178 protein-coding genes, 1 other RNA gene and 1 pseudogene (1 of these 180 running past the window's edge) are annotated in these 196,492 nt (G+C 42.1%); 72 read left to right on the forward strand and 108 right to left on the reverse strand.

The window, feature by feature from the left end; translation table 11 throughout:
* A protein-coding gene (argB, locus tag HUS61_RS10910; protein WP_175082434.1) for an acetylglutamate kinase crosses the window boundary here: on the reverse strand, positions 1-178 show its start. It extends 584 nt beyond the left edge of the window; only the first 178 of its 762 coding nucleotides appear in the window; its start codon is at positions 176-178; its stop codon lies beyond the left edge, outside the window.
* The gene (gene argC / locus HUS61_RS10915; protein ID WP_175082435.1) at positions 178-1,188 is read right to left on the reverse strand and encodes an N-acetyl-gamma-glutamyl-phosphate reductase; all 1,011 of its coding nucleotides are present in this window, start codon (positions 1,186-1,188) and stop codon (positions 178-180) included. The genes argB and argC overlap by 1 nt, the downstream gene beginning before the upstream one ends.
* Positions 1,189-1,409: 221 nt before the next feature.
* Between argC and argE the strand changes: the two genes are divergently transcribed.
* Positions 1,410-2,576 carry an acetylornithine deacetylase gene (gene argE, locus HUS61_RS10920; RefSeq protein WP_175082436.1) on the forward strand — a complete coding sequence of 389 codons (1,167 nt, stop codon included), beginning with the start codon at positions 1,410-1,412 and terminating at the stop codon, positions 2,574-2,576.
* A gap of 128 nt (positions 2,577-2,704) precedes the next feature.
* On the opposite strand, the gene panP is transcribed toward argE, so the two are convergent.
* Positions 2,705-4,333 carry a pyridoxal-dependent aspartate 1-decarboxylase PanP gene (gene panP / locus HUS61_RS10925; protein ID WP_175082437.1) on the reverse strand — a complete coding sequence of 543 codons (1,629 nt, stop codon included), beginning with the start codon at positions 4,331-4,333 and terminating at the stop codon, positions 2,705-2,707.
* Between the two features lie 248 nt (positions 4,334-4,581).
* Here panP and HUS61_RS10930 point away from each other — a divergent pair, with 248 nt between their 5' ends.
* On the forward strand, positions 4,582-6,432 hold the full coding sequence (locus tag HUS61_RS10930) for a GGDEF domain-containing protein (protein WP_175082438.1): 1,851 nt from the start codon (positions 4,582-4,584) through the stop codon (positions 6,430-6,432).
* On the opposite strand, the gene HUS61_RS10935 is transcribed toward HUS61_RS10930, so the two are convergent.
* The 8 genes from HUS61_RS10935 to folB all read right to left on the reverse strand — a co-directional run bounded on the left by HUS61_RS10935 (position 6,429) and on the right by folB (position 12,583).
* Positions 6,429-7,094 carry a tRNA (guanosine(46)-N(7))-methyltransferase TrmB gene (locus HUS61_RS10935; RefSeq protein ID WP_175082439.1) on the reverse strand — a complete coding sequence of 222 codons (666 nt, stop codon included), beginning with the start codon at positions 7,092-7,094 and terminating at the stop codon, positions 6,429-6,431. The two genes, HUS61_RS10930 and HUS61_RS10935, sit on opposite strands and share 4 nt — an antisense overlap.
* A complete protein-coding gene (locus tag HUS61_RS10940; RefSeq protein ID WP_036970898.1) occupies positions 7,094-7,861 on the reverse strand; it encodes an ABC transporter permease in 768 nt (255 codons plus the stop codon). Before HUS61_RS10940 ends, HUS61_RS10935 begins: the two co-directional genes overlap by 1 nt.
* Positions 7,861-8,790, reverse strand: coding sequence for an ABC transporter ATP-binding protein (locus HUS61_RS10945; RefSeq protein WP_054551082.1), 930 nt, complete (start codon positions 8,788-8,790; stop codon positions 7,861-7,863). Before HUS61_RS10945 ends, HUS61_RS10940 begins: the two co-directional genes overlap by 1 nt.
* Positions 8,787-9,410, reverse strand: a complete 624-nt coding sequence (locus HUS61_RS10950; RefSeq protein WP_054551081.1) for a flavin prenyltransferase UbiX — start codon at positions 9,408-9,410, stop codon at positions 8,787-8,789. Before HUS61_RS10950 ends, HUS61_RS10945 begins: the two co-directional genes overlap by 4 nt.
* Before the next feature lie 22 nt (positions 9,411-9,432).
* Positions 9,433-10,776 carry a UDP-N-acetylmuramate:L-alanyl-gamma-D-glutamyl-meso-diaminopimelate ligase gene (gene mpl, locus HUS61_RS10955; protein WP_175082440.1) on the reverse strand — a complete coding sequence of 448 codons (1,344 nt, stop codon included), beginning with the start codon at positions 10,774-10,776 and terminating at the stop codon, positions 9,433-9,435.
* A 160-nt stretch (positions 10,777-10,936) separates the two neighbouring features.
* Entirely contained in the window at positions 10,937-11,740 is an 804-nt protein-coding gene (locus tag HUS61_RS10960) for an undecaprenyl-diphosphate phosphatase (protein ID WP_175082441.1), read from the reverse strand.
* Complete coding sequence (gene folK / locus HUS61_RS10965; RefSeq protein ID WP_054560952.1) at positions 11,737-12,225, reverse strand: 2-amino-4-hydroxy-6-hydroxymethyldihydropteridine diphosphokinase; 489 nt, start codon at positions 12,223-12,225, stop codon at positions 11,737-11,739. The genes HUS61_RS10960 and folK overlap by 4 nt, the downstream gene beginning before the upstream one ends.
* A 1-nt stretch (position 12,226) precedes the next feature.
* Complete coding sequence (gene folB, locus HUS61_RS10970; protein WP_055021570.1) at positions 12,227-12,583, reverse strand: dihydroneopterin aldolase; 357 nt, start codon at positions 12,581-12,583, stop codon at positions 12,227-12,229.
* Between the two features lie 228 nt (positions 12,584-12,811).
* Here folB and plsY point away from each other — a divergent pair, with 228 nt between their 5' ends.
* The gene (gene plsY, locus HUS61_RS10975; RefSeq protein WP_063527714.1) at positions 12,812-13,414 is read left to right on the forward strand and encodes a glycerol-3-phosphate 1-O-acyltransferase PlsY; all 603 of its coding nucleotides are present in this window, start codon (positions 12,812-12,814) and stop codon (positions 13,412-13,414) included.
* A gap of 9 nt (positions 13,415-13,423) precedes the next feature.
* Here plsY and tsaD read toward each other — a convergent pair whose 3' ends face one another.
* The 3 genes from tsaD to HUS61_RS10990 form a co-directional block, all read right to left on the reverse strand.
* Positions 13,424-14,437, reverse strand: coding sequence for a tRNA (adenosine(37)-N6)-threonylcarbamoyltransferase complex transferase subunit TsaD (gene tsaD / locus HUS61_RS10980; RefSeq protein ID WP_175078453.1), 1,014 nt, complete (start codon positions 14,435-14,437; stop codon positions 13,424-13,426).
* A 62-nt stretch (positions 14,438-14,499) separates the two neighbouring features.
* Positions 14,500-15,090 carry a YjaG family protein gene (locus HUS61_RS10985; RefSeq protein ID WP_058585822.1) on the reverse strand — a complete coding sequence of 197 codons (591 nt, stop codon included), beginning with the start codon at positions 15,088-15,090 and terminating at the stop codon, positions 14,500-14,502.
* Positions 15,074-15,439, reverse strand: coding sequence for a DUF2007 domain-containing protein (locus tag HUS61_RS10990; RefSeq protein WP_055198283.1), 366 nt, complete (start codon positions 15,437-15,439; stop codon positions 15,074-15,076). The genes HUS61_RS10985 and HUS61_RS10990 overlap by 17 nt, the downstream gene beginning before the upstream one ends.
* Positions 15,440-15,525: 86 nt before the next feature.
* On the opposite strand from HUS61_RS10990, the gene HUS61_RS10995 reads away from it, so the two are divergent.
* From HUS61_RS10995 to HUS61_RS11010, 4 genes are all read left to right on the forward strand, one after another.
* On the forward strand, positions 15,526-15,933 hold the full coding sequence (locus tag HUS61_RS10995) for a DUF2721 domain-containing protein (protein WP_054560956.1): 408 nt from the start codon (positions 15,526-15,528) through the stop codon (positions 15,931-15,933).
* 51 nt (positions 15,934-15,984) lie between these two features.
* The gene (locus tag HUS61_RS11000; protein ID WP_175082442.1) at positions 15,985-17,511 is read left to right on the forward strand and encodes a response regulator; all 1,527 of its coding nucleotides are present in this window, start codon (positions 15,985-15,987) and stop codon (positions 17,509-17,511) included.
* Positions 17,512-17,626: 115 nt separating this feature from the next.
* On the forward strand, positions 17,627-18,514 hold the full coding sequence (locus HUS61_RS11005; protein WP_054560958.1) for a LysR family transcriptional regulator: 888 nt from the start codon (positions 17,627-17,629) through the stop codon (positions 18,512-18,514).
* Between the two features lie 140 nt (positions 18,515-18,654).
* A complete protein-coding gene (locus HUS61_RS11010; protein WP_175082443.1) occupies positions 18,655-19,275 on the forward strand; it encodes a 2OG-Fe(II) oxygenase in 621 nt (206 codons plus the stop codon).
* On the opposite strand, the gene ubiA is transcribed toward HUS61_RS11010, so the two are convergent.
* Together ubiA and HUS61_RS11020 are read right to left on the reverse strand one after the other, a co-directional pair.
* Positions 19,276-20,154, reverse strand: coding sequence for a 4-hydroxybenzoate octaprenyltransferase (gene ubiA / locus HUS61_RS11015; RefSeq protein WP_058585825.1), 879 nt, complete (start codon positions 20,152-20,154; stop codon positions 19,276-19,278).
* A complete protein-coding gene (locus HUS61_RS11020) occupies positions 20,151-20,696 on the reverse strand; it encodes a chorismate lyase (protein ID WP_175082444.1) in 546 nt (181 codons plus the stop codon). The genes ubiA and HUS61_RS11020 overlap by 4 nt, the downstream gene beginning before the upstream one ends.
* A gap of 201 nt (positions 20,697-20,897) precedes the next feature.
* Here HUS61_RS11020 and HUS61_RS11025 point away from each other — a divergent pair, with 201 nt between their 5' ends.
* Positions 20,898-21,269, forward strand: a complete 372-nt coding sequence (locus HUS61_RS11025) for a flagellar basal body-associated protein FliL (RefSeq protein WP_370316945.1) — start codon at positions 20,898-20,900, stop codon at positions 21,267-21,269.
* Between the two features lie 41 nt (positions 21,270-21,310).
* On the opposite strand, the gene glpG is transcribed toward HUS61_RS11025, so the two are convergent.
* The 6 genes from glpG to HUS61_RS11055 form a co-directional block, all read right to left on the reverse strand.
* The gene (glpG, locus tag HUS61_RS11030) at positions 21,311-22,126 is read right to left on the reverse strand and encodes a rhomboid family intramembrane serine protease GlpG (RefSeq protein WP_175082446.1); all 816 of its coding nucleotides are present in this window, start codon (positions 22,124-22,126) and stop codon (positions 21,311-21,313) included.
* The gene (glpE, locus tag HUS61_RS11035; RefSeq protein ID WP_054560963.1) at positions 22,123-22,440 is read right to left on the reverse strand and encodes a thiosulfate sulfurtransferase GlpE; all 318 of its coding nucleotides are present in this window, start codon (positions 22,438-22,440) and stop codon (positions 22,123-22,125) included. The genes glpG and glpE overlap by 4 nt, the downstream gene beginning before the upstream one ends.
* A gap of 54 nt (positions 22,441-22,494) precedes the next feature.
* Positions 22,495-23,520: an L-threonine 3-dehydrogenase gene (gene tdh, locus HUS61_RS11040; RefSeq protein WP_054551064.1), complete on the reverse strand. Its 1,026-nt coding sequence runs from the start codon at positions 23,518-23,520 to the stop codon at positions 22,495-22,497.
* Between the two features lie 55 nt (positions 23,521-23,575).
* Entirely contained in the window at positions 23,576-24,772 is a 1,197-nt protein-coding gene (locus HUS61_RS11045; RefSeq protein ID WP_119852429.1) for a glycine C-acetyltransferase, read from the reverse strand.
* 149 nt (positions 24,773-24,921) lie between these two features.
* Positions 24,922-25,473 carry a D-glycero-beta-D-manno-heptose 1,7-bisphosphate 7-phosphatase gene (gmhB, locus tag HUS61_RS11050; RefSeq protein WP_175082447.1) on the reverse strand — a complete coding sequence of 184 codons (552 nt, stop codon included), beginning with the start codon at positions 25,471-25,473 and terminating at the stop codon, positions 24,922-24,924.
* Entirely contained in the window at positions 25,473-26,531 is a 1,059-nt protein-coding gene (locus HUS61_RS11055) for a glycosyltransferase family 9 protein (RefSeq protein ID WP_175082448.1), read from the reverse strand. Before HUS61_RS11055 ends, gmhB begins: the two co-directional genes overlap by 1 nt.
* A gap of 124 nt (positions 26,532-26,655) precedes the next feature.
* Here HUS61_RS11055 and HUS61_RS11060 point away from each other — a divergent pair, with 124 nt between their 5' ends.
* Positions 26,656-27,378, forward strand: coding sequence for a 3-deoxy-D-manno-octulosonic acid kinase (locus HUS61_RS11060; protein WP_175082449.1), 723 nt, complete (start codon positions 26,656-26,658; stop codon positions 27,376-27,378).
* Here the strand turns inward: HUS61_RS11060 and hldE are convergent.
* Genes hldE through HUS61_RS11075 form a run of 3 tightly spaced genes read right to left on the reverse strand, consistent with a single transcriptional unit; the run spans position 27,368 to position 30,917 of the window.
* Complete coding sequence (hldE, locus tag HUS61_RS11065; protein WP_175082450.1) at positions 27,368-28,807, reverse strand: bifunctional D-glycero-beta-D-manno-heptose-7-phosphate kinase/D-glycero-beta-D-manno-heptose 1-phosphate adenylyltransferase HldE; 1,440 nt, start codon at positions 28,805-28,807, stop codon at positions 27,368-27,370. The genes HUS61_RS11060 and hldE overlap by 11 nt on opposite strands.
* Positions 28,807-29,397: an SIS domain-containing protein gene (locus HUS61_RS11070; RefSeq protein ID WP_054560969.1), complete on the reverse strand. Its 591-nt coding sequence runs from the start codon at positions 29,395-29,397 to the stop codon at positions 28,807-28,809. Before HUS61_RS11070 ends, hldE begins: the two co-directional genes overlap by 1 nt.
* A gap of 32 nt (positions 29,398-29,429) precedes the next feature.
* On the reverse strand, positions 29,430-30,917 hold the full coding sequence (locus tag HUS61_RS11075; protein WP_175082451.1) for a capsule assembly Wzi family protein: 1,488 nt from the start codon (positions 30,915-30,917) through the stop codon (positions 29,430-29,432).
* A gap of 153 nt (positions 30,918-31,070) precedes the next feature.
* Here HUS61_RS11075 and waaA point away from each other — a divergent pair, with 153 nt between their 5' ends.
* Complete coding sequence (gene waaA / locus HUS61_RS11080; RefSeq protein WP_175082452.1) at positions 31,071-32,330, forward strand: lipid IV(A) 3-deoxy-D-manno-octulosonic acid transferase; 1,260 nt, start codon at positions 31,071-31,073, stop codon at positions 32,328-32,330.
* Between the two features lie 50 nt (positions 32,331-32,380).
* Positions 32,381-32,923 (forward strand): DUF1415 domain-containing protein, encoded by a 543-nt coding sequence (locus tag HUS61_RS11085; protein ID WP_175082524.1) that lies wholly within the window; start codon positions 32,381-32,383, stop codon positions 32,921-32,923.
* Between the two features lie 75 nt (positions 32,924-32,998).
* Here HUS61_RS11085 and HUS61_RS11090 read toward each other — a convergent pair whose 3' ends face one another.
* The 4 genes from HUS61_RS11090 to purL all read right to left on the reverse strand — a co-directional run bounded on the left by HUS61_RS11090 (position 32,999) and on the right by purL (position 40,006).
* Positions 32,999-33,334, reverse strand: coding sequence for a YdbL family protein (locus HUS61_RS11090; protein WP_054551056.1), 336 nt, complete (start codon positions 33,332-33,334; stop codon positions 32,999-33,001).
* A gap of 9 nt (positions 33,335-33,343) precedes the next feature.
* Positions 33,344-33,526, reverse strand: a complete 183-nt coding sequence (locus HUS61_RS11095; protein ID WP_054551055.1) for a YnbE family lipoprotein — start codon at positions 33,524-33,526, stop codon at positions 33,344-33,346.
* Positions 33,519-35,987 (reverse strand): YdbH domain-containing protein, encoded by a 2,469-nt coding sequence (locus HUS61_RS11100; RefSeq protein ID WP_175082453.1) that lies wholly within the window; start codon positions 35,985-35,987, stop codon positions 33,519-33,521. The genes HUS61_RS11095 and HUS61_RS11100 overlap by 8 nt, the downstream gene beginning before the upstream one ends.
* Before the next feature lie 134 nt (positions 35,988-36,121).
* Entirely contained in the window at positions 36,122-40,006 is a 3,885-nt protein-coding gene (purL, locus tag HUS61_RS11105; RefSeq protein WP_175082454.1) for a phosphoribosylformylglycinamidine synthase, read from the reverse strand.
* 311 nt (positions 40,007-40,317) lie between these two features.
* On the opposite strand from purL, the gene mltF reads away from it, so the two are divergent.
* Together mltF and HUS61_RS11115 are read left to right on the forward strand one after the other, a co-directional pair.
* Entirely contained in the window at positions 40,318-41,781 is a 1,464-nt protein-coding gene (gene mltF / locus HUS61_RS11110; protein WP_175082455.1) for a membrane-bound lytic murein transglycosylase MltF, read from the forward strand.
* A gap of 94 nt (positions 41,782-41,875) precedes the next feature.
* On the forward strand, positions 41,876-42,046 hold the full coding sequence (locus HUS61_RS11115) for a hypothetical protein (protein WP_175082456.1): 171 nt from the start codon (positions 41,876-41,878) through the stop codon (positions 42,044-42,046).
* Here HUS61_RS11115 and tadA read toward each other — a convergent pair whose 3' ends face one another.
* Entirely contained in the window at positions 42,047-42,544 is a 498-nt protein-coding gene (gene tadA, locus HUS61_RS11120; RefSeq protein WP_175082457.1) for a tRNA adenosine(34) deaminase TadA, read from the reverse strand.
* Between the two features lie 180 nt (positions 42,545-42,724).
* Between tadA and HUS61_RS11125 the strand changes: the two genes are divergently transcribed.
* A complete protein-coding gene (locus tag HUS61_RS11125; protein ID WP_054560976.1) occupies positions 42,725-44,029 on the forward strand; it encodes an inosine/guanosine kinase in 1,305 nt (434 codons plus the stop codon).
* Between the two features lie 6 nt (positions 44,030-44,035).
* Here HUS61_RS11125 and glsB read toward each other — a convergent pair whose 3' ends face one another.
* From glsB to ftsY, 5 genes are all read right to left on the reverse strand, one after another.
* Positions 44,036-44,956 carry a glutaminase B gene (glsB, locus tag HUS61_RS11130; RefSeq protein WP_175082458.1) on the reverse strand — a complete coding sequence of 307 codons (921 nt, stop codon included), beginning with the start codon at positions 44,954-44,956 and terminating at the stop codon, positions 44,036-44,038.
* An 80-nt stretch (positions 44,957-45,036) separates the two neighbouring features.
* Positions 45,037-45,900 (reverse strand): RNA polymerase sigma factor RpoH, encoded by an 864-nt coding sequence (gene rpoH, locus HUS61_RS11135; protein WP_054551048.1) that lies wholly within the window; start codon positions 45,898-45,900, stop codon positions 45,037-45,039.
* A gap of 225 nt (positions 45,901-46,125) precedes the next feature.
* On the reverse strand, positions 46,126-47,112 hold the full coding sequence (ftsX, locus tag HUS61_RS11140) for a permease-like cell division protein FtsX (protein WP_054551047.1): 987 nt from the start codon (positions 47,110-47,112) through the stop codon (positions 46,126-46,128).
* Complete coding sequence (gene ftsE, locus HUS61_RS11145) at positions 47,109-47,786, reverse strand: cell division ATP-binding protein FtsE (protein ID WP_054560978.1); 678 nt, start codon at positions 47,784-47,786, stop codon at positions 47,109-47,111. The genes ftsX and ftsE overlap by 4 nt, the downstream gene beginning before the upstream one ends.
* 53 nt (positions 47,787-47,839) lie before the next feature.
* A complete protein-coding gene (gene ftsY, locus HUS61_RS11150; RefSeq protein WP_175082525.1) occupies positions 47,840-49,891 on the reverse strand; it encodes a signal recognition particle-docking protein FtsY in 2,052 nt (683 codons plus the stop codon).
* Positions 49,892-50,100: 209 nt separating this feature from the next.
* Between ftsY and rsmD the strand changes: the two genes are divergently transcribed.
* The 13 genes from rsmD to HUS61_RS11215 all read left to right on the forward strand — a co-directional run bounded on the left by rsmD (position 50,101) and on the right by HUS61_RS11215 (position 65,668).
* Complete coding sequence (rsmD, locus tag HUS61_RS11155) at positions 50,101-50,718, forward strand: 16S rRNA (guanine(966)-N(2))-methyltransferase RsmD (RefSeq protein ID WP_175082459.1); 618 nt, start codon at positions 50,101-50,103, stop codon at positions 50,716-50,718.
* A gap of 145 nt (positions 50,719-50,863) precedes the next feature.
* Complete coding sequence (rpsU, locus tag HUS61_RS11160) at positions 50,864-51,079, forward strand: 30S ribosomal protein S21 (protein WP_002957797.1); 216 nt, start codon at positions 50,864-50,866, stop codon at positions 51,077-51,079.
* 21 nt (positions 51,080-51,100) lie between these two features.
* On the forward strand, positions 51,101-51,547 hold the full coding sequence (locus HUS61_RS11165) for a GatB/YqeY domain-containing protein (protein WP_054551044.1): 447 nt from the start codon (positions 51,101-51,103) through the stop codon (positions 51,545-51,547).
* A 136-nt stretch (positions 51,548-51,683) separates the two neighbouring features.
* Entirely contained in the window at positions 51,684-53,435 is a 1,752-nt protein-coding gene (gene dnaG / locus HUS61_RS11170; RefSeq protein WP_175082460.1) for a DNA primase, read from the forward strand.
* Positions 53,436-53,558: 123 nt separating this feature from the next.
* Positions 53,559-55,418 carry an RNA polymerase sigma factor RpoD gene (gene rpoD / locus HUS61_RS11175; protein ID WP_175078471.1) on the forward strand — a complete coding sequence of 620 codons (1,860 nt, stop codon included), beginning with the start codon at positions 53,559-53,561 and terminating at the stop codon, positions 55,416-55,418.
* Between the two features lie 64 nt (positions 55,419-55,482).
* Entirely contained in the window at positions 55,483-56,364 is an 882-nt protein-coding gene (gene prmA / locus HUS61_RS11180) for a 50S ribosomal protein L11 methyltransferase (RefSeq protein WP_055020740.1), read from the forward strand.
* 270 nt (positions 56,365-56,634) lie between these two features.
* A complete protein-coding gene (dusB, locus tag HUS61_RS11185) occupies positions 56,635-57,606 on the forward strand; it encodes a tRNA dihydrouridine synthase DusB (RefSeq protein WP_054551040.1) in 972 nt (323 codons plus the stop codon).
* 21 nt (positions 57,607-57,627) lie between these two features.
* Positions 57,628-57,918 (forward strand): DNA-binding transcriptional regulator Fis, encoded by a 291-nt coding sequence (gene fis / locus HUS61_RS11190; protein WP_002957804.1) that lies wholly within the window; start codon positions 57,628-57,630, stop codon positions 57,916-57,918.
* Positions 57,919-58,409: 491 nt separating this feature from the next.
* Positions 58,410-59,996: a bifunctional phosphoribosylaminoimidazolecarboxamide formyltransferase/IMP cyclohydrolase gene (purH, locus tag HUS61_RS11195; RefSeq protein ID WP_138619132.1), complete on the forward strand. Its 1,587-nt coding sequence runs from the start codon at positions 58,410-58,412 to the stop codon at positions 59,994-59,996.
* Positions 59,997-60,095: 99 nt separating this feature from the next.
* Positions 60,096-60,917: a class I SAM-dependent methyltransferase gene (locus HUS61_RS11200; RefSeq protein ID WP_058585847.1), complete on the forward strand. Its 822-nt coding sequence runs from the start codon at positions 60,096-60,098 to the stop codon at positions 60,915-60,917.
* Between the two features lie 15 nt (positions 60,918-60,932).
* Positions 60,933-62,219 carry a phosphoribosylamine--glycine ligase gene (gene purD / locus HUS61_RS11205; RefSeq protein WP_175078475.1) on the forward strand — a complete coding sequence of 429 codons (1,287 nt, stop codon included), beginning with the start codon at positions 60,933-60,935 and terminating at the stop codon, positions 62,217-62,219.
* A 94-nt stretch (positions 62,220-62,313) separates the two neighbouring features.
* Positions 62,314-64,812, forward strand: coding sequence for an EAL domain-containing protein (locus HUS61_RS11210; protein WP_175082461.1), 2,499 nt, complete (start codon positions 62,314-62,316; stop codon positions 64,810-64,812).
* Positions 64,813-64,858: 46 nt separating this feature from the next.
* A complete protein-coding gene (locus HUS61_RS11215; protein WP_175082462.1) occupies positions 64,859-65,668 on the forward strand; it encodes a DUF2797 domain-containing protein in 810 nt (269 codons plus the stop codon).
* On the opposite strand, the gene HUS61_RS11220 is transcribed toward HUS61_RS11215, so the two are convergent.
* Positions 65,665-68,169, reverse strand: a complete 2,505-nt coding sequence (locus HUS61_RS11220; RefSeq protein WP_175078477.1) for an EAL domain-containing protein — start codon at positions 68,167-68,169, stop codon at positions 65,665-65,667. The genes HUS61_RS11215 and HUS61_RS11220 overlap by 4 nt on opposite strands.
* 78 nt (positions 68,170-68,247) lie before the next feature.
* Here HUS61_RS11220 and HUS61_RS11225 point away from each other — a divergent pair, with 78 nt between their 5' ends.
* Entirely contained in the window at positions 68,248-68,541 is a 294-nt protein-coding gene (locus HUS61_RS11225) for a hypothetical protein (protein WP_175082463.1), read from the forward strand.
* Here HUS61_RS11225 and HUS61_RS11230 read toward each other — a convergent pair.
* From HUS61_RS11230 to HUS61_RS11255, 6 genes are all read right to left on the reverse strand, one after another.
* Positions 68,538-69,458 (reverse strand): histone deacetylase family protein, encoded by a 921-nt coding sequence (locus tag HUS61_RS11230; RefSeq protein WP_130166215.1) that lies wholly within the window; start codon positions 69,456-69,458, stop codon positions 68,538-68,540. The two genes, HUS61_RS11225 and HUS61_RS11230, sit on opposite strands and share 4 nt — an antisense overlap.
* 68 nt (positions 69,459-69,526) lie before the next feature.
* The gene (locus HUS61_RS11235) at positions 69,527-71,074 is read right to left on the reverse strand and encodes a serine hydrolase (RefSeq protein ID WP_054560992.1); all 1,548 of its coding nucleotides are present in this window, start codon (positions 71,072-71,074) and stop codon (positions 69,527-69,529) included.
* The gene (locus HUS61_RS11240; RefSeq protein ID WP_175082464.1) at positions 71,071-71,586 is read right to left on the reverse strand and encodes a gamma-glutamylcyclotransferase family protein; all 516 of its coding nucleotides are present in this window, start codon (positions 71,584-71,586) and stop codon (positions 71,071-71,073) included. The genes HUS61_RS11235 and HUS61_RS11240 overlap by 4 nt, the downstream gene beginning before the upstream one ends.
* A gap of 7 nt (positions 71,587-71,593) precedes the next feature.
* Positions 71,594-72,214, reverse strand: a complete 621-nt coding sequence (locus HUS61_RS11245; RefSeq protein ID WP_054560994.1) for a LysE family translocator — start codon at positions 72,212-72,214, stop codon at positions 71,594-71,596.
* A gap of 6 nt (positions 72,215-72,220) precedes the next feature.
* Positions 72,221-73,003 carry a hypothetical protein gene (locus tag HUS61_RS11250; protein ID WP_175082465.1) on the reverse strand — a complete coding sequence of 261 codons (783 nt, stop codon included), beginning with the start codon at positions 73,001-73,003 and terminating at the stop codon, positions 72,221-72,223.
* 3 nt (positions 73,004-73,006) lie between these two features.
* Positions 73,007-73,477 (reverse strand): CreA family protein, encoded by a 471-nt coding sequence (locus HUS61_RS11255; RefSeq protein WP_055196731.1) that lies wholly within the window; start codon positions 73,475-73,477, stop codon positions 73,007-73,009.
* 103 nt (positions 73,478-73,580) lie between these two features.
* Here HUS61_RS11255 and HUS61_RS11260 point away from each other — a divergent pair, with 103 nt between their 5' ends.
* Both HUS61_RS11260 and HUS61_RS11265 read left to right on the forward strand, forming a co-directional pair.
* Positions 73,581-74,168, forward strand: coding sequence for an outer membrane beta-barrel protein (locus HUS61_RS11260; RefSeq protein ID WP_175078480.1), 588 nt, complete (start codon positions 73,581-73,583; stop codon positions 74,166-74,168).
* A 10-nt stretch (positions 74,169-74,178) separates the two neighbouring features.
* Complete coding sequence (locus tag HUS61_RS11265) at positions 74,179-74,508, forward strand: 5-carboxymethyl-2-hydroxymuconate Delta-isomerase (protein WP_054560998.1); 330 nt, start codon at positions 74,179-74,181, stop codon at positions 74,506-74,508.
* Here HUS61_RS11265 and HUS61_RS11270 read toward each other — a convergent pair whose 3' ends face one another.
* Positions 74,509-76,638, reverse strand: coding sequence for a winged helix-turn-helix domain-containing protein (locus tag HUS61_RS11270; RefSeq protein WP_175082466.1), 2,130 nt, complete (start codon positions 76,636-76,638; stop codon positions 74,509-74,511). It abuts the gene before it with no gap.
* A gap of 330 nt (positions 76,639-76,968) precedes the next feature.
* On the opposite strand from HUS61_RS11270, the gene HUS61_RS11275 reads away from it, so the two are divergent.
* Positions 76,969-79,989, forward strand: a complete 3,021-nt coding sequence (locus HUS61_RS11275) for a TonB-dependent receptor domain-containing protein (protein ID WP_175082467.1) — start codon at positions 76,969-76,971, stop codon at positions 79,987-79,989.
* A gap of 60 nt (positions 79,990-80,049) precedes the next feature.
* Here the strand turns inward: HUS61_RS11275 and zapE are convergent, their stop codons facing one another.
* Positions 80,050-81,162 (reverse strand): cell division protein ZapE, encoded by a 1,113-nt coding sequence (gene zapE, locus HUS61_RS11280; RefSeq protein WP_175082468.1) that lies wholly within the window; start codon positions 81,160-81,162, stop codon positions 80,050-80,052.
* A gap of 58 nt (positions 81,163-81,220) precedes the next feature.
* Here zapE and rsuA point away from each other — a divergent pair, with 58 nt between their 5' ends.
* Positions 81,221-81,919, forward strand: coding sequence for a 16S rRNA pseudouridine(516) synthase RsuA (gene rsuA / locus HUS61_RS11285; RefSeq protein WP_175082469.1), 699 nt, complete (start codon positions 81,221-81,223; stop codon positions 81,917-81,919).
* 154 nt (positions 81,920-82,073) lie between these two features.
* Positions 82,074-83,648 (forward strand): methyl-accepting chemotaxis protein, encoded by a 1,575-nt coding sequence (locus tag HUS61_RS11290; protein WP_175078512.1) that lies wholly within the window; start codon positions 82,074-82,076, stop codon positions 83,646-83,648.
* Between the two features lie 62 nt (positions 83,649-83,710).
* On the opposite strand, the gene HUS61_RS11295 is transcribed toward HUS61_RS11290, so the two are convergent.
* Both HUS61_RS11295 and HUS61_RS11300 read right to left on the reverse strand, forming a co-directional pair.
* Positions 83,711-84,493 (reverse strand): YggN family protein, encoded by a 783-nt coding sequence (locus HUS61_RS11295; protein WP_175082470.1) that lies wholly within the window; start codon positions 84,491-84,493, stop codon positions 83,711-83,713.
* A 104-nt stretch (positions 84,494-84,597) separates the two neighbouring features.
* A complete protein-coding gene (locus HUS61_RS11300; protein ID WP_175082471.1) occupies positions 84,598-87,027 on the reverse strand; it encodes a zinc-dependent metalloprotease in 2,430 nt (809 codons plus the stop codon).
* Positions 87,028-87,187: 160 nt separating this feature from the next.
* Here HUS61_RS11300 and HUS61_RS11305 point away from each other — a divergent pair, with 160 nt between their 5' ends.
* On the forward strand, positions 87,188-88,156 hold the full coding sequence (locus HUS61_RS11305; protein ID WP_054561004.1) for a class 1 fructose-bisphosphatase: 969 nt from the start codon (positions 87,188-87,190) through the stop codon (positions 88,154-88,156).
* A gap of 40 nt (positions 88,157-88,196) precedes the next feature.
* Here the strand turns inward: HUS61_RS11305 and HUS61_RS11310 are convergent, their stop codons facing one another.
* The gene (locus HUS61_RS11310; RefSeq protein WP_175082472.1) at positions 88,197-88,520 is read right to left on the reverse strand and encodes a hypothetical protein; all 324 of its coding nucleotides are present in this window, start codon (positions 88,518-88,520) and stop codon (positions 88,197-88,199) included.
* A gap of 43 nt (positions 88,521-88,563) precedes the next feature.
* Between HUS61_RS11310 and HUS61_RS11315 the strand changes: the two genes are divergently transcribed.
* From HUS61_RS11315 to HUS61_RS11325, 3 genes are all read left to right on the forward strand, one after another.
* On the forward strand, positions 88,564-88,920 hold the full coding sequence (locus HUS61_RS11315) for a DUF5522 domain-containing protein (RefSeq protein ID WP_175082473.1): 357 nt from the start codon (positions 88,564-88,566) through the stop codon (positions 88,918-88,920).
* Between the two features lie 181 nt (positions 88,921-89,101).
* Positions 89,102-91,534 carry a TonB-dependent receptor gene (locus tag HUS61_RS11320; RefSeq protein WP_175082474.1) on the forward strand — a complete coding sequence of 811 codons (2,433 nt, stop codon included), beginning with the start codon at positions 89,102-89,104 and terminating at the stop codon, positions 91,532-91,534.
* Between the two features lie 248 nt (positions 91,535-91,782).
* Positions 91,783-93,321 carry a sulfotransferase gene (locus HUS61_RS11325; protein ID WP_175082475.1) on the forward strand — a complete coding sequence of 513 codons (1,539 nt, stop codon included), beginning with the start codon at positions 91,783-91,785 and terminating at the stop codon, positions 93,319-93,321.
* Here HUS61_RS11325 and HUS61_RS11330 read toward each other — a convergent pair.
* The 9 genes from HUS61_RS11330 to HUS61_RS11370 form a co-directional block, all read right to left on the reverse strand.
* Positions 93,296-94,135: a sulfurtransferase gene (locus HUS61_RS11330; RefSeq protein ID WP_175082476.1), complete on the reverse strand. Its 840-nt coding sequence runs from the start codon at positions 94,133-94,135 to the stop codon at positions 93,296-93,298. The two genes, HUS61_RS11325 and HUS61_RS11330, sit on opposite strands and share 26 nt — an antisense overlap.
* Positions 94,135-95,205 (reverse strand): capsular biosynthesis protein, encoded by a 1,071-nt coding sequence (locus tag HUS61_RS11335; RefSeq protein ID WP_258535989.1) that lies wholly within the window; start codon positions 95,203-95,205, stop codon positions 94,135-94,137. The genes HUS61_RS11330 and HUS61_RS11335 overlap by 1 nt, the downstream gene beginning before the upstream one ends.
* 144 nt (positions 95,206-95,349) lie before the next feature.
* Positions 95,350-95,757: an adenylyltransferase/cytidyltransferase family protein gene (locus HUS61_RS11340; RefSeq protein WP_054561010.1), complete on the reverse strand. Its 408-nt coding sequence runs from the start codon at positions 95,755-95,757 to the stop codon at positions 95,350-95,352.
* A complete protein-coding gene (locus HUS61_RS11345) occupies positions 95,754-96,824 on the reverse strand; it encodes a CDP-glycerol glycerophosphotransferase family protein (protein ID WP_306464833.1) in 1,071 nt (356 codons plus the stop codon). The genes HUS61_RS11340 and HUS61_RS11345 overlap by 4 nt, the downstream gene beginning before the upstream one ends.
* Positions 96,825-96,905: 81 nt before the next feature.
* A complete protein-coding gene (locus HUS61_RS11350) occupies positions 96,906-97,325 on the reverse strand; it encodes a group 1 truncated hemoglobin (RefSeq protein WP_371319661.1) in 420 nt (139 codons plus the stop codon).
* On the reverse strand, positions 97,325-98,158 hold the full coding sequence (locus tag HUS61_RS11355; RefSeq protein WP_175082478.1) for a DUF3034 family protein: 834 nt from the start codon (positions 98,156-98,158) through the stop codon (positions 97,325-97,327). Before HUS61_RS11355 ends, HUS61_RS11350 begins: the two co-directional genes overlap by 1 nt.
* Positions 98,145-100,460 carry an EAL domain-containing protein gene (locus tag HUS61_RS11360; protein WP_175082479.1) on the reverse strand — a complete coding sequence of 772 codons (2,316 nt, stop codon included), beginning with the start codon at positions 100,458-100,460 and terminating at the stop codon, positions 98,145-98,147. The genes HUS61_RS11355 and HUS61_RS11360 overlap by 14 nt, the downstream gene beginning before the upstream one ends.
* Positions 100,450-101,100, reverse strand: coding sequence for a methylamine utilization protein (locus HUS61_RS11365; protein WP_054561014.1), 651 nt, complete (start codon positions 101,098-101,100; stop codon positions 100,450-100,452). Before HUS61_RS11365 ends, HUS61_RS11360 begins: the two co-directional genes overlap by 11 nt.
* Before the next feature lie 167 nt (positions 101,101-101,267).
* Positions 101,268-102,374, reverse strand: a complete 1,107-nt coding sequence (locus HUS61_RS11370; protein ID WP_054561015.1) for a phosphoribosylaminoimidazolesuccinocarboxamide synthase — start codon at positions 102,372-102,374, stop codon at positions 101,268-101,270.
* Between the two features lie 217 nt (positions 102,375-102,591).
* On the opposite strand from HUS61_RS11370, the gene HUS61_RS11375 reads away from it, so the two are divergent.
* Genes HUS61_RS11375 through HUS61_RS11390 form a run of 4 tightly spaced genes read left to right on the forward strand, consistent with a single transcriptional unit; the run spans position 102,592 to position 106,150 of the window.
* Positions 102,592-103,665, forward strand: a complete 1,074-nt coding sequence (locus HUS61_RS11375) for a CDP-glycerol glycerophosphotransferase family protein (RefSeq protein WP_258535990.1) — start codon at positions 102,592-102,594, stop codon at positions 103,663-103,665.
* A 16-nt stretch (positions 103,666-103,681) separates the two neighbouring features.
* Positions 103,682-104,380 carry an ABC transporter ATP-binding protein gene (locus HUS61_RS11380; RefSeq protein ID WP_175082480.1) on the forward strand — a complete coding sequence of 233 codons (699 nt, stop codon included), beginning with the start codon at positions 103,682-103,684 and terminating at the stop codon, positions 104,378-104,380.
* Positions 104,367-105,653, forward strand: coding sequence for an FtsX-like permease family protein (locus HUS61_RS11385; protein WP_175082481.1), 1,287 nt, complete (start codon positions 104,367-104,369; stop codon positions 105,651-105,653). Before HUS61_RS11380 ends, HUS61_RS11385 begins: the two co-directional genes overlap by 14 nt.
* Before the next feature lie 8 nt (positions 105,654-105,661).
* Positions 105,662-106,150 carry a DUF3299 domain-containing protein gene (locus HUS61_RS11390; protein ID WP_175082482.1) on the forward strand — a complete coding sequence of 163 codons (489 nt, stop codon included), beginning with the start codon at positions 105,662-105,664 and terminating at the stop codon, positions 106,148-106,150.
* Positions 106,151-106,185: 35 nt separating this feature from the next.
* Here the strand turns inward: HUS61_RS11390 and HUS61_RS11395 are convergent, their stop codons facing one another.
* From HUS61_RS11395 to HUS61_RS11415, 5 genes are all read right to left on the reverse strand, one after another.
* On the reverse strand, positions 106,186-107,583 hold the full coding sequence (locus HUS61_RS11395; protein ID WP_175082483.1) for an efflux transporter outer membrane subunit: 1,398 nt from the start codon (positions 107,581-107,583) through the stop codon (positions 106,186-106,188).
* Entirely contained in the window at positions 107,576-110,710 is a 3,135-nt protein-coding gene (locus HUS61_RS11400) for an efflux RND transporter permease subunit (RefSeq protein ID WP_175082484.1), read from the reverse strand. The genes HUS61_RS11395 and HUS61_RS11400 overlap by 8 nt, the downstream gene beginning before the upstream one ends.
* 2 nt (positions 110,711-110,712) lie before the next feature.
* Positions 110,713-111,939 (reverse strand): efflux RND transporter periplasmic adaptor subunit, encoded by a 1,227-nt coding sequence (locus HUS61_RS11405; protein ID WP_175082485.1) that lies wholly within the window; start codon positions 111,937-111,939, stop codon positions 110,713-110,715.
* A 74-nt stretch (positions 111,940-112,013) separates the two neighbouring features.
* Positions 112,014-112,823, reverse strand: a complete 810-nt coding sequence (gene mutM / locus HUS61_RS11410; RefSeq protein ID WP_175082486.1) for a bifunctional DNA-formamidopyrimidine glycosylase/DNA-(apurinic or apyrimidinic site) lyase — start codon at positions 112,821-112,823, stop codon at positions 112,014-112,016.
* Between the two features lie 11 nt (positions 112,824-112,834).
* Complete coding sequence (locus HUS61_RS11415) at positions 112,835-113,326, reverse strand: hypothetical protein (protein WP_175082487.1); 492 nt, start codon at positions 113,324-113,326, stop codon at positions 112,835-112,837.
* Between the two features lie 151 nt (positions 113,327-113,477).
* On the opposite strand from HUS61_RS11415, the gene HUS61_RS11420 reads away from it, so the two are divergent.
* Complete coding sequence (locus HUS61_RS11420) at positions 113,478-114,404, forward strand: manganese-dependent inorganic pyrophosphatase (RefSeq protein WP_054552703.1); 927 nt, start codon at positions 113,478-113,480, stop codon at positions 114,402-114,404.
* Between the two features lie 68 nt (positions 114,405-114,472).
* On the opposite strand, the gene rlmB is transcribed toward HUS61_RS11420, so the two are convergent.
* The gene (rlmB, locus tag HUS61_RS11425) at positions 114,473-115,219 is read right to left on the reverse strand and encodes a 23S rRNA (guanosine(2251)-2'-O)-methyltransferase RlmB (protein ID WP_054561023.1); all 747 of its coding nucleotides are present in this window, start codon (positions 115,217-115,219) and stop codon (positions 114,473-114,475) included.
* Entirely contained in the window at positions 115,216-117,699 is a 2,484-nt protein-coding gene (gene rnr, locus HUS61_RS11430; RefSeq protein WP_175082488.1) for a ribonuclease R, read from the reverse strand. Before rnr ends, rlmB begins: the two co-directional genes overlap by 4 nt.
* A 181-nt stretch (positions 117,700-117,880) precedes the next feature.
* On the opposite strand from rnr, the gene HUS61_RS11435 reads away from it, so the two are divergent.
* From HUS61_RS11435 to queG, 8 genes are all read left to right on the forward strand, one after another.
* A complete protein-coding gene (locus HUS61_RS11435; protein ID WP_058585883.1) occupies positions 117,881-118,729 on the forward strand; it encodes a DUF350 domain-containing protein in 849 nt (282 codons plus the stop codon).
* Positions 118,730-118,749: 20 nt separating this feature from the next.
* A complete protein-coding gene (locus HUS61_RS11440; protein WP_175082489.1) occupies positions 118,750-119,568 on the forward strand; it encodes a hypothetical protein in 819 nt (272 codons plus the stop codon).
* A complete protein-coding gene (locus HUS61_RS11445; RefSeq protein ID WP_175082490.1) occupies positions 119,558-121,084 on the forward strand; it encodes a polyamine aminopropyltransferase in 1,527 nt (508 codons plus the stop codon). Before HUS61_RS11440 ends, HUS61_RS11445 begins: the two co-directional genes overlap by 11 nt.
* Before the next feature lie 87 nt (positions 121,085-121,171).
* Positions 121,172-122,038 (forward strand): DMT family transporter, encoded by an 867-nt coding sequence (locus HUS61_RS11450; protein ID WP_175082491.1) that lies wholly within the window; start codon positions 121,172-121,174, stop codon positions 122,036-122,038.
* Positions 122,035-122,733, forward strand: coding sequence for a glycerophosphodiester phosphodiesterase family protein (locus HUS61_RS11455; RefSeq protein WP_054561032.1), 699 nt, complete (start codon positions 122,035-122,037; stop codon positions 122,731-122,733). Before HUS61_RS11450 ends, HUS61_RS11455 begins: the two co-directional genes overlap by 4 nt.
* Positions 122,734-122,817: 84 nt before the next feature.
* Positions 122,818-124,035 (forward strand): methyl-accepting chemotaxis protein, encoded by a 1,218-nt coding sequence (locus tag HUS61_RS11460; RefSeq protein ID WP_175082529.1) that lies wholly within the window; start codon positions 122,818-122,820, stop codon positions 124,033-124,035.
* 60 nt (positions 124,036-124,095) lie between these two features.
* On the forward strand, positions 124,096-124,758 hold the full coding sequence (locus HUS61_RS11465) for a hypothetical protein (RefSeq protein ID WP_175082492.1): 663 nt from the start codon (positions 124,096-124,098) through the stop codon (positions 124,756-124,758).
* A gap of 70 nt (positions 124,759-124,828) precedes the next feature.
* On the forward strand, positions 124,829-125,962 hold the full coding sequence (queG, locus tag HUS61_RS11470; RefSeq protein ID WP_175082530.1) for a tRNA epoxyqueuosine(34) reductase QueG: 1,134 nt from the start codon (positions 124,829-124,831) through the stop codon (positions 125,960-125,962).
* A gap of 20 nt (positions 125,963-125,982) precedes the next feature.
* On the opposite strand, the gene HUS61_RS11475 is transcribed toward queG, so the two are convergent.
* The 3 genes from HUS61_RS11475 to HUS61_RS11485 form a co-directional block, all read right to left on the reverse strand.
* On the reverse strand, positions 125,983-127,110 hold the full coding sequence (locus HUS61_RS11475) for a PleD family two-component system response regulator (protein WP_058585888.1): 1,128 nt from the start codon (positions 127,108-127,110) through the stop codon (positions 125,983-125,985).
* 19 nt (positions 127,111-127,129) lie between these two features.
* Positions 127,130-129,079: an ATP-binding protein gene (locus HUS61_RS11480; RefSeq protein WP_175082531.1), complete on the reverse strand. Its 1,950-nt coding sequence runs from the start codon at positions 129,077-129,079 to the stop codon at positions 127,130-127,132.
* Between the two features lie 144 nt (positions 129,080-129,223).
* The gene (locus HUS61_RS11485) at positions 129,224-129,715 is read right to left on the reverse strand and encodes a GNAT family N-acetyltransferase (RefSeq protein WP_175082493.1); all 492 of its coding nucleotides are present in this window, start codon (positions 129,713-129,715) and stop codon (positions 129,224-129,226) included.
* A gap of 75 nt (positions 129,716-129,790) precedes the next feature.
* Here HUS61_RS11485 and HUS61_RS11490 point away from each other — a divergent pair, with 75 nt between their 5' ends.
* The 6 genes and pseudogenes from HUS61_RS11490 (at position 129,791) to HUS61_RS11515 (ending at position 135,293) form a co-directional block, all read left to right on the forward strand.
* The gene (locus tag HUS61_RS11490; protein WP_054561036.1) at positions 129,791-130,366 is read left to right on the forward strand and encodes a glutathione peroxidase; all 576 of its coding nucleotides are present in this window, start codon (positions 129,791-129,793) and stop codon (positions 130,364-130,366) included.
* Positions 130,367-130,438: 72 nt separating this feature from the next.
* Positions 130,439-130,720: a peptidylprolyl isomerase gene (locus HUS61_RS11495; RefSeq protein ID WP_054552716.1), complete on the forward strand. Its 282-nt coding sequence runs from the start codon at positions 130,439-130,441 to the stop codon at positions 130,718-130,720.
* 48 nt (positions 130,721-130,768) lie between these two features.
* Positions 130,769-131,347: pseudogene (locus HUS61_RS11500) on the forward strand (glutathione S-transferase family protein).
* Positions 131,348-131,364: 17 nt separating this feature from the next.
* Positions 131,365-131,715, forward strand: coding sequence for a DUF2750 domain-containing protein (locus tag HUS61_RS11505; protein WP_054552718.1), 351 nt, complete (start codon positions 131,365-131,367; stop codon positions 131,713-131,715).
* Positions 131,716-131,932: 217 nt separating this feature from the next.
* On the forward strand, positions 131,933-132,610 hold the full coding sequence (locus HUS61_RS11510; protein WP_062566485.1) for a hypothetical protein: 678 nt from the start codon (positions 131,933-131,935) through the stop codon (positions 132,608-132,610).
* Between the two features lie 112 nt (positions 132,611-132,722).
* A complete protein-coding gene (locus tag HUS61_RS11515; protein WP_175082494.1) occupies positions 132,723-135,293 on the forward strand; it encodes a M1 family metallopeptidase in 2,571 nt (856 codons plus the stop codon).
* A 39-nt stretch (positions 135,294-135,332) separates the two neighbouring features.
* Here HUS61_RS11515 and HUS61_RS21635 read toward each other — a convergent pair whose 3' ends face one another.
* Complete coding sequence (locus HUS61_RS21635; RefSeq protein ID WP_258535991.1) at positions 135,333-135,461, reverse strand: hypothetical protein; 129 nt, start codon at positions 135,459-135,461, stop codon at positions 135,333-135,335.
* A 1-nt stretch (position 135,462) separates the two neighbouring features.
* On the reverse strand, positions 135,463-136,332 hold the full coding sequence (locus tag HUS61_RS11520; RefSeq protein ID WP_175082495.1) for a hypothetical protein: 870 nt from the start codon (positions 136,330-136,332) through the stop codon (positions 135,463-135,465).
* Positions 136,333-136,562: 230 nt separating this feature from the next.
* Here HUS61_RS11520 and HUS61_RS11525 point away from each other — a divergent pair, with 230 nt between their 5' ends.
* Genes HUS61_RS11525 through yjjG form a run of 3 tightly spaced genes read left to right on the forward strand, consistent with a single transcriptional unit; the run spans position 136,563 to position 138,737 of the window.
* Entirely contained in the window at positions 136,563-137,462 is a 900-nt protein-coding gene (locus tag HUS61_RS11525) for a phosphoribulokinase (RefSeq protein ID WP_054561042.1), read from the forward strand.
* Between the two features lie 49 nt (positions 137,463-137,511).
* Complete coding sequence (gene yjjX / locus HUS61_RS11530; protein WP_175082496.1) at positions 137,512-138,051, forward strand: inosine/xanthosine triphosphatase; 540 nt, start codon at positions 137,512-137,514, stop codon at positions 138,049-138,051.
* A gap of 11 nt (positions 138,052-138,062) precedes the next feature.
* On the forward strand, positions 138,063-138,737 hold the full coding sequence (gene yjjG, locus HUS61_RS11535; RefSeq protein WP_054561044.1) for a pyrimidine 5'-nucleotidase: 675 nt from the start codon (positions 138,063-138,065) through the stop codon (positions 138,735-138,737).
* A 71-nt stretch (positions 138,738-138,808) separates the two neighbouring features.
* Here the strand turns inward: yjjG and lpxC are convergent, their stop codons facing one another.
* From lpxC to mraZ, 16 genes are all read right to left on the reverse strand, one after another.
* Positions 138,809-139,720 (reverse strand): UDP-3-O-acyl-N-acetylglucosamine deacetylase, encoded by a 912-nt coding sequence (gene lpxC, locus HUS61_RS11540; protein ID WP_036971181.1) that lies wholly within the window; start codon positions 139,718-139,720, stop codon positions 138,809-138,811.
* Positions 139,721-139,824: 104 nt separating this feature from the next.
* Positions 139,825-141,072, reverse strand: a complete 1,248-nt coding sequence (ftsZ, locus tag HUS61_RS11545) for a cell division protein FtsZ (protein WP_054561045.1) — start codon at positions 141,070-141,072, stop codon at positions 139,825-139,827.
* 21 nt (positions 141,073-141,093) lie between these two features.
* Positions 141,094-142,326 (reverse strand): cell division protein FtsA, encoded by a 1,233-nt coding sequence (gene ftsA, locus HUS61_RS11550; RefSeq protein WP_054552726.1) that lies wholly within the window; start codon positions 142,324-142,326, stop codon positions 141,094-141,096.
* A complete protein-coding gene (locus HUS61_RS11555; protein ID WP_175082497.1) occupies positions 142,323-143,102 on the reverse strand; it encodes a cell division protein FtsQ/DivIB in 780 nt (259 codons plus the stop codon). Before HUS61_RS11555 ends, ftsA begins: the two co-directional genes overlap by 4 nt.
* Position 143,103: 1 nt before the next feature.
* On the reverse strand, positions 143,104-144,024 hold the full coding sequence (locus HUS61_RS11560) for a D-alanine--D-alanine ligase (RefSeq protein WP_058585895.1): 921 nt from the start codon (positions 144,022-144,024) through the stop codon (positions 143,104-143,106).
* The gene (gene murC, locus HUS61_RS11565; protein WP_181447754.1) at positions 144,021-145,430 is read right to left on the reverse strand and encodes a UDP-N-acetylmuramate--L-alanine ligase; all 1,410 of its coding nucleotides are present in this window, start codon (positions 145,428-145,430) and stop codon (positions 144,021-144,023) included. Before murC ends, HUS61_RS11560 begins: the two co-directional genes overlap by 4 nt.
* Positions 145,431-145,474: 44 nt before the next feature.
* Complete coding sequence (gene murG / locus HUS61_RS11570) at positions 145,475-146,548, reverse strand: undecaprenyldiphospho-muramoylpentapeptide beta-N-acetylglucosaminyltransferase (RefSeq protein WP_062566491.1); 1,074 nt, start codon at positions 146,546-146,548, stop codon at positions 145,475-145,477.
* Complete coding sequence (gene ftsW / locus HUS61_RS11575; protein WP_054561050.1) at positions 146,545-147,720, reverse strand: cell division protein FtsW; 1,176 nt, start codon at positions 147,718-147,720, stop codon at positions 146,545-146,547. The genes murG and ftsW overlap by 4 nt, the downstream gene beginning before the upstream one ends.
* Positions 147,717-149,042 (reverse strand): UDP-N-acetylmuramoyl-L-alanine--D-glutamate ligase, encoded by a 1,326-nt coding sequence (gene murD / locus HUS61_RS11580; protein ID WP_175082499.1) that lies wholly within the window; start codon positions 149,040-149,042, stop codon positions 147,717-147,719. Before murD ends, ftsW begins: the two co-directional genes overlap by 4 nt.
* Positions 149,043-150,125 carry a phospho-N-acetylmuramoyl-pentapeptide-transferase gene (gene mraY / locus HUS61_RS11585; protein ID WP_054552733.1) on the reverse strand — a complete coding sequence of 361 codons (1,083 nt, stop codon included), beginning with the start codon at positions 150,123-150,125 and terminating at the stop codon, positions 149,043-149,045.
* Complete coding sequence (gene murF / locus HUS61_RS11590; RefSeq protein WP_175082500.1) at positions 150,119-151,507, reverse strand: UDP-N-acetylmuramoyl-tripeptide--D-alanyl-D-alanine ligase; 1,389 nt, start codon at positions 151,505-151,507, stop codon at positions 150,119-150,121. Before murF ends, mraY begins: the two co-directional genes overlap by 7 nt.
* On the reverse strand, positions 151,504-152,982 hold the full coding sequence (gene murE, locus HUS61_RS11595) for a UDP-N-acetylmuramoyl-L-alanyl-D-glutamate--2,6-diaminopimelate ligase (RefSeq protein WP_175082501.1): 1,479 nt from the start codon (positions 152,980-152,982) through the stop codon (positions 151,504-151,506). Before murE ends, murF begins: the two co-directional genes overlap by 4 nt.
* Positions 152,975-154,792, reverse strand: a complete 1,818-nt coding sequence (locus tag HUS61_RS11600; RefSeq protein WP_054561055.1) for a penicillin-binding transpeptidase domain-containing protein — start codon at positions 154,790-154,792, stop codon at positions 152,975-152,977. The genes murE and HUS61_RS11600 overlap by 8 nt, the downstream gene beginning before the upstream one ends.
* Positions 154,789-155,115 carry a cell division protein FtsL gene (gene ftsL, locus HUS61_RS11605; RefSeq protein WP_054561056.1) on the reverse strand — a complete coding sequence of 109 codons (327 nt, stop codon included), beginning with the start codon at positions 155,113-155,115 and terminating at the stop codon, positions 154,789-154,791. Before ftsL ends, HUS61_RS11600 begins: the two co-directional genes overlap by 4 nt.
* Positions 155,115-156,050 (reverse strand): 16S rRNA (cytosine(1402)-N(4))-methyltransferase RsmH, encoded by a 936-nt coding sequence (gene rsmH / locus HUS61_RS11610; RefSeq protein ID WP_062566496.1) that lies wholly within the window; start codon positions 156,048-156,050, stop codon positions 155,115-155,117. The genes ftsL and rsmH overlap by 1 nt, the downstream gene beginning before the upstream one ends.
* 30 nt (positions 156,051-156,080) lie before the next feature.
* The gene (gene mraZ / locus HUS61_RS11615; RefSeq protein ID WP_054552739.1) at positions 156,081-156,539 is read right to left on the reverse strand and encodes a division/cell wall cluster transcriptional repressor MraZ; all 459 of its coding nucleotides are present in this window, start codon (positions 156,537-156,539) and stop codon (positions 156,081-156,083) included.
* Between the two features lie 460 nt (positions 156,540-156,999).
* On the opposite strand from mraZ, the gene HUS61_RS11620 reads away from it, so the two are divergent.
* The 4 genes from HUS61_RS11620 to HUS61_RS11635 all read left to right on the forward strand — a co-directional run bounded on the left by HUS61_RS11620 (position 157,000) and on the right by HUS61_RS11635 (position 158,715).
* Positions 157,000-157,341: a DUF883 domain-containing protein gene (locus tag HUS61_RS11620; protein WP_175078703.1), complete on the forward strand. Its 342-nt coding sequence runs from the start codon at positions 157,000-157,002 to the stop codon at positions 157,339-157,341.
* 5 nt (positions 157,342-157,346) lie between these two features.
* Positions 157,347-157,793 (forward strand): hypothetical protein, encoded by a 447-nt coding sequence (locus tag HUS61_RS11625; RefSeq protein WP_175082502.1) that lies wholly within the window; start codon positions 157,347-157,349, stop codon positions 157,791-157,793.
* A complete protein-coding gene (locus tag HUS61_RS11630) occupies positions 157,793-158,050 on the forward strand; it encodes a hypothetical protein (protein ID WP_175082532.1) in 258 nt (85 codons plus the stop codon). Before HUS61_RS11625 ends, HUS61_RS11630 begins: the two co-directional genes overlap by 1 nt.
* Before the next feature lie 89 nt (positions 158,051-158,139).
* A complete protein-coding gene (locus tag HUS61_RS11635; RefSeq protein WP_175082503.1) occupies positions 158,140-158,715 on the forward strand; it encodes an AAA family ATPase in 576 nt (191 codons plus the stop codon).
* A 40-nt stretch (positions 158,716-158,755) separates the two neighbouring features.
* Here the strand turns inward: HUS61_RS11635 and HUS61_RS11640 are convergent, their stop codons facing one another.
* From HUS61_RS11640 to HUS61_RS11650, 3 genes are all read right to left on the reverse strand, one after another.
* A complete protein-coding gene (locus HUS61_RS11640; protein ID WP_062566499.1) occupies positions 158,756-159,727 on the reverse strand; it encodes a glutathione S-transferase family protein in 972 nt (323 codons plus the stop codon).
* Positions 159,728-159,736: 9 nt separating this feature from the next.
* Positions 159,737-160,579: a pirin family protein gene (locus tag HUS61_RS11645; protein ID WP_175082504.1), complete on the reverse strand. Its 843-nt coding sequence runs from the start codon at positions 160,577-160,579 to the stop codon at positions 159,737-159,739.
* Positions 160,580-160,667: 88 nt separating this feature from the next.
* Positions 160,668-161,630 carry a YihY/virulence factor BrkB family protein gene (locus HUS61_RS11650; RefSeq protein WP_175082505.1) on the reverse strand — a complete coding sequence of 321 codons (963 nt, stop codon included), beginning with the start codon at positions 161,628-161,630 and terminating at the stop codon, positions 160,668-160,670.
* A gap of 122 nt (positions 161,631-161,752) precedes the next feature.
* Here HUS61_RS11650 and HUS61_RS11655 point away from each other — a divergent pair, with 122 nt between their 5' ends.
* On the forward strand, positions 161,753-162,832 hold the full coding sequence (locus tag HUS61_RS11655) for a mechanosensitive ion channel family protein (protein ID WP_175082506.1): 1,080 nt from the start codon (positions 161,753-161,755) through the stop codon (positions 162,830-162,832).
* A 12-nt stretch (positions 162,833-162,844) separates the two neighbouring features.
* On the opposite strand, the gene tatA is transcribed toward HUS61_RS11655, so the two are convergent.
* The 3 genes from tatA to agaR form a co-directional block, all read right to left on the reverse strand.
* Positions 162,845-163,000, reverse strand: a complete 156-nt coding sequence (gene tatA, locus HUS61_RS11660; protein WP_175082507.1) for a twin-arginine translocase TatA/TatE family subunit — start codon at positions 162,998-163,000, stop codon at positions 162,845-162,847.
* 55 nt (positions 163,001-163,055) lie between these two features.
* Positions 163,056-165,872, reverse strand: coding sequence for a TonB-dependent receptor (locus tag HUS61_RS11665; protein WP_175082508.1), 2,817 nt, complete (start codon positions 165,870-165,872; stop codon positions 163,056-163,058).
* A 315-nt stretch (positions 165,873-166,187) separates the two neighbouring features.
* Positions 166,188-166,952, reverse strand: coding sequence for a transcriptional repressor AgaR (gene agaR, locus HUS61_RS11670; protein WP_054561067.1), 765 nt, complete (start codon positions 166,950-166,952; stop codon positions 166,188-166,190).
* A gap of 160 nt (positions 166,953-167,112) precedes the next feature.
* Here agaR and HUS61_RS11675 point away from each other — a divergent pair, with 160 nt between their 5' ends.
* Positions 167,113-168,444, forward strand: a complete 1,332-nt coding sequence (locus tag HUS61_RS11675; protein WP_063529020.1) for a sugar MFS transporter — start codon at positions 167,113-167,115, stop codon at positions 168,442-168,444.
* Positions 168,445-168,474: 30 nt separating this feature from the next.
* Here HUS61_RS11675 and HUS61_RS11680 read toward each other — a convergent pair whose 3' ends face one another.
* From HUS61_RS11680 to HUS61_RS11705, 6 genes are read right to left on the reverse strand one after another with little or no spacing between them, the layout of a single operon-like run.
* Complete coding sequence (locus HUS61_RS11680) at positions 168,475-168,987, reverse strand: hypothetical protein (protein WP_175082509.1); 513 nt, start codon at positions 168,985-168,987, stop codon at positions 168,475-168,477.
* Positions 168,980-170,674, reverse strand: coding sequence for a GMC oxidoreductase (locus HUS61_RS11685; RefSeq protein WP_175082510.1), 1,695 nt, complete (start codon positions 170,672-170,674; stop codon positions 168,980-168,982). Before HUS61_RS11685 ends, HUS61_RS11680 begins: the two co-directional genes overlap by 8 nt.
* A gap of 13 nt (positions 170,675-170,687) precedes the next feature.
* Positions 170,688-171,851, reverse strand: a complete 1,164-nt coding sequence (nagA, locus tag HUS61_RS11690; protein ID WP_175082511.1) for an N-acetylglucosamine-6-phosphate deacetylase — start codon at positions 171,849-171,851, stop codon at positions 170,688-170,690.
* Positions 171,829-172,752 (reverse strand): ROK family protein, encoded by a 924-nt coding sequence (locus tag HUS61_RS11695; protein ID WP_175082512.1) that lies wholly within the window; start codon positions 172,750-172,752, stop codon positions 171,829-171,831. Before HUS61_RS11695 ends, nagA begins: the two co-directional genes overlap by 23 nt.
* A 17-nt stretch (positions 172,753-172,769) precedes the next feature.
* Entirely contained in the window at positions 172,770-173,888 is a 1,119-nt protein-coding gene (locus tag HUS61_RS11700) for an SIS domain-containing protein (protein WP_175082513.1), read from the reverse strand.
* A gap of 23 nt (positions 173,889-173,911) precedes the next feature.
* Positions 173,912-175,177: a D-tagatose-bisphosphate aldolase, class II, non-catalytic subunit gene (locus HUS61_RS11705; RefSeq protein WP_175082514.1), complete on the reverse strand. Its 1,266-nt coding sequence runs from the start codon at positions 175,175-175,177 to the stop codon at positions 173,912-173,914.
* Between the two features lie 274 nt (positions 175,178-175,451).
* Here HUS61_RS11705 and HUS61_RS11710 point away from each other — a divergent pair, with 274 nt between their 5' ends.
* The gene (locus tag HUS61_RS11710) at positions 175,452-176,912 is read left to right on the forward strand and encodes a Gfo/Idh/MocA family protein (protein ID WP_175082515.1); all 1,461 of its coding nucleotides are present in this window, start codon (positions 175,452-175,454) and stop codon (positions 176,910-176,912) included.
* Positions 176,913-176,967: 55 nt separating this feature from the next.
* Here the strand turns inward: HUS61_RS11710 and HUS61_RS11715 are convergent, their stop codons facing one another.
* The 4 genes from HUS61_RS11715 to HUS61_RS11730 all read right to left on the reverse strand — a co-directional run bounded on the left by HUS61_RS11715 (position 176,968) and on the right by HUS61_RS11730 (position 184,171).
* Positions 176,968-178,416: an amidohydrolase gene (locus tag HUS61_RS11715; RefSeq protein ID WP_175082516.1), complete on the reverse strand. Its 1,449-nt coding sequence runs from the start codon at positions 178,414-178,416 to the stop codon at positions 176,968-176,970.
* Between the two features lie 275 nt (positions 178,417-178,691).
* The gene (locus tag HUS61_RS11720) at positions 178,692-181,370 is read right to left on the reverse strand and encodes a M14 family metallopeptidase (protein WP_175082517.1); all 2,679 of its coding nucleotides are present in this window, start codon (positions 181,368-181,370) and stop codon (positions 178,692-178,694) included.
* A 139-nt stretch (positions 181,371-181,509) separates the two neighbouring features.
* Positions 181,510-183,756, reverse strand: coding sequence for a S46 family peptidase (locus tag HUS61_RS11725; RefSeq protein ID WP_175082518.1), 2,247 nt, complete (start codon positions 183,754-183,756; stop codon positions 181,510-181,512).
* A 172-nt stretch (positions 183,757-183,928) separates the two neighbouring features.
* On the reverse strand, positions 183,929-184,171 hold the full coding sequence (locus tag HUS61_RS11730) for a YdcH family protein (protein WP_054561078.1): 243 nt from the start codon (positions 184,169-184,171) through the stop codon (positions 183,929-183,931).
* A gap of 250 nt (positions 184,172-184,421) precedes the next feature.
* Between HUS61_RS11730 and HUS61_RS11735 the strand changes: the two genes are divergently transcribed.
* Positions 184,422-185,051, forward strand: coding sequence for a response regulator transcription factor (locus HUS61_RS11735; RefSeq protein WP_175082519.1), 630 nt, complete (start codon positions 184,422-184,424; stop codon positions 185,049-185,051).
* A complete protein-coding gene (locus HUS61_RS11740; RefSeq protein WP_175082520.1) occupies positions 185,038-186,603 on the forward strand; it encodes an MASE1 domain-containing protein in 1,566 nt (521 codons plus the stop codon). The genes HUS61_RS11735 and HUS61_RS11740 overlap by 14 nt, the downstream gene beginning before the upstream one ends.
* Positions 186,604-186,613: 10 nt before the next feature.
* On the opposite strand, the gene HUS61_RS11745 is transcribed toward HUS61_RS11740, so the two are convergent.
* From HUS61_RS11745 to rsmI, 3 genes are all read right to left on the reverse strand, one after another.
* Positions 186,614-187,135 carry a hypothetical protein gene (locus tag HUS61_RS11745; RefSeq protein ID WP_175082521.1) on the reverse strand — a complete coding sequence of 174 codons (522 nt, stop codon included), beginning with the start codon at positions 187,133-187,135 and terminating at the stop codon, positions 186,614-186,616.
* 233 nt (positions 187,136-187,368) lie between these two features.
* Positions 187,369-187,734: RNase P RNA component class A (gene rnpB / locus HUS61_RS11750), an RNA gene on the reverse strand.
* 42 nt (positions 187,735-187,776) lie between these two features.
* Positions 187,777-188,634 carry a 16S rRNA (cytidine(1402)-2'-O)-methyltransferase gene (rsmI, locus tag HUS61_RS11755; protein ID WP_058585920.1) on the reverse strand — a complete coding sequence of 286 codons (858 nt, stop codon included), beginning with the start codon at positions 188,632-188,634 and terminating at the stop codon, positions 187,777-187,779.
* A 61-nt stretch (positions 188,635-188,695) separates the two neighbouring features.
* On the opposite strand from rsmI, the gene HUS61_RS11760 reads away from it, so the two are divergent.
* Genes HUS61_RS11760 through dolP form a run of 4 tightly spaced genes read left to right on the forward strand, consistent with a single transcriptional unit; the run spans position 188,696 to position 192,168 of the window.
* The gene (locus HUS61_RS11760) at positions 188,696-190,573 is read left to right on the forward strand and encodes a penicillin-binding protein activator (protein WP_175082522.1); all 1,878 of its coding nucleotides are present in this window, start codon (positions 188,696-188,698) and stop codon (positions 190,571-190,573) included.
* Between the two features lie 37 nt (positions 190,574-190,610).
* Complete coding sequence (locus HUS61_RS11765) at positions 190,611-190,982, forward strand: YraN family protein (RefSeq protein WP_175082523.1); 372 nt, start codon at positions 190,611-190,613, stop codon at positions 190,980-190,982.
* 32 nt (positions 190,983-191,014) lie between these two features.
* Positions 191,015-191,602 carry an SIS domain-containing protein gene (locus tag HUS61_RS11770; protein ID WP_054561085.1) on the forward strand — a complete coding sequence of 196 codons (588 nt, stop codon included), beginning with the start codon at positions 191,015-191,017 and terminating at the stop codon, positions 191,600-191,602.
* The gene (dolP, locus tag HUS61_RS11775; protein WP_054561086.1) at positions 191,602-192,168 is read left to right on the forward strand and encodes a division/outer membrane stress-associated lipid-binding lipoprotein; all 567 of its coding nucleotides are present in this window, start codon (positions 191,602-191,604) and stop codon (positions 192,166-192,168) included. Before HUS61_RS11770 ends, dolP begins: the two co-directional genes overlap by 1 nt.
* A gap of 65 nt (positions 192,169-192,233) precedes the next feature.
* Here the strand turns inward: dolP and HUS61_RS11780 are convergent, their stop codons facing one another.
* From HUS61_RS11780 to petA, 5 genes are all read right to left on the reverse strand, one after another.
* On the reverse strand, positions 192,234-192,674 hold the full coding sequence (locus tag HUS61_RS11780; RefSeq protein WP_062566526.1) for a ClpXP protease specificity-enhancing factor: 441 nt from the start codon (positions 192,672-192,674) through the stop codon (positions 192,234-192,236).
* Positions 192,674-193,300, reverse strand: a complete 627-nt coding sequence (gene sspA, locus HUS61_RS11785; protein WP_054554181.1) for a stringent starvation protein SspA — start codon at positions 193,298-193,300, stop codon at positions 192,674-192,676. The genes HUS61_RS11780 and sspA overlap by 1 nt, the downstream gene beginning before the upstream one ends.
* A gap of 79 nt (positions 193,301-193,379) precedes the next feature.
* Complete coding sequence (locus tag HUS61_RS11790) at positions 193,380-194,117, reverse strand: cytochrome c1 (RefSeq protein WP_054554180.1); 738 nt, start codon at positions 194,115-194,117, stop codon at positions 193,380-193,382.
* Positions 194,114-195,379, reverse strand: a complete 1,266-nt coding sequence (locus HUS61_RS11795; RefSeq protein WP_054554179.1) for a cytochrome b N-terminal domain-containing protein — start codon at positions 195,377-195,379, stop codon at positions 194,114-194,116. The genes HUS61_RS11790 and HUS61_RS11795 overlap by 4 nt, the downstream gene beginning before the upstream one ends.
* Positions 195,379-195,969, reverse strand: a complete 591-nt coding sequence (gene petA / locus HUS61_RS11800; protein WP_054554178.1) for a ubiquinol-cytochrome c reductase iron-sulfur subunit — start codon at positions 195,967-195,969, stop codon at positions 195,379-195,381. Before petA ends, HUS61_RS11795 begins: the two co-directional genes overlap by 1 nt.
* Positions 195,970-196,492 lie beyond the last annotated feature (523 nt).

The raw sequence follows: 196,492 nt of genomic DNA on the forward strand, positions 1-196,492 counted from the left end.
CTTGATGTTTTGCAGTTACAAAGCCGGCGTCTTTAAGCCAAGCATCCACCAAGGCACCACCACCATGAACAATGACAAAGTTATCTTGTTGCTCAGAAGCTAAAACATCAAAAAGCGCTTTTGCGGCATCTGCGCTATTTAACACAGCACCACCGACTTTAATGATCCAAGTTTTCATTACAGCGCTCCTACTAAACCAGTGTGGTGAGGTTCACCCATGGCTAAATTAATGCACTGTAATGCTTGCCCAGCTGCGCCTTTTAGAAGGTTATCAATCGCTGACATAACGATGAGTTGCTCACCTTTTTGTTGCCATGCAATATCAACAAATGGTTGTTTAGCGACACCTTTGATGCTTGGAATTTTATTGCCAAGTAAGCGAATTAACGGCTCGTTTGCTAACACTTGATATGCCGCGCTCACTTGCTCTGCTGTTACACCCGGTTTTAATTGCACATAAATAGTTTCTAAAATTCCGCGAGGAAAATTACCTAAATGTGGGGTGAATAACACAGGGTGACCAAGGTGCTGCTCAATCTCAGGTGTATGTCTGTGATTAAACAAGCCATAAGGAGCAAGTGACACTTCGCAGAAGTGCGTATTAACACTGGCTTTTCTGCCAGCGCCTGTAACACCTGACACCGCATTAACAATAATGGCTTGATCAGCTAATAAACCTGCTTCTTTAAGTGGTTTTAAAGAATTAAGAGCCGCGGTTGGGTAACAACCCGCTACAGCTACAAGGTTTGCTTTACTAATTGCATCGCTATTCCATTCAGCTAAACCATATGCTGCTTGTGCTAAAAGATCAGGGTGTTCATGTGCGAAACCGTAATAAGTCAGGTAATCCTCATTCCCAGCTAAACGGAAACCACCAGATAGGTCGAATACTTTTTTACCCATGGCTAAAAATTGCGGAGCAAGATCAACACTGACCTTGTGATCTGTACACAGGCATACATAGTCAGCATTGCTTTCGATATCTTTGTACGCTTCAGAAGTTAGAGGTTTTAGTGGGTACTCTAACAATCCAAGGTGCTCAGGGTATAAATCGCTTAATAACTTACCTTTATCTAAACTCCCTTCAGACACATAACATGCTTGTAGGGTCAGTTTTGGATGCTTAGCAACTAAACTTGCTAGCTCTGCGCCGCTATAACCACTTGCGCCAATAATCACTACATTCATTGCTTACTTTTACCTATTAAATCTGTTTATTGATACGCCTAAAATTACTCGCTCAATTGCGAATAAAAACACTGTCTAAAGTAATGAAATCAGGTTATCGTCGTTTCGTGTTCATCGTACAGCTTTACTAATATTTATGCTTAAAAAGTGAATTGATATTCATCATAAATACTTTTATATTGTTATGCAATTAGATTGAATAATTATTTTTGGATTTTTTTATGTCGCTACCCTCTTTTATATCTATGTATCAGCAGCTGATTGCTGCCCCTTCAATTAGTGCGATTGAAGATTCTTTGTGCATGAGCAATAAAGGGGTTATTACCTTGCTCGCAAACTGGTGCGAAAGCCTTGGTTTTACATGTGAAATCACAGAGCTTGAAAATGGTAAAGGCCGTTACAACTTATTAGCGAAACGTGGTGAAGGAGATGGCGGTTTAATGCTTGCAGGTCATACTGACACAGTGCCATTTGATGATAGCCGCTGGAATTACGATCCGTTTAAACTCAGCGAACATGACAATAAACTTTACGGTTTAGGTAGTATTGATATGAAGGGCTTTTTTGCCTTTGTATTGCAAGCAATTAGTGAGCTCGATGAAACTAAACAAACGGAGCCACTATTAATTTTAGCCACAGCCGATGAAGAAACCACAATGGCGGGTGCACAACAAATTTGCCGCCACCCAGACTTAAAACCAGCGCGCTGTATTATTGGTGAGCCAACTGATATGACACCAGTATTTACTCATAAAGGCCATATGAGTACAGCCATTAGAGTAATTGGTCGCTCAGGCCATAGCTCTGACCCTGAACGTGGTTTAAACGCCATCGAAGTCATGCATAAAATGATTACAAAATTGTTAATCATCAAAGAAGAATTAAAGAATAAATATTCAGTCGAGCACTTTGAAATTCCGTACCCTACTTTGAACCTTGGCCATATCCATGGTGGCGATAATGCCAACCGCATTTGTGGTTGCTGTGAAATGCACATTGATATGCGGCCTTTACCTGGTTTAAGTGTGCAAGAACTACAAGCGATTTTGCTAACTGCAGCTGAAGAAATTAATGCCCAATACCCAAATGCAGTGAGTGTTATCGACATGCATGAACCTATCCCAGCATTTAGTGGTAGCACTGATACAGCACTTGTAAAGCTGGCCGAAAAAGTCTCAGGTCAACCAGCTGTCGCTGTAAACTATTGTACAGAAGCCCCTTTTATTCAACAGCTTGGCTGTGAAACCATCGTCATGGGGCCCGGCTCAATTAACCAAGCCCACCAGCCAGATGAGTTTTTGGCGATGGAAAAAATTAAACCTTCGCAAGCGATTATCAGTAATATGATTAAAGCAAGCTGCTTTAGTGAATATACCCAAACCACCTAAAGATGCGAGTTTCAGTTGGAATTAAAAGCGATTTAGGCAAGGCATTGATTGCAAGTAATAGTGGTTCTATTGTTAAAATCAATAACGCAGTATAAATCGCTTTTAAAGGGAGCATCACGCTCCCTTTGTTAATCCATATACTTACTTAAATATTTTTTAAATACCGGGTCGGTTTTCGCCAGCTCTTTTTGCTCCGCTAAAATATCTTTTAGAATCGCTTTAGAGGTTAATGGGTTAGCTAAAACAACGCGAAAAACCACGGTAGGTTGATGGTCATATTTTGCAGGAGTTAAACGAGTACGCGATACAAAAGAACGACCCGCTTCACGCTGACGTTTTTGCATGCTTGCAGTAAAGCGATTCAACGAAGCGTAAATATCTAATTTCGTTTCTTCGTCAGCATCTTTAAGCTTCGCTTGGATTTCTTTTGGTACGTAACGATAGGTTAATAAGCAAAGCTCAGGCTCTGAGATTAGTTCAAAGTCTTCATCCTGCTTGATCATGTCGGCAAAAGTGCGAGCTTTCACGATACTGCGATCAATTAGCATCTCGTAGCCTTTACGGCCAATAACACGTAAGCAAGCATGCACTAACATTGCCATACCTGGGCGGCTGCCCTCAAGGGTATGACTGCCTAAATCTTTTGAGCCTTTACGAAGAATATATTCCGCATGATGCTCAATAGCATCCGTCGCAGCAGGGTCTTTAAATAACACCAGACCCGCTCCCATTGGTACATACATTTGTTTATGTGCATCAATAGTAATTGAATCAGCGCGTTCGATACCGCTTAAAAGGTGGCGGTAATTTGAAGATAGTAAGGTTGAACCACCCCAAGCAGCATCGACATGAAAATGACAGCCAAGTTCTTCGCTCAAATCAGCCATTTCATTTAGTGGATCTATGCTGCCTGTTTCAGTCGTCCCAGCAACACCCACGAGTGCCATTACCTTAATGCCAGAGGCTTCAAGCTCATGAGCCTTTTTACGCATCGCATCAACATCGACTTTATTATTTTCGCCGGTTGTAATTGCGACAATGTTATCGCGACCAATACCCAGTAAATCAACGGTTTTGCCTAATGAGTAATGGCCTCGCTCAGAAACAAGCACAGCTAAGCCTTTATAACCATAATGCAGCATTCCAGCGATTAAACCCTGTGCAGCAATGCCTTTATAGTCACCATCCGCTTTTAATAAACGGTTGCGGGCAATCCATAGTGCAGTAATGTTAGCAACAGTGCCACCTGAACAAAATGCGCCTAATGACGTTTTCGCACTGTGCATCCATTTACTATAAAAGCTGTCGTCTTCACCATATGCAAGGTGATGCATCATGCCCAAAACTTGTCTTTCTAGAGGCGTAAATGCCTTTGAAGTTTCAATTTTTACTAGGTTTTGGTTAAGACCGACCATTAACTTAGACAGCGGTAACACAAAATGCGGTAATGCTGAGGTCATATGGCCAATAAAGCTCGGCGCAGCGGTATGCACAGAATGAGCAACCAACTGCTCCATAATGTCTTGAGCATAGTCTGAAACAAAGGTCGGCTCTTCTGGAATAGTAGCCGTTTGAAAGTCTTTTTCAATTTCGTGCAAAGGCTTTTCGATAGCAGCTATGTTCTCATTTAAGAACCCTGCTAAGTTGCTAGAAATTTCAGATTCGATTTTACTTAATGTCGAGTCTGGTGCTTCTGGCACCGTAAAAATACGAATCAAGCTTTCTTTAGAGGCGACGGCACAACGCTTTTGATCCATCCTAATACCCATAATTAGCAGCTAAAAATGCACCCGATGATGGGACATCTAGGTAAGCACTTTTGCGGCACTGTTTCTACGAAATTGGCTAACTTTACTGGAATATCACGAAAATGTCTCGCATAAAGCAAAAAAGCGCTAATTTCGATGACAAAAAAGTGATCAGTTAATGAAATTTGCAGTCATTTTATACTATCAGATACGCTTTTTTTGAGTATAATCAAACGATAACTGCAAAGGGAACCTCTATGCCCAAAGGAATGCAAAAAACCAGCTGGCTGCTATATGGCTTCGCCGCATTTTTTATTAGCTTATTTGGCTATATCTATTACACCTATGAAACCACGCGCAGTGAGATCATGGAGAATATCGATACCAAACTGCTTAATGCTGCGGTCAGTGTCAAACATATCCTAGGTGATGACTATCACAATATAGTTAATGCGGGCTTACCAATCTCTTCGGCAATATATAAAGACAAAAGCCGAGCCCTATCTGAGTATGCAAAACAAATGCAGCTTGCCTATGTGTACGCAATGGTACTGCGCGACGGCAAAGTCTACTTTAGTGCGTCGAGTTACACGCAAAAAGATCAAAACAATGGCCGCGTAACACAGTTTCTAGATGCCTACCCCGAAGCGACAGAACTTAACAAAGAAGCTTTTTTTTCAACAGAGCCGGTATTTGAGGTATCAAAAGATCAATGGGGCTATTTTAAAAGCATCTTTGTCACTTTCGTTGATGATAATGGTCACACCTATATAACGGGTGCCGACATAACCATTAGTGACTTAAATCAGCAACTGCAGCACAGTGTGACCCGTGCAATGATCACAGGCTGTTTCTTTTTCTTTATTGCTGCGCTAATTGCTGGGCTGTATTTTTTACAACTAAAACGCTCCCTCTCAACAGATGCCCGCACCGGCTTTGCTAACCATGTCGCGCTGGAATACTACATAAAGAAAACCACCAAACACCGTATGGAGCTAGCAGTTATTGCCATTAATGAGTTAGAAGATATTAGCAGTTTTTATGGCACTGAAGTGAGCGACAAAGTAATGGCTAACTTGCTTAGCTATTTTCAATCAAGGATGCCTAGCGAAGGGTTTGTCTATCGATTAGCAACGAATAAAATTGCGCTATTACGAACGCATAGTGATGAGCGTAATATCGATGATGTTATTAATGCTTTTAACTATGCAATTCCTGCGTTGAAAGAGCCTTATATCTACGTGAGCTTGTATGCAGGTATTGCTACAGGTAATAAATTAATGCTGATTGAAAATGCCCATGTTGCGCTGCAGCAAGCAAAGCTTAATAATCAGCGTATTGTACGTTATGAAAATGTGTTTAAGCAGGTTGAAGAGAAATTTAGAAGCAATGTTACGCTTGCCAAAGAAGTAAAAGAAGCCTTCGATAACAACCGTATCGTACCTTACTTTCAAGCAGTCTATAATAACCAAAGCAAACAGATTGACCATTATCAATGCCTAGCTAGAATGGCCAGTGCTACAGGTCGTATTCATGCGCCAGATTACTTTATGATGGTACTAAAGCGCTCACGTATGGACGGTCTTTTAAGACGCACCATGTTCACTCGATGCATTGAGCAGTTTAGAAAAACCAATGTGCGCTGGAGCATCAACATTACCGCACAAGATATTCTCGACCCAAGCTTAAGCGAGTTTTTAGAGTTACAACTTAGGCGCTATCCGCAGCCTCATAATATTATTTTTCAGTTTTATGAGCGTGATGCTATCGCTTACTTTAGTGAAGTAAAAACCTTTATTAACACCCTAAAAAATAAAGGTGCTCAGGTTATTATCAATGAATTCGGCGCGGGCTTTTCAAACTTACCCCACATTAGGAAGCTAGAAATTGATGGCTTGAAGCTAGATAAAGGGTTGGTGAGCCAAATTCATACCAATACAGATAACTATCTATTTATTGAAAACTTGGTGAAATATGCTCAGCAATTAAAGTTAGATGTAATTGCTGAGCAAGTTGATAACGAACAAATAGCAGATGCGCTTGCTCGTGCGGGTGTTACTTTAATGCAAGGGAGTCATTTTGCACCACCGACCCCCTATATTCATTAAAGGTTGATCACCAAACGGTGACTTTGTTGACCACTGGCCCAATATTTACGTTCGAATGGAGTAATTGCAGTATCGCTTTCATACAGCTCAACATCGCACTTATGCCCAGCAAGCTCTAATGAGCGAGCAAACTCTTTTACGTATATATCCCAGTTGCTTCTCAGCTCTAAGCGGCCGCCTAATTTAACGATATACGGAAAAATTGCAGCGCCGTGCCAGCGTCTTTGCAAGTGCTTTGCTTTTGGCCAAGGATTTGGATACAACAGGTAATGATGACTAGGTTGCCAGTTTGCAGCCACTGCTAAGCGCCAAAAATCGTTTAAATCAGCTTGTACTAAAATGTACTGCCCTGCATCTGTTTGCTTGTATTCAATATCATGCTTATCTAAACGATGTGATGACTTATCAATACCAATCACTAATGCATCAGGGTGACGTTTAGCTAAGTTAGCAGTACTTTCACCCACACCACAACAGGAATCAAGAATAATAGGCCCGTTAAATGCCTGCACCTTTTCGTTTACCTGATCAAAAGCCGCTTGCGTATGTTCTGCAATCGGCTTTTTAAATTCAGCACTTAAGTGCTTTAAAACTATTTCGTCTAGCTTTTCATGTAAGCCAGGTTGATTCGATACAATACATCTCGAATTTGCATCCGTCATTAGTGTCTAAGCCCCACACCACGTTTAATAAGGGTTAATGCTAACGTAAATAAACCCACAATAAATAAACCAAGTACACCAAATGCTACCGATAAGTCGACATCAGACACACCTAAGAACCCATATCTAAATGCATTCACCATATAAATAATTGGGTTTACTTGCGATACGCCTTGCCAGAATTCTGGCAACAAGGTGATAGAGTAAAACACCCCACCGAGATAAGTCAGCGGCGTTAAAATAAAGGTCGGGATAATACTAATATCATCAAAGCTATTAGCATAAATTGCATTGATAAGTCCGCCTAAAGCAAATACAGCCGACGTTAAAATAACCGTAGCCATAATCACAAAAATATTATGAATTTGAATATCAACAAATAGCAAAGAGACACAGGTAACAATTAAACCAACCAGCATACCTCGTGTCATACCACCGCCCATGTAGCCAAGTACAATGATGTAGTTTGGCACTGGTGCAACTAAGAGCTCTTCAATGCTTTTTTGAAATTTAGTCGAATAAAAACTCGAGGCAACATTCGAGTAAGAGTTGGTGATCACCGACATCATAATCAGACCAGGGACAATAAACTCCATATAACTAAAGCCACCCATATCACCGATACGAGAACCAATCAGATTACCAAAAATCACAAAATACAGGCTCATCGTGATTGCCGGCGGAACTAAGGTTTGCACCCAAATACGTAAAAAGCGAATACACTCTTTGATCCAAATACTTTTTAGCGCTACTCCATATTTAAACATTATTCGCCTCGCCCTTGTTCTAATAACCCTACAAACAGCTCTTCTAAACGGTTTGCTTTATTTCGCATACTCAGCACAGTATTACCTTGTTCAGTCAGCGCACTAAACACCTGGTTTAAGCCCTGAGACTTCGCCACTTCAACTTCTAAAGTGTGATCATCGGTCAGTGTGTATTTATAACCTTCAATGCTAATTGGCTGCACTGGTTGCTTTAAATCAAGTACAAAGGTTTCTTTATCAAGCTTGGCAAGTAACGCTTTAATGGTGGTGTTTTCAACAATCACACCACTGTCGATAATCGCGATGTTTTTACATAACAGCTCAGCTTCTTCTAGATAATGGGTGGTCAAGATGATGGTCACACCTTGCTTATTAATCTCGCGAAGAAAATCCCACATAGAGCGGCGTAGCTCAATATCAACACCCGCTGTTGGTTCATCTAAAATGAGTAATTTAGGTTCATGCATCAGTGCACGAGCAATCATTAAACGGCGTTTCATACCACCTGAAAGGGTGCGCGCTTGTTTATCTTTTTTCTCAAATAAACCTAGCTGCTTTAAGTATTTTTCAGCACGCTCATGTGCCAGCTTTCTTGGTACACCGTAATAGCCTGCTTGGTTAACTAAGATTTGATTTAGTGTTTCAAACTGACTGAAATTAAATTCTTGCGGTACTAAGCCAAGTTCAGACTTAGCAGCTTCAAGGTCTGTATCAATATCGTGACCAAATACCTGGACACGACCGGCACTTTTATTCACTAACGATGAGATAACACCAATAGTGGTTGATTTACCTGCCCCGTTTGGTCCAAGTAAGGCAAAGAAGTCGCCTTGCTGAACTTGTAAATCAATGCCTTTTACGGCTTCAACACCATTTTTATAAACCTTTTTTAGGCCTTCAATATTTAATGCGATCGTTTTTTCGCTCACTGTTTGCCCTCTCCATAACCCCAACGTTTCGTCAAAGTATGTTCAATGTTTAAATGATCTAAAATTCGCGCCACCATAAAATCAACCAAATCGGAAATCTGCTCTGGTTGATGATAAAACCCCGGTGCCGCAGGCATAATAGTTACGCCTAGTCGTGCTAGCTTCAGCATGTTTTCAAGGTGGATTTCGCTAAATGGCGTTTCACGCGGGACTAAAATCAGCTGCCCACGCTCTTTAATAACCACGTCAGCGGCGCGTTCGAGTAAGTTATCTGATGCCCCGACCGCAATTGCAGATACTGAACCTGCACTACAAGGGCACACCACCATTTTTTTCGGCGCGGCTGAGCCAGATGCAACAGGACTAAACCAGTTGTCTTTACCAAATACTTTTAGTTGCTCAGGAGCGGCATTAAAAAGTGTACTAAGCTGCTCTGTCGCTTTGTCTTCATTACCTGAAAGTTTGATATTCGATTCTGTATCAAAGACCACTCTTGCCGCACTTGAGATCAGTACATACACCTGAAACTGCTGTTCAAGTAATACTTCTAATAACCTTAAGCCATAAGGAGCCCCAGAGGCACCACTAAAAGCTAACGTTATTTTATCTTTAAATTGCATACAGTTAAGCTCCGTATACTGGTTAGTTTTGTTCAAGGGCAGTGATTAAATGCTGATGAATACCTTCAAAACCACCATTACTCATAATTAAAATATGTTGTGACGGCGCACTGTTGCCAACAACCTGAGTAATGATTTCCTCAGTGCTTTTCATGCAATGCATACCTGCTTTGTCTGCGTATTCTTTTAACGACCAGCTTAAATTTTCTGGCTCAAATAAATACACATCATCTGCTGCATCGAGTGAATCAATCAGGGTTTGTTGATGCACGCCCATTTTCATTGTGTTTGAACGAGGCTCTAAAATAGCAATTATCTTATCAGTGCCTACTTTTGCACGTAGCCCTGCTAAGGTTGTTTTAATTGCCGTTGGATGATGGGCAAAGTCGTCATACACTTTTATCGAGTTAATGTCGGCTTTAAGCTCCATACGGCGCTTAGGAGAGATAAACTCAGCTAAGCCTGCAATACTGACCGATACCGCGATGCCTACGTGTCTGGCTGCTGCAATGGCCATAATGGCATTTTTGACATTGTGCTCACCCATGGCTTGCCAGCTGACAACACCTTGCACTTGCGAATTTAATAGCACTTCAAACTCGCTACCATCAGCTTTAAGCAAGCGGTAATCCCAATCACCCGAGAGTGTTTCGCTCTCGCTCCAAAGGCCACGTTCAATCACATCTTGTAGTGCTTCATCTTGGCTTGGCCAGATCACTTTGCCACTACAGGGTAATGTACGCATCAAGTGGTGAAATTGTTTCTTTATCGCGTTTAAATCTTCAAAAATATCAGCATGATCAAATTCAAGATTATTTAGAATTAAGGTACGCGGTAAGTAATGAACAAATTTACTGCGTTTATCGAAAAATGCCGTGTCGTATTCGTCGGCTTCAATAACAAAAAATGGCGTTTCGCCAACACGAGCAGACACCCCAAAATTTTGTACGATACCGCCAATCAAAAAGCCCGGTTTCATTCCTGCGTATTCTAGTAACCATGCCAGCATACTGGCTGTAGTCGTTTTGCCGTGTGTTCCGGCCACAGCCAACACCCACGAGTTTTGCAATAAATTATGCTTTAACCATTCTGGGCCTGAAGTATAAGGCAAGCCTTTATCAAGTACGTATTCAACGCAAGGGTTACCTCGACTCATAGCATTACCAATGACGACCATATCTGGCGCGGGTTCTAGTTGGGCAACGTCATAACCTTGGGTGAGCATAATTCCTAGCTCTTCTAATTGCGTGCTCATCGGTGGGTACACATTTTGATCAGAGCCTGTCACTGTGTGACCTAATGATTTAGCGATTGCGGCAATACCACCCATAAAGGTGCCACAAATTCCAAGAATATGAATATGCATCTACTGTCCTGAGCAAAATGAATAAGAGATAAGTAAGGCGTTATAATGCCAAATATAAGCTTTACTTACCATTACTACACGGCATTAGAGTATTGCCAAATAGCCAACATAAAAAAACACCTCAACTTGAGGTGTTTTCTTATTAAGTTTAAAGCCTATTTTACAGCATTAAGAATGCAAACAAACCTACACCTAATAGTAAGCGATAGATAACAAATGGCATCATGCCCATGCGCTCAATCACTTTTAAGAAAAAGAAAATACATGCATAAGCCGATACAAATGATAAACCTGCGCCTAATAGAATTGCATGCCAATCAATCGCCTCGCCCGCTGTAGCCAACTGATACACATAATATGAACCAGCTGCGGCAATCACAGGAATTGACATTAAAAATGAAAAACGGGCAGCGCTTTGCTTGTTTAAGCCCAGCATTAAACCCACAGTAATGGTAATACCTGAACGCGATGTTCCAGGGAAAACCATAGCGAGCACTTGCGAAAAGCCTAACAATAACGCGGTAAAAAAGTTTATTTGGTAAATATTCTTAACTTGCTTTGCTTTTACGTCGGCATACCAAAGTAACAAACCAAATACGATGGTTGAGGTGGCTATAACCCATGCATTACGCGAGTAGCTTTCAACAAAATCTTTGAATAGGTAACCAATTAATAATGCAGGTATAGTCGCTACAATAATCCACCAGCCTAAACGACTATCATCGGTTGCTCCTTGTGAGCCAAATGATTTAAACCAAGCGCCGAGAATATCCACCACTTCTTTACGAAAATACAGTACCACCGCACCTAACGTACCTACGTGTACCGCAACATCAAATGCTAAGCCTTGGTCGTGCCAACCTAAAACTTGTGAGGGTAAAATTAAATGAGCTGAGCTCGAAATAGGTAAAAACTCAGTCAATCCTTGAATTAAGGCTAAAACAATTATCTCAATAATACTCATGGGTTAGAAAACTCCACCTTCCATAGTTTTTGTTGTGGGTTGTTATAATTATTCCATAACTCAGCCAAAGTTAGCTTAGCTACGGGGTGATAAAAATCGGGAGCAATTTCAGCTAGAGGCTGCAATACAAACGCATTTTTGGTTATTTCATCCCGCGGTAATTGCGCAGGCGAATCACAGATAATGTCATCATAAAACAATAAATCAAGGTCTAATGTGCGAGGACTAAACTTTTTATCCTCACGAGTGCGGCCATTATCAAGCTCAATTTTTTTCAGTAGTTTACATAGTTCAGCTAATGGCATATCTGTTTTTGCTGCGACCACTGAATTATAAAAATTACTACCTGCAAACCCCACCGCTTCACTTTCATACACAGACGAATGTATAAAGTCTGGAAAGTGAGGCTTTAAGGCAATAAGCGCTTGTCGAAGATAATGCTCTTTATTGACATTAGAGCCTAAGCTTATAAATATTTGCGCCATGTTAGTTTGCCTTACGACGGGTGATCTCAACTCCCACAGTTTGCGCTTGTGGCACTGCGGCTGGTTTACTAACACGTATAGTGACTTGGTTAGTCGCAAACTCAGCTAAAATAATGGCAGCTAATTGCTCAACTAAAGTTTCAAGTAACTCAACTGGTTTTGCCGTTGTGTGTTCAATCACTCGCTCACTCACTTTGGCGTAATCAAGTGCTAAATTTATATCATCAGTTGCCGCTGCGGCAGAAATATCACATAACATTTCGATATCAAAATACAGGCTTTGTTTACTTTCTTTTTCAAAATCATACACGCCAATAATGGTGTCTACATGTAGTTGTGATATATATACCTTGTCCATTGATACTCCAAGTGACATGAATATTAAAACAACTCCTCATACTAAACGCTTATTGATAACAATAATGCGCTATATAAGCTGTCATACTGTTTTAATATATAAAAATTACCCCTACAATAACGGATAGATGCATTGCAATAAGGTGCTTACATTCTACTCGATGAGAGCGGCAGATGGTTTTGCCGCCAATGATAGCCCAAAAGTGCAGATTAAAAAATAAGGAAGCGCGTGTTAGAAGTTTTAATGTTAGTTTTAGCTTACATACTGGGATCGGTCTCTTCCGCTATCCTTGTATCACGGCTGTTTAAACTACCAGACCCACGCAGTCATGGATCGAATAACCCTGGTGCTACAAATGTTTATCGCCTTGGTGGAAAAGTCCCCGCTGTTTTAGTTCTTGTCTTTGATATTTTAAAAGGAACCATCCCTGTCTGGGGTGCCTACTTTTTAAAAATAGACCCGCTAATGTTAGGTTTAATTGGTGTGGCAGCCTGTTTAGGGCATATGTATCCGCTGTTTTTTAGCTTTAAAGGTGGTAAGGCTGTCGCGACCGCTTTTGGCACGTTATTACCCATTGGTTTATCGCTAGGTGGAATGCTGATCGCAACCTGGCTCATAATTATTGCTATCACACGATATTCATCGCTTGCGGCACTGGTTACGGTTTCATTAGCACCTCTTTATACTTGGTGGATAAAACCTTTGTATACCTTGCCAGTTACCTTTTTAACCGTGTTGATAATTTTCCGTCACAGAGCAAATATTACTCGCTTGATGGCAGGGGAAGAGCCTAAAGTAGGGGCTAAGAAAAAAGCCCCAGAGCAGGAATAGTGTTATAAATTAAAGTGCTTCGAGTGAATCAATAGGCCAGCGCGGCTTTGTTTTCATATCAAGGCTAGCAAACTGACCTGCTTTCAAACGCTGCATACCAGCATAAGCAATCATAGCGCCGTTATCTGTACAAAACTCTGTGCGCGGGTAATAAACGCGCCCTTTCATGCCTTGCATTACTCGTTCAAGTTGCGCACGCAATTGCACGTTTGCACTTACACCACCGGCAATCACTAAACGTTTGATATCTGTTTGCTTTAATGCACGCTTACATTTAATGATTAGGGTATCTATTACCGCTGTTTGGAATGCATGAGCAATATCAGCTTTGGTTTGCTCGTCATCATCACTATCACGAATCGCAAGCGATGCCGCTGTTTTTAAGCCACTGAAGCTAAAATCTAAGCCAGGTTTATCAGTCATCGGACGTGGAAATACAAAACGCTCAGGCGTACCTTGCTCCGCAAGTTTTGCTAGACGTGGGCCACCAGGGTAATCAAGACCTAATAACTTCGCGGTTTTATCGAATGCTTCACCGGCAGCGTCATCAACTGACTCTCCCAGCACTTCGTATTCACCAATGCCAGATACTTTAACCATCATAGTATGACCGCCAGACACCAGTAGTGCGATAAACGGAAATTCCGGTTTGTCCTCTTCAAGCATTGGCGCAAGTAGGTGGCCTTCCATATGATGAACAGCAACAGCAGGAATATTCCAACCATAGGCCAATGAGCGACCAATAGAGGTTCCCACAAGGAGTGCACCAACAAGTCCAGGGCCTGCGGTGTAAGCAATGCCATCTAAGTCTTCTGGGCCACAACCAGCTTGTGCAAAAGCAGCATCAATCAAAGGTAAGGTTTTACGTACGTGATCGCGTGACGCAAGCTCAGGTACCACACCGCCGTAATCGGCATGCACTTTTACTTGGCTATACAGTTGATGTGCTAATAAGCCTTGTTCATCATCATAAATGGCAATACCCGTTTCATCACATGATGATTCAATACCTAAAATTCGCATCAATTACTCCGCCAAGAAAAAACAAACGCGTATTTTACAGTGAAAATACGCATTACTGAATATTAAATTGCAATACCGATGTTGGTTTGGCCGTCAGATACTGCAAGTTGCTTAAGCTCTTTTACGTTCTGGGAGGTAATTCGGCCCATTTGCTCTACAAAATCAATAAGCTCAGCAAGTACATCAATTTCATACTGCATTAGAGGGTGTTCACGAACAGCTTTGTTATCAGCAATTTCACCATCTACTGTTAGTTGATATTCAATAAAACGAGCCACTGAAGCCTGTGAAATTTTACTAATATTTAAAAACTCTTGTTCATCTTTAGCTATCAAACCGTGCAACATGCCAAGCAAAGCGGTTGCTGTATCGATTGCGGGATAAGTCCCGAACATGTCAAAGTCAGTAAGCTCTGGCACATTCGGCTCTATTTTTTCAATTTGCTTTTCAAGGCTAATCTTACTTTTTGGTAGTAAGATTTTTTCCCAGCAGACACTTAATGCGCTACGAAAAACCGCGGCATCACCAAACCCTGTTGCTTCACTAAATAAGCTGTAATTAGGCAGCATACGCTCAAGTAATGCGCCACCTAATACCGCTTTTTGCAAATAGTTTAATTCTCTAATACGTTGAAAATTATTCGCTTTTGTCATTCTTTACAGTCCCACAAGACCAACATATTTCAAATGTTGCTCCGTTAAGCTCATGACACTTAGGGCATACCCAGTCAGGAGCCGATTGTTTTAATTGCCGGTAGTTTAGCAATATTTCTTGCGCCTGGCGCTCTTTTAATGCGTAAACGAGTATATCGACCCCTGTTTGTTCAAATGGGATCTCTCCAAGCGCCCCTTGTAAAAGCTCACCTTGCAGTTGCGATTCGATCCCTTTACTTTTTAAAAGCCCTTTAATAATGTTGGCTTCTAAGCCATTTTCAGCCTGAAACACTTTCACCCAAGCGAATGGGTCCTGCTTAGCAGGTTGATTTAAATTATTGTTTTGCAAATCACTTCCCTTTTACTTTTCTATCTTTAAATCCTAAACTACGCTAGCAACTAACTTCGCTGCAATGCTTATTTCAAGGTAGCCACATGACTTTAACAACACCGGGATTGTTATTCCCAGCAATTTCTTTACTGTTACTTGCTTACACCAACCGTTTTTTGGTGCTTGCTCAGCTTATTAGAGAACTCAATGCACGTGAAGGGGAAAGTATCCGCCCATTAGTTGTTGCACAAATTACCAATTTAAGAAAACGCATTAAACTCATTAGGGTGATGCAGGTTTATGGTGTTGCCTCTTTTCTGATGTGTACCTTATCAATGTTTGCATTATTTATAGAGTTTAATACTACAGGAATCATTTTATTTGGTATCAGCCTCGCTTGCTTAGCCTTATCACTTCTCACCTCTTTGTATGAGATCCACATTTCTTGTGATGCTATTGAAATCGAATTAAAGAATATCGAAAAAAAACCAGTTTCAGATAAGGCAGAGTAAATTTCTGCCTCTATACTTATTGTATGAGATACAACAATAAGTGGTGTTTTTGTGGATGATTTCTTATTTTCTGAAGAACAGTTAGAAGAAAATAATATAGAAACTGAAGAGCCTGAATACTGGCATATTCTTGTTGTTGATGATGAAGAAGATATCCATCAAGTTACGAAACTAGTATTAGCTGGCTTCACTTTCGAAAATAAAGGTCTGCGCTTTTATGACGCATACTCTGCGGCGGAAGCAAAAGAGTTTTTAAAAAAAGATATTCCCTTTTCTGTTGCTCTAGTTGATGTGGTAATGGAAACCAACCATGCTGGTCTTGAGCTTATTCAATACATTCGCGATGAAATAGAAAACCACGATATTCGTTTAATTCTTCGCACAGGTCAGCCAGGTGAAGCCCCTGAAGAAGCGATTATCCGCGATTACGACATTAACGATTATAAAAACAAAACTGAGCTCACCGCGATTAAAATTAAAACCTTGCTCTACTCGGCGTTAAGAGCACATCGCGACATTCAAATTATTGATCGCCACAAGCATGGTCTTGAACAGATCATCAACGCGTCTGCTAACTTTTTAAAATGTGACAGTGTTCATGAATTTGCTTCAACAATTTTAAGCCATGTTACTAACGTGATGGGCATTATTGACACGCAAATTTATTGTGCTGCGGCCGTTAATCTACAATCGTCACCAGCAAAAGATTTTCAATTACTTGCAGCCTCAGGTGTAGGCCCCACACCACAGCAAAACACCATTCCTGATGAAGTAAAAAACTTATTTATAGATGCACATGAGCGAAAATCATCACTAAAAACAAGTAATGATTATATTGGTTACTTTCCTACCAAAGCCGGCCTTGAAACCATGCTTTATGTTCATAAAGGCAGTAAGTTACAGGCCACAGAACATCAACTATTAGAGTTTTATGCCAACAATATCGCGCTTGCTTACGATAATTTAAAACTCAGAGAAATGGTAAAAGAATCGCAAAAAGAGCTGTCGTACATTCTTGGAGAAGCAGTAGAAAAACGCTCTAAAGAAACCGGCTCTCACGTTAAACGTGTTGCTTTATATAGTGAGTTACTTGCTCAGCTTTCAGAGCTTAACCCATTTCAATGTGAAATTATTAAGCTTGCTTCACCGCTACATGACATTGGTAAAATCAGCATTCCAGACAGCATATTGAATAAACCTGGTAAACTCACTGATGATGAGTGGGAAATAATGAAGACCCATGCAGAAATCGGCTATGAAATATTAAAAAACTCAAGTAACGAGATATTGACATGCGGTGCTTTAATTTCTTACCAGCATCATGAAAAGTGGGATGGTTCAGGGTATCCGCAAGGTTTAATGGCAGACGATATTAATATAGTTGGCCGCATAACCGCCCTCGCCGATGTGTTTGACGCCCTTTGCAGCGACCGTTGTTATAAGAAGGCTTGGCCATTAGAAGAGGCGTTAACTCTCATAAAAGATCAGCGCGCGAAACATTTTGATCCAATTCTAGTCGACTTATTACTTGAAAATTTACCACTTTTCTTAGAGATTAAGGACCGTTATCCTGATTAGATGTAACTTTTCTGTAAAACACTTCCCAAAATAGGTACAATAATTTACTATGCCTACCGTGAAGTATAATATTGCCTGGACGTAAAAGGCTTACTTATAACAAGGGACTATTAAAGTGAGATTTGAACAACTTGAACAATTTGTGGCGCTCGGGGTGCTGAGGCATTTCCGACAAGCTGCAGAAAAAACCCAAATAAGCACTTCAGCGTTAACTCGCAGTATTCAGACGCTCGAAGATGAAATTGGTTATGAGCTCGTTACCCGCTCTACACGCTCAGTTAAGTTAACCAAAGAAGGTGAACTTTTCCTTGAGTACGCTAAACAAACCCTCGACAACCTAGAAGAAACCAAAAAGCGTTTATTCGAATCTTTAAATGGTTGCACTAACGAAAAATTAGTTATTGGTTATACCAACAAGGCAAGCACGGTTGTGCCTGTTTCTTGCGGCCAATTTTTAGCGCAGTATCCGCATGTAAAAATCGAGATGCAACTACAAGAGCAAAGTGAACTTGTACGTAAACTGCAATTAGGTGAAATTGATATTAGCGTATGCTCGCAGGCAATGAACAGCATTGGTAGTGATATACATTTACCTGATCAATTGATTATTTTTGTAGCTAAAAACCACCCACTTGCGCATAAGAGCGACATTAGTAAACGCGACTTTGCAGACTACCCTATGTACAGCTGTTTTTCACAGTCTAAACAAGTGCAAGCTATGCTAAACGATGCTATCGAATCTTTTGATAAAACATCAAGCATCAAAGTAGGTAGCATCGAGCAAGTAATGGATGGCCTTAAAAAGTCAAACCACATCGCAATAGCCAGTATTGAACACACAAATATTGTCTCTTCAGACCCAGATTTACTGTTATTGAAAACCAATAAAGGTATCGCACACGAGCAGCTTGTGATCCAAACAAATCAACAAATCAATGAGAATTCTCATGTTAGTCATTTACTTGACCTCATTGAAAAAACGGCGTTATCAAGCCAAAGCTAATAGCTATAATATATACTGCTAGCCTGTAATTAATCAGGCTAGCCAATCCCCTTTATTTCTTCATCTTTTACTGCATAAAAAGCGTGCATCGCAGAATTTTTCATATACACTTACGCACCTTTTTTTGATTGTGCACATGAATGACCGCACCGCTAATTACCGACACATACTTAGATGCTATTGAACGTACAGGATATGCTGTTGTTGAAAACGCGATTGATGAAAGCTTAATTGCTGATTTAATTGCAGATTGCTATCGCATTAATCCGCATTTTCATACCGCAGGTATTGGCCGATTAAACGACCAACAAATAGATAAAACTGTGCGTAAAGATAAAACCTTTTGGTTTGATAGCTCTAGCCAAGCACAAATTACTTATCTGGCGACCATGGAAGCAATAAAGACACAGTTAAACCGTAGCTTCTATTTAGGCTTATTTGATTATGAATGCCATTATGCAAAGTATCAACAAGGTGACTTTTATAAAAAGCACTATGATGCCTTCAAAGGCCGTTCGAATCGCATTTTTACAACGGTTTGTTACTTAAATACGCCAGAGTCTGGCGGTGAATTGGTGATCTACAAACCAAAAAGTAAAGACATTGAAATAGTTATTAAACCTCAAGCGGGCTTATTGGTTATGTTTGAAAGCGAACGCTTTATGCATGAAGTATTACCCGCAAGCGATGTACGCTACTCTATTGCGGGCTGGTTCAGAAAAAATGCCTCAATCAGCGGCATTATCGACCCACCAAGGTAATTAAAATGGCAGTGGCAAGGATGCTGCTATACCGATAAAAATCACTAACCCTACATAATGGTTATTCAAAAATGCTTTGAAACAAGGATCTCGCTCTCGTTTATGAATAAGCATTTGTTGATAAAGTAAAAAACCAACCGCTGCAGCTAAGCCCAGCCAATAAGGAAAACCAAGGTGATTACTCATACCTATGTAAGCAAGAATCGTAATAAACAAGGCATTGAGTAAAAAAATGATGTGTCTGTCATAGCTGGCAAACAAGATTGCTGTTGATTTAACGCCAATCTTTAAATCATCATCTCTATCAACCATGGCATACATAGTGTCATAAGCCACAGTCCAAACAAGATTCGCGGTAAATAGTAGCCAGGCTTCTAATGGCACTGAGCCAATCGATGCCATATAGGCCATTGGAATAGCCCAGCTGAATGCAGCACCAAGCACAACTTGCGGTAGTTGCGTGTAGCGCTTCATAAAGGGATAACAAAACGCCAGTGCTAAGGCACCAAACGATAGTAATATCGTTGACCATCCGAGTGTTAACACTAAACCAAAGGCCACCACAATAAGCAGTACAAACAAACTCAGAGCTTCACCACTTGATACCAAACCTGCTGCCAGCGGTCGCTGGGCTGTGCGCTTAACAGAGCCATCTATCTTACGATCGGCAAAGTCATTAATTACACACCCAGCACTGCGCATCACAAAGACGCCCAAACTGAAAACCACAAAATTTAATAAGCTCGGTGTGCCAAGCTCAGCAAGCCACAGCGCCCAATAAGTTGGCCATAATAGCAACAAGGTGCCAATTGGCTTATCGGTACGCATTAACTGTTTATAGTAAGGTATATGTGCGACCTTAAGTGCAGCTAGCTTCATAGGTAAATATACGCTCCAGGTAAGAATACTTCAGCCACGAGAAAATGAGCATTAGATAAGCTAAAAACACTGCGTCTTCCCCACAATGGTTGTGAAGAGAAGCCAATTTCAGATGTTAAAGCTTGGATAGCGTGCTGCTGTGAAAATTCAGCAACTTCTATTTCTGTGCGCGATAAGCTTGGGTCTTGAAAAATAACATCACCAAGCGGCCTTGTTCCCATACTTAGTAACTGCTGCTTTTTTAATGTATCATCTGCCGGCAACCAGCTTTGTGCATAAACCATTGGTTTACCATCGCATAGAAGTAACACTTCGCGATTTAATGCCTGACTTAGAGAGGTATTGAGCAACGCCTGTTGCTCGGCGGTTAGGTCAAATGGCGCTTCGTTTAAAACTTTAACTGAAAAGGCCTGACAGTGACTTTTAAGCTTGGCCGTTAATGACCCGGCCTCAAGCAACCAACCTTGCTGTTGTTGCGTCAAATTTGGAAATGCTGAAGCAGGCTGCCAATTTGCAGCTAATGAAACTGGGAATGTGATCACAACGACTCATTATTTTTAAAAACCGTGCAAATGATATCACTGCTGCACGTTTCGAAAAAGTCATGATTTAATCTCAAGCAGGGTTAAAAAACGCAGAACAGCCTGTATCTTAAGTGAATTTGGGTATAGACTAAAAATCATTGAAAGGGTGGAATATTCTTAACTATGAAAAAATCATTGTTATCAATTTACTTGATAAGCATGCTGCTTGTTGGCGCTACAACAAGTTGGTCTGTACGCGCTGAATCAAATGTTGGCTACTTTGGTTTTGAGCCTGACATCATCACTAACTACATTGGCCAAGGTAATAAAAAACTAGGCTATGTTCGTATTACGGTGGATCTCATGCTCAATGATATGGCTGATATTTCAGTGGTAGAACACCACACTCCACTATTGCGTGATGCAATTGTTGAAATACTCTCAAAAGAGCCTGAAGAAAACATTAAATCACTGACCGGCCGCGAAGAAATTAGAAAGCGCTGCACCGAAAAGTTAAAAGCACTACTAAAACAAGAAACAGGACAAGAGATTGTCAGAGAAGTGTTATTTACTAAGTATTTATATCATTAATTGTAAAATGGCGGCATAAGCCGCCATTTTTATTTACGCGATTATTTGCGTGAAAGCAGCTTGTCTGACACAGCATAAGCCATACCTGCCAATAACCCCGCTAAATGTGCCCAGTTTGCCATACTCACTGGCAACATATCTACAAAGCCTAGAATAAGCCAAACCAGCATAAAACCAACGATGCTATTACTTACTAATGGCGGCTCTGAAGGTCTCATTACGCTGTAAATCCAACAAAAACCAAGTAAGCCATACACAACGCCGCTTAGACCACCAAAGTTAGGCCCAACTACTAAAAACTGTGCCCAGTTACTAATGAATGCCGTCACTAAAAATAAACCCACTAAGGTTAATTTGCCACTGCGTTTTTCTATATCGTTACCCAGCGTCATCCACCAGATCAAATTAAAAATAAGATGAATAGCGCTAAAATGCACAATGGCAGGTGTAAACCAAGTTAGTGGCTGTGCAGGGTTGAACTGCAACATACTGTAAATAGTTTCAAAACCACCTAATAAGAAGGCAATAAATATAGCTATCGAGACTAAAGTAACCGTACGGTTTAGCCAGCTTAATGCCTTAAAGCGAGCTTTTAAATTAAGGGATTGCCCTTGATATGACAGAGGCGATTGTGTACTGCCTACCTGCCATGAAGCTTGTTGGTATTTTTCGTCATGAGGGTTAGCAGCAAACTCCTGCCAAAGAGGTTGAGCTTGATGAAAGTGCTCTGGAGCAACACAAATAATCACAGTTTGTCCATCTTGCGAGCGCAGCTCTCCATGTAAGCCCTTACTTTTTATGTAATCTATAAAGCCTTGTGCGGCGCGAGGATTATTTATGCTACCCAACTCAATCATCGTTCAATGTGCTCCGGAAGTTGTGTCTGCCAAGCTGTAAAGCCACCATCCATGCTGTATACGTCTTCAAACCCCTGCTCTACTAAATAGCTCGCAGCACCTTGAGAACTCACACCATGATAGCAAACAATGATGATTGGCTGATCAAACTCTTTATGCATCATAAATTCGCTGATATTAGCATTTGATAAATGCTCAGCGCCTGGGATATGCCCAGTTTGAAATGAGTTAGGATCGCGAATATCGGCAATCACAACCTCTTCTTTATCTAACAGCGCAAATGTTTCGCTCACTGAAATATGTTTATACGACATAGTACTCTCTAAACTAAAAAGGCGGCCAAAGCCGCCTTATCAAATTACTCGGTATTAATCCCAGTTGAGGATTACTTTACCTGATTGGCCTGAAATCATTGTATCAAAGCCTGCTTGGAAGTCATCCACGGAGAACTGGTGAGTGATAATTGGTTTCAGATCAAGGCCTGACTGAATTAGACTCGCCATCTTATACCAAGTTTCAAACATTTCACGGCCGTAAATACCTTTAATAATTAGACCTTTGAAAATAACCTGGTTCCAATCAACCGCCATATCTGAAGGTGGAATACCTAACATGGCAATTTTACCGCCGTGATTCATGTTGTTTAGCATACTGTTAAATGCAACTGGCACACCTGACATTTCAAGACCAATATCAAAGCCTTCGGTCATGCCAAGCTCTTTCATTACATCTTCAAGCTTTTCAGTTGCTACGTTTACAGCACGAGTCGCGCCCATTTTACGCGCTAAATCTAGGCGGTATTCGTTCACATCAGTGATAACCACATGACGTGCACCCACGTGTTTAGCAACAGCGGCTGCCATAATACCAATTGGACCAGCACCTGTGATTAATACGTCTTCACCTACTAAGTCAAACGACAATGCTGTGTGTACTGCATTACCGAATGGGTCAAAGATTGATGCTAGTTCATCAGGAATGTTATCTGGAATTTTAAATGCGTTGAAAGCTGGGATCACAAGGTATTCAGCAAATGCACCTTCACGGTTTACACCAACACCTGTTGTATTACGACATAAATGCACACGACCAGCGCGACAGTTACGACAGTGACCACAGGTAATATGGCCTTCGCCAGAAACACGGTCACCCACTTGGAAACCACGTACTTCCTGACCCATATCAACCACTTCACCTACATATTCGTGGCCAACAACCATTGGCGTAGGAATTGTATTTTGTGCCCACTCATCCCATTTATAAATATGGACATCTGTACCACAAATTGCTGTTTTGCGGATTTTAATAAGCAGATCGTTATGGCCAACTTCAGGCTTTGGCGCATCAGTCATCCAGATCCCTGGTTCTGCTTTTAATTTAGATAATGCTTTCATGATTTACACTCAATTAAACAAAACCGAAGCAAAAGCTTCGGTTTAGGGAATAAAATTAGATAACACCCATTTCTTTACCAATACGGGTAAAGGCAGCAATAGCGGTATCTAATTGCTCTTTTGTATGCGCCGCAGAAATTTGCGTACGGATACGTGCTTGGCCTTTAGGTACTACAGGGAATGAGAAACCTGTTACGTAAATACCTTCAGCAAGTAATTTGTCAGCCATGGCTGAAGCAACTTTAGCATCGCCTAACATGACAGGGATAATAGCGTGGTCTTTACCTGCACAGGTAAATCCTGCTGCTTCCATTTGTTCACGGAAATACTTTGCGTTATCCCAAAGTTTAGCGCGTAACTCGCCGCCATTGCTTAGCATCTCAAGTACTTTAATTGATGCAGTAACAATTGATGGTGCAAGTGAGTTTGAGAAAAGGTAAGGACGAGAGCGTTGGCGTAACCACTCTACAATTTCTTTTTTACCTGATGTGTAACCGCCTGATGCGCCACCAAGTGCTTTACCAAGCGTACCTGTGATGATATCAACACGGTCTAGTACACCGCAGTACTCTGGCGTACCTTTACCATTTTCACCAACAAAACCAACCGCGTGAGAGTCATCAACCATCACTAATGCATCATATTTATCGGCAAGGTCACAAACCGCTTCAAGGTTACAAATAACGCCGTCCATTGAGAAAACGCCGTCAGTAGCGATTAGCTTAGTTTTAGCGCCCGCTTCATCAGCAGCAATTAGTTGCTTTTCAAGGTCGCTCATGTCGTTATTTGCATAACGGAAACGCTTTGCTTTACAAAGACGTACACCATCAATGATTGAAGCGTGGTTTAGTGCGTCAGAGATGATTGCATCATCTGGGCCTAAGATTGTTTCAAATAAACCTGCGTTTGCATCAAAACATGATGAGTAAAGAATAGTGTCTTCGGTTTCTAAGAACTCAGAGATCTTTTGTTCTAAAGTTTTATGAATATCTTGAGTACCACAAATAAAGCGTACAGAGGCAACACCAAAACCGTGATCGTCAAGGCCTTGTTGAGCTGCTTTAATTAACTCTGGGCTATTTGCTAAGCCAAGGTAGTTATTAGCGCAAAAGTTGATAACCTTATCACCAGAGGCAACTTCAATTTGAGCTTGTTGCTGTGACGTGATAATACGCTCGCTTTTGTATAAGCCTTCAGCTTTCACTTCATCAATTTGCTGCTGCAACTGATTAAAAAACGCAGATGCTCTCATCTGTAATCTCCACATATTCTTGTATCTAACCAGAAATGATTAGCGTGACTTTAAATTTTGCGCCTATTGTAAAAGCTTAGCCGAACAATTGCACTGTTTGCAGTTCGTCGCAGACCTTAAGGCTTGCGAAATAAAACTGGTCTTACCTGCTAAGACTGTAAAATTAAAGCAGGTAACTCAGCTAAAGACTCACAGACTACATCGGCATGTTGTTCTGTTGACTCGGCATAATTTTGCCCTGAACGAACTAAAACGCGGGTAGCGATATTGGCTCTCTCAGCGGCAATAAGGTCGCCAAGCTTATCACCAACCATAATACTTTGAGATGGATCGATTTGATGCTCATCAATGGCTTGTAAAAGCATACCTGGAGAAGGCTTACGACAATTACACTCTTGCAAATAGGCAGGTTCTGCTTTGCTTGGATGATGCGGACAAAAATAGACATCAAGAATAGCAACGCCATGGCGTAAAAACTCGCCTTTCATCCACTCAGTGAGGTTGTAAAAATCTTGCTCTGAATAATAACCACGGCCAATACCTGACTGATTAGTTACCACCACAATTTTATAGCCCGCATCAGTGAAGGCTTTGCACGCCTCAAATACACCGGGTACAAATTCAAACTCTTCTGGTTTGTATACATAGCCATGATCAATATTGACCACACCATCACGGTCTAAAAATAAAACTTTGCTCATTACAATTGCTCTTTATCTACCACGTGGTCAAACATCGAAATCACCTTTTCAATACTTATTTGCGCCATTAAATCAGCCCCTTTAACGCGTGTTCCCCAAGGTAGCTCTTGCGCCGTTTTGCCTGTTTGCTCACGTAAATTTTGGTGATAAACATCAACAACATAATCTTGATATAAATAAGGTCCTGTGCGTTTTGGGTTTGAGTGGGCATACAAACCAATAACAGGCGTTCCGACCGTTACGGCCATATGCGCAGGCCCAGTATCAGGAGCTAACACTAACGCCGCACGTTTCAAAACACATAACAGTTCTTTTAGTTGAGTTTTCCCTACTAAGTTAAGCACAGGTGCCGAACTCTGCGCGATAATTTGCTCGGCAAGTTCAATTTCTAAAGGGGTTGGGCCGCCAGTAATAACCACCGAAAAGCCTTGTTGATGAGCATATTCAGCAAGTGCAGCATAACGCTCAGGTAACCAATTACGCTCTTTTTTACTTGCCGCAGGCGAGATAACAAAAATACGCCCGGCTAAACGCTCATCGCCTAATAGCGCATCGGCTGCTTGTTGGTGCTGTGCAGTAATTGGCATTTGCCATTGAGGTTTGTAATCAGGGGTCCCTATTGCTTGAGCAAAACCTTTAAAGCCTTCTAATACATGCGCCTCTGATTGCGGGGCAATACGCTTATTAATAAACAAGCTATGTAACTCTTTTGAGCGCGCCCAATCAAACCCCACTTTGACTTTTGCCGGAATACAACGGGCTGCTAGATTCGCTCTTAGTGCTACTTGCATATGTAATAGCACATCAAATTTACGCCCCTTGAACGAATCTTTTAGTTGCTGATAAGCCTGCTTGCCCTGCTTTTTATCGAATACAACAAACTCAACACCTGGTAAATCAGCCAGTAACATGGCCTCAACTTTACCAATCACCCAGGTAATTTTTGCCTTCGGATGTGCCTTTTGAATCGCTTGCACTGCTGATACGGCATGACATACATCACCAATAGCCGAAAGCCTTAAAATACAAATATCTGAATAGGAGGTTGATTGAGTCACGTGCGTCCTTAGCTACAGCAAATAATATGCGATCTTAAATTAACTTGATGCTAATGCAAGCACTTATGCGAAAAGCTAAAAATACGGTAAGATAGCGCTAATTTTATTTAATCTTGAAGTTGTTATGTTTGAAACTCAGCATCTGCAAAACACCACCCTTTTGTGTCACCCGGCTTATAAAGATGAGCTCACGCCACAGTGGTTCGATGCCAATTATTGGCAACAGCAAGATAAAATCGTTGGTGCAAAAAAAGGCCGCGCGACAGCGTGGTTTTTTAAACATCAACAACTTACAGGCGTTCTGCGTCACTATTGGCGTGGTGGTTTAATAGGTAAGTTGCTGAGCGATCAGTACTTATATTTTGGTTTAAAGCAAACTCGTGTTTATAAAGAGTTTACACTGATGATTCGCTTAATTGAGCTTGGCCTAAATGTGCCTACACCTATTGCGGCAAAAGTGACCACTCGTGGCTTAATCTATCGCGGCGATATCATTACCGAAGCTGTAACTGGCGCAAAAAGCGTGTTAGATATTTTAATCACGCGCCCACTTAGCCAGTCTGAGCTAAAAGCGATAGCAGTCACCCTCAGCGAGTTTCACAATCATGGCGTCTATCACGCAGATTTAAACATCAATAACATACTGTTCGATGATACAGGTAAGGTGTTTATCATCGACTTTGACCGCGGTGAAATCAAACAACCGCACGCTAGCTGGCAAACAGAGAACATTAAGCGTCTTGCCCGCTCGTTTGCAAAAGAGCAAGGCCGTAATGAAGTGATGCATTGGCAACAAAGTGATTGGCAGTCACTGGTGTGTGACTACCAAGCATTGCTTAAGACTTAATTTTGCTAATTACGTTTGATGTTGAGCACCCATTAAGAAACTCAAGTACTTCGACTTTGCCGCCATGGCGTAATACATGCTCGGCACCGGCAATTTGGTCAACGGTGTAATCACCGCCTTTAACCAGTACATCAGGGCTAATTTGCTCAATAAGCTTAGCTGGCGTGTCATTTTCTTCAATGCTGCCAAATGGGATAACCCAATCAACAGACGCTAGCGCACTTAATACCATGGCGCGTTCATCCAACGGATTAATTGGTCTTTCTGGGCCTTTTAAACGAGAGATTGATTCGTCATTATTTAAGCCAACAACCAGTCTGTCTCCTCGTGCTTTTGCCTGAGCAAGGTAGCGCACATGGCCTGCGTGAAGAATGTCAAAACAGCCATTAGTGAACACTATTTTTTCACCATTTTGCTTAGCAAACTCAATGTGCTGAAGCACATCTTCAAACGGGGTTTGATAATGCTCGCCGGTTTGCTGTAAATATTGACCTAGCTTACGGCTCAACTCTTCTGGCGACACGGTTGCGGCACCCAGTTTACTCACCGCAATTCCGGCAGCAAGGTTGGCAATTTCAACTGCATCTTTTGCAGCCATACCCGCACCAAGCATCACTGCAAGCGTCGCGATTACAGTATCGCCTGCGCCAGTAACATCGCTAACTTCTAGCTGCTGGGCTGCAAAGTCATGTTTTTCTGCTTGGCTGATTAACGACATCCCCTGCTCTGAGCGCGTTAATAGCATCGCAGCGATGCCCGCTTCACTAATTAACTTACGAGCGCTGTCAGTCAAGCTTTGCTCAGAGTCCGTCAAACCACCAGCAAGCTTAAATTCGTTTAAGTTAGGGGTTATGTAATCGGCACCACGGTATAAGTTTAAATCAGATGATTTAGGATCAATAAGAACCGTTTTACCTGCTTTCTTTGCAACCTGAACCATTTGTTGAATTAAGCTCAGCGAGCCTTTGTTGTAATCAGAAAACAACACAAAATCGTAGTCATCTAAAACCAGCTCTAAACGGTTTAATAACAATTGGCTGTGTTGCTCAGTAAAGCTCTCTTCAAGGTCTAAACGAACAACTTGCTGATGACGGCTGATTACTCGCATTTTAGAAATAGTCGGTAAATCACAAACACTCACTAGTTGCGAATCAATTTTCTCTGAACTTAAAATTGTTTCGAGGATTTGCCCACTTTCATCTTCACCAACTAAACCGAGTAGGCCCACTTTACCATCTAAACGGGCAATATTTTTTGCGACGTTTGCTGCACCACCAGCTTTATCTTCAAATTTACTGACTTTAACAACAGGTACCGGGGCTTCAGGCGAAATACGTCCTGAATCGCCATGCCAGTACCTATCTAGCATGACATCACCAACGACCAAAATACGTGCCTTTGAAAGGCTTTTTAGTAACGCTAAATCCATTACTTTTGCTCCGCGACAACCATATCGATGGCTTCGCATAGCCAATGTCCGATGAACATATGCGCCTCTTGGATACGCGCTGTTTCATCATTTTTAATGATAATAGGTAGCTTAGCGATATCTTTTACCTTGCCACCATCTCGGCCCGTTAATGCGACTGTAAAGGCGCCAATTTCATTTGCCGCTGCCAGTGCAAGATTGATGTTAGGGCTAGTGCCTGAGGTGGTTAAGCCAATCACCAAATCTTCAGGTTTACATAACGCCTGCACTTGGCGCTCAAATACAGTATCAAAGTGATAGTCGTTACTGTGAGCGGTTAAAATTGAGGTGTCTGTTGTTAATGCGATAGAAGCCAGTGGACCGCGCTCCAATTTGTAACGTACGACAAACTCAGCAGCTAAATGCTGTGCATCAGCCGCACTACCGCCATTACCAAACCAAATAACCTTACCACCTGCTTGCAAAGCGCTGTGACAAGCTTCGAGTAGTTGCATTACTTCAGGGTGATAGGTTTCCATCGTTTCAAATAACATTTGATGACGATTTAAACTTTCGAGGTAGCTTGCCGCTACAGAATCAAGATTAGACATATAAATTCCTTAAAAAGTATTAACGGCTTTGCTTACCAAAAATAGGCAACAGATAACCAAGTATAGTTATCTCCAAATACATCTTCACCATAGGTAAGAGTTGTCTCTAATGTATGCTCGTCTATTTGACGAGTGTTACTTAGTTGAAGTTCAACGGCACGTTCATAAACACCAGTCGTTTGACCCCACTCATTTAAATAGTTACTTTCATTCTCTATCAATGTTAGCTTACTACGCCAGAATGAACGGTAGCTTTCACTATAAGTTAACTCCATGCTGTGCACTTGTGTAGGAGGCGCATCGGCGTAAACTCTCGCAACGCCATTGGCATGTAAGTCATTATATCGCTGATCAGCTGCATAGTGACCCGTTACAAAACCACCAACCGTATTACCATATGCAGGGTAAATTTCATTGACGTACCACAAGCTGTGCATATTGGTATATTCATACCTAAGCGACATCTCATTACTCAGCTTTGGTAAGAAGAAACCAAAATTACTAACAGTATTACCAAATTGGTAGTTCTTATGATTTTTTGTATCTTCACCACCGTATTCAAAGTAAAGCTCAATTGGCATTCCCCAATTAAAATTCACAGCACTGGTAATTGTTACGTATTGGTCACCTAACTCATTATCTTTACTACCAGTAAGGCCTAAGTTGTCATTACCTGCCGGGTCAAAAAATGCGTCCACCACATCACCAGCATCTACCTTACGTGGCCCACCGCCAAACTGCATCATACGATTGATACCAATTTTCCAACCCTCAAGAGGCTCAATACTAAAATGCGTTCCTGCAAGTTTTGGTGTACCACTATGAAGCTCACCTTGATAAAGAATACCATTATCAACATGTTCTAATTCTGAATAATACAATTCAAAATCAAAATTCCACCAATTATGGGCAGGCTTTACCATACCAATTGAAATAGAGGGTGCTGTTTTAGCGTTAGTAGAAATGATCTGCGCAGAATGCTTAAACGGCGAGAACCAATGTTCTTTATAACCCAGATTCAACTGTAAATCTTCACCAGCAAAACTGATAAACGAATTGTAATTTACAAACTTATTTGCTTTGGCTCGATAATCAACACCAACTTGTACTAACGTATAATCATTGGCACGCCAAATACCTTCAAAAAAGCCTTGTCCCCACTCATCAGAACTGAGTCCGCGTTGGTTAGCAATTTTCTTTGTATTATCTGTGTCTACTTGCAGTTTTACACCAACGCGAGTAACTGCATCATCACTTTGATATGGCTTTATTTTTGAACGAATCGCAGCAGCTAACCTTGGCTCTTGCTTTTCAAGCACCAAAAGTGCTTTCTCGACTTCTGCTAAACGGTAAGGCTTAGCCATAGGAGTGCCAATTGTTAGTGCAAACAAAGTATCTAATTGATGATCAAGCTGTGCATCCATACCCATTGGTAAATAAGCGGTTGGTGTTGCAAATAAAGGCATTGAGCAACTTAATAAGGCACCTATTACCGAGGCTTTTATCATTTTAAATTTCATAATTGCTTCGTTGATTTGTTAAGTAACCGAAATACTACCAAATATGCCAATAGTAAACACTTAAAACTCTCATTGATAACCGTTTTTAACATTTTATATTTAGATTGCGTATGTTCCACGCTATCATAACGTTTTACCCATTTAGGCTAAGCAATGGCGCGCATTTTATACTCTTTACTTTTATACCTACTAAGCCCACTGGTTGTTTTTTACCTGTATGTTTTACGTGGCAAAAAGAATAAGGGTTACCGTGAGCATTTTGCTGAGCGCTTTGGCTTTTCGAATTTGTCGCATCACGATGTTGTTTTCCATTGTGCCTCTGTAGGGGAAGTGTTAGCAGCAACGCCGCTTATTAAGGCCGTTCAATCAGAAAATCCAGCACTTACTATTTTAGTAACCTGTAATACCCCAACGGGTCGCGAGCAAATAAAGAATAACTTTAAAGATGCGGTTAGCTGCTGTTATTTACCGATTGATTTTTTCTTCGCTACGAATCGATTTTTAAAACGTATCCAGCCAAAGGTACTGTGTATTTTAGAAACTGAGCTTTGGCCAAACCTGATGGTGCAAAGCAACAACACCGGCACAAAAGTACTTGTTTTAAATGCCCGACTTTCAGCTAAATCACAGCAAGGCTACCAAAAGGTAATGCCTTTAACTAAGGTGATAATGCAGTCTATTAGTGACCTGGCCAGTCATAATCAAAATGATGCCAAACGTTTTATTGAACTTGGTTTAAAACCTGAAAAGGCACGCGTATTTGGCTCAATTAAATTTGATATCACGCCTACAGAAGAGCAATTAAATAAAGTCGCAGCACTAAAAAAACAGTATAACAATGAGCGCTTTATCTGGGTTGCAGGCTCCACTCACCCTGTTGAACATGAGCTTATTTTAACTGCTCATGAGAAGCTATTAAAAGCGTTACCCAACGCACTTTTGATTATTGCTCCACGTCACCCAGAGCAATTTGATAAAGTCGCTGAAGTTTTAAAAAGCTCAAATTTGAGCTTTAGTCGTCGCAGTGAAGATAACTATAACAACCAACAAGTTGTGTTAGCTGACACGTTAGGTGAGTTACAATGCTTATATGGTGTGGCAAACATCAGCTATGTTGGTGGTAGTTTAATCGAGCGAGGCGGCCATAATCCGTTAGAGTCAGCAGCGTTTTCTGTTGGCGTATTAGCAGGTCCTCATACCTATAACTTTGACCATATTTATCCTGAGCTGATTAGTGCTCAAGGAGCTAAAACCGTTACCGATGAAAATCACCTTGCTGACACACTTATCGCTTTGAGCACTGATCTACAAAAGACGATTAAGCTCGGTCAACAAGCTGCGAAATGCGTTGCTAACAATCAAGGCGCCATCAGTAAAACGGTTAATTTAATTGAGCATTACTTAGAAAAGTAAGATAGAAAAGTAAAATAGAATAGAGAAATAATGTGACTTCAAAGCAAGCGATGAATCGCCCAGAAATACAAATGCGCGAATGGGTATCAAGCGTAATCGTAAAATACAATTTCTGCCCGTTTGCCCGTAAAGAAGTTGAAAGCAATTGCATTCATTATCAAATCAGTCAGTCTATTACACTTGATGATGCAGTAATGGACATGCTCGAGCAATGTACCGAGTTAGACCAACAAGCTGAGCGCGAAACTACTTTGTTGATGTTTGAGCAAGGCTTTAAGGATTTTGAAGAGTTCTTAGATTTAGTCGATTTAGCCAATGCGCTTTTAGCTGCGCAAGGCTATGAAGGTAAGTATCAAATAGCCAACTTTCATCCTGACTATGTGTTTGCTGATAGCGATGACAGCGATGCTGCAAACTATACGAATCGTGCACCTTACCCAACACTGCATTTGATCCGTGAAGCCAGTATGAGCGAAGCGTTAGACAGCTACGATGAACCCGAATCGATCCCAGAGCACAACATTAAACTAGCAAGACGCAAAGGCATCGACTTTTGGCAGCAGCTGCTGCAAAACTGTATCGATAAGCGCTAACACCTACCGGCGTTTAATAGATAAAAAGCCAGCAATGCTGGCTTTTTATTTTTTATAGCTATTAAATTTAATGAGTTATTTTTTTACCCACTCACCGTTCACTTCAATGTAGTGACCCGGCTTAGTTTTTTCGATAGTTTTTGCCGCAGCAAGGGCTTCAACTTGCGCTAACGAAAGATTATTCTTTTTCGCAAGTTTTAAATATTGCTCTTTACGCTTTGCATTAATTTCATCAACGACCGCTTTTGCTTCGCTGTTATTAACCACTAAACCTAAATAGCCTGAGCTGTCTTCACCCACTAAGCCTTGGCTTTTTGCATCATCAAGGCTGATAGCCCAAGCAGAGAAAGATAAACAAACAGCACTGATCAAGGTGATCACATTTAGTTTTTTAAGTTGTAATTTACGCATGTGTGCTCCTTAGAATAATTCGCTGTCATCACTGAATAAGGTATCAAGTTCTTTATCCACTTTTACGCGGATCTCATGGTCAACTTTTACATTTAAGTTGATTGTAATCGGCTCTTTTGCTGCCACCTCAACACGGTGGGTACAGGCACTCAGCATGCCTACTGCCGTCAGCATTACTAACCACTTAGCCATCATTGCTTCCTTTTTTTGCATACTCTTTCTCAACTTTTTGAGTAATTTCATCACTTAAACGCAGCGCTCTAAGTAAAGTAAATACATTCTCTTCATGATTATAATTAAAGTTCACTGCTTGCTGCTGCGCTTCATTATAACCCTCTAAATTAACACCTAAATGCAACCATCCATCCGGTTTGAGGTTAACACTGCTACGTAGTTTTTTAATATCTAAATTCTCAAGTAAACTCAGCGTGGTACTCAGTTCCTGTTGCTGCGCTTTTACAGCGTCAAAACCCGCATTATTGGTGATCAGTAATTTACCATCACCTTGATTAACTAACTGCCCTTGCTTTACCTCAATGCCCTGTTTACTTATTACTACGGGTAAGGTGCCTGCTAAGCGCCCACTTAAGCTAATCCCTGATTCAGCATCAAGGGTGACCAATTTGCTGGCATCAATGTTTTCAAATTTAACAGTCGCTGTTTGGTTATCACTGAGTGGGCAGTACTTATTCACCACAAATGCCCCGCCCATAACCTGACCAGTTAGATTGGCTGCGCAAGGCTGATTAGCCGTTACCTGCAACTGACCTTGTATATTTTTGACCACGGCACCTGCGCGCAGTTCATTGAGTGTAAATTTAGTCGCTGCAATATTAAGCTGCCCTGAATTAAACGTGCCGTTCAAATTCACTGCAAAATCATTCGCTAGATAATCATTATAAAGCGCACTGAATTTACTTATTTGCACGCGCCCTTGTGCTTGTTGAAGATTTACATCCCCTTTTATAATGCCTGAAACGACCCCATCAGTGACGGTAGCAAGCGGCTCAAACTGAGCAATAATCGGGTTTAGTTTGGATACTGCCAGCTCTGGTATCACCAATTCAAATGGGTGAGCAACCTCAGACATATGATGACTAACAAGTGCTTCAAATCCATCTGCAAATACATGATGCGTTGCCTGCAAGGCGCGGCTTTGAAGAGCCTTTGAAACAACTGACAACTTATTTAAGGTGAGCTCTGCTGTTGATAATTTAGCGGCAGTGGTTTTGGCATCAATATCAGCAAATAACTCCCCCACACTGAGATCTGTACTAAGAGTAAGCTCATTGCTAATTTTTGCTGCGTTAATATCATCATAAGTTAATGATTTAACCTTGCTATTGGCTTTAACAACGAGGTGCTGCTGGGCATTATACTCAGCGTTAATTGCGCTGCTAAAATCAGCTATCTGTGCACCCGATATTAGGGCTTTTTTAACACTGATATTGGTATTCAGTTTAGCTGTCGGGCTAGTAAATAACTCATCGATATCTAGCTCTCCTTTAGCCCCAATCCCCTCAACCAGAGCGCCATCAGCCTGAAAATCTAAAAATGCAGGTAGTGAATCCAACGACAGTTGAAAATCAGCGCTAACGCTGCTTTCATGCAAATGCGCGTTGAGCTTAAGCTCATCTATATCTTTACTATTAAAATCAATGCTAACTTGGCTATTCAGTGATGTGAGCGGATCCAGCAAAGAAAGGGATGTATTACTGACTGTCACCTCACTTTGCCCTTCTATAGCTTGCAGCTTTATGATTGGGGCTGAAAGATTTTTACCTTCTACACTCACTGGTTTTTCAATGTGTAACTGCCAAGTAAGCGGTAACTGGGCTTCAATAAATGATTGATGCTGTTGATCTGCTATGGTGTTTAAGCAATATCGGTTTGCGCTAAGCTGATTTTGTAAAGCTGATAAATCCGCGTATAAGTGCTGTTGATTTAATTGATACTTAGCACTCAATTGTCCTTCAGTGTTAAAGCCTAGGTCGCACTGTTCTATTGCATGCTGATAACTTGCATTAATTGAGCTTTCAATTGCAACTGTAATTCCATCAAACTTAATCTGTGACTGAGTGGTAAAATGGCTGCTTGTTGGCAATGTTACGAACCGCTCAGCCACTTGCTCATCAAACGTGATGTTGGCTTTGACTTCATAATTAGATATTACAACGTCAGCATTGAGATCCCGTGAAATCGTAAAATGGTTTAAGCGCTTTTCTTGTATTGCCAACCTAACAGGGGTGTCGGTAAACGGTGAGACTACATCAAGCTGCTCAATGCTTATTAGCGGTCTTTGCTCGGGTAATACCAAGGCAAGCTTTTTAAATTCAGTTTGTGAAGCGTCTGGTTGTTGTTTATTTGCAAGGTCGCTAACGATGAGATTAGCGCGAGAAACCCTAACCTGTTGCTTGTTAGCAAGGATGCCAGCTAACTCTATTTGCAGCCCTTGATAAGTTAAGCATAATTTCTCGATATTTAAATCAAGCTGGCTGGTCAATGACCAATCAATGCAGTGAAGCTCAGCGCCATTTTTACTGAGCATAGGCGTTAAGTACCACGATGTCAGTGGTAGCCTGAACAGATACGCCAACAGCACCATGCTTAGCACGATACCTAGCAACCCTACGCTTACCCGCTTAAAACTCAAAAAACTCTCCTTGCCTTTGAACTTACACTTACTAGCACCATTATAAACAAAAAGGCTGCACTTAATAGTGCAGCCTTTTTAGTTTAAACGGTTTGTATGAACCTAGCTTGTATAGCTAGGTACATAACTAAGTTCTAGCCAACGTTTTTACGAGCGTTGCGGAACATACGCATCCATGGGCTATCTTCGCGCCACTCATCTGGGTGCCATGAGTTAGCAACCGTACGGAATACACGCTCTGGGTGCGGCATCATCACCGTTGCACGACCGTCAGTAGAAGTAATACCTGTGATACCTTCTGGTGAGCCGTTCGGGTTAGCTGGGTATTGCGTTGTTGGGTTACCGTAGTTATCAACAAACTTCACTGCCACAGTGCCTGACTCAAGCGCAGCTTTAACTGCATCAGCGTTTGCGAACTCAGCATGACCTTCACCATGTGAAACAGCGATAGGCATACGTGAACCAGCCATACCATTAAAGAATACCGATGGGTTTTCTTGTACTTCTACAAGGCTAAAGCGAGCTTCAAAACGCTCTGACTTATTCGTTACGAAACGTGGCCAGTGCTCAGTGCCCGGGATCAATTCTTTCAATGTTGAAAGCATTTGACAGCCATTACACACACCTAAGCTGAATGTATCTTCGCGGTGGAAGAAGCTTTGGAACTGCTCACGCGCCATCTCATTAAATAAGATTGACTTAGCCCAGCCTTCACCTGCGCCTAATACGTCACCGTAAGAGAAACCACCACATGCCACTAAGCCTTTAAATTGCTCAAGTGTTAAACGACCTTCAAGAATGTCGCTCATGTGCACGTCAACCGCAGCAAAGCCTGCACGGTTAAATGCCGCAGCCATTTCTAAGTGGGAATTAACACCTTGCTCACGTAGAATCGCCATTTTCGGTTTCGCACCAGTTGCAATGTAAGGCGCTGCAACATCTTCGTTTAAGTCAAAGTTTAGTTTTACATTAAGACCAGGGTCTTTGGCGTCAAACTTAGCATCAAACTCTTGCTTAGCACACTCAGGGTTATCACGACGTGCTTGCATTTGGTAAGTTGTTTCTGCCCAAATCGTACGAAGTTCAGTGCGCGTGTGGTTAAGAACCACATCATCACCACGAGTGAATACCACGCGGTCATCATCGTTTAGTGAACCAATTTCATGGCTGATAGCTGCTAAGCCGTGGTCTGCAAGAACAGCTTTCACTGCGTCTAAGTCAGCGTTTGCCACTTGGATAACCGCACCTAGCTCTTCATTGTAAAGCGCTTCGATGTCTGAACCTGTTAAGCCAGCAAGGTCAACTGTTACACCTGTGTGGCCAGCAAATGCCATTTCAGCGATAGTTGTGAATAAACCACCATCTGAACGGTCATGGTAAGCAAGTAACTTGTTATCAGCAACAAGAGCTTGCATTGCTTCATAGAAGCCTTTTAATAGTGCTGGGTTATCAACGTCAGGTGTTACATCACCTAGTTGCTTATAAACCTGTGCAAGGCTTGATGCGCCCATACGGTTTTGACCCGCACCTAAATCAACTAATAATAGTGATGACTCACCTTTATCAATACGTAGCTGTGGCGTTACTGTTTTACGCACATCTTCAACACGACCAAAGGCAGTAATGATCAGTGATAATGGCGCAGTAACCGATTTTTGCTCACCGTTTTCATCCCATTGAGTTTTCATCGACATAGAGTCTTTACCCACAGGAATAGTTAAACCAAGTGCTGGACAAAGTTCTTCACCTACTGCTTTAACAGCTTCGTAAAGACCTGCATCTTCGCCTGGGTGGCCTGCTGCAGCCATCCAGTTTGCAGATAGCTTGATATTTTCAAGGCCACCTATGTTCGCACACGCGATGTTCGTTAGTGACTCAGCCACAGCTAAACGAGCAGAAGCACCGTAGTTTAAAAGTGCAGCTGGTGTACGTTCACCTAATGACATTGCTTCACCGTGGTAAGTATCAAACGCAGCGGCTGTTACCGCACAGTTTGCTACTGGCACCTGCCAAGGACCTACCATTTGGTCACGCGCAACTAAACCCGTTACCGTACGGTCACCAATAGTGATTAAGAATGTTTTCTCAGCAATCGTTGGTAAGCGTAATAAGCGCTGTGCAGCATCTGCAGCATCAATATTAGCAACGTCTAATGGTTGAGATTGCGCTTTTTTCGATTCAACTTCACGGTGCATTTTTGGTGCTTTACCAAGTAAAACATCAAGCGGAAGATCAACTGGGTTGTTACCGAAGTGGCTATCTTCAACCGTTAAGTGACGCTCTTCTGTTGCTTCACCAATAACAGCGTATTCTGCACGCTCACGTTTACAGATTGCTTCGAAGCGCGCGAAGTCTTCTGCTGCAACAGCTAATACGTAACGCTCTTGAGATTCGTTACACCAAATTTCGTGTGGTGCCATACCCGGCTCATCGTTTGGAATGTCACGAAGTTGGAATTTACCACCACGACCACCGTCGTCTACAAGCTCAGGGAATGCGTTAGAAAGACCACCTGCACCCACATCGTGGATGAAAGCGATTGGGTTTGCATCACCTAGCTGCCAACATTTATCGATAACTTCCTGACAACGACGTTCCATTTCTGGGTTTTCACGCTGTACAGATGCAAAATCTAAGTCTTCGTTTGATTGACCTGATGTCATACTAGAGGCAGCACCACCACCAAGGCCGATGTTCATTGCCGGACCACCTAGTGCAATTAGCTTAGCACCTACAGGGATTTCACCTTTTTGAACATGCTCAGAACGAATGTTACCTAAACCACCTGCAAGCATGATTGGCTTGTGGTAACCACGTACTTCTTCACCGTTATGGCTTGATACTTTCTCTTCGTATGTACGGAAGTAACCAAGTAAGTTAGGACGACCAAATTCGTTATTGAATGCCGCGCCACCTAATGGACCTTCAGTCATAATATCAAGTGCATTAACGATACGACCAGGCTTACCAAAGTCTGTTTCCCATGGCTGCTCGTAGCCAGGAATACGTAGGTTAGATACTGTGAAGCCAACTAAACCAGCTTTAGGTTTAGAGCCGCGGCCTGTTGCACCTTCATCACGGATTTCACCACCAGAACCTGTTGATGCACCTGAGAATGGCGCAATTGCTGTTGGGTGGTTGTGAGTTTCAACTTTCATCAAGATTTCGATGTTTTCTTGATGGTAGGCGTACTCACCTTCAACATTAGGGAAGAAACGACCTGCTAACGAACCTTTCATTACCGCTGCGTTATCTTTATATGCAGATAGTACGTTTTCAGGGTTTTGCTCGTAAGTGTTTTTGATCATTTTGAACAATGATTTTGGCTGTTCGATGCCATCAATTGTCCAATCGGCGTTAAAGATTTTGTGGCGACAATGCTCAGAGTTTGCTTGCGCGAACATGAATAATTCAATGTCGTTCGGGTTACGCCCTAACTTTTGGAAGTTTTCTACCAAGTAATCAATTTCGTCATCTGCAAGCGCAAAACCTTGCTCAACGTTTGCTTTAGCAAGCGCTTCACGGCCACCACCTAAAATGTCAACTGATGACATTGGACGCGGCTCATCGTGACGGAATAATTTAGCTGCATCAGCCATATCCGTGTGCGTTGCTTCAGTCATGCGGTCATGTAATAACGCTGCAACTTCAGCTGTTTGCTCAGCTGATAAATTACCTTCTACGTAGTATGCAATACCACGCTCAACACGGTGAACTTGGCTTAAGCCACAGTTATGTGCGATGTCAGTTGCTTTTGATGCCCAAGGCGAGATAGTACCTGGACGCGGCGTTACAAGAATTAACGTGCCAGCAGGAGTATGCTCGGCAATTGTTGGACCATAAGTAAGCAGTTTTTCCAGCTTGGTTTGCTCATCAGCTGAAAGCTCGGCTGTAAGATCAGCAAAATGCATGAACTCAGCATAAACGTCAGTGACTGGAAGTTGTGCCTGTTGGCAACGCGCTAAAATTTTCTGAACTCTAAAATCGGAAAGTGCTGGTGCACCACGAAGGATCAACATAGGTATTTTCATCCGGGGTTAGGGATTGAACGATATTTTAGGCGCATATTATAGTGCAAATAACGTCTAGATTTAACTCAAAATTACGCTTTTATTTAAATAATCTTCATAACCGCTTTTATGGTTGCAACAATTAACTATCTTAGTCGTCTTTATTTCTCTGCAGGTACTTGTTCTGTATGACTTATCTACCAGCTGCCTTGTTATAGTTATTAATTTTTAAATAGATAACTAAAACTATTCGCCAAGTGACGTGGCTTAGAAGTTTTGTTATAACACTAAGGTAATGGTTTAAGGGGCATTTATAATCTATGCAAAAGTTACTCGCTATTTTTAGTTTAGTGCTCATGTTATGTGCGTGTGATATGCAACAGCAACCGTCGCAACTTGCTCATATCAAGGCACAGAACAAAATTAGAGTAGGCACATTAGCTGGCGCGAGTAACTACTATCAGGCTCCACAAGGTGTGCAAGGCTTTGAATATGAGCTTGCCCAAGAGTTTGCTGACTATGTTGGTGTAGAGCTCGAGATGGTGCCTTTTTTTAACCTATCCGATATGTTTGCACGCTTAGAAAGTGGCGATTTAGATATTATAGCTTCAGGTCTTACCTATAATACGATTCGGGCAGAGCATTATCGATTTGGCCCAACCTACCGAACAATAAGCCAAAAATTAGTTTATAAACAAGGCCGCACTCGTCCTCGAGAGTTTGAGGATTTAACGGGTAACCTCACTGTTTTAGCCAAAAGCAGCCACTCGTTAGCACTACAACAATTAAAACAACTGCATCCTGAACTTAGCTGGAACGAAACAGAAGACATGGATGAAGAAGAGCTTCTGCAAGCAGTTATCGACGGTGAAATTGATTACACTCTAGCAGATTCACACACCTTATCGCTGTTTCGCCGCTATCACCCAAATTTGAGTATCGGCTTTTCGGTTACCCGTAATGACCCTATCGCTTGGTTACTAAGAAAAGATGGTGACGACTCTTTATATGCCTTGATGGTGCCATTTTTTGGCGACGTTAAGAAAAGCAACCAGCTTTATGTGTTAGAAGAAAAATACTTCGGCCATGTTCGTCAGTTTAACTATGTGAATACCCTTGCTTATATCGAAGCAATAAAAGACACCTTACCTAAATACCAACCTTGGTTTGAGCAATACGCAGGTAACATAGACTGGCGATTACTGGCAGCTTTGAGTTATCAAGAATCAATGTGGAACCCAAGGGCTAAGTCACCAACCGGTGTACGTGGCATAATGATGCTAACCCAAGCAACAGCAAAACAGGTCGGCGTAACAAATCGACTAGAGCCTGAGCAAAATATTAAAGGCGGTGCGCAGTATCTTGCCAAAGTGATTTCTTGGATCCCTGAACGCATTCCGCAGCCCGACAGAACCTGGTTTGCCTTAGCCTCTTACAATGTTGGCTGGGGACACGTCAACGACGCACGTATTATTACCGAGCAAGAAGGTGCAAGTCCCGATAAGTGGGCTGATGTTAAAAAGCGCTTACCGCTTTTAATTAAAAAGCGTTACTATCGAAAAACCAAATATGGTTATGCCCGTGGCGATGTTGCAGTAAAGTACGTTGATAATATCCGTCGCTATTACGACGCACTGGTTTGGCTTGATGAAAATGATGCGATTGCTAACCCAAGCGAAGAAGAACAAAGCACTGAAGAAGCTCAACCTGAAGCGCAAGCAAGCGAGCCAAATGACAACACGCAACACACCAACTCAGAGCAGCAAGAATTAGAAAACAACTAACTTCAAGCACCGAAATCTGTTTACTTGTCATCAAATGATCATTATCTTCCTGTAGAGATCAATATAATGCTTTACTCTCACTTAAGGAGCACTCATGTTAAAAAGAAGACGAACGACACATAAGTTCAAGCGTAATGTTATTTACTCAACGGCGACCCGCCGTCGTATCATGCTACGTAATACACACAAAAAAGTTATTTGGCGTCGCCGCTTATTTGCGATGCAGTTAATGGAAGCAAAAGTTCCTGCAACGCCGGTTGTATAACTAGGCGTTGCGAGCAGCCTGCTTTGCCGCCTTTTTCTCTTCTCTACGGCGCTTAAAAAACGCTGAAATTACCGCCCCACACTGCTCACTCAGTACATCACCGGTTACTTCAACTTGATGATTAAGCCTAGGCTCTTGCAGTAGATTCATAATTGATCCTGCCGATCCCGTTTTGGCATCTTTAGCACCAAACACCAGTCGCTTAATGCGGCTATGTACCAACAGACCTGCGCACATAGAACAAGGTTCTAACGTTACATACAAAGTGCAATCGATTAATCGGTAGTTATTAAGTACTTTACCTGCTTCGCGGATTGCCATCATTTCAGCATGAGCGGATGGGTCATTATCAATAATTGAGCGGTTATAACCATAAGAAATCAGTTGATTGTCTTTTACCAGCACAGCACCAACCGGAATTTCATTAATCGCAGCCGCTTCATTGGCGTAGTTTAATGCTTTTTCCATCCAATATTGGTCGCTAAATTGTTCGCTCATATATCACACAAATCTTGTAAAACTGTGAGTAATTATACCTAGTTAGTGAAAAATGTCGGCAATAAATACTGCTACACTTAAAAATTAACGCAAAATTTAGTGGCTTTTTCATGGCTCAATGGACCCATATTGCGCTATAATCTCGCGCTTTTTTTATTTAGCTTACAACACGGGTAGCAAATGAAATTTCCTGGACGCCGCAGGCATAAACATTATTTTCCGGTGGAAGCCAAAGATCCACTGACGAATCAACTTAACTCAACCGACCGACTACAACGTAGTTATATTACGGGTATCGACCAAATTGTGGTAGATATTGAAGCGAAAGTTGATCAAGCTTTCCTAGATGAATTTCAATTGCGCCGTGGCATGTCGCAAGTGATCGATAACGATATTACCAACGCGCTATACGACAGACTAAAACTCGACAATATGATCGATTATGAGTTTGCCGGTGGTACGGTAGGTAACACCATGCACAACTACTCTACCCTAGCTGACGACCGTTCAGTGTTGTTAGGGGTAATGAGTGAAAATATCAAAATCGGCAGCTATGCATACCGTTTTTTATGTAACACCTCTAGCCGCGTTGACCTTGACTACCTTCAGCCTGTAGATGGCCCTATTGGTCGTTGTTTTACCTTAATTGACGAGACCGGTGAGCGTACCTTCGCAATCAGCGCGGGGCTTATGAATCACCTTCGCCCTGAATCAATCGATCAGGCACTTATTGAGAATTCATCAGCACTGGTGATCAGCGCATACCTAATGCGTACTCAAGGTGATGAAACCATGACAGAAGCGACCATGCAGGCAGTGAAATATGCCAATGATGCAGGTGTCCCTGTGGTTTTAACCCTTGGTACTAAGTTTCTAATTGAACAAGACCCTGCTTGGTGGGCTGACTTTGTAAAAGAGCATGTTGATATTCTTGCTATGAACGAAGAGGAAGGCCTTGCGATTACCGGCTTTGAAGATCCGCTTCTAGCTGCCGACAAAGCGCTAGATTGGACTGATTTAGTTATTTGTACAGCTGGCGAAAAAGGCTTGTTTATGGCTGGTTACGTAGACGACTCATTCAAGCGTGAAACAGAATACCCGTTATTACCAGGCGCGATTGCTGACTTTAACCGTTATGAATTTTCTCGCGCAATGCGTAAAGACGACTGCCAAAACCCAATTCGTGCGTACAGCCACACAGCACCGTTTATGGGCGGCCCAGATAGTATTAAAAATACCAATGGCGCAGGCGATTGTGCTCTGGCTGCGGTACTGCATGACCTATCAGCAAACGTTTACCACAAACTTAATGTGGCAAACTCAGCGAAGCATCAGCAGCCTGCTATGACCTACTCATCGCTTGCACAAATTAGTAAATACGCTAACCGTGCAAGTTATGAAGTACTTGTTCAGCACTCGCCACGTTTATCTCGTGGCTTACCTGAACGTGAAGACTGTTTAGAGCAAGTTTACTGGGATCAGTAAGCGCAACTAAAAAATTGAAATATCCAGTTTCTGGGATAAACGCTCAAGAGCCGCTATCCCAGCTACTGAGTTCCCATACGAGTTAAGTCTTGGCGCCCACACAGCCACAGTAAATTGATTTGGTAATACAGCTAAAATAGTACCCGACACCCCTGACTTACCCGGCATACCAACACGGTAGCCAAAATCCCCAGCAGCATCGTATAAACCACTGGTAAACAGTAACGAGTTTAACTGCTTATTTTGCCTTGCACTGAGCACTTCTTGGCCATTGGCATCTTTACCTTGGTTTGCTAGGTAATTGTAGGCTTTTGCTAATTCTACGCAGTTTAACTCTATGGCACAGAAGTTAAAGTAAGCCCATAACACATCATCAACTTCATTATTAAAGTTGCCGAATGACTTCATTAGATGCCCCATCGCGGCGTTGCGATGACGAAACTCATATTCAGAATTTGCCACTTTCTTATCAATAACAACCTGAGCATTTCCTGATAACTGACGAAATGACTCAAGCATAGAGTGCATCGGCGCAGATAAACGGCTATATAACGCGTCACAGGTAACAATCGCGCCGGCATTAATAAATGGGTTGCGTGGTATGCCCTGTTCAAACTCAAGCTGTGTAAGTGAGTTAAAAGCAGTGCCTGAAGGCTCTTTACCAACTCGTTGCCACAGCTCATCACCATAACGTTGAAGTGCTAAGGTTAAGGTCATTACCTTAGACACAGATTGAATCGTGAATCGCGCACCACAATCACCCGCGCAATAGGTTTGCCCATCCACTGTATGAATCGCAATAGCGAACTGGTTTGGCTCAACCTCTGCAAGCGCAGGAATATAATCAGCAACCTTACCTTGGCTCAGTAATGGTTGAACTTCTTTTGTGATTTCATCTAATACATGTTGATAATCAATCTGTGACATACCGCGTCCTTTAAAACAAAAAGCCCCGCATTTGCGAGGCTTTGTAGTCTACTAAAGATGGTTTGCTATAGCGATTGCTATTAGCTCATCGCTGATTGCAGTTTTTTCATTGCTGTTTTTTCTAGCTGACGAACACGCTCTGCTGAAACGTTATATTTCTCAGCAAGCTCTTGTAATGTTGCTTTATCGTCAGCTAACCAACGTGCACTTACGATGTCTTGAGAACGTTCATCAAGGGTTTTTAACGCGCTGAATAAACGTGCATGAGACTGTTCTTGCCATTGCTGCTCTTCGATATCATCAGCAAGGTCAGCACTGCCATCTGTTAAATACTGCACTGGCGAGTATGTGCTTGTCGGTGCGTCGTCATTGTCGTCGCCCGTTAAGTCAAAGCCCATATCTTGGCCACTCATACGTGATTCCATCTCACGTACTTCTTTTTCACTTACACCTAGCTCATTAGCAACTGTGCTAACCTCAGCTTGGTTAAACCAACCTAAACGTTTTTTGTTTTTACGCAGGTTGAAGAATAATTTACGTTGCGCTTTTGTAGTTGCAACTTTCACGATACGCCAGTTTTTAAGTACGTATTCATGAATTTCGGCTTTGATCCAGTGTACTGCGAATGAAACTAAGCGAACACCTACACTTGGGTCGAAACGTTTTACCGCTTTCATCAGACCGATGTTACCTTCCTGAATTAAATCAGCTTGCGGTAAGCCATAACCTGAATAGCTTTTCGCAATATGAGCAACAAAGCGTAGATGCGACATAATGAGTTGCTTCGCAGCTTCAAGATCACCTTCTTCCTGAAGACGTGTCGCCAACTGCTTTTCTTTCTCTGCATCAAGCATAGGAATAGTGCTAACCGCTTGAAGGTAGCCGTCCATACTTGCGCTCTGTTGACCTGCAGTAAGTGCCATTGCGTATAAATCTTTACTCATTTTTCACCTCAGTGATAAACATTTGAAACCATCTTAGCACTCTTTAAGCGAGAGTGCTAACTTCAATTAAAAACTTTTTTAAAGTTCAAATCAAGTGGTTTTTTCATCTATTTTTAGTCTACGCTAACACGCTGAATAAGCGATGAATTCTAGCTTGGAGTGATATTTTGATAAATTAACAGCGACTACTATTTATCGCTAAAAGAGCAGTGTAACAACGAATTGTTACACTTTATCGGGTTCAATTTCTTTTATGTAGCGGTTAACTGATAAGTATGAACCAACAAATCCTAAGCCTGTTGCAAGAGCGACTAAAATGCCAAACTCTGTGAGTGTTAAACCAATCAAGTCAAAGCTGGTTTCATAAACACCCGCAACATCACTTACAGCAGCACCAAGCCACCACATCATTAACGCAACACAAATAAAAGAGAACAAACCGCCAATAATACCGTACCAAATCCCTGTCCATAAAAATGGCGCATGAATAAAGGTGTTTGTCGCCCCAACTAACTTCATAACTTGAATTTCGTCTTTCTTATCCATGATTGATAAGCGGATAGTATTACCAATGATCAGGGTGACGGAGGTTAATAATAGTAGAGCAATGGTGATCACGCTTTCTTTTAATAAACTTAAAAGTGCATTTAATCGCTCAAGCCAAGCAATATCGAGTTTACCAAAATCAACTTCTCTTTCGCCTTCAAGTTTTTGCAGTAATTGTTTTGCCGTATTTGGCTGACGGTATCGTGCTGTCGGTGTAACAATCACAACATCAGGTAACGGGTTTGCATCTAAATATTCAAGTGCTTGGCCAAATCCTGATACTTGTTTAAATTCAGTGAGGGCATCGCCTTTTGATATAAACTCCACTTTATCTACTTCAGGGTAGAGTGCTAAACGCTTAACCAAGGTTTGCGTTTGCTGTTCGCTCATAGTTTCTTTTACGAACAACGAGATCTCTGCGGCATCTTCAAAGCCACTGCTCACTTGCGAGACATTTTTAACCACTAAATAAAGCGTCGCTGGCAGTGTTAGGCTTAATCCCAATACCGCAATGGTCATCAATGAGGCTAAAGGCGTTCGCCACATTTCACCGAGGCTGTGCACACCTTGGCGAATAAGATTAATAAAGAAGAAATAAGGCGCTGCTAAAAATGACTTCTTCTGACGTTCGTTTTGGCTGTTGCGGCTTTTAAACAATAAACTCATAGTGCCCCCTCAGCTAACGGATCGTCAATCATACGGCCATCTTTCAGTGTTAAACTGCGATAACGCATACGTGCAATTAAACCAATGTCATGGGTTGCAATGAGTACGGTTGTACCATGATTATTAAAGTCTTCGAATAAACGTAAAATGTCCATCGAAAGTTCAGGGTCTAAGTTACCGGTTGGCTCATCGGCGAGCAAAATAGGCGGAGAATTGACAATAGCGCGGGCAATACCAACACGCTGCTGCTCACCACCTGATAAGGTTGCTGGATTACACTTAGCTTTATCAAGTAACCCTACTTTATCAAGCGCACCGTGAACACGTTTAGCTATTTGCTTATGGTGCGTACCTTCAATGATTAAAGGTAAGGCAACATTATCAAACACTGAGTAACGTTCTAGTAAACGGTGATTCTGAAAGATGATACCAATATCGCGGCGCACATAAGGGATCTGACGCGATTTAACAGCATTTAAATCAACACCATTAATAAGCACCTGCCCGGCTGATGGACGCTCCATCAAGCTGATAAGTTTCAATAGTGTACTTTTACCTGCCCCACTGTGCCCGGTTAAAAAGGCCAGTTCGCCAGGCTTAATATGAAAGCTGACTTTTTCAAGGGCACGATGGCCACCTGGATATGTTTTACTGACTTGCTGAAAATTTATCATTTTAGTTATCAATCATCTTGCAGCGAAAAAGGGAGCAAGCTCCCTTTGGTTAATTATGCGTCATCCTCGTCTTGGCTAAATAGTGCATCAATAAAGTCGCTACTATTAAAGGTACGTAAATCATCAATACCTTCACCAACACCAATGTAACGAATTGGGATATTAAATTTATCTGCAACGGCGAAAATCACACCACCTTTAGCGGTACCATCTAGTTTAGATAAAGTAATGCCCGTTAAACCAACACATTCATTAAATAATTTAACTTGGCTAATTGCGTTTTGACCTGTACCTGCATCAATAGTTAGCATAACTTCATGCGGCGCATCTGGGTCAATTTTCTTCATTACACGGGCAATTTTCTCAAGCTCTTGCATTAGGTTATCTTTATTTTGCAAGCGACCTGCTGTATCGGCGATTAACACATCAGCATTACGAGCCTTTGCAGCCTGAAATGCATCAAATACCACTGACGCACTGTCTGCACCTGTATGCTGAGCAATCACTGGGATGCTATTACGCTCACCCCATACTTGCAGCTGCTCAACCGCTGCAGCGCGGAACGTATCACCGGCAGCAAGCATCACTGACTTACCTTCGTTTTGGAACTGCTTAGCTAATTTACCAATCGTGGTGGTTTTACCTACACCATTTACACCCACCATTAAGATAACAAATGGCTTTTTGTCACCACTTACAACCAGCGGCTGCTCGGCGGTTTTAAGCATACTAGCCATTTCTTGCTTCATTAACTCATATAAAGCATCGCCATCTTTTAACTGTTTACGATCAGCGGCATCGGTTAGGTTATCAATCAACTTCATTGTTGTATCAACACCTAAATCGGCTGTTAGTAATTGTGTTTCTAGTTCTTCAAATAACTCATCGTCAATTTTCTTACCACTAAAAATAGACGCAAAGCCAGAACCAATATTAACGCGAGTTTTTAATAGACCTTTTTTAAGGCGTGCGAAGAAACCTTCTTTCTTTGGTTTTTCAGCAGCGGCTTGAGCAGCTTTCTCTTGCTCTAAACGTTCAGCCTCAGCCTTTTCTGCAGCGATACGTTCTTGTTCTATACGTTCAGCTTCTGCCTTCTCTGCCGCGATACGTTCTTGCTCTAAGCGCTCCGCCTCTGCCTTTTCTGCAGCAATGCGTTCTTGTTCTAAACGTTCAGCTTCTGCCTTCTCTGCTGCGATACGTTCTTGTTCTAAGCGCTCCGCCTCTGCCTTTTCTGCAGCAATGCGTTCTTGTTCTAGACGTTCTGCCTCTGCCTTTTCTGCAGCAATGCGTTCTTGTTCTAGACGTTCTGCCTCGGCCTTTTCTGCTGCGATACGTTCTTGCTCTAAGCGAGCAGCTTCTGCCTTCTCTGCAGCAATTCGTTCTTGCTCTAGACGATCAGCTTCTGCTTTTTCTGCAGCAATGCGTTCTTGCTCTAAGCGAGCAGCCTCTGCCTTTTCTGCAGCAATACGTTCTTGCTCTAGACGATCCGCTTCTGCTTTTTCTGCTGCGATACGTTCTTGCTCTAAACGTTCCGATTCTGCCTTTTCTGCCGCAATGCGTTCTTGCTCTAGACGTTCTGCCTCGGCCTTCTGTGCAGCAACTTGCTCGGCTTCACGCTGCGCCTGTTCTGCTGCAGCACGCTCTTGCTCTAATTTCATTGCTGCTTCTTGCTCAGCAAGACGAGCTTGTTGTTCTTGACGTTGCTGTTCTGCCGCTTGCTGTTCTTGAGCTAAACGTTCAGCTTCTGCTTGTTCTGCCGCAATGCGTTCTTGCTCTAAACGTTCAGCTTCTGCCTTTTCTGCAGCAATGCGCTCTTGCTCTAAACGTTCAGCTTCTGCCTTTTCTGCAGCGATACGCTCTTGCTCTAAACGTTCAGCCTCTGCTTGTTCAGCAGCAATGCGTTCTTGCTCTAGACGTTCAGCTTCAGCTTTTTCAGCAGCAATGCGTTCTTGTTCTAAACGTTCAGCTTCTGCCTTTTCGGCTTCAATTCGCTGTTGTTCTTCTATTTGCTTCTGGTTATCAGCCTCTTTTGCTGCTTGCTCTGCTTGTTGCTTATCTGATTTGCCAAAACCAAACCAAGACAGGAATTTACTTTTTTTTGCCATACTTGCTAATAACCACTTATAAAAATCTGATAAACTTACATGAATAATAGTTTGGTGACAGTTCAGCTTTTTAGCCAAACATAAACAGGTACCATCTATCGCTAAGGTCGCAATACTATCACTTTTAGCGCAGTAGAAAAATGACACGCTAGCTATTGCATACAATATTATCTGAGCTAGTGGTCAGTTACCAATGATTAGTGAGTTAAATGAGAAAAAAATCAACAGCTAACCGCCAAGCAAAAGCAGCGAACAATAAATCAGCAAATGGTTTTATTCGTATTATTAGTGGGCAATTTCGCGGTAGAAAATTACCCGTAAAAGATGTGCAAGGCTTGCGCCCAACCACAGACCGAATAAAAGAAACTGTATTTAACTGGCTAATGCAAGATACCCGAGGCGCAGCGGTACTCGATTGTTTTGCCGGTTCCGGCGGTTTAGGTTTTGAGGCGTTATCGCGCTTTGCTGATCATGCTGTGTTTTTCGAACTAGATAAAGGCGCCGCTAGCCAACTAAAAGAAAACATTAGCACCCTTAAATTGGATAATGCCGCCGTAAAACAAGGCAATAGCCTTTCATTATTGGAACAAAACACGCAAAACGAACAATTTGATCTAATTTTTGTTGACCCGCCATTTCGACAAAACCTGGCTGAAAAAAGTTGTTTTTTACTCGAAAAAAATAGCTGGTTATCTGCCCAAGCACTTATATATGTTGAGGTCGAAAGCGAACTAAGCGACCTAGACACCCCAGATAACTGGATGCTTTTAAAAGAAAAAGCTGCCGGACAAGTAATTTGTCGACTATATCAACGCGAGACAAATTAACTCTGTTTTGCAAACCTAGTTTCTGTTAATATTATTCTTTACATGTGGTGTTGCTTCAGATTACAATACCGCACCATTTTTGAACCACTTGGTCGTTATTCGATCAACTTGAGCAACGCTCATTATTTAGGTAGGTGAATTTTTAATGCCAGTAATTAAAGTAAGAGAGAACGAACCGTTTGACGTAGCACTTCGTCGCTTCAAGCGTTCATGTGAAAAAGCAGGTATCCTTTCAGAAGTTCGTCGTCGCGAGCACTATGAAAAACCAACAGCTGAGCGTAAGCGTAAAAAAGCTGCTGCAGTAAAGCGTCACATGAAGAAGCTTTCTCGCGATAACGCACGTCGCGTTAAATTATACTAATCAGTATTTGGTCTTGTATAAATGAGCCTTTTATTAACGCTAAAAGATGCGCAAAAAGATGCGATGAAGGCAAAAGACAAAGAACGTCTTAAGCCTATCCGCATGGTACTTGCTGCAATCAAGCAACGTGAGATTGACGAGCAAATTACGCTTGACGACGACGGTATTACCGCTGTTTTAGTAAAGCTTGTTAAGCAACGTCGCGATTCTTACACCCAGTACATTGATGCGGGTCGTGAAGATTTAGCTGAAATTGAAGCCAGTGAGATTAAAGCACTTGAAGAATTCTTACCTCAACAATTGAGTGAAGAAGAAATCATTGCTCTTATTGACTCGGCTATAGCTGATACAAACGCAGCGGGTATGCAAGACATGGGTAAGGTAATGGGAGTTATCAAAAGCAAAGCTGAAGGTCGTGCCGATTTAGGTAAGATTTCTGGCTTAATCAAGCAACGATTAACTGCCTAACCCCCACATACAGATGTATGATTCAAGCAAACCGAGCCTAGTGCTCGGTTTCTTGCTTTTAGTCTTTCATAAACACAGTAATTGTGTTCAAATCTTATTTTACAACGCATAGATAGCGCAGGAAAATACAACAGCTATGGCCGGAAAAATCCCTCGACAGTTTATTGATGATTTACTCGCTCGCACAGATATTGTTGAGTTAATTGATTCGAGAGTTGGCCTTAAAAAAGCAGGTAAAGACTACCAAGCCTGTTGCCCATTCCATAACGAAAAATCACCTTCATTTACCGTTTCTCAAGATAAACAGTTTTACCACTGCTTTGGTTGTGGTGCCAATGGCAATGCAATTTCGTTTGTTATGGAATACGACAAATTAGAGTTCGTTGATGCTATTGAAGAATTAGCGAGTATGCTCAATTTAGACGTACCTCGCGAACAAGGCACAAGCTCCGGCCCGCAACGAACTGCAGAACAAAAGCGCTCTGATTACGATTTAATGTTACATGCAGCTCGCTTTTATCAGCATCAGTTAAAGCATCATGCCAACTCAAAAGCCGTTATCGACTATATCAAGGGTCGTGGTTTAAGTGGTGAAACAGCGAAAAAGTTCATGATTGGTTATGCGCCTAGTGAATGGGAAGCGCTATGCCAACAACTTGGCCGCAATAAAGAACAAAAAGAGCAGCTTGTAGAACTAAAACTAGCCTCTGAAAAATCGCCTGGTCGTCAATTTGACTTCTTCCGTGATCGACTCATGTTCCCTATTCGTGATAAACGCGGTCGGGTAATTGCCTTTGGTGGCCGTGTTATGCAAGCGGATCAAGGTCCTAAATACCTTAACTCACCAGAAACCCGTATTTTCCATAAAGGCTTTGAGCTTTATGGTTTATACGAAGCCAAGCAAGCACATAAAAAGCTTGAACATATTTTAATTGTTGAAGGTTATATGGATGTTGTTGCTTTAGCTGAGCAAGGCATCGAATATGCCGTTGCCGCCCTTGGCACAGCAACAACCGCAGAGCATATGCACACTTTATTTAGAACCACAGATAAAGTGATTTGCTGCTACGACGGTGACCGTGCAGGTCGCGATGCAGCTTGGCGTGCACTAGAAAATGCACTGCCTTATCTTGGTGATGGTAAGTCGTTAAAGTTTGTGTTTTTACCAGATGGTGAAGACCCTGATTCACTGGTACAACAAGAAGGCAAAGACGCTTTTGAAGCTAGGTTAAGCGAAGCGGATGATTTTACTAAGGTGCTGTTTAATAAGCTCAGCCAAGAGATAGACCTTACTCAAGACGCAGGTAAAGCAAAGCTCCTTAGTGATGCCCTGCCGCTAATTGAAAAAATCCCTAGTGACTTTTACCAAGAAAATATTTTGGAACATCTTGGCCGCTTAATTGGTCGGACAAGAGAGCAATTAAATAATCGCGTTAAGTCGCCAAAGCAACAGCATGCGATTGAGCGTAAATTTAAAATAACGCCGATGCGTCAAGCGATTGGTATTTTATTGCAACACCCAAATTTGGCGACCAGCATTGCTTATATGCCAGAATTAGCTGAGATGAAAATAGCCGGTATTGAGCTATTTTTACGCATTCAGCACTTAGCACTAGAACGTGAAGGTATCACGACGGCACAAATTTTAGAGTCATTTAGGGATGGCGCTGAATATGACGCGTTAGTGAAACTAGCAACTTGGCAGCACCAAATAAATGACGATCGTTTAGAGACGGTTTTTAAAAATACTTTTAAATTTATTGAAGACCAGTGTTTAAATTATCGACTAGAGACCCTATTAATAAAAGACAAGACCCAAGGCTTAAGCAGCGAAGAAAGGCTAGAATGCCACTTACTGACGCAAGCGTTAAAAGGCAGCAACAGCTAGTCAGAATTGAATAATGCTGTTATACTGTGCTATTCACTGCGTCTAGTTAGTTTTCGTGTCGCTTAATTAGTAAGCGAGCTGGCGCCTGTTGTATCAACTTTCAGAGTGGAAGAATAAATCTCTATGGATCCAACTCCTCAGTCACAATTAAAGCTTCTGATTCAAAAAGGTAAAGAGCAAGGTTATTTAACTTTTGCAGAAGTTAATGATCACCTTCCACAAGACATTATCGACTCAGATCAGGTAGAAGATATCATTAGCATGATTAATGATATGGGTATCAAGGTAAGTGAAAACGCACCTGATGCCGATGAATTAATGATGCAAGAAACAACGACAGACGAAGACGCAGCAGAAGCCGCGGCAGCTGCACTTGCGACTGTAGAAAAAGAGATCGGTCGAACAACTGACCCTGTACGTATGTATATGCGTGAAATGGGTACCGTTGAACTTCTTACGCGTGAAGGCGAAATCGTAATCGCTAAGCGTATTGAGGAAGGTATTAACCAAGTACAGATTTCAGTTGCTGAATACCCTGAAGCAATTACTTATCTACTAGAGCAATGGGACAAGTTCGAAGCTGAAGAAATGCGCTTAAGCGACATTATCTCTGGTTTCTTTGACCCTAATAATGAAGAAGAATCACAAATCTCTGCAACACACATCGGTTCTGAGTTAAACGAAGAGCAGCTCGACGAAGAAGACGACGAAGACGATGATGACGAAGATAGTGATGATGATAGCGATGATGATAGCGATGGCGACACAGGTCCAGATCCTGAAGAAGCTCGTATTCACTTCGAAAACTTACGTGAGCTTTATAACAAAGCACGCGAAACGTTCGAAGAAAAAGGTCGCTCGCACCCTGATTCACTTGAAGCTATTGCAGAAATAGGCGAACTATTTAAAACCTTTAAATTAGTGCCAAAACAGTTTGACCGTATGGTTAACAACATGCGTGAAATGATGGACCGCGTTCGTGTACAAGAACGTATCATCATGAAACAAGCTGTACAAATTGCTAAGTTACCGAAAAAGAGCTTTATCAAGCACTTTGCAAATAACGAAACTGACACAAGCTGGATTGACCTTGAGATTGCTGCTAACGAGAAATACTCAGTAGCACTTGAAACAGTTAAACCAGAAATCATTCGTTGCATCAGCAAACTAAGTGCAATTGAAGAAAGCACGGGTCTTAGCATCGAACGAATTAAAGATATCAACCGTCGTATGAGTATTGGTGAAGCAAAAGCTCGCCGTGCGAAGAAAGAAATGGTTGAAGCGAACTTACGTCTTGTAATTTCAATTGCGAAAAAATACACCAACCGTGGTTTACAGTTCTTAGACCTTATCCAAGAAGGTAATATTGGTCTAATGAAAGCGGTTGATAAGTTCGAATACCGCCGTGGTTATAAGTTCTCAACTTATGCAACATGGTGGATCCGTCAAGCAATCACGCGTTCGATTGCTGACCAAGCACGTACCATCCGTATTCCTGTGCACATGATTGAGACGATCAACAAGTTAAACCGTATCTCTCGTCAAATGCTACAAGAGATGGGTCGTGAGCCGAGCCCAGAAGAATTAGCTGAGCGTATGTTAATGCCTGAAGACAAGATCCGTAAGGTACTTAAGATCGCTAAAGAGCCAATTTCAATGGAAACACCAATCGGTGATGATGAAGATTCGCACTTAGGTGACTTCATTGAAGATACCACTATCGACTCACCTATTGATTCTGCAACCATGGAATCACTACGTGGCGCAACAAACGATGTACTAGCGGGCTTAACAGCACGTGAAGCTAAAGTACTACGTATGCGTTTCGGTATCGACATGAACACTGACCATACATTAGAAGAAGTAGGTAAACAATTTGACGTTACACGTGAGCGTATCCGTCAAATCGAAGCGAAAGCGTTACGTAAATTACGTCACCCTTCTCGCTCTGACTTACTGAAAAGCTTCTTAGATGCTAAGTAATTTAGTATCGCGTTATTAACTAAAAGGCCGCTGTTGCGGCCTTTTTTCTATTCGAGAGATATTCATGGCTTGGATCCAAATTCGCATCAACGCAAATGCAGACAACGCAGAATTAATCAGCGACTTACTCATGGACACTGGCAGTGCGTCAGTCACCTATGTTGATGCCAAAGATACCCCTATTTATGAGCCAAAACTTGGTACTGTGCAGTTATGGGCTGATACCACTGTGATTGGCCTGTATGACGCTAACCATGATATGGACAGCGTAGTAGCAACATTAAATGCTGAAGCAACACTCGCCGATAAGCTCGTTTATAAAATTGAACAGCTTGAAGATAAAGATTGGGAGCGTGAGTGGATGGATAACTTCCACCCTATTCAATTTGGTGAGCGCTTATGGATCTGTCCAAGTTGGCGCGATATTCCAGATCCTGATGCTGTTAATGTATTGCTCGACCCTGGCCTTGCTTTTGGCACAGGTACTCATGCAACCACTGCCCTTTGCTTAAAGTGGCTAGAAAGCCAAGATTTAACAGGTAAAACTGTGGTCGACTTTGGTTGTGGCTCGGGCATTTTAGGAATTGCGGCGATCAAACTCGGCGCAGAGCGTATGATCGGTATCGATATAGATCCTCAAGCCCTTGAAGCAAGCCGCGATAATGCAAAACGTAATGGCGTTGCAGATAAACTTGAAGTCTATTTACCTGAAGATCAGCCAGAGTTTACAGCTGATATTGTGGTTGCAAACATCTTAGCTCAACCACTTCGCGAACTACATGAAGTGATTTTAGGCCTTTTAAAACCGAATGGTAAAATTGCTATGTCAGGTATTTTAGAAGAACAAGCTCAGTCTGTAGCCGATGTTTATGCCCCGTTTTTAGCACTTGATGACGTGGCTGTTGAGGGTGAATGGACCCGAGTGAGCGGCATCAAGAAAGCCTAAATAGCACTAGAGTATTTACTCAAACATAATAGGTAAAGCCAGTATTTAACAGGCTTTACCTTATTTTTACAGTTAGTAGTTTCTCACTTTTTTGTGAGTAAAATTTTTTCTGTTCAAATATCAAACAAATCAACCAGCTCGTCAAACTGTTATCAAAAGTCAATACGAAAAGAGCAAAAAAAAGTCACTTTTGTTCAATTTATAGCCTTTGATTTTTGCTAAAAAAGCCGTAAACTTAGCGCCCCTTGAAAAGAGGCCAATTGAATAACAGTGCGTATCGGTTCATACCAACTTGAGAACAATGTAATTGTCGCGCCAATGGCAGGCATTACAGACAGACCATTTAGACAACTTTGCCGTCGCTTAGGTGCGGGCCTTGCTGTTTCTGAAATGCTCTCGTCAAACCCGAAAGTATGGAAAACCGAAAAATCGATGAACCGTATGGATCACAGCGGTGAGTCGGGAATTCGTTCGGTGCAAATCGCCGGAGCCGATCCTGAGCTTATGGCACAGGCAGCACAATTCAATGTCAGCAATGGTGCACAGATCATAGATATCAATATGGGGTGCCCAGCTAAAAAAGTGAATAAGAAACTCGCAGGCTCTGCCTTATTACAGTTTCCTGAATTAGTACAAGAGATACTCGATGCCGTTGTTAATGCTGTCGATGTCCCTGTCACTTTAAAAATCCGTACCGGATGGGATCAGGATAACCGTAATGGTGTCGAGATTGCGAGAATAGCTGAACGTTATGGCATTGCCTCACTGGCAGTACACGGGCGAACGCGCGCATGTATGTATAAAGGTGAAGCTGAGTACGCCACAATTAGGGATATTAAACGTTCAGTGTCTATCCCTGTCGTTGCCAATGGTGATATTACTTCACCAGAAAAAGCAAAGCAGGTTTTGGATTATACGGGTGCAGATGCCATTATGATTGGTCGAGCCGCCCAAGGTCGCCCTTGGATTTTTAGGGAGATAGACCACTATTTGCGAACTGGAGAACATTTGCCAGCACCTGAAATTGCAGAGGTGCGTAGCATTTTGATGGAGCATTTAGACAATCTTCATCAGTTTTACGGGGAGCCAATGGGAGCGCGTATCGCTCGAAAGCATGTATCTTGGTATTTGCAAACCCATGACAGTGACGGTCAGTTTAGGCGAGTATTTAATGCGTTAGATAACCCACAGGCACAAGTCGACGCATTAGAAGAATACTTTAAAACACTAGCAGCTAACTAAGAAAGAAAGAGACATATAACGATGTTCGAACAAAACGTGACTTCTCCATTTATCACAAACCCTCATGTACAGTCACACGAGAAACCACAGCCGTTGCGTGATGCAGTGAAAAAAGCTGTTCATCACTACTTAAAGCAACTTAATGGTCAAGACGTACAAGACGTGTACGACCTTGTTCTTTCTGAGCTAGAAGCACCATTACTTGAAGAAGTAATGACGTACACACGTGGTAACCAAACTCGTGCTGCAATCTTACTAGGTATCAACCGTGGTACTTTACGTAAGAAACTTAAAAAGTACGGCATGAACTAATACTGGTTATACCCAAACCACCTCAAGGTGCAAGTTTCAGTTGGAATTAAAAGCGATTTAGGCAAGGCATTGATTGCAAGCAATAGTGGTTCTATTGTTAAAATCAATAACGCAGTATAAATCGCTTTTAAACCAACCCTTTGGGCGCTTCACAGGCACTCACTCTCATCGTTGTTACTTCTTAAAAGGGATTGCCATTCTTGCAAAGTAACGCCTTGATATTAAGCACCTGTGAAACGCTGAATTCTGCACCTTGAGGAGGCTTGGGTATATTTGAATCCGTAATCAGTTTAACGAGCCATCGTTATAATTGCTTACAGCTTCATAGTAACTGGTAATAAGTTATTGAAAAAAGCACCTTAAGGTGCTTTTTTTATAGCTGTTAAAAACTATGCAAAATCCTCACGCTTTAAACGTCGTTTTTTAAAGCAGATTCAGTTAAAATACCGCCTTTCTAAGCTAGCTCAAACATTGAGGTAATCAAAACTACAATGGATACACATCGTCCAATTCGTCGCGCACTATTAAGTGTGTCAGATAAAACCGGTATCGTTGAATTTGCTCGCGCTCTTGAAGCACAAGGCGTGGATATTTTATCAACTGGCGGTACTTGCAAATTACTTGCTGATAACGGCATCAAAGTCACTGAAGTATCTGACCATACTGGTCACCCTGAGATCATGGATGGTCGCGTAAAAACACTTCATCCAAAAATTCACGGCGGCATCCTAGCGCGTCGCGGTCAAGATGAAGACGTAATGAGCGAGAATAACATCTCTGCTATCGATATCGTTGTAGTTAACTTATACCCCTTCGCAAACACTGTTGCGAAAGAAGACTGCAGCCTAGAAGATGCGATTGAAAACATTGATATCGGTGGTCCAACTATGGTTCGCGCTGCAGCGAAAAACCATAAAGACGTGACTATCGTGGTAAATGCAAAAGATTACGACCGTGTGATCAGCGAAATGCAAAGCAACAACGGTTCAACAACGTATAAAACGCGTTTTGATCTAGCTATTGCTGCTTACGAGCACACAGCTCAGTACGATGGCATGATTGCAAACTACTTCGGCAAAATGGTTCCTGACTACACAGAGGAAGCTGCTGAAGAGACTAAGTTCCCACGCACTATCAACATGCAGTTCACTAAGAAGCAAGATATGCGCTACGGTGAGAACTCACACCAAGACGCTGCTTTTTATGTTGAAAACGACTTAACTGAAGCATCTGTTGCGACTGCGGTTCAATTGCAAGGTAAAGCACTTTCTTACAACAACATTGCTGATACTGACGCAGCATTAGAGTGTGTAAAAGAATTCGACGTACCAGCGTGTGTTATCGTAAAACATGCGAACCCTTGTGGTGTGTCAATTGGTGACAACATTCTTGAAGCCTATGATCGCGCATTCAAAACTGACCCTACATCAGCATTTGGTGGCATCATCGCATTCAACAAAGAACTTGATGCAGACACAGCTGAAGCAATTGTTGCTCGTCAATTCGTTGAAGTTATCATTGCACCTAAAGTATCTGAAGCTGCAGCCCAAATCGTATCTGCTAAGCAAAACGTACGTTTATTAGAATGTGGTGAATGGTCTGGTAATGCAACAGGTCACGACATCAAGCGTGTTAATGGCGGTATTCTAGTTCAAGACCGCGACCTAGGCATGGTTACGCAAGGCGACCTTAAAGTTGTATCTAAGCGTCAACCAACTGAGCAAGAATTAAAAGATTTATTATTCTGCTGGAAAGTAGCTAAATTCGTTAAGTCTAACGCAATCGTTTACGCACGTGACGGTATGACGATTGGTGTAGGCGCAGGTCAAATGAGCCGTGTTTATTCAGCGAAAATTGCTGGTATCAAAGCCGCTGACGAAAACCTTGAAGTAAAAGGTTCAGTTATGGCATCAGATGCATTCTTCCCATTCCGTGACGGTATTGATGCAGCAGCAGAGGCTGGCATCACCGCTGTTATTCAACCAGGTGGTTCAATGCGCGATGAAGAAGTTATCGCTGCAGCTGACGAAGCTGGTATGGCAATGGTATTTACAGGTATGCGCCATTTCCGCCACTAATCACATAAAGGGTTAAGCACATAGCTTAACCCTTTTTGTTTGCCACAAATTCACGTATTCTGATTAATAATAATTACCCATATAATGAAGGAACAGATGATGAAATTTGCCGTAAAATCGTTACTTGTTGCCAGCCTTGCACTGACATCAGCACAGGCTTTAAGCCATTCTCATGAATCAGCGCTTACACAAGCTGTGCAATCAAGCGAACGTGATGCTAAAAATAGCGCACGTGATAAATATCGCCATCCAGTTGAGACACTTGAGTTCTTTGGCTTTAAGCCAAACATGACAGTTGTTGAAATTGCACCGGGCGGTGGCTGGTATAGCGAAATTCTTGCGCCAGCTGTAAAAGGCCATGGTGTTTACTACGCGGCACATTTCCCTGCTGATTCTGAGGTGGGTTATTACCAACGTTCATTAGCTGGTTTTAAGAAAAAGATGAGCGATGACGCACGCTTCAGTGAAGTTAAACTAACTGAATTTGCGCCAGTAACACATCTTGATATTGCACCAGCGGGTAGCGCAGATCTTGTCTTAACATTTAGAAATGTACACAACTGGTACATGGGTAAAGATAAAGAAGGCGCGTTAAGTGCGTTTAAAGCATTTTATAAAGCACTTAAACCAGGCGGCACTTTAGGTGTGGTTGAACACCGCCTACCTGAAGCGCGCAGCGACGAAGATCAAAAATCATCAGGTTATATGAAGCAAAGCTATGTAATTGAAATTGCAAAGCAGGCTGGCTTTGAACTAGTGGCAAGCAGTGACATTAATGCAAACCCTCTTGATACAGCGGATCACCCTAAAGGGGTGTGGACACTACCACCACGTTTAGCACTTGACGAAAAAGATGCTGCTAAATATAAAGCGATTGGTGAGAGTGATCGTATGACGCTGAAGTTTAAAAAACCGCTATAAATAGGATTATACGCCATGAATGTACTTGTCATCGGCAGTGGCGGCCGCGAACACGCTCTTGCGTTTAAGGCTGCACAAAATACTAAAGTAAACACCGTTTTCGTTGCTCCAGGTAACGCAGGTACTGCACTAGAGCCAAAACTTGAAAACGTTGCTATCAACGTTGAAGACCTAGCAGGTTTAGTTACTTTTGCTAAAGAAAACAACGTTGAGTTAACTATTGTTGGTCCAGAAGTACCGCTTGTTTTAGGTGTCGTTGATACTTTCCGTGAAAACGGTTTAGCTATCTTCGGCCCAACAGCAGGTGCTGCACAGCTAGAAGGCTCTAAGTCATTCACTAAAGACTTCTTAGCACGTCACGACATTCCAACTGCTGACTACCAAACGTTTGAACAAATCGATCCTGCACTTGCTTACCTAAAGGAAAAAGGTGCGCCTATTGTTATTAAAGCTGATGGCTTAGCAGCAGGTAAAGGCGTTATCGTTGCAATGACTGAGCTTGAAGCTGAAGAAGCTATCCGCGATATGCTTGCAGGCAACAGCTTTGGTGAAGCGGGTAGCCGCGTGGTTATCGAAGAGTTCTTAGAAGGCGAAGAAGCCTCTTTCATCGTGATGGTTGATGGCAAAAACGTACTGCCATTCGCAACTAGCCAAGACCACAAACGCGCTTACAACGGTGACCAAGGTCCGAACACTGGCGGCATGGGTGCATACTCACCGGCTCCAGTGGTGACTGATGAAATTCATCAACGTATTATGAACGAAGTGATCAACCCAACGGTTGAAGGTATGGCAAAAGAAGGCCACCCATACACTGGTTTCTTATACGCTGGTTTAATGATCACCGCTGATGGTACGCCAAAAGTAATCGAATACAACTGTCGTTTTGGCGACCCTGAAACACAACCTATGATGCTTCGTCTTAAGTCTGACCTTGTTGAGCTTATCGAAGCGGCTAACCGTGAAGAACTAGATAAAACAGCAATCGAGTTCGACCCGCGTGCAGCAGTCGGTGTTGTATTAGCAGCAAAAGGCTACCCAGATAGCTACCCGAAAGGTGATGCAATCAGCGGCTTGCAAGTTACTTACCCTGAAGGTGAGAAAGTATTCCACGCAGGTACTAAGCAAGATGGCGAAAACGTTGTAACTGCTGGCGGTCGTGTGCTTTGTGCTACTGCACTTGGCAACACAGTAACCGAAGCGCAACAACGTGCTTATAAACTGGTTGAACAAATCAGCTGGGAAGGCATGGAATATCGTACTGATATCGCTTACCGTGCAATTGCTCGCGAACAGAATTAAGGTCAAACCAGTCTAATTCTGAAAAAAGCGCAGTTTATCTGCGCTTTTTTAATGCTACACTGTTAAGAACATTTACCTAGATAAAGAACTAATTTTGAATAATAAAGCACTGAAATATAACTTTGTTTCATTTCTTATTCTGACAATTTTGTTTTTTATCATTGCTACCCTAGCTGCACATTTAGCCAGCCCTACCCGCTACACCATAGATAAAACAGCCCCCATCTACAGTAATACAGCTTATCGAATTGATAGTAGTAAAGCGCTGACTCTCGAGCAGTTTTTAGCTGAACCAGACAAACTTAAACAGCGCCCTTTTAAAGATGTTGAGTGGGATTTAGCGGCGCAAGATTATTGGTTAAAGCTTGATTTAGAAAACCGCCAAGCAAAGCCTGTTGAGCTGGCGATTCACTTTGATAACCCTATGGTTGATTATCTTAGCGTTTATCATGTTGATGATAAGGGCCAGCTTATAGATACAACCGAGCTGGGTGATAAAGTATCTGGTCTTAGTTTGTTTCAATACAGTACACCGCACAGCATGCTTACAATGCAGGGCTATGAGCAAACATCCCTCATTATAAAAATTGATACGGTTGGTATTAGCAAAACACCTATTAATATTTATGGTGAAAAAGAGTTTCAAGATTTACTACGTTCGCAATCAGGAATTTGGGGGATCTTCATTGGTGTGCTGATCATGGCTGGCCTGTATAACTTGGTATTATTTTTAGGGATCCGTGATCGCGTCTACCTTATTTATATAGGCTACATCATCTCAGCACTGTTACTTATGGGCTCAGTGCTCGGCTTTGGTTTTTACTTATGGCCGTTATCGTGGCAAATCTTTTTTAATGAGCAAGTGGTCTTCAGTAACTATGCGATTGCATTTTTCACCGTGGCGTTTTGCACTATGTTCTTACGCTACCATAAAGACAATTGCCGCCTATACAAGCTTAGTATCAGCTTTTTAGCCCTGCTGTTTAGCCTCAGTCTTATCAGCTTTTTTATGCTGGAATACCATTCTTCAAAAATCTTTTTTGCCATCATGGTGCCGTTATACATTCTATGTATTTGCATGATTTACAAAAAGTTGGTGAGCGGTTTTCGGTGGGCAAAGTTTTATGTCATGTCGTGGGTGCCATTGATTGTAGGCGCAGCCATTCAGCCGTTAGAATTAACTGGCTTTATTCCCTACAGCTTTGCAGTTAGGCACATATTTTTAGTCGCCATTCTCTGTGAGATTGTGCTTATGGCAATGGCGCTGGCAGACCGGGTGCGTTATCAACGTGAAAAAGCGCTGTATCATGCAACCCATACCCAACAAACTGAGCTACTCAACCAAGCAATGCTCAAACAAGCCTATATGGCGATTGCCTCGGAGCATAGACTCGCTAATCTTTGTTTAGTGAAAATAGAGCAATTTAATGCCCTAATGAGCATTCTAAAGCCAAGCCAAAGCAGCCAAATAATTATCACTGTGGCTCAATCTTTAGAGCATCAAATTAATAAGAATAGGCAATTTATTAATTTAGAGTCAGCGCTAGATAACAGTCCAAAAGTGGCTGACTTAGGCAATGGTGTACTGGCTTTTATTTCTACCAAAATTCAATCACAAGCAGAGCTACACCAAGAACTTAGCAACTTATGCAAACAGCTGCCTAAGCAATATAAAGTGGCAGGCTTAGACCTACAGCTTTACTACCGCTATAGCATTACCGAACCGGTTAATGATGATGGCTTTGATATTTGGCTACAACGTGGCTACTTAGGGTTGTCACAAAAGCAGCACAACATCGACTTTACTACACCGCATATCGATATGGATGTCAGCCTTGCCGCTGAGTTACAACAAGCAATGCGAAGCAATACCTTAGCCATTTACTTACAGCCCATTATTAATTTACGCAATGGTACTATCTGTGGCGCAGAGGCATTGTTACGCTGGCCTACAGCGGGTAAATACCTGGACATTGAGCAACTCATTTTATTGGCTGAACGTACTGGTTTAATTAACGAGTTGAGCTTATGGGTGATTGATCAGGCTTGCCTAGCAGCTGCCCAGCTTAATCGACAAGGCTATCGCGAGCATACCATTAGCGTTAATTTAAGTGCCAAAAATCTAGCTATCCCAAAGCTTGTCGAAAAAGTCGAAAACACAATTTTAAAGCATGGCATTACTGCGGATCAGTTAAAGTTTGAGTTAACTGAGTTTGCGCTTATCAAAAACCATGATGAAATGGTTAGCTTTATCAGCGAACTTAATAAACTCGGTAGCAAGGTGGTACTCGATGATTTTGGTACTGGTTACTCGTCGTTAAACTACTTGGTAAATTATTCATTTAGCACGATTAAAGTCGATAAGAGCTTTATTCTTGATTTAGTGAATAACACCACCAACCAGGTAGTGGTAAAAACCGCCATTGATATGGCTCATAACCTTGATATGAATATCACCATCGAAGGCATTGAAGACCAAGAAACAGAAAAAATGCTGATCAAGATGGGCGCAGATCAAGGGCAAGGCTATTATTACAGCAAAGCGGTGCCAATTAATGAGTATCTAAGCTTTATTGCCTCACAATTCAAATAGGCCGTGTTACACTGCCCTTTTTAACATCTTTAGGGGCCATGTAAAGATGCAAGGTACGATCAGAAAATTAAAGTCGACACTGACTTCTCCTGTCGAATATCAATTACCTATCGGTGATGAGCTAGTTTCATTAAATGACTATATTGGTAAGCCGCTCACACTGACTTTTACCGGCAATATTTTTTGCAGTAACTGTGGTAAAAAAACCAAGAAAAGCTACTCTCAAGGCCACTGTTTTGTGTGTATGCGCAAACTGGCTAGCTGTGACATGTGTATCATGAAACCTGAAACGTGCCACTTTGATAAAGGCACCTGTCGTGAGCCACAGTGGGGTGAAGAAAACTGCATGATCCCGCACTACGTATATTTAGCCAACACTTCAGGCCTAAAAGTAGGTATTACCCGCCATACTCAAATTCCTACACGCTGGATTGACCAAGGTGCGACGCAAGCTTTACCTATCTTCAAAGTACAAACCCGTCTTCAATCGGGTTTAGTTGAGGTTGCCTTAGCCGAATTTATTGCTGATAAAACCAATTGGCGAAACATGCTAAAAGGCCAATCTGAAGCGATTGATTTAAAAGCTGCTGCTGCAGAGTTGATCCCACAGATTGATACTAAGTTGAGTGAACTTGCAGAGCTATTTGGCGCAACAGCCATTGAAAAGCTCGATGAAGATGTAGTTGAGCTAGACTACCCAGTAAGTGAATACCCAAGCAAAATCAGCTCTTTCAATTTTGATAAAGCACCAGAAGTATCAGGTATTTTAAAAGGCATTAAAGGCCAGTACTTAATTTTTGATACTGGCGTCATTAATATTCGTAAGTTCACTTCTTACGAAATTAGCCTAGCTTAGGCACTTTTTTCGCTATTGAGATAAAAATCATACCATTGCTGCTTCGCTATTGGGCGGCAAAAGTAATAGCCTTGAATGGTATCGCAGTTAAGTGAACGTAAGTAATTTAACTGCTCTACCTTCTCTACCCCTTCTGCAACAACATGAATACTCAAGCTTTTGGCAAGGCTAATAATCGCCGTAACAATTTCACTGTTACCGTATTCATCGGGCACTTTTGCGATAAAGCTGGCATCTATTTTTAACGTATCAATTGGCAGTTTGGTTAAGTAACTTAAAGCCGAGTAGCCAGTGCCAAAGTCATCTAACGTTATATGCACACCTAACTTTTTAAGTGCGAGTAACTCTTGCTTAGCTTCACTAAAGTGGCTGATAAAACAGCTTTCAGTGAGCTCTACTTCAAGCTTGTGTGGGTCTACATCGTAACGCTCAAGTAAGCGCTCAACATTCGATGCTAGTTGCCCCTGACGTAAGTGATTTGCCGAAATATTAATTGCTAAGCGCCCTGCCTCAATGCCTTGTTGCTGCCATTTTTCTAACTCTTTACACGCTTGCTCGATGACCCATAAATCAAGTTTCACAATTAGACCTAGTTCTTCAGCAAGGGGAATAAATTTAGCGGGTGATATCACACCAAGGTTCGGCTCATGCCAACGTAATAGTGCCTCTACCCCTAAAATTTTGCCAGAATTTAATTGCTGCTTAGGTTGGAAATAAAGCTCAAACTCATCGCTTTCGATGGCGTTTTGTAATCGGCTCATCATTGCCAATCGCTCTAAAGAACGTGCATTCATCGCAGGTTTGAATAATTGAAATGAATTACGCCCCACTTCTTTAGCACGGTACATAGCAATATCTGCATGCTTAAGCAGTGTAGCGCTATCTACGCCATCATCAGGGTAAACTGCAGCGCCAATAGAAGCTGTAATTGCAACCACATGCTCGTTAATAGCAAGCGGCATACTCACTTGCTGCAATACTTGTTCGGCAAAGTTGAGCAGTGTTTCAACCCGATTTACTTCGCATAATAAAACAAACTCATCGCCACCTAAGCGCGCAAGAGTATCCCCTTCAGGTAGAATTGATAAAATACGCTCTGCCACTTGCTGCAATAAGTTATCACCAGCGTCATGCCCTAAACTGTCGTTAACCTCTTTGAAGCGGTCTAAGTCGATAAACATCACCGCTAATAGATCATGGTTTCGTTTGGCAGAACTCAGTGCAATAGAGAGTCTGTCATGAAATAAGCGTCGATTAGGCAGGCCTGTTAGCTCATCGTAATAGGCGAGCTGGGCAATTTTTTCTTCGGCACGTTTGCGCTCTGTAATGTCGCTAAAAATTGCCGCATAAAGCACTTCATCAAAGTTAGGGTCTTTAATCTGGATAATGGTGAGCCACTCTACAAACTCTTCACCATCTTTTTTGCAATTGCAGATCTCCCCTTGCCAGACCCCTTCGTATTCAATGGCATGCCACATTTTTTGATAAAATGAACGGCTATGTTTTGTCGAGCTTAAAATATTGGGACGCTTACCAATTACTTCATGCTCAGCAAAGCCGGTCAGTTTAGTAAAAGCTGGGTTAACTTGAATAATAGTGCCGTCTTTACGGGTTAACATAATGCCATCGAGTGAGGCATCAATAATTTTATTTGCTAAAAATAGGTTACGTTGTGACTTTTGCAAAGCAATGTCACGCTGCTCTATGGCCCGTTCAAGCTCGCAGCAATAAGCTGACTCAATCTCTGTGATCAAATCAGCAAATGATATCACCCCGCAAATTTCATCATCTCGAACCACTAAATGACGCACATTACGCTCTGTCATAGTGCGATACGCATCAAATAAACTGCTTTCACAATCAATTTCAATTAACGGGTAGCTAGCATATTGCCAACAAGGATTTAGCCACTCGGTTTGAATGATCAGCTCAACAATATCACGCTGAGTAATAATACCGTGCAGTTCAAGCTCTCGGTTATAAACCAGTACACTATCAAGGCGGCCAGCGCGCATCAGTTGCACAACCTCTTCTATCGGTGTTTGCGCATCAACTATCTCTAGATCAGTGCGATACTGGTCATGAATGGGTCGAAATTGTAGGTAGTGGTCCAAACCTTGGTTATGCACAATATCAGATAAGTTCAACATACCCGCAGGCTGATTCTCGCTATCCATCACCAATAAATGACGAATGCCATGTTGTTGAAAACGCAAGGTTGCATCACTGACTGAGCATTGATTTGGTACTGTAATAACAGGCGCCGACATGACCTCGTGAATGGCAAGGTTCTTATAGAGCGGGCTGCTGATGTCAATTTTCAAACAATCAGCCTCAGTCCAAATACCAACAACAGACTGCTCATGCTTGATAAAAATCGCCGTCACATTGTGAACATGCATCAACCTTACCGCATCGACCAAAGGCGTATGCGCAGGACACGATACCAGCTTTTGCGAAAAGACATCACTCACCTTTTGATGTCGTCTTGGTTGATTCATAAGTCGACTTTCCTAGTTCTTACATGAATTGGCAATTATAATCATTTCAACCTATGCAACTTTGACACAGGACAATAAATGCACTCATCATTTCCTAAGATTATTTTTTCAGACCATGAATTAGCATTAGTTGAAGACGAAGCCGATATAGAAAGCTTTTTATATGGCTTAAGCAAAGAGCAGCAGCAAGAAACGATGCTACTTTTGGCAACAGGGCACTATGTCAACTTGCAGGAAGAAAGCGTGAAAGCATTAACTGATATAGAGCTTGCTAATAGAGTGACTGAGCACCTAGCACAAGAGGGAGTATGCTGTTTAAGTAAGGTTACTCGGCTTACACCAACGCAAGCCTTTGCGATGCTGGCAGATTAAGGTGCATCCACCAGCGCTTTAATGTGCGCAACGGCACTACGACCTAGAGCTGATAAAGCATAGCCCCCTTCAAGATATGAGATAATCCCTTTGCAATCTTGCTGCTGACAAAACTCAGCTAATTGCGTGGTTAGCCATGCGTAATCGTCTTCAACAAACTTCAGGCTTGCCATGTCATCTTCAAGGTGAGCATCAAAACCTGCACTAATAAACAACAGTTCAGGTTTAAATTCGTTGAGTTTTGGTAGCCACTGCTCAAGGTAAACAGCTTTTAAGTCATTACCATCACTGGCAATTGGCAGCGGTGAGTTAACTAAAGTCGCGTTATTTTCAACCGCAGTATTTGGGTAAAAAGGGTGTTGAAACAAAGAGCAAAACAACACATTGTCATCATCTAAAAAAATATCTTGCGTGCCATTACCGTGGTGTACATCAAAGTCCAAAATAGCGATACGTTTAACACCTTTGCTTTGCGCGTATTTCACGGCAATGGCTAGGTTATTAAAAACGCAAAATCCTGCCGAGGTGCTGCGGTTTGCATGATGCCCTGGAGGTCTAACCGAGCAAAATGCGGCATCCAGTTTATCAGCAAGGATTTCATCAACGGCGAGTAATCCAGCACCAACGGCTCGTTCAATTGCTTTCATTGAATCTGGGCACAACCAAGTGTCGCCGTCTAATTCAGCAAGTCCTTCAGCGGGAATTGTTTGCTCTACATGGCTTACCAAAGGTTCATCATGAGCACGTAAAAAGTCGTCGCGGCTGGCTTTAGGAGCTTGTAAGTGAGTAATTGCTATATCAACACCACTTGCTAGCAAGCGGTCGGTGATCACATCTAAACGCGCAGGGCATTCGGGGTGATCCTCAATCATTTTATGTTTACGACAAAATGGATGTGAGATAACTGCCGTTCTCATAATACGCTCCTTGAATTATTTTCCCCCAGTATAACAAAGCCACCTAATGGTGGCTTTGCGACTTTGGTTTACTTTTTAGCGCGTAAATCTAAATTCCTAAAGTCAAAACTAAAATCTGTGACCGCCGTTGAGACAGCACGCATTTTTGCACTACTCACTCGGTTATCTGGGCTCATTTGAAACTCAATGTAAGCATCTGCTTCAAGTAACTTTTCATCCCACTTCACAATAAACGTATTGCCGGTGTAATGCTCAAGCTGACCTTTCAAACGCTTTGTATGAGTAAAATCAATACGTAGCTGACCATTTAACTCCTCGATTACCACATCACCATACCAGTTATCGTGCAGCGTGCCTGTGTAGTTGATGTTTGGTAGTTTCGCTTGATAATCAGCAGGTGTTTCTGGTTTTGCGTTTGCGTAAGCTTCTTTTTTACCTTCAAAGTGCTTTTTAGCAAGGTCTTCAACCCAGTCTTTATCTTCAAGATCTAATGCATCTTCTAATACTTCGTAAGTCACCGCAGAGAGCGCGCTGAATGCTTGCTGGTTACTCAGAATAACAATACCGAGATTTTTCTCTGGTAATAATGTCACTTGAGACACCATGCCTAAGATACCACCACCATGGCCTAGCTTTTTAATGCCGTGGAAATCTTCAATGCTCCAGCCTAAACCATAACCTCTAAATTGTTGGTGGTAAGCTTCATAAGCACTTTTTGATGCCATTGACGTAATGTGCGGGTGCCACATTTGTTGCTGCTGCTTTTCAGTGAATAACTGCTGGCCATTTGGCATTTTGCCATGTGCAAGCTGCGTGCGTAGCCATTGGCTCATATCGCTTACGCTTGATGCAATCGCACCAGCGCCACGGAAATCTTCGAGGTAGTTCACAAAAAATGGGTGTAGTTGGCCATCCATTGGAATATGACCCGTCGCCCAGTTTTTATTGCTACTAGGAATACGTGAAAAACCTGCGCGTGAGTTTTTCATATCAAGTGGCTGAAGAATATTTTTCTCGATGTAATCATTCCAGCTCATGCCAGATACACGGGCTACCACCTCACCTGCAGTGACAAACATTAAGTTGTTATAGGCATATTTACTACGAAAGCTACTCGCTGGTTTTAAGTATTTTAGCCCTGCGATAATTTCATCAATCGATTTGTCAGTATCTGGCCAAATCATTAAATCGCCTTGCCCTAAACCCAAACCGCTACGGTGGCTTAATAAATCGCGAATGGTCATTTCACGTGTTACGTAAGGGTCATACAGACGAAACTCAGGAAGATGATCAATTACTTTGTCATCCCAGCTAAGCTTACCTTCATCAATTAATTTAGCTAACGCTGCTGCGGTAAATGCTTTGGTGTTCGACGCGATACCGAATAAGGTGTCTTTATTTACTTTTTTACCGGTATCAAGGTGAGATACGCCAAAACCTTTTGCTAACACGACCTGGTCATTTTCAACAATCGCTACAGCCATACCCGGTACGTCAAAACGTGCCATTGACGTTTCGATTACTTTTTCAATTTTTTTAGTATCAATATCGGCATAACTGTAAAACGAACAGCTCGATAAAAGCGCCGCTGCAACGGCTAATTTACGAAATATCATAATATCCCTTGGTGATTTTTATTGTTGTGAATAGCGAACTCTTTCGCTGCTCGGGTTTTATCTGGATCATCGCAACTTGGTCTTGCGAGTATTGCTTCACTGTAATGATTTGGTACACCTGCTTCAAGCGCTCCGCGATGAACATGCTGAAGATACCAGTCGAATGGCAGTAAAGACTCATCTAAGGTGTTAGCGATATAACAATGGGCAGCAAGTTGCTCGCCATCTAGTAGTTCAACAGTGATATCTACACAGTCATAACGCGGTCCTTCGATATCATCAAGAATCGACTTTTCAGCTTCGTTTAACTGATAAACAACACCATATACCAAGGCATCTGCCTGATCTGTTTTGCGCACGCTACACTTTGCAGAGCCGTCGGTACTTACCATATCAAACGTCAACTCATAGCCCTTTAAAGTAGCTGTGCCTACCCGCTTTGCTTCAGGTAACCTTGCCAACAATCTGCTCGATGACATATTTGAACCAAATGAAAAGTTATATAGCGCCATACTTACCTCACACAACAACGCGAATAGCTAAGGCAATTAAGATCACGCCAATGCCTCTATCAAACCAGTATCCGCTTTTTAAGAAAAATGCTCGCACTGATGCTTTTGATAACACCAATGATAAAAATGAAAACCACAGCCAAGTCGCCATTGCCATATACACGCCATAACCAGCCTGCACTACAACAGGTGTTTCAGGGCTTATTACAAGAGTAAACAACGACATAAAAAACAGTGTTGCTTTGGGATTAAGGGCATTGGTAAAAAAACCGCGTCGAAATGCTTTATACACCGATTCAGGCTCAGCAGGGGCAAGGGTTTGCTGTTTACTATCGCTAGGTTTTGCGCTTCGTAAAGCTTGCACACCCAAGTATGCCAAATAAGCCCCTGCAAGGTATTTTAAAGCCATGAATAAGCTAGGTGACTGGGATAAAATTAATGCCACACCTAATACACAATAAGCAATATGCAGCAAAATAGCCGCACCAACCCCAGCACTGGTCCAAAGCGCATTTTTACGACCTTGTTGAATACTTTGCTTTAGTACAATTGCAAAGTCAGGACCTGGGCTTGCTACCGCAAAAAAGTGAGCTATGGCTATCAATAAAAACTCATCTAAATACTGCACTCAATATCACCCTACTGCTTGTTCATCTAATGCTAATAACAACGGATTTGCACTGTCATTTACCAATGCTTTAATTTGCTTTTGCGCTTTTTTATATTGGCTGCGTAAATGGGGTTTTAAAAACTTCTTCGACTGATTATCCCCTTTAAAATGCGTAACCAGCGCATGCATAAATAGCGTTTGTGGCTCAGTCAGCGCTGCTTGGCGATTGGCATAAGGGTTATAACCGCAGCCGCAGCCACCTTTAAATTGATACACCGTATTACTCATCATCACCCCAAAGCCTAAATAGCATGCCAACGCATCGCTTGCTTGCGGTAAGTACTCTTTACCGCCGGGAGGTAAGACACCCACATGGTGAATCAAAATGGTCGCTAAGGTACCAGCAAAACTTGCCACTAAATCTTGCGGTTGATTGATTTGGTTCGGGTTAAAGGAGATATTCACCGGATGATTTGCCGGTACAATTAAACTCGCCTCGCTACCGCGTAAATTATCTTGAAATTCAAAATGCGGAAACACCTGAGGTGTAAGCCCAGATGGCGCAACTAAGTTAATTGGCCACGTCTGCATCCCCGCATAATTAACAACTCGACTAAATACCTTTTCAGCCATTTCACTGACGCTCGACACCCTATCCGGAAAGAACTGCCCATTAGGTAAAATGATTTGCGTGTGCTTTAAAAAATATTCACTATCAAAGTGTTCAACAGCCCATAAAAAAGTATCGATTAACCACTGCTGCTCTTGCTCATCAACAAGTGGGGCCGACTTAAATAACGCTAACATAAATTACTCTTGTGATTGTGCCCATTGCCATGCATCTGTATTGTAAAGAGGCACAGTTGATAAAGCATGATGATGGCTGCCGCTCGACTCTTTCGTTGAATAAGACAAATATAAAAGTGTGCGTGTTGGCGCATCATAAATACGACGAACTTTTAACGACTTAAACAAAATACTTTTCGATGACTTAAATACCACTTCGCCTGATTTACTGCGGTCAATTTGTTGTAATTGGTCAGCGGTAATGGGGCCTGTTTGACGACAGGCAATAGACATATCGGATGGATCAGCAAAATCAAGGTTCGCTTCAATATGGCTAATGTGGCAAGTTACACCGCTTATAAGCGGGTCTTGTTGTGATACCACTTTAATATCTTTGGTCGTAAATAACCCCAAACTCACCGAAGCAGCATCATCCGAGCAACCGCTCAACAAAATCAGTGGCGCAGTAAGTGCAGCTAATTTTAGTAACTTCATCCTAGTGTTCCTTATTAAAAAGCGATAGTTGTCCGTTTACAACGATTTGCTTGCTATGTTTCAATACTATCTCAAAATATCTTCAACAACGAGCACCTAAACAATGAAAAAATCGCTTGGTTTACTGTGTTTAATGTTCTTAAGTAGTACAGCTCAAGCTGACTACTCTATTAGCGCTGGTTTCGGCAAAAACTTTACTAACTCGGTGCAAACCGAAGAAAACCTAAAAATTGAGCTTGAGGATGACAGCCATTTTACTGTCAGCCTAGATAGAACCATTGATAATGCTCGTTATGGGTTCTTTTATTCAGCAACCGAACTTGATATGAAAGACCAAACCAACAAGCAAGTCGAGATGCAATACCTGCTATTTCAAAGTGCCGTAGAAGTGCCATTAGCTGACCGTATAGTTGGTTTTGTGGGTGCCCAAATTGGCGCAAACCACGTCAGCACTGACTTTGCCGACTCTGATACGTTTTTTACCTCTGGCCTATATGCTGGCGCAGATTATTTATTTACTGAACAAGCTCGGGTTTATGTTGAAACTCGCTGGCTGGCAACTATTGTAAATAATGCAAGTAACGTATCGTGCACATTGCCAACATCAGAAGACGACCAATGTCTATGGCACTTTGATGGTGATGTGTTAAACCAATTTCAGACAAACATCGGTTTTAGTTACCGCTTTTAAGGAAGACCCCATGCCGCACATTGTTATAGAACACTCAGAAGACTTGCCAATTCTGCCACAAGTGTTAGTTGAAAAAGTTCACCAAGCCGTTTTTGACTCAGGCTTATTTGAGCTTTCGACCATAAAGACTCGTGCAATTGCTTATCAGCATTACGAATTAGGTGAAGGCAAAGATGGCTTTATTCACATCGGCGCATCAATCATGGCAGGCAGAACTATAGAGCAAAAGCAAATGCTCAGTGAGCAATTACTAAGTTGCTTAAGAACATACTGCCGCCGCTCGTATAGCTTAAGCGTTAATATTTACGATATGGATGCTGACATCTACCGTAAGTGTTAACTACTTTGGTAAATAGGCTGCGGGTAAACGCTTGATTTCTATCTCAGGCGATAAGTACGCTGTATAAACCAGCCAACGCTCATTGGGTATGTAGGTCAAGCCCGATGAGCGACTATAAGCTCGCTCCGGTAAAGCAATTAAATCATGATGCTGCTTACTTGCTAAGTCATAGTAGCTAATACGGTAATCACCTAAGCGTTCTTTATAATAATAAATACGCCCCTCATGATACGCGTTCTTTGCCACCAGCAACCATGCATAACTGCGCGCCAACTTAACATCGTTCACCAGCATTTCTTCAACACCCGTATCATGATGTTTTATCCAAATAGCATGGCGCGAGTTGGTAAATAAAATATCGCCCGATTGTGTTTCAACGCCATACTGCGCCGGCACTTCAACAGCTTTACCTAGGCTTTTACCTGTTAAGTCATAACGATATAAGTAGTCACCATCAGAGACTAAAATATGCTGGCTATCAGCGCTAAACTTGGGTTTAATTGCATGACTAAATGGCAGTTTGATTTGCTGACTTTGCTCTACTTTGAAATCATAAATATATAAGCGGGTACTGCCATTGTCATACAATGAAAACAAAATATAGCGTCCATCGGCTGACCAGGTTGGATCACGAACTTCCCCCGTGTTATGTGCAAAGTCAGTAAGCTGCTTTCGCGAGCTGCTATCAGGGTTAACAATCCAAAGCTGTGAACTGCCAGATTCATTGGACACATACAGTAGTTTATTTTGCTGCTGATTATATTCAGGGAATAGCGAGCTAAAATTGGTCGACAACATAGAAAACGGCGAGTTGGCCACTTGTTCGTCTATTTTCAGACGCGTGATCACCTTATCTAAATCCCACTGATGGTAATAAACACTACCATCACTACTGTAATTAGGTGAACTCATGCCCGCAATTTGCGTGTTGATTAGGGTTTGATTCTTAATGTCAAAGAAGTAGCCATAACGTTTACCGCCCTCAACTGCACTAAACGCCAATTGCTCTTTAGACGGATGCCAATCTACACCATGAATATCAACAAAATCATGAGTTAGCCGTTGGCTTTGCCCTGTTTTTACATCTATCAAAAACAGTGCTTTTTGGTTGTTTTTAACATTACGCGTAACCACAACTCGCTGTGCATCTGGCGAAAACGACACAGACTCATACACAGTTTCGCAGTCATCATTACAAGGAATAACTGTTTCTTTTCTATGTTTTGCCTGTAAATCGAGCAGTTTGATACGAGTGACATAATCACCTGTCTTGCTCGTATGATCAGCAATGTAGGCCAAGGTTTTACCATCACTACTGATATCAAGATCAGGCGCATAGTTATTACTGCACTCCCCTAGCACGACACTGGTGGCATTTACCAAAGAGAGTTTTACAATTTCACAAACATCAGAGGCCATACGGTAATAATATAATGTGTTTGCATCTGGGCTAAACACAGAGCGCCCTTCTGTAAAAGGTGAGTCCGTTAATTGCTTTGCTGGGTGCTCAGGAAAATGTAAATCACGTAAATATAGGTTATTTGGTTTACCAAGCTGTCGCCATGAATACACCAAATAGTGCTGATCATCAGAAATTGAAGGATAAATCTCACGACCAGGGCTTGCCGTCACGCTTTCGATGCTATTAAGCGGTAACACAAAGCTTGAGTTAGATTGCTTTGCAGGCGAAGAGAACAACCAATACATCACCACCAAGCTAATGACACACAAAGCCACAAACAGCTGGCGGAATTGGGCAGCTGTGATACTAAAACCCACAGGGTTTTCTTTATCGGATGTATCTATTAGCTCGGGCTTTAATAAAACGCGATAACCCGTTTTACGTAATGTCTCTATGTAAGTTTGTTCTGGATCGAGTTCCTTAAATGCTTTTCGTAGATGCCAAATAGCATTTGTTAAGGCTTTTTCACCCACGTAAAAATTGCCCTCCCAAACATTATTGATGAGCTCTTCACGGGTGATTGGTTCGGGGTAACGCGCCACTAAGCAAGCTAACAACTCAATAAACTTAGGCTGCAAAAGCTGTTCACTACCATTGCAGATCAGTTTATTTTCGAGTGGGTTAACAATACATGAGCCCAGCTGATAAACGCGATTAGATGTTTCCATTTACTCTAAATAAAACCCCATTTTAGAAGTACAGCAGTATAAAGCCCTATCAATTTATCGTAAAAGCAGCCCTTTCACCAGCTTTAACGTTGCAAAACGGTTAACAATGAACATTTCTTAACCCACTGATTTTAAATAAATAGATATTCAATAGATATAAAATAGAGACATAAACGAGCCACCTAAGATTGTAGTTAGGTTCACATTTCTATAAAAATTTTTACGTCAATACCGACCAACCAGAGTGTTGCTCACTGTAAATTTTAACTGCCCTTAAAAAGAGCATCACTCTGGTTCTAAAAACTAAAAATAAAACAACTAGGAACGCCTGTGAGAAATCTACTAACCAAACCTTGTGCTATTGCACTTGCTGTTGCCAGTGGTTTTAGCCAACATGCATTTGCCAATGAGGCTGAGATTGCCCGCCCTGCCAACACCACTCCAGCAGCTAATGAACAAACTGAAGAGCCGGAAAAAATCGTTGTTACGGGTTCACGTATTAAACGCGATAGCTTTTCAATTCCAACACCGCTGGTCACAATGGACCGCGAAGCCATTGCCGATACAGGTTTAACCAACTTATCAGACATTTTGGTTGATAACATGCCAGCTCTTAGCGAGAGCATAGGTAACACCACCAGCCAATCGAGTGTTTCAGCGACTGGCTTATCGACAGTACAACTACGAGATTTAGGTGCTAACCGTACTCTGACACTGATTGATGGTCGCCGAGTTGTTTCAAACAGCTACAGTGGCAACTATGTCAGTTTAAATACCATTCCTAGCGGTATGGTTGAGCGCGTTGAAATAATCAGTGGCGGTGCATCTGCAACCTATGGTGCCGATGCTGTAGCAGGTGTGGTGAATATTATCACCCAATCCAAAAAAGAAGGCTTTGATTTTAAAGCGAACACAGGTGAAACCACCGATGGCGGCGGTAAAGAATTTACCCTTGATTTAAACTACGGTACCTCGTTTGCTGAAGATCGCGGTTACGCCTATTTCAGTGCCAACTGGGACCGTGATTTCGGTATGACTTTTTATGATCGTAAACGCGCACAAATCGAAGATAGTTACGATTACGATCCAGATCGCATGTGTAATGTAATGCAAACAGCAGATGGCGATCAATGTATGCGTGACATCACACAAGCTGATTGGGTAAGCAAAAGCGACGGTATTCCGGGCGGTGTATTCTTAGAAAACAGCCGTAACGACACACAGTTTTGGTATGACGGCCAAACTCTACGTGATGACTGGAAAGGCAACGAAGAAATTTACGGTATCAATTCAAATCAATACGTGATGCTTGATGTACCAAGCGATAACGTATCTGCTGCAGTTAAAATTGATTACGATTTAACTGATGATGTGATGTTCTACGCGCAAGTTCAATACAGTGAAAGTGGTTCTTTTAACAATAAGTCGCCTGAAGATGAATACGAAGGTGCGTATGTACCGCGTTACGACCCTACCACTGGCGAGCCCCTTGCAGATGTAGCACCGGGTTACATTCCTATCGACAACCCATATGTTCCGCAAGAAATCCTCGATGCCAACCCATACAAAGATCGTATTTATTGGGATCGCCGCTTCAGTGAAGTGGGTAATATCAGCACCGATAATACCCGTAAAACGATTCGTAGTTGGGCAGGTCTTCAAGGCACATTATTTAACGACGAGTGGGACTGGGATCTATCTGCAAGTTATGGTCGATTTACTCAACACCAAATTCGTAGCAATGAATTAAATACTGTAAAACTTAATCAAGCTTTGCAAGCAGAAGAATTAGCGGATGGCACCATTCAATGTATTGATGAAGCAGCTCGTGCTGAAGGCTGTGTGCCAATTAACTTATTTGGTGAGGGATCTATCACCGAAGAGATGGCTGCTTGGATCCGTACCAACCCAATTATTGATACCGAAATAAAACAATACGGTGTGGTTGGCTACGTTGCGGGTGATTTATTTGAATTACCAGCAGGCTCAGTATCTGCGGTATTTGGTGGCGAACACCGTAAAGACAGCCAAGACCTATCAACCAGCGACGACATGAAAGCAGGCGGTATTACCTTCAACTATGTACCAAATTTTTATGGTGAAGTTGAGGTCTATGAAGCCTTTGCAGAGCTTGCGATCCCACTTTTAAAAGATGCTCCTTTAGCAAAAAATTTAAGCGCAGAAACTTCATTACGTTTGGCTAACTATAGCATGGAAAACGTCAACACCGTTGCCAGCTACAAGCTAGGTGTATTTTGGGAACCAATCGAAGGCTATGCATTTAGAGCAAACTACGCTCGCGCTCAACGTGCCCCCACAATCACAGAGCTTATGTCACCACCGCGTGGCGATTACGACAGCTATGATGATATTTGTGACGGTTTAACAGCAACATCAACTAAAGCAGGTCACGATAACTGCCGCAAAGAACCTACGTTAGCTGCGCAACTTGCTGCTGATCCTAACTTTGAATTTAGCGATGAGAACAACAGTTACTCTCCAGGGGCAGGCAACGAAAATCTAAAAGAAGAAACTGCTGATACTTATACCTTTGGTGTGACAGTAGCTCCTGCCTTTTTAGAAAACTTTAATCTTGCTGTTGATTACTACGATATTGCTATTGTTGATGCGATTTCGCAGATCAGCAATGAAAACATCATGCGTGAATGTTACGACTCAGAAGCAGCATGGGGTGAAGACAACGTATTTTGTAATGATATTACCCGTAATAGCGAAGGTAACATTATCAAAATTCTTCAGCGTCAATATAACCTCGATGAGCTAACTGCACGTGGTTATGATGTGGTTGCACAGTACAAACTCGACTTAGATAACCTAGGTCAGTTATCGTTTAAACTAGATTACAACCATGTAATCGAAAACTCGCAAACTTATGAAGGCCTTGATGGCAGCTTAGTAACCAGTCACTACGCAGGTTACGGCAGCAGCAAAGATAAAGCCTCAATGTCACTGACATGGCGTAACGATAACTTGCGTATTCGCTGGCGTACAAATTACTTAGGCTCGTTTAAAGCAAGCCAGAGTCTTGAAGAAGATTATCAAGAGTATATTGCCGAAAATGATGCCCGCTGTGAGGCTGGTGAAGATACTTGTATCAGTAATCCAGAAAAACTTGCCTACCAAGATTATGGCTCGTTCTTAAAACACAGCCTTTCAGCGTCTTACACCATGTCACTTGGTGAACAGAGCCAATTGCGCGTATTCGGTGGTGTGAATAACGTGTTTGATAATAAAGGTGATTTTTATCCATATGGCCGTGGTAACTACTACAGCGCATACGGCGGTGGTGCTGGTCGCTACGTGTATGTAGGTGCTCAATATAGCTTTTAACCGTTTCATATGAAGATCCCCAGCTAGGCTGACATCAAAGGCGCATTTTTATTGCGCCTTTTATCTTTTCCAGCTTTGCATCTCAACTAATCGAGACTCGGTACGTGCATACTCAAATGCCAGTTTTTGGCCTTGATATAAATCGCTAATACCCACCTCGGCCGAAATCACCAGTAATCGGCTGCGATCATAAAACTCATCAACCAAAGCAATAAAGCGCCGTGCTTCATCATCTAAAAAGTGTTCTTGTAAATCCTGCTTTTCTCGCTGATAACTATCTTCAATGCCATGCACAATTTGTTTACCTGTTGCTCCGCGCCCCATCACCGGCACATTGAGTAAATAAACACGCTGAAAACGCTCTGCCAAATAAATATAATCCGCGGTGCTTCTAGGTCCTGAGCAAAGCGTCATAAAATCAAACATAATGGCGTCTTGAGCTTGCATTACACAGCTAAGCTCGCGGTGGCAAACCTCTATCGTTGTTTGCCTTTGTATTACTTGCTCTTGCTTTAAAAAGCGCTCTGTTAGCGCCTCTTTGTTATTAATAAAATAATGTGCGGTTTGTTTGCCAAAGCGAAAGCGATGATCTGTGTCGCCTTCAACACTTAAAACATGGCAATGCTCATTTAATAAATCGATAGTGGGTAAAAATCGTGCTCGCTGTAAACCGTTGCGATATAACTGCTCCGGTTGACAGTTTGACGTTGCCACTAACACTACTTGCTGCTCAAACAAGGCTTTGAATAAGCCACCCAAGATCATGGCATCACCAATATCAGAAACAAAAAACTCATCAAAACAAATCAAGCGAATGTGCTCTGCCCACTCTTTAGCAATCACCGTCAGCGGATTTTTCTGCCCTTGCAGCTGAGTTAAACGCTCATGCACTTGCTTCATAAAATGATGAAAGTGCAAACGCTGCTTAGCGTCAATATTAACAAGCTTGAAAAACACGTCCATTAACATGGATTTACCACGCCCTACTGGGCCATATAAATAAACTCCTTTTATTGGCTTAGCGCTTTGCCACCAATGGCTTGGTGCAGCTAATTCTGTGGCTAAATTATCGAGAGCATTAATCGCTGTGCGCTGGGCACGGTCTTCTTGCAAATCACCTTTGGCTATTTGCGCTTGGTAATGCTGTAATATTTGTCCTTGCTGTACTGTCATAGGTAACTAGTATCCGCTATACTCGCCGCCATTGTAGCCGACTAAAAATGTGATCCCAATGAAATTTCCATGCCGTTTAGATAAATTTATTAGCCATATTGCCGAGTTACCTCGCAGCAAAACCAAAGCAGGTATCAAACGTAAATACGCCACTGTTAACGGCGAGGTGATCACCTCATTTGATTATTCAATCAGCCAAGATGATGACGTGCGCTGGCAAAGCGAGCCACTGGTGTTTTTAGGTAAGCGCTACTTCATGCTCCATAAGCCTGCTGGCTATGTATGTGCCAATAAAGATGACCTTCACCCGACTGTATTTGATTTACTTGATGAACCAAATATGAGCGACTTTCATGTTGCAGGCCGTTTAGATATCGATACCACAGGATTAGTGATCATCACTAATGACGGCGACTGGTCACACAAAATTACTGCACCAAAGCATAACAAATTCAAAACGTATTTAGTTGAAACTCAAGAACCTATTGATGAAGAAGCCATTGCAGCGTTAGAGCAAGGGGTGCAATTGCACAACGAAAAAGAGCTAACTCGCCCTGCGGTTGTTGAAAAACTTGCAAGCTACAGCTTACGCCTTTCAATTTGCGAAGGTAAATACCATCAAGTTAAGCGAATGCTTGCGGCTGTAGGTAATAAAGTTGTTGAATTACATCGTGAAAAAATAGCTGGCATCACCCTCGATGAAAGCCTTGCAAGCGGTGAATATCGTGCCCTTACAGAAGCCGAACTGAAGCTCTAAATAGGTACTTGAGCAAAAGTCATGATAACGCTGTCATTTTTCCTTAATAAAACCAGACAAACGTGGTAAAAGTTAACAGGGGAAATAATAAAGGAGGCTGACTGTGTTATCAGGACTAGCTTTAAAAACAAAAATCACCTTATTTGCTATCGCTATGTTTATTGCGTTATCTGCGATAGCGTTACTTGGCTTACAATCTTTACGCCATGCCAGCGAAAGCGACAACATCGCGCGTATCAACCAGCTCATGAAGAGCACCACCAATATTGTTGAGCAATTTGAGTTGATGGTTAAAAGCAATCAACTCGAAGAAGCACAAGCAAAGAAGCTTGCTATTCAGGTGCTTCGAGAAAATAAATACCACGACTCAGAATATGTCTACGTCGTCGACAACAACTTAGATTTTGTCGCCACTCCGCACGACCCAGAACTACACGGTACCAGCTTTAACGATTTTAAAGATGCCAGCGGCAACAGTATTGGCCGTATGGTCGAAAATCTCGTGGGTAACACGACCAATAAAATCATCACCTATCACTGGGATTCAGTGCGAGATGGTGAAACCGTTGATTTAACCTCTGTAGTACAAAAAACACCGCTGTTTGGCTGGTATGTTGGTACAGGCATTAGTGCCAAAGAAGTTGATGAACGTTATTGGAATACTGCAAAGTGGTTGCTGGGCTTATCTATGCTTATTGCCATTGCACTGACCTTTGCTATTGCTCGCTTTGGCTCATCGCTCACTAATGCCTTAGGCGGCGAAATTGATGAAGTAATCGGTATTGTAAAAAACGTCTCTCGTGGCAACTTAAACTCACATATTCGCCAAGATGCCCCACCTGAGAGCATTATTGCTGCCATGCATTATATGCAGCAAGGGTTACGTGGCGTTGTTGGCGGTATCAAAGGGGTTACAGATAGCTTAAAAAATCAAAGTGTTGATAACGAATCTCGCTCTGTTGAACTCGACAAACTGACTCGTAGCCTAAACGAAGAAACTCAAATGGTTGCTTCAGCTATTACCGAGTTAACAGCCTCAGCGCAAACCGTTGTAGAACATGCTGAACAAGCAGCTTACTCAGTGCAAGAAGCTGAGCAACAAGGTCAAAGTGCCAGCCACTTAACCAGCGAGGCTGCTGATACCATCGCGCTTTTAGAGCAGCAAATTGACAGCGCTGGTAATAATATTCAAGTGCTTGATGATGAGGTAAATAACATCGCAAATGTGCTGAGTGTTATTCAAGGTATTGCCGAACAAACTAACTTACTTGCGCTTAACGCAGCGATAGAAGCTGCCCGTGCAGGTGAACAAGGACGAGGCTTTGCTGTTGTTGCTGATGAAGTTCGCGGGCTTGCTCAGCGCACACAAACCAGTACTGAAGAAATCCGCAATATGATTGGCAAACTACAAGCTGCAACCCAAGATGCCAAATCATCTGTTTCGCTTAGTATTAGTACCAGTGAACAAACCGTTGAAAAGTCGACTAAAGCCAATGAAGAGCTAAAACGCGTTGCCAGCTCACTCAGCGCAATTGCACAAATGAGCCATCAGATAGCCATTGCTGCGAAAGAGCAACTTGATGCAGGTGAAGACACTGCCAAACGCATCGTAACTATCTCAGACACCGCTTCACAAACGGCTGTTGTATCAAACCAGGCTCATACAGCAACCGATTTGATCAAAGGTCTTACAAGCAATTTAGAAACTGAAACCGCTAAATTCAGTTAATTTAAATCAACTAAAAACGAAAAAGCCCAGCAACTGCTGGGCTTTTTCGTTTTAAGTTCGTATTAAGACTTTATTTGTACCAAATCAAAATCGGCCATACCAGGCACCATTTGTTGTAGTCGTGATTCGGTGACATCTAATGAGTTCAAACACTCACAATACTCAGAGGCTTTCATTTCTAATTGCTCTGCTTTCTTTTGTAGTGATTTATCAATTTCTTTTGAGATGATATCCATACGCTGCCCCATATCATTGATACGGTCTTCGATGTTACCTTCGCGCGATTTAAAAGCATCGCCTAACGAGACTAAAATAGCGCCAAGTGAGCCATGCACTGCAGAGTGAATTTTTTGGCTGATTTCTTTGGTAAAAAAGTCATCGATTTTCGACAGCGACTGCGGAGCAATAAAGAAAAAGTCATCACCACGCTTAAATTTATCCATCAGCGCACGCTCAACATATTGCAGCTGAGTTTTTAGTACTTCGGGCTCTTTGTCTGACATGCCCTCAACAACTTGCTCGATGGCACTTAAGCCAAGGTTTACACCATCGGTCGCTAGGTCAACAAGTTCAGGGACTGTTTGCCTGATACCGCGGCTGAACTGCTCCACAACTTTGCTTTCATCTGGGCTTAAATCAACCCAGTAGCCTCTTATAAACAATTGGTTATCGTTATTGATCTGTACGCGAGTTTGACCTTTATCAACAATACGAATGACATCATCGGTGATGATTAAGCCATGGCTTAGCTCTACATCGCATTGCTTTTTTTCTAGGGTTGCGTAAGTGGAAAAGCTAGAGAATGTAATGGCCGCTGCTAACAACGAGCGAGAAAAGAACGCCATATACACCTCAAAAAGACAAAAAAGGAAGGCCGCTAGATTAGCAAATATCCAATTTTATGCAAGTAAAACGCCTAGCTATGCTAGGCGTCTTAAAAGAAAGTGGATTAAATTGGTGAGCCAGGTGGCATTGGCAACACTTTAAAGTTTGCAGGCCATTCACCGTTTTCTAAAAACAAGCTGATTTGTTCGCTTAAGTATTGCTTAAATGCACTATTACCAACGGATGCACTGCCTAGCATTGATTCTTGCTGGTAACTCTTTGCAAGTTTAGCTAAGTAGTAACGAAGCTGTGCTTGTACTTCGGGTGCCACCTCATTGCTTGCCACTAAATCGGCAAACTGTTTCGCCGTTAAAAGCTGCACACGTTGGCTAATTTTACCTGCCATCCCTGAAGCAATTTTTTGCTCAAAAACTTGCTGATAAGTTTGTGCTAATAGCGCATCTAAACCATAAAACGCATCGCTTCGTGCTTGCTGCTGCGCTAAACGGTTAATGCGTTGGCTATTAAAAAGTAGGCTCAAGCTATGTGCTGCAGCAACCTCAGGCAGCGCCATCGCATCAAGCGTTAGTCCTGTGCGACCAACAATACTTTCGCGTGATTTAGATTCACCATACGCTTTTGGTGGAATAAGCGCTAATACTGACTCAGGTAAAACAAGGTTTTCGGCTTTTAACGTTGCAAGGAGTGCATCTACTGCTGCTTGTTGCGTTTGCTTTGCCACAACCTGTGCCCCTTTTGGTTGCGAGCCGTCACGTACTTCGTACTCGTAATTCACACCAGCAATTAGTTTAACCGCAGCTTCTACTTGATAGCGATGGAACAAATAAAGTGGCACCAGCATTTCTTCTAATTGCGATAAAGCAGTGCCTGTTTTGATGTTTTCGATACCAAAGCTCGTCAGCGCTTGTTTACGAACATCAAGTACACGCATTAGCTCATCACTTGGTGAACTGCCGTTATCCCATAAATGCCCTGTTGGATGAGCACCACCTTGAGCGCGGGCATCACTGTCTGAAATAAATTCCAGCCCTTTGCTTTTGTTTTCAGCTAAAATTGCGGCCAATTGCTGTGCTTCATCTTGATTAGTGAAATCGCTATAACCGTATTTAACCACTTGGGTATCCCATACGCCCATGCCTGCAGCATAGCCACGACTTACATCTAATTTACCTTGCTCATTGAAGCTCAGTAGTGGATGTGGATAATCCATCACAGAGGCTCTGTCTGCCACTGACGCTGCAAAGTTATGCGAAATACCTAAAGTATGCCCTACTTCATGAGCGCTTAATTGACGAATACGATCAAGCGCCATGGCTTGTAAACGCTTAGCCACTTCATTGCCTTCAAAATAGGGAGCTGCTAATGCTTCTGCAATTAGGATGTCTTGACGAACACGCAGTGAACCCAGTGTCACATGACCTTTGATGATTTCGCCTGTTCGAGGGTCAATCACTGAGCTGCCATACGACCAACCTCGGGTTGCACGGTGCACCCATTGAATTACGTTGTAGCGTATATCCATAGGGTCGGCATCATCAGGGAGCACTTTAACGATAAATGCGTTCTTATAACCTGCTGCATTAAAGGCATCATTCCACCATTTAGCACCATCAAGTAACGCTGTTTTAACTGGCTCTGGTACGCCCGGATCTAAGTAATAAACAATCGGCTCAACGGGCTCGCTGATTGGCAGGCTCGGATCTTTTTTCGCTAAACGATGACGTGGAATGTAACGCACATACATAGACTCACCCAGCGCTGCCGCATAATCTTTGTGCTCAATGCTCCAAAAACCTGCTTGAGGGTGGAATTTGCGAGGGGTGTAGTTATCGTCCGGTAACTCAATTAATGAGTGATGCATATGTACTGTCAGTGCATAAGGGTCTGCGCTCACTTGGCGTAAATACTTACCTGGGTTATTACCTTGAAAAGTAAGCACGGCTTCTAATTCAGTATTTTTTTCAAATGCTTTTGAACGTGCTAAATAAACCGCGCTGCGGTTGCTATCTAAATTAAAACTTCCCTGCCCGGTTGCTGATAAACGACGGCTTACACCATGAACATCGCTTAATAAATAAGGGGTGTAATCCACAAGTACAGCAGTGTCTGACTGAGCTACAACATTAAAGCCCGCTAAAATACTTGATGCGAACGCCTCTTTAATACTTTGTTGTTCCGCAAGGTTATTAGTATTAGCTCGGTAATAAGTATTAATAGCTCTTAGCATCACCTTATCGCCAAAACGCTCAAATTGAACTAAGTGAGTATCGCCTAACTGACCGCGATCTAAGCCAATATCATTTGAACCAACACCGTAAGGTAAGCTTTGTTGTAATAAAAATTGTTGCTCGAGTTTATCCACCTCAAGATACAATTTGCCGTTTTCTGTGTCGTAGTAAAATGAAAAATAGCCTGAAAAATGAGTCATTTTTTCAGTAAAATCATTTATAGACTTAATTGCTGCGTGTGCTTGAGTTATCATAGTAAGTAGCACAGCTAAGAGCAGATATCGTAGTAATGGTATTTTTTGCATAATCTTATCTTTGTTATTCGCGTTTTAAATACTGTATAGGTATTAAGCAGTATAAAGTACCGCCAAGAAAAATCAGCTATTTAAGACGAAATTCAGCGCTTGCTAAGACATTCTCTCTCACACTAAAAATGTCTGGCTACAACGTTATCAGGAAAATAGAATGCGTAGACTCCCACCGGTATTGTTAGAAGATGGTTGCCCTCGTGAACTGATCTCATTGATCAGAACGGTACTTGCGGCATGTAAAGAAATTTCATTTCGTGTTGGTCAAGGCGCCCTATCTGGCGTATTAGGCTCAACCCTAGACGAAAACATTCAGGGTGAAACTCAGAAAAAACTCGATGTTCTAACTAACCAACTTTTAAAGGATATTTTATTAGAATCGGGCTACGTAAAAGCTATTGCCTCTGAAGAAGAAGACTTCACCGTTGCGGGTAATCCAGATGCCAACTACATTGTTGCATTCGACCCACTTGATGGCTCATCAAATACTGATATCAACTCACTCGTTGGTACGATTTTCTCAATTATGGCGGCGCCTGAAGGGGCTGATCCGGCTGATCCTAGTATTTTTATGCAGCCGGGTAAAAACCAAGTTGCAGCGGGTTATGTACTATATGGCCCATCAACCGTGCTGGCGTTAACAACTGGCAAAGGCACACGCTTTTTCACCTTAGATAAAACGCACGGTACCTTCTTATTAACGCAAGATTTTGCAACCGTACCTGAAGAGACTAGCGAATTTGCAATCAATGCTTCAAACCAACGCCATTGGCAACCAGCAATGCAAAATTACATCAATGACTTAATTGCTGGTGATACTGGACCGCGTGGTCGTAACTTTAACATGCGCTGGATTGCTGCAATGGTAGGTGATGTGCACCGTGTATTATGCCGTGGTGGTATTTTTACTTACCCAACCGACACGAAAGATCCAAATAAACCTAACAAATTACGTTTATTATACGAAGCAAACCCAATGGCAATGTTAATCGAACAAGCTGGCGGTATTGCCTCAACAGGCACTGAGCGCATCATGGACATTCAACCTGATGCTATTCACCAACGTGTGGCGGTGATCTTAGGTTCGAAGAACGAAGTGGAAACCTGCTTAAGCTACCATAAATAGCAAGCAGTAAATGCTTTAGGCTGAAAGGTATAAAATTCTTTCAGCCTAAAGTCACTGCTAATAACTTCTTTAGCGTACTTTTACTCAACTCACCCATTTGCTCGTTATTACTTAGCGCATAAATAGCCCCTTCAACGGCACTTTCGTCGATGTCTTGCCTAGACTCTACTACGTTTGCCCAAAGTTCTAATTCATCGATATCTATTTCGCCGTCTATAACACGCTGTAAAACCTGGCAGAAAACATCTTGCGTCAGAGTATAGATACCACCTTGCGTGTCTGGAGTACTGGTAATTACTGAGATTGCCTCAAATCGGTTATCACCAAAGCGGGCAAACTCATCTAATGCGTCTAATTTATCCATTTGCTATGCTTACCTTTTCAATCTCAAAGCATCTTTTTATTTAATGACAACCCTTACTTGCTCACAATGCAAAGCAACGCTTAACTGCCAAGCCGACAATATTAATGCCTGTTGGTGTAATGAGCTGCCCAACATTTTACCACTCGATGAGGCAGCAACAGAGTGTTTATGCCGAGACTGTACTATAAAAAAGATAAATTCATTTTTATCTAAACTTTACCAACAGCCTCTTGAACAGCAGCTTGCCTTTGCTAAGCCTTATTTTTCTCAAGGAAATTTAATAGAAAATCTTGATTACACCATGCAAAACAATTACATGGTATTTAGCCGCTGGTTCTTTTTAAAACGCGGCCATTGCTGCAGTAATGGCTGCACTCACTGTCCTTATTCCGATAACTAACATCCAAGTAGAGTATTTATTCAATTAGTTTGCATTTAATTGCAAATATTGCATGGACGAAAAGAATAAAAATACATTATAATTGGATATAAATTCACTAAATTAATCATTTTTAAGCTTAAACTATTAATAACGTCTATTTTTTAAGCATAAATTTACTGTAACTAAATCGGAATCAATCATGAACACCTTTAAGCCTGCTCTACTTGCAAGTGCAATTTCTGCGGTTTTATTCAATAGCAATATGGCGTTTGCAGCTGAAGATGCTATCGAAGTTGATAAATCAATTGAAACTATTCAAATCACTGCAACACGACGTGCAGGCTCAGTGCAAGATGCGCCACTGAACATTACAGCGCTAAACGGCGATGTAATTAGCGATCAAAACATTGGTGATCTTGAAGATGTCGCGCGCTGGGTACCTGGCTTAACAATTTCTGATCAAGGTGGCCGTGAAGGTTCTCCGATCATCGTTCGTGGTTTAAACACTAATACCTCTGACCGTATTTCTGATAGTGGCACAGTGGCCACTTATGTTGGTGAAATTCCACTTAGCATCGACTTACGTTTAACTGATGTTGACCGTGTTGAAGTGCTAATTGGCCCACAAGGTACACTTTATGGCGCAGGGACTTTAGGCGGTGCGATCCGTTATTTGCTTAAGCAACCCGATCTAGATTTAACAGAAGGTCAGGTAACAGGTGATGTATTTAGCATTAACGAAAGTGACGGCACAGGCGGTGAGTTTGGCGTGGTATTCAACACGCCGCTAATTGAAGAAAAGCTCGCATTGCGTGCCAGCTTAAATTATTACGATAACCCGGGTTACATTGACTACACCCACGTGGTTCAAGAGCCAGGTGTATCAAATCCGAATCCTGACTTTTCTGACAGCAGCGATGTAAATGCCAACTTAAAAAGCGTAAGCGATGTTAACGATGAGCAAATCACCACAGCACGTTTATCACTGCGTTGGCTTGCAACCGAAGATGTAGATGCAACGCTTAACTACTTCTATCAAAAACAAGAAAATGGCGGTAACTCAACATCGCAATACGGCTCACTTGCTGATAGCAGTGCGCTACAAGGTATCCCAGGAAAGTACGAAAACGTTGCCCGTGTACTTGAGCCAGGCGAAGAAGAAAACGATTTATTAAGCTTAGAGATTAAAGCGGATCTTGGTTTTGCTGAGTTGGTATCTGCATCAGGTTGGTCTAGCTATGAGCAATCTGGTCAGCGCGATCAAACTGATCTACTTTACGATATTTGGTCAGGCTATGCCGACTTCCCTTCATTCGTTGGCTACACACACGACACCTCTGAGCGCGATACCTTCACGCAAGAACTTCGTTTAGTTTCAAATAGTAGTAGCGCTTTTAACTGGATCGTAGGTGGCTTCTATAACAAATTAGAAAGTCACTCAGATGACCGTGAGTACACGCCAGGTCTGACTGAATATTGGGGTGGCGGTATCCCTAATGTTGAACAAGACCTTGAGTACATTCTAATTTCAGATAGCGAAACCACTGAAAAAGCACTTTTTGGTGAAATCGGCTACAGCATTACAGATCAGCTTGATGTAACTCTAGGTGCACGTTTTTACGAATACGATGTTTCTACAACATCAGGTTCTGCTACACCGCTTTACTCAGGGGATTTTGATTCTCTTGCTAATCTAGATATGGAAACGGTTAGTGCCAGCGATAGCGGTAACTTATTTAAGTTTAATGCTAATTACACATTTGATAACGGTATTCTTGCTTACTTTACTGTGAGTGAAGGTTTCCGTATTGGTGGTGGTAACGGTATTGCTCCTTGCCCTGATGTATTACCTGAGCAACAAATAGTTTGTGCCCTGCCAAACGAAGAAGATTACAAACCAGATACAACGGTCAACTACGAGCTAGGCTTTAAGTCATCATGGTTACGTAACCGCCTACACTTCAATGCAGCGCTATTTAATGTTGATTGGAAAGATGCGCAAGTAGGTAGCAGCACAGTAAATGGCCAAGAGCTAATTACCTCGAACGCAGGCTCTGCTAATTCAAAAGGTGTTGAGCTTTCTACTCGTGCAATGATTGGTGACAACTGGGCTGCATATGCGACATACGCGTATGCAAAGGCTGAATTGACCGAAGATGCGCCGTACTTATTTGGCGTGTTAGGCGATGACTTAGCGCAGTACCAAAGCTACTATGATGGTGCTAAAGGCGACCGTTTACCAGGTGCTCCTGAGCATCAATTCTCGTTTGGTCTTCGTTACGAGCAAGATGTCTTAGGTGATAAGTTATTAAGCGTAAACTACGGTATCACAGCGCAAAGTGATGTAATCACCAAAGTAGGCTTAAAAGCAGACGGCGAAGTATTACCAGGTTATGCACTAAGTAACTTATCTGCCAAAATTACTGGCGATATGTGGTCTGCAACGCTTTACGTAGACAACTTATTCGATAAATATGCATTCACTTCTGTACGTCGTGATAAGTCTTGGGCTGGTATGTCGCAATATGCTGAGCTTAACAAAGAGCTACCTGAGCTACAGCGTGTTTATGGTCACTACACCACCGCGCCTCGTACCATCGGTATGAAGTTTAGCTACAACTTTGAGCTGTAATTAAACATACCTATAAAAGCCTTGCCACCTTCAGGCAGGGCTTTTTAATACCAATTCGCTTAATTAAGTGGTCTATTTTGAGGCAAGAAAACCTCGTTGATAGCAAGGCAAAAATTTTGTTATTTAGTTGTTCTAAATCAGAAATTTTTAACGCAGCTAGCGACAGGTTTAATCCCTCAAAATGATTAAGTATTATTGCGGATTGGTATAAAATTAAGTATTCTGGTGAATTGGTATACTATGCGCTTATGCTAAATGATACCCAACAAGCGCTTCGCGCTCATATCCAACAGTTGTTAAGCAACAAACAACTAAACGATGCACATCACCTACTTGTGCAGCGGCTAAAACAAAATCCTGAAGACCACGTATGTTACTTTTTACTCAGCGAAGTCAACACCGCAGCTGGCGATATCAACAAAGCGATTAAGCTGCTTGAGAAAGCGCTAATCCTAGCCCCTTTTGCGATTTATTATTTAGCAATTGCCAAGTTATACGTACTGTTAGGCAAAGTAAGTAATGCGGCTGTGCATTATCAAAGCGCTCTACAAACAGCTGACTTTGGTGCCGCTGATTTTGATACATTAGCCAATATTGCGACCCGTTTAGGGCATTATGACGACGCCCTTAGCTTTCAAAAAGCAGCCTACCAACGCAATAAAGATAACCCACAAATTAGCTATAATTTGGCGGTGTGTTATAAAATTCACGGACTGTTCGATGAAGCTAAAAGCTTGTTACAGCAACTAACCACAAAGCAAGCTAGTTTCTATCAAGCCCACTATTCGCAGGCTGAACTCAATACTGTTATAAATGCAGAGCTACATATTCAAAAACTACAAGCCTTGGCGGATAGAGAAAAAAGCATTATTGACCAACAAGTGTATTTTCATAGTCTTGCTCTTAATTATGAGCACCTCAATGACTACAAAAATGCATTTAAATACTTTGCACAAAGTAAGCAAGCGATAGCCGGTAAACTTAATTATCAAGCCACACAGCATCGCCACTTTTGTCAAAAACTGATTACCCAGAGCAAACAGCAAGCAATTAAAAGTAGTGACTCTGAGTTCTCGCCAGTTTTTGTCGTTGGCATGCCCCGCTCTGGTACAACCTTAGTTGAGAAAATCCTTAATCAAAGTTCAAAGCTACGAGGCATTGGGGAATTAAATGATATTGCGCAATTGATACAACACGCCACGCAATCAGCGCGTGTGATTGACAGCGAAATGCTCAATAAGGCATATGAATCTGAGGCGATAAAGACAGCACTGACTAGCTATCAACAAAGAGCCCAGTTGCTAAGTGGTGGCCAAAGAAGTTGTGATAAACAGCCATTTAACTTTTACTATATTGATTTTATTTTAGCGGCTTTTCCTAATGCTAAAATCGTTTGTATGCAGCGGGACTGGCAAGATTGCAGCATTGCCAATTTTAGGCAGATGTATAGCCCGCAAAGTGTGTTCCATCACTACAGTTTTACACTTGAAGATATTACCTCGTTCCATCAAGATTACTCGGCATTAGTCAGTCATTTTGCCAACAAGTATCCTGAAAACGTTTTTTTGCAAAGCTATGAGCAATTGGTGGCAGAGCCTACCCTACAAACTCAAAAGCTCTATGCGTTTTGTGATTTAAGCTGGCAGGAAAACAGCCTGACTTTTTATAAAAACAATGCAGCATCAGCCACGGCGAGTAAAAAGCAAATTCGCCAGCCACTGAATAAAAACAGTATCGGCAGCTGGCAAAATTACGCTGAGTTTATTGGTGCGGACCTGTTTCAATAGGTAAGTCGTGACGAGCGCCCCACTCACTCCATGAGCCATCGTAAACACGTAAGTTAGCGTAACCGCATTCATCGGCACACAATGCAATTGCACAAGCGGTTACACCTGAACCACAGCTAAACTGCAACTGGGTGTGATGCGGCGCTATGTGTTGTTCAAATAATGCCTGCAACTCGCTAAGCGATTTAAGCTCACCGTTATTTAGCACTGTTGCAAGAGATAAACTGCGACTATTTGGAATATGACCACTGCGCATACCTTCACGCGGCTCTTCGTGTTCACCGGTAAAGCGCTCATAAGGACGAGCATCGAGTGTTAGTGTGCTTTGTTCATCAAGTGAGTTAAGTACTTGCTCAGCACTGATGAAGTAATCAACACGCGGGCTGGCAACAAAGTTGCCTTGACCAGAAGCCGCTGAATAAAGTGCTTGTGTTGCAAAGCCAAGAGCTTGCCACTTAGCCAAACCACCGCTTAACACTTTTACATTATCAAAGCCCATGGCTTTAAACATCCACCACGCACGGGCAGAACTGAACAAACCTTGGTCTTCATAAATCACAACTAGAGAGTCTTGGTTAACACCAGCAAACTGCATATGCTCTTCAAACTGCTCGCTACTACACATCATACTTGGTACAGGATTACTGTTATCTGCTAGCGTTTTTTTAAAATCAAAACGCTGTGCATTAGGGAGCATAGCCTTAGGTACATACTCCCCTGGTAAACCAGGGCGCACCATTCCTGCATCAAATATAATCAAGTTATCGTGGCTTAAATGCTCGTTTAACCATTCTGGCGAGACGATGTTCTTCATTAGCTTTCCTTTTGCGATAGCTGTGCAAATGTATCTTGTTGAGTTAAGCGTTTTTCGACTGCTTCAACATGCTCAGTTGTACATTCTTTCCAAACACCAGGCAAGCAATACACATGCTTTAAGTAGGTAAAAAACTTATCTCTCAGATTACTGTTAGACTGCCAGCCATTTTGTAGTTTTTCTAAGCACTTAATCAAAGTCGCTTGATCACTCGCGTGAAGTACAAGCTCATCAATGTTGTAACAAGCAAGCCCTAAGGTAATCACTTTTTTATCAAGTAATAAAGATTCTAAGCCAACGGTCGAGTTAATAGTGATCACAGCTTCAGCGCCATTGATAAGCTCTCGAGTACAATTTCCGTTGGCAAAAACGGCAACATCATTTTTATCGTACAAGTGTTCATAGTGCTTATGCCATGAAGGGTGCTCTTTAAAAACGACTTTAAGTTCTGGATCATTTAACTGTTTTACAGCCGAAACAACAGCATCGTGATACTCTTCCATTGACTTAAGCCATGGAGAGTAACACGCTATTTGAGTATCGTGTGGAACTTGAAATGGTACAAATAAGTACTTTTTTGGTAACTCAATTGCGTCAAACTTACAGCGCTTTTTATGATTCGCTCTTGGAATTAAATCAGGTGCAGAAAATGGCAACTTCCGCTGCGGATCAAAGTTTAAATAGAATTGACTATCTCGCGGAACAGAAGCCGCAAAGTTAATACCTTTAGGATCTAAGCTTGTTGTTCCAGGCAATAACCCATTTTCATAGAAATAGGTGGTCACTCCTAATGCCTTAGCTGCCATACAAACAGTAACATTAGGCAATTTATTACCATTCCAAATGACTAAAGCTTGTGGGGATTCAGACTGCAATAAATCATAATACTTAGCGAACCGACACCGCTCCACCAACAGCATCAAAGCAGAGTAACTTTTGATTATTAGCGGGTTATGCCACAAACCATTACGCGCTTGTTTACGTAATAGTTGCTCCGAAATTATTTTACTAAAATCAACTTCTATCGCCTTGCTAAAATACTTTAAAGCAGTAAATCTAGGTAAGCCCATACAGTGCACTTTACTCTTTATAGGCAGTTTCCTAGTTAGTTCTTTGTAATAGCGAGCGTGCACATTGTTGCGAGAGATAAATAAAAAAGCCATATACACATCTTATTTTTAATTGAACGTAAGCGCATACAGCTATTTTATTAATTATAAATGACAATTTGAAGGTTGCCTCACAACTTCTATTATTTCCGTTGTAGAGATAGAGGGAGTACGCTCTAAATAAGTTACATCACAAAGTTGGCTAAATTGATCAAATCGACCAGCCCAATCGTCTCCCATAACAAGTAAATGGGCTTGATGATCTTTGATGTACTCACCTTTTAATTCTAGAGAATGCTCTACAAATACCTCATCGACACACTTCAATGAACTAATAATTTTCAGCCTATCAGCTTCACTATATACGGGCTTTCGACCTTTCTTAGAGAAGTTTAGTTCATCGGAAGATACACCTACAATCAAATAATCTCCTAACGCTTTAGCTCGCTCTAAAATATTGATATGTCCCACATGAAAAATATCGAACGTGCCAAATGTAATTACCCGTTTCATTGATGCTCCTCTAAATAAGATACAATTCTCTTTGCAGAGTGACCATCCGTAATACCTGCCAGCTTGTAAACTATTTCTTTTCTTTTTTCTTTAAATTCAGCTGGTTCAATAAAACTTGAACTTAATAACTGCTTTAAATCTTTATAACTTCCTGCACGAATACATAGCTCATTGAAGTATTTGATATCTTCATCAAGTCGAGCTTTTAACCTATAAGAAAAAATACCTCTGTAAGACCAGCGCAGCTTATAGAAATCACACCAGATAACAGGCTTTTCTAATGCTGCAAACTCAAATATGGCTGACGATGCATCAGAAATCATTATATCAGCAAGTTCTAAAAAAGGAGTAAGGTCAAAATCGAACTCATTAGCAAGGTAAACATTCTTAGCGCTAGCCCACTTCTCAAGCTTTAGGCGTTGTTTTTTATATTTTTTCTTAAACAAACTAAAGAAATGAGGCTTAACGATAATATTAAATTCATCAAAATGCTCAGGAAAATCATCGCTAAAACATTCTAAAGAACTTGGATAAAAAGTAGGTGCATACAGCAAGGTTTTCTTTGTTGGATCTAGGCCTAAGTTTTTGAGGTTAATAGTACCTAGAGTCTGATTAAAAATAGGGTCTAATTTTGCATAGCCACTATCAATAAAGTTACCTTCGGGGTAAAGCGCTCTTAAACGTTGCAGTCGATGTTCACCTTCAACAAACCGTACTGTCATTTTGTTGTTCGATACGTCGTAATAACACTGTTTTGGGCCTATCCCATGCTGCATCAGTACAGTCTTTTTATTTAAATCCTCAGCACCTGCGAATGTATTGCCAAATACGACCCAATCTGCATCTGAGTTCTGATAAAAGTCAAAGGTTTCACTTGTGTTTGTTAACCACTTTGCAACTATTGCATTTTTATCTATAAAGTCACAGCATACTGCACGACTGCGCTCATCTTGTTCTTTGTAGAAAACCATTGAGACTTTGTGGCCTTTTTCTTTTAACTCCTTTAAAACAGGCAGGTATTGTGGAATATAATATAGATGTTGAACATCAAAATATAACTGCATCATTTACAACTTAATAACTTAAATCAATAGCTATTGTACATAAATTACATTTTTGTTTCAGCCCACAATTAAAGTTTATATTAGCTAAATATCAATTACCTCAGGGCGCAGCGGTGCTAAGCGACTCAGAATCTTATTTTGTACCGTTTGAGGGATCTGTTGTTCGTCCATAGCATTAATCAAAAGCTCTACCACACGGTTAAAGTCTTTTTCGGGGATGTTCATTCCCGTGTGGATATCAACCATATTGTCGCCTTTGTATTCACAAGGGCCGTCGGTGACGCTACACAAGTGAGTGATAAAGCCTTGGCGAAAATGGGCAACATTCGTTTGTTTAAAATAAGCTAAAATTTGTTCGTCACGGCCTATTTGATTAATAAAACTATCAACCAGCTTTTCAACTCCTTGCTCACCATTAACTTGCTGATACAAGGTGCTATTGTTGCTACTCGCACAACCAACTAACATAGCGGCAAATACAAATATAAAAAGTGTTTTCATCATTACCAATACCCTGTTACAGAAAGATACCAACCTGTTTGCTCCTCAGCCCCAGCAATACTTCCTAAGTCTAACCAAGCTGCGGTCACACTAACATGCTTGTTAGGGAACCAAGCAACAAACACATCCTGCCAATCTTGCTCTCCTAAGCCAAGGTTATTGGACTTTTCACGATACTCAACACCCACAGCTATTTGATGGGTTAAAAACACTGCAGTAGATGCTTCAAATAACAATTCTTTATCGCTATCAGGGCCGCCAAAGCCTAACAAGCCTAGTTGATTAGCATCACTATAACGAAAGGTGGTGTTCCAAAACCAGTTATACCCAGCAAGCGCCCCTAAGTGTAATTTACTGGCAGCAAGATAAATATCGGTACCGCTGGTATCTTTGGCGCCGAGTAAGTTTGCGATACTGCCGTCATCCAGTGATTTATGTTGTACACCCAAGCTCAACTGCGGCCATTTACTGTAAACGATATCACCGTATAAGCGCACTTTTGCACCTGTAACTGATTGCTCAATATCGGTATTTAATGCCGGAACTTCGAAGCGTTGCTCTGCGTAACTAAATTCAACGCGATCATAAATATTTAGCTGCGCGCCACAAACATCTAAGCGGTAATCGCTCACATCTGCACGGCTGCAAAAACCATTTATTGCTATTTCATCATCACTTGCATAGCCTGCAAGCTGCGCCCAAGGGACAATACCACCACCCGCGCTACCTTCAACCTGTGAGACACCGGGCGTTGCTAATAATTTACCCGATGCAGCTAATCCTGAACTTGCAAAACCGATACAAGCCAGACAAAACAACCAATTAAGACGCTTCATTGTACACCTCTAACCACTGCAAAAACTGCTCTGATTTTAGTGGCCTACTTAAATAATACCCTTGTGCATAATCGCATTTATTTTGCACTAAAATATCCAGTGAATTTTTGTTCTCAACCCCTTCAGCAACAACCGAAAAGCCCAGCTGATGACCTAGAGTAACCGTAGATTGCACTATGTATTGATCTTGACGAGACTGATCTAATTGCAAAATAAAACACTTATCAAGTTTTAGCTCATCAATCGGTAATGACTTTAAGCGCCCAAGCGATGTTTGCCCTACACCATAGTCATCCAACGAGATTTTAACCCCCAAGGTTTTGAGGTTTTCTAGCGCCTTAATACCTTGCTCTTCGTTCTCAATCATATCGCGTTCTGTAAGCTCAATTGTGATCAAGCGCCCATTAACAGCATGTTTTTCTAACTGTTTAGCAAGGTGTGAGTAAAAGCTTGGGTATGCAATATCTTGCGCAGAGACATTAATCGCAGCCTGCATAGTAATACCTTGCTGTTGCCATGCTGCAACTTGCGACACTACGGTTTTAACAACCCAAGAAGTTAACTCAACAATCACCCCCGATTGCTCTGCTAAATCAATAAACAGTTCAGGTGAAACCCACTGACCGTCTTTGCGCTGCCAGCGGATTAACGACTCAACTTTATCAATGCTATTAGTTTTAATATTTAGTTTTGGCTGATAGGTCATGAACAGCTGACCGTCATCATCAACAAGGGCTTGCTTAAGTTCATCAATTATTGCTAGGCGCTCAAGATGTTCTTCGTCTTCACCTTCTTGATAATAATGAATAGTTTTATGCTCGCAAGATGCAGTATCAACAGCAATTAACGAGCGACGCATTAAATCCTCAGGGCTGACATTTTGCGAAAGGCAATGCACCACACCAACACTAAAGCGTAACGTAATGTTTAAGCCTTGAATTAAGTAGCCAGCCTGTAACTGAACAACTAACTTCATTACCGCATCTTTAAATTGTTTCGTTTCATCGGCTGGCAATAAAGTTAAAAATTCGTCACCGCCAATCCGGGCATTAACACCATTATGATGAGCTGAGTATTCACCAATACGCTCAGCAACCGCTTTTAAACAATCATCACCAATACGCGGACCTAATTTATCATTGATATGACGAAGGCCGCGGATATCTATAGCAACCAGTGTGTACTCAGCTCCTTCGGCAAACAAGTTTTCCATATTTTCTAACATAGCAGAACGGGTATAAAAACCGGTTAATGAGTCATGGCTAGCTTGAAAACTTATTTGCTGTTCACGCTCTTTAATGTCGTTACCCATGTTGTTAAAGGCATCAATTAAAGTGGTGATCTCGCTACTTTGCTTTTTACCTACAAATTCAGCTTTATAATTGCCACGGGCAAATTGCTGTGCAAGTAAAGTAAGCTTTGAAAGCGGTGTCGTGAGGTTTTTAGCTAAGATACCACTGGTCAATACGCCTATCACAACCGTAATAGCAGCAAGCACAATAATGGTAAAAAACAGCTGTTCAAACTCACGATAACTCTGGGTTAGATCAGCACTTAATAGCACAGAAACTAGGTGTCCGGGCAAAGATGGTAGTTCAACTAGTCGGTTTCTATAGACCGGCTTTTCACCAAATATGCGCTGCGTTGTCTCGTTATTAAAATGCGCTAATACAGAAGTGCTTTGTGGTTGCTTGGGCAGCGATGTCTCTACCACACCATCCTCTTCACCAATAAAACTCACATCCATTGTAGTGAGTTTTTTAAGCTCTGCAGCAACAAGGTCGTTAATCTCGAAGCCCACTAAACTGTAGGCAACAGTTCGCGGCGCACGTACTGGCAGTAAAATAACTTGGTAAAGGGTTTGATCAAGTACAATGAAATTTGATTGTTCAGCATCAATGAGTAATTCATTCATCAATGCAGAAAACTCATCTGGCATATGATTAAATTCAGTATTTGCTGAGACCAATTGCCCTGATAAATCCACAAGCAACATCAAATCAGCGTTTATTCGGCGACTGTGGTTATTCAATACACTACTAATGGTATCAGCGTCTTGAGTAGCGACCGCTTGTTTAAAGCCAAAATCTGCGGTCAGCACCTTTGCAGCAGTTAATAGCAGGCTTTCTTTAGCGCTTAAATATTGCTTAAAAACATTTTCAGCAACATTAATATCTTCACGTAGCTTTTGATCGTTAAAGCGATTTGTCGACCACCAAGAGCTCGCTAAACTGACTAAACTAGTTAATAAAACCAGGCTTACGCATAAGGCTATGATCCGCCCTCTTAAACTATGAATCATTATCTGCCTTAAACATTTCACCAAACGTATTACGCGGTGCAGGTTCATTCGTATTAATTGTAATATCAGCGACTTGCTCAGTTACAGTGACTGATAATTTTTTATTAATTTCACTTGCTTGGTTTGGGTGCCAAATCGTTATACTAGTTGGAACAGTAATACCTTTTAATTGTACTTTACCATCCTCTGCTGTTTTTAGTGTATTAGCGCTATTTGCGACATAGATATAACCCACCATAGAGTCGTGAATATTACAGCCTAAGACTACAACCCCGGTGTTATCAAACAACTCTGGTTTTTCTGGACGGTCAGCGTAAAGCTTAATATTAAAAGGTTTAGCACTTGAAAAAGAATAAACATGATGGCGAATATTATCGCTATTAGGAAAATCAACAGACTGTCCTTGTTGTATCACCAATACATTAGGTGAAAACTGCTTATTAACCTGATCCATCACAGCAACGGGTAATTGCGTGCTCGGTAAGTTCGCATTATTTTCTAATTCGATTACAGCATCAGCCAAAGGCTTACCAAATTGATCACGAACGGTAAATGAAATATCAGCAGCGAATGCAGTTGCTGCGCTGCACAGAACTACAAAAGAACATACCGTGCGAGCACAGTGCGCAAAAAACGTCATAATTGAACCTTGCTTAGCCTAGTTTGCTAATAAGTATAGATTAATCTTAGCTTAAGTTAATGAGAGAGGGTATGAAAAGCAAGAAAAAAGCCAAGCAGTTTTACTAGAAAACCAACTTGGCTTTAATAATATTGACTTAGAGCATATCTAAGTTAAAAAAATAGCAATTAATTGTGCTTAATTAAGCCGTATTCTTTATCTAAAATAGCGATTACTTCACTACGAGGGTCGCTTGGAATAGTAATTTCTTGACCAATGATTTTACTCGCAATGCCAACGTAAGTATCAGACACTTCAAGCATCACTGATTCTGGCAAGGTGTAGTCTTTAGCAAGCTGCTCACGCTCGTCCATGCGGTCTTTATTTAATAACACATCGCTGTCTGGCACGTTATTAATTAATAACTGGCGGAAACCCTCTTTTGAGTTTTCAATGATTTTACCGTCACGGTAAGCTGGGCCATCCCAGATACGTGATGAATCAGGCGTGCCTACTTCATCAATGTAGATAAGCTTATCTGAACCATCAATGTCTTCAACATAACCAAATTCAAATTTAGTATCGACAAAGATTTGGTCAAGCTGTGCAAGTTCATCACTGATCAGCTTAAAGCCTTCAACAAGTAATTGCTCATATTTAGCGACATCGTCTTCAGACTTGAAGTTAAAAACAGATAGGTTATTGGTGATGTTTTCACGGGTAATGTTCACATCATCTACTTCAGGAATGTCAGTAACACCTGTGATAATGCCTTTCGTTGATGGCGTAATTAACACTTCATCTAGCTTTTGGTTCGCAGCTAGTCCCTCTGGTAAATCAATACCACAGAAATTGCGCGTGCCTTTCGCATAATCACGCCACATACTGCCAGTAATATATTGGCGAGCAATGGCTTCAACTTTTACAGTACTTGCTTTACGCACAATCCATACATAAGGGTGTGGAATATCAACAATATGGTTACCAGCAAGGCCTGCTTTATCAAATAACTTAAACCAATGAGATGCCACAGAGTTTAGCGCGATGCCTTTACCAGGAACACCATTTAAACCGTTTTCACCTTGCCAAATACAATCAAACGCAGAAATACGGTCAGAAATAACCATAATAGCTAGCTCAGTTCCTTTTGGAACTTGATAACCTTTGTCATTAATTAAACGAGCGCTGTCTTCATCAGTTAACCAATAAACTGAACGCACTTTACCACTGTGTACCGCACCTTTGGTACGGATCGGTAAATCATCGTTTACGTCTAAAACTTTATAGCTAGTCATGCTATCTCCGATAGTATTTGGCATGCTCTTGTGAGCACATGTATGGGATTGGGGTTATGGCCGCCTATAATAATCTAGACGCCTTGAAAGCTCAATCATTGCACTATCATCAGCAGCCTGCGGATGTAATAAAAACCATAAAAATTTAAACTTTCAGTAATTTTGCTGTCATAAACATTATTTCGCTATACTAGTGCCCTCGAAATAGGAGGTTTTCTTGGATTACTTAGCAGCTACCGCAGAAAAAAGATATTTAATGTTTATTTCGCAGAACTATTCGTACGCGATCTTACGCCCATTGCAACGGGAGATTTTAGCTCGTGGTGGTGAAGTTAAATGGTTTTTCTATGGTGATGAAGTTAATCAGAACTTCCTTCGTTCAGATGAATCGTGTTTAGAAACTATAGATGATGTAATCCAGTGGCAACCAGACATTTCATACATTCCCGGGAATGTAATTCCAAACTTTATCCCAGGAAAAAAAGTAGCTGTTTTTCACGGCTTTAATTCTGGAAAACTAAATCGAAAAGGATACGAAGATCATTTTAACATCCGAGGCTGCTTTGACCTGTATTGTACCCAAGGCCCTAATACAACTTCTAAGTTTGAGGAACTAGCTAAAAAGCATGGTTTCTTTTTAACTAAAGAAACAGGTTGGCCTACTCTAGATCCATTATTTTCAAAAATAGAAAACAATCCATACGTAGATGAAGGCGATAAAAGGCAAACTCTTTTAATTTGTTCAACTTTTTCTAGAAACCTTTCTCTTGCACCTAAATTATACGAACAAATAAAAGCGTATAGTGAGCAAGGTAAATGGCGAATTTTGGTGCAATTCCACCCGAAAATGCCAAGCGAGCTTGTTGATAAATACAAGGCTCTACAAAACGACAATCTAACCTTTGTCGAGACTGATAACGTATTACCACTATTACAAGCTGCTGATGTCATGCTGTGTGATACCTCATCTATTTTGCTTATGTTTATCTTACAAAGAAAACCTGTCGTGACTTTCTGCAACCAAGCACCCGGCGAGCACCTTATTGATGTCACAGATGTCAATAAACTAACTGAAGCGATTGATTATGCCTTCACACAGCCTGCTGAATTAATGGCGAAAATTGAGCACTTCTGCCAGCAACTGCATCCATATCAAGACGGCTTATCGAGTCAACGTGTACTTGCTGCTAGCAATGAATTACTATTGAGCAATCCTGTACTTAAGCCGAAACCTCGTAATTTTATTCGTAATTTTAAAATGCGTAGAAAATTAAATTACTGGCGATGGTAACAATTCATAGGTCGTTATGATCACGCTTGAAAATGTGCTTTTTAAATGGCACGCAAAACAATCCGAGCCGACGATCAATATTACTAAGCTAGATATTGATCAAGGCGAACATGTTTTTCTTCACGGTCCGAGTGGTTGTGGTAAATCAACGTTATTATCATTGCTTGCTGGCGTCACAGTGCCAACACAGGGCAATATCGAGCTGCTTGGTAAAGCGATTAACCAACTTAGTAATAGTAAACGTGACCGTTTTCGTGCCGACCATATTGGCTATATTTTTCAAAACTTTAATTTACTACCTTATTTATCGCCTATTGAAAATGTGACTTTGGGTTGCCAATTTTCAAAGCAAAGGCAAAAAAACGCATTAAAAAATAGTGCAACAATAGCCGCTGAAGCAAGCCGCTTACTGAGTGCTTTAGGACTAAATGATAACTTGCAACATCAAGCAGTTGCAAAGCTGAGTATTGGTCAGCAACAAAGAGTTGCCGCAGCGCGAGCCTTTATTGGCAGCCCTGAAATTATCATTGCAGATGAACCTACCTCAGCACTTGACACACAAAATCGCCAAGCATTCGTAAAATTGTTATTTGAGCAGGCAAGCGCAGCAAATAGCACGCTAATTTTTGTTAGCCATGATGAAACATTACAAACGCTATTTACCCGCAGTATCAGCCTTGTTGAGTTACAAGGAGGCACAGATGCTACTCATTAAACTCGCCACAAAAAGTTTATTAAACCGAAAGGCCAGTGCCCTACTCACCCTGTTTACCATTGCTATCAGCGTAATGTTATTGATGTCGATTGAGCGGGTTCGAGTTGATGCTAAAAGTAGCTTTAGCAATACAATTTCTGGCACTGATTTAATTGTCGGTGCGCGTACCGGTGATATCCAGTTGCTGCTGTCTTCGGTATTTCGCATTGGTCATGCTAATAATGGCGTGAGTTGGAAAAGTTACCAATACATCTCTGGGCAACAGGGTGTAAAATGGGCTATTCCTATGTCGCTTGGCGATAGCCATAGAGGCTTGGCTGTACTTGGTACAAATAAAGACTATTTTGAGCACTATCGCTTTGCTAAAAAGCAGTCGTTGAGCTTTTCACAAGGTCATGAGTTTAATCACTTATTTGAGGTTGTTTTAGGTGCAGAGGTTGCCAGCAGCTTAGGCTATCAGCTAGGCGATGAAGTGGTGATTGCGCACGGCATGGGCAATACCAGCTTTCATAATCATGACGATAACCCATTTAAAGTGGTCGGTATTTTAAAACCAACGGGCACGCCTGTTGATAAAACCCTGCATATTCCACTTGCAGCAATTGAAGCGATTCATGGTGGTCATGCTCATCAGCATGAAGCCGTTCAGGCTGATGCAAATGACCACGACCACGACCACGACCACGACCAGCATGATGATGTTGATTTAGTTGGCACACCAAAGCAAATAACCGCTTTTTTACTTGGTTTTGATTCACCTCTTTATACCTTACAAGTGCGTCGTAATATTAACCAATACAAAGATGAAGCACTGCTAGCCATCATGCCGGGGGTTACCTTGCGTGAACTCTGGGAAATGCTCTCTATCGTTGAAAAAATCTTGCTATTATTTTCTATCGTCGTGGTGCTGATCAGTTTGCTTGGCATGTTAACGAGCCTGCTTTCAAGCTTAAATCAACGCCGCAGAGAACTTGCAATTTTGCGCTCTGTTGGCGCAAGACCTTGGCATATTTTCACCTTGATCAGTGTCGAATCATTACTCATTACAGGGCTTGGCTGCATTGTTGGCATCGCATTATTCTATGCTTTAATGCTACTCGGCGCAGATTACTTGCAAAGCCATGCCGGAATAAGCCTAAATATAGCCTTATTGTCATCCTATGAACTCATGCTTTTAGCTGCGATAATGGTCGCAGGCTTTATTGTTGGGTTAATTCCTGCAACCCGTGCGTATTTCTACTCTCTTGCTGATGGCATGAGTATTAAAATTTAAGGAATGTTATGCCGTTTTTTCGAAAATTCGTCGCTTTAGTCGCATTAGTTGTGTGTTCTGGAGCTAATGCTGGCGCACCTAAAGAAATCTTCTGGGAAGATTTAATTCCAAAAGGTCATGTGCAAATCGATACCCAAGCGCAAGCAAACCATGAAGGCTCTGAACAAAACTGGGTGCAACCAGACCTTGATGCACCTGTGGTAACAGAGCTTAATGGTCAATCAGTAAGTTTGCCTGGTTTTGTTGTTCCGCTTGAAGGCGACAGCGAAGTGATCACCGAGTTTTTATTGGTACCTTACTTTGGTGCTTGTATTCACGTACCACCACCGCCGCCAAATCAAATTGTGCATGTCACGATTAAAGACGGCGTACCAATCGAAAGCCTCTACGATGCGATTGTCGTGACTGGCGTTATCAGCACCGAAACCTGGTCTGGTGAAATTGCTCAAGTCGGCTATAAAATGAAAGCCGTTGGTGTAGCACCATTTGAGTTATAAGTTTTTAAAGAGCATGCTTTTGCATGCTCTTTTAATTAATCTACCACCTTTTCTTTTTCTAGTTCCTGTTCGCTTAATTCATACCATCCGCCACCAAGGGCTTTATAAAGCGTTGCTAGGCTTTGCAGACGATCATTCTTTGCCTGCGATAACGCTATTTCTGCCGAAAATAGCTGGCGCTGTGCATCCATTAAATCAAGAGAGCTGGCAACACCATTGCTATACCTAAGACGTGCTAAGCGGTAGTAATCTTGACTACTGAGCACCAAGCTTCTTTGCGCATCATAGCTTTGCTCTGCCGACTGATAGTTCGAAAGCTGATTACTTACTTCTTGCAGTGCCACCAGCACTGTTTTTTGGTATTGAATACTTGCCTGATAAGCTCGTTGTTCCGCCACCGTTAAATTTGCCTGATTGCGTCCCATATTAAATATTGGCATTAACAGCTCTGAGCCCAGCAACCAAACCTGCGAATTACTGGCGAGCAAATCACTAAAATCAGTGCTTTCACTGCCATATTCGGCATACAACTTAAGTTTTGGGAATAACGCCGCTTTTGCGACCCCAATTTCAGCCATGGCCGCTTGCCATTGATACATTGCTTGCTGCACATCTGGTCTACGCTTTAACAGTTCACTAGGTAGTCCTGTGGGTAATTGCTTAGGAAGAGTTTGCACAGATAACTCATTCCCCCCTTGCACATCAGCATTGGCATCACCAATCAAAAACTTTAACTGATTAATAATCCGCCTTTCACTATGCTGTAAAGGCGGGATCTTCACTTTCGCTGACTCTAATTCAACCTCGGCTTGGCGCTGTTCTAACCCTGAAATAATACCGCCTTTTTTACGAATACGTGCAATTTCAAGCTCCTTCTCGCGAAGCTTAATCGTACTCAGGCTAATTTTTAATTGCTCTTCAACTTCTTTAAGGGCAAAAAACTGCTGCGCAACATCAGCAATCAAGGCGAGCTGCAACGCGTTTCTTGCTTGCTCTTGGCTATAATAATTTGCCAGTGCGGCTTCGCTTGCACGTCGGTTACTACCAAATAAATCTAGCTCCCAACTTAAGTAACCTTTTAAATCAAAGGTATTTTCGGGGCTACTATTGAGTTCTTCTTCTCGCTCTGGAGTAAGCCCTACATTCACATCAGGCCATAAAGCGGCATCGGTAATTCGATACCGAGCTCGCGCTTCAATAATTTTCGATTGCGCAATTAACATATCTTGGTTATTAAGAAGCGCTTGGCTAATCAGCTTTTGCAAATGAGGGTCGCTATATATTTGCTTCCATCCCGCTAAAGCCTGCGACTGTGGCGTAGCTGCTGCACCCATAAAATTAGCAACTTCACTATGCTCAGGTGCTTCAAAATCAGGCCCTACAGCACAGCCTTGAATGCAAGCGAAACAAAGCAATGGTAACAATTTATGCATCGACTTGCTCCTCTACTACTTTAGAGGCCGGTATTTGCTGTTTTTTTACAAACCGTGCAGCGGTAATAAAAAACAGCGGAACTAATATAATGCCGATTGAGCTTGCCAGTAACATCCCCCCTAAAATAGGCATAGATACCGACTGCCGACCAACCGCTCCGGGGCCAGAAGCAAGTACCAACGGCAATACACCAAGCACAAAAGAGGCTGCAGTCATTAATATAGGCCGAAAGCGAGAACGGGCGGCTTCTATTGCTGCATCAGCGGCGTCCATCCCCTCCTGATAAAGCTGATTTGCCACCTCAACAATCAATATAGAATTCTTTGCCGCAAGGCCAATCAAGGCAATAAAGGCGACTTGGAAGAATAAATTGTTGTCATGCCCCGTCACTAAGGTTAATACAGAGGCTCCCAACATGGCTATCGGGCTTATTAGTAGTACAGCAAACGGCAAGCTCCAACTTTCATAGAGCGCCGCTAAAAATAAAAATACAAACACAATAGCAAGGCTGATAGCGATACTTAGCTGACCCGATGAGCGAATTTCTTGATAAGTTAATCCCGTCCATTCATAGCCAAGGTTAGGCGGTAGTTTTGCCATTTCTTCTTTAATTACGTTAATTACATCTCCCGATGCATAGCCCTCAGCTGGCGATACATTCACCATGGCACTGGTAAACATATTAAAGCGATTTATTGCAGACGGACCGGTTGTTAAATTTAACTTAGCAAGCACATTTGATGGCACCATAGCGCCATTTTTTGAACGCACATAAAATTCGTTGAGGTTTTCAGGGCGTGCCCTAAATTCATCTTCAGCCTGAACTTTAACCCGATAAACGCGGCCAAATAAATTAAAGTCATTAATTGTTGATGAGCCAGTGAGCACTTTCATTGTGCTGTAAACATCGGCAATCGGCACCTCTAGCGCCATGGCTTTTTCTCTATCTAACTCTAAAAACAGCTGAGGTACTGAGCCACGCAGTGAGCTACTTGCTTTAGCAACTTCAGGGCGGTTATTTAAATTTGCCAGCAGTACCTCGAGCGATTCAACCAGACCCGTTAAGTTGCCTCCTGTTTTTTCTTGCAGCGCAAACTCAACACCAGAGCCCGAACCAAGCCCCGCCACAGCCGATGGCTGAAACACATTAAATTCAGCATCGGGAATGGCGTACAGCTGCTTACGAATATCATTCATCACACTTGTGACCGTAAAACCTTGCTCTGCACGCACTTGCCAAGGCTTTAAAATCACCTCCATTTGACCATGTGATTGCGCACTACCAGCACGGCGGTTTTCACCCGCTAGTGTGAATGAATAAGCTACCCCAGCATGGCTCATAACAAATTGGTTAGCTTTACTTATCACCTCGTTGGTACGTGAGACCGTTGCCGCATCTGGCAAGGTAATATCAACAAAAAAGCGTCCTTGATCTTCTTGCGGCATAAAGCTACTTGGTAATTGACTGAACACAAAGTAACAGCCACCTAGCATTATAAAAAAGCCAATATAACTACGTTTTGCTTTTTCAGAGCATGCCTTTACAAGCCAAGTGTATTTTTTGCCAACACCTTCAAGCCAATTATTAAATTTAACAAAAATCTTATTGTTTGATGGGAGGCTAGGTTTTAAGAAAATCGCACATAAAGCAGGGCTCAAGGTTAACGCAACTAGGGTCGAAATGAGTACCGCAACGGTAATTGAAATCGCAAATTCTCGGTACATAATGCCCGTAATACCGGCTAAAAATGACACCGGCACAAACACCGCTGCCAGTACTAAAGAGGTTGCCACTATGGCGCCAGAAAGCTCTGTCATCGCTTGCTTAGTAGCAGCAACTACCTCCATATTTTGCTCATTGATCAGTCGCTCAACACTTTCGACTACGACAATCGCATCATCAACGACGATGCCGATTGCCAATACCATAGCCAATAAACTGACATTGTTTATGGTAAATCCAAATGCAGCCAAGGCGATAAAGGTACCCACTATCGACACCGGCACAGCTAAAGCGGGTATTAAAGTCGTTCGCCAGTTTTGCAAAAATAAATACACCACTAAAATCACTAAGATCAGCGCCTGAATAAGGGTATTGATCACCTCATTAATCGACAGCTTGATAAACTCAGAGGCATCATAAAATAACTGCCATTTCACTCCCTTAGGAAAAGCCGCGCTCAGGCGTTCCATCTCAGCCTTAACACGTTCAGTAACCGCTAATGCATTAGAGCCTGGTAACATATAAACCTGCAAAATAGTGGCGGGCTGTTCATTTAGTTTTGAATTTAAAGTGTACGCAGACGATGCCAGCTCAACCCTTGCAACATCTCGCAAACGGATCATCGAGCCATCACTATTCACTCGCAGCATAATGTTATTAAATTCATCAACCTTATTAAGCCGTCCTTGTGCCCGCACCGGAAAATTAAGCTTAATTGCATCGCTCATTGGCTGAGCCCCAATCTCCCCAGCAGCGGCCTCTTTATTTTGTGCTTTGATTGCTGCGGTCACATCATTCACGGTTAACTCGTAGCCCGCTAAAATATCAGGCTTTAACCAGACCCGCATAGCATAAGAACGCGAGCCAGTGTTACGCACTTTACCAACCCCCGGAACACGCTTTAAAGCCGCCTCAACATTGATGCTAGCGTAGTTACTCAAATAGATTTCGTCATAGCGGGGGTCATCAGAGGTCAGTGCCAGTTTCAAAAGCTCAACGGAACTTTCATTAGAGACATTCACCCCTTCAGTTTGCACATCAACAGGTAAATTACTGCCTGCTTGGCTTGCGGTGTTCTGTACATCGACAAGGGCGAGATCAGGGTCGGTGCCAACATCAAAGGTGAGTGTGATCCCAACACTGCCAGAGTTAGTTGCCTTTGACTCCATATACAACATATTCGGCGTGCCATTTAATTCTTGCTCAAGAGGAATGGCTACCGACTCCGATGCGGTCTCAGCCGTTGCGCCAGGGAATGAAGCAGACACTTTAACCGACGGCGGAGCAATATCAGGGTACTGATCAACCGGTAGAGTAAAGAGCGAGACCAAGCCTGTGAGTAAAATAACTAACGAAATAACGATAGCAAACACTGGACGCTTGATAAAAAAATGCGAAAACATAGTTAAGCTCCCTGCTGATTTTTTTCATCATCTTGTTTGCTTGGTTTATCTGGCGCCAGTGGAATGGTGCCCGTGTTTGGCGTTAATTGGCGTTTTTCAAACTCGGCTAACGAAATCGCTTTTACTTGCTGACCATGACGAATGCGGTGCAAACCTTTCACCACCACTTGCTCACCGGCACTCAAGCCAGCGCTGGCAACAATCCCTTGTTCACCGTAATGCTCAACAACAATAAAGCGCCGCTCTATCTCACCTGAGTCAAGTACCACCATCACATAAATACCGCCCTGCTCAACTTGTGTAGCTTCTTCGGGAACAACTATGGCACCTTTCAACTCAGATAATTTAATCCGTGCTTTTGTATATTGCCCAGGTAATAGCTCACTATTAGGGTTAGGCAGTTTTGCTCTTACTTTAAAGGTGCCCGTTTTCGGGCTAATTTTAGGGTCGGTAAAACTCACATCGCCCCAATATCGATACTCGCTGCCATCAGGCAAAGAAATACGTACAAAGCCTTCTAGCGCCTTGCCTTGTTGTTCGGCTTGTAGCTGCTCCATCATGCTGGTCATACGCCGCTTGGCATTCAAGTAATCAAGTGCCGACATATTAAAATTAACGAAAATAGGGTCTATTTGCTGAATGGTAGTAAGGAGTGAAATACCGTTACTGCCGACCAAAGCACCGAGATCGGCTTCAGAGCTACCAACCATGCCACTGATTGGCGCCGTAATACGGGTATATTCTAAATCAAGCTTGGTTTCTTCAAGTTCTGCTTGGGTTGCTGATAATGACGCTTGCGCTTGCTCTTGGATAGAAATTGCATTGTCGTAGTCGAGCTGACTTGCTGCATCTTGCTCGTAGAGGGGTTTTAAACGAGTAACATCGCGCTTTGCTTTTGCCAGCGCTGCTTGGTCTTTTTGTAGTGCGGCTTTAACGCGATTAAGCTTAGCTCGGTAGGGTCTATCATCAATGGTGTAGAGTAAATCACCTTCGTTTACCCAACTACCTTCAACAAATTCAACACTTTGTACAAAGCCGGTGATCCGTGCGCGTACTTCAACATCAAGTGATGCGTCTGTACGCGCCACGTAATTCCCATACAGCGGCACATCAAACTGCTTAACCTCAGCGGTAACCACTTCTTCAACGATAACTTGAGGTTGCTCTTTAGAACAACCCAGCAGTGCCGCTAAGCACACGCACCCTATGACGTATTTGTTTAATAGCATACAACCTTCTCATTCCTTAAGCCTGTCTCTATCTTGCTATCTGTTGCAATACTACATAGATGAGGGATTCTTTGTTATTTTTGACAATTAGAGCAGTACACAGTGCTTCTTTGCCCTAATCTAATTTCTTTTAATGGCTCTTTACACGTTACACATGGCTCACCTTTGCGACCATAAACTAGTAATTGCTGGGCAAAATAACCGGGCTTACCATCACTTTGAGCAAAATCTTTTAATGTTGTGCCGCCTTGCGTGATAGCCGCAGCAAGTGTTTCTTTAATAATAGGCACTAATTGCTGATAACGCTTTAAAGACACCTTGCCGGCTTCTCGTTTCGGGTGAATTCCGGCCTTAAATAACGACTCATTGGCATAGATATTACCTACACCAACGACCACAGCGTTATCCATAATAAACTGTTTAATTGGTACTTTTTTATTTCTAGACTGTTCGTAAACACGCTTTGCAGCAAACTCATCGGTAAGTGGCTCCGGCCCAAGCTTGGTTAGCAAGGTATGACATTCGCCTGGAGCTTGCCATAAGCAGGCACCAAAGCGACGCGCGTCGTTGAGTCTTAGCGCTTTACCTGAGGCTAAAATAAATTCGATATGGTCGTGCTTTTTTAATGGCTCATCTGCGCTCACAACTCGTAAGTTGCCCGACATTCCTAAGTGCAAAATAACACTACCCAGCTCACAACCGAGTAATAAATATTTTGCTCTACGCTCTACTGAAGAAACTTTAAGTCCTTGTAATTGATATACATCATCAGGCACAGGCCAACGCATACTGGGGTTATGAATATTTACTTTGGTCACTGTTTGGTTAAGCACATGCGGTGTTATTCCCAAACGGCTAACTTCAACTTCTGGTAATTCAGGCATCTGTGACTCTCTTAAAACGGATATAACGGAAATAACTTAGCAGCATCAGCTTGTTCAAGCTCAAATACTCGTTGTAACCGCTTATCTAATAAATAGTATTGCTGATCTATGTTGTACAACTGATACACCGCTGGCAACTGCTCACCGGCTAGCCACACGGAGGCAACATAATCAGCCGATGTCTGTGAAATTTTACTCACAGGGAGACTGGCAATAGTCAGTTTTTGATGTTGCCAAAGTTCAACGAGTTGTTCGAGCTGCTGCTCATCGCCTTGCCATGTGGTTTCTTGCAGTGATTGGCTACGCCAAGAGGTGCCGATACGCTCGATTTTTAATTCTGGAAATGCCATTTCTAAAATGAAGCTTTGCTCTGGGAGTAATGCTTGTACCCCTTCTTCAACAGGCTGTGTATTGAGCTTTTTATGTAGGCCATTGAAGAAAAAAATCATCAATAGCATCGAAATAATCACCACATTATTCCATGCTTTTCGGCTCAAGCGCATCAGTATCTTCCTCAGTTTTCAATATCTTAAAGTGTAACCAAAAAGGACATTAATTGGCAGTTGTAATTGATCAACAAAATTTCATGTCTGTTATGTATCAATCTGTCGATACTTTGCTAAAATATCCGCCAAATTTAAAGGAGTTCCGTCAATGTCAATGTATGTAGTGGGTCATAAGATCCCTGATTCAGATTCAATTTGCGGTGCAATTGCGCTTGCTTACTTAAAAAACCAGATCAATGAACCTGCGATCCCGACGCGTTTAGGTGAAGTATCACCTGAAACACAATTTATCCTAGATAAATTCGGTTTCGAAGCACCTGAGCTAAAACTTAGCTACGCAGGCGAAGACGTTTATATCGTTGACCACACAGAAAAAACACAAGCACCTGATGACATCGATGAAGCACGTGTTGTAGGTGTTGTTGATCACCACAAACTAGGCGACTTAACATCATCAACACCACTTGAGTGTTGGATCCGCCCAGTGGGTTGTTCAAACACTATCATCAAAATGATGTATGACTTCTACAATGTAGAGATTCCAAAAGATATCGCGGGCATCATGTTATGCGCTATCTTAAGCGACACTGTAATCTTTAAATCACCAACTTGTACAACAGCTGACATCAAGTGTGTTGAAGCACTTGCAGAAATCGCTGGCATCGAAGATTTCAAAGAACTTGGCATGGAAATGTTCAAGGTTAAATCAGCAGTTGAAGGCACGCCTGCACGTGATTTAGTAATGCGTGATTTCAAAGACTTCAACATGAACGGTAAGCTAGTAGGTATTGGCCAGCTAGAAGTTATCGACCTTGCTGTATTTGATGAGATCAAAGCAGACCTTGAAGCTGACATCGCAAAGCTTAAAGAAGAAGGCGGTCGCCACTCAGTATTACTCCTGTTAACTGATATCATGAAAGAAGGCTCAGAAATGCTAATTGCGTCTGATGACGTATCAGTAATCGAAGCTGCCTATGATGTTAAATCAGAAGACGGTCGCGTATGGTTAGATGGCGTATTAAGCCGTAAGAAGCAAGTAGTACCACCACTACAAGACGCTTTTGCAAAAATCTAATCAGAACTGTTAGATACAAAAAAGCCGATGTAACATCGGCTTTTTTTGTGTCTGAAATTTCGGGGTAGTTAGATTTGCGTTGCATTACGCTGACGTAACACTTCAAATAAACAAATACCGGTCGCAACTGACACATTTAAACTAGATACCGAACCAGCCATTGGGATTTTAACTAATAAATCACAATGCTCACGAGTAAGACGGCGCATACCATCCCCTTCTGCACCCATTACAACAGCCATTGGCCCTGTTAGGTTTGCATCAAATAATTCAGTATCTGTTTCACCGGCAGTTCCAACAACCCAAACGCCTGCATCTTTAATTTCACGTAGCGTACGCGCAAGATTGGTTACTTGAACTAATGGCACTGTTTCTGCTGCACCACACGCTACTTTACGCGCTGTGCCGTTAAGTTTTGCAGACTTATCTTTAGGAACGATAATCGCGTGTACGCCCGCAGCATCTGCACTACGTAAACAGGCACCTAAGTTATGCGGATCTGTAATGCCATCAAGCACCAATAAGAAAGGCGTTTCTTCACGGGCTATGATCTCATCTAGATCTTTTTCGTTGTACATGCGCGCCGCTTTTACATTAGCGATAATGCCTTGGTGCTGCTCACCATTTGCTTTATTATCAAGCGCTTTACGCTGCATAAATTGTACAGAAATACCGAATTTACGTGCTTGGTCAATAACCGGGTTTAAACGTTTATCTTCACGCCCTTTTAAAGCGTATATTTCTAAAAAGCGCTCAGGCTCTTTTGCTAATATTGCTTCAACTGAGTGAAAACCAAAAATTAATTCATTACTCACGTATTATTTGCTCCTCGGCCATTACGTTTACGGGCATTCTTACCCGGTCTTTTTGCCTTTTTGGTGGCTTTTTTCTTACTCTTCTTTTTACCGGCTTTTACAGCATCAGCTTGTTTACTATTAGGCTTTTTACGCCCTTTAGAAGGTGAAGACTTGCCACGTTTTTCATTCTCTTTGTCGCCTGATTTTGCCTCAAAGCTGCCTGACTGCGCTTTTTTACCAGGAATTTTACCTGCTTTGAGCTGGGCACGAACACTTGGTTTTGCAGGGGTACTACGGCCACGACGACGCGCATAACGGTCTTGTTGCGCTTCACCTGCTAACACTAAGTTTATGCGTCGCTCATCAAGACTGACAGATGACACCTGAACCGTTAGTTTATCGCCTAAACGATAAACGGTGTGAGTTTGTTCACCGATCAAGCAATGCTTAGCACCATCATAATGGAAATACTCATTGCCCAGGTTAGTTACATGGATCATGCCGTCGATTTGTAAATCATCTAAGCGTACAAATAAACCAAAGTTAGTTACCGATGAGATCACCCCACCAAATTCGTCACCAACATGGTCTTGCATAAATTCACATTTAAGCCAATCTGCCACTTCGCGAGTCGCATCATCAGCACGGCGTTCAGTGGTTGAACACTGCTCACCTAAAATATCAACTTCGTCATCAGTGTAGGCATACTCACCCGATGTTTGCTGACCTTGCGCTTTAAGTACCGCTTTAATTGCACGGTGCACCACTAAATCAGGGTAACGACGAATTGGCGATGTAAAGTGGGCATAGGCTGGTAAAGCTAAACCAAAGTGACCAATGTTATCTGGCTGATAAACCGCTTGCTTCATTGAACGGAGCAACATGGTTTGAATAAGCTCAGCTTCTGGGCGGTCGCCTAATTTAGCTAACACTTGGGTTATTTCTTTTGGTGTTGGCTCATCAGAAATCGCGGTTTCGATACCAAGCTCTGATAAAAAGTTTCTGAAGAAACCAAGCTTTTCAGCATCAGGCTCATCATGCACACGATAAAGCGCACTCGCCTCGTGCTTTTCTAATAATCGGGCTGCCGATACGTTCGCTAAAATCATGCACTCTTCGATAAGTTTGTGTGCATCATTGCGAACCACTGGCACGATTGATTCGATCTTACGATGTGCATTAAACACAAAGCGCGTTTCTAAAGTTTCAAACTCAATCGCACCACGCTCTTGGCGAGCAGCTTTAAGTGCCATGTACATTTGCTGTAAGTCAGTTAAATGTGGCACCATCTTGGCGTACTCTTCACGCAGCTTTTCATCGCCTTGTAAAATCGCATTCACTTTCGTGTAGGTAAAACGAGCGTGTGAATTCATCACCGCTTCGTAAAATTTATACCCAGACAACTTACCCGCTTCTGACACCGTCATCTCAGCAACCATACATAAACGGTCAACTTTTGGGTTCAATGAGCACAAGCCATTTGATAGCACTTTTGGCAGCATCGGAATAACTTGCTCAGGGAAGTAAACTGAGTTACCACGTTCAATCGCTTCTTTATTCAGAGGAGTGTTCATTCCTACGTAGTGCGACACATCGGCAATGGCCACCCATAAACGCCAACCGCCTGATGGTTTGCGCTCACAGTAAACGGCATCGTCAAAGTCACGGGCATCTTCACCGTCGATTGTAACTAGCGGTAAGTCACGTAAATCAACGCGACCTTGCTTTGCTTGTTCATCAACAAACTCACCTAAATGAGCAACTTGCTTTTCAACCGCTTCTGGCCAAACGTGGGGAATATCGTGATTGCGTAGTGCAACTTCAATTTCCATACCCGGTGCTAAATGCTCACCCAGTACCTCAGTGACTTTACCTACCGCATTCATATGTCGGCTTGGGTTTTGGGTAATTTGCACCTGCACCATTTGGTTGTGGCGCGCGCCATTTTCACTACCCGGTAGTATCATAATATCTTGCGTTATGCGTGGGTCTTCAGCCACAACAACTGCAATACCATGCTCAACAAAATAGCGGCCAACAATCGGGGCTCGCTCATTGGTCAGAACCTTGATGATGCGTGCATCGCATTTGCCACTTGAGCCTTTGCGGTTGCCTTTAGCAAGCACAATGTCACCGTGCAACACCATATTCATTTGGTGCTTTGCGATAAACCAATCTTTACTCTCACCTTCAACTTCTAAAAAGCCGAATCCGTCACGATGACCAATGACCTTGCCTTTAACCAGGCCTGATTCATCAATCAATGCGTAGCATTTAAACTTATTGAAATACAGTTGACCATCGCGTTCCATAGCACGTAAACGACGTTTGAACGCAATTTGACGCTCTGTATCATTCACATGTAATTCGTCACAAAGTTGTGTGAAGTTTGCTGGTTTGGCGCGAGATTCTAAGTGAGTAAGTATAAACTCACGGCTAGGGACGGGGTTTTCGTACTTTTCTTGTTCTCGACTGAGATTTGGATCCTGTTTTGACATTCACTATCTTGTTAGTTGGTTATGTTGTTATTTTAACCCATAACCTAACAATGAGACAGGCAAAAGCTATGAAACTTTTAAGAAATTGATTAATTCTGCCAAAAATGAAGCTTTGATATTCTTTGCAACAAACACTCTGTGTTAATATTTTCGGAAAATAACAACAAGCTAACATAATTATATGGATATTAACTTAACCCACTACCTCGCAACGATGGCCTACAACAGCGCCTATATTGGTCTGTTCATTGCGATCATAGCCGTTGCAAAACTGTCGTATAACTTAGCAACCCCTTATAACACCACCAGCCAATTAACAGATAATGCCAACAGTGCCTTGGGTTTATCTATTGGCGGCTACTTAGGGGCAATTACCATTATTTATGGCTTTGTTTTAGCTGGGCCTAGCCAAGGTTTGCTAAGCGATTTGATGAATGTATCACTGTACAGTGTATTAGGTATGGTGCTGCTAACCTGCTCACGTATTTTAAATGACAAATTACTGCTACGTTTGTTCTGTAACCAAGAGCAATTAATTAACCAACAAAATGAGGCTGTTGGCTTAGTACAAGCAGCAAACTATATGGCCGCAGCACTGATCATTGGTGGCGCATTAACCGGTGAAGGCAGCTGGTTATCAGCCATAGTGTTTTATTTTTTAGGGCAACTAATGCTGATCATTTTTGCCAAAGGCTATGATCACCTCACTGCTTTTAATCTTCATGAACAGCTCGAAAAAGGCAACAAAGCCGTTGCACTTAGCTTTTCAGGCACTATGTTGGCGTTAGCTATTATCTTGTGTCATGCGCTCATTGGTGGCTTTCATACTTGGCAACAAAGCTTAAGCTTATTCTTTATTGACGCATTATTTGGCTTTTTAATTTTACCAATTGTGCGTTACCTCGTTGATAAAATTATCTTTAGCAAAATTTCACTCGACCAAGCAATGCACGACAAAAACACCGCCGTTGCGGTTATTGAAAGCAGCATTGCAATCTGTGTTGCTGTTATCATCACTATCGCTATTTAAGCTTATTTATGGAGTAATGGATGAACATCTATAAGCTTTTTATTATTGCCGCTATCACATTTGTTGTTTGCTTAGTGATACGTGCAGATCTACAAGCGCCACTTATTAGTGGCCAATATGGCAACTTTAAAGACTACGACGGACAAGACAAACCTTACCTATTTACAGTGCCAGAAGATGGCCAAATGATGCGCTTAGAAATTAAAGGCAGACTGCCTTTAAACTCTTGGAAAGCCATTGATATCGAAATTTTTGACCCTGATGGTAACTACTTATTTAGTTACTCTGATGAACTTTGGGCTGAAACCGGGCGCGATTCAGATGGTAAATGGACTGAGTACCGTGATTATACTCATCACGATGTTCACTTCCCTAAGAAGGGGCAATATAGCGCCTACGTCAGTAGTACGTTTGGCCCAAATAAGCGTGCCGAACATTTTAGTTATACGTTTCGTATTATCCCAATCAAAGGTAACAGTAATTTCATGCTACCGCTGTTATGGATTTCTGGCTTCATCGGCGGTGTAGCGCTATTTGTAATGCTGCATCGTTTAGAAGCTGAGCGTGAAGACTCCGATATTACTTATAAACCAATCAATAAGTTAAACCCTGAAGCTATAAAAGCAATGGAATCGCGCATCTCTGTTTGGCCTATTGTGTTACTGTTTTTAGCACCCGTGCTCTTCTTTTCCTTCTTGGCGTATAGCAAAGGTGACAAAGAGCAAGATTGGCAAGTTTACTCCTATCACCACCTCACGATAAGCGTTGATAAACAATTACGTGAACAAAGTATTGGCAGTGCAGGTTTCCGTTCACGAGGCGGCCCAGGTGGTAAATAAATCAATTCGCGAAAGCCACATTTTACTGTTTAGTATTTTTGTTGCTGGCCTTTGCTCAATTATCTATGAGCTACTGATCGCAACCACTGGTGCCTACTTTTTGGGTGATAGCATCACCCAATTTTCTCTGACAATTGGCGTCTATATGGCGGCAATGGGAGTTGGCTCTTATTTTTCGCGTTTTGTGCCTGATAAGCCATTGCTGGTGTATTTTATTGGCTTTGAGTTAGCACTTGCGCTACTTGGTGGTTTGAGTGTGCCATTGCTGTATTTCTGTTATGCGTTTGGTTTACCGCTGCAAGCAATTAGTATTTTACTCACCACGCTAATAGGGATTTTGATTGGTTTAGAAATTCCGCTATTAAGTCGCCTAATGGAAAAACATTATGCGCTAAAAGCAAACCTCGCTAATGTGTTATCTATTGACTACTTTGGCGCCCTGCTTGCGACTTTACTGTTTCCTTTTCTATTTTTACCTTGGCTTGGGGTTTTTAAAACAGCGTTAAGCTTTGGCTTAATGAATCTCAGTATTGCACTGTTATTGCTGTGGTACTTTATCGACCATATCAGCCCAAATCGTCGAAAAGTGCTTAGACTCACATTAGTTTTAGTCTGCTCAGTATTAGTGCTTTGCTTATTTGCTAGCAAACAGCTCACCCATCTTTGGCAAAGCCAAATCTACGATGACCGTGTTGTGCACTCAGAACAAACGCCCTATCAGCAAATCGTACTGACTCGTCATAAAGATGATATTCGGCTTTATTTAAACGGTGGCTTACAGTTTTCATCGATTGATGAGTATCGCTATCACGAAGCGCTTATTCATCCCGCTATGGTGCGCCATGGTAATGCCAAACGTATTCTAATTTTAGGCGGTGGCGATGGCTTAGCAGCTAGAGAGCTTTTGAAATACCCGCAAATAGAATCTATTACCCTAGTCGATTTAGACCCAGCAGTAGCTAAGCTTGCGCAAACTAATCACAACCTGACAACACTTAACAAGCACTCACTCAGTGACCCTAAAGTGACGGTTATTCATCAAGATGCTTATGTGTTTATTGAGCAAAACGAACAGCTGTTCGATATTATTTTTATTGATTTACCTGATCCAAAAGCAATCAATTTAGCACGGCTTTACAGTCAGCAGTTTTATCAACTAGTAAAAACACGACTACCAAATAACGGTATTGTAGTGACCCAGGCCACCAGCCCATTTTTTGCGAAACACGCATTTTGGTCTATCAATAACACACTCAGTGCAGCGGGCTTTGCGCACACCTTGCCTTATCATTTGAATGTGCCCTCTTTTGGCGAATGGGGCTTTGTTATGGCTTGCAACTTGATGTGCAGTAACCAACAAGTATTACCAGTTAAAACCCGCTTTTACCGCCCAGAAAATGACGCACAATTGTTTATTTTCACTCCAGATATTAGCGCTAACAATGAAAAAGTATCGACCCTTGATGAGCCTAATGTGCTGCACTATTACTTGCAGGGGTGGAAATATTGGAACTAAACGAATGGATTAGCCCATTTGGGGAGTTTACAAAGTAAAGGATTACCGTTACAAAGAGAGTTAATAACAACAATAACAAGGTTTGTAATGCAGGCGCACAAACAGAGCCTTATATACTTACATATTGCAGTACTCCTATTTGGTGGTACTGCATTATTCGCAAAGCTAGTCAGCTTAAGTGCATTAGATATTACCGTTTACCGAACAGCAATTGCAGGCTGTGCCTTACTGATCTTACTTACAATTCAACACAAAGCGATTAAGCTTCACTCGCGTCGCGACTACCTTATAGCCTTGTTACTTGGTATCACTGTTGGAATACATTGGCTCACCTACTTCGCAGGTATGCAACTAGCAGGTATTGCAGTCGGTATGATTGCCTTTTTTACTTACCCTGTTATCACGGTATTTTTAGAGCCTCTATTTCATGGCAGTAAACCACAGCTCAAAGATATTTTTAGCGCCTTGGTGGTGATGCTTGGTATTTATTTACTTATTCCTGATGCCAGCTTAGGCAATGATGTCACACTCGGTATTGCTATTGGCATTTTGTCAGCGTTCTTTTTTGCGTTTCGAAATATCGTTCACAAACGTTACTTTAGCCAATATGGCGGCCCACAAACCATGCTTTATCAAACTTGGATCGCCTGCATTATGCTGTGTGCCTTTGTCGAAGTACCACCATTACAAGTTGATACAATAAATTGGCTGCTATTAATTACCGTAGGGGGTATTTTTACAGCAGCACCGCATTCACTGTTTGCAGCAAGCCTAAAAAACTTATCAGCTTCAACCGCTGGTTTGATATCGTGTTTGCAGCCTTTATACGGTACGTTTTTCGCTTTTTTAATTTTGCATGAGCAACCTTCAATTAGCACTCTTATTGGTGGCGCACTGGTGATTAGCGCCGCTTTTTATGAAACATGGTCAGTGACTCGTAGGTATAAGCAATGATGAAAGTATTCGCTCACAGAGGTGCCAGTGGTACCTACCCAGAAAATACTCAAAGCGCCATTATCGCAGCTGTTGATTTAGCAGTAGATGGCATCGAAATTGATGTGCAAAGCTGCCTTGATGATTACATGATTATTCACGATACTTGGCTTGATCGCACAACCTCGGGTCGCGGTAAGGTAAATGCCTGCTCAAAAGAGCAAATTCAACAATACGATGCAGGCAATGGCGAGTGCGTGCCCACTTTACAACAGGCAATCGATTGGGTTGCTGATAAAACCTTGCTTAATTTAGAGCTTAAACATACTTTTTCGTTAGATAAATTTGTAGAGCTTATTGAGTCAAACGTTAGCGCTGGGAAAATTTCTCGTGATAACCTGTTAGTCTCTTCATTCGATCATCACCAACTGATGTGGCTAAAGCAAAAATTGCCGTGGGTAAAGATAGGTGCACTCACCGCTTCTATTCCAATTAATTACAGCGAGTTTGCGCAAAAACTCCATGCCTATAGCATTCATGTAGATAAAAACTTTATAAACCATGAGTTTGTTGCTGACGCAAAACAACGCGGCCTTCAAGTTTATGCTTACACGGTCGATAAAGTGGAAGATATCGAATTAATGCTAGAGTATGGCGTAGATGGTATTTTTACTAATTTTCCGTGTCATACACAAATGACACTGCAGTCACTGTAACTCAACAAAACTAAGCTATACTGTTGAATTATGTGACTTTGAATAATAAAAAATTACGCCAAAATGAATCAACACAACACCTTAATGAGTAGCTATATGCGCATTTACAATTTTATCGAACAAACTTTCTTTTACACCCTCACACGTAAGATTGTCGGTAATTTAGGTTTTGTGTTTGCGTTTCAAGCCATTACTTTGATCTGGCTTTATAGCAGCCTGTCAGAGCAACAAGCTGGTATGGGACTATTTTGGTTAATGACCTTTGTTATCGTCGCCAGCTTTATTTTTACTGTTTTCTACATGCGCTTTTTAATTGTGCGCCCAGTGCAAGCAATGCGCGATACACTTGAGCAAATCAACCGCCATGATGCTGATTTATCTGCCAAGTTACCGCATTTTACCTATGATGAGTTTCGTGATTTAAGTGAGCAGTACAATACCTTTACAGTTCATTTAGCAAACCTATTAGCAACTACTTATCAAAGTGCACAAGCCAGTGCTGATAGTAGTTCAAAGATGACTCATTCAATGCAGCAAACCGCAGAAATGAGCCACCAGCAAATAAAATTCAGCCAAACCATTACTGATTCAAGCAACCAAATTACCTCAAGCCTTGAGAATATCTCAGCAAATACTGACAGCGTGCACCATGTTAATAGTGAACATTTAAACTTTGTTAAGCACTCAGCCACTGAGTTATCGGCATTAGTTAAAAAGGTCGCGATGATTAGCCAAATTTTGGGTAACTTCTCAGCAACGGTGTCTGGCCTTAAAGAAAACAGCGAGAACATTCGTGCCATTTTAAAAATGGTTGAAGAGTTTTCTGATCAAACCAATTTACTTGCCCTAAATGCTGCAATTGAAGCGGCACGTGCCGGTGAAGCAGGCCGAGGCTTTGCGGTGGTTGCCGATGAAGTTAGATCGCTATCGGTTAAAGTAAACGATGCAACTCGCCAGATCAGTGACTTTATTAATCAAATGAATAGCCTTGTTAGCGAAACCAATAAAGAGTCTGAGCAACTAATTAGCCACTCGAGTGAAGCGGAAACAGCAATTAGCAACACCTCAACAGGCTTTAGCAATATGCTTGGCGAATTTGAACAAAACCAACAACAACTACAACAGATTGTCAGCGCGGTGCATTTACTTGAGCAAACTCAAACCCAAACCCATCAAACGGTTGAGCAAATAGTGGCTTTGGGTGAGCAAGCTAAGCAGCAGATTGATGAATCACTCGCAGATTGCCAACAATCACACAAACTGAGCCAACAAACCCAAGATCAGTTAAAACGCTTTGTGTAAAAATTGACTTAATTCATTTAGTTACAGTACTGTATAAGAAAACATCAAAAAGGGATTTAAATGAAAAATGTTTTCTTTGCAGTGCTCACGCTATGCACGCTTTTTATTACTTATAAAGTTTTTAACCTGCTCGAGGATAACACTACACACAATGTTACGGCTGTAGAAACAGCAGAAGAAACCGCATCCCTTGCTATTAAGTCATCAACACTTCAAACAAAAATAAACCCGCAATTATCTCAAGAGACTGACTCACTAAGTTCTGACGATGCTTTTACCGACACAGACAGCTCCATAGGTGCACTAAGCTCATTGGATGAACTCGTAGCAGACAAAGAAAACGGTCAAAAAGTGTTTAATACACAGCCATTAAATGAAATGGGGTTTGCACAAATTCAAGATTATGTTTCTGAATTAGCGAATGGCTTAACTGATGCCAACAAAGCGCAAGTTAGAGAACTGGTTTACGATGAAGCAATAAAATACCAAGAAAAACACGCAGACATTACTGTGTATGATATGCAGTGCTCAAATCAACTATGCGGCATTATTCTGCAAAGCGATAATACAGATACTATTAGCCAGAGCCTAGATGATTTAATCAGCAACAACACTGTGAGGCAAAACAGTAGAGGTGGATTATCGCGTGTTTATACTGAAAACAATGTCGAGTACGGCTTACTAATCACTGTTATTACTGACGATGGAATTACCCTACAATAAGTGATTATTGTTCAGAGCCTACCTCAAACTATGTTAAAGTAGCCGCTTCTTAGCTACTTTTTTATTGACCGTGACAACTCCTTCTATTGATTATGAACAACTCGCACTGCAAATAAAGCAATGGGGAAAAGACCTTGGCTTTGCAGAAGTCGGGATCACTGATATTGACCTAACGAAGCATGAAGCCCAGCTACAACGATGGTTAGATTTAGGCTATCACGGTGAGATGGAATACATGGCAGCCCATGGTATGAAGCGAGCGCGCCCAGCAGAGCTGGTACCTGGCACGCAGCGAGTCATCTCAGTAAAAATGAACTACCTGCCGCCTGATGCAAGCTTTGCTAAAAACCTCAAACAGACTGATAAAGCATACATTAGTCGCTATGCATTGGGTCGTGACTATCATAAGTTAATTCGCAACCGTCTGAAAAAGTTAGGCCAAAAAATAGAGCAGCAAGTTGGCCAGCTCGGTTTTCGCCCCTTTGTTGACTCAGCCCCCGTGCTTGAAAGGCAACTAGCCGAAAAGGCAGGCTTGGGCTGGCGTGGAAAAAATAGCTTATTAATCAATAAAGAGGCGGGCTCTTGGTTTTTCTTAGGTGAGCTGTTTGTTGATATACCGCTCCCTATTGATGAAGAAAATAGCTTTGAAGGCTGTGGGAAATGCGTTGCCTGTATGACGCTGTGCCCAACCGGTGCGATTGTCGAGCCTTATGTAGTCGATGCCCGTAAATGTATCTCTTACCTTACTATTGAACTGCAAGGCGCGATTCCAGAAGAGTATCGCCCACTGTTAGGGAATCGTATTTATGGCTGTGATGACTGTCAGTTAGTGTGTCCATGGAATCGCTATGGTCAGCTAACCGATGAAGCTGACTTTCACCCAAGAAAGCAGCTTAAAGATCAAGACTTACTGACTTTATTTGCATGGGATGAAACTACCTTTCTTAAAAATACCGAAGGCAGCCCTATACGCCGCATTGGTCACGAGCGTTGGTTAAGAAACCTCGCTGTCGGCTTAGGTAATGCTGATTACAACGATCAAATAATCGAGGCTTTAGAGCAAAGGTTAACAACAGCTACAGCTTTGGTCGCTGAGCATATCGAGTGGGCACTTGTTCAGCAAAAAAATAAGCGCCAGTTAAAGCTTCGTAAAACGGCGCGCTTAATTCGCATTGTTGAAAAAGGCCTACCCAGAGATGCTTGATGACTAGTTCAAGCTTTGCCCTATCGCGTTAATAATAGCGATAAGTCATTCTCAATTTCTTTAAAGGCCGCTTTAACCCCTTTTACAGACTCCTCTCGAGCCACTGAGTTCTGAATGGTTTCGTCGACCTTTTGATAGATAAACACCTCTTGGTCTTCATCTAAGCCCATGGTCGGTATGCGACTTTCTAAGTCTTCTTGAAGCCGCTTAAATACAGCTTCGTTATTGATACGGTTTTCATTTAAAAGCTCAATCAAACCTGTAAATTTGCTGTGCACCTTACCTACAGCATCATTTAACTGTTGCTGTTGCTGAAGAAGCTCTTTCTTCGTGAGAATCGCTTTAAGCTGCTGCTCTGTAACACTGACTAAAAAGCAAATATGATCTCGAATTCGACCATGCTTATCGGGGTCTTGCCCAGGCATATTTAAGATAAGCAAACTAATCATTTCATAGTTTACTAAAATCCGATTTGAGAACTCGTGCAATCGACCTTTGCTTTTCAGCATTTCAAACAGCTCGATCACAATCGGCGAGCACACACCCGACACAGAGAAATGTAATACTTCGTTATCTAATCTAAACTCCACATTACTTTGTAAATCAAACGCACCTAAACAGTTTAAAAAGGCTTTGCCGAGTTCATGTTCGTTATCTATTGAACCAATATGCTCAATATAATTAACAATTTGTCCCATTTCACTGCTGTTTGCCATCGCATTAAATGCCGTTGACGTAGCATCTTCCACTTGCTGCTCTAGCGACTCTTTTTCGATTAGTACTTGATTTAAATGTTGTAGCTTAAGCTTAAGCTCATTATGGCTAAATGGTTTAACAATGTAGTCTTCTGCACCAACAGAATAACCTTCCATGCGCTCCTCAACGGTGCCTCTGGCTGAGACAAACATCACAATAATTTTTTGCGTATTGGGGTTTTCTTTGAGCTTACGACAGACATCGTAACCACTCATTTGTGGCATGCTCACATCGAGTAAAATCACTTGAGGGTCGAACTCTTCAACGACTTCTAAGCATTCTGGGCCGCTATTCACCATTTTCAGCTCAAAATCGAGATCCTCAAGAATCTCTTCAATAATTTCTAAATTAAATGGTTCATCATCAACCGCTAAAATACGTTTCAAGGCCATGATTATCTCTTCCGCTTTATTAATTCATCGATATAGACTGTTGTTCATTTGCCAAGTGTTGCGGCAAGTCTATTTCTAAGGGCAGCCGTACCAAAATAGTGGCGCCCCCGTACTCATTGTTACTTGCCGAAATAGTGCCTTGATGTAAGGCTACAAATTCCCGACAAATAGCTAATCCAAGCCCAGTGCCTCCCGCACCACTGTTGGTTTTACTGCTTTGCTCAAACTTAGCAAAAATCTTTTCAAGCTCTTGTTCAGGGATCCCTATTCCGCGGTCAATAACAGCGATTTCGGCCATCTGCTCATTCACCGCTAAACTAATATCAATTTCGCTATTCGGCTCACTAAACTTCAATGCATTACCGATCAAGTTACGCATAATTTGATTAATTTGTTCTTCGTCGCATTCAAGCACAATGCCTTGTTCAAAACCTATAGGCCGAATAGCAATACATTTTTCAAGGGCTGTGCCCGACACATCATCAATGCTGGTTTTTATAATATTGCTTAAGTTATGCTTTTGCGGATTGAACGGGAATTTCCCGACATCGAGCTTTGATAGATCGAGTAAGTTATTTAGCAGCGATAATAATCGCTCACCACTTTGCTCAATTCTAGATAGATACTTGTTTAACTTGTCTTTACTTAAATCGTCATTAGCAACCTTATCAAGCCCAAAGCGAGCAAAGCTTAAAATAGAATGCATAGGTGTTCTAAGTTCATGAGACATGTTCGCTAAAAACTCAGATTTACTATGATTTGCCGCTTCTGCCACATTTTTAGCATGCTCTAACTGAGCAGTACGGGCTTTGACCTCTTCTTCAAGCAAATCTTTAGCTTCAACGAGTAAATCTTCCTTCTCTTTAAGATGCGTAACGTTCTTAAAGATCACCGCTAGCGCAATTTCTCCGTGGTGGTCGATTTCGTTAAACGAGCCAACTAAAGGCACCTCACTGCCATTTTTCTTGAGTAGTCGTAAGTCACAACTAAATTGTCGGTTTTTACTTAAAGTCGCAATCTTATCTTTGATGCGCTCAGTTGAAGCAACATCAAAAAATTCAAAAACAGAGCAATTCTCAAACTCTTTCAGCGGTTTTTCAAACAGCTGCTCGCAGGCGTCGTTAGTTTCTATAACCTTACCACCACGTTCAAATAGAATGATGGCATCGGGTGTGTGTTTAAAAATAACTCGAAGTAGACTGTCTTTTTCGATGAGTGCATCAACTGTATTTTGCAAACGCTCTACTAACTCAGTGTTGTGTCGCCTTAATAGTTCTGTTTGCCAAAGTTTATGCACTGATTGCAGCAGGCTATTATCATCAACCGGCTTGATGAGCACATCTTCTACCCCTTGGCGAATAGCTGCCACCATCGAGACTTGATCAGGTTTAGAAGTATAAAGTAAACAGCGGCTATTAGGCTGACATGTTTTGAGCTTATTAAAGAGCTCAAGTCCAGTGCCATCAGTAAAAGTAAAATCACTTATGAGTAAATCAATGTTCTGCTCTTTAATAACATCCATAGCAGATGCAGTATTATCAGCTGTGAAGGTTTTAATATGTGCCCCTTTTAGGTTTAGGGCTATTTGCGCCAAACGTTCTGCGCAGTGATCAACGAGTAACACGGTAGGAAGTTGGAGAATATTATCGCTGTCGAGCTCAAGTACCCCTTCTAATAAAGAGCTAATTTCTTTATTCGCAAAGAAGGGGTAAATCACCACAGCATTAGGTAATAGGCGATTTACTTCACTAAAATGCTCTAGTAAATCACTACGCTGCGCTTTAGGCGCTAGCAGCAAGAAGTGCTCTTGTGCGAACACTCCCATTAGCGTTTTAATAACAGTGGTTGGTACACCATGAGAAGCTGCAACAAGATCAAAGTCTTGCTCTAAAACAGCATCATCAACCATTGCAAAATGTAATAGCTCAACTCGACAGCCAATCAGCTCTAGTAGCACCTTGACCCGCATTGCTAAAACACTATTGCTATCAACAATCAATATTCTTCGCACAGTAGACTAGACTCGCTTAATAATAAATACCTATTTTAGCGTAGTCTAAAATCGCAATGGGTCACAATTTGTACCGCATTTTTTTATTAGCTTTTTAGCTAATTAACTGTCTAAACGCTTTCCTAAAATGGTAAGGCTATAGGCTTTATCATCCATGATCGCAATCTCAGGAAGCTCTCCCCAGACCTTGTAATCAAAGCGATTAAACAGTTTTATACTTGGTAGGTTATGACTAAAGATAAAAGCTAATAACACCTTGATATTAAGTGTTTTTGCATGCTGTTCTGAAAATGTAAGCAATTGTTTACCTAGCCCTCTCCCTTGAGCTTGCTGGGTGATGTAAATGCTAATTTCAACGGTACCATCATAGGCAGGTCGGCCATAAAACGACTTATAACTCAGCCAAGCAAGCACTTTACCTTGTTGCTCAAAAACAAAAATAGGTCTTTTCTCTGTATGACTATCAAACCAAGCTTGTTTGTCTGCAACCGACACCTCTTCAGTATCTGCGGTTACCATACGCCCAGGGATGGTCTCGTTATAAATAGCGACTATGTCAGTTAAATCGTTTTGTATTGCTTTGCGAATCGTCATAAATAGCTGAAATTAAATGATCACTTTGCTGCATATTAGCGTATATTCATCACAAATAACTAGCGGGAAATAACTATGTATAAATATGCTTTGTTACTTGCAGCAGGTCTAATAACAACCAACCTTGCAGCACAAACTACTGAGGCTACGCCAACTGCTAAAGCAAGCAGCCAATGTGATGACTTTACCAATGTTACAATGAGAAAGTTACGCTCAAAAGAGTCAATTAACTTCTGCGAATTCAAAGACAAACCACTGCTCATTGTAAATACCGCTAGTAATTGTGGTTTTACCGGCCAGTTTGAAGGCTTAGAGGCTATTCATAAAGAATATAAAGACCAAGGCTTAGTGGTACTAGGGTTTCCATCAGATGACTTTTTCCAAGAAGAAGACGATGAAAAAGACACTGCAAAAGTATGTTTCATCAATTATGGCGTAACCTTTAATATGCTGGCTACCAGTGCCGTTCGCGGTAGCGATGCAAACCCGATATTCAAACACCTAAACGAAGCAACTAGCTCACCTAACTGGAACTTTTACAAATATTTAGTGTCTGCTGACCGTAAGACAGTGCAGCGCTTTAATAGTAAAACTAAGCCACAATCGCAAACTTTACGCGATGCAATTGAAGCTGAGCTAACAGCAAAATAAATTTAATTTTTCGTTCGGTAAATATTGAACTAAACTAGTAATTTAATACTAAAACACACATTAGGAGATGTTATGGCAGTAGCCAGTGCAAGACACATTCTCGTAGACAGTGAAGCTCACTGTTTAGATTTAAAACAGCAAATTGAGCAAGGAGCTGACTTTGCAGAGCTTGCTCGTGCTCATTCTAATTGCCCATCTGGCCAAGATGGTGGTGCATTAGGTGAGTTTGGCCCTGGCATGATGGTTCCAGAGTTCGACAAAGTCGTATTCTCTGCACCAATTAACCAAGTACAAGGCCCGGTACAAACTCAGTTTGGTTATCATCTTCTAGAAGTAACAAGCCGTACTGACTAATTGACAAATTGATTTCAAAAAGCCGCTTCACAGCGGCTTTTTACCATCATGCAATTACTAGGCTCTACTACCTCACCTTTTGTGCGCCGTATTCGGATTTGGGCGACACTTAATAACCTACCTATTGATTTTATTAATTTGGATATTTTCTCTGAGCAAGACAGACAAACCATGATAGCTCATAACCCTGCCAGAAAAATTCCTGTATTAATCGACCATGATTTTACCTTATGTGATTCCAACTCAATTATTCGCTATCTACTAGAGAAAGCTGATCAGCCGTTACTTAGCTGGTAGCAAGAGAACTACTTAACCATTATCAATGCCTGCAATGATTCACTGGTAGAAATTTTACTTTGTCAGCGTTCAGGGTTTGATACCAACAGCGACAAACTATTTTTTAATTTACAGAATGAACGAATTGTTGAAACATTAGCCTATTTAAATACTCATTTATCGGAGCCAGTATTTAAAAGCTGTGAATACCTCAACATCAGTTTATACTGCTTACTAGATTGGATCCGCTTCCGCGAATTAACTGATTTTAGCCAACTAGAAAACTTAGTTGATTTTTATCATAAATTCGCCGATAAAGCGGCGGTACAACAAACAGATCCACGAATATAAAGATAAGGGTTACGCAAATGAGCGATATCGAAATTGAATCAGAATTAGTTAGCTTTGTAGAAAAAGTTCGTTTGAACGAATCTATGTGGGCACTGGGTGCCGAAGATGGTGGTTTTGTTGTCTGTGAATCAAACCAATTTAGCGACACAGATGTGCTATTACTTTGGGGTACTGAAGACGCTGCAAAAGCACAATGTAAAGATGAGTGGCAAGACTATACCCCTGTTGAAATTGGCCTAGATGAATTTCTTGATGAGTGGGTTGAAGACCTTAACGAAGATGATGCGCTTGTTGGTTTAAACTGGAACGATGATCAAGTATGCGTTGAAATCGAACCGGTTGGTTTAGCTAAAGCTCTCTGCGATTAATCGCAATCCTTAAGCTTATAACGACACGGCCGTATTTATGGCAGTGTCGTTAAGCTGGAAACTTGATACTTATATTGATTTTAACAATAGAACCACTATTACTTGCAATCAATGCCTTGCCTAAATCGCTTTTAATTCCAACTGAAGCTCGCATCTTGAGGTGGTTTGGGTATATCAGTTATACTCTTCGACACATCTTTATTATCAAGGTATTAGGTTGAAGTCCCATCTTGGTCGTAGGCCCTTTTCGGCCATGGAATTACATACCCTGTATAATGGTTACATTTATGGTGATCAGCGTTTAGCACGTGAACAAGCTAAGCATTGGCACTTTTGGCTGCCTTTATTTGCCTATTACACCGGTGCCTACAGCGATGAAATTGGCCATTTAACCCTTGATAATATTGTCACCCTTGATGGAATTCGCTGCTTTGATTTTCATACACATGGCAAGATAAAACCCCGCTATGTGCCTATCCACAATGCATTACTCGATGCAGGACTTGACCAATACTTAGGCTATTTAAATGAGCAAAATCAGCAACGACTGATGTTTGATTTACCCGCTAAATCTGGTCGCTACAGCGAAAAAGTACGTATTTGGTTTTCGGGTGAAGGTGAACGCGCTGGTTATTTACAAAAGTGCGCTATTCCTACTGTTGATCAGCAAGGTATGAAAACCGCGATAAGCAGCTTACGGCTCAACTTTGAACAACAAGTGCGAATTCATGCACTGCAAGCCAACTGCAAAGACGCCTTTAACTACTTGCTTGGTTTTAAAGATTTCAACGAGCAACGCTTTGCTGATATGCAGTTATTAAATACCGTGCTGCAAAACATACGACAAATAAACCCGCAACTGCATTGGCAGCGTTTCATTGACCGCCATAATTAACTGACAAACTTTGTTACTAACTATTTATTACTGTTCAAATTAAAACCTGATAGCATGGTGATTCGCCCCTCATAGCAGGTGCCTTTCTAACAACAAAAAATCAGGGATACTTATGTTCTTAAAAAGCCTATTAACGGTGAGTGTTGCACTTGCTGTTAGCTCTGCCCATGCCAATGAATATGTTATCGAAAAGCTTGCCAAGCCTAGCTCACAACAAGTAGAACTTACGCTTGATCCTGCCAAAGACAATTTTTCTGGTCATACCGAAATTGCTTTAGAGGTTCTAAAAGCAACGAATTATATCGAATTAAACGGTATTGATTATGCAGTAAGCATGGCGAAAATTTTAGGTGCAGAAAACTGTGACCTAAGTGCTGAAATGCTAAAAACAGGCAAAGTTAAATTCGCTTGTGAAGAAAAAATTCAGCCAGGTAAATACACTTTAAAAGTTGATTTTACCGCACCTTATAACCGCCAAAGTGTTGGTTTATATAAAACTTTAGATCAAGGTACACCTTATCTTTTCACCCAATTTGAAATGAGCGATGCGCGTCGTGCATTCCCGGTTTTTGACGAGCCAAGTTATAAAATTCCATTTCAGCTAACTATCACAGCGCCAACATCACAAAAAGTGTATGCCAATACACCGGTTTTAAAAACCAAAGTTGATGGCGATATGACAACGCACTTTTTCGACAAAACGCCACCTATTCCTTCGTACTTAGTCGCTATGGCTGTGGGCCCGTTTGAAGAGCTTGAAATTAAAGGCATGCCAATCCCTGGCCGTGTACTGACTCCGCAAGGTAAAATTCACCTTGCTGATTACGCAAAAGAAAATATGCCGCGTGTGTTAAAAGCCCTAGAAGATTATTTTGGCATTCCTTACGTATACAAAAAGCTAGACTCAGTGGCAGTGCCTGAGTTTCCATTTGGCGCAATGGAAAACGCAGGCCTAGTGACTTATCGTGAAGACATTTTACTAGTAGACCTTGCAACAGCAACGCGTAGCAAAAAAGAGCGTAATGTATCAATCATTGCCCATGAGTTAGCGCACCAGTGGTACGGTAACCTAGTGACTATGAAGTGGTGGAATGATTTATGGTTAAACGAAGCATTCGCAAGCTGGATGGCAGCGAAAATCACTGCACAAATCAACCCAGAATTTGAGTCGCACTTAGACTTACCACAAAACCATGTGATGGCACTAGATGCGCGTCTAAGTACTAAACCTATTCGTAAGCCAATCAAAACTGAAGCTGATATCATGGATGGCCTTGGCCTTGCCTACAGTAAAGGGAGTGCGGTTTTATCTATGGTTGAAAACTGGATTGGCGAAGAGGCATTCCAGCAAGGTATTCGTGCTTACTTGAAGAAATTCTCGTATAAAAATGCAGAAGCTGCTGATCTATGGCAAGCACTAGGCGAAGCGTCTAATAAAGATGTGGCAAGTGTTCTTAAATCGTTTATCGAACAGTCATCTTTCCCACTTATTAAAGTAACGCAAGATGGTAAGAAAATTAATATCAGCCAAAGCCGCTTTGTAAATGCTGGCGTTGATGCACCAGCACAACTTTGGAATGTTCCGGTTGCAATTAAGTATGGTGCAGGCGACAAAGTTAAAACCGCAAGTGTACTGCTGAATAAAGAAACACAGCAACTGACTCTCGACTTTGAACCTGAGTGGATCTACCCAGATCAAGGTGCCATGGGTTATTACCGCTGGGTATTAGATGATGCTCAGTTTAATGCCCTGTTAGAGAACGCTGCTGACAAGCTAACGGTACGTGAGCGCTTAGCGCTACTTTCTGCGGTTGATTCATTACTTGATGCAGGTGTTATCTCTGCGGCTCACTTAATGCAAACTTTAGAAGCCTTTGTGAGTGATGCTCACCCATTAGTAGCAAACACAGCGTTAGGTTACCTTGCTTCTCAAAAACGCGTATTCGAAGACGACAGCAACCGTGACTTATGGCCTAAGTTTATCCGTAACAGCATTGCACCTGCTGCTAAACAATATGGTTTAACAGCAAAAGCAGGTGAAGATGCAGCTGTATCGCAATTGCGTGCGCAAGTTATTGCCCGTTTAGGTTTTGATGGTCAAGACCAAAAAGTCATTGATACTGCAAAAGCACAAGCGGCACTGTACTTAAACAACCCTGAAAATGTTGACCCATATTTAGCCTCAACTTACTTAAACCTTGCGGCTTACCATGGCGATGCGAAGTTACTTAAAAAGTACAAGCAAACCTTTAAAACCACCAAAGATCCACAAGTGCGTACTAAGATGCTGGCAGCGATGGGTTACTTTGGTAAACCTGAGTTACAAAAAGCGGTTCTAGAGTACAGCTTAACAGATAACGTAACAGCCTCTGATATGCGTACGTTATTAGGTGGTTTAGGCTATGGTAAAGAACGTGAAGCACTGTTTATTGAGTGGATTTACAACAATTACGATGCCATCACTAAGAACTTACCGCCGTTCTTTGTACCAAACTTACCGTTCTTCACGACGGCAAGCTGTGATGCGAAAAGCCTAGAGAAAACCAAAACCTTCTTCAACGATAAAATCACTGAAGTACCAGGTTATGCACGTTCTCTTAGTAAGCTTGAAGAAAGCATTAATGATTGTATTGCACTGAAAAACCGTGAGCTAAACTCGGTGAATAGCTTCCTTAAGCGCTAATTAAAGCAAATGCAAAAAGGGCCACAATGTGGCCCTTTTTTATTGCGCTAAAATAGCAGTTAACTTAGTTATAAATTGCTCAGCAGCGTCAGGTGAGGTGACTTTAAATGCAATACCATAATGAATGGGCTGTGCACTTTTATGAATGCGAGTTGGAAAACGGGTCATTTCACTTATTACATACAAATGCCAGTTTGCGCTGTTTGTAATTTAACCGTGAGATTGAACCATCACAAAAGCGTCTTAAATCAAGCCACTGTGATACCACTTCAGGCTCAGTCAAACTGCGCTTATGAACTCGGTTATTAACCGCATAAGCCACAGTGTCTTTGTCAATTAAAGCAAAGTCTTGCACCGACTCAGGTAATCTAAATAAATCACTAACTTCCTCAGTTTGCGGCGCAAAGCGTGCAACCCAATGTTGGTTGTTTTTGTTATAACTAAATAAATAACTGTTTGTGTGCTTATCAAAAATTAAAGTACGGCCAATATCACCGGCAATGACACGCGGTTTAGCAGCTGCAACACGAGTGTATTGCAATGTATGCGGCTCACCTAAGATAAACATGATCAGGTCTTCATCAGCGCCCCAAGCGTGGTAGCCAACCGGCTCAATCCATTCAAAAACTCGGCTAGCAACAGATTCTTCTGCTAATGGATACTGCCATAACTTTTGCTTGCCATCTGCTTCAACCACGATTGCCGACAAGGCTTGCTGATTTGGCATCAGCGTAGGCGAGTATTCACTGACAGGCGTGTTGGTGATATTCACGCTGCTCTTAGATGTAAAGTCATAAAACGCAATATCGGTTTGTGACTGGCCATTTTCGTCAACAACCTCATGGGTATAGTAAAGCCCTGTATCAACTAAAAATGGCTGATTATTATAAGCTTTATCATCTGTTACTCGCGACACCTGCATACCATATGGGGTGTCTAACTCGGCAAGTAATATTTCGCTTTTAGGCATCGCTGCATGTACGTGACTGGTAAAAAATGTCCCTGCTGCGACGAAAAGTAAAGACGAAATCAATTTCATGTTGTTCTCTCGTTTTAATTTTTATCAGCCCATGATAGCGTTAATTAATCCGCCAGTCACTTGACCTTACCATGCTCGACCTTTATAACTAGGACGTGTTCGTTTTTTATCAGTTTCTACTGATTGATTTTATGCACGATAATACCAATCGAGCTAAGTAACTGACCATTTAACACGCTAGAATGGTTAACAATTCAAGTCGACTGGTATCAACAATAACGAGAATAATTATGTCAGCTAAACACCCTATCATCGCTATTACCGGTTCATCTGGGGCGGGGACTACTACAACCACCAATGCGATTAAGCACATTTTTAGAAGCTTAAGCATTGATGCAGCCTTCATCGAAGGCGATAGCTTTCATCGTTATACACGTCCAGAAATGGATAAAAAAGTCCGTGAAGCACAACAAGAAGGCAAGCATATTAGCTACTTTGGCCGAGAAGCTAACGATTTTGGCGCCCTTGAGGAGCTTTTTTATCAATATGGCGAAACCGGGCAAGGTAAAATCAGACGCTACTTACATACTTTCGACGAAGCGGTCCCTTATAACCAATTACCGGGCACCTTTACCCCTTGGCAAGACTTAGAATCAAATACAGATATCTTATTCTATGAAGGTCTACATGGTGGTGCTGTCGATGAGAATCATGATGTTGCTAAGCATGTCGATTTATTGATTGGTATGGTGCCTATTATCAACCTTGAGTGGATCCAAAAGCTCATTCGTGACACCTCTGAACGAGGCCACTCTCGTGAAGCGGTAATGGGCTCTATTGTGCGCTCGATGGACGATTACATAAATCATATTACTCCGCAGTTTTCGCGTACTCATATTAACTTCCAGCGAGTGCCAACGGTTGATACCTCAAACCCATTCAGCGCGAAAGATATTCCTTCTTTAGACGAAAGCTTTGTTGTTATTCGCTTTCGTGGCATAGATGACGTCGATTTTCCGTACTATTTGAGCATGATTGAAGGCAGCTTTATGTCTCGTATCAATACCCTTGTGGTACCTGGAGGCAAAATGGGCTTAGCTATGGAGCTTGTGCTAACGCCGTTGATCAAAGATATTATTTTGAAAAAACGCGCCCTTGAAAATTTAGCCCCGGTTGACTTGCCGATTTAACTCACTCGGGTACACTGCTGACTCTGGTGAAAACAATGGAGTCGTCGGCTTGAAACAAACTTTACGTGTTATTGTTGGTTCAAAGAACCCCGTTAAAATTAACGCGGCTAAACATGTCTTTAGTCTTTATTTCCCAAATCATACCATTGAATGCAAAGGTGAAGATGCACCTTCTGGTGTGCCTGATCAGCCGCTAGGCGAAGATGAAACCCGTATCGGCGCTGAAAACCGTGTTAAGTATTGCCAAGATCACTTTGACGCCGACTTTTATGCAGCAATGGAAGGCGGCGCAGAACAATTTAGTTATGGCGCTGCAACCTTTGCCTTTGTAGTGATTGCAAACAAGCAGCAATTTAGCGTTGGTCGCAGTAGTAACCTACCGTTACCGCAACCTTTTTACGATGCCTTGCTAGCTGGTAAAGAACTAGGTGATGTCATGGATGAGGCGTTCAATACCGTTAATATCAAACAACAAGGTGGTGCTATTGGCTTATTAACCAATCACCTTGCCACGCGCGAAAGTACTTATATACAAGCGCTGACATTGGCCATGGCGCCATTTTCACACCCTACCCTATTCAACCAGTAATTAGGATAACCATGAAGTATAGCCACGTATTATTCGATGCAGATGAAACGCTATTTAGTTTTAATGCATTCGAAGGTTTAAAAGTGATGTTTGCACATTACGGCGTAGAATTTACTGAGTCAGATTATCATCATTACCAAGCAACCAATAAGCCGCTTTGGGTTGCTTATCAAAAGCATGAAATTACCGCCAGTGAGCTACAGATAACTCGCTTTACAGAATGGGCTAATAGACTCGATGTGCCAGCAAAAGAGCTTAACGATGGCTTCTTGGATGCTATGGCATCTATTTGTGTGCCATTACCTGGTGCAGTTGACTTGCTTACAAAGTTAAAACCACACGCCAAGCTAGGCATTATTACCAATGGGTTTGCTAAGTTACAACAAAAACGCCTAGAGCACACCGGTTTACAGGATATGTTCGATTGGCTAGTTATTTCAGAGTTAGTCGGTAAAGCAAAGCCTGCCCCAGAGATTTTTCAACATACATTTCAATTGATGGGGAATCCGCCAAAAGAGCAGATTTTAATGGTAGGTGATACCGCTGCCAGCGATATTTTAGGTGGTCACAATGTGGGTATCGACACGTGTTGGTTACAACACCCGGGAGTTGAGCTACCAGAGGATATTAAACCAACTTATCAAATCAATCAGTTGGTCGAGCTTGAAGCTATTTTAGGCTTATAATTCTTGATAATAGTTTGGCAAAAAAAATGACGCTTAAAGCGTCATTTTTTATAACTGTAATATGCTTGCGATTAAGCTGTCGCTACTTCTAGGCCTGGTGCTGGCATAGTCACTGGGGTATCGAATGTTGCCCATTCCCATGCTGACTCAGTCGCCATAATTTTACGAAGTAGTTTATTGTTTAAATCATGGCCTGATTTATAAGCCGTGATTTTACCTAGAATGTTGTGGCCTGTCATAAACATATCGCCCACACAGTCTAAGATCTTGTGTTTAACAAACTCATCGCTGTAACGTAAGCCGTTTGGATTTAGTACTTTAAACTCATCCAATACAACTGCGTTATCCATGCTACCACCTAATGCTAGGTTGTTAGCGTGCATATACTCGATATCTTTCATAAAGCCGAAAGTACGTGCGCGGCTGATTTCTTCAGTGAAGCTTTGTGCCGTGATATCTAAACCGATACGTTGGCGGCTTTCATTGATTGCTGGGTGATCAAACGCAATTTCAAAATCGATGTGGAAACCATCGTATGGTTCGATCTCAGCCCATTTATCGCCTTCTTCAATACGTACTTTTTCTTTAATACGAATAAAGCGCTTAGCTGCATTTACTTCTTTAATGCCGCCTTTTTGTAACAAATAGATGAATGGTAATGCACTACCATCCATAATTGGTACTTCTGAGCTGTCTAATTCAACAATTAGATTATCAATACCCATTGCCGCTACCGCCGCAATAAGGTGCTCAGTCGTTGATAAGCGAACGCCATCTTTGTTTGTTAAACAGGTACACAGTTGCGTATCACCAACGGCTTCTGGTGTTGTTTCAAAATCAACAACCGGATCAAGGTCTACGCGACGAAATACTATCCCAGTATTTGCGCTCGCAGGTCGGAGAGTAATAGTGACCTTCTCACCTTTATGAAGTCCAATTCCTATGGCTTTGACTACTTCTGCAATCGTACGCTGTTTAATCATAGGTTCGCTCACTTATAGTTACAGTTAGACGGCGAATTGTATCATAAATACATCCAGCTGCCAATTTGTTTGTTTATCGAACAAAATAACCAGTAAAAGTCTATTTAGTCAGCTTGCTTTCTAAGAAAAGCAGGGATATCGAAATAATCTCCCCCTTCTGACTTATCAGATTTTTTGCTGCTCTCAGTGCTGCTAGATACTGAGCTGCTCGTTGTACTTTGTTGTACTGGCTCTTGCTTTTCAGACGCAGATGACATGCTTACATCATCGCTGCTACCTTGACTCGCAAAGCTTGGTACATACATGCTGCTAGTTGTTTGGTTCATTGAGCTTTGTACATCAGAACCTGATGCTTTCTTAAAGCCATTATCAACAATACCAAACTGTGGACGACGATCGCCGCCTAAACCTGTTGCAACAACCGTTACACGTAACTCGTCGCTCATTTCAGGGTCAATTACCGCACCCACAACCACTGTTGCGTTTTCTGACGCAAGTGCTTTAACGTGGTTACCAACAATTTCAAATTCTTCAATCGCAATATCCATACCTGCAGTGATATTAACTAGGATACCTTTAGCACCTGTTAAATCGACATCTTCAAGTAGTGGGCTTGAGATAGCCGCTTCTGCTGCTTCTTGCGCACGGTCAGGACCAGACGCAGATGCTGTGCCCATCATCGCAGTACCCATCGCTGACATAACAGTACGTACGTCGGCGAAATCCACGTTGATTAGACCTGAACGTGTGATTAGCTCTGCAATACCTTGTACCGCACCAAATAACACGTCATTCGCTTTTGCGAAGGCATCTAATAGTGTAGTGCCTTTGCCTAAAACTTTAAGCAATTTATTGTTCGGAATTGTAATAAGTGAGTCTACAGTTTCTGACAATTCATTAATGCCTTGTTCAGCAGCTGCAGCACGCTTTTTACCTTCAAAGTCAAACGGGCGCGTTACAACAGCAACCGTTAAAATGCCTAACTCTTTAGCAATTTTAGCAACCACTGGCGCAGCACCTGTACCAGTACCACCGCCCATACCAGCTGCGATGAACACCATGTCAGCGCCTTCAAGGCTGGCACGGATAGTCTCAGCATCTTCTTCAGCAGAGTTACGACCCACTTCAGGGTTAGCACCTGCACCTAGACCAGAGGTGATTTGTGTACCTAGCTGTACAGTTACATCTGCTGATGAATTACGTAATGCTTGTGCATCCGTATTCGCAGCAATGAAACGTACGCCTTCAATTTGTTGTTTTACCATGTGCTCAACAGCGTTACCGCCGCCACCGCCCACGCCAATTACTTTAATGACAGCTTCTTCGCTGTGCTGTTCCATCATATCAAACATGTTTACTCTCCGACTTGAGTCTTAAAACTCACCTTGGAACCACTTAGTAATACGGTTCCACCAATTATTATCACCTTCAGCTTTCGACTTTTGTGCATTCATCGATTGCATTGTACGGCCGTATTGTAACAAACCAACCGCGGTCGCGTACGAAGGATCATCTACATAATCTGTCAAACCAACAATCCCGATTGGTTTGCCAATTCTGACTGGCATTTGGAAAATGTCTTCTGCCACTTCCATTGCACCCGTCATTTTTGCTGTTCCGCCAGTAATGACGAGACCTGCAGCAATTTGGTCTTCAAAACCTGAGCGGCGTATTTCTTCCATCGCCAACTCGAATAATTCTCTAAAACGTGGCTCAACAACCTCAGCTAAAGTATGGCGCGACATAATACGCGCAGGTCGGCCACCAACACTCGGTACTTCAATTGTGTCTTCGTTGCTTGCCATTTGGCTACTCGCACACGCATATTGTACTTTGAGTGACTCAGCATGTGATATAGGTGTTCTAAATATTTTTGCAATATCACCAGTCACTTGGTTACCCGCCACTGGAATAACCGCTGAATGACGAAGCGCACCATTAATATAAATGGTGATATCCATGGTGCCCCCACCGATATCTAACACGGCTACACCGAGCTCTTTTTCGTCATCTGTGAGTACTGAATAACATGATGCCAGTGCAGTAAAGATCAACTGATCCACTTCAAGGCCACAACGCTCAACACATTTCTCGATATTCTTTGCCATATCGTTTGAGCAAGTAATGATGTGCGCGCGAGCTTCCATACGCACACCGCTCATGCCAAGTGGGTTTTTAATCCCTTCTTGCATATCGATGCTGTATTCTTGTGGCAATGCATGGAGCATTTTTCGTTCTGCCGAAATAGGCACTGAACGAGCAATGTGAATGACATTTTCAATATCTTCGTCAGTCACTTCCGTGTTGTTAATTGCCACTACACCGCTTTCATTTTGGCACTGGATATGTTTTCCAGAAATACCTAAATAAACAGAGCTAATACGACAATCAGCCATCAACTCAGCTTCATCTATAGCTCGACGAATAGATTCAGAAACAAGGTTAAGGTCGTTAACGCCGCCTTTATCCATACCATGCGATACTTGGCTGCCAACACCCACAATGCTTAGTTTGTTATCTGCGGTGATTTCACCAACGGTGGCCACAACTTTCGATGTGCCAACGTCTAATCCAATCACTAGGTTTCTTTCTGCTGACTTGGTCATGCCTTACTCTTATTTTCTAATTGTTCTTCTTGCACTGGCTTCCAGCTCACTGCAAGACCGGTATCATACCGTAAATCAACAACATCGATTTGTGCATCTGCACGTTGTTCCATGCGCGGATACACGTCAATAAAACGCTGTACACGCTTTGCTTTTTCTTTGCGGCCTAAGTTCAGGCGAATGCCGTTATCAAGCCATAACTGCCACGAAAAGCGCTCAGAAAGCGCTAAACTGGTCAGCTCTAAGTTATTCACTCTGAGCATTTCTTGAAATTGACTAAAAGCAGTCCACGCCTCGATTTCACTGCCTTCTGGGCCATATAGCTGTGGCAAGCTTGTAGGTAATTTATCACTACTTGCTTGGAACACTTCGCCAGCTTGGTTTAACAGTAAGTCACTGTTCCAATGCGCTACAGCTTGATGCTCAACAACGTATACTTGCAAGGTATCTGGCCATTGCTTTCTGACCGATGCCGTTGCCACCCACGGCAAGCCTTGTACTAAGCGTTGCACATGTTTTACGTCTAATTCAAAAAAACTCGATAAGTCGGCTTTTTTTATTGCACCAATAATTGCTTTTTCATCAGTATATTGGGGTTGCCCAAGTACTGATAAGTGCTTTATTTGTGCGTCTTTGTTCTCTACCAACCAATCTGAGACGCCTGTAGTGATTTTTACTAATGCAAAAATCACTACTAGAAAAAAGCTCACACCAAAAATCAACGACCAATTTAGCTGCTGTTTTAATTGTTGTGCTTTTTCTAAAAAAGGATGCATATTAAAGGGTTTGCTCCAAAATGCGAACAACTAATTGCTCAAAGCTTGCACCATTAGCTTTTGCTGCCATTGGTACTAAAGACTTTTCTGTCATGCCTGGTACCGTATTTACTTCTAATAAGTAAAAGTTACCTTGTTGATCACGCATTGCATCAACACGACCCCAACCACTTGCACCGACTAAATCAAACGCTTTTAATGCCATATCTTGCAACAATTCAGTTTCTTGCACAGATATATCTGCAGGGCAATGATACTGAGTTGTATTCGATTGATACTTAGCTTGGTAGTCATAAAAACCATTTGGCGTCGTCATCTCAATGACAGGCTGAACATCTTGCCCTAGTACAGCAACAGTAAATTCACGGCCAGTGATCCATTGCTCAACAAGCACTTGGCTATCAAACTTAAATGCAGCATTAAGCGCAGCATCAAGTTGCTCTGCGCTGTTTGCTTCTGCCATTCCAATGCTTGAACCTTCATGTGACGGTTTTACCATCACTTTACCAAATTCATTAATAATCGCTTGGCTATCAAACTCATGGCGGCTATCAACCACTGTGTAAGGTGCTGTGCTCAGCCCCATTGCTTTAAATAAATGCTTACAACGTACTTTATCCATCGCAAGCGCAGAACCTAAAACATCACTGCCTGTATATGGAATACCCATAAACTCAAGTGCACCTTGAATAGTGCCATCTTCACCACCACGACCATGAAGGGCAATGAATACACGTTCAATGTTTAATTCTTTTAATTGCCATAACGGCTGATCTTTCGGATCAAAAGCAATGGCATCAACGCCAGCACTTTGCAAAGCATTCAATACAGCTTGGCCTGATTTAAGAGATACTTCTCTTTCGGCAGATGTGCCGCCGAAAAGTACCGCTACTTTGCCAAATTTATCACTTAACTGGCTCATACGTTTACCTGCTTTAGTTGTTCAATAGACAACTCGGTTGCTGCTAACTTTTTCACTAACTGGCCTATGTTACCAGCGCCTTGTGTTAAAACTAAATCATTATCTTGCAGTGTATTTGCTAGGACACCGGCAAGCTCAGAGTTACTAGCAACATGTAATGGCTCTTTACCACGCTGGCGTAAACTACGACATAAACTCTTGCTGTCGGCCCCCACGATTGGCTCTTCGCCCGCTGAATACACATCTAGCAGTAATAACTGATCAACATCAGCCAGTACTTTGACAAAGTCTTCGTATAAATCACGGGTTCGACTATAACGATGCGGCTGATAAATCATCACTAAACGTTTATCTGGCCACCCTTCACGAACCGCCGCAATCGTCGCCGCAACTTCTGATGGGTGATGGCCATAATCATCAACTAACATGACATTGCCGCGCTCATTTTCAAAGCTTCCGTAATGCTGAAAACGACGACCCACCCCTTCAAATTTTGTTAGCGCTTCTAAAATTGCATGGTTAGCGATGTTTTGATCTTTAGCGACCGCAATCGCTGCAGTCGCGTTAAGCGCATTGTGCTTACCCGGCATATTAAGCGTAACAGCTAGGCTTTCACCTTGCTTATTTACAACATTAAATGAACAAGTATTCGCTGTTTGGCTAAAATCAACCATGCGATAATCAGCTTCTGCCGACTCACCATAGGTAATAACAGGACGCCCAAAACGAGGGATCAGCTCTGCCGCAACCTCAGAGTCAATACACACCACAGCTAAACCATAAAACGGTAAGTTATGAATGAAATCAACATAGGTGTCTTTCATTTTTTCTAAGCTACCGCCGTACGTATCCATGTGATCTTCTTCAATATTTGTGATCACAGATACCATAGGCTGTAAATGTAAGAATGACGCATCGCTCTCATCAGCTTCTGCAATTAAAAAGTCACTTTTACCAACCTTGGCATTACTCCCAGCGCTGTTTAGCAAGCCTCCAATAATAAAGGTTGGATCAAGGCCTGCTTGTGCATAAATGCTCGCGATTAAACTCGTGGTTGTTGTTTTACCATGAGTGCCTGCCACTGCAATACCGTGGCGAAAACGCATTAATTCAGCCAACATTTCTGCGCGGCGAACAATTGGAATACGCGCCGCTTTTGCTGCTTTAATCTCAGGGTTTTGCTCGTTAATCGCACTTGATACCACCACCACGCTGGCATCTTTTACATTGTTCTCATCATGACCAATAAATACTTCTGCACCCACTTTAATTAAGCGCTCAGTCATCGCACTGTGCGCAATGTCTGAACCTGTGATGCGGTAGCCTTCAAAAGCAAGTACTTCGGCAATACCACCCATGCCTGCGCCACCAATACCCACAAAGTGGATAGTGTCGATACGACGCATTGCAGGACGAGTGCTGTTTTCTTTTATCGTGCTTTCTTTCACTACTAATCTCTTCTATCTGCTAGTTGCTCACAGCGTTTTGCAACATTGGCTGTGGCATCTAAAATAGCAAGCTGTTTTGCTTTACTTGCCATTGTTGAAATTTTTTCTGGTGCATTTACGTAAGGCGTTAATAACTCAACAACCGCCGCTTGGTTAAACTCACTTTGCTGCATAATCAACGCAGCTTGCTCAGTCACTAAATACTTTGCATTGGCAGTTTGATGGTCATCTACAGCATGCGGAAAAGGCACAAATAAGGCCATTCTTCCTGCTGCCGCAATCTCACTCACCGTTAATGCACCAGCACGGCAAATTACCAAATCGGCCCATTGATATGCACTATCCATATCATCAATAAATTCAGCAACTTTACTATTTTCAGTTAATCCTAACTGTTGATAGCTGGCAGTCACATTCGGTTCATTATTTTTACCCGTTTGGTGCCATATATTAAGCGTTGTTAGCGCTGAAAGTTCACTGAATACAGCAGGTAAAGTCTCATTTAGTACCTGTGCACCAAGTGAACCGCCTACCACCAGCACATTAATTGGTGTCGTTGTTTGCTTAGCAGTGACATTAGCGACACTTGCTCTGACTGGGTTACCGACTACTTCACATTGTTCTTTTGCAAAAGCCGATGGAAAAGCTGCCAGCACTTTGTTTGCAAACTTCGCTAGCCAGCGGTTACTCATGCCTGCAACAGCATTTTGCTCATGAATAACCAAAGGAATTCCTAAGCTCTTTGCTGCAATTCCAGTAGGTCCGGTCACATAGCCCCCCATAGCAAGAACAACATCAGGCTTTTGAGCTTTTAAAATTTTACGTGCTTGAAAAATCGCATTCATCACCATAAAAGGTGCTTTAATCAGGCGTTTAATTCCATTTCCGCGTACACCTTTCACATTAATAAAATCAATCTCAATGTTGTGCTTAGGTACTACCGTTGCTTCCATTCTATCAGGCGTGCCAATCCAGCTAACTTGCCAGCCTTGCTGTTTTAAAAAGTCAGCCACGGCAATACCTGGAAAAATATGGCCACCGGTACCACCTGCAACAACAAGTAATTTTTTACTCATCGTTTACCTCCACGTGAGGTTGCCTGCTTAGTCGCCATCTTTGTTTCAAAATCTATTCGCAAAAGTACACCTGTTGCTATGGTCATAATTAATAAGCTAGAGCCACCGTACGAAATAAACGGTAGTGTTAAGCCTTTGGTTGGCAAAATACCGGCACTTGCACCAACATTTACCATGGTTTGAAACGCAAACCAGATACCAATAGCAAAGGCAAAATAGCCTTCGTACTCTTTGCCACATTGCAGCGCTTTTTGACCAATTAACAGGGCTCTGAATACAAATACAGCAAGCACAATCAAAATACTAAATACGCCAAAAAAGCCGAGCTCTTCACCAATCACTGCAAAGATAAAGTCATTATGTGCTTCGGGCAGGTATTGTAGTTTTTGTACACTATTACCTAAGCCTTGACCAAACCAACCACCTTGGCTGTACGCCATTAGCGATTGTACTAACTGATAACCTTTACCGAATGGATCTTCCCACGGTTCTAAAAAGCCTGTTACACGAGCCATACGATATGGTTCAGCGATAATTAGCACTACCACTGCAGCAATACCCGTTAAGATAAGGCCAAAAAACTGCCATAACTTAGCACCCGCTAAAAATAACAAACCAACTGTCGTCACAAACAATACAACCACTGTACCTAAGTCTGGCTGCATCAAAATCAAAAACGCATACACACCAAATACAGCTAATGGCTTAAAGAAACCTTTTAAGTTCTCTTGTACTTCTTCACGTTTACGCACTAAGTAACCAGCAATGTAGCTAAAGAAATACAGCTTGGCGGCTTCAGCGACCTGAAAGCCCACTGGGCCAATAGGTATCCAACGCTTTGCACCGTTCACTTCACGACCAACAATCAGCACCAAAACCAGCAAACCTAAACCCAGCAACAATAAATAGGCGTTACTGCGCTTCCACCAATCCATAGGCACGTTAGTGGCAATCCAAAATAAGAAAAAGCCCATAATTAAGAACATGCCATGGCGAATGATAATGTGATACGGATTATCAAATAATCGCTCTGCTGTTGGCATAGAGGCACTGGTTACCATCACAAAGCCAACGCCAATCAACATCAACATGCAATACAATAACGGCACATCATAAAGTTGCGGCGATTGTTTTGGTGTTAATGCTTCACGGATGTCAGCAAATGCAATCATACTGCCTCCGCCAATACGCACTGCGCAAAGTCATCACCACGTTGCATATAATTGTTATACATATCAATGCTGGCGCATGCTGGTGCTAATAAAACGATATCGCCACTGCAGCTTAAGTTTTTTGCTAGTTGCACAGCTTCATGCATGTTAGTGGTTAGGTGGCCTTTTTCAGTTAGAGCCACTAACGCTTTAGCATCTTTACCAAAACAAACAAGCGCTTTTACTTTGTTGTTTAAGTATGGCTTTAGGGCATCTAAATCAGCCCCTTTTGCATCACCACCGGCAATCACAACTAATTGCTTTGCTTGACCTGCTAAGCTTTCAATCGCAGCGATAGTTGCACCTACATTGGTCGCTTTTGAATCGTTAAAGTATTTTACTTCATTAATTTCAGCAACAAACTGACAACGGTGTGCAAGCCCAGTAAAAGCACTAAACGCTTGCTGGTAATGCTCTTTAGCAATATCAAACGGGCTCAGCAATGCCATCACCGCTAAGGCGTTTTGTTGATTGTGTGAACCAACAACATTTAAGCAGCTTGCTGGTAACACCGGCTTACCGTGTGCTGCAAAGTATTGCTCACCTTGATGTTCAACCAAGGCAAAATCTGCATTAGCGAGCGCAAAGCTCACTTGGGGCTGCTTTGCAGTATGCGTTGCCACATCAATGGCATTAACTACCGCAAGCTCAGAGCCGTTATAAATACTTTGCTTAGAGTCAATGTATGCTTGGTAGCTTGGATAACGATCGAGGTGATCTTCGCTAACATTCAATACACAGGCACTTTTCGCTTTTAAGCTGTGTGTGGTATCAAGTTGAAAACTCGACAGCTCAAGTACATACACATCATAGTCTTGCGATAGTAAATCAAGTACCGCAGTACCAATGTTGCCACCGAGGCCAACTTTATAACCAGCCGCTTTAAGTACTTCAAACGCCAATGTAACTACAGTCGACTTACCATTTGAACCAGTCACCGCAACAATTGGTTTATCGGTTAATCGGGCAAAAAGCTCAACGTCACCAATCACTTCAACACCTGCATCAATCGCTTTTGCTACTGCAGGTGTCGCGAGGCTTAGACCTGGGCTGATGATAATAATGTCATTGCTGGCTAAGTCTGCCTGCTCTAAGTCACCAAAGTGAGTCGTTAACTCACTGGCATGCTCATTTAGCCAATCAGCACCCGGCGGCGCTGTGCGGCTATCAACAACAATTGGCTTAATATTCTGAGATAATAAAAAACGCACAATGCCCAGACCGGTTACACCGAGTCCGAGCACTGAAATTTGTTTGTTTTTAATCTCGTTAATAACTGTCATTTACCTGATCTTTAATGTCGCAAGGCCAGCTAGTACTAGCACGATTGAAATAATCCAAAAGCGCACAATTACGCGCGGCTCAGGCCAACCCTTTAATTCATAATGGTGGTGAATAGGCGCCATTCTAAAAATACGTTGACCACGTAATTTGTAAGAGCCCACTTGTAAAATCACCGACAATGCTTCCATTACGAACACACCACCCATGATGATAAGTACCAGTTCCTGACGAACCAACACCGCAATAATACCCAAAGCACCACCGAGTGCTAATGAGCCTACATCCCCCATAAATACCTGTGCTGGGTAGGTGTTAAACCATAAGAAACCAAGTCCAGCTCCCACAATTGCTGTACACACAACCACAAGCTCACTGGCGAGTGGCAAATGCGGAATATGTAGGTAGCTTGAGAAATTAACGTTACCTGTTAAATAAGCAATAATAGCAAGTGCTGCCGCCACTAAAATGGTTGGCACAATCGCTAAACCATCAAGGCCATCTGTTAGGTTTACCGCGTTCGACGTACCTACAATTACAAAGTAAGTCATCACAATATAAAACAACCCTAGCTGTGGTAACACGTCTTTGAAAAACGGCACAACTAATGAGGTTTCGCTGCCTTGCTGCGAGGTAAAATAAAGCGCACTGGCAACCACTAACGCAATCACTGATTGCCAAAAGTATTTCCACTTCGCAATTAAGCCTTTAGGGTCTTTGCGGATCACTTTACGGTAGTCATCAATAAAACCAACTACACCTAACGAGCCCACAACAAATAAGGTTGCCCAAACATATTTATTTGAAAGGTCTGCCCACAGTAATGTGCTGGTAAAAATCGCTCCTAAAATCAAAATACCGCCCATAGTTGGCGTGCCTTTTTTAGATAGGTGTGACTCTGGACCATCGTGACGAACCACCTGACCAATCTGCATTTTTTGTAATGCACGAATTAGCTTAGGGCCAAAATAAAGTGAGATAAGTAGTGCTGTTAAAATACCTAAAATCGCGCGCAGCGTTAGGTAAGAAAAAACATTAAAACCACTGTAATACTGTGTTAAATACTCGGCCAGCCAAACTAACATGACGATACTCCATTGTTGCCATTTTGCTGGCTATTTACTAAATCTGTGACCACAAGCTCCATACGAGAACTGCGCGAACCTTTTACAACAACTGTGGTTTTTTGCGTCGATTGAGCAAGTTCACTTTGTAATTGTTGTAATAATTGTTCACGGCTTGAGAAGTGGCGGTTTGGCTTTTCAAATACATCACTGGCTGATTTGCTTAGTACGCCTAAGCTATAAAGTTCATCAATGCCTTTTTGCTGTGCGTATTCACCGACTTGTTGATGATAAAAACGTGCTTCTTCACCAAGCTCACCCATATCACCTAACGCAAAAATACGACGCCCCGGCATATCACTTAATAAATCAATTGCCGCTTTAACGGATTGCACATTCGCGTTGTAGGTATCATCAATAACCGTCAATGTGTCTGACACTTTAAGGACGTTTACACGACCTTTAACTGCACCCATGGTTGCCAGCGCCGATGCAACACTTTCGAGGCTTACACCCAGCTCAGTGGTTAACGCGGTGGCTATTAACGCATTAGCAATATTATGTTTGCCCGGTAATGCCAGAGTGACAGGTACTTTTTTATCTTTATTACAAAGCACAAAAGAAGCTCGGGCTTGCTCATCAAGCACCACATCTTCTGCCCAATAATCTAATTGTTGGTTAGTAGAAAAACGTTTTACGTTGCGATCAGTTAATTTATCAAGCCAAAAATCGGCATAATCACTGTCGCAATTAACTACGGCAACACCATCTGGCTTTAAGCCGTCATAGATTTCGCCTTTGGCCGTTGCTACACCTTGTAGTGAGCCAAAGCCTTCTAAGTGAGAAGCTGCAACATTACATACCACAGCAACATCAGGTTTCGTCATTGCTACTGTGTATGCAATTTCACCAATGTGGTTGGCACCTAATTCAATCACCGCATATTGGTGCTGTGGCTCAAGACGTAATAACGTCAGTGGTACACCAATGTCATTATTAAAGTTGCCTTTTGTTGCCAGTACTTCACCATGGCCAGATAAAATCGCCGCACACATCTCTTTAACGGTCGTTTTACCCACGCTACCTGTGATAGCAATTGTTTTTGGTGCAACCTGTGCCATCACAGCTGCGCCAATTTGGCCAAGCGCAATTCGTGTATCACTGACCACAAACTGCACAATATCGACATTAACAGGACGCGCTACGATGGCAGCTATCGCGCCTTTTTCTTTTGCTTGCGCAACAAATTTATGACCATCAAAATTAGGCCCTTGTAGCGCTAAAAACACTTCACCGTCGCACAAAGTACGGGTGTCAGTGTTAATATTTTTTACCGTTTGATTACCACCTTGGTAATCTGTTGCTAGAACTTTAGCTAGCCAATCAAAATCCATAGGGATCATAACTGCGCCCCTTGCGATTTTTCTTTTAATTGTTGTTGTACATATTGACGATCGCAGAAGTCAATTCGTTGGTCGCCAATAATTTGATAGTCTTCGTGGCCTTTGCCCGCAATTAAAATGACATCATCAGCACCTGCTTGCGCAATGGCATAACTAATAGCCTGCGCGCGGTCTGCTTCACAATGTGCGCGTTCAGGCTGCTCAAGCCCTGCAATCACATCAGCAATAATTGCGTCTGGGTCTTCACTTCTTGGGTTATCACTGGTGACAATAATACGGTCTGCATTAGCTTCAGCAGCTTTTGCCATCATCGGACGTTTGCCTTTATCACGGTCACCACCACAGCCAAACACACAGCTGACGCCACCTGGAACATGCTTTTGCAATGCTTGTAATGCTAGTGCTAACGCATCAGGAGTATGGGCATAGTCAACAATACAAGTCGGTTGACCTGGCGCACTAAATGCCTGCATGCGCCCAGCAACAGGCTGCAATGATTTACACCCTTCAACGAGTAAATCAAGTGGGTAACCCATACCTAATAAAGTAGCCATTGCAGCGGCTAAATTATATAAGTTGAACTCGCCAAACAGGGTGCAATTAACTTCAGCCTGTCCCCAACTGGTATCGAACTTCGCCGATATACCTGCATTATCATATGTTACATCGCTGAAATAAACAAAACGCGCATTTTTAGGCGTTAGGTTTTTATGGCCGTAACAAATTAGGTTATTGAAGTCGTATTTTTCTAACCATGCTTCAACTTGCGCATCATCTTGATTAAGCACCACAAGCTCAGGCATATGGTCACGCATTAACATCAACTTCGCATCACCATAGGCATCCATCGTGCCATGATAATCTAAGTGGTCACGCGAAAGGTTAGTAAACACAGCGGCTTTAAATTTACACTGATCAACACGTTGCTGAACTAAGCCATGAGATGAGACTTCCATAGCCACAACATCATGCTGTTCTGTTACAAGTTCAGATAAAATACGCTGTAAATCAACGCTCGATGGTGTGGTGTTTGCAAGCTCAGTCAGGTTATCAGGGTGCCCATAACCGAGCGTACCAATCACAGCCGCACGTTTATGACAGTGCTGTGCTAAATGCGCGATCATCGCTGTGGTCGTTGACTTGCCATTGGTGCCTGTCACACCCACTAAATCCAACTGCTTTGATGGTTGCTGGTAAAAAGCAGCTGCAAGTGCAGGCAGCTTTTTCGCTAAATCGGTAACTAAATAAAGTGGTTCAAAGTCACTTTCGAACTCACATAAACGGTCAGCAATAACTGCCACCGCACCATTTTCAATGGCTTTTTCAATAAACTGTCCGCCATCAAGCTGATGACCTTTTATGGCGACAAACACATCGCCAGCTTTTACATCTCGGCTATCAAGACGTAGTTGATTGACCACTAAACTATTGGCCTCAACATCAATATGATTAAGAATCGGTTTTAAATCACGCATCGTTATCTTTGCCTTCTACGTACGCAACCGCATCTTTGTCCGGTGCAACGTTTAGAATTCTTAAGGCATTGGAGACAATCTCTGCAAATGCAGGACCTGCCGTCGCACCGCCGTAATAAACATCTCCACCCGGCTCATTAATCAATACTACTACCGCTAAACGCGGGTTGCTTGCAGGTGCGATACCAGCAAAATAACCAACGTATTCGTCACCGTAACCACCAACAGCGGCTTTTTTAGAAGTACCCGTTTTACCTGCAGCACGATAACCATCAACATGAACTTTTTGTGCAGTTCCACCTTTCTCAAACACGCTTTCCATCATGTGAACAACAGCTTCAACATCTTTTTGTTGAAAAACGCGTTCACCTTCTGGTACCGACTCTTGCTTAAGTACAGTCAATGGGCGCATAACGCCGCCAGAACCTAACATGGCATAAAAACGCGCCATTTGTGCGGTACTTACTGCTAAGTTGTAACCAAATGATAGTGCGGCAATTTCATGATCAGACCAGCGGCGATTTGGATAAAATAAACCACTGCTTTCACCAACCATGCCCGTACCACTGTCGCTGCCAAAACCAACTTTTTGATAAAGACCAACAAAGTAATCTTTTGGTAACTCTTGGCTGACCTTAGTCACACCCATATTGCTTGAATACTTTAAGATCTCTCTTAAAGTCATCTCACCATGATTACGAGTATCTTGCACAAGGCTTCCACCTACTCGCATCCAGCCAGGGTAAGTATCAACAATTGAATCCGGTTGAATTACGCCGTAGTCTAAACCAGCTAAAATGGCTAGCGGCTTAACAGTTGAGCCAGGCTCAAACAAATCGGTGATGGCACGGTTACGACGCTTATGCGGCGCAGCATCTGATAAGTTATTTGGGTTAAACGATGGGCTATTTACCATAGCCAACACTTCACCGGTTTTAACATCCACAACCATGGCTGAACCTGAGGTCGCTTTGTACGATAACACCGCTGATTTCACTGCCTTATAAGCAATTGCTTGAATACGTTGGTCGATACTTAAATGAATACTCTCTGGCTCTACACGCTCACGCTCATCAAGAACTTCTACTTCACGGCCTTGCGCATCTTTACGAATAGTACGCTGACCTTCAACACCGGTTAACGCCTTTTCATAAAGCTTTTCGATCCCCTCAATACCATGACCATCAATGTTAGTAAAACCAATAACATGAGCTGTCACTTCACCGGCAGGGTAATAACGTTTTGACTCATCAAGTAAGTGGATACCTGGTAAACGAAGATCACCAATATAGTTAGCTACAGCAGGGGTAACCTGACGTTTTAAGTAGACAAAACGACGCTTTGGATTATCACGAAGGCGAGAGTTAACTTTACTTGGGTCAATACGTAATACATCCGCAAGTTCACGCCAGCGAATATCATTATTGTAATAAGCGGCAATACGTTTATCTAACTCAACAGTATTTTCAGCAAGCGCTTGTTGGTCTTCGCCGTTTTTGCGAGCTTGACGAAGAACCTTACTGATCAGTGATTTATGTAGCGCTTTAGGATCAGCATACACACTCACTACAGGCACACTCACTGCCAATTCTTTGCCATTGCGATCGAAGATCATGCCACGCTGCACATGTTGTTTTTCAACTCGCACAGTACGTTTATCACTTTCTGAACGCGCTTTATCTGGCTCAATGACCTGTAAAAAAGCGGCACGCGCAACCAGCGTCATAAAGACTAGCAACACCACTGAGCACACGAGCAAAAAGCGCCATGTTATCAAGGTATTCGTTGGCTTTTTCCCTCTGCTTCTCATTGCAGTACCACCACCTGTTCGTCTTGGCTAGTTGGCCGTTTCATTTCTAATTGCATGGTTGCGACTTCTTCAATACGCGCATGCTGCGAATAAAATTCTTCTTCTACAAGCAAGTAACGCCACTCAAGATCAAGTTCATCGCGCTCTTGCAGTAATTTATCTTGTTCAATCAATTGTTGACGCGCCAGATGTGTCACTTGAACCACACTCAAGCTCGAAGCAAGGATCACAACCAACAAGGCCAAGGTCAGCTTATTAGCTCCTAGGCCTTTAAAAATCTCTACAAATAAATTGGGTTGGCGATGTGTCGCTTTAGCTTTCATTACAACCTCTGAGCAACCCTTAACACAGAACTACGTGAACGCGGATTTGCTTCTATTTCCGCCTTACTCGGCTTAATGGCTTTACCCACTGCCTTTAACGTCAGGTTTTTATTTATTTGTGCGTCAGTCAAAGGCAGACCTCTGGGTATCGCCTCTCCCTTACTCTGTTTTTTAATAAACTGCTTAACAATGCGATCTTCTAACGAGTGGAACGAAATAACGACTAAACGTCCACCTGGTTTTAAAACGTCAACAGCGGCTTGCAGTGCAGTTTGAATTTCTTCAAGTTCACTGTTGATATAAATACGGATCGCTTGGAATGTACGTGTAGCTGGGTGTTTGTGTTTATCTTTCACTGGCACCGCTTCATCGACTAACTCAGCAAGCTGCTTAGTGCTTGTGATTGCAGTGTGCTCACGTGTTTCAATTATTTTATGAGCGATACGGCGACCAAACTTTTCTTCGCCGTAGGTTTTAATCACATGGGTAATATCTTCAAGTTCAGCTTCAGCTAGCCATTGTGCAGCACTGCGACCACTGGTTGGGTCCATGCGCATATCAAGCGGGCCATCTTTCATAAAGCTAAAACCGCGTTCAGCATCATCAAGCTGTGGCGAAGAAACACCGATATCTAACAAAATACCGTCAACTTTACCGATTAAATCGTTATCTTCAGCAACTGTTTTAAGGTTTGAAAAACGAGTGTGGGCAATCGAAAAACGTGCATCATCAGCAAACTTTTCGGCGGCTTTAATAGCTTGTGGATCTTGGTCAATTGCTTGTAAACGACCTTGCTCACTTAAACGCGCAAGAATTTGCCCAGAGTGCCCACCGCGACCAAATGTGCCATCCATGTAAATGCCTTCGGGTTTAATATCCAAAGCATCTATGGTTTCGTCCATCAGTACAGAGACATGTTCAAATTGCGCTGTCATTAGCTATTTTTTGCCTTTTTATTATTGTGGTTAGAGTGAGAAATTATCGAACTCAGGATTCGCCTCAAAATCGCCTAGGCGTTCAATTTCAGTATCTTGGCGCATTTGTTCATGCCAACGATCTTCATCCCAAATTTCAAACTTGTTCATCAAGCCAACCAACATGATTTTTTTTCCAAGTTCTGCATGTGCGCGTAACGACGGCGCCAGCAAAATTCGGCCATTTTTATCTAGTTGATACTCTGTAGCGTTACCGAGCAGCATACGTTGCATACGGCGAGCGCGTGGATTCATGTTCGAAATCTTTAATAATCGTTCTTCAATTTCGAGCCATTCAGCTAGCGGGTATAACCACAAACAAGGTTCATTTAAGGCCACAGTGCAGATAACCGTTCCCTGATCTTCAGACAAGATCGCATCTCGGTACTTAGTCGGTACCGCAAAGCGTCCTTTATCATCCAAACTCAGAGAGCTCGCACCCCGAAACATAACTTGCCTTAAAAATAGGTTGTTAATCGTTAATGATTATTTCCGATCCAGTTTGATCCACTAAAAACCACTTTTTACCACAGTGCTCCAGTTTAGGGCTTGACAAGCCATTTTGTCAAGTAAGCAGATCATCATAAGCGCCTTGTGAAGCCAGAAAAAATAAGGCCTCAAGCAAAGCCTATGAATTACGTGGGAAAAAGTGGAAAACATCGAAAAAAAATATTTTTTCAATTTTCTTGGCGATGTATTAGGGAAAAATGGTTAATGAATAACCAATGAATAATTACAAAATTATCGAATGTTGTAATTTTTACTTAATCACCCTGCAAGAGTTACGGGAAACCTCTAATTATCGCCATTTAAATATATCTAACACATTGAAATTTAATGATTTCACCATTTGGTATGAAGGTTGCGATAGGTTAGCTACCAATTAAATGGCAATTTTTAAGGAATGATTATGACTACCGCAACTTCAAAATCGAACTCAAGCACACAAACTAATAGCAGTGCAAACTCGAACGCGGCTCAAGTAGAGGCGCCATTCACAGAAAAAGCAACTGAAGCAGCACATCACGCTGTTGATGCACTTTCAACTCGTGCAGCAAGTGCTGAACATAGTGTTCGCCAAGGTGCATCGAGCTCTGCTCAAACGCTTTCTGAAAAGCAAGCTGTAGCACGCGCTAAAATTAATGAGTACAGTGGTAAAACTCGTAAGCTTGCATCAGAAAACCCACTTGCAACAGCAGGTATTGCCTTTGCTGCAGGCATGTTAGTAACTGCTCTTATTCGTCGTAAGTAATTGTTATGCAGTCTTCTCAATCTACAGATGAGAAAACGCAAGATGCCACTGAACAGCCGTTAAACGCTGATCAGTGGCAAGATCATCTTGCTAAATTATCTGATTACGGCAAACAGCTATACATTGACTACCGCAAACAAACTGGAACTTGCAAACAACTTGCAGCTGCTGAGTGGCGCTTATCAACACGCTCACTCGCCTTAACGATCATCCTACTCGTCTGTTTTGCAGGCGGCTTGGTGCTGCTATGGGCTGGCTTACTTGCCACTGTTGGCATCGCGATATTTAGCTTTAGCCAATCATTGTGGTTAGCCGCTATTTCACTGATTGCATTACAACTGCTATGCCTTGCATGGCTTTGGAAAAATATTGGTTATGTAAGTAGTAAGATAGGCTTTGATCACACGCTAAAAAGCGTTCGTCAATTATTTAATATTAATAAGGATGAATGATGTTAATTGATTATTTTATTAATAAACCACAGCACAGAGTGACTGAACTAAGCCAACAAATGGATCTACAAGATGAGCTTAAACGTCAACACCATCAAGCATTCAAATACCGTTTAAAACGCTTTGCAGTAAGTAAAGTAGGTATTGCCAGTGCCTTCACTGCGGGAATGGGCTACGAAGCATTTAATAACTCAGACCACAAAGACGGTAAATTGAAACAAGTCAGCCGCTTCAGCTGGTTACTGCGTTTGTTGTGATCTTTATCATGTAATGTTTGCTTTATACTTCTCTTTGCCAGCTATTTTCATTACCTTAAACACAAACGAGCAATTTGTGAGAATGTAAGGTGAAAAAAAGGATTGTATTAACAGGCGGCCCTGGCGGTGGTAAAACAACAGCCATCGATTTATTAAGACGTGAGTTTTCAAAACAAATTGTCGTGGTGCCAGAGTCTGCGACCATGCTGTTCAGCGGTGGTGTAGAACGTGGTGATGCAATTCACCTTATAAAAGCTCACCAACAAGCTATCTTCAGCTTACAAAAACACCTTGAACATATTCAGCGAACCATGCACCCAGATCGTTTAATGCTTTGCGATCGTGGTAGTTTAGATGGGCTTGCCTATTGGCCCGGTGAGCAAGATGAGTTTTTTCAGTGTTTAAACACCAGCCTAGAAATCGAACTTAACCAATATGATGCGGTGATCTTTTTTGAAACGGCAGCTAAGTCTGGGCAAAGTATTCATTCTAATAACCCTGTTAGAAACGAATCTGATCAGCAAGCTATTTTGCTTGATGACAAACTACAAGCTGTTTGGTCACAGCACCCTAATTTTAATTTAGTGAAAAGTTCAGAGTCATTTATTCAAAAGGTGATGTTTGGCATCGACACTATCCGCAAGGTCATGGATAGTTATAACTAACAGCTTAATAAGTCATTAAACTGTTAGTTATCAAGGTCTATTAACCACGATTATGTGGTCGAGCGTAGTCTATATCAGGCCCTTTTGGCACAACTTGAGTTGGGTTGATCATGGTGTGGCTAAAATAGTAATGACGTTTTATATGATAAAAATCAACGGTCTTACTTACACCTTCAATTTGATATAACTCACGCAAATAGTTGCTGATCGCCGGATAGCTCTCAATAGTACGCAAATTACATTTAAAGTGGCCCACATAAACACTGTCGAAGCGAATTAAAGTAGTAAATAAACGCCAGTCGGCCTCAGTCAGTGTCTCACCGACTAAATAACGATTAGCAGTTAAGCGTTGCTCAATCTTATCTAGAGCGGCAAAGAGATCATCAAAGGCTTCCGTGTAAGCTTCTTGCGTTGTCGCAAAGCCTGCACGGTACACCCCATTATTAATGTTGTGATAAACAAACTCATTAACTTCATCAATTTCAGAGCGTAACGATTGCGGATAAAAGTCGCGTTCATTACCTGTTAGGGCATTAAACGCGCTATTAAACATTCTGATAATCTCAGCAGATTCGTTGCTAACAATACGCTGCGTTTTTTTATCCCAAAGCACGGGAACCGTAACACGACCTGAATAATCGGCTTTGTTACGCGTATAAATCTGATGCATAAATTCGCTATCGAAAAGTGCATCACCGGTGCTGTGATTGTCTTTATCAAAGGTCCAGCCATGCTCTAGCATGTCAGGACTTACAACCGACACACTGATATAATCTTCAAGGCCTTTTAAATGGCGGAAAATCAAAGTGCGATGAGCCCAAGGGCAAGCTAAAGAGACATAAAGATGGTAACGATCTTTCTCAGCTTTAAAGCCCGCATCACCACTTTGCCCTGCACTGCCATCTTCGGTAACCCAGTTACGTAACTGGGCTGCCTCACGTTTGAACTCACCTTGATTGTTATCGGTGTCGTACCATTTATCTTGCCATTGGCCATTTACTAGTAATCCCACAATAACCTCCTATAGTGTGCCAAATTTACCTAGCTGATAGTCACGCACTGCTTGCTGTAACTCAGCTTGGGTTGTCATTACAAACGGGCCCATATGAGCGATTGGTTGCTTAAGCGGCTCACCGGCTAGAATTAACGCCCCTGCACCAGTTTGCGAGTTAAACTCAATGTTGCTGCCAGGCTCTAAAATCAATAAGCTGCCTGCTTTAACTGGGCCGCCCTGTTCAGTATGAATTTCTCCAGTATGGATATAAATCATCACCTTAGTTTGCGCTAATGGTGCATGGTAAAACTGCGTACCAGCCGGTAAAGTTACATCGGCAAGCATGCCATCAGCTGCGAGGTCTTGTAGGCTTGATACCTGCTCTTCACCGGCAAACTGCCAGCTTCCTGCCAACGCTTTAAGCTCAACACCTTGCTCATTTTGAGTCATTGGTGCTGGCGCTTCAGTGGTATCTTGATAACGTGGTGCTCTGAGTTTTTCAGCACTTGGCATATTGAGCCAAATCTGAAAGCCGTGCATGCCTTCTTTGGCATCTGCTAATGGCATTTCACTGTGGATCACACCAAAACCGGTACTCATCCACTGCACATCACCAGCGCGAATCGCTTTTTTATTACCCATTTGATCTTGGTGCTCAAAGCCACCTTTAATAATATAAGTAAAGGTTTCAATACCACGGTGAGGATGCGCAGGAAAGCCGCCGATAAAATCACTGTGATCATCTGACTTAAGCTCATCGATCATTAAAAAAGGGTCTAAATACTTGCCATCAAAGCCAGGAATACGACTGATATTTACGCCGTCACCATCTTGTGTGGCATGGCTATTTAATTGTTGAATCACTTTCATAACTTTACTCCCGTAAATTGTATGAAATGATTGTAGGCGCTAATTTAACTAACAACCATGAGTAAAATTAGCGCTAATCATTCTATTTTTAAGAATGCTCATTTTGTTGTCTGGTTAATCTATCAGCCACTGTAGCACCCCGCTCTCCAACTTCTTTCTCTGGCCCTATGGTGCTATCGACTAAAGTTTGTTGTTCAGCACTAGCATTAATGGCCGCACCAAAAATGATGATGTATGCGCTGATATAAAGCCACATCAACATGATCACCACACCACCTAACGAACCATAAGTTTCGTTATAACTCGAAAATTGCGATACATAATATGAAAAACCGATTGATGCGATAATCCACAGCAACGTGGCAAGTATTGAACCTGGGGTGATCCAGCGCCATTTGGCGGGCGTTCTATGCGGTGCATAACGATATAAAAACGCTAAAGCACAATTAAAAATAATGGCTAATAGCGGCCAAGTAATAAGCTGAATCATTAAATCGATAAGCTCAGTTAGACCAACTAAATTAAGCACTATTGGCAAAATACCTATGATCAATAACGCCACCAGCGCAACCACAATAGCACCTAACGAAAATAAAAAACGCACCACTAATGCCATAAAAAACTGGCGCTTGTTACGCTGATGGTAGGTAATATTACAGGCAGTGATGAGAGCTTGGCAGCCTTTACTACTACTCCAAACTGTTAATAACAAGGTCCCTATGGCGCTGACACTTAATACCTTTTGTGATTGCTGAGTGATGCCACTTACTTGCAGCAAAATAATGTCGCGGCTACTTGCAGGTAAAATGGCAATCACTTTATCAAGCTGATCATAAATATCGGTTGGCGAAGCAAAATAAGCATACACAGAGACTATGGCCGCCAGCGCAGGGAAAATCGCCAACAAGGCATAAAACGCCACACCTGCCGCCACGAAAGATAAATTGTCTTGTGATAGGTTGTGATAAACCCGCTTACTGATATCCCACCAACCGCGAATTGGGATCTCCATCGGTGAGCGAGCGTGGTAACCACGATTGTCCTTACTCATAAACGACCTAAAAAATTGCTTTAATCACTCTCAAGCTGCAAACAACTTGCCAGTAATAATGGCGTCTGAATTGCATTAAACTATGCTTATAAAAACAGTATAAAGGTCCATGGAGCGGTGCGATGAATTATTATTTACTTATTAAAAATCAATTGGCTAGTTTGTTTACACCGACAGTTTCAGTAACATCGCAAGCAATCCCTGAGAGCTTATCTTGGCAAGACTTAAACTCTCAAATTACGCAGTTTTTACATACTACATGGCAAATGTTACCTGCACTGACACTCGGTATTGTAGCCATCATGATTTGCTACTTATTAGCTCGTCCTTTATCGTATTTATTAATAAAACCGCTTGGCTTTGTCAGTGAAAGTAAACTTTTACATGTAGTGACGAGGCGCTTTTTTAGCATCATTATCATCTTGTTTGGGGTGTACTTATTTTTGCGTCTTGCAGGGCTTACCAGTTTTGCTGTAGCGATTATGAGTGGGACTGGTTTAGTTGGGCTTATTTTAGGCTTTGCTTTTCGCGATATCGCCGAAAACTTTATTTCAAGCATGCTGCTTAGTGTACAGCGCCCTTTTCGTATTGACGATGTTATCGAAGTTGATGGTCGTTTAGGGGTAGTTAAAAAGGTTACAGCTCGCGCCACCACCTTGGTTGATTTTGATGGTAATCACATTCAAATTCCCAATGCGACCGTCTATAAAAATGTCATAAAAAATCTCACCGCAAATCCTAAAATGCGGGGTCACTTTAACGTTGGCATTGGCTACGATAATGACATTCGCTATGCCCAACAATTAGCAATGAAAGTGGTTAATCAAAACCCTGCTGTAATTAGTGATCCGCCAAGCCAAGTGTTAATTGATTCATTAGGCTCAGCGACTCTTAATCTAACCATTTATTTTTGGGTCAATAGTAACGAACACAGTACTATCAAAGTGGCCTCACAATTAATGCGAGAGCTGGTCAATACCTATTTAGCAGAGCAAATAAGCATGCCTGATGATGCTCGCGAGCGAATTATTTTAAATAGCGAAAACGAGACCGAGCAGCCAAACAATAGTGTAAGCGCAGAGCCAAAAACAGCAAAATCACTCGACGACCATAGCCTTGATGACGTTAGTAGTGATGCCGATGATATTCGCGAACAAGCGGATCAATCTCGCGATCCAGAACAAGGTAGCAATATAATTTAAAGTACTTAAGAGCTAGGTTTCATCATTAGGTTTATCTTGCATAGCGTGTTTAAACCCTTTGATTGACATCCCTAAATCGCCACCTATTCGGGATAATTTTTTTGTGCCAAATAACAGCACCACAATTGCGGCAATAATGGCTAATTGCCAAACACTAATTCCTGCCATAACAACCTCATTTAAAAATAAAAGCGCCCTTACAGGCGCTTGTAAAACACTAAAATTAGAAACTAGCGCGAACACCCAAGGCAACTTGAGTACCAAAACGCTCAAGGTAACTCACTTGGTCTGTACGCTTGGTGTAACCCCAATAACGCTCATTCGTTAAGTTCGTTGCTTCGGCAAACACTGTGAATTGATCACTGATGTTATAGCTCATACTGGCATCTAACTGACCATAATCAGAGATCCAATAAGGGCCACCCCACGCATCAGGATCTGACAAGAATTTGCTACGCCAGTTATACGCTAAACGTGCTTGGAAACCATATTGCTCATAGTAAACCACGGCGTTATATGAGTTCTTCGACATGCCTCTAAATGGCAAACCTGATTCTTTTAGCTCTGGCTCATCGTAACTACTGTCAACATAGGTGTAGTTAAGCTGAAAGCCTAAGCCATTGAAAGGTTCGGGTAGTAAGTTTTCTAGCGACTGCTGATAAGCAAACTCAGCCCCTTTAATAGTTGCACCATATTCACTCTTACCTGGGTAAGATGCAAAGTAACGCACACCTTCGATTTCAACTGGGCTTTCGACGTAATCGATAAATGATTTCAGGTCTTTGACAAACACCCCGCCACTTAACGAGCTACTGTCTTCAAAGTACCACTCTAAGGTCATATCGGCTTGATTAGCTTCTTCAGGTGTTAACGACGAATCACCCATAGAAAGTTGTGGTAAGCCTTCACGATAAGTATCAAAGTTTGGCGCAAGCCATGGACGTAAGTAGCTTAAAGATGGGCGGCTAATCACTTGTGCCGCAGAGAAGCGGTAAATCAAGTCATCAGTAATGCTAAGCTTAAAGTTCATACTTGGTAAAATATTGCTGTAATCCCCTTCAAATGATTGCTGAACGGTTTCGCGCCAACCATTTTCAAGTGGTTTACCATCTTCTTGTAAGTCAATTAACGATAGATCATAAACCGACCCTTTAGAGCTCACTTCTGTTTGTGAACCGCGAATACCGACGTTTAACATATACGGCATATTTGCAAGAGTGCTCTCGAGCGTCACTTGCGCATACGCGGTTAGAACTTCTTCGGTTACCTCATAAGTGCCCGATGAATTGAGCGATGCAACAATACTCTTATCGGTTGCTTCAGCATTAATTGAGCGATAATAAGCAAGTAACTTATCGTAATCGAAACTTGGCCATGGCTCAGGTGTTATGCTACTTTCGCCCTCTAAGAAGTTATCGAAATTCGCCTCTACAAACACATCACTTGGGATTTCAAAGAGGTTAAAATCACCCACATTCACTACGGTGCTGTCATCAAACTCATAACCATCGCGCTCTAAATATTGACCACCATTACTAAATTGGCTGGCATTTTTTGATGCATATTCAAGCTGGCTCTTCGTTTGTTCAAGGTAAGTTAAACCAAAATCAACACGGGTCACTAAATCGCTTTCTGGCACAAATGTACCGGTAAACTTAAAGTCATTAACCGTGTCTTCAACCCCAGTACCTGTATTACGGCTATAGTGAGCACCATAAGATTGATCCGCAGTTAAGCCCGGCGATAAGGTCACATCTGGCAGCATATTACCTGTGGTGTAATCAATCCCAATTGAATCTATAAAACCACGCGCAACAATAAAGCGGTTATCACCCCCGTTTTCGTTTTTCGCTTTTGAATGGGCAACATCCACAGCCAGTGTTAGGCCATCCATTGGATACCATTTAGCATTAAGGGCAAACTGATAAGTATCGGTTTTACGTGGGTTGGTTAGGTTGAGTAGCTCCACCATGGTGTTACCGGTTTGCGTCATTGATACTACACGGCCTGTGTCATCAAATTCTGCATCAGTAAACACTGGCGTGCCTGGCGTCCAGCTTTCATCATAGTTAACAAAACCGATTTGATAACGATGACCATCGGTGTTGTAACGTGAATAAAGAGCATCAAAGTTAATGTCTAGGGTATCTGTTGGGCGCCATTGCATTGCTAACGTCGCACCGACGCGTTCACGCACATCCTGCGCGTTGGCAAAATACATGTAACTCGGGATTTTTGAGGCAAATATTTCACTTTGCCCATCAATTTCTCCGTTGCCGTTCATGTCGACTGGCACACCTGCGCTGTCTGCCCCCCAACCTTCTTCTTCGTCAAAAAAGCCGCTTGCCGAGTATGTGTCTGCACGTAAGGTTTTCTTAGAATACGCACCCGAGAAAAGTACACCAAAAGTATCATCATTAAAGTTGTCACCGATGATGAATGAAGCATGCGGGTGTACATCGCCTGTTCGCGATTCATAAATCCCTTTTGCTGAAGCGCTCAAGGTAAAGCCATCTTGGTCTAGTGGTTTACGCGTTTCGATATCAACTACCGCACCAATGCCCCCTTCAATTAAGCGTGCTTCTGGCGACTTATACACTTGTAGTGCCCCCACTAACTCTGAAGCAATGGTGTCAAAGTTAAAGTCGCGGCCTGAGTTTTCAGAAGCCAGTTTACGACCATTCAACGTGGTAATGTTGTAGCCGCCACCTAAACCACGCACTAAAATATTTTGCCCCTCACCGCCATTACGAGTAATGGTGATGCCCGGAATACGCTGCAATGCTTCCGCTAAGTTTTCATCGGGGAACTTACCGATGTCATCAGCGACAACGACATCAACAACCGTCGTTGCTTCTTTCTTTCGAAAGTTTGATTCTTTAATACTGCTACGGATCCCTGTAACTTCAATAACCTCAACATCCTCTTCGACCTTACTATCGTTTTCTTGTTGCTGGGCCGTCGCAGCGAAACTGACTGATGAGGCCAAAATCGAGCTTATCAGCACGCTCAAATATGTTTTTCTAGTTGTTGTTGCCATGATGATTTCCTGTTTTTAAATGTTCAGATTTTTTCACCATAAAAATGGTAATGAGTAAGGCCTTATATTTAATCTATAACAAAATGAAACAAACTGGCAACAATTAATTACCTAGTGAAACTTTCGATAGTTACGAATTAAATTTCAGAGACAGCAAAAATGGCTTCGCATGCCTTTAAAGATGGGGGGTTAATTTCGAAAGTTACGATAATGATTTTTTCTGAAGATTTTCTTTTCGGTGGGGAGATTCGGTTTTTACGAACAATAAAAAAGGCGGCAAAAGCCACCTTTCAATAGTTCTATTTAACTAGAGAGTTAAACGGTAATGACTTCGATACCTAAGCTCGTTAATGATTCAACGAACTCTGCTGGCATATTTTTGTCGGTGACCAGCACATCGATTGATTTAAGCGGCAATACATTATACAAAGCACGCTTACCAAATTTACTTGAATCAGTGACTGCAATGACTTTATCTGCGCGGGTGCACATGGTGCGATTCAGCATTGCCTCGGGCTCATAATGAGTGGTGATCCCTGCTTCTGAGTCGATACCATCAACCCCTAAAATAACCTTTTTAAAGTTATATTTACTAAGTGCTTGCTCGACTTCATTTGAGTAAAAAGACATTGATTTCTTTCGCAATTGCCCACCCAGCATAAACACATTTGCATCTTCAATATCTGCCAGTACATGGGCAATATTAAGGCCGTTTGTCATCACAGTAAGGCCCTGCTTATTGGTTAATGCTTTGGCAACTTCTTCTGTGGTGGTGCCAGAATCAATAATTAAAGAGTCGCCATCATCAACCAAACTTGCCACAGCTTTCGCTAATAACACTTTCACTGCGTAGTTTTCGTTATGCTTATCTTTTACCGAAAGCTCTTTAGCCAATTTATCGCAGGCAATTGCCCCACCACGTGAACGGACAACTAAGCCACGTTTACCGAGCTCGTTAAGATCATGGCGAATGCTAACCTCCGAAATATCAAAGGTCTTTGCGAGATCTTTAACATTTACTTTGCCATTTTCCTCAGTCATCAGGACGATTTTTTGTCTTCTTTCTATTGTGGTTAGCATAGCTGGCCTGTTGTTTTAATAGCTGCTTTCAAATTTGTAGTTCAATATTACACAATTTACAGTTTCAAAGCCAAATTTAGTTTCGAAATAAAATAAAACTTTCAAAACTTACGAATTTTGTTTTATGATTATTTCACAACAAACTTCTTTGGTGACAAAAATGACAACACAAAGCTCACTGTTAGAGCAAACAGAACACACCAATCGCACGCAATTACTGCCTATGATGATTATAGGTGGCTTGTTTTTCTTATTTGGTTTTATAACCTGGCTTAACGGCTCCTTGATCCCATTTTTACAAATGGTCTGCGATCTCAACCATATTGAAGCTTATATGGTGACACTGGTGTTTTATATCGCCTATACCGTGATGGCACTGCCAAGCGCTAAGATTTTGCAAATATTCAGCTATAAGCATGGTATGTCGTTTGGTTTAGGTACCATGGCATTTGGTGCACTGTTGTTTATTCCTGCGGCACAAATTCAGGCTTACTGGTTGTTTTTGGTTGCCTTATTTACTTTAGGTAGCGGCCTTACCTTATTACAAACCGCTGCGAATCCTTACATCGTGCTTATTGGCTCTAAAGACACAGCAGCCGTGCGCATTAGCATTATGGGTATTCTCAATAAGAGTGCTGGTGTGGTGGCTCCATTGCTCTTCTCAGCGATTGTATTTAGCGACATTGCCAACTTTAGCCCAGAAGCTCTGGCTCAATTAAACAGCATTCAAAAGCAATTACAGTTACAAGAACTGGCTAATCGTTTAATTACTCCTTACCTTGTAATGGCAATCGCATTAGCAATATTAGCGGCGTTAATCATGCTGGCCCCGCTACCTGATATTGAACAACCAAAAACCAGCAACAACAGCGAGAGTAAATCAGTCCTGCAATTTCCACACTTAGTTTTAGGCGTGATAGCCCTATTCTTTTACATAGGTGCAGAAGTCATTGCCGGCGACACTATTGGCCTTTACGGCAAAGAACAAGGGGTATTGCAGTTCGCAGAACTCACCTCTTACACCATGGGCTTTATGGTGCTAGGTTATGTTTTAGGTATCGTATTAATTCCTCGCTTTTTTAGTCAGCAACAGGCGCTGATATTTTCTGCGTTAAGTGGTTGTGTGTTTTCACTTGGTATCATTTTGATTGAACCGCAACAAACTGCGATTGCAAACGTAGTGCTCTTTTGGCTTGCTGATAACAGTTTTCCAGATACCGTGTTATTTGTTGCATTACTTGGCTTATCGAATGCGCTGGTATGGCCGACCATTTGGCCTATGGCCCTTGCAAATCTTGGCGATAAAACCCAAACCGGCGCGGCATTACTGATTATGGGGATTTCAGGTGGTGCGCTATTGCCTTTGGTATACGGTGTATTTGCAGAATATACGGGCAATGCACAACAAGCTTACTATCTGTTGATCCCTTGCTATGCGTTTATTCTTTATTACGCACTGATTGGTCACAAACTAACAAGTTGGCGTAAGTAACGACATGGGCAGGCTTAGTTGTTTTAATATTTAACTAGCCTGCAATTTTTCTGATGTGAAATAGCCCAGTAGCAAAAATTCACGCACGGTAAAAATACACTTATAAATTAAGTACTCGTCATGCTTATCAGGGCTCACTTCTGAAAGAGATAAGGCTTGCTGCGCTATTATGCGCTGTTGCTGCAGTGAAGAAATAGTAAATAATCCTGTGAGTTTATCTGCTAATTGCGACGATGAAAGAGCACCTTCTGCAATCAGCTCTGCGCCTTTTAAGCATGCCGTACGCTCAGTCGTAGTTAGTGTATTTGCTAGCATTAAATCTGTGAAAGCGACTAAATTAAAATACAGCTGTTCATTTGGCTCCAGTTCCAAAATAACCGCCTGCATTTGCGTGACCACATCCCGGTGAGCCGCTGTTTTAAGCACCTCAAAATGATTGTCATCCACTTTATCAAATAGCTGAGTCGCAGCCACTGGCGTAATAGCCGCACCGAATAATGCTGCTAAACATTTAATAGCATTTCGCCTTTGTAGATCAGCCATTGAACACCCCATTTTGATAATGTCGTGCAGCATGATCGGCGGCTCTTGCAGTAAATGCCATATAGGTTAACGAAGGGTTCTGATAACCCGACGAGCACATAAACGAGCCGTCAGTGACATAGACGTTACGCACACTGTGAATTTGGTTGTAACGATTAAGCACTGAGGTTGTAGCATCATGTCCCATGCGCGCAGTTCCCATTTCGTGGATGGCTTGCCCCGGCGCTGAGCCTTTATCGTACGCTTGTACATTTTGATAACCAGCTTTGCTGAGCATCTCGACGGCTTGCGCTTTCATATCCTCGCGCATGCGCTGCTCGTTTTCAGCAAATTGACAATCAAAATTAACTAAAGGTAATCCCCATTGATCTTTTAATACCGGATCTAAGCTCATTTTATTACGATGATAAGGCAGGCATTCACCAAAGCCTATTAATGCAACTTGCCAAGGCCCAGGTTTGGCAAGCTCTTCTCTAAAAGCCTTACCAAAGCTAAGTTCTTTAAAGCCCCGTCGCCAATCTTTGCGTGTTGCGTATCCTTGATAGCCATAGCCGCGAATAAAGCTATGCTGCTCACTATCATCAAGGTTTCGAAAACGCGGAATATGAAAGCCTACGGGTCTGTCGCCATCATTAAAGTCATCAGCAAAGCCCCTAGGCTCGCCAGTTGCGCCAACCCTAAAATGGTGATCCATGAGGTTATGGCCAAGCTCTCCACTATCGTTCCCTAAACCATTAGGAAAACGTGCAGAGGTTGAATTTAATAACAAGGCTGTTGTGGCTACCGTTGATGCACAGCAAAAAATGATGTTCGCTCGCTCGATACGCTCTTTTTTAGATTCAGCATCAATTACTTTCACACCTGTGGCTTGCCCGCTATCTGGATTGTAAATAATCTCTTTGGCAATGGAGTGAGTCTGAATAGTGAGTCGCCCAGTACGCATCGCTGCAGGTAAGGTCGAGGCTAAACTACTAAAATAACTACCGGTTGGACAACCTCGCATACAGCGGTTGCGCTTGCTGCATGGAGCACGACCTTGCTCAGGCTTGGCCTTAGTTAAATGCGCAACTCGCCCGATGGTGAGGTGACGATTAGAGTAATGAGTCAATAAACTTTGTTTAAGCTGCTGCTCTACGGCATTAAGCGCAAAAGGAGGTAAGTAAGGTCCATCTGGTAGCTGAGCTAAGTTCAGCGCTTCGCCAATAACCCCGATGTAGGCTTCGACTTTATCGTACCAAGGCGCTATATCTTTGTAGCGCACAGGCCAATCTACGCCGAGACCATCTTGTTTGTTGGCTGCAAAATCTATATCACTGAGGCGCAAGCATTGCCGCCCCCAAGTTAATGAGCGCCCACCAAGATGATACCCTCTGATCCAATCAAAACGCTGAGATTCTTGATAAGGGTGCTGCAAATCATTCACAAACCAGTGTTTTATTGATTGCTTAGTGGCATAGCCAGTGCGTGCTTGTTTAGCTTGATTCTGTTTTTCTAGTAGGCTGGGCCTGTCGCGAAATGGCAGTTGCCAATCATCTTTAAAGGCAGTGATATAGTCTGTACCGTGCACAACCTGCCTGCCACGTTCCAGTAACAGTACATTGAGCCCTTTTTCGGTTAGTTCTTTAGCAGCCCAGCCGCCAGTAATGCCACTGCCAATAACAATGGCATCGAATACTTTTGCCTGCATTCTCACTTAACTTTTAAAAGATTTGCTTACCCGCACAGATCGTTGCTTGAACAGAAAAGTCTTTATCGAGCAGGGCAAAATTGGCCTGTTTACCTACCGCAATACTGCCTATTTGCTCCGCTTTATTTAAAAACTCAGCGGGTACTAAACTAGCCATGTTAGTTGCTTCGACTAGGCTTGCGTCGGTTAGGTTATAAAAACGTTCAACGCCAACTTCCATGGTTAATGTACTGCCCGCTAAAGAGCCGCTCTCAGTTCGCGCAACACCTTGCTCAACCACAATAGGAAGCTCACCTAAACGGTAGCGACCATCTTGTAAGCCTCCGGCGCTCACGCAATCTGTGATCAGAGCAATTTTATCTGCCCCTTTTAAACGGTAAACCATGTTCATGATGCTCGGGTGCAAATGAATACCATCAGGAATAAGCTCAACCATGGCATCGTTGTCCATCAGTAATGCGCCAGTACAGCCGGGATCACGATGATGAATACCGCGCATACCATTAAAAATATGCACACCACCGCAGGCACCATGAGCAAGAGCTTGTGTTGTTTGCTCAAAATTAGCATCTGTATGACCCAGCATCACACGCACACCTTTATCGGTGATATAGCGGATCATATCGGGCGATTTAAGTAGTTCTGGCGCTAACGCAAATGAGCTTAAGCAACCTTCACATGCGGCATAAATTTCATCAAATCGCTGTTTAGTAAGCTCTAAAAAAAATGACTCGTTATGCGCGCCTTTATGCGCTTCTGCAAAGAATAAACCTTCGTTATAAGCCCCTAGCAACTGCGCCCCAGCCAAGCCTTTTTGATAGGCACTCGCCATATTTTTATAAGCTTGAATTGAGACGTCCCAGTCTGCAGTCACCGTTGTGCCAACAAAACCCGTTACGCCATGCTTTGCTAAAGAACGAGAAATAGTCTCTAGTGATTCTGGGGTGCCGTCCATAATATCGCAGCCTTCACGGCCATGAATATGTAAATCGATAAAGCCCGGAAATAAACTGTGCTCACCTAAATCTATTACCTCGATCTCGGGCGCTATTTGCGTGGTAATGGCAGTAATTTTACCTTGCTCGACCAAGACCACATGATCGAGTAAAACCGCATCAGCAGTCACCACTTTTGCGGCTTTTAAGTAATAGCGATTAAGATGCGTTGGAATTAGCATGAACACTTCCTATTATTGCAGCGCCTCTTACGCCGCTAGAATCACCAAATTCTGCACGCTTCACGTCGGGCACGGCAAAACCTGAAAATAAATGAGTTTGAATTGCGTCAGGGAGCTTTTCTACAATTGCATCAATGAGCGACAACCCCCCCCCAAGCACGATAACTTCTGGGTGCAAACTTTTACTAATGGCAGCAAAGGTTTCGCCAAGAATATCTAAGTAACAAGCGAGCACCTTTAAGGCTTGCTCATCACCTAGTTTAATATCGTTTGCCCATTCAATCGCAGATTTAGGAGATTGCGTAATATGTTGATACAAGGTTTGTACACCAGGCCCAGCAATATAACTTTCGACGCAGCCATTTAAACCACAGCCGCACTTTAAAACTGGCAGCTGGTATTTTTGTTGTAAATACGCAGACAGTGGTAAATGGCCGTACTCCCCTGACATGCCCAAACCTTGATTAAACAAGGTTCCATCAATGCACATACCACCCGCCGCACCAGTGCCAACAATGGCACCGAATACTCGGCTATAACCTTCACCAGCTCCGCCATTAGCTTCTGATAAGGCAAAACATCGAGTGTCATTTAATATCGCAACAGGGCGTTTTAATAATACTTGAAGATCGTTGGCAATCACTTTGCCTGTGGCACACGGCACATTAGCCGACAACACTTTACCTTCATCATTAACGATACCTGGCATACCGATGCCCACCGCACCTTGGCAACCCGATAGCTCATCGGCTTTGAGTACCTGCTGATAAATTGCGTGCAAAAATTGCTGATAGTCATCAGTTGGCGTAGTAATACGCCAACTTTGCTGTTGCTCTAAATTATCATTAAAAATGGCGGTCTCTATTTTTGTACCACCAATATCGAGTCCGTAAACAGCCATATTTTACCCAACACTACTTAGCGAGAAGTTAATGGGTAAATAGTTACCCCTTTTACAACACGGTTAACTTCGCCCGTAGGACAAGGATTATCAGGTGTTAAACCGAGTGACATTGATTTATAAAATGCAAAAATCTGACAATAGACAATATAATACAGACCTTGCCAAACATCATCTAGCTCGACCAGTTCAGTATTTAACGCCAGCTTTTTAACCGCTAAACATTGTTGGTCATTTAATAGTTCATTAAATAAATCAGTATCATACAAACTGCTATAAAAATCACTTGAGGCCATTAACAACACTGCGGTTTTATCATTAATGATGGTTTTAGGACCATGACGAAAGCCAAGAGGGGTTTCAAAGTAACTAATTAAATCCCCATTGGTCAGCTCTAAGCACTTTAAGGCCGCTTCTTTCGCATAGCCAAGTAACGAGCCTGCCCCTAAAAACACCAAACGTTCAATATCAGTTTGCGCAAAGCCCTTGATCTCTTCAAGTTGCGTTTCGAGTAGCTGCTCTGTCTGCGTAGCCACTTGTGCAAGCTGGTTAACATCAGGGGTAAAAATACATAAGGTTGAAAGCAGCATTGAGGTGAAACTGCTGGTCATTGCAAAGCTTTCATCTAAGGTTTCTTTTGGCATAAGTACACTAAAACTATTTTTTTTAGCTGCCGCCCTTTTAGCTAATTCACCATTGTCATTACAGGTAATGACTAAGTGATAGCACTTTTCAACAACTTGCTCTGCGATATCAACCGCCGCGACACTTTCAGGGCTATTACCTGAACGCGCATAAGAAATAAGTAAAGTGGGTGTGCTCTTTTGTAAAAAACCATGGGGGTTAGACACAATGTCGGTGGTGCTAACTGCGCGCACATTTAAATCAGTTTTAGCTGTTAAGTGAGGTGCTAATACCTCGCCAACATAGGCTGATGTGCCAGCCCCCGTTAATACGATTTGTAATTCTTTTAATGCCAAAATTGGCGCTAAAAATGCGTTTATTTCTGCTCGATGCGTTTCAATAATAGCCGCCGTATTGCACCATGACTCTGGCTGCTGAGAGATTTCTCTTGCTGTCCAATAAGCGTTTTGTTGCTTAAGCTCTGTTTCGTTTAATGATAAAAACTGCGTCATAATTAATTCTCTCTCAACACCACTTATTGATTACAAGCACGCGAATAGGTATTCGTGACTTCCATTATTTTATTAATTACTAACTCACGGGGTGATGAGTTAATTTGGCCATTGATCAATGCCTTATATTGCGCTGGCATAAATTGGCTAAGTAAAGTTTGTGGAATAATTTGCCCTTCTAAGTTGGCAAATAAAGTTTCTACTGTTTGCTTTATTTCATCTTCAGGCCAGTAGTAACGAATACGGTCGCTATAACTATAAGCTCTAAACAGCTTAGCTTCAGCACCTTGTGTTGGGTAAAACTTATTCCAGTAATGTGGTTTTTCTAGCATGATACGCTCACACACATCACGTAAATTAGAACGCTGACCAGCTTCGACTAATTGATCTTCAATATAAGATAACGCAAACAACCCTTCGCGTAGCGCATAGGTAAGCTGTGGACCCACTTTCAATATGGCAAAGTGATCTTGCACCAACTCGTGATAGCAACGATCTGGCTGATAGTCGGTAGAGTGAGCTTCATAAACAAGATTATCGACAGTGGTGATAAACTCTTTCAGTTTTTGCGCTTCATTACGTTGGTAATCAAAAACTTGATGGTTATCAAATTCAACTCCTGGCTGCACAACAACAGCAATAACACGCGACCAGACATCGCTTATGTTTAAGTTAGCAAATGCAGTCTGATGTAATTCGATTGTTTGCTGCACTCCCTCAACATGGGATACCTCAATAATTTCATGTTCTTCTGTAGCGCCACCCGGAGGAGGAACCTCAGTACCCACCACATAAAGAATATCGTTATCTTTTGCTACCGACTCAGCGGCTTGGCACATCAACGCTGCACGTTTGGCAATTTCTGCATCAGCTAAACGTTCTCCATCGTCAGCGCATGGCATACTGGCATCTAAATGAATTTTCTTAAAACCAGCGCTTGCATAGGCTTTTACTAGTTCAACAGCTTTTACCATTGCAACGTCTGCAGGCTCATTTACCCAACACACGGGCCCTAAGTGATCACCCCCCAAAATAATGCGCTGGGTATCTAACCCTACCTTTTCGGCTATTGCATGAACAAACTCAACGAAGTCATGGGGCTTCATTCCTGTGTAACCACCAAACTGATTAACTTGATTCGCCGTAGCTTCAATTAAAATTTCGGTGTCATCATTGAGAGCTTGCAACATTGCTGCTTCGATAACGAGCGGGTGTGCACAACACACAGAATAAATACCCTGCGCTTGCCCTACTCGATTGTTATTTATAATCGTTTTTAATGCATTCATGGTTGTCTCCAAGCAGCTTACGCTAATGGTTAGATACGTGATTTGAAATTACATTAGCACAGCGCGAAACGCTGCGCAACAAAACGAAAGATAACGAAAGATACAAAATAAGTTAAAAACACGCTTCCCACAGTATTTTATAAGGATAAAAATGATAAAACCCAAAGTTACGAAAGAATTTGAAAGCATTTAATTGTAATTGACTTTGAGTTGCGATATAACAGAAACAACTGAAACCCACTATTAAAATAATCTCAGTGATTTAGGTATCGTTATGACAATAGATAGACGTAGTTTTTTAAAATCTGCCGCAGCCATTACCGCCGCGACAGTCGTGACTGGCTGTGCGAAAAGCCAACAAGGTGATAATCAAAACACACCACTTACAGCACAAGGTAAAAGCGTAATGGGCTTAGCTGTGCCAGCAATGGATGTGGTACGTGTTGGTTTTATTGGGGTTGGTCAACGTGGTAGCGGCCATGTTAAACATCTTTGCCATATTGAAGGTGTTGAAATTAAAGCTATTTGCGATACAGATCAGCTAATGCTAGATAAGTCTGTTAATTATGTTGTTGAAAAAGGCTTACCTAAACCAACTGCTTATACGGGTTCTGATAAAGCCTATTTAGACATGCTTGCTCGCGATGACATCGACATTGTGATCATTTCAACCCCTTGGAAATGGCACACACCGATGAGTGTTGAGACCATGGAAAGTGGTAAGCATGCCTTTGTTGAAGTACCTGCAGCAACCACGATGGAAGAGTGTTGGCAACTAGTAAACACTGCTGAGCGCACACAAAAGAACTGCATGATGATGGAAAACGTTAACTACGGCCGTGACGAGTTAATGGTTTTAAACATGGTTCGTAAAGGCGTATTTGGTGAGTTACTGCATGGTGAAGCTGCTTATATTCATGACCTGCGTTGGCAAATGAAAGAAATTGACCGCAGCACAGGTTCTTGGCGTACTTACTGGCATACCAAGGTAAACGGTAACTTATACCCAACCCATGGTTTAGGCCCAGTTTCTCAGTATATGAACATCAACCGTGGTGACCGCTTTGATTTTGTTACATCAGTCAGCTCACCTGCACTTGGCCGCGCAGCTTACGCAGAGCGTGAATTTCCTGCGGGCCACGAACGTCGCTCACTGAAATTTACTGCTGGCGACATGAACACCAGCATTATTAAAACAGTGAAAGGTCGTAGCATTATGGTTCAGCACGACACCACAAGCCCGCGCCCTTACAGCCGCCATAACTTAATTCAAGGTACTAATGGCACATTTGCTGGATTCCCTAACCGTATTGCTCTTGAAGATGTGCCACCAGCCATCGCGAAAATTTACCAACAGCAATATGAAGTCGAGCTCGCTGCCTGGGAGAAAGCAGGTTCACAAGGTCGTAAACCACATATGCAAAACTTCCATAGCTGGGATCAAGATATGGAAAAATGGCGTGCTGAATTTGATCACCCACTGTGGAAACGCATGGGTGAAGAAGCTGTTCGTAACGGCGGCCACGGTGGTATGGACTTCATTATGCTTTGGCGCATGATCTACTGCTTACGCAATAATGAGCCACTCGATCAAGATGTATACGATGCCGCAGCATGGTCATCAATCTTCCCGCAAAGTATGGCATCAGTTGCAGATAGAAGTAACAGCAAAACGATTCCAGACTTTACCCGTGGCGCTTGGCAAACAGGTAAGCCACTAGGGATTGTGTCTTAACACTTCCTCTCCATGGAACACTAAAAAGCCCGCCCTTTGCCCTGCGGGCTTTTTTTTAATCCTTCTTGCTAGCGCGTAAATCTAGCGCTGGCGCTCTATCGCCTATCTGAGGGTAATACTTTACGTCCCCTTTACGCTGTTTAAACTCTGCTTTCGCTTTTTCAATTAAACTCGGATTTTGGTATAACTTTACTGCGCTCAAAGCAAGGGTTTCAGCGGCAAGAATCATCCCTTTGTGGCCAATCGAAGTACCACCAGAAGCAACTGCCTGCCAACTATGAAATGCTGTTCCTGGTACCCAGGTTGAAGCAATCAGGCCTGCCGTTGGTACATTCCAACTCACATCACCAACATCTGATGAGTAAGTGCCTGCATGCACCTCATCGCTTAAAGGCATAATTTGCTTTTCACGACCAATTATTGACTCTGCTTGCTTGCCTAAAGTAGGACGGATCTGCTCTGCAAACGCCTGTTCTTTTTTAGAGTATTCAATACCACCAAACTCACTCATGCTTTCGTGCATAACATGGGCTAACGTCATATTAGGTAAAATATCCCATACTCCCGACACGACTTCCCATTCTGCTTTGGTGCCCGTACCGAGCGCAGCTGCTTTTGCGGTGTTTTCTAATCGCTGCCAAAGCTCTGCGAGATCTGCGGCTCTTGGCGTACGAAGGTAGTAATAAACCTCTGCAAACTCAGGCACAACATTAGGTGCACCACCACCATTAGTAATCACATAATGAATACGCGTATCAGAAGGCACATGCTCACGCATCATATTAACCATATAGTTCATTGCCTCGACACCATCGAGTGCTGAGCGGCCTCTTTCTGGCATCACGGCGGCATGCGCAGCAATCCCTTTAAAACGGAATTTTGCCCCTTTGTTTGCTAATGACGATGTCGCATCTGCATTGTTTTGTGATCCGGCATGCCAATGTAGAGCAATATCAACATCATCAAACAAACCATCACGGACCATATACACTTTACCTGCTCCACCTTCCTCAGCAGGGGTACCATAAACCCTTACTTGCCCTTGCGTACCTGTTTCTTCAAGCCAGCGCTTGATTGCCATTGCAGCTGTCACAGAGCCACCAGCAAATAAGTGATGGCCACAGGCATGGCCTGCTTGTTTACCTGTAATTGGGGAGTGAGCAGGTTGCGCGTCTTGCGATAGCCCTGGCAAGGCATCCATTTCAGCCAAAATACCAATCACAGGGCCTGAATCACCATAACTTGCTACGAAAGCAGTTGGCATACCTGCAACGCCTGATTGAATGTCAAAACCAGCATCTTTAAGAGTTTGCTGCATTAACTCGCTACTTTTATGCTCTTGAAATCCAACCTCTGCCCAGTTCCATAAATTATCAGCAATATTAATCGCGGGCTTTTTAAGATCATCAAAATAACCACTAACACGCTGTTGCTCATTACTTGCCTGTGCAGACTGAGAAACTAAAACACCAACAGCTAGCATACTTAATGCTAATTTTTTCATCGGACTTCCTATTTATTATTATATGATTTAACACCTTCCCCCTCATCCTAAGCACATTTTTAAGTCGCTACAATATTACATTTTAAATATTTAGCCCTTTTTGTTTATATAGATAAAGAATTATGAATTAGGTATGCAATCGATGAACTTTACTGCAGAGTGGATCTAGTTATTGTTGAGAAGCTTTTCGATAATTACCGTTTGATTAATGCTGAATCAACTTTGCCCACAAAAAAGCCCGCAACATCGGCGGGCTTTTTAATTAGACTTTAACCTTACTGAGCATGAGCTGCAGCACGGAAAATCGTGTTAGTTAACAGTACATTCATGCCCTCAAGGTAAGCACGGTAGGTTGGTGACTGTGTAAAGCCTATCACCATGCCTTTGCCTTGCGGTTGATGAACAAGCAATGGCTTATACGCAAGCTGTGCTTTATTTTGCTGCCATAGATAACCACTTGCTAGCACATCATCTTTACCTGTAAACCAGGCTAAGTTTTTACCTGAGTTCAGTTTTATTGGCGTGTAAATATCATTACCGTAAGCTACCGCAACAAGGTCTTTATCAACCCCAGCGGTTAACCAATGCTCTTGGTCTACTTCAACATTTGCAAGTACACCAGCTACATAGTCTGGCGATGTATGTGGCTCAATGCTCGCTGCTTTTAAATCATCGCGAGAAGTGAATAACTGCCCTGCCACTTTACTACTTTTATCATCATTGCTACTTGCTTTATCTTCTCGGTAAGCTTGCTCGCGTTTAACATCTAACAAACCGTAATCAGCATTTGTGGTAAAGCGGTTAGCATTACCTAGGGCAATCAACACGCCACCCGCTTCAACCCAGCTTTTTAAATTAGCCGCCCCCGATTTACCGAGTGCTTGCTCGTAATTACCTTCTGGTAAAATAAGCACTTGGTAATCACTTAAATCAGCCCAAGCAAGCATGGGTGTGCGAATAGCGGTTACCGGATAACCAAGCTGTCTTTCGATAACAAAACGAGTGTTACCGGCGCTTAGCTCACGAGTGGCTGCATCCCATGCAATCGCCACTTTAGGTGCAACCATAGGTACTGTTTTGTTACTACCAAAGCTTGGGCCTTCAATCACCCAACTTGAATCAACACCATCAACAATTGCACCAGTTTGCTCGGCAATTTGGCTAATTTTAGTCAGTAAGTCTTTATCGTTTAGACGTTTTTCGATTACTAAGCTACCCGCTGGGTAGTTAGTTTTATCACCTAATACAAATGCTTGATCAGCACTTTTCAGTTTAATGCCAGCTTGCAGTGCTGCTGTTAAAAAGCGTGCTGCGGCCGTATCACCCCAAGCAACAATATAAGCCACAGAGGCTTCTGGATTATTCACTTTACCAAGCAATGTGTCGTCGGCCTGAACCGCTTTGCTATCTGCGCTAACAGCGCGACCACAACTATCGCTATCAACATTAAACATCATCGGCAGCGACCAACCTGTGACATCGTAAATTTCATCACCTAGGTTACGAGCACGACGTCTTTCTTGCTCTTTTACAAATGCTTCAGCCATATCTACTTGGTCTGTAAATGTGGTACGCACAAATACCCCGCGTGGCTGTGCGGTATCAATAAAATAGCTACCCGCTTTATACTTAACGCCACAGGCTTTGAAGTCTTCAGTTGCTTGTTTAACTTCAACACCATGCTCAGCCATTAAGGTTGCGAGTCTATGAGCGCCTTCACGGTTACTTTGCTTAGGTAAGATATAAACACGCTCTTTGCTATCTTTACCCGAATCAATTGCATCAACTTGATATTGATAAAAGTCACCTAGTAGTTTTTCACGTTGGTTGGCAGCCCCTTCGGCGGTCGAAATTGATGCCACAAATTGACGCTTTACAGTATTAAAATAGGAGAGTAGTTCACCGGTATTTTTCTCAAACACGTGGCCACGTGCAGAGCCTACTTCGTAAGTTGATGCTGATGCACCATAAAAAACAGGCCAGCTATCACCGTAGCCTGGGTAAAAGGCATCAAAGATTTCACGGGTAAAGTAATCAAAGCCAAATTCATCAAAATACTTCGCATGATTTTGCCCAATCGCATCCATGTTGGCGATTTGGGTTTTCGTCATATGCGGATTAAATGGCTGAGCAGCCGGTGCAAAGTAGTAAGATTGGTCGCCGCCCATTTCATGAATATCAACCACCACTTGTGGTTTATATTTATTGATTGAAGCCACTCTGCCTTTACTTTCAGGCTGAGTAAGCGCTAACCAATCACGGTTCATATCAAACAAATAATGATTTGTTCGGCCTCTTGGCCATGGCTCATTATGCTCTGCACTTAACCTATCTGCACTGTGCTCAAGACCTACGGTCGCATAATAACGAGTAACAAAACGCTCACGGCCATCAGGATTTTGTAATGGGTCGATAAACACCACGGTGTTATCTAAAATTTTGCTGTTAACGGCATCATTCGGGGCTGCTAATAAGTGGTATGCAGTAAATAATGCAGCATCGGTTGAGCTAATTTCATTACCGTGCACGGCATACTGAAGCCACACAGACGTAGGTAAATTTTTAATTAGCGACTTAGCTTCTTTTTCAGAGGTAATACGCGGATCAGCCAAGGCTTGGGTGTTATTGGCGAGAGTTTCTAATGAGCGAATATGCTCCGCTGTGCCAACCACCGCATAAACCAGTTCACGACCTTCCCAGCTGTTTGCGTACTTAAACACTTTAATACGATCAGGCGCAGCTTGCTCAAGGGCGCTTAAATAACGACGCATATCGTTGTAATTGGTGATGCGCTCACCTACATCGTATCCGAGTACTTGTTTAAATGTTGGTATTTGCTGATTATAAGCCGTACCCGGCCACATTGCTTCGGTATTCGCTGCACTGGCATTAAAGCTTGCCGTTATTGCCACAACACTCACTGAAATGGCTTTTATTATTTGTTTGGCGCTCATTATTTTTCCCAAGTAAAAGTATCTGCTTTGTACATTACAAAAGTATTGAAAATAAACAAATTAAAAACGTTAGATTGGCAAAAATTAAAGACATAAAAAAACCGCAGCGATTGCTGCGGTTATTATTAACATAGCGGAGCTATTTAACTAGGGTCATTTCATCAAGTAGGTAACCTGCGTTATCAACTTCTTCCATTAACCAAAGCATGTATCGAATATCAACGTGAATAGCACGGGTAATTTTGGCGTTAAAGTACCAATCTTTGGTGATTGATTCATAAGTCGAGTCAAAATTAAGACCCACCAATTCACCTTTACCATTCATGACTGGTGAACCTGAATTACCACCTGTGGTATCAGCGCTACTTAAAAAGTTGACTGGTACTGAGTTAACTTCAAGAGGTTTAGCCGCTTGTGGCTCACAACCAAAGCTAAATAAACTACAGCTTACGCCAGGCAAACCTAAGTCACCGCGGTAGTACGCGCCAAACGCTTGCTTTTTGTAAGCTTCAAGTACTTTATCGGTAACAACAAATGGTTTTTCACCTGTGTGTTTAGCCACTAAACCACGTAGTGATGTAAAAGGTGTTTTATACACAGCATCTGCCGCTGGGTAACCATCAACTTGTGCATAGCTTACGCGTAGTGTGCCATTTGCATCTGGGTAAACTGGCTTACCTTTAGCATTATTGAAAGCGATCACGGCTTGCATATACTGCGGGCGAATTTCTGCTAAGCGACCCGCCATTTCTTTTTTATCAGCTTCTTGTGCCATGTTGGTATCGTATAGAGCAACAGCTAACTTTATGAATGGGTCGTTTGATGCTTCAAACTCTGCGACAGATTTACCAATCCAGTTAACACGTGCTTCTACATCTGTAAGCTCTGTATTAGCATAAAAAGAAGCAATAATCGCATCAAGCTCAGCTTGTGTTGTGGTATCTGTAATACCTAAGCCGTCGTTTAATGCCGTAACTTGCGCTGCTTTATCTTGCGCTAAATAGTTACCTAAGTAGCTTAACCATAAGGCTTTATCGACTTCAGGCGTAAACTGTTTTTGTAAACGCTCTAAACGCGCTTTAAGCATAGGAAGATCGCGCTCTTGATAACCCATTTCGCGCTCTGCATTAGGCTTTTCGCTTTCTTTAGCTAAGCGGTATAAACGAATTGCCGTACTTAATAAGTCTGCGCGTTTTGCGTAATCAAAGTAAAAATGGCTTTGTTGCTGTGCGTGCGCTTCTACTAATAATGACTTTAATGCGTGATATGAATCTGCGTAAGCTTTACGCTCAGCACTTTGTGCAAACCAAGCTAAGTATTCTTGTTCTTGCGCAGCTTTAATACCCGGAATATCCGTTACTTTAAAGCCATCTTGTAAGCCTTCCAGTTTCTTTAAACGGTTGTTAGTACTTTTTACACGAGAGGCATATTTAACTTGTGCTTGCTCATCGCCTTCGCTCTGCTTGGCAATTACGTCTAGAGTCATGTTGTAAGTATTAAGCAATGTCGGGTAATACCAACTCGCTGAATAATTTACTTCATCTGCTAGTTTATAGCGGCTAGTGCGACCAGGGTAACCTGCCACCAGCACGCCATCACCTAAGCTTACGCCGCTCGCATTCACTTTTAAGAACGACTTTGGCTCATAAGGTACGTTATCTTCGCTGTAATCTGCAGGCTTACCATCTTTACCAACATAACCACGTACAAAAGTAAAATCGGCCGTGTGACGTGGGTATTCAAAGTTATCGATGTCACCACCAAAGTTACCCAGCGCTTCTGCCGGAGCATACACTAAGCGCACATCTTTGATCATCAGTTGTTTGATCATGAAGTACTCTAGCCCATGGTGGAAATCACGTACCGTACAACGATAGTTAGGATCTGACTCACACTCGCTGATCAAGGCTTTACGGTTTGCTTGAATCGCTTCATAACGCGCTTTGCCATGTAGTTCTGCGGGTAAGTTACCCAATACGCGATCAGTGACATCATCCACTTGTTCGGTTACATACAAACGCTCTTGCGGGCCTGCTGGTAATTCTTTTGACAAGTCAGCTGCTAAAAAGCCTTTTTCAATTAAGTTATTTTCTGGTGTGCTGTTATTTTGAATCGCGCCATAAGCACAGTGATGATTAGTTACCGCTAAGCCTTTTGGTGACACAAATGACGCAGAGCAATAGCCTAAACCAACCACTGCATTGAGTGGATATTGGTTAAGATCTGCCACTTGTGAAGCCGGTAACTCAATACCAACGCGGTCAAACTCGCTTTGTAATTGTTTTAATTGATGCGGTTGCCACTGCCCTTCATCAGCGTGTGCGCTACCTACAGCGACAGCACCCATAAGTGCTAATGAAGTAGTAATAATATTTTTTTTAATCATGTTAATCCCAGTAAGTGCAAAGCACTATTCCATTGTTGCCTTAAAAAATCGCGCTAAGACTACCATAACCTTGATTGAGTAAAGGGATATTGCGATTAAATACGATTGGAGAGTAAAAATAGAGGAGTGAAAAAGCTCCTACCGTTAGCAGGAGCATTATTCGATTCATTTATTAAGCATTGGCTTTTAAAAAGTCATAAAGTTCATCTTTTAGCACGGCGCGTTGATGCTTCTTTTCATGCATGTCCGCATCTTCTATTGGAGAGTCTTGCAACTCAAGAGAGCGAATTTCTTTATCCATATCATCGTAACGTTGCATGGTTTTCTTGAAGTGAGCATCGTGTTTCGCGAGGCTATGGATTAATTCATTAAACTCTGGGAATTCATTCAATAACGAGTGTTTTTCGCCTAGCATGGGCAACTCCTTTAGCTAGAATTTAAGTTCAATTTCACTGTACCACTGCAACATACAGAGTCAACGCAGTAACCTTGTCCGAGATCAATAATCACAACGATTCAGAAAATATAGCGTTTAAACTAGAAATGTTCATAAGCTTTAGTCCCATTAAAATCAGGACACATGAACGCGTATTTAATTAATATAAGAATAATTCCTAGACATAACTTATTGAATTAGAGATATAATAAAAATCTATGGAGGGATTATGCGAATTGGAATCATTGAAGATCATCAACTGGTTAGAGATAGCTTTAAAAAATTATTAGAGCTACAAAACGGGTGGCAAGTTATCATAGAAGCCTGCTCAGTCACTGAGGCAAAACTTGCTGTTAACTTAGAGCAACCGAATGTATTTATTGTTGATATATCAATGCATGACGGTGAAAACGGACTCGCATTTCTTACCTATCTAAACACTCGCTTTCCCGACATAAAAACCATTGTTGCTTCTATGTATGACTACGAGCCTTACGTTAGCAACGCCTTAAAGCTCGGCGCTCAAGGTTATGTTTCTAAACGCTCAGCATCAGAAGCTTTAATTGATGCAGTCAATTCAGTTATTAAAGGAGGGCGCTATATCAGTGAAGATGTGAAATTTAATACCACTTCCCCTGCAAGCAAACTTTCTTTTTTAACACCAAGAGAGAAAGAGGCACTTCCCTTATTTGCCAAAGGGCTAAATGCTAAACAAGTTGCGCAACAACTCGATATGATGCCCAAAACAGCCCACGTACATAAAACGAATATATACAACAAACTTGAAGTCACTAATTCATTTGAATTATTAAAAATTGCTATAGATTCCGGGATGATCACACTTGATGAACTGGCATAAGCTCGTTTCAACAAAGTGTTCTTCACTTAGCTTAATAACTGAAGCATTTAACCAGTTATTGGTGTTTGCGCTTTACTTTTTAGCCTTATATTTATCCTCTTGGGTGAGTAATCATTTAGAAACCGTTGCCCAAAGTAGTGCTATATACCTGCCAGCAGGGGTGAAGCTCGCATTTTTTGTTATTTTTCCAGTGCGATTTTGGCTAATGCTTTGGATTGCTTCTCGACTTTATGCGTCGTATTTAGGTGTCTATTACAGTGGTGAATGGAGCTTTGATTTATTTCACGGTTTCTTTCAAGAATTAACCTATATGGCTATCGTCTACAGCTTTAAGAAAAGCCGCTGGCCACCAAAAATCACCTCTAATTCCGGGGCTTTGTCGTTAATTCTACTTGCCGCTTTTTCAGCTTCTTTTAAATGGTTTTTGTTTTCGAGCGCCTTTGAATTCACAACCTGGTTAGAAGGTAAGCAAGTATTACAATATCAACTTAATATGACATTAGGCGACTTGACGGGAACATTATTAGTGGCCCCAGCATTATTGTTAATTAGCCAAAGCTACAGCCTTATGCCCTCTCGTCATCATGCTGTTATTTTACTAAGCTTATTAGCTCTGGCATCTATTTACATTGTTAGTTACCTAGGCCACTCAGATCTTTACCCTTTGCTACGCCTTTGCTCACTTCTACCGGTAATTTGGTTCTCTTATAAGTTTGGTATTAAAGGAGCAATAGCAAGTGCCTTGGTAAGTAATACGCTGATCGTTGCACAAGCAGGCCTCACCCAAGATGCGACCAATACTTACATTAGCCAATTATTTATCCTAGCCAATTCAGTAACAGGGTTACTGGTAGGGACCGCCACTAACGAGTTAAAGATCAAAAATAATCAACTACAAGCCAGTAACGAAAAACTCACGGCGCTGCTTGAGAAAAATAAACAGCTCGCTAAACGCATGGTAACTGTGCAAGAAAATGAGCGAAAGTATTTGTCTCAAGAACTTCATGACGAATTAGGCCAAAATCTAACAGCACTTAAAACTGACCTGACGGTACTTTCGATAGCGCAACGAAATAATGAAAATACCCTCGTTGAAGGCCTAAAAGAAAATGCAAAGGCGATGTATGACTCTGTTTATCAAATTATGCATCACTTAAGACCTAGAGAGCTTGATGAACTTGGGCTAGAGCAAGCTCTTAAAGAAGGACGCTTTAACTCTCTGCTAAGTAAAGCATCAATCAAATACGTAGCTGAAATAAACTTAAGTTCAGCAATATCAGATGAACATCAAACAGCTATTTACAGAATTTGCCAAGAAGCAGTCACAAACTGCATCAAGCACAGTACAGCCACAGAGCTAAGGCTCAGGTTGTTGGCTCACGAACAGTATATACGCCTTACTATTATGGATAATGGAAAAACCAAGACCACACTGCAAGAGTCTGGTGGCTTCGGGTTATCATTTATTGAAGAGCGGGTTATTGCTCTTGGCGGTACATGTACGGTTACTGAAATAGATGGATTTAAAATTGAAGTATACTTTGATATTTGAATACAACTAGTTACCTTAAATAAACCTGCTTGGTAAGATATTTTTTCTTAATATTCGCAAGCTGTATTTCTGCTTGATTGCCTATAAGCTGTAACAACAAGCCATGCGCTATTTCCCTTTCGCCCAACTTCGATTTAACAACAACTTCTTTACCAATTGCACCTTGCAACCTCGGTTTAGGAAAACTCGCTTTAGTAACAGGTTTAAGCCCCTCGTTTTCAATAAACAAATTTAGACAATGCTGCTTAGCGGCACTGATCCAGTCATCATGGGATTTAACAATATCAACGTTATTTAGAAAGTGTATCAAAGCGCTATTTCGACTACTAAATTCGCTCGAAACATCAGCCATATTTTTAACTTGCGCCCATTTTCGAATAACAACATATTTGTCTTGCTTGAGCCTTGCTAAACTCGTCGATGCCCCCGTCATTCGGCTATACCATTCAATTCTGTAGCAAGAAGAGCCCAAGCTGTGAAGGAGAATAGTCGTATTGCCAAATTCCTTAGTACTTCCTTCAATAACACTCATTTTTAATCCTTTAAGTATAAGTAAACTAGATTTAAAGGATATATAGAACAAGCCGTTATGGTAATGAGTGACTTTCTTAGCGAGGCTAAGAAAAATTCCTAGTTTGCAAATAATAACCAAACAACTTAAGAGTATCCTCACGAGAATAAATAGGAAAACCTGGATGTTGAGCACAGTAGATTTTCATCAAGAAAGCAAAAAGCCCACAGTTTTCACTGTGGGCTTTCTTTAATTTGGTGAGTCAGCCAATAAGCCGGGTTCTGTCGTGGATAATCATTCGTCTAGGCCATAAATTGCTCTATGGCTCAAGCAACCTACCCGGTTCTCACGTGGGCCACGCGTTCATTATTTAAAATGATAGAACCCTATTTGGTCTTGCTCCGGGTGGAGTTTACCTTGCAACCAACTGTTACCAGTGGCCCGGTGCGCTCTTACCGCACCCTTTCACCCTTACCAACCAAAGTTGGCGGTCTCCTCTCTGCTGCACTTGTCGTAGGCTCGCGCCCCCCAGCCGTTAGCTGGCACCCTGCCCTGTGGAGCCCGGACTTTCCTCCCCCTGCGCATTTTCGTTGCAGGCAGCGATTATCTCGGCTGACTCGGCGCGCAGTATACCTGAGCGCGCACGTCTATGCAGTAAAGAATTAGTCTTTTTCGTCAATAATTGCTTTATAAAGTGCGTTTTTCTTCAAACCAAAATACTCAGCCACAACACCACAGGCTTTTTTCAGTGGCATCTCAGCTTCAAGTAAACCGAGCATGCGGCGCGCATCTTCTGGAATATCGTCACTTTGCTTTGCTTTACCCGGTAGCATCAGTACGATTTCACCACGCTGCTTAGTGGGATCATCCGTTAAAAACTGTTTTAACTCGGCAACCGTGCCATTGAAAAAGGTTTCGAAAGTTTTGGTAAGTTCTTTGGCAAACACTACTGGCTGCTCTGCACCGAGTGCTGCTTCTAAATCATCAAGGCTCGCCATAATACGGTGGGTACTTTCATACATGATGCTAGTAATACCTGAGTTTACCGCTTCGATAAAAAAGCTCTGCCTTGCTTTACTCTTTGCTGGTGTAAAACCAATAAACTGAAAACGATCTGTTGGTAAACCAGAACAACATACAGCGGTAATTGCAGCACATGCTCCGGGTACTGGCGTAACATGCGCGCCTTGTTCACGACATAAATTGACCACCGCATAACCTGGGTCGCTAATAAGTGGCGTGCCGGCGTCAGATACCAGCGCAATGTTCATTCCTTGCTCTAACCAATCTACAATTTGTTGCGCTTTTTGTTTCTCGTTATGGTCATGCAGAGCAAAGGTTTTTGCTTTGATATTAAAGTGGCTTAACAACTTTCCTGTATGACGAGTATCTTCAGCGGCTATTAAGTCAACCTCAGATAGGGTTTGGATGGCACGCTGGCTGATGTCATCAAAGTTACCAATAGGCGTGGCAACAATGTAAAGAGTGCCGATTTTATCTGAATTGTCCTCATTTAACATTGAGGTCTCCTGCGTCAGTCAGTAATATAAGCAAATCGCGTTAACGTATCGGGAAATCATTGTGCGACTTAAACTTGTTAGTCTATTAATTGTATTGTCAGGGTTATCGGCTTGTAGCACAACCGAAAAACCTCGAAATAGTGCAGAAAATCAATCGAGCCAATCGAGTATTGCGCTATCACAGCTAACCGACGCACAATCTATGTACCAAGCGGCGCTTAACCGTCAAGGTGCCGATAAAATCCAGCTTTTATATACTGCACGTGATGCGGCTATCAGCGAAGAGCGCTGGGCACTGCTAGAAAAAATCTGCCTCGAACTTGAAGCAACCCCAAGTGTCGACCAAATTCAAAACAAACTTTACATTGCCCTTGCGCAAGAGCATCAAGGCAAAAGCGACTTAGCTTTAGCTCAGTTACAACAACTAGAGCCACAATTGAGCCAACCTGAGCATCAAGCTTGGCACCAATACTTGACCGCGCGCGTTTATGCCTCGCAAGGTATGCCAAAACAAGCGATGCCTTTTTTCTTTAAAGCATCAACACTTAGCAGCGAAAATAACTTTACCGTTGCCAATTTAAACAAAGATTTATGGCAAAACCTAACTCAGCTTTCATCGTACGCACTTGAGCGCTTTAACCGAGGCTCTGTGGTGCAACAAGGTTGGGTTAATTTAGCTCTTTATCATCAAGTGTATTTAGGTGCGCCTGTAGAACTTCACCAAGCAATGAATAACTGGCTGCGTCGCTACCCGGGTCACCCAGCCGCTGAAGTGCTGCCAAAAAAAGTGACTGAGCTAGTAGAAATTGAACCTCTAAATGTGAACCGTTTAGCGGTGCTTATTCCACAATCAGGTGCTAATGAGCGATTAGGTGATGCCTTAAAAGCCGGTGTGCTTGCGGCCTTAGATGGACAGTCATTAGAGCAAACCCTATTTATTGATGAATCACTATCAGCTGCAGAGATCTCACTCAAGCTAAGCGAATTTAATGCTGATTTTGTTATTGGCCCACTACTAAAAAGCAATATCGAAAAGCTTACTAGCGCACAAACACTGGTTGATTACCCGGTAATGCATTTAAACACCTTTGATGGTGAGCGCATTTCACAGCAGCACTTTTTCTTTGCACTAAGCCCTGAGCATGAAGTTCAGCAAGCATTAGAGCGATTTTTAACAGCAGGCTATCAAAAGCCGATGTTGCTAGCCCCTAATAATAGTAACGGTCAGCGTTTAGTTGAACACTTTAATACGCAGTGGCAACGATACAGCGAAGTTAAACCACAAATAGGGCTATACTCTGGTAAAGACGATATGCCGAAAACCATCACTGGCTTACTTGAAGTAGACCAAAGTAAAGAGCGTATTAAAGTCGTCAAATCATTATTCAAGCAAGAAGTAGAAAGTGAAACCCGCTCACGCAGCGACATTGACGTGATTTATATTTTAGGTGATGCCACCGAAACACGCTTAATCAAGCCTTATTTAGACGTTAATGTGAGTACCTTCGCAGATAGAATCCCGCTTTATGCCAGCTCAAAAAGCCACAGTAAACAAATTGATAGAACCGATAAAGGCGACTTAGATGGCCTTTATTTTACGGAACTACCTTGGATGCTTGACGGTCAAATTCAGCAACACAATTTACGCCAACAGTACGAAAGCTTATGGCCAGAAAACGCTGATATAAGCCAGCGCTTATTTGCCATGGCGTTCGATGCAGCCAGTATGCTCGGTGATGTAAAACAACTGAGTATGGTACAAGGCAAACGCTTTAGTGGTATCAGTGGTCAATTAAGCATTGCTAGTAATGGCTATGTTACACGCACCCTAGATTGGGCACAGTACAAGAATAAGAAAATCATTGCGGTTGATTTAGCGACTGAGCAACCAATCCCGCTATTTATGCAATCTGCTATTGGGATCAATGCCGCTGAATAACCTTTTTTAAACGTAGAATTAGCTCAAGGATGAAGCTATGTCGTGGTTTAATCAATTGTGGCAAAATAGCCGCGAGAAAGGCCTGTATTACGAACATCAGGCAGAACAGTATTTAATACAGCATGGCTTAAAAGCCATTGAGCGCAATTACTTATGCAAGTACGGCGAGCTCGATTTAATAATGCGTGACGGGCAAACACTGGTATTTGTAGAGGTAAAGTTTAGAAAAAATGCCCTGCGTGGTGGTGCAAACTATGCGCTCAGCAAACAAAAGCAGCAACGATTACGGCGCACAATTAGCCATTATCTTGCCGAGAAAAAGATCTCACACCAGGCAATGCGGATAGATTATGTCGCTATAACAGGTGAGCTTAACAGCACCCTAAACTGGTTTAAAAATGTTTACTAACGCCGTTTGGCGTCGGCTTAATTTGGTAGGTTATGCAAGAAACGATAAAAAAAATCTTTACCGAAAATATTCAAGTTCAAATAGCGGCAGGTGAAGTACTGCCAAGCGCACTTGAATCGGCAGCGTTCACCATTGCACAAAGTCTTATTAACGGCAATAAACTGCTGTGTTGTGGCACTCCTAGCTGCCACATGTTGGCACAGCATATGGCTGGGCTGTTAATTAACTTTTATGAAACCGAGCGCCCATGCCTACCCGCAGTTGCGCTTGCACAAGATCAAGTTAACTTAGGCTCAGCCGCAAATAATGATGAGCACGAAACCTTTGCACGACAAATTCGTGCATTTGCACAGCAAGGCGACCTTTTATTAGCAATTGCTGTCAATGGTAATGAAAAGCAGATTATCTCAGCCGTTGAAGCGGCACTGACCCGTGATATGAAAGTAATTGTGCTTGTTGGTGATGACGGCGGTGAATTAGTTGGCTTACTTGGCCCAAATGATGTTGAAATTCGTGTTCCATCCAAACGCCCAAGCCGTATTGTTGAGTCACACTTAGTGAATTTACACTGCCTCAGTGAGCTTATCGATTTAACCTTATTCCCACAGGAAGAAAATTAATGTTTAAACAGTCTTTACTAGTATTTGGTACCGTTTTATTGCTGCAAGGCTGTGCAGCTGCCGTTGTCGCCGGTACTGCAGGCGCTGTAACTGCTGCGAATGATCGCCGCACGATTGGTTCACAAATCGACGATAACAATATCGAAATCAAAAGTTCTATTGCTATCAGCGAAAATGAGCGCCTACATAAATTTGCCAACGTTAACGTCATTAGCGTTAATGGTATTGTGCTTATGATTGGCCAAGTTGCCAATGCAGAAATGAAAGACGAAGCACAACGCGCTATTGAAGGCGTTGATGGCATTCGTAAAATCCACAACCAAATTCGCATTGGTTCAAATATTGGTATGAGTACGCAAACGCACGACTCTTGGTTAACTTCTAAAGTGAAAACGCAATTGCTCACCACAGAAAGCATCAGCAGCAATAACATCAAAGTAGTAACAGAGAATGGCGAAGTCTTTTTAATGGGCTTAGTGAGCGATTCTGAAGCGAATTTGGCGGTTGATGTAGCACGTAACGTATCAGGCGTTGAACGTGTTATTAAAGTGTTTGAATATCTGTAACGCTAAACAGTTAATTAATAATAAAAAACCCGCTTAATAGCGGGTTTTCTTTTGTCTGACTAAGGTTACTTAATCACTCGTAAGTGAGCACCTTTTTTCTTCTCTGGTTTAGCAGGTGGTTCATCATCTGGCGTAATCTCGTCAGGTGTTTCAACACTTTCTAATACCGGAGCAAAATCGTCTTCGTCCTCGATGAATTCTTCTGCAGTAAATACAGTCCCTTCACCATTCTCACGTGCATAAATTGCGAGCACAGCACCCATAGGTACGTACACTTGCATTGGTTGACCACCAAAGCGCGCATTAAAGCTCAGCTGTTGGTTGTCCATTGCAAATTGCGTTACCGCTGATGGGCTAATGTTCAAAACGATCTGGCCGTCTTGCACAAACTGTGTTGGTACTTGTACAGCAGGAAAATCAGCGTTAACCACTAAGTGTGGTGTGCACTGATTATCAACAATCCAATCAAAGAAAGCGCGTAGTAAATAAGGACGATTAGGCGTCATTATAAACGGATCTCACGCTCTGCTTCAGTTAGTGAAGCTTGAAATGATTCACGCTCAAATAAACGCAACATGTATTCTTTAAGCTCTTTCGCACCTGCACCATTAAGCTCAATGCCAAGTTCAGGTAAACGCCAAAGTAGTGGTGCTAAGTAACAATCAACTAAGCTGAACTCTTCACTCATGAAGTAAGGTGCTTCAGAGAAGATTGGTGCAATTGCAAGTAACGCTTCTGTAAGCTCTTTACGTGCTTGCGCAGCTTCGCTGCTACCGCTAGTGATTTTGTTAGCTAGGCTATACCAATCCGTGTCGATACGATGCATCATCAGACGACTACGGCCACGCATAACCGGATAAACTGGCATTAGTGGAGGATGAGGGAAACGTTCATCAAGGTATTCCATGATGATGTTTGCCTGATATAAACCAAGCTCACGATCGATCAGTGTTGGTACTGTACCGTAAGGGTTAATCTCATGAAGTGCTTCTGGCAGGTTATCCTTTTCAGCCAGGTGAATGTCAACACTTACACCTTTTTCAGCAAGTACGATACGTACTTGATGGCTATACATACAGTTAGCACCAGAAAACAGGGTCATTACAGGGCGCTTATTGGCAGCTACGGCCATGCCTACCTCCATTATATTACAAAAACAGCAATAGGGGCTTAAGCCCCTATCACAAAACTACCTTTCAAAATGCCCAGGATTAGTGAACATCTCTCCAGTATTCTTTCTTCAGCATGAATGCCAAGATAAATAGAATCACTAGGAAACCAATTACCTTTAGACCTAACGCTTCTGACTCTAAACGTGACGGCTCGCCAACGTAAGCTAAGAAGTTAGTTAAGTCACGAGCAGCACGATCGTACTCGTCAACACTCATTTCACCAGAACCATCTGTTTCAACGCCAACAACTTTAGTCACAGTGTGACCATGTTCTTCCACTTCTTCAGTGATTGGTGTTGGTAAACCTTGTAGTTCTTGAAGAACGTGTGGCATACCTACCGATGGGAAAACAACGTTGTTTACGCCAAACGGACGAGACTCGTCTTTATAGAATGACTTCAGATAAGTGTAGATCCAGTCAGTACCACGAACTCGCGCAACAAGCGTAAGATCCGGTGGCGCTGCGCCAAACCATTTAGCTGCGTCATCTTTATCAATCGCATTTTTGATGTGGCTACCTACTTTTGAGCCATCAAAAATTAATTGCTCTTGACCAATCTCAGTAGGAATACCGATATCGCGGAATGTACGCTCATAACGTTGATACTGCATTTGGTGACAACCAAGACAGTAGTTCATGAACAATTTAGCACCGCGCTGTAAAGATGCGTTATCTTTAAGGTCAATGTTCGCATCCATTAAAGGAACCGAAGGACCTGCTGCCATTGTCAACGATGGCAACAATGCGAATAAACCGATAATTAGCTTTTTCATCATTTCGTCAACCTCGTTGGTAATGGCTTAGTTTTCTCATTCTTGCTGTAAACAAATAACAATACGAAGAACATGAAGTATGTCACAGTCGTGATTTGTGATAACAGCGTTTTGAAATCAGTTTGTGGTGTAGCACCAACCCAACCCAAGATAACGAAAGTTACCACGAATTGTGCGATGTTTAACTTGTGTAAACCACAACGATAACGAATAGAGCGAACCGAACCACGGTCAATCCAAGGTAGTAACGCAAGCACTACGATAGATGCACCCATCGCCACAACACCCATTAACTTGTTAGGGATTGCACGTAGGATTGCGTAGAATGGCGTAAAGTACCAAACTGGGAAAATATGCTCTGGTGTTTTCAGCGGGTTAGCTGCTTCGAAGTTTGGCGCTTCTAGGAAGAAACCATTCATCGCAGGCATAAAGAATACAACCCAACAGAATAAGATTAAGAAACCAACCACACCCACAATATCTTTTACTGTGTAGTAAGGGTGGAACGGGATTGCATCAACAATGTCTTTCTTGTTGGTGTAATACTCGTGGAATTTGAATTTAGGTTTATCTTCTTCAGCTACAGTGCCTTTCTTACGCTTAATTTCAACACCATCTGGGTTGTTTGAACCCACTTCGTGTAGTGCAACAATGTGTAAGAATACTAAGATAACGATTACTAAAGGTAATGCAATTACGTGTAGTGCAAAGAAGCGGTTAAGCGTAGCACCAGAAATTACGTAGTCACCACGGATCCAAAGCGTTAAATCATCACCAATAACCGGAATCGCACCGAATAGTGAAATGATTACCTGTGCACCCCAGAAAGACATTTGTCCCCACGGTAGTAAGTAACCCATAAAAGCTTCAGCCATAAGCGCTAAGAAGATGAACATACCGAATAACCACAGTAATTCACGTGGTTTTTGGTAAGAACCGTAGATCATGCCACGGAACATGTGCAGGTATACAACGATAAAGAACGCTGATGCACCTGTTGAGTGAAGGTAACGAAGTAACCAACCGTATTCAACATCACGCATGATGTATTCTACAGATGCGAAAGCACCTTCAGCAGACGGTACGAAGTTCATTGTTAACCAGATACCAGTTACGATTTGGTTAACAAGTACTAACATGGCTAAAGAGCCAAAGAAGTACCAGAAGTTAAAGTTTTTTGGTGCTGGATACTGTGCAATATGCATGTTCCAAACACGTGTCATTGGAATACGATCGTCGATCCAACCAATAATTTTACCAAACATTACGCCACTCCTTTTTCTTCACCGACTAGAATAGTCGTGTCATCAAGGAAGGTATACGGAGGAATTTCTAGATTTAATGGTGCAGGTACAGATTGGAATACACGACCAGCCATATCAAATTTAGAACCGTGACACGGACAGAAGAAACCGTCGTCTGTGCCCTCTACTTTCTCACCAAAGCCACCTTGTAGGAAGCTAGGAGAACAACCTAAGTGCGTACAAATACCAACAGCAACAAAAATTTCAGGACGTTGCGAACGATATTCATTGGTTGATGATTCAGGTTGTTGAGGCTCTTCAGACGCAGGATCACGAAGTTGACCTTCATGTTCTTTCATCTGTTCAAGCATTCTTGGTGTACGATTAATAACCCAAACAGGTTTTCCTCGCCACTCAACACGTATTAATTGTCCTGGCTCAAGCTTGCTGATATCTACTTCTACAGGCGCACCCGCAGATTTAGCTCGCTCACTTGGATTCCAAGACGCAATAAAAGGAACAGCAGCCCCAGCCGCACCAACACCACCAACAACAGAGGTAGCTATGGTTAAAAAGCGACGTCGGCCATTGTCTACAGGCGCATTGCTCATCCACTTATCTCCACTATGATTCCCAACACTTGCCATATTGAGAACATCAGTTACAGCAGGTTAATTTTTAGAAATTTCAAAATAGACGCGATCATAATTAAAACCCTTGATTAAAACAAGGTTATTCACAGTCTCATGCTCGAATAAACCCTATTTAATGAATTATTAATTTAGGTTAGCTCGAGTATGAAGCCGCTGGTTATGATAACGCATATAAAAAAACAATATACTGACCAAGATCAACCTCACTAAGAGGAAACAGAATTCTGCATTAGCTGTTGTTGAACTCACTCACATTACTTGCCCCCCAATTGTAGCAAAAAATTTCATCAATTAACTGATGGATTTAAGCTAATTTTGCTAAATCTTGAAGTTTTTTTACTGTTATACGTACTAATTATTAACAGTGGTTAAATATCGAACGAAAAAAGGTAGGGTTTTGCGCTTCAGCTATCAGCTATCAGCTATCAGCTATCAGCTATCAGCTATCAGCTATCAGCTATCAGCTATCAGCTATCAGCTA

It is taken from the genome of Pseudoalteromonas sp. 0802 (assembly GCF_013350085.1).
GTDB lineage: Bacteria > Pseudomonadota > Gammaproteobacteria > Enterobacterales > Alteromonadaceae > Pseudoalteromonas.

Coding starts and splice junctions, on each gene's coding strand:
- argC (WP_175082435.1), bottom strand. CDS start 1,188: ATGAATGTAGTGATTATTGGCGCAAGTGGTTATAGCGGCGCAGAGCTA.
- argE (WP_175082436.1), top strand. CDS start 1,410: ATGTCGCTACCCTCTTTTATATCTATGTATCAGCAGCTGATTGCTGCC.
- panP (WP_175082437.1), bottom strand. CDS start 4,333: ATGGATCAAAAGCGTTGTGCCGTCGCCTCTAAAGAAAGCTTGATTCGT.
- HUS61_RS10930 (WP_175082438.1), top strand. CDS start 4,582: ATGCCCAAAGGAATGCAAAAAACCAGCTGGCTGCTATATGGCTTCGCC.
- HUS61_RS10935 (WP_175082439.1), bottom strand. CDS start 7,094: ATGACGGATGCAAATTCGAGATGTATTGTATCGAATCAACCTGGCTTA.
- HUS61_RS10940 (WP_036970898.1), bottom strand. CDS start 7,861: ATGTTTAAATATGGAGTAGCGCTAAAAAGTATTTGGATCAAAGAGTGT.
- HUS61_RS10950 (WP_054551081.1), bottom strand. CDS start 9,410: ATGCAATTTAAAGATAAAATAACGTTAGCTTTTAGTGGTGCCTCTGGG.
- mpl (WP_175082440.1), bottom strand. CDS start 10,776: ATGCATATTCATATTCTTGGAATTTGTGGCACCTTTATGGGTGGTATT.
- HUS61_RS10960 (WP_175082441.1), bottom strand. CDS start 11,740: ATGAGTATTATTGAGATAATTGTTTTAGCCTTAATTCAAGGATTGACT.
- folK (WP_054560952.1), bottom strand. CDS start 12,225: ATGGCGCAAATATTTATAAGCTTAGGCTCTAATGTCAATAAAGAGCAT.
- folB (WP_055021570.1), bottom strand. CDS start 12,583: ATGGACAAGGTATATATATCACAACTACATGTAGACACCATTATTGGC.
- tsaD (WP_175078453.1), bottom strand. CDS start 14,437: ATGCGAATTTTAGGTATTGAATCATCATGTGATGAAACGGGTATTGCC.
- HUS61_RS10985 (WP_058585822.1), bottom strand. CDS start 15,090: ATGACAAAAGCGAATAATTTTCAACGTATTAGAGAATTAAACTATTTG.
- HUS61_RS10995 (WP_054560956.1), top strand. CDS start 15,526: ATGACTTTAACAACACCGGGATTGTTATTCCCAGCAATTTCTTTACTG.
- HUS61_RS11010 (WP_175082443.1), top strand. CDS start 18,655: ATGACCGCACCGCTAATTACCGACACATACTTAGATGCTATTGAACGT.
- ubiA (WP_058585825.1), bottom strand. CDS start 20,154: ATGAAGCTAGCTGCACTTAAGGTCGCACATATACCTTACTATAAACAG.
- HUS61_RS11025 (WP_370316945.1), top strand. CDS start 20,898: ATGCTGCTTGTTGGCGCTACAACAAGTTGGTCTGTACGCGCTGAATCA.
- glpG (WP_175082446.1), bottom strand. CDS start 22,126: ATGATTGAGTTGGGTAGCATAAATAATCCTCGCGCCGCACAAGGCTTT.
- glpE (WP_054560963.1), bottom strand. CDS start 22,440: ATGTCGTATAAACATATTTCAGTGAGCGAAACATTTGCGCTGTTAGAT.
- tdh (WP_054551064.1), bottom strand. CDS start 23,520: ATGAAAGCATTATCTAAATTAAAAGCAGAACCAGGGATCTGGATGACT.
- HUS61_RS11045 (WP_119852429.1), bottom strand. CDS start 24,772: ATGAGAGCATCTGCGTTTTTTAATCAGTTGCAGCAGCAAATTGATGAA.
- gmhB (WP_175082447.1), bottom strand. CDS start 25,473: ATGAGCAAAGTTTTATTTTTAGACCGTGATGGTGTGGTCAATATTGAT.
- HUS61_RS11060 (WP_175082449.1), top strand. CDS start 26,656: ATGTTTGAAACTCAGCATCTGCAAAACACCACCCTTTTGTGTCACCCG.
- hldE (WP_175082450.1), bottom strand. CDS start 28,807: ATGGATTTAGCGTTACTAAAAAGCCTTTCAAAGGCACGTATTTTGGTC.
- HUS61_RS11070 (WP_054560969.1), bottom strand. CDS start 29,397: ATGTCTAATCTTGATTCTGTAGCGGCAAGCTACCTCGAAAGTTTAAAT.
- HUS61_RS11075 (WP_175082451.1), bottom strand. CDS start 30,917: ATGAAATTTAAAATGATAAAAGCCTCGGTAATAGGTGCCTTATTAAGT.
- waaA (WP_175082452.1), top strand. CDS start 31,071: ATGGCGCGCATTTTATACTCTTTACTTTTATACCTACTAAGCCCACTG.
- HUS61_RS11085 (WP_175082524.1), top strand. CDS start 32,381: ATGAATCGCCCAGAAATACAAATGCGCGAATGGGTATCAAGCGTAATC.
- HUS61_RS11090 (WP_054551056.1), bottom strand. CDS start 33,334: ATGCGTAAATTACAACTTAAAAAACTAAATGTGATCACCTTGATCAGT.
- HUS61_RS11095 (WP_054551055.1), bottom strand. CDS start 33,526: ATGGCTAAGTGGTTAGTAATGCTGACGGCAGTAGGCATGCTGAGTGCC.
- purL (WP_175082454.1), bottom strand. CDS start 40,006: ATGTTGATCCTTCGTGGTGCACCAGCACTTTCCGATTTTAGAGTTCAG.
- mltF (WP_175082455.1), top strand. CDS start 40,318: ATGCAAAAGTTACTCGCTATTTTTAGTTTAGTGCTCATGTTATGTGCG.
- HUS61_RS11115 (WP_175082456.1), top strand. CDS start 41,876: ATGTTAAAAAGAAGACGAACGACACATAAGTTCAAGCGTAATGTTATT.
- tadA (WP_175082457.1), bottom strand. CDS start 42,544: ATGAGCGAACAATTTAGCGACCAATATTGGATGGAAAAAGCATTAAAC.
- HUS61_RS11125 (WP_054560976.1), top strand. CDS start 42,725: ATGAAATTTCCTGGACGCCGCAGGCATAAACATTATTTTCCGGTGGAA.
- glsB (WP_175082458.1), bottom strand. CDS start 44,956: ATGTCACAGATTGATTATCAACATGTATTAGATGAAATCACAAAAGAA.
- rpoH (WP_054551048.1), bottom strand. CDS start 45,900: ATGAGTAAAGATTTATACGCAATGGCACTTACTGCAGGTCAACAGAGC.
- ftsX (WP_054551047.1), bottom strand. CDS start 47,112: ATGAGTTTATTGTTTAAAAGCCGCAACAGCCAAAACGAACGTCAGAAG.
- ftsE (WP_054560978.1), bottom strand. CDS start 47,786: ATGATAAATTTTCAGCAAGTCAGTAAAACATATCCAGGTGGCCATCGT.
- ftsY (WP_175082525.1), bottom strand. CDS start 49,891: ATGGCAAAAAAAAGTAAATTCCTGTCTTGGTTTGGTTTTGGCAAATCA.
- rsmD (WP_175082459.1), top strand. CDS start 50,101: ATGAGAAAAAAATCAACAGCTAACCGCCAAGCAAAAGCAGCGAACAAT.
- rpsU (WP_002957797.1), top strand. CDS start 50,864: ATGCCAGTAATTAAAGTAAGAGAGAACGAACCGTTTGACGTAGCACTT.
- HUS61_RS11165 (WP_054551044.1), top strand. CDS start 51,101: ATGAGCCTTTTATTAACGCTAAAAGATGCGCAAAAAGATGCGATGAAG.
- dnaG (WP_175082460.1), top strand. CDS start 51,684: ATGGCCGGAAAAATCCCTCGACAGTTTATTGATGATTTACTCGCTCGC.
- rpoD (WP_175078471.1), top strand. CDS start 53,559: ATGGATCCAACTCCTCAGTCACAATTAAAGCTTCTGATTCAAAAAGGT.
- prmA (WP_055020740.1), top strand. CDS start 55,483: ATGGCTTGGATCCAAATTCGCATCAACGCAAATGCAGACAACGCAGAA.
- fis (WP_002957804.1), top strand. CDS start 57,628: ATGTTCGAACAAAACGTGACTTCTCCATTTATCACAAACCCTCATGTA.
- purH (WP_138619132.1), top strand. CDS start 58,410: ATGGATACACATCGTCCAATTCGTCGCGCACTATTAAGTGTGTCAGAT.
- HUS61_RS11200 (WP_058585847.1), top strand. CDS start 60,096: ATGAAATTTGCCGTAAAATCGTTACTTGTTGCCAGCCTTGCACTGACA.
- purD (WP_175078475.1), top strand. CDS start 60,933: ATGAATGTACTTGTCATCGGCAGTGGCGGCCGCGAACACGCTCTTGCG.
- HUS61_RS11215 (WP_175082462.1), top strand. CDS start 64,859: ATGCAAGGTACGATCAGAAAATTAAAGTCGACACTGACTTCTCCTGTC.
- HUS61_RS11220 (WP_175078477.1), bottom strand. CDS start 68,169: ATGAATCAACCAAGACGACATCAAAAGGTGAGTGATGTCTTTTCGCAA.
- HUS61_RS11225 (WP_175082463.1), top strand. CDS start 68,248: ATGCACTCATCATTTCCTAAGATTATTTTTTCAGACCATGAATTAGCA.
- HUS61_RS11230 (WP_130166215.1), bottom strand. CDS start 69,458: ATGAGAACGGCAGTTATCTCACATCCATTTTGTCGTAAACATAAAATG.
- HUS61_RS11235 (WP_054560992.1), bottom strand. CDS start 71,074: ATGATATTTCGTAAATTAGCCGTTGCAGCGGCGCTTTTATCGAGCTGT.
- HUS61_RS11240 (WP_175082464.1), bottom strand. CDS start 71,586: ATGGCGCTATATAACTTTTCATTTGGTTCAAATATGTCATCGAGCAGA.
- HUS61_RS11250 (WP_175082465.1), bottom strand. CDS start 73,003: ATGTTAGCGTTATTTAAGTCGGCCCCACTTGTTGATGAGCAAGAGCAG.
- HUS61_RS11255 (WP_055196731.1), bottom strand. CDS start 73,477: ATGAAGTTACTAAAATTAGCTGCACTTACTGCGCCACTGATTTTGTTG.
- HUS61_RS11260 (WP_175078480.1), top strand. CDS start 73,581: ATGAAAAAATCGCTTGGTTTACTGTGTTTAATGTTCTTAAGTAGTACA.
- HUS61_RS11265 (WP_054560998.1), top strand. CDS start 74,179: ATGCCGCACATTGTTATAGAACACTCAGAAGACTTGCCAATTCTGCCA.
- HUS61_RS11270 (WP_175082466.1), bottom strand. CDS start 76,638: ATGGAAACATCTAATCGCGTTTATCAGCTGGGCTCATGTATTGTTAAC.
- zapE (WP_175082468.1), bottom strand. CDS start 81,162: ATGACAGTACAGCAAGGACAAATATTACAGCATTACCAAGCGCAAATA.
- rsuA (WP_175082469.1), top strand. CDS start 81,221: ATGAAATTTCCATGCCGTTTAGATAAATTTATTAGCCATATTGCCGAG.
- HUS61_RS11290 (WP_175078512.1), top strand. CDS start 82,074: ATGTTTATTGCGTTATCTGCGATAGCGTTACTTGGCTTACAATCTTTA.
- HUS61_RS11295 (WP_175082470.1), bottom strand. CDS start 84,493: ATGGCGTTCTTTTCTCGCTCGTTGTTAGCAGCGGCCATTACATTCTCT.
- HUS61_RS11300 (WP_175082471.1), bottom strand. CDS start 87,027: ATGCAAAAAATACCATTACTACGATATCTGCTCTTAGCTGTGCTACTT.
- HUS61_RS11305 (WP_054561004.1), top strand. CDS start 87,188: ATGCGTAGACTCCCACCGGTATTGTTAGAAGATGGTTGCCCTCGTGAA.
- HUS61_RS11310 (WP_175082472.1), bottom strand. CDS start 88,520: ATGGATAAATTAGACGCATTAGATGAGTTTGCCCGCTTTGGTGATAAC.
- HUS61_RS11315 (WP_175082473.1), top strand. CDS start 88,564: ATGACAACCCTTACTTGCTCACAATGCAAAGCAACGCTTAACTGCCAA.
- HUS61_RS11320 (WP_175082474.1), top strand. CDS start 89,102: ATGAACACCTTTAAGCCTGCTCTACTTGCAAGTGCAATTTCTGCGGTT.
- HUS61_RS11325 (WP_175082475.1), top strand. CDS start 91,783: ATGCTAAATGATACCCAACAAGCGCTTCGCGCTCATATCCAACAGTTG.
- HUS61_RS11330 (WP_175082476.1), bottom strand. CDS start 94,135: ATGAAGAACATCGTCTCGCCAGAATGGTTAAACGAGCATTTAAGCCAC.
- HUS61_RS11335 (WP_258535989.1), bottom strand. CDS start 95,205: ATGGGCTTACCTAGATTTACTGCTTTAAAGTATTTTAGCAAGGCGATA.
- HUS61_RS11340 (WP_054561010.1), bottom strand. CDS start 95,757: ATGAAACGGGTAATTACATTTGGCACGTTCGATATTTTTCATGTGGGA.
- HUS61_RS11345 (WP_306464833.1), bottom strand. CDS start 96,824: ATGATGCAGTTATATTTTGATGTTCAACATCTATATTATATTCCACAA.
- HUS61_RS11350 (WP_371319661.1), bottom strand. CDS start 97,325: ATGATGAAAACACTTTTTATATTTGTATTTGCCGCTATGTTAGTTGGT.
- HUS61_RS11355 (WP_175082478.1), bottom strand. CDS start 98,158: ATGAAGCGTCTTAATTGGTTGTTTTGTCTGGCTTGTATCGGTTTTGCA.
- HUS61_RS11360 (WP_175082479.1), bottom strand. CDS start 100,460: ATGATTCATAGTTTAAGAGGGCGGATCATAGCCTTATGCGTAAGCCTG.
- HUS61_RS11365 (WP_054561014.1), bottom strand. CDS start 101,100: ATGACGTTTTTTGCGCACTGTGCTCGCACGGTATGTTCTTTTGTAGTT.
- HUS61_RS11370 (WP_054561015.1), bottom strand. CDS start 102,374: ATGACTAGCTATAAAGTTTTAGACGTAAACGATGATTTACCGATCCGT.
- HUS61_RS11380 (WP_175082480.1), top strand. CDS start 103,682: ATGATCACGCTTGAAAATGTGCTTTTTAAATGGCACGCAAAACAATCC.
- HUS61_RS11385 (WP_175082481.1), top strand. CDS start 104,367: ATGCTACTCATTAAACTCGCCACAAAAAGTTTATTAAACCGAAAGGCC.
- HUS61_RS11390 (WP_175082482.1), top strand. CDS start 105,662: ATGCCGTTTTTTCGAAAATTCGTCGCTTTAGTCGCATTAGTTGTGTGT.
- HUS61_RS11395 (WP_175082483.1), bottom strand. CDS start 107,583: ATGCATAAATTGTTACCATTGCTTTGTTTCGCTTGCATTCAAGGCTGT.
- HUS61_RS11400 (WP_175082484.1), bottom strand. CDS start 110,710: ATGTTTTCGCATTTTTTTATCAAGCGTCCAGTGTTTGCTATCGTTATT.
- HUS61_RS11405 (WP_175082485.1), bottom strand. CDS start 111,939: ATGCTATTAAACAAATACGTCATAGGGTGCGTGTGCTTAGCGGCACTG.
- mutM (WP_175082486.1), bottom strand. CDS start 112,823: ATGCCTGAATTACCAGAAGTTGAAGTTAGCCGTTTGGGAATAACACCG.
- HUS61_RS11415 (WP_175082487.1), bottom strand. CDS start 113,326: ATGCGCTTGAGCCGAAAAGCATGGAATAATGTGGTGATTATTTCGATG.
- HUS61_RS11420 (WP_054552703.1), top strand. CDS start 113,478: ATGTCAATGTATGTAGTGGGTCATAAGATCCCTGATTCAGATTCAATT.
- rnr (WP_175082488.1), bottom strand. CDS start 117,699: ATGTCAAAACAGGATCCAAATCTCAGTCGAGAACAAGAAAAGTACGAA.
- HUS61_RS11435 (WP_058585883.1), top strand. CDS start 117,881: ATGGATATTAACTTAACCCACTACCTCGCAACGATGGCCTACAACAGC.
- HUS61_RS11440 (WP_175082489.1), top strand. CDS start 118,750: ATGAACATCTATAAGCTTTTTATTATTGCCGCTATCACATTTGTTGTT.
- HUS61_RS11450 (WP_175082491.1), top strand. CDS start 121,172: ATGCAGGCGCACAAACAGAGCCTTATATACTTACATATTGCAGTACTC.
- HUS61_RS11455 (WP_054561032.1), top strand. CDS start 122,035: ATGATGAAAGTATTCGCTCACAGAGGTGCCAGTGGTACCTACCCAGAA.
- HUS61_RS11460 (WP_175082529.1), top strand. CDS start 122,818: ATGAGTAGCTATATGCGCATTTACAATTTTATCGAACAAACTTTCTTT.
- HUS61_RS11465 (WP_175082492.1), top strand. CDS start 124,096: ATGAAAAATGTTTTCTTTGCAGTGCTCACGCTATGCACGCTTTTTATT.
- HUS61_RS11475 (WP_058585888.1), bottom strand. CDS start 127,110: ATGGCCTTGAAACGTATTTTAGCGGTTGATGATGAACCATTTAATTTA.
- HUS61_RS11480 (WP_175082531.1), bottom strand. CDS start 129,079: ATGCGGGTCAAGGTGCTACTAGAGCTGATTGGCTGTCGAGTTGAGCTA.
- HUS61_RS11485 (WP_175082493.1), bottom strand. CDS start 129,715: ATGACGATTCGCAAAGCAATACAAAACGATTTAACTGACATAGTCGCT.
- HUS61_RS11490 (WP_054561036.1), top strand. CDS start 129,791: ATGTATAAATATGCTTTGTTACTTGCAGCAGGTCTAATAACAACCAAC.
- HUS61_RS11495 (WP_054552716.1), top strand. CDS start 130,439: ATGGCAGTAGCCAGTGCAAGACACATTCTCGTAGACAGTGAAGCTCAC.
- HUS61_RS11505 (WP_054552718.1), top strand. CDS start 131,365: ATGAGCGATATCGAAATTGAATCAGAATTAGTTAGCTTTGTAGAAAAA.
- HUS61_RS11515 (WP_175082494.1), top strand. CDS start 132,723: ATGTTCTTAAAAAGCCTATTAACGGTGAGTGTTGCACTTGCTGTTAGC.
- HUS61_RS21635 (WP_258535991.1), bottom strand. CDS start 135,461: ATGACCCGTTTTCCAACTCGCATTCATAAAAGTGCACAGCCCATTCAT.
- HUS61_RS11520 (WP_175082495.1), bottom strand. CDS start 136,332: ATGAAATTGATTTCGTCTTTACTTTTCGTCGCAGCAGGGACATTTTTT.
- HUS61_RS11525 (WP_054561042.1), top strand. CDS start 136,563: ATGTCAGCTAAACACCCTATCATCGCTATTACCGGTTCATCTGGGGCG.
- yjjG (WP_054561044.1), top strand. CDS start 138,063: ATGAAGTATAGCCACGTATTATTCGATGCAGATGAAACGCTATTTAGT.
- lpxC (WP_036971181.1), bottom strand. CDS start 139,720: ATGATTAAACAGCGTACGATTGCAGAAGTAGTCAAAGCCATAGGAATT.
- ftsZ (WP_054561045.1), bottom strand. CDS start 141,072: ATGTTTGATATGATGGAACAGCACAGCGAAGAAGCTGTCATTAAAGTA.
- ftsA (WP_054552726.1), bottom strand. CDS start 142,326: ATGACCAAGTCAGCAGAAAGAAACCTAGTGATTGGATTAGACGTTGGC.
- HUS61_RS11555 (WP_175082497.1), bottom strand. CDS start 143,102: ATGCATCCTTTTTTAGAAAAAGCACAACAATTAAAACAGCAGCTAAAT.
- HUS61_RS11560 (WP_058585895.1), bottom strand. CDS start 144,024: ATGAGCCAGTTAAGTGATAAATTTGGCAAAGTAGCGGTACTTTTCGGC.
- murC (WP_181447754.1), bottom strand. CDS start 145,430: ATGCGTCGTATCGACACTATCCACTTTGTGGGTATTGGTGGCGCAGGC.
- murG (WP_062566491.1), bottom strand. CDS start 146,548: ATGAGTAAAAAATTACTTGTTGTTGCAGGTGGTACCGGTGGCCATATT.
- ftsW (WP_054561050.1), bottom strand. CDS start 147,720: ATGATTGCATTTGCTGACATCCGTGAAGCATTAACACCAAAACAATCG.
- murD (WP_175082499.1), bottom strand. CDS start 149,042: ATGACAGTTATTAACGAGATTAAAAACAAACAAATTTCAGTGCTCGGA.
- mraY (WP_054552733.1), bottom strand. CDS start 150,125: ATGTTAGTTTGGCTGGCCGAGTATTTAACACAGTATTACAGTGGTTTT.
- murF (WP_175082500.1), bottom strand. CDS start 151,507: ATGATCCCTATGGATTTTGATTGGCTAGCTAAAGTTCTAGCAACAGAT.
- murE (WP_175082501.1), bottom strand. CDS start 152,982: ATGCGTGATTTAAAACCGATTCTTAATCATATTGATGTTGAGGCCAAT.
- HUS61_RS11600 (WP_054561055.1), bottom strand. CDS start 154,792: ATGAGAAGCAGAGGGAAAAAGCCAACGAATACCTTGATAACATGGCGC.
- ftsL (WP_054561056.1), bottom strand. CDS start 155,115: ATGAAAGCTAAAGCGACACATCGCCAACCCAATTTATTTGTAGAGATT.
- rsmH (WP_062566496.1), bottom strand. CDS start 156,050: ATGACAGCGCAATTTGAACATGTCTCTGTACTGATGGACGAAACCATA.
- mraZ (WP_054552739.1), bottom strand. CDS start 156,539: ATGTTTCGGGGTGCGAGCTCTCTGAGTTTGGATGATAAAGGACGCTTT.
- HUS61_RS11620 (WP_175078703.1), top strand. CDS start 157,000: ATGACTACCGCAACTTCAAAATCGAACTCAAGCACACAAACTAATAGC.
- HUS61_RS11625 (WP_175082502.1), top strand. CDS start 157,347: ATGCAGTCTTCTCAATCTACAGATGAGAAAACGCAAGATGCCACTGAA.
- HUS61_RS11630 (WP_175082532.1), top strand. CDS start 157,793: ATGTTAATTGATTATTTTATTAATAAACCACAGCACAGAGTGACTGAA.
- HUS61_RS11645 (WP_175082504.1), bottom strand. CDS start 160,579: ATGAAAGTGATTCAACAATTAAATAGCCATGCCACACAAGATGGTGAC.
- HUS61_RS11650 (WP_175082505.1), bottom strand. CDS start 161,630: ATGAGTAAGGACAATCGTGGTTACCACGCTCGCTCACCGATGGAGATC.
- HUS61_RS11655 (WP_175082506.1), top strand. CDS start 161,753: ATGAATTATTATTTACTTATTAAAAATCAATTGGCTAGTTTGTTTACA.
- tatA (WP_175082507.1), bottom strand. CDS start 163,000: ATGGCAGGAATTAGTGTTTGGCAATTAGCCATTATTGCCGCAATTGTG.
- HUS61_RS11665 (WP_175082508.1), bottom strand. CDS start 165,872: ATGGCAACAACAACTAGAAAAACATATTTGAGCGTGCTGATAAGCTCG.
- agaR (WP_054561067.1), bottom strand. CDS start 166,952: ATGCTAACCACAATAGAAAGAAGACAAAAAATCGTCCTGATGACTGAG.
- HUS61_RS11675 (WP_063529020.1), top strand. CDS start 167,113: ATGACAACACAAAGCTCACTGTTAGAGCAAACAGAACACACCAATCGC.
- HUS61_RS11680 (WP_175082509.1), bottom strand. CDS start 168,987: ATGGCTGATCTACAAAGGCGAAATGCTATTAAATGTTTAGCAGCATTA.
- HUS61_RS11685 (WP_175082510.1), bottom strand. CDS start 170,674: ATGCAGGCAAAAGTATTCGATGCCATTGTTATTGGCAGTGGCATTACT.
- nagA (WP_175082511.1), bottom strand. CDS start 171,851: ATGCTAATTCCAACGCATCTTAATCGCTATTACTTAAAAGCCGCAAAA.
- HUS61_RS11695 (WP_175082512.1), bottom strand. CDS start 172,752: ATGGCTGTTTACGGACTCGATATTGGTGGTACAAAAATAGAGACCGCC.
- HUS61_RS11700 (WP_175082513.1), bottom strand. CDS start 173,888: ATGACGCAGTTTTTATCATTAAACGAAACAGAGCTTAAGCAACAAAAC.
- HUS61_RS11705 (WP_175082514.1), bottom strand. CDS start 175,177: ATGAATGCATTAAAAACGATTATAAATAACAATCGAGTAGGGCAAGCG.
- HUS61_RS11710 (WP_175082515.1), top strand. CDS start 175,452: ATGACAATAGATAGACGTAGTTTTTTAAAATCTGCCGCAGCCATTACC.
- HUS61_RS11715 (WP_175082516.1), bottom strand. CDS start 178,416: ATGAAAAAATTAGCATTAAGTATGCTAGCTGTTGGTGTTTTAGTTTCT.
- HUS61_RS11720 (WP_175082517.1), bottom strand. CDS start 181,370: ATGAGCGCCAAACAAATAATAAAAGCCATTTCAGTGAGTGTTGTGGCA.
- HUS61_RS11725 (WP_175082518.1), bottom strand. CDS start 183,756: ATGATTAAAAAAAATATTATTACTACTTCATTAGCACTTATGGGTGCT.
- HUS61_RS11730 (WP_054561078.1), bottom strand. CDS start 184,171: ATGCTAGGCGAAAAACACTCGTTATTGAATGAATTCCCAGAGTTTAAT.
- HUS61_RS11735 (WP_175082519.1), top strand. CDS start 184,422: ATGCGAATTGGAATCATTGAAGATCATCAACTGGTTAGAGATAGCTTT.
- HUS61_RS11740 (WP_175082520.1), top strand. CDS start 185,038: ATGAACTGGCATAAGCTCGTTTCAACAAAGTGTTCTTCACTTAGCTTA.
- HUS61_RS11745 (WP_175082521.1), bottom strand. CDS start 187,135: ATGAGTGTTATTGAAGGAAGTACTAAGGAATTTGGCAATACGACTATT.
- rsmI (WP_058585920.1), bottom strand. CDS start 188,634: ATGTTAAATGAGGACAATTCAGATAAAATCGGCACTCTTTACATTGTT.
- HUS61_RS11765 (WP_175082523.1), top strand. CDS start 190,611: ATGTCGTGGTTTAATCAATTGTGGCAAAATAGCCGCGAGAAAGGCCTG.
- HUS61_RS11770 (WP_054561085.1), top strand. CDS start 191,015: ATGCAAGAAACGATAAAAAAAATCTTTACCGAAAATATTCAAGTTCAA.
- dolP (WP_054561086.1), top strand. CDS start 191,602: ATGTTTAAACAGTCTTTACTAGTATTTGGTACCGTTTTATTGCTGCAA.
- HUS61_RS11780 (WP_062566526.1), bottom strand. CDS start 192,674: ATGACGCCTAATCGTCCTTATTTACTACGCGCTTTCTTTGATTGGATT.
- sspA (WP_054554181.1), bottom strand. CDS start 193,300: ATGGCCGTAGCTGCCAATAAGCGCCCTGTAATGACCCTGTTTTCTGGT.
- HUS61_RS11790 (WP_054554180.1), bottom strand. CDS start 194,117: ATGATGAAAAAGCTAATTATCGGTTTATTCGCATTGTTGCCATCGTTG.
- HUS61_RS11795 (WP_054554179.1), bottom strand. CDS start 195,379: ATGTTTGGTAAAATTATTGGTTGGATCGACGATCGTATTCCAATGACA.
- petA (WP_054554178.1), bottom strand. CDS start 195,969: ATGAGCAATGCGCCTGTAGACAATGGCCGACGTCGCTTTTTAACCATA.